This window comes from Frigoribacterium sp. Leaf164 (genome assembly GCF_001423665.1).
Classification (GTDB): Bacteria; Actinomycetota; Actinomycetes; order Actinomycetales; family Microbacteriaceae; genus Frigoribacterium; species Frigoribacterium endophyticum.
Map to the genome: position 1 here is coordinate 801,911 of NZ_LMOX01000001.1, position 190,730 is coordinate 992,640.

Annotated in this window: 173 protein-coding genes, 1 tRNA gene and 1 other RNA gene (1 of these 175 cut by a window edge); 108 read left to right on the forward strand and 67 right to left on the reverse strand. The window is 72.9% G+C overall.

Annotated elements, in window-relative coordinates; all coding sequences use genetic code 11:
- The 14 genes from ASF82_RS03610 to serA all read left to right on the forward strand — a co-directional run.
- Window positions 1–2,864 carry the 3' portion of a Na+/H+ antiporter subunit A gene (locus tag ASF82_RS03610; RefSeq protein ID WP_056055757.1) on the forward strand. It extends 103 nt beyond the left edge of the window, so 2,864 of the gene's 2,967 nt are visible here — the last part of the coding sequence; its start codon lies beyond the left edge, outside the window; it ends in the stop codon at window positions 2,862–2,864.
- Window positions 2,861–3,496: a Na(+)/H(+) antiporter subunit C gene (locus ASF82_RS03615; protein WP_056053479.1), complete on the forward strand. Its 636-nt coding sequence runs from the start codon at window positions 2,861–2,863 to the stop codon at window positions 3,494–3,496. The genes ASF82_RS03610 and ASF82_RS03615 overlap by 4 nt, the downstream gene beginning before the upstream one ends.
- Window positions 3,493–5,091, forward strand: a complete 1,599-nt coding sequence (locus ASF82_RS03620; RefSeq protein ID WP_056053483.1) for a Na+/H+ antiporter subunit D — start codon at window positions 3,493–3,495, stop codon at window positions 5,089–5,091. Before ASF82_RS03615 ends, ASF82_RS03620 begins: the two co-directional genes overlap by 4 nt.
- Window positions 5,088–5,723, forward strand: a complete 636-nt coding sequence (locus ASF82_RS03625) for a Na+/H+ antiporter subunit E (protein WP_056053486.1) — start codon at window positions 5,088–5,090, stop codon at window positions 5,721–5,723. Before ASF82_RS03620 ends, ASF82_RS03625 begins: the two co-directional genes overlap by 4 nt.
- Window positions 5,720–5,983 carry a monovalent cation/H+ antiporter complex subunit F gene (locus tag ASF82_RS03630; protein WP_056053489.1) on the forward strand — a complete coding sequence of 88 codons (264 nt, stop codon included), beginning with the start codon at window positions 5,720–5,722 and terminating at the stop codon, window positions 5,981–5,983. The genes ASF82_RS03625 and ASF82_RS03630 overlap by 4 nt, the downstream gene beginning before the upstream one ends.
- Window positions 5,980–6,531: a monovalent cation/H(+) antiporter subunit G gene (gene mnhG, locus ASF82_RS15125; RefSeq protein ID WP_082514284.1), complete on the forward strand. Its 552-nt coding sequence runs from the start codon at window positions 5,980–5,982 to the stop codon at window positions 6,529–6,531. Before ASF82_RS03630 ends, mnhG begins: the two co-directional genes overlap by 4 nt.
- Window positions 6,532–6,618: 87 nt before the next feature.
- Entirely contained in the window at window positions 6,619–8,331 is a 1,713-nt protein-coding gene (gene ilvD, locus ASF82_RS03640) for a dihydroxy-acid dehydratase (protein ID WP_056053492.1), read from the forward strand.
- 94 nt (window positions 8,332–8,425) lie between these two features.
- Window positions 8,426–10,309: an acetolactate synthase large subunit gene (locus ASF82_RS03645; RefSeq protein WP_082514285.1), complete on the forward strand. Its 1,884-nt coding sequence runs from the start codon at window positions 8,426–8,428 to the stop codon at window positions 10,307–10,309.
- Window positions 10,306–10,812 (forward strand): acetolactate synthase small subunit, encoded by a 507-nt coding sequence (gene ilvN, locus ASF82_RS03650; protein ID WP_056053495.1) that lies wholly within the window; start codon window positions 10,306–10,308, stop codon window positions 10,810–10,812. Before ASF82_RS03645 ends, ilvN begins: the two co-directional genes overlap by 4 nt.
- Before the next feature lie 83 nt (window positions 10,813–10,895).
- The gene (ilvC, locus tag ASF82_RS03655; RefSeq protein ID WP_056053498.1) at window positions 10,896–11,921 is read left to right on the forward strand and encodes a ketol-acid reductoisomerase; all 1,026 of its coding nucleotides are present in this window, start codon (window positions 10,896–10,898) and stop codon (window positions 11,919–11,921) included.
- Window positions 11,922–12,116: 195 nt separating this feature from the next.
- On the forward strand, window positions 12,117–13,250 hold the full coding sequence (locus tag ASF82_RS03660; RefSeq protein WP_056055759.1) for a mannitol-1-phosphate 5-dehydrogenase: 1,134 nt from the start codon (window positions 12,117–12,119) through the stop codon (window positions 13,248–13,250).
- Window positions 13,247–13,759, forward strand: a complete 513-nt coding sequence (locus tag ASF82_RS03665; protein WP_056053501.1) for a hypothetical protein — start codon at window positions 13,247–13,249, stop codon at window positions 13,757–13,759. Before ASF82_RS03660 ends, ASF82_RS03665 begins: the two co-directional genes overlap by 4 nt.
- Window positions 13,756–14,148: a hypothetical protein gene (locus tag ASF82_RS03670; protein ID WP_056053505.1), complete on the forward strand. Its 393-nt coding sequence runs from the start codon at window positions 13,756–13,758 to the stop codon at window positions 14,146–14,148. Before ASF82_RS03665 ends, ASF82_RS03670 begins: the two co-directional genes overlap by 4 nt.
- A gap of 180 nt (window positions 14,149–14,328) precedes the next feature.
- Complete coding sequence (gene serA, locus ASF82_RS03675) at window positions 14,329–15,918, forward strand: phosphoglycerate dehydrogenase (protein ID WP_056053508.1); 1,590 nt, start codon at window positions 14,329–14,331, stop codon at window positions 15,916–15,918.
- A gap of 98 nt (window positions 15,919–16,016) precedes the next feature.
- Here serA and ASF82_RS03680 read toward each other — a convergent pair whose 3' ends face one another.
- On the reverse strand, window positions 16,017–16,652 hold the full coding sequence (locus ASF82_RS03680; protein WP_056053509.1) for an MBL fold metallo-hydrolase: 636 nt from the start codon (window positions 16,650–16,652) through the stop codon (window positions 16,017–16,019).
- Between the two features lie 93 nt (window positions 16,653–16,745).
- On the opposite strand from ASF82_RS03680, the gene ASF82_RS03685 reads away from it, so the two are divergent.
- Window positions 16,746–16,818, forward strand: a tRNA-Glu gene (locus ASF82_RS03685).
- Between the two features lie 180 nt (window positions 16,819–16,998).
- The gene (locus tag ASF82_RS03690) at window positions 16,999–17,538 is read left to right on the forward strand and encodes a hypothetical protein (protein ID WP_056053513.1); all 540 of its coding nucleotides are present in this window, start codon (window positions 16,999–17,001) and stop codon (window positions 17,536–17,538) included.
- 22 nt (window positions 17,539–17,560) lie between these two features.
- Here ASF82_RS03690 and ASF82_RS03695 read toward each other — a convergent pair whose 3' ends face one another.
- The 3 genes from ASF82_RS03695 to ASF82_RS03705 form a co-directional block, all read right to left on the reverse strand.
- The gene (locus ASF82_RS03695) at window positions 17,561–18,247 is read right to left on the reverse strand and encodes an alpha-ketoglutarate-dependent dioxygenase AlkB (protein ID WP_056053516.1); all 687 of its coding nucleotides are present in this window, start codon (window positions 18,245–18,247) and stop codon (window positions 17,561–17,563) included.
- Between the two features lie 62 nt (window positions 18,248–18,309).
- The gene (locus ASF82_RS03700; protein WP_056053520.1) at window positions 18,310–19,920 is read right to left on the reverse strand and encodes a hypothetical protein; all 1,611 of its coding nucleotides are present in this window, start codon (window positions 19,918–19,920) and stop codon (window positions 18,310–18,312) included.
- Window positions 19,917–21,386 (reverse strand): PQQ-binding-like beta-propeller repeat protein, encoded by a 1,470-nt coding sequence (locus ASF82_RS03705; RefSeq protein WP_056053523.1) that lies wholly within the window; start codon window positions 21,384–21,386, stop codon window positions 19,917–19,919. Before ASF82_RS03705 ends, ASF82_RS03700 begins: the two co-directional genes overlap by 4 nt.
- Window positions 21,387–21,598: 212 nt before the next feature.
- On the opposite strand from ASF82_RS03705, the gene leuC reads away from it, so the two are divergent.
- The 6 genes from leuC (at window position 21,599) to ASF82_RS03735 (ending at window position 28,260) form a co-directional block, all read left to right on the forward strand.
- Window positions 21,599–23,092, forward strand: coding sequence for a 3-isopropylmalate dehydratase large subunit (gene leuC, locus ASF82_RS03710; RefSeq protein WP_369814246.1), 1,494 nt, complete (start codon window positions 21,599–21,601; stop codon window positions 23,090–23,092).
- A complete protein-coding gene (gene leuD, locus ASF82_RS03715) occupies window positions 23,092–23,691 on the forward strand; it encodes a 3-isopropylmalate dehydratase small subunit (protein WP_056053525.1) in 600 nt (199 codons plus the stop codon). The genes leuC and leuD overlap by 1 nt, the downstream gene beginning before the upstream one ends.
- Entirely contained in the window at window positions 23,688–25,055 is a 1,368-nt protein-coding gene (murA, locus tag ASF82_RS03720) for a UDP-N-acetylglucosamine 1-carboxyvinyltransferase (RefSeq protein ID WP_056053530.1), read from the forward strand. The genes leuD and murA overlap by 4 nt, the downstream gene beginning before the upstream one ends.
- Window positions 25,056–25,061: 6 nt before the next feature.
- Window positions 25,062–25,880: a 1-acyl-sn-glycerol-3-phosphate acyltransferase gene (locus ASF82_RS03725; protein WP_235491151.1), complete on the forward strand. Its 819-nt coding sequence runs from the start codon at window positions 25,062–25,064 to the stop codon at window positions 25,878–25,880.
- A gap of 100 nt (window positions 25,881–25,980) precedes the next feature.
- Window positions 25,981–26,994: an NAD(P)H-dependent glycerol-3-phosphate dehydrogenase gene (locus ASF82_RS03730; RefSeq protein ID WP_056055762.1), complete on the forward strand. Its 1,014-nt coding sequence runs from the start codon at window positions 25,981–25,983 to the stop codon at window positions 26,992–26,994.
- Between the two features lie 105 nt (window positions 26,995–27,099).
- Entirely contained in the window at window positions 27,100–28,260 is a 1,161-nt protein-coding gene (locus ASF82_RS03735; protein WP_082514287.1) for a D-alanine--D-alanine ligase family protein, read from the forward strand.
- A 34-nt stretch (window positions 28,261–28,294) separates the two neighbouring features.
- On the opposite strand, the gene ASF82_RS03740 is transcribed toward ASF82_RS03735, so the two are convergent.
- Window positions 28,295–28,900: a DUF3515 family protein gene (locus ASF82_RS03740; RefSeq protein ID WP_082514288.1), complete on the reverse strand. Its 606-nt coding sequence runs from the start codon at window positions 28,898–28,900 to the stop codon at window positions 28,295–28,297.
- A gap of 24 nt (window positions 28,901–28,924) precedes the next feature.
- Between ASF82_RS03740 and thiL the strand changes: the two genes are divergently transcribed.
- Entirely contained in the window at window positions 28,925–30,019 is a 1,095-nt protein-coding gene (gene thiL, locus ASF82_RS03745) for a thiamine-phosphate kinase (RefSeq protein WP_082514289.1), read from the forward strand.
- A gap of 47 nt (window positions 30,020–30,066) precedes the next feature.
- On the opposite strand, the gene rsmD is transcribed toward thiL, so the two are convergent.
- A complete protein-coding gene (gene rsmD, locus ASF82_RS03750; protein ID WP_056053533.1) occupies window positions 30,067–30,633 on the reverse strand; it encodes a 16S rRNA (guanine(966)-N(2))-methyltransferase RsmD in 567 nt (188 codons plus the stop codon).
- Window positions 30,634–30,763: 130 nt separating this feature from the next.
- On the opposite strand from rsmD, the gene ASF82_RS03755 reads away from it, so the two are divergent.
- The 11 genes from ASF82_RS03755 (at window position 30,764) to smc (ending at window position 46,497) form a co-directional block, all read left to right on the forward strand.
- A complete protein-coding gene (locus ASF82_RS03755; protein WP_056053536.1) occupies window positions 30,764–32,470 on the forward strand; it encodes an acyl-CoA dehydrogenase family protein in 1,707 nt (568 codons plus the stop codon).
- A gap of 60 nt (window positions 32,471–32,530) precedes the next feature.
- Window positions 32,531–34,756, forward strand: coding sequence for an ATP-dependent DNA helicase RecG (locus tag ASF82_RS03760; protein ID WP_056053539.1), 2,226 nt, complete (start codon window positions 32,531–32,533; stop codon window positions 34,754–34,756).
- A gap of 111 nt (window positions 34,757–34,867) precedes the next feature.
- Complete coding sequence (coaD, locus tag ASF82_RS03765; RefSeq protein WP_056053542.1) at window positions 34,868–35,350, forward strand: pantetheine-phosphate adenylyltransferase; 483 nt, start codon at window positions 34,868–34,870, stop codon at window positions 35,348–35,350.
- 93 nt (window positions 35,351–35,443) lie between these two features.
- Window positions 35,444–36,475: a MoxR family ATPase gene (locus tag ASF82_RS03770; RefSeq protein ID WP_056053545.1), complete on the forward strand. Its 1,032-nt coding sequence runs from the start codon at window positions 35,444–35,446 to the stop codon at window positions 36,473–36,475.
- Between the two features lie 17 nt (window positions 36,476–36,492).
- A complete protein-coding gene (locus ASF82_RS03775; protein WP_056053548.1) occupies window positions 36,493–37,776 on the forward strand; it encodes a DUF58 domain-containing protein in 1,284 nt (427 codons plus the stop codon).
- Between the two features lie 52 nt (window positions 37,777–37,828).
- On the forward strand, window positions 37,829–40,039 hold the full coding sequence (locus ASF82_RS03780; RefSeq protein WP_056053552.1) for a DUF3488 and transglutaminase-like domain-containing protein: 2,211 nt from the start codon (window positions 37,829–37,831) through the stop codon (window positions 40,037–40,039).
- An 11-nt stretch (window positions 40,040–40,050) separates the two neighbouring features.
- Window positions 40,051–40,638 (forward strand): DUF177 domain-containing protein, encoded by a 588-nt coding sequence (locus ASF82_RS03785; RefSeq protein WP_307803297.1) that lies wholly within the window; start codon window positions 40,051–40,053, stop codon window positions 40,636–40,638.
- Between the two features lie 82 nt (window positions 40,639–40,720).
- Window positions 40,721–40,924 (forward strand): 50S ribosomal protein L32, encoded by a 204-nt coding sequence (gene rpmF, locus ASF82_RS03790; RefSeq protein WP_043593937.1) that lies wholly within the window; start codon window positions 40,721–40,723, stop codon window positions 40,922–40,924.
- A gap of 64 nt (window positions 40,925–40,988) precedes the next feature.
- Entirely contained in the window at window positions 40,989–41,687 is a 699-nt protein-coding gene (gene rnc, locus ASF82_RS03795; protein ID WP_056053555.1) for a ribonuclease III, read from the forward strand.
- Window positions 41,688–41,690: 3 nt separating this feature from the next.
- Window positions 41,691–42,677 carry a bifunctional DNA-formamidopyrimidine glycosylase/DNA-(apurinic or apyrimidinic site) lyase gene (gene mutM / locus ASF82_RS03800; RefSeq protein ID WP_056053558.1) on the forward strand — a complete coding sequence of 329 codons (987 nt, stop codon included), beginning with the start codon at window positions 41,691–41,693 and terminating at the stop codon, window positions 42,675–42,677.
- A 118-nt stretch (window positions 42,678–42,795) separates the two neighbouring features.
- Window positions 42,796–46,497: a chromosome segregation protein SMC gene (smc, locus tag ASF82_RS03805; protein WP_056053561.1), complete on the forward strand. Its 3,702-nt coding sequence runs from the start codon at window positions 42,796–42,798 to the stop codon at window positions 46,495–46,497.
- A gap of 111 nt (window positions 46,498–46,608) precedes the next feature.
- On the opposite strand, the gene ASF82_RS03810 is transcribed toward smc, so the two are convergent.
- Both ASF82_RS03810 and ASF82_RS03815 read right to left on the reverse strand, forming a co-directional pair.
- On the reverse strand, window positions 46,609–47,190 hold the full coding sequence (locus ASF82_RS03810; protein WP_056053564.1) for a histidine phosphatase family protein: 582 nt from the start codon (window positions 47,188–47,190) through the stop codon (window positions 46,609–46,611).
- A gap of 72 nt (window positions 47,191–47,262) precedes the next feature.
- Window positions 47,263–48,273 (reverse strand): TerC family protein, encoded by a 1,011-nt coding sequence (locus tag ASF82_RS03815; protein ID WP_056053566.1) that lies wholly within the window; start codon window positions 48,271–48,273, stop codon window positions 47,263–47,265.
- A 192-nt stretch (window positions 48,274–48,465) separates the two neighbouring features.
- Here ASF82_RS03815 and ftsY point away from each other — a divergent pair, with 192 nt between their 5' ends.
- Complete coding sequence (ftsY, locus tag ASF82_RS03820; RefSeq protein ID WP_056053569.1) at window positions 48,466–49,335, forward strand: signal recognition particle-docking protein FtsY; 870 nt, start codon at window positions 48,466–48,468, stop codon at window positions 49,333–49,335.
- An 88-nt stretch (window positions 49,336–49,423) separates the two neighbouring features.
- On the forward strand, window positions 49,424–50,992 hold the full coding sequence (gene ffh, locus ASF82_RS03825; protein ID WP_056053572.1) for a signal recognition particle protein: 1,569 nt from the start codon (window positions 49,424–49,426) through the stop codon (window positions 50,990–50,992).
- Between the two features lie 75 nt (window positions 50,993–51,067).
- Here the strand turns inward: ffh and ASF82_RS03830 are convergent, their stop codons facing one another.
- Window positions 51,068–54,001 (reverse strand): binary toxin-like calcium binding domain-containing protein, encoded by a 2,934-nt coding sequence (locus ASF82_RS03830; protein WP_082514290.1) that lies wholly within the window; start codon window positions 53,999–54,001, stop codon window positions 51,068–51,070.
- A gap of 102 nt (window positions 54,002–54,103) precedes the next feature.
- Window positions 54,104–55,246, reverse strand: a complete 1,143-nt coding sequence (locus ASF82_RS03835) for a glutamate--cysteine ligase (protein ID WP_056053578.1) — start codon at window positions 55,244–55,246, stop codon at window positions 54,104–54,106.
- Between the two features lie 276 nt (window positions 55,247–55,522).
- On the opposite strand from ASF82_RS03835, the gene rpsP reads away from it, so the two are divergent.
- The 4 genes from rpsP to trmD are packed head-to-tail and all read left to right on the forward strand — an operon-like array spanning window position 55,523 to window position 57,540.
- Window positions 55,523–55,939 carry a 30S ribosomal protein S16 gene (rpsP, locus tag ASF82_RS03840; RefSeq protein WP_056053584.1) on the forward strand — a complete coding sequence of 139 codons (417 nt, stop codon included), beginning with the start codon at window positions 55,523–55,525 and terminating at the stop codon, window positions 55,937–55,939.
- Window positions 55,940–55,942: 3 nt separating this feature from the next.
- Window positions 55,943–56,179, forward strand: a complete 237-nt coding sequence (locus ASF82_RS03845) for an RNA-binding protein (RefSeq protein ID WP_056053586.1) — start codon at window positions 55,943–55,945, stop codon at window positions 56,177–56,179.
- A gap of 3 nt (window positions 56,180–56,182) precedes the next feature.
- The gene (gene rimM / locus ASF82_RS03850; RefSeq protein ID WP_082514291.1) at window positions 56,183–56,842 is read left to right on the forward strand and encodes a ribosome maturation factor RimM; all 660 of its coding nucleotides are present in this window, start codon (window positions 56,183–56,185) and stop codon (window positions 56,840–56,842) included.
- Window positions 56,843–56,844: 2 nt separating this feature from the next.
- Window positions 56,845–57,540 (forward strand): tRNA (guanosine(37)-N1)-methyltransferase TrmD, encoded by a 696-nt coding sequence (gene trmD, locus ASF82_RS03855; protein WP_056053588.1) that lies wholly within the window; start codon window positions 56,845–56,847, stop codon window positions 57,538–57,540.
- Window positions 57,541–57,550: 10 nt separating this feature from the next.
- Here trmD and map read toward each other — a convergent pair whose 3' ends face one another.
- Complete coding sequence (map, locus tag ASF82_RS03860; RefSeq protein WP_056053590.1) at window positions 57,551–58,321, reverse strand: type I methionyl aminopeptidase; 771 nt, start codon at window positions 58,319–58,321, stop codon at window positions 57,551–57,553.
- Window positions 58,322–58,359: 38 nt separating this feature from the next.
- Between map and ASF82_RS03865 the strand changes: the two genes are divergently transcribed.
- From ASF82_RS03865 to ASF82_RS03905, 9 genes are all read left to right on the forward strand, one after another.
- Window positions 58,360–58,929: a hypothetical protein gene (locus ASF82_RS03865; RefSeq protein ID WP_056053593.1), complete on the forward strand. Its 570-nt coding sequence runs from the start codon at window positions 58,360–58,362 to the stop codon at window positions 58,927–58,929.
- A 169-nt stretch (window positions 58,930–59,098) separates the two neighbouring features.
- Window positions 59,099–59,446, forward strand: coding sequence for a 50S ribosomal protein L19 (rplS, locus tag ASF82_RS03870; protein ID WP_056053596.1), 348 nt, complete (start codon window positions 59,099–59,101; stop codon window positions 59,444–59,446).
- Between the two features lie 65 nt (window positions 59,447–59,511).
- On the forward strand, window positions 59,512–60,270 hold the full coding sequence (gene lepB / locus ASF82_RS03875) for a signal peptidase I (protein WP_056053598.1): 759 nt from the start codon (window positions 59,512–59,514) through the stop codon (window positions 60,268–60,270).
- The gene (locus ASF82_RS03880; RefSeq protein ID WP_056053600.1) at window positions 60,270–60,905 is read left to right on the forward strand and encodes a ribonuclease HII; all 636 of its coding nucleotides are present in this window, start codon (window positions 60,270–60,272) and stop codon (window positions 60,903–60,905) included. The genes lepB and ASF82_RS03880 overlap by 1 nt, the downstream gene beginning before the upstream one ends.
- A gap of 121 nt (window positions 60,906–61,026) precedes the next feature.
- Window positions 61,027–61,350: a DUF2469 domain-containing protein gene (locus ASF82_RS03885; protein WP_056053603.1), complete on the forward strand. Its 324-nt coding sequence runs from the start codon at window positions 61,027–61,029 to the stop codon at window positions 61,348–61,350.
- A gap of 104 nt (window positions 61,351–61,454) precedes the next feature.
- Window positions 61,455–61,817, forward strand: coding sequence for a YraN family protein (locus ASF82_RS03890; RefSeq protein WP_056053606.1), 363 nt, complete (start codon window positions 61,455–61,457; stop codon window positions 61,815–61,817).
- On the forward strand, window positions 61,814–63,343 hold the full coding sequence (locus ASF82_RS03895; RefSeq protein ID WP_056053608.1) for a YifB family Mg chelatase-like AAA ATPase: 1,530 nt from the start codon (window positions 61,814–61,816) through the stop codon (window positions 63,341–63,343). Before ASF82_RS03890 ends, ASF82_RS03895 begins: the two co-directional genes overlap by 4 nt.
- Window positions 63,340–64,623 (forward strand): DNA-processing protein DprA, encoded by a 1,284-nt coding sequence (gene dprA / locus ASF82_RS03900; protein WP_235491152.1) that lies wholly within the window; start codon window positions 63,340–63,342, stop codon window positions 64,621–64,623. The genes ASF82_RS03895 and dprA overlap by 4 nt, the downstream gene beginning before the upstream one ends.
- Window positions 64,624–64,679: 56 nt before the next feature.
- Window positions 64,680–65,654: a tyrosine recombinase XerC gene (locus tag ASF82_RS03905; protein ID WP_369814247.1), complete on the forward strand. Its 975-nt coding sequence runs from the start codon at window positions 64,680–64,682 to the stop codon at window positions 65,652–65,654.
- A 14-nt stretch (window positions 65,655–65,668) separates the two neighbouring features.
- Here ASF82_RS03905 and ASF82_RS15740 read toward each other — a convergent pair whose 3' ends face one another.
- Complete coding sequence (locus ASF82_RS15740; RefSeq protein WP_162240253.1) at window positions 65,669–66,076, reverse strand: M23 family metallopeptidase; 408 nt, start codon at window positions 66,074–66,076, stop codon at window positions 65,669–65,671.
- A 322-nt stretch (window positions 66,077–66,398) separates the two neighbouring features.
- Here ASF82_RS15740 and ASF82_RS03915 point away from each other — a divergent pair, with 322 nt between their 5' ends.
- From ASF82_RS03915 to ASF82_RS03960, 10 genes are all read left to right on the forward strand, one after another.
- Entirely contained in the window at window positions 66,399–67,865 is a 1,467-nt protein-coding gene (locus tag ASF82_RS03915; RefSeq protein ID WP_056053617.1) for a sugar porter family MFS transporter, read from the forward strand.
- Window positions 67,866–68,276: 411 nt separating this feature from the next.
- Window positions 68,277–69,212 carry a 30S ribosomal protein S2 gene (gene rpsB / locus ASF82_RS03920; RefSeq protein WP_056053623.1) on the forward strand — a complete coding sequence of 312 codons (936 nt, stop codon included), beginning with the start codon at window positions 68,277–68,279 and terminating at the stop codon, window positions 69,210–69,212.
- Between the two features lie 38 nt (window positions 69,213–69,250).
- Entirely contained in the window at window positions 69,251–70,078 is an 828-nt protein-coding gene (gene tsf / locus ASF82_RS03925; RefSeq protein ID WP_056053626.1) for a translation elongation factor Ts, read from the forward strand.
- A 155-nt stretch (window positions 70,079–70,233) separates the two neighbouring features.
- Complete coding sequence (pyrH, locus tag ASF82_RS03930; RefSeq protein WP_056053628.1) at window positions 70,234–70,953, forward strand: UMP kinase; 720 nt, start codon at window positions 70,234–70,236, stop codon at window positions 70,951–70,953.
- 72 nt (window positions 70,954–71,025) lie between these two features.
- A complete protein-coding gene (gene frr, locus ASF82_RS03935) occupies window positions 71,026–71,544 on the forward strand; it encodes a ribosome recycling factor (protein WP_056055773.1) in 519 nt (172 codons plus the stop codon).
- Window positions 71,545–72,543 carry a phosphatidate cytidylyltransferase gene (locus tag ASF82_RS03940; protein ID WP_082514294.1) on the forward strand — a complete coding sequence of 333 codons (999 nt, stop codon included), beginning with the start codon at window positions 71,545–71,547 and terminating at the stop codon, window positions 72,541–72,543.
- A 57-nt stretch (window positions 72,544–72,600) separates the two neighbouring features.
- Window positions 72,601–73,158 (forward strand): DivIVA domain-containing protein, encoded by a 558-nt coding sequence (locus ASF82_RS03945; protein ID WP_056055776.1) that lies wholly within the window; start codon window positions 72,601–72,603, stop codon window positions 73,156–73,158.
- A 288-nt stretch (window positions 73,159–73,446) separates the two neighbouring features.
- Window positions 73,447–74,115, forward strand: a complete 669-nt coding sequence (locus ASF82_RS16010) for a lytic transglycosylase domain-containing protein (RefSeq protein ID WP_235491153.1) — start codon at window positions 73,447–73,449, stop codon at window positions 74,113–74,115.
- Between the two features lie 114 nt (window positions 74,116–74,229).
- Window positions 74,230–74,535: a hypothetical protein gene (locus ASF82_RS03955; protein ID WP_056053630.1), complete on the forward strand. Its 306-nt coding sequence runs from the start codon at window positions 74,230–74,232 to the stop codon at window positions 74,533–74,535.
- Window positions 74,532–75,272, forward strand: a complete 741-nt coding sequence (locus tag ASF82_RS03960; protein ID WP_235491154.1) for an alpha/beta hydrolase — start codon at window positions 74,532–74,534, stop codon at window positions 75,270–75,272. The genes ASF82_RS03955 and ASF82_RS03960 overlap by 4 nt, the downstream gene beginning before the upstream one ends.
- An 18-nt stretch (window positions 75,273–75,290) precedes the next feature.
- On the opposite strand, the gene ASF82_RS03965 is transcribed toward ASF82_RS03960, so the two are convergent.
- Window positions 75,291–76,349: an AI-2E family transporter gene (locus tag ASF82_RS03965; protein WP_056055779.1), complete on the reverse strand. Its 1,059-nt coding sequence runs from the start codon at window positions 76,347–76,349 to the stop codon at window positions 75,291–75,293.
- A gap of 54 nt (window positions 76,350–76,403) precedes the next feature.
- A complete protein-coding gene (locus tag ASF82_RS03970) occupies window positions 76,404–78,302 on the reverse strand; it encodes a hypothetical protein (RefSeq protein ID WP_056053635.1) in 1,899 nt (632 codons plus the stop codon).
- Window positions 78,303–78,603: 301 nt separating this feature from the next.
- On the opposite strand from ASF82_RS03970, the gene ASF82_RS03975 reads away from it, so the two are divergent.
- Both ASF82_RS03975 and ASF82_RS03980 read left to right on the forward strand, forming a co-directional pair.
- Window positions 78,604–80,391, forward strand: a complete 1,788-nt coding sequence (locus tag ASF82_RS03975) for a hypothetical protein (RefSeq protein WP_056053638.1) — start codon at window positions 78,604–78,606, stop codon at window positions 80,389–80,391.
- On the forward strand, window positions 80,388–81,374 hold the full coding sequence (locus tag ASF82_RS03980; RefSeq protein WP_056053641.1) for a tetratricopeptide repeat protein: 987 nt from the start codon (window positions 80,388–80,390) through the stop codon (window positions 81,372–81,374). Before ASF82_RS03975 ends, ASF82_RS03980 begins: the two co-directional genes overlap by 4 nt.
- Window positions 81,375–81,452: 78 nt before the next feature.
- Here the strand turns inward: ASF82_RS03980 and glgB are convergent, their stop codons facing one another.
- The 5 genes from glgB to glgX form a co-directional block, all read right to left on the reverse strand.
- Window positions 81,453–84,032 carry a 1,4-alpha-glucan branching protein GlgB gene (gene glgB, locus ASF82_RS03985; protein WP_156369906.1) on the reverse strand — a complete coding sequence of 860 codons (2,580 nt, stop codon included), beginning with the start codon at window positions 84,030–84,032 and terminating at the stop codon, window positions 81,453–81,455.
- A gap of 11 nt (window positions 84,033–84,043) precedes the next feature.
- The gene (locus ASF82_RS03990; protein ID WP_082514295.1) at window positions 84,044–86,041 is read right to left on the reverse strand and encodes an alpha-1,4-glucan--maltose-1-phosphate maltosyltransferase; all 1,998 of its coding nucleotides are present in this window, start codon (window positions 86,039–86,041) and stop codon (window positions 84,044–84,046) included.
- Between the two features lie 476 nt (window positions 86,042–86,517).
- The gene (locus tag ASF82_RS03995; RefSeq protein WP_200931962.1) at window positions 86,518–86,841 is read right to left on the reverse strand and encodes a DUF1294 domain-containing protein; all 324 of its coding nucleotides are present in this window, start codon (window positions 86,839–86,841) and stop codon (window positions 86,518–86,520) included.
- Window positions 86,842–86,843: 2 nt separating this feature from the next.
- Window positions 86,844–87,347: a Cys-tRNA(Pro) deacylase gene (gene ybaK, locus ASF82_RS04000; protein WP_056053644.1), complete on the reverse strand. Its 504-nt coding sequence runs from the start codon at window positions 87,345–87,347 to the stop codon at window positions 86,844–86,846.
- The gene (gene glgX, locus ASF82_RS04005; protein WP_056053647.1) at window positions 87,344–89,395 is read right to left on the reverse strand and encodes a glycogen debranching protein GlgX; all 2,052 of its coding nucleotides are present in this window, start codon (window positions 89,393–89,395) and stop codon (window positions 87,344–87,346) included. Before glgX ends, ybaK begins: the two co-directional genes overlap by 4 nt.
- A 146-nt stretch (window positions 89,396–89,541) precedes the next feature.
- Here glgX and ASF82_RS04010 point away from each other — a divergent pair, with 146 nt between their 5' ends.
- From ASF82_RS04010 to ssrA, 8 genes are all read left to right on the forward strand, one after another.
- Window positions 89,542–90,708 carry a cysteine desulfurase family protein gene (locus ASF82_RS04010; RefSeq protein ID WP_056053650.1) on the forward strand — a complete coding sequence of 389 codons (1,167 nt, stop codon included), beginning with the start codon at window positions 89,542–89,544 and terminating at the stop codon, window positions 90,706–90,708.
- 259 nt (window positions 90,709–90,967) lie between these two features.
- Window positions 90,968–91,870, forward strand: coding sequence for a hypothetical protein (locus ASF82_RS04015; RefSeq protein WP_056053651.1), 903 nt, complete (start codon window positions 90,968–90,970; stop codon window positions 91,868–91,870).
- Window positions 91,871–91,959: 89 nt separating this feature from the next.
- The gene (locus ASF82_RS04020; RefSeq protein WP_056053654.1) at window positions 91,960–92,568 is read left to right on the forward strand and encodes a hypothetical protein; all 609 of its coding nucleotides are present in this window, start codon (window positions 91,960–91,962) and stop codon (window positions 92,566–92,568) included.
- Between the two features lie 103 nt (window positions 92,569–92,671).
- Window positions 92,672–93,778, forward strand: a complete 1,107-nt coding sequence (gene prfB / locus ASF82_RS04025; RefSeq protein WP_056053657.1) for a peptide chain release factor 2 — start codon at window positions 92,672–92,674, stop codon at window positions 93,776–93,778.
- Window positions 93,779–93,995: 217 nt separating this feature from the next.
- On the forward strand, window positions 93,996–94,739 hold the full coding sequence (gene ftsE / locus ASF82_RS04030) for a cell division ATP-binding protein FtsE (RefSeq protein ID WP_056055785.1): 744 nt from the start codon (window positions 93,996–93,998) through the stop codon (window positions 94,737–94,739).
- On the forward strand, window positions 94,736–95,650 hold the full coding sequence (gene ftsX / locus ASF82_RS04035; protein WP_056053660.1) for a permease-like cell division protein FtsX: 915 nt from the start codon (window positions 94,736–94,738) through the stop codon (window positions 95,648–95,650). Before ftsE ends, ftsX begins: the two co-directional genes overlap by 4 nt.
- A 125-nt stretch (window positions 95,651–95,775) precedes the next feature.
- Complete coding sequence (smpB, locus tag ASF82_RS04040) at window positions 95,776–96,252, forward strand: SsrA-binding protein SmpB (RefSeq protein WP_056053663.1); 477 nt, start codon at window positions 95,776–95,778, stop codon at window positions 96,250–96,252.
- A gap of 96 nt (window positions 96,253–96,348) precedes the next feature.
- Window positions 96,349–96,726, forward strand: a transfer-messenger RNA (tmRNA) gene (gene ssrA, locus ASF82_RS15135).
- Window positions 96,727–97,082: 356 nt separating this feature from the next.
- On the opposite strand, the gene ASF82_RS04045 is transcribed toward ssrA, so the two are convergent.
- The 3 genes from ASF82_RS04045 to ASF82_RS04055 all read right to left on the reverse strand — a co-directional run bounded on the left by ASF82_RS04045 (window position 97,083) and on the right by ASF82_RS04055 (window position 100,233).
- A complete protein-coding gene (locus ASF82_RS04045; RefSeq protein WP_056053666.1) occupies window positions 97,083–98,603 on the reverse strand; it encodes a hypothetical protein in 1,521 nt (506 codons plus the stop codon).
- Window positions 98,604–98,855: 252 nt separating this feature from the next.
- Complete coding sequence (locus ASF82_RS04050; RefSeq protein ID WP_156369907.1) at window positions 98,856–99,293, reverse strand: hypothetical protein; 438 nt, start codon at window positions 99,291–99,293, stop codon at window positions 98,856–98,858.
- A gap of 187 nt (window positions 99,294–99,480) precedes the next feature.
- A complete protein-coding gene (locus ASF82_RS04055) occupies window positions 99,481–100,233 on the reverse strand; it encodes a CPBP family intramembrane glutamic endopeptidase (RefSeq protein WP_056053673.1) in 753 nt (250 codons plus the stop codon).
- Between the two features lie 81 nt (window positions 100,234–100,314).
- Between ASF82_RS04055 and ASF82_RS04060 the strand changes: the two genes are divergently transcribed.
- The 8 genes from ASF82_RS04060 (at window position 100,315) to ASF82_RS04095 (ending at window position 108,818) form a co-directional block, all read left to right on the forward strand.
- Window positions 100,315–101,307 carry a GDP-mannose 4,6-dehydratase gene (locus tag ASF82_RS04060; protein WP_056053676.1) on the forward strand — a complete coding sequence of 331 codons (993 nt, stop codon included), beginning with the start codon at window positions 100,315–100,317 and terminating at the stop codon, window positions 101,305–101,307.
- 7 nt (window positions 101,308–101,314) lie between these two features.
- On the forward strand, window positions 101,315–102,256 hold the full coding sequence (locus ASF82_RS04065; protein ID WP_056053682.1) for a GDP-mannose 4,6-dehydratase: 942 nt from the start codon (window positions 101,315–101,317) through the stop codon (window positions 102,254–102,256).
- Between the two features lie 134 nt (window positions 102,257–102,390).
- Complete coding sequence (locus ASF82_RS04070) at window positions 102,391–103,842, forward strand: polysaccharide biosynthesis tyrosine autokinase (protein WP_056053685.1); 1,452 nt, start codon at window positions 102,391–102,393, stop codon at window positions 103,840–103,842.
- Window positions 103,839–104,429 (forward strand): hypothetical protein, encoded by a 591-nt coding sequence (locus ASF82_RS04075; RefSeq protein WP_056053687.1) that lies wholly within the window; start codon window positions 103,839–103,841, stop codon window positions 104,427–104,429. Before ASF82_RS04070 ends, ASF82_RS04075 begins: the two co-directional genes overlap by 4 nt.
- Window positions 104,426–105,343, forward strand: a complete 918-nt coding sequence (locus tag ASF82_RS04080) for a hypothetical protein (RefSeq protein ID WP_056053691.1) — start codon at window positions 104,426–104,428, stop codon at window positions 105,341–105,343. The genes ASF82_RS04075 and ASF82_RS04080 overlap by 4 nt, the downstream gene beginning before the upstream one ends.
- 10 nt (window positions 105,344–105,353) lie before the next feature.
- A complete protein-coding gene (locus ASF82_RS04085) occupies window positions 105,354–106,835 on the forward strand; it encodes a sugar transferase (protein WP_082514297.1) in 1,482 nt (493 codons plus the stop codon).
- A complete protein-coding gene (locus tag ASF82_RS16310) occupies window positions 106,835–107,416 on the forward strand; it encodes a DapH/DapD/GlmU-related protein (RefSeq protein WP_056053694.1) in 582 nt (193 codons plus the stop codon). The genes ASF82_RS04085 and ASF82_RS16310 overlap by 1 nt, the downstream gene beginning before the upstream one ends.
- Window positions 107,417–107,495: 79 nt before the next feature.
- Window positions 107,496–108,818: a hypothetical protein gene (locus ASF82_RS04095; RefSeq protein WP_156369908.1), complete on the forward strand. Its 1,323-nt coding sequence runs from the start codon at window positions 107,496–107,498 to the stop codon at window positions 108,816–108,818.
- A gap of 4 nt (window positions 108,819–108,822) precedes the next feature.
- On the opposite strand, the gene ASF82_RS15140 is transcribed toward ASF82_RS04095, so the two are convergent.
- The 7 genes from ASF82_RS15140 to ASF82_RS04120 all read right to left on the reverse strand — a co-directional run bounded on the left by ASF82_RS15140 (window position 108,823) and on the right by ASF82_RS04120 (window position 115,997).
- Window positions 108,823–109,797, reverse strand: a complete 975-nt coding sequence (locus ASF82_RS15140; protein WP_235491155.1) for a lipopolysaccharide biosynthesis protein — start codon at window positions 109,795–109,797, stop codon at window positions 108,823–108,825.
- A gap of 331 nt (window positions 109,798–110,128) precedes the next feature.
- A complete protein-coding gene (locus ASF82_RS16340) occupies window positions 110,129–111,070 on the reverse strand; it encodes a glycosyltransferase family A protein (RefSeq protein WP_082514299.1) in 942 nt (313 codons plus the stop codon).
- A 139-nt stretch (window positions 111,071–111,209) separates the two neighbouring features.
- The gene (locus ASF82_RS15150; protein WP_082514300.1) at window positions 111,210–111,551 is read right to left on the reverse strand and encodes a glycosyltransferase family A protein; all 342 of its coding nucleotides are present in this window, start codon (window positions 111,549–111,551) and stop codon (window positions 111,210–111,212) included.
- On the reverse strand, window positions 111,548–112,627 hold the full coding sequence (locus ASF82_RS04105) for a glycosyltransferase family 4 protein (protein WP_162240254.1): 1,080 nt from the start codon (window positions 112,625–112,627) through the stop codon (window positions 111,548–111,550). Before ASF82_RS04105 ends, ASF82_RS15150 begins: the two co-directional genes overlap by 4 nt.
- A 25-nt stretch (window positions 112,628–112,652) precedes the next feature.
- Complete coding sequence (locus tag ASF82_RS04110) at window positions 112,653–113,732, reverse strand: glycosyltransferase family 4 protein (protein ID WP_056053708.1); 1,080 nt, start codon at window positions 113,730–113,732, stop codon at window positions 112,653–112,655.
- A complete protein-coding gene (locus ASF82_RS04115) occupies window positions 113,729–114,829 on the reverse strand; it encodes a glycosyltransferase family 4 protein (protein ID WP_200931963.1) in 1,101 nt (366 codons plus the stop codon). The genes ASF82_RS04110 and ASF82_RS04115 overlap by 4 nt, the downstream gene beginning before the upstream one ends.
- 73 nt (window positions 114,830–114,902) lie before the next feature.
- Window positions 114,903–115,997, reverse strand: a complete 1,095-nt coding sequence (locus ASF82_RS04120; RefSeq protein WP_056053710.1) for a glycosyltransferase — start codon at window positions 115,995–115,997, stop codon at window positions 114,903–114,905.
- Window positions 115,998–116,193: 196 nt separating this feature from the next.
- Between ASF82_RS04120 and ASF82_RS04125 the strand changes: the two genes are divergently transcribed.
- The 3 genes from ASF82_RS04125 to ASF82_RS15155 all read left to right on the forward strand — a co-directional run bounded on the left by ASF82_RS04125 (window position 116,194) and on the right by ASF82_RS15155 (window position 119,736).
- Window positions 116,194–117,939 carry a DUF4012 domain-containing protein gene (locus ASF82_RS04125; protein ID WP_056053713.1) on the forward strand — a complete coding sequence of 582 codons (1,746 nt, stop codon included), beginning with the start codon at window positions 116,194–116,196 and terminating at the stop codon, window positions 117,937–117,939.
- Between the two features lie 58 nt (window positions 117,940–117,997).
- Window positions 117,998–118,531, forward strand: coding sequence for a hypothetical protein (locus ASF82_RS04130; RefSeq protein ID WP_056053715.1), 534 nt, complete (start codon window positions 117,998–118,000; stop codon window positions 118,529–118,531).
- Between the two features lie 122 nt (window positions 118,532–118,653).
- Window positions 118,654–119,736, forward strand: coding sequence for a glycosyltransferase family 4 protein (locus tag ASF82_RS15155; protein ID WP_082514304.1), 1,083 nt, complete (start codon window positions 118,654–118,656; stop codon window positions 119,734–119,736).
- A 260-nt stretch (window positions 119,737–119,996) separates the two neighbouring features.
- On the opposite strand, the gene ASF82_RS04135 is transcribed toward ASF82_RS15155, so the two are convergent.
- Entirely contained in the window at window positions 119,997–121,106 is a 1,110-nt protein-coding gene (locus ASF82_RS04135) for a glycosyltransferase family 4 protein (protein ID WP_056053718.1), read from the reverse strand.
- Between the two features lie 716 nt (window positions 121,107–121,822).
- Between ASF82_RS04135 and ASF82_RS04140 the strand changes: the two genes are divergently transcribed.
- Window positions 121,823–123,031, forward strand: coding sequence for an acyltransferase (locus ASF82_RS04140; protein ID WP_082514305.1), 1,209 nt, complete (start codon window positions 121,823–121,825; stop codon window positions 123,029–123,031).
- Here the strand turns inward: ASF82_RS04140 and ASF82_RS04145 are convergent.
- Together ASF82_RS04145 and ASF82_RS04150 are read right to left on the reverse strand one after the other, a co-directional pair.
- The gene (locus ASF82_RS04145) at window positions 123,006–123,896 is read right to left on the reverse strand and encodes a VanZ family protein (protein ID WP_056053722.1); all 891 of its coding nucleotides are present in this window, start codon (window positions 123,894–123,896) and stop codon (window positions 123,006–123,008) included. The two genes, ASF82_RS04140 and ASF82_RS04145, sit on opposite strands and share 26 nt — an antisense overlap.
- A 72-nt stretch (window positions 123,897–123,968) precedes the next feature.
- Window positions 123,969–125,261 (reverse strand): hypothetical protein, encoded by a 1,293-nt coding sequence (locus ASF82_RS04150; RefSeq protein WP_056053725.1) that lies wholly within the window; start codon window positions 125,259–125,261, stop codon window positions 123,969–123,971.
- Window positions 125,262–125,409: 148 nt separating this feature from the next.
- On the opposite strand from ASF82_RS04150, the gene ASF82_RS04155 reads away from it, so the two are divergent.
- Complete coding sequence (locus ASF82_RS04155) at window positions 125,410–126,930, forward strand: MFS transporter (RefSeq protein ID WP_082514306.1); 1,521 nt, start codon at window positions 125,410–125,412, stop codon at window positions 126,928–126,930.
- Between the two features lie 81 nt (window positions 126,931–127,011).
- Here the strand turns inward: ASF82_RS04155 and ASF82_RS15475 are convergent, their stop codons facing one another.
- From ASF82_RS15475 to aroA, 4 genes are all read right to left on the reverse strand, one after another.
- Window positions 127,012–127,164 (reverse strand): hypothetical protein, encoded by a 153-nt coding sequence (locus tag ASF82_RS15475; RefSeq protein WP_156369909.1) that lies wholly within the window; start codon window positions 127,162–127,164, stop codon window positions 127,012–127,014.
- 318 nt (window positions 127,165–127,482) lie between these two features.
- Window positions 127,483–128,307, reverse strand: coding sequence for an inositol monophosphatase family protein (locus ASF82_RS04160; protein ID WP_056055795.1), 825 nt, complete (start codon window positions 128,305–128,307; stop codon window positions 127,483–127,485).
- Window positions 128,308–128,551: 244 nt separating this feature from the next.
- Window positions 128,552–129,679, reverse strand: coding sequence for a ribosome small subunit-dependent GTPase A (gene rsgA / locus ASF82_RS04165; RefSeq protein ID WP_056053728.1), 1,128 nt, complete (start codon window positions 129,677–129,679; stop codon window positions 128,552–128,554).
- A gap of 7 nt (window positions 129,680–129,686) precedes the next feature.
- The gene (gene aroA / locus ASF82_RS04170; RefSeq protein WP_056053732.1) at window positions 129,687–131,102 is read right to left on the reverse strand and encodes a 3-phosphoshikimate 1-carboxyvinyltransferase; all 1,416 of its coding nucleotides are present in this window, start codon (window positions 131,100–131,102) and stop codon (window positions 129,687–129,689) included.
- A 108-nt stretch (window positions 131,103–131,210) separates the two neighbouring features.
- On the opposite strand from aroA, the gene ASF82_RS04175 reads away from it, so the two are divergent.
- The 3 genes from ASF82_RS04175 to ASF82_RS04185 all read left to right on the forward strand — a co-directional run bounded on the left by ASF82_RS04175 (window position 131,211) and on the right by ASF82_RS04185 (window position 132,736).
- Window positions 131,211–131,963: a sigma-70 family RNA polymerase sigma factor gene (locus ASF82_RS04175; protein WP_056053735.1), complete on the forward strand. Its 753-nt coding sequence runs from the start codon at window positions 131,211–131,213 to the stop codon at window positions 131,961–131,963.
- Entirely contained in the window at window positions 131,960–132,202 is a 243-nt protein-coding gene (locus tag ASF82_RS04180) for a zf-HC2 domain-containing protein (RefSeq protein ID WP_056053738.1), read from the forward strand. The genes ASF82_RS04175 and ASF82_RS04180 overlap by 4 nt, the downstream gene beginning before the upstream one ends.
- A 93-nt stretch (window positions 132,203–132,295) precedes the next feature.
- The gene (locus tag ASF82_RS04185) at window positions 132,296–132,736 is read left to right on the forward strand and encodes a GNAT family N-acetyltransferase (protein WP_056053740.1); all 441 of its coding nucleotides are present in this window, start codon (window positions 132,296–132,298) and stop codon (window positions 132,734–132,736) included.
- Between the two features lie 86 nt (window positions 132,737–132,822).
- On the opposite strand, the gene ASF82_RS04190 is transcribed toward ASF82_RS04185, so the two are convergent.
- From ASF82_RS04190 to ASF82_RS04205, 4 genes are all read right to left on the reverse strand, one after another.
- Window positions 132,823–134,211, reverse strand: a complete 1,389-nt coding sequence (locus tag ASF82_RS04190) for a LamG-like jellyroll fold domain-containing protein (protein WP_056053743.1) — start codon at window positions 134,209–134,211, stop codon at window positions 132,823–132,825.
- Window positions 134,212–134,314: 103 nt separating this feature from the next.
- Complete coding sequence (locus ASF82_RS04195) at window positions 134,315–134,893, reverse strand: hypothetical protein (protein ID WP_056053749.1); 579 nt, start codon at window positions 134,891–134,893, stop codon at window positions 134,315–134,317.
- A gap of 97 nt (window positions 134,894–134,990) precedes the next feature.
- Window positions 134,991–136,061, reverse strand: coding sequence for an acyltransferase (locus tag ASF82_RS04200; protein WP_156369910.1), 1,071 nt, complete (start codon window positions 136,059–136,061; stop codon window positions 134,991–134,993).
- Window positions 136,062–136,186: 125 nt separating this feature from the next.
- The gene (locus ASF82_RS04205) at window positions 136,187–140,020 is read right to left on the reverse strand and encodes a multifunctional oxoglutarate decarboxylase/oxoglutarate dehydrogenase thiamine pyrophosphate-binding subunit/dihydrolipoyllysine-residue succinyltransferase subunit (RefSeq protein WP_056053756.1); all 3,834 of its coding nucleotides are present in this window, start codon (window positions 140,018–140,020) and stop codon (window positions 136,187–136,189) included.
- A 174-nt stretch (window positions 140,021–140,194) separates the two neighbouring features.
- Here ASF82_RS04205 and ASF82_RS04210 point away from each other — a divergent pair, with 174 nt between their 5' ends.
- From ASF82_RS04210 to ASF82_RS04220, 3 genes are all read left to right on the forward strand, one after another.
- Window positions 140,195–141,634: a GuaB1 family IMP dehydrogenase-related protein gene (locus ASF82_RS04210; protein WP_056053758.1), complete on the forward strand. Its 1,440-nt coding sequence runs from the start codon at window positions 140,195–140,197 to the stop codon at window positions 141,632–141,634.
- A 139-nt stretch (window positions 141,635–141,773) separates the two neighbouring features.
- Window positions 141,774–143,294, forward strand: a complete 1,521-nt coding sequence (locus tag ASF82_RS04215; protein WP_082514308.1) for a hemolysin family protein — start codon at window positions 141,774–141,776, stop codon at window positions 143,292–143,294.
- Window positions 143,291–144,328 carry a hemolysin family protein gene (locus tag ASF82_RS04220; protein WP_056053761.1) on the forward strand — a complete coding sequence of 346 codons (1,038 nt, stop codon included), beginning with the start codon at window positions 143,291–143,293 and terminating at the stop codon, window positions 144,326–144,328. The genes ASF82_RS04215 and ASF82_RS04220 overlap by 4 nt, the downstream gene beginning before the upstream one ends.
- Before the next feature lie 120 nt (window positions 144,329–144,448).
- Here the strand turns inward: ASF82_RS04220 and ASF82_RS04225 are convergent, their stop codons facing one another.
- Window positions 144,449–145,522, reverse strand: coding sequence for an NADH:flavin oxidoreductase/NADH oxidase (locus ASF82_RS04225; RefSeq protein ID WP_056055797.1), 1,074 nt, complete (start codon window positions 145,520–145,522; stop codon window positions 144,449–144,451).
- A 201-nt stretch (window positions 145,523–145,723) separates the two neighbouring features.
- On the opposite strand from ASF82_RS04225, the gene ASF82_RS04230 reads away from it, so the two are divergent.
- Entirely contained in the window at window positions 145,724–146,566 is an 843-nt protein-coding gene (locus tag ASF82_RS04230; RefSeq protein ID WP_056053765.1) for an ADP/ATP-dependent (S)-NAD(P)H-hydrate dehydratase, read from the forward strand.
- 30 nt (window positions 146,567–146,596) lie between these two features.
- Here the strand turns inward: ASF82_RS04230 and ASF82_RS04235 are convergent, their stop codons facing one another.
- The 4 genes from ASF82_RS04235 to ASF82_RS04250 form a co-directional block, all read right to left on the reverse strand.
- Window positions 146,597–147,289, reverse strand: a complete 693-nt coding sequence (locus ASF82_RS04235; protein ID WP_056053768.1) for a YceI family protein — start codon at window positions 147,287–147,289, stop codon at window positions 146,597–146,599.
- Between the two features lie 86 nt (window positions 147,290–147,375).
- Complete coding sequence (locus ASF82_RS04240; RefSeq protein WP_304437970.1) at window positions 147,376–148,158, reverse strand: amino acid ABC transporter ATP-binding protein; 783 nt, start codon at window positions 148,156–148,158, stop codon at window positions 147,376–147,378.
- Window positions 148,155–149,087 carry an amino acid ABC transporter permease gene (locus tag ASF82_RS04245; protein WP_056053771.1) on the reverse strand — a complete coding sequence of 311 codons (933 nt, stop codon included), beginning with the start codon at window positions 149,085–149,087 and terminating at the stop codon, window positions 148,155–148,157. Before ASF82_RS04245 ends, ASF82_RS04240 begins: the two co-directional genes overlap by 4 nt.
- Window positions 149,051–149,887 carry an ABC transporter substrate-binding protein gene (locus ASF82_RS04250; protein WP_056053774.1) on the reverse strand — a complete coding sequence of 279 codons (837 nt, stop codon included), beginning with the start codon at window positions 149,885–149,887 and terminating at the stop codon, window positions 149,051–149,053. Before ASF82_RS04250 ends, ASF82_RS04245 begins: the two co-directional genes overlap by 37 nt.
- Before the next feature lie 74 nt (window positions 149,888–149,961).
- Between ASF82_RS04250 and ASF82_RS04255 the strand changes: the two genes are divergently transcribed.
- From ASF82_RS04255 to ASF82_RS04270, 4 genes are all read left to right on the forward strand, one after another.
- Window positions 149,962–151,305: a glycosyltransferase 87 family protein gene (locus ASF82_RS04255; RefSeq protein ID WP_082514441.1), complete on the forward strand. Its 1,344-nt coding sequence runs from the start codon at window positions 149,962–149,964 to the stop codon at window positions 151,303–151,305.
- The gene (locus ASF82_RS04260) at window positions 151,302–151,634 is read left to right on the forward strand and encodes a thiamine-binding protein (protein WP_056053778.1); all 333 of its coding nucleotides are present in this window, start codon (window positions 151,302–151,304) and stop codon (window positions 151,632–151,634) included. Before ASF82_RS04255 ends, ASF82_RS04260 begins: the two co-directional genes overlap by 4 nt.
- Before the next feature lie 90 nt (window positions 151,635–151,724).
- Complete coding sequence (locus ASF82_RS04265) at window positions 151,725–151,961, forward strand: hypothetical protein (protein WP_056053782.1); 237 nt, start codon at window positions 151,725–151,727, stop codon at window positions 151,959–151,961.
- A 190-nt stretch (window positions 151,962–152,151) separates the two neighbouring features.
- Window positions 152,152–153,438: an MFS transporter gene (locus ASF82_RS04270; protein WP_056053785.1), complete on the forward strand. Its 1,287-nt coding sequence runs from the start codon at window positions 152,152–152,154 to the stop codon at window positions 153,436–153,438.
- 73 nt (window positions 153,439–153,511) lie between these two features.
- On the opposite strand, the gene ASF82_RS04275 is transcribed toward ASF82_RS04270, so the two are convergent.
- From ASF82_RS04275 to ASF82_RS04295, 5 genes are all read right to left on the reverse strand, one after another.
- Window positions 153,512–154,183, reverse strand: coding sequence for a response regulator transcription factor (locus ASF82_RS04275; RefSeq protein ID WP_056053789.1), 672 nt, complete (start codon window positions 154,181–154,183; stop codon window positions 153,512–153,514).
- A 58-nt stretch (window positions 154,184–154,241) separates the two neighbouring features.
- On the reverse strand, window positions 154,242–155,501 hold the full coding sequence (locus ASF82_RS04280) for a hypothetical protein (RefSeq protein ID WP_056053792.1): 1,260 nt from the start codon (window positions 155,499–155,501) through the stop codon (window positions 154,242–154,244).
- Entirely contained in the window at window positions 155,498–156,661 is a 1,164-nt protein-coding gene (locus tag ASF82_RS04285; RefSeq protein WP_056053795.1) for a sensor histidine kinase, read from the reverse strand. The genes ASF82_RS04280 and ASF82_RS04285 overlap by 4 nt, the downstream gene beginning before the upstream one ends.
- Before the next feature lie 127 nt (window positions 156,662–156,788).
- Window positions 156,789–157,997 carry a homoserine O-acetyltransferase gene (locus ASF82_RS04290; RefSeq protein ID WP_056053798.1) on the reverse strand — a complete coding sequence of 403 codons (1,209 nt, stop codon included), beginning with the start codon at window positions 157,995–157,997 and terminating at the stop codon, window positions 156,789–156,791.
- 140 nt (window positions 157,998–158,137) lie between these two features.
- Window positions 158,138–159,466, reverse strand: coding sequence for a bifunctional o-acetylhomoserine/o-acetylserine sulfhydrylase (locus ASF82_RS04295; RefSeq protein WP_056053802.1), 1,329 nt, complete (start codon window positions 159,464–159,466; stop codon window positions 158,138–158,140).
- Between the two features lie 191 nt (window positions 159,467–159,657).
- Between ASF82_RS04295 and ASF82_RS04300 the strand changes: the two genes are divergently transcribed.
- From ASF82_RS04300 to ASF82_RS04325, 6 genes are all read left to right on the forward strand, one after another.
- A complete protein-coding gene (locus tag ASF82_RS04300; RefSeq protein WP_185232187.1) occupies window positions 159,658–160,434 on the forward strand; it encodes an SDR family oxidoreductase in 777 nt (258 codons plus the stop codon).
- 909 nt (window positions 160,435–161,343) lie between these two features.
- The gene (locus ASF82_RS15480; protein WP_200931964.1) at window positions 161,344–162,198 is read left to right on the forward strand and encodes a glycosyltransferase family 2 protein; all 855 of its coding nucleotides are present in this window, start codon (window positions 161,344–161,346) and stop codon (window positions 162,196–162,198) included.
- A complete protein-coding gene (locus tag ASF82_RS15485) occupies window positions 162,195–163,208 on the forward strand; it encodes a glycosyltransferase family 2 protein (RefSeq protein ID WP_156369911.1) in 1,014 nt (337 codons plus the stop codon). Before ASF82_RS15480 ends, ASF82_RS15485 begins: the two co-directional genes overlap by 4 nt.
- Complete coding sequence (locus ASF82_RS04315; protein ID WP_200931965.1) at window positions 163,205–164,617, forward strand: glycosyltransferase; 1,413 nt, start codon at window positions 163,205–163,207, stop codon at window positions 164,615–164,617. The genes ASF82_RS15485 and ASF82_RS04315 overlap by 4 nt, the downstream gene beginning before the upstream one ends.
- Complete coding sequence (locus ASF82_RS04320; RefSeq protein ID WP_056053810.1) at window positions 164,614–165,921, forward strand: hypothetical protein; 1,308 nt, start codon at window positions 164,614–164,616, stop codon at window positions 165,919–165,921. The genes ASF82_RS04315 and ASF82_RS04320 overlap by 4 nt, the downstream gene beginning before the upstream one ends.
- Before the next feature lie 71 nt (window positions 165,922–165,992).
- The gene (locus ASF82_RS04325) at window positions 165,993–166,916 is read left to right on the forward strand and encodes a PhzF family phenazine biosynthesis protein (protein WP_056053814.1); all 924 of its coding nucleotides are present in this window, start codon (window positions 165,993–165,995) and stop codon (window positions 166,914–166,916) included.
- Here the strand turns inward: ASF82_RS04325 and ASF82_RS04330 are convergent.
- Window positions 166,913–167,560 (reverse strand): hypothetical protein, encoded by a 648-nt coding sequence (locus ASF82_RS04330; RefSeq protein ID WP_056053817.1) that lies wholly within the window; start codon window positions 167,558–167,560, stop codon window positions 166,913–166,915. The two genes, ASF82_RS04325 and ASF82_RS04330, sit on opposite strands and share 4 nt — an antisense overlap.
- Window positions 167,561–167,704: 144 nt before the next feature.
- On the opposite strand from ASF82_RS04330, the gene ASF82_RS04335 reads away from it, so the two are divergent.
- The 5 genes from ASF82_RS04335 (at window position 167,705) to ASF82_RS04355 (ending at window position 171,213) form a co-directional block, all read left to right on the forward strand.
- A complete protein-coding gene (locus ASF82_RS04335) occupies window positions 167,705–168,457 on the forward strand; it encodes a YqjF family protein (RefSeq protein WP_056053819.1) in 753 nt (250 codons plus the stop codon).
- A 69-nt stretch (window positions 168,458–168,526) separates the two neighbouring features.
- The gene (locus ASF82_RS04340) at window positions 168,527–169,135 is read left to right on the forward strand and encodes a phosphoribosyltransferase (protein WP_082514309.1); all 609 of its coding nucleotides are present in this window, start codon (window positions 168,527–168,529) and stop codon (window positions 169,133–169,135) included.
- The gene (locus ASF82_RS04345) at window positions 169,132–169,875 is read left to right on the forward strand and encodes a Type 1 glutamine amidotransferase-like domain-containing protein (protein WP_082514310.1); all 744 of its coding nucleotides are present in this window, start codon (window positions 169,132–169,134) and stop codon (window positions 169,873–169,875) included. Before ASF82_RS04340 ends, ASF82_RS04345 begins: the two co-directional genes overlap by 4 nt.
- A complete protein-coding gene (locus ASF82_RS04350) occupies window positions 169,872–170,570 on the forward strand; it encodes a uracil-DNA glycosylase (RefSeq protein ID WP_056053822.1) in 699 nt (232 codons plus the stop codon). Before ASF82_RS04345 ends, ASF82_RS04350 begins: the two co-directional genes overlap by 4 nt.
- Before the next feature lie 46 nt (window positions 170,571–170,616).
- Window positions 170,617–171,213 (forward strand): GNAT family N-acetyltransferase, encoded by a 597-nt coding sequence (locus tag ASF82_RS04355; RefSeq protein WP_056053824.1) that lies wholly within the window; start codon window positions 170,617–170,619, stop codon window positions 171,211–171,213.
- Window positions 171,214–171,387: 174 nt separating this feature from the next.
- On the opposite strand, the gene ASF82_RS04360 is transcribed toward ASF82_RS04355, so the two are convergent.
- The 4 genes from ASF82_RS04360 to ASF82_RS04375 form a co-directional block, all read right to left on the reverse strand.
- On the reverse strand, window positions 171,388–171,993 hold the full coding sequence (locus ASF82_RS04360; RefSeq protein WP_056053828.1) for a TetR/AcrR family transcriptional regulator: 606 nt from the start codon (window positions 171,991–171,993) through the stop codon (window positions 171,388–171,390).
- A complete protein-coding gene (locus ASF82_RS04365; RefSeq protein ID WP_056053831.1) occupies window positions 171,990–172,328 on the reverse strand; it encodes a multidrug efflux SMR transporter in 339 nt (112 codons plus the stop codon). The genes ASF82_RS04360 and ASF82_RS04365 overlap by 4 nt, the downstream gene beginning before the upstream one ends.
- A gap of 175 nt (window positions 172,329–172,503) precedes the next feature.
- Entirely contained in the window at window positions 172,504–174,348 is a 1,845-nt protein-coding gene (locus tag ASF82_RS15890; protein WP_056053834.1) for a hypothetical protein, read from the reverse strand.
- 154 nt (window positions 174,349–174,502) lie between these two features.
- Window positions 174,503–175,603: a hypothetical protein gene (locus ASF82_RS04375; RefSeq protein WP_056053838.1), complete on the reverse strand. Its 1,101-nt coding sequence runs from the start codon at window positions 175,601–175,603 to the stop codon at window positions 174,503–174,505.
- A gap of 168 nt (window positions 175,604–175,771) precedes the next feature.
- Between ASF82_RS04375 and ASF82_RS04380 the strand changes: the two genes are divergently transcribed.
- Window positions 175,772–177,208, forward strand: a complete 1,437-nt coding sequence (locus tag ASF82_RS04380; RefSeq protein ID WP_056053841.1) for an amidase — start codon at window positions 175,772–175,774, stop codon at window positions 177,206–177,208.
- Between the two features lie 151 nt (window positions 177,209–177,359).
- Here the strand turns inward: ASF82_RS04380 and ASF82_RS04385 are convergent, their stop codons facing one another.
- The 5 genes from ASF82_RS04385 to ASF82_RS04405 form a co-directional block, all read right to left on the reverse strand.
- Window positions 177,360–178,148, reverse strand: coding sequence for an ABC transporter ATP-binding protein (locus tag ASF82_RS04385; RefSeq protein WP_369814261.1), 789 nt, complete (start codon window positions 178,146–178,148; stop codon window positions 177,360–177,362).
- Between the two features lie 89 nt (window positions 178,149–178,237).
- Window positions 178,238–179,017, reverse strand: a complete 780-nt coding sequence (locus tag ASF82_RS04390; RefSeq protein WP_056053844.1) for an ABC transporter ATP-binding protein — start codon at window positions 179,015–179,017, stop codon at window positions 178,238–178,240.
- Window positions 179,014–179,955, reverse strand: coding sequence for an ABC transporter permease (locus tag ASF82_RS04395; RefSeq protein ID WP_082514311.1), 942 nt, complete (start codon window positions 179,953–179,955; stop codon window positions 179,014–179,016). Before ASF82_RS04395 ends, ASF82_RS04390 begins: the two co-directional genes overlap by 4 nt.
- On the reverse strand, window positions 179,952–180,905 hold the full coding sequence (locus ASF82_RS04400) for an ABC transporter permease (protein ID WP_056053847.1): 954 nt from the start codon (window positions 180,903–180,905) through the stop codon (window positions 179,952–179,954). The genes ASF82_RS04395 and ASF82_RS04400 overlap by 4 nt, the downstream gene beginning before the upstream one ends.
- A complete protein-coding gene (locus ASF82_RS04405; protein ID WP_056053856.1) occupies window positions 180,902–182,425 on the reverse strand; it encodes an ABC transporter substrate-binding protein in 1,524 nt (507 codons plus the stop codon). Before ASF82_RS04405 ends, ASF82_RS04400 begins: the two co-directional genes overlap by 4 nt.
- 267 nt (window positions 182,426–182,692) lie before the next feature.
- On the opposite strand from ASF82_RS04405, the gene ASF82_RS04410 reads away from it, so the two are divergent.
- Together ASF82_RS04410 and ASF82_RS04415 are read left to right on the forward strand one after the other, a co-directional pair.
- Window positions 182,693–183,127 (forward strand): siderophore-interacting protein, encoded by a 435-nt coding sequence (locus tag ASF82_RS04410; RefSeq protein ID WP_056053871.1) that lies wholly within the window; start codon window positions 182,693–182,695, stop codon window positions 183,125–183,127.
- A gap of 1 nt (window position 183,128) precedes the next feature.
- Window positions 183,129–184,085: a siderophore-interacting protein gene (locus ASF82_RS04415; RefSeq protein WP_056053873.1), complete on the forward strand. Its 957-nt coding sequence runs from the start codon at window positions 183,129–183,131 to the stop codon at window positions 184,083–184,085.
- A gap of 25 nt (window positions 184,086–184,110) precedes the next feature.
- Here ASF82_RS04415 and ASF82_RS04420 read toward each other — a convergent pair whose 3' ends face one another.
- The 3 genes from ASF82_RS04420 to ASF82_RS04430 are packed head-to-tail and all read right to left on the reverse strand — an operon-like array spanning window position 184,111 to window position 186,682.
- A complete protein-coding gene (locus tag ASF82_RS04420; RefSeq protein ID WP_056053876.1) occupies window positions 184,111–184,932 on the reverse strand; it encodes an SDR family NAD(P)-dependent oxidoreductase in 822 nt (273 codons plus the stop codon).
- Window positions 184,929–185,285, reverse strand: a complete 357-nt coding sequence (locus tag ASF82_RS04425) for a Fe-S oxidoreductase (RefSeq protein ID WP_235491157.1) — start codon at window positions 185,283–185,285, stop codon at window positions 184,929–184,931. The genes ASF82_RS04420 and ASF82_RS04425 overlap by 4 nt, the downstream gene beginning before the upstream one ends.
- Window positions 185,282–186,682, reverse strand: a complete 1,401-nt coding sequence (locus ASF82_RS04430) for an NAD(P)/FAD-dependent oxidoreductase (RefSeq protein WP_056053879.1) — start codon at window positions 186,680–186,682, stop codon at window positions 185,282–185,284. Before ASF82_RS04430 ends, ASF82_RS04425 begins: the two co-directional genes overlap by 4 nt.
- Window positions 186,683–186,852: 170 nt before the next feature.
- Here ASF82_RS04430 and ASF82_RS04435 point away from each other — a divergent pair, with 170 nt between their 5' ends.
- Window positions 186,853–187,023, forward strand: coding sequence for a CsbD family protein (locus ASF82_RS04435; protein WP_056053881.1), 171 nt, complete (start codon window positions 186,853–186,855; stop codon window positions 187,021–187,023).
- A gap of 133 nt (window positions 187,024–187,156) precedes the next feature.
- Here ASF82_RS04435 and ASF82_RS04440 read toward each other — a convergent pair whose 3' ends face one another.
- The 4 genes from ASF82_RS04440 to ASF82_RS04455 are packed head-to-tail and all read right to left on the reverse strand — an operon-like array spanning window position 187,157 to window position 190,647.
- Window positions 187,157–187,954 carry a crotonase/enoyl-CoA hydratase family protein gene (locus ASF82_RS04440; RefSeq protein WP_056053885.1) on the reverse strand — a complete coding sequence of 266 codons (798 nt, stop codon included), beginning with the start codon at window positions 187,952–187,954 and terminating at the stop codon, window positions 187,157–187,159.
- A complete protein-coding gene (locus ASF82_RS04445) occupies window positions 187,951–188,775 on the reverse strand; it encodes an arginase family protein (protein WP_369814248.1) in 825 nt (274 codons plus the stop codon). The genes ASF82_RS04440 and ASF82_RS04445 overlap by 4 nt, the downstream gene beginning before the upstream one ends.
- Window positions 188,776–188,780: 5 nt before the next feature.
- Window positions 188,781–189,914 (reverse strand): hypothetical protein, encoded by a 1,134-nt coding sequence (locus ASF82_RS04450; RefSeq protein WP_056053886.1) that lies wholly within the window; start codon window positions 189,912–189,914, stop codon window positions 188,781–188,783.
- A gap of 10 nt (window positions 189,915–189,924) precedes the next feature.
- Window positions 189,925–190,647, reverse strand: a complete 723-nt coding sequence (locus ASF82_RS04455; protein WP_056053889.1) for a PspA/IM30 family protein — start codon at window positions 190,645–190,647, stop codon at window positions 189,925–189,927.
- Between the last annotated feature and the right edge of the window lie 83 nt (window positions 190,648–190,730).

Here is a 190,730-nt window from a genome sequence, read left to right on the forward strand (position 1 = left end):
CCGTCGCGGTCTACACGGCCACGCAGGGCCCCGCCGTCCTCGCCGGCGACGTCGTCGTCGAGTCGGCGCCGTGGATCCCGCAGCTCGGCATCTCCCTGACCCTCCGGGTCGACGTGCTCGCGTGGGTGCTCGCCCTGGTCGTCACCGGCGTCGGCGCGCTCGTGCTGCTCTACTGCGCGCGCTACTTCAGCCGCGACGACGAGTCGCTGCCGCGCTTCGCCGCCATCCTGGTGGCCTTCGCGGGCGCCATGTACGGCCTCGTGACGAGCGACGACGTCTTCGTGCTCTTCGTCTTCTGGGAAGCCACGAGCGTCTTCTCGTACCTCCTCATCGGGCACTACACGGCCAAGCAGACGAGCCGCGGGGCGGCGCTCCAGGCGCTGATCGTCACGACCGCGGGCGGCCTGGCGATGCTCGTGGGCCTGGTGATCCTGGCCGTGGAGGGCGGCACCTCGTCGCTCGAGGGCCTGGTGGAGTCGCCCCCGACGGGGTCCGCCGTCACCGTCGCGGTCGTGCTCGTGCTCGTCGGGGCGCTGAGCAAGTCCGCCCTCGTGCCGTTCCACTTCTGGCTGCCCGCCGCCATGGCGGCGCCGACCCCCGTCAGCGCCTACCTCCACGCCGCGGCCATGGTCAAGGCGGGCATCTACCTCGTCGCCCGGCTCGCCCCGGGCTACCACGACTCGCCCGGCTGGCAGGAGATCGTCGTCACGGTCGGCGTCGTGACGATGCTCCTCGGCGGCTACCGGGCCCTCCGCCAGCACGACCTCAAGCTCGTCCTGGCCTACGGCACGGTGAGCCAGCTGGGCTTCCTCACGATCGTCGTCGGCTACGGCACGCGCGACGCCGCCCTCGCCGGGCTGGCGCTCCTCGTCGCCCACGCCCTCTTCAAGGCCACCCTCTTCCTCGTCGTCGGCATCGTCGACCACCGGGCGGGCACCCGCGACCTGCGGAAGCTCAGCGGCCTCGGCCGTCAGGCTCCGCTGCTCTTCGTCATCACCGTGCTGGCCCTGGCCTCGATGGCCGGCGTGCCGCCGACGTTCGGCTTCGTCGCGAAGGAGGCCGTGCTGAGCGCGCTCCTCTCGGACGCCGAGCACGGCAGCGCCTGGGGCGTCGTCGCCCTCGTCGGCGTCGTGCTGGGCTCGATCCTCACCACGGCCTACAGCCTGCGATTCCTCTGGGGGGCCTTCGCGCGCAAGGCCGGCGTCGAGCCCGTCGACTTCGTCAAGGAGCACGTCGACTTCCTCGTCTCGCCGGCCGTCCTCGCGCTGCTCGGCCTCGGGCTCGGCGCCGCCGCCGGCGCCCTCGACCCCGTCCTCGCGCTCTACGCCGACACCCTCCCCGCGGTCGAGAGCGACCACGGCCCGTACCACCTCGCCCTCTGGCACGGGCTCGAGCCGGCCCTCGGGCTGACGGCGCTGACCCTCGTCGTCGGCGCGCTCCTGTTCTGGCAGCGGGAGCCGGTCGCCCGCCTGCAGAAGGCGGCCTCGTTCATGCCCCGCGCCTCCGACGGGTACGTCCGCATCATGACGACCATCGACAGCACGGCGTCGCGCACCACGGCGGCGACGCAGCGCGGCTCGCTGCCCTTCTACCTCGCGACGATCCTCGTGGTCTTCGTGGCGTCGTCGATCGTCACCCTCTCGCTGAACAGGAGCTGGCCGGAGGCGGCCGTCCTGTGGGACTACCCGGCCCAGCTGGCCATCGGCGGCCTCATGGTGATCGGCGCGGTCGCCGCCGCCCGCTCGAACAAGCGGTTCCAGGCGGTCGTGCTGGTCGGCGTCACCGGCTACGGCATGGCGGCGCTCTTCGCCCTGCACGGGGCGCCCGACCTCGCTCTCACCCAGGCGCTCATCGAGACCATCACGCTCATCGCGTTCGTCCTCGTCCTCCGCCGCCTGCCCGCGCGCCTCGGCGAGCGGAACGGTCGCACCCACCGAGCCGCCCGGGCGGTCATCGCGATCTCGGTCGGCTGCGTGATGGCCGCCATCGCGGTCGTCGCCCTCGGCGCCCGGTCGATGCCGACGATCAGCGGCGCGTTCCCCGAGCTCGCGGTGACCGGGGGGCACGGCAAGAACGTCGTCAACGTCACCCTCGTCGACATCCGCGGGTGGGACACCATGGGCGAGATCAGCGTGCTCATCGTCGCGGCCACCGGCGTCGCGAGCCTCGTCTTCCTCACCTCGCGCACCGACATGCTGCCCCGGCCCGCCCGTCGCAGCCGCGCCCAGCGCTTCCTCGCCCGGGTCCGGCCCGAGATGGAGGCGGCGCCCGAGCTGCCCGGGGGCGGCCAGCTCTCGGCGACCGCCGCCGACACCAGCGACGTCGAGGGCGACCGCCGGGCCTGGCTGCTGGCGGGGCGCAAGCTCGCGCCGCAGAACCGCTCGATCCTGCTCGAGGTCGTCGTCCGGCTGCTCTTCCACGCCATCGTCGTGGTCTCGATCTACCTCCTCTTCGCCGGGCACAACCTCCCGGGCGGCGGGTTCGCGGGCGGTCTCGTCGCGGGCATGGCCTTCGTCGCGCGGTACCTCGCGGGCGGGCGGTTCGAGCTCGGGGCCGCCGCGCCCCTCGACGCGGGCAAGGTCCTGGGCACCGGGCTCCTGGTCATCGTCGCGACGGCGGTCGTCCCGCTCTTCCTCGGCGTCGACGCCCTGACCTCGACCTGGGTCGAGGGCGAGCTGCCGCTCTTCGGCCACGTCGAGTTCGTCACCTCGACGTTCTTCGACGTCGGCGTCTACCTCGTGGTCGTCGGCCTCGTCCTCGACGTGCTCCGCAGCCTGGGGGCCGAGGTCGACCGTCAAGAAGAAGAAGACGACCGGGGCGACGCCTCGGTCACCGCGACGACGAAGCAGGGGGCGGCATCGTGAGCGTCTCCCTCGTCCTCGTCGTGGTGATGGCCGCGCTGTACGCGTGCGGCATCTACCTCATGCTCGAGCGCAGCATGACCCGGGTCCTCCTCGGCTTCCTGCTCGTCGGCAACGCGACGAACATCCTCATCCTCGTGATGTCCGGCCGGAGCGGCGAGGCGCCGATCGCCGACGGCGAGGTGCCGGAGTCGTCGTTCGCCGACCCGCTGCCGCAGGCCCTGGTGCTCACGGCGATCGTCATCACCTTCGGCGTCTCCGCGTTCCTCCTCGCCCTGATCTACCGCTCCTGGCGCCTGGCCCAGGAGGACGACGTGGCCGACGACCTCGAGGACCTCGAGATCGGCATCCGCGGGGTGCCCGCCGAGGAGGAGGCCGAGCAGTCCGACGCGGACGACGAGGCCGGGGGCGACACGGAGTTCGGCTCGCGGGCGGAGGCGGCCGTCCCCGAGTCGCCGCACGACCCCGACGACGACGACGCGTGGGACCACGCGCCGCGCGAGAACGTGCCCCTGGCCGACCCCGAGCACGCGCCGCACCACGACCCGCTCCACCCCGAGCGCGCCCGCGACGTGGGCCGCTACCGCACCGACGACGACGACCGCCCGACCGGGCCGAAGGGAGGCCGACCGTGAACGTCGACTTCCTCGTGCCGCTCGTGGTGCTCGTCCCGCTGCTCGGCGCGGCCACCGCGCTCATCGCCACCCGGCGCCCCCGCCTCCAGGCGGTCCTGTCGATCGCCGCGCTGGCCGTCGTCGTCGTGATCAGCGTCGTCCTGCTGGTCGTCGTCGACCGCGACGGGGCCATCGCCGTGCAGATCGGCGGGTGGGAGGCGCCCTTCGGCATCCTCCTCGTGGTGGACCGCCTCGCCGCGCTGATGCTCGTCATCTCGTCGATCGTGCTGCTGGCGGTCTTCGTGTACTCGGTCGGGCAGGGCTCGGCGGACGGCGACGGCGACGCCCCGGTGTCGATCTACAACCCGACCTACCTCATCCTCGCCGCCGGCGTGTTCGACGCCTTCGCGGCGGGCGACCTCTTCAACCTCTACGTCGGCTTCGAGATGCTGCTCATCGCCAGCTACGTGCTGATCACGCTCGGCGGCACGGAGCAGCGCATCCGCGCGGGGGTCACCTACATCGTCGTGAGCCTGCTCTCGAGCGTGCTCTTCCTCGCGTCGATCGCCATGATCTACGGCGCGCTCGGCACCGTGAACATCGCCGACATCGCGCAGAAGATGGACCAGATCCCGCCCGACGTGCAGACGATCATCCACGTGATGCTGCTGACGGCCTTCGGCATCAAGGCCGCGATCTTCCCGCTGTCGTTCTGGCTGCCCGACTCGTACCCGACGGCCCCCGCGCCGGTCACGGCGGTCTTCGCGGGCCTCCTGACCAAGGTCGGCGTGTACGCGATCATCCGCACCGAGACCGTCCTGTTCGTCGAGAGCAACGTCAACGTCTACCTGCTGATCATCGCGCTGCTGACGATGGTGGTGGGGATCCTCGGCGCGGTGGCCCAGGCCGACATCAAGCGGTTGCTGTCGTTCACCCTGGTCAGCCACATCGGCTACATGATCTTCGGCATCGCCCTCGGCACCGTCGAGGGGCTCGCGGCCACGATCTACTACGTGGTGCACCACATCACCGTGCAGACGACCCTCTTCCTCGGCGCGGGGCTGATCGAACGACGGGGAGGCACCGCCTCCGTCCTCCGGCTCGGCGGCCTGCTCAAGGCGGCGCCCGTCATCGGCGTCCTCTTCTTCATCCCTGCGCTCAACCTCGGGGGCATCCCGCCCTTCTCCGGGTTCATCGGCAAGGTGGCGCTCTTCGACGCCGGGGCGCGGCTGCACGACCCGCTCGTCTACGTCCTGCTGGGCGCGGGAGCCCTGACGTCGCTGCTCACGCTGTACGCGCTGATGCGTGCCTGGAACCTCGCCTTCTGGCGTCCCGGCGCCGACGTCGAGGACCACGAGTCGCCGCTCACCGAGCGTCTCGAGGAGGCCCCCGGCCGCACCGTCGTGCAGAAGCGCCGTGCGAACCCCCGCACCATGATCGGAGCGACGGCCGGCATGGTGCTCGTCTCGCTCGTGCTCACGGTCGCGGCCGGGCCGCTCTACGGCGTCGCCGAGCGCGCCGCCGGTCGCGTGTACGGCTCGAACGAGTACGTGCAGCTCGTCTTCCCGACCGGTGAGGGCGACACCGCCTCGGACGACCAGGAGGGCACCCCGTGACGCCGCGCCCCTCCGCCCACGAGGTCGGCCGGAGCCTGCTGCGACAGCTGCCGCTGCTGGTCGGGCTCGTCGTCCTCTGGATGTTCCTCTGGAACCAGCTGACCGTGCTCTCCGCGGTCACCGGGGTGCTCGTCGCGCTGCTCGTGACGCGCGTCTTCTTCCTCCCGCCGGTGGAGCTCAGCGGGCGGTTCAACCTCGGCTGGGCCCTGGTCTTCGTGGTCCGCTTCCTGGCCGACCTCGTCGTCGCCTCGGTCGAGGTGGCGTGGAAGGCCGTGCGGCCCCGCGGCGTGACGAGCAACGCGATCGTCGCGGTGCAGCTGCACACGCGCTCCGACTTCGTGATGACCCTGGTGGCCGAGGCCGCCTCGCTGGTGCCCGGGTCGCTCGTCGTGGAGGCCGACCGGGAGCGCTCGATCCTCTACATGCACGCCCTCGCCGTGGAGGACGCCGACGGCGTCGAGCAGGTGCGCGCCTCCGTGCTCGGCTTCGAGAAGAGGATCGCCCGGGCCCTCGGCAGCGCCGACGACCTGCGGCGCATCGCCGAGGGCACGCCGGCGACGGAGGACCCGGCGACCGACCCCACGGGCCACGACCGCCTCGTGAACGAGAAAGACGAGGGAGCCGCCTCGTGACCGCCGTCGAGTGGATCGTCGGGATCCTGTTCGCCTTCGCCGCCCTGGCCTCCGTCTGGCGCATCGTCCGGGGGCCGTCGATCCTCGACCGCATGATCGCGAGCGACATGCTGCTCACGACCCTCATCTGCGTGCTCGCCGCCGACATGGTGTCCGGCCACCACACCCGGACGCTGCCCGTCATCATCGTCCTCGCGCTCACCGCCGTCTTCGGGTCGATCACCGTCGCCCGCTACGTGTCGAGGCAGGATCCGTCATGAGCCAGACCGCCTACGACGTCGCCAGCTCCGTCCTCCTCCTCGCCGGGGCCCTGCTCTCCGCCGCGGCGGGAGTCGGCCTGCTCCGCTTCCCGGACGCGCTCTCGCGCATGCACGCCGCCACGAAGCCCCAGATCTTCGGGCTCATCCTCATGCTCGCCGCGATCGCGCTCGACCAGCACACCCTGGCGACCGTCGCCTCCCTGCTCGTCGTCCTCGTCTTCCAGATGCTCACGGCGCCGATCTCCGCGCACATGATCGGCCGGGCCGGGTACCGCAACGGCGACCTGCGTCGCGACCTGCTGGTCGTCGACGAGCTCGACGACGCCGTCGCGAGGGCGGGGGAGGAGCTGGTCGGCGACGGGGAGTCCCTCGCCGACGTCGACACCTCGACCTTGCCGGTCGGGTCGGCCGACGTGCTCGCCGTCGAGATCGAGCGGCTCGACGGGCTCGACGACTCGGAGGGCGACGACGAGGAGCACGACGACCCCGCGCGGGAGCGCGAGCACCAGGAGCGTCGGCACCACGACGCCGATCCCGGCCTGGACTGAGCCGGCGCGCCTCCGCCCTGCCGGGCCGCCGAGGCCTCCGTCCGGGGCGTGGGCGTCGCTGACGGCGGCGGGCCCTAAACTCGACCCATGCCAGTGAAGGACACCCAGCCCGAGGTCGACATCAAGCCGCGCAGCCGCGTCGTCACCGACGGCGTCGAAGCCACCACCTCCCGGGGCATGCTGCGTGCCGTGGGCATGGGCGACGGCGACTGGGAGAAGCCCCAGATCGGCATCGCCAGCAGCTGGAACGAGATCACCCCCTGCAACCTCTCGCTCGACCGCCTCGCGCAGGGCGCCAAGGAGGGCGTGCACGCCGGCGGCGGGTACCCGCTCCAGTTCGGCACCGTCTCCGTCTCCGACGGGATCTCGATGGGCCACGAGGGCATGCACTTCTCGCTCGTGTCGCGCGAGGTCATCGCCGACAGTGTCGAGGTCGTCATGAACGCCGAGCGCCTCGACGGCTCGGTGCTGCTGGCCGGCTGCGACAAGTCGCTGCCCGGCATGCTGATGGCCGCGGCCCGCCTCGACCTCGCGAGCGTCTTCCTCTACGCGGGCAGCGTCGCCCCCGGGTGGGTCAAGCTCAGCGACGGCACCGAGAAGAACGTCACGATCATCGACTCGTTCGAGGCGGTCGGCGCTCACAAGGCCGGCAACCTCAGCGACGCCGACCTCAAGGCCATCGAGTGCGCGATCGTCCCGGGCGAGGGCGCCTGCGGCGGCATGTACACGGCCAACACCATGGCGAGCGTCGCCGAGGCGCTCGGCATGAGCCTGCCCGGCTCGGCCTCGCCGCCCTCGGCCGACCGTCGCCGCGACTACTTCGCCCACCGCTCGGGCGAGGCCGTCGTGAACATGCTGCGGCTCGGCATCACCACGCGCGACATCCTCACCAAGGAGGCGTTCGAGAACGCCATCGCCGTCGCCATGGCCTTCGGCGGTTCGACGAACGTCGTGCTGCACCTGCTGGCCATCGCCTACGAGGCCGAGGTCGACCTCACCATCGACGACTTCAACCGCATCGGCGACACCGTGCCCCACATCGGCGACCTCAAGCCGTTCGGCAAGTACGTCATGAACGACGTCGACCGCATGGGCGGCGTGCCCGTCGTCATGAAGGCGCTCCTCGACGCCGGCCTGCTGCACGGCGACTGCCTCACCGTGACCGGCAAGACCGTCGCCGAGAACCTCGCCGACATCCAGCCCGCCCCCCTCGACGGCGAGGTGCTCCGCACCCTCGACGACCCCATCCACGCGACGGGCGGCCTCACCGTGCTCAGCGGCACGATGGCGCCCGAGGGCGCGGTCGTGAAGACGGCCGGCTTCGACGCCTCGCTCTTCGAGGGGCCGGCGAAGGTCTTCGAGCGCGAGCGCGGCGCCATGGACGCCCTCACCGAGGGCCGCATCGTCGCGGGCGACGTCGTCGTCATCCGCTACGAGGGCCCGAAGGGCGGCCCCGGCATGCGCGAGATGCTCGCCATCACGGCGGCCATCAAGGGCGCAGGGCTCGGAAAAGATGTACTACTCTTGACGGACGGACGATTCTCAGGCGGCACAACCGGCCTGTGCATCGGCCACATGGCTCCCGAAGCGGTCGACGCAGGTCCGATCGCCTTCGTGCGCGATGGTGATCTGATTCGGGTCGACATCGCCGCTCGGTCCATCGACCTACTCGTCGATCCCGCCGAGCTCGAGTCCCGCCGCGACGGCTGGGCTCCTCTTCCCCCGCGCTACACCCGCGGTGTCCTCGCCAAGTACGCGCGCCAGGTCCGCTCCGCCGCGGAGGGCGCCGTCACCTACTAGACGATCGTCCCCGCCGCCTCCACCAGGCCCGCGCGATCGTCGTCGGCTGACCTCCGTCACACCGTCCACCACCACGAAGAGGGAACCGCCTCCGATGCCCCACGACACGACCCCGCTGCCCGGTGCCGCCGCGCGCCCGGCGGCCCGCCCCGGCTCCGACGCCCCGGCGCCTCCCGAGGTCCTCACCGGCTCCGGCGCGATCCTCCGGTCGCTCGAGCACCTCGGGGTGACCGACGTCTTCGGCCTGCCGGGCGGCGCCATCATCCCGTTCTACGACGAGCTGATGGCCTCGACGGCGATCCGCCACATCCTGGTCCGCCACGAGCAGGGCGCCGGCCACGCGGCCGAGGGCTACGCCGCGGCCTCCGGGCGCGTCGGCGTCGCCATCGCGACCTCCGGCCCCGGCGCGACGAACCTCGTCACCGCCATCGCCGACGCCTACATGGACAGCATGCCGCTGCTCGCGATCACCGGCCAGGTCTTCTCGACGCTGATGGGCACCGACGCCTTCCAGGAGGCCGACATCGTGGGCATCACGATGCCGATCACCAAGCACTCGTTCCTCGTGACGAAGCCGGAGGACATCCCGGCGACCCTCGCCGCGGCCTACCAGATCGCCAGCACCGGCCGCCCCGGCCCCGTGCTCGTCGACATCACGAAGGACGCGCAGCAGAACAGCGCGCCGTTCGTGTGGCCGCCGGTCGTCGACCTGCCCGGCTACCGCCCCGTGACCAAGGCCCACGGCAAGCAGATCACCGCGGCCGCCCAGATGATCGCCGAGGCGAAGCAGCCGGTCTTCTACGTCGGCGGCGGGGTCATCCGCGCCGGCGCCTCGGCCGAGCTCAAGACCCTGGTCGAGCTCACCGGCGCCCCCGTCGTCACCACCCTGATGGCCCGCGGTGCCTTCCCCGACACCCACGCGCAGCACCTCGGCATGCCGGGCATGCACGGCACCGTGCCGGCCGTGCTCGGCCTGCAGGAGAGCGACCTGATCATCGCCCTCGGCGCCCGGTTCGACGACCGCGTCACCGGCAAGGCCGACCTCTTCGCGCCCGGCGCGAAGGTCGTCCACGTCGACATCGACCCGGCCGAGATCTCGAAGATCCGCATCGCCGACGTGCCGATCGTCGGCGACGCGAAGGTCGTCATCCCCGACCTCGCCAGTGCCTTCGCCGAGGTGACCGGCGGGCGGAAGCCCGACATCGCCGCCTGGTGGGAGCGCCTCGACGGGCTCCGCGAGCAGTTCCCCCTCGGCTACACCGAGCCCGACGACGGGCTGCTGTCGCCGCAGGCGATCATCCAGCGCATCGGCCAGCTCTCCGGCCCCGAGGCGATCTACGCCTCCGGCGTCGGCCAGCACCAGATGTGGGCCGCCCAGTTCATCCAGTACGAGCGCCCGCACGCGTGGCTGAACTCGGGAGGCGCGGGCACGATGGGCTACTCCGTCCCGGCCGCCATGGGCGCCAAGGTCGCCCAGCCCGACCGCGTGGTCTGGGCCATCGACGGCGACGGCTGCTTCCAGATGACCAACCAGGAGCTCGCGACCTGCGTCATCAACGACATCCCGATCAAGGTCGCGATCATCAACAACTCGTCGCTCGGCATGGTGCGCCAGTGGCAGACCCTGTTCTACGAGGGCCGTCACTCGTTCACCGACCTGAACACGGGCCACGAGACCCGCATGGTGCCCGACTTCGTGAAGCTCGCCGACGCCTACGGCGCCCTCGGCATCCGCGTCCGGACGGAGGACGAGATCGACGCCGCCATCCAGCTGGCGCTGGAGACGAACGACCGCCCGGTCGTCATCGACTTCGTCGTCAGCCGCGACGCGATGGTCTGGCCGATGGTGCCCCAGGGCGTCTCGAACTCCGAGATCCAGCACGCCCGTGCCCTCGCCCCGGAGTGGGACGACGAGGCGCCGGGCAGCAGCGCGTCCGACACCACCCGCGACGGCGACATGACCGGAGAGCACGCATGAGCCACGTCCTGAGCCTCCTCGTCGAGGACAAGCCCGGCCTGCTGACCCGCGTCGCCGGCCTCTTCGCCCGCCGCGGCTTCAACATCGAGAGCCTCGCCGTCGGCAAGAGCGAGCTCGAGGGCTTCAGCCGCATCACGGTCGTCGTCGACGTGGAGGAGCTGCCGCTCGAGCAGGTCACGAAGCAGCTCAACAAGCTGGTCAACGTCATCAAGATCGTCGAGCTCGACTACTCGCAGTCGGTGCAGCGCGAGCACATGCTGATCAAGGTCCGGGTCGACAACACGACCCGCTCGCAGGTGCTCGAGGCCGTGACGCTGTTCCGGGCCGCGGTCGTCGACGTCTCGACCGATGCCCTCGTGATCGAGGTGACCGGCGACACCGGCAAGACCACCGCCCTCCTGCGCGTCCTCGAGCCCTACGGCATCAAGGAGATCTCGCAGTCGGGCCTCCTGGCCATCGGCCGCGGCGCCAAGTCGATCACCGACCGCGTCTTCAAGAACTAGGCGGCCCCGGGCTCCCGGCCCGCGCCTCCTGCCGCACGACCCACCGACACGACATCCGTCGACAACCGAGGAGAAGCACCACTGTGACTGAGATCGTCTACGACAACGACGCCGACCTGTCCCTCATCCAGGGCAAGAAGGTCGCCGTCATCGGCTACGGCTCGCAGGGCCACGCCCACGCGCTGAACCTCCGCGACTCCGGCGTCGAGGTCGTCATCGGCCTCAAGGAGGGCTCGAAGAGCCGCGCCAAGGCCGAGGAGGCCGGCTTCACGGTGCACACCCCCGCGGAGGCCTCGGCCTGGGGCGACGTCATCGTCGTCCTCGCCCCCGACCAGGTCCAGCGCCACGTCTACGCCGACGACATCGCCCCGAACCTCGCCGAGGGCAAGGCGCTCGTCTTCGGCCACGGCTTCAACATCCGCTTCGGCTACATCGAGGCGCCCGAGGGCGTCGACGTCGTCCTGGTCGCCCCCAAGGGCCCGGGCCACACCGTCCGCCGCGAGTTCGAGGCCGGCCGCGGCGTGCCCGTGATCGTGGCCGTCGAGAAGGACGCCTCCGGCTCCGCCTGGGACCTCGCTTGGTCGTACTCCAAGGGCATCGGCGGCCTCCGTGCCGGCGGCATCAAGACGACCTTCACCGAAGAGACCGAGACCGACCTCTTCGGCGAGCAGGCCGTGCTCTGCGGCGGCACCTCGCAGCTGATCCAGTACGGCTTCGAGACGCTGACCGAGGCCGGCTACCAGCCGCAGATCGCCTACTTCGAGGTGCTGCACGAGCTCAAGCTGATCGTCGACCTGATCTGGGAGGGCGGCCTGGCCAAGCAGCGCTGGAGCGTCTCCGACACGGCCGAGTACGGCGACTACGTCTCCGGCCCCCGCGTCATCGACCCCTCCGTGAAGGAGAACATGAAGGCCGTCCTGGCCGACATCCAGTCGGGCGCCTTCGCGAAGCGCTTCATCGACGACCAGGACGCGGGCGCCCCCGAGTTCAAGGAGCTCCGCGCCAAGGGCGAGGCGCACCCCATCGAGGCCACCGGCCAGGAGCTGCGCGCCCTGTTCGCCTGGAAGCAGACGGACTCCGACTACGTCGACGGCAGCGCTGCGCGCTGACGTCGACGTAGTCGACGCACGCTGGCGACATCGGTCGGCTCCGCCGACGGGCGACGGCAGCGCTGCGCGCTGACGTCGACGTAGTCGACGCACGCTGATCCGCGTCCGCTCCGACGACGCCCCCCTCCGACCGGAGGGGGGCGTCGTCGTTGTCGGGGCGACCAGGCGGCCCGTGGCATGATCTAGGGCATGGCGATGAGCAAGAAGGCAGTGCACTTCGGTGCGGGCAACATCGGTCGTGGCTTCGTGGCGCAGTTCCTGCACGCGAGCGGCTACGAGGTCGTGTTCGCCGACGTCAACGACGAGCTGATCGGGCTGCTGCAGTCCCAGTCGTCGTACGAGGTGCACGAGGTCGGTGAGGACAGCCGCACGACCGTCGTCGACGGCTACCGCGCCGTCAACAGCCGCAGCGACGAGGAGGCCCTGGTCGCCGAGATCGCGACCGCCGACGTCGTCACCACCGCGGTCGGCGCCCGGATCCTGCCCTTCGTCGCGCCGGTCATCGCCCGCGGGCTGGCCCAGCGCGACGCGGCGCTGCCGCCGCTCACGGTCATCGCGTGCGAGAACGCCATCAACGCCACCGACTCCCTCGCCGAGGCCGTCCGTCAGGCCGACCCGGCCGACAACGCGGTCTTCGCGAACTGCGCGATCGACCGCATCGTGCCCGAGCAGCCCGCGGGGTCGCTCGACGTCACCATCGAGTCCTTCTCCGAGTGGGTCGTCGAGAGCGGCCCGTTCGGCGAGCACCGCCCCGAGATCCAGGGCGTCACGTGGGTGCCCGACCTCGAGCCCTTCATCGAGCGCAAGCTCTTCACCGTCAACACGGCCCACGCCGCCGCGGCCTACCACGGCTTCGCTCGGGGCCTGGGCAGCATCCGGGAGTCGCTCGCCGACGAGGCCGTCCACGCCGAGGTGCGCGCCGCCCTCGCCGAGACCAAGGCCCTGCTCGTCGCGAAGCACGAGCTCGACGCCGACGAGCAGCAGAGCTACATCGAGAAGAACCTCGTGCGCATCTCGAACCCGCACCTCCCCGACACCACCGAGCGAGTGGGCCGCAACCCGCTCCGCAAGCTGAGCCGCCACGAGCGCTTCGTCGGCCCCGCCGCGCAGCTCGCCGAGCGGGGTCTGCCGAGCGACGCGCTCGTCCGGGCCGTCCGCGCCGCCCTCGACTTCGACGTCGCCGACGACGCGGAGAGCGTCGAGCTCCAGGCACTGCTGCGCTCCGGCCTGCCCGCCGACGAGCTCACCGTGACCCTCACCGGCGTCGAGGCGGGGCACCCGCTCTCCGCCGCCCTGGTGGAGGCGGTCTCCTCCAAGCTCCCGGCATGACCGACCCCCGGCCCTCCGGGTCGGCCGGCCGCCACGACGACCCCGACGCGACCGCGTCCGACCAGACCGACCTCGACCTCGACCTCGATCCCGACGCCGACGACGCCGACGACGCGCTCTCCTGGGGCGACGAGTCGGACGCCAGCCACGTCGAGGGTCCCGCGGCCGTGACGCGTGACGACGAGATCGACCCCGACGCTCCCCAGGTCATGAGCAGCGCCTCCCTCGTGGGGCACGGCGTGCTCGGCGGCGTCGCCCTGCTCTCGAGCGTCGGCTGGATCGTCTCGCGCGACCAGTTCCTGATCGCGTTCGGCGGCGGCCTCGTCGAGCACGTGCAGACGACTCTGTGGCTGACCGGCGTCTTCCTCGCCCTCGTCGCCCCTCTGCTCTGGTTCGTCGCGACCATCCTGCTGGTGCCGGCGCAGCACTCCGGCCGCCGCCTGCTCGTGATGGCCGTCGGGGCCGTGCTCCTGGCCCCCTGGCCCCTCGTGATCGGGGGCGGGGCGTGACCGCCGCGCCCGGCGGGGCGACCGCCTCCGCCACGCCGCGCCGCGCCCGCCGGGGCCCCCGCGTCGGGTTCGTCCTGATCGCCGTCCTCGCCGGCCTGCTGGCCGCCTACGACCTCTCCGAGGCGGTGACCAACCTCGTGCTCGTGCCGCAGGACGTCCGCTACCAGAACAACGCCTTCTTCGACGAGGTCGGCGTGGGCTCGCTCGCCGCGTCGCCGCCGTGGGCCGCGCTCTGGGCCAACGTGCTGCTGCCCCCGGTCGCGTACGTCGTCGCCCTCCTCGTCGCGCGCCGGCGGACGCTCGGCCGGGCGGCCCTCGTCTTCGCCACCGGCCTCGCCGCGGTCGCGGCGGCGTCGCTGAGCCTCACGGCGTACGTGCTCAGCATCTGACCGGACACGTCGCCGCCGACGACGGCCGCGGACGGCGGCGGGGGAGTCGCGGTGCAGGCCCCCCGGACCACCGGCGTCATCTGCGCCTGGGCCCTCCGACGAGTCGCTAGAGTGACCAGCAGCCGCGCCCACGGCGCGTCGCGGCGTTCCTCTGCACCCTCTCGTTAGGACCCTGTCTCCGTGGCCAAGCCCGTCGTTCTGATCGCTGAAGAGCTCTCACCAGCCACCGTCGAGGCCCTCGGCCCCGACTTCGACGTGAGGAGCGTGGACGGCACCGACCGGCCCGCGCTGCTCGCCGCCCTCGCGGAGGCCAACGCGATCCTGGTCCGCTCCGCGACGCAGGTCGACGCCGAGGCCATCGCCGCCGCGCCGCACCTGCAGGTCGTGGCCCGCGCGGGCGTCGGCCTCGACAACGTCGACATCAAGGCCGCCACGACGGCGGGCGTCATGGTCGTCAACGCGCCGACGTCGAACATCATCTCGGCCGCCGAGCTCACCGTCGGCCACATCCTCAGCCTCGCGCGCCACATCCCCGCCGCGCACGCCGCGCTGGCCCAGGGGCAGTGGAAGCGCTCGAAGTACACCGGCGTCGAGCTGTTCGAGAAGACCGTCGGCATCGTCGGCCTCGGGCGCATCGGCGCCCTGATCACCGCGCGCCTCCAGGCGTTCGGCGTGAACGTGGTCGCCTACGACCCCTACGTCACGCCGGCCCGCGCGCAGCAGCTCGGTGTCACCCTGCTCTCGCTCGACGAGCTGCTGGCCACCGCCGACTTCGTCACGATCCACATGCCGAAGACGCCCGAGACGACGGGCATGATCGGCCTCGAGCAGATGAAGGCCATGAAGCCGACGGCGTTCGTCGTCAACGTGGCCCGCGGCGGCCTCATCGACGAGGCCGACCTCTACACGGCCCTGACCACGGGCGAGATCGCCGGTGCCGGCCTCGACGTCTTCACCTCGGAGCCCCCCGTCGACCAGGCGCTGCTCGGCCTCGAGAACGTCGTCGTCACCCCGCACCTCGGCGCGTCGACCGACGAGGCGCAGGAGAAGGCGGGCGTGTCGGTCGCGAAGTCCGTCCGCCTCGCGCTCGGCGGCGAGCTCGTGCCCGACGCGGTCAACGTCGCCGGCGGCGTCATCGACCCGTACGTGCGCCCGGGCATCCCGCTGCTCGAGAAGATCGGCCAGGTGTTCGCCGGGCTCGCCGACTCGCCCCTCACGAGCATCGACGTCGAGGTGCGCGGCGACCTCGTCGAGCACGACGTCAGCGTGCTCAAGCTCGCGGCCCTCAAGGGCGTCTTCACGAACATCGTCAGCGAGTCGGTCAGCTACGTGAACGCGCCGCTGCTCGCCGAGCAACGCGGCATCACCGTGCGGCTGCTCACCGACCCGACGAGCGAGGAGTACCGCAACGTCCTGACCATCCGCGGCTCGCTCAGCGACGGCGGCCAGATCAGCGTGTCGGGCACCCTCACCGGCACCAAGCAGGTCGAGAAGATCGTCGAGATCAACGGCTACGACGTCGAGGTGCCGATCGCGGCGCACCACCTCGTCATGGTCTACGGCGACCGCCCCGGCATCGTCGCCGTCTACGGCAAGGAGTTCGGCGACGCCGGCATCAACATCGCGGGCATGCAGATCGCCCGTCGCAGCGCGGGCGGGCAGGCCCTCAGCGTCCTCACCATCGACAGCCCCGCTCCCGACGAGCTGCTCGAGACGGTGCGCGTCGCCATCGACGCGCAGCTGCTGCGCGAGATCGACGTGACGCTCTAGCTCCGCCAGAGCGTTCCCCTTTACGGCGCCCCGTCTCCCGGTCGGGAGGCGGGGCGCCGTCACGCGGTGCGAGGGCCGGGAGCCGGGGGAGTCGCGGGTCAGACCTCGAGGGACTCGTGCGCCGCCAGGACGACCGCCGTGCCCCCGAGGGCCTCGACGCTCGCCCGCAGCCGGTCGGCGTGCATGCCGAAGCCCGCCGCCGACAGTGTCTGCTCGTGGACGGGGAAGAGCCGGGTCGGCGCCACGGCCGTCACGTAGTCCATCGCCTCGCCGATCTTGAGCCAGGGCGCACCGACCGGTGCCGCCAGGGTCTCGACCGGCACCGGCGGGACGGTGAACGCGTCGCCCGGGTAGAAGAGGCGGCCGTTGACGAGCACCCCCACGTTGTCGATGACGGGGATCGACTCGTGGATGACGGCGTGGCGCGAGCCGTGGAAGGCGAGGGTGAAGGGCCCCGCCTCGACGGTGTCGCCGTCGGCCACGACGTGGACCTCGAACCCCTCGGCGGCCTCCGCGAGCCCGGCCGGGCCGTAGATCGTCGCCCCGGGGTTCGTGGCGAGCAGGTGGCCGAGCTGGTCGGGGGTCCAGTGGTCGAGGTGCTCGTGGGTGACGACCACGGCGACGACGTCGTGCAGGTCGACCTGCGGCGTGGTGAAGGAGCCGGGGTCGACGACGAGCTTCCGCCCGTCCTCCTCGACGACGAAGGCGGCGTGCTCGAGCTTGGTCAGGCGCATGCGGCCGACTGTACGCCCGCTCCGCGACACGCGGGGCGGGCTCGATTTGTACTCGTTCGTGAGGCTGTGGCATACTCGACGAGTTGCAAAAACGGCCCCATCGTATAGTGGCCTAGTACGTCGCCCTCTCACGGCGGTAACACGGGTTCGAATCCCGTTGGGGTCACCGATCTGTTCGGTCACCACCACCGTTCAGCAACCACGAGATCCCGCCCGGCACACGCCGGGCGGGATTCGTCGTTCCGGGGCGTCTCGACCTCCCGGTGCCCGCGCTCCGTCGTCACGTCTCGGTCACGACCCGGCCGCCGCCCTCGACGACGGGCCCGCCGTGCCCGATGCTCGAGCCATGCCCAGCGACCGGACGACGCGCGCGGGCCTGCTCGTCGGGCTCGCCTGCCTCGGCGTGGTCGCCGCCGGCGCGGTGCTGCTCGCCCTGAGGTCGATCGGAGGGCCCGTCGTGGCCTGCCCGGCCGTCGCCTGGGGCACGACCGTGGTCGTGGAGGTCACGGGCGCGGTCGAGCGCGTGGCGGTCGTCGAGCTGGTGCCCGTCGGCGCCGCCGCGTCGTCGCCCCTGCCGTGGCAGGGCCAGGTCGACGACCGGTCGACCGCCGACGGCCCCGACATCGGGCCGTGGCTCTGGCCCGGCCCCGCCGAGCGGGCCCCCGACGGCACCTGGGTCATCTCGTCGTGGGGCGGGTCGTCGTCGCCCGACGGCTCCTTCCCCGACGAGGTCGACGTGCGGGCGTGGTCCGACGGCGGCGACGTCGGCCCGATCCTCGCCGCCTCGCGCACCGCGGGGCTCCGCTTCGAGCGCGTCGGCGGCGACGCCGTCTGCGGCGGCCCGGGGGAGGCGCGGGTCGCCCTCGAGGTGCCCCCGGCCGCCTAGCGCCGGGCCGGGGTGCTCGTCGTCACGCCCTCGGGGCCGCGGCAGCGTGCGCGGCGCGCCCCGCGACTCCCTCGTCCCACCGGGGGCGGAACTGCACCGAGATGCGCGGCCCGACCGCCTTCTTCGTCTTCGCGATCGCGTGCTCGTGGGTGCGCTGGCAGCTCCCGCCCATGACGAGCAGGTCGCCGTGGCCGAGCGGGAACCTGTCGACCCGCCCCGTGCGTCGCGAGCGCACCGCGAGGGTGCGGGGAGCGCCGAGGGACAGGATGCCGACCATCGTGTCGCGGCCGAGGCCGGAGCCGACCCGGTCGCCGTGCCAGGCGATGCTGTCGTCGCCGGTGCGGTAGAAGCACAGCCCGGCACGGCGGAAGAGCTGCTCGTCGGGCGCGCCCCGCCGGGCGTAGTGGTCGTTGAGGTCGTCCCGGGCCGCGGCGAGGACGGGGTCGGGCAGGGCGTCGCCGACGCCGTACGACGAGACGAGGCGCGGCACCTCGACGACGCGGTCGTACATGGTGCGGCGGTCCGCCTGCCAGGGCACGTCGGTGACGAGCCGCTCGAAGAGGGCGTCGGAGGCGGTCGCCCAGCCGGGCACCAGGTCGAGCCAGGCACCGTCGCCGAGCTCGAGCCGCCGCACGCGGCCGGCGAGCGGGAGCAGCTCGGGGCCGTCGTCGAGGGAGTCGAGCAGCGAGGCGGTGAAGGGGATGACCATGGCGTCACCCTACGCTCCGTTCGAACACGTGTTCTAGTCCGGGCCCGCCCCGGGCGCGTCGCTCACCCGCCGGCGACGACCCGCGCCTCCGGGGCGGCGAGCTCGCCCGCGCGGCCCTCGACGTCGACGTCGACCGGGTGCCCGGCCCAGATCGAGACCTGCAGCTGGCCGGTGTGGGTCCACAGCCGCTCGCCGCTCGCGAGGTCGTAGGCGACCACCGTCGAGCGCCCGCCCGAGCTGCCGTAGGCGAGGGCGTAGCCCACGGTCCGGCCGACGGCGGCGAGGACGGCGCCGGTGGGCAGGTCGAAGCGGGTCAGGGTGCGCCCGGTCGCGCCGTCCAGCGCCTGCACCTCGAGCGGCCGGTCGCCCGGCGCCGACGAGCTCGCGTAGACCCGGTCGTCGGTCTGCCCGACCACCCCGGCCGCGCCGGTGGCGCCGAGCCCCTCGCGGCTCCAGGTGGCCCGGCCGGTCGTCCACGAGAGGCAGGTGAGCCGGTCACGGTCGACGTCGCTGACCAGCAGGCACGACCGGCCCTCGTCGAGCGTGCCGCGGACGTCCGTGGGGGAGCGCCACCGCACCTCGCCGTCCGCTCCCCGGGCGGTCACGCCGCCGCCGGCGCCGGTCGGCCCGATCAGCAGCCCGTCGTGGACGAGGTGCCCCGAGAGCTCGTCGAGGCGCGTGCCCCAGGGGCGGGCGACGCCCGTCGTCGGGTCGACCTGCAGGGTGCCCTCGGGGGTGGCGACGACCAGCCGGTCGTCGAGGGCCAGCACGGTGCCGCTCGTCGTGCCCCGCCCCGCCCAGGTCACCCGGCCCAGGTCGCGCACGTCGCGCAGCTCGTAGCTGTAGCGCGCCCCGGCCGCCGGCTGGCGTCCCGTCACGACGACCGTGCCCGCGGCCTGGAACCTGTCGGTCTCGGTCGTCGCCCGCGGCTCCGACGCCCCGACCGTCGAGCCGTCGGCGAGCGCCAGGGTGAGCAGCACCGCGCGCTCGCCCGCGACGACGCGGACGACGACGAGCCCCGTGTCGCCGGCGAGCGAGGCCGCGACGACGTCGACCGGCCCCTCGAGGCCGAGCCGGGCGGCGTCGTCGGCGACGTCGTGCACCCAGCTGAACGCGCCGCGCTCGGTGTCGAGCAGCGCGAGCCGGGAGCCCACGCCGGTCGTCTCGCTGCCGCAGCCCGCGTCGTTCGCGAAGCCGTACGTCCAGCCCGGCCCCGCGCTGACGAGCACGCGGCCGGTGTCGACCGTCGCGGTCGGGAAGCGCAGGCACGCGGGCCGGAACCCGGGCGCGAGGGTCTCCGCGAGCGCGACCGACCACCCGGTGGTCGGCTCCTGCCGCAGGTCGACCGTCTCGACGCCGCGCCAGGGCGGCTCGGCGCCGTACTCCGGCTGGCCCGGGGCGAGGAGGGCCGCGGGCAGGGCGGCGGCCAGGAGCAGCGCGGCGTAGCCGAGGGCGAGGCGGCGACCGCGGGAGGCGCGGTGCCACCACGCGGGGCGTCGCGGCCCCGGGGCGGCCGGGCCTCGTCCGGGCCGTCCTGCTCCGTCGCCGGCACCGGCCCCGTCGTCGTCCCGGCCGGGGGCTTCGCTCGTGCTTCCGCGGCGGGCGGGCTCCCACACGGCGACGTCCGGGGTCGGCCGCGCCGGGGCCCAGCCGGGCCGCCCCTCGGGGCTCACGCCGCGCCTCCGGCCAGCCCGGCCACCACGCTCGTGCGGTCGACGAGGCGCGTGGCCACGCCGCGGCCGTCGATCGAGACCAGGCCGCCGCCCCAGAACGACACCCGGTCGTCGGAGCGCAGCGACCAGAGCCGGGCGCCCGTCGCGGCGTCGTAGGCGCTGAGGCCCCGGCCCGCGGTGGGGGAGCCGTCGGTGCGCACGTAGACGACGGTGCGGGAGGCCGCGGCGACCTCGTCGAGGACGCCGAGCGGCGCCCGCCACCGGACGCGGCCGTCGGCGGCGGCGAGGGCGGTGAGGCGGGCGCCGTCGTCGGACTGGACGACGGCGTAGAGGTCGCCGCCCACCTGGCCCGAGGCGGCGGCGGCCGAGAACGCGGCGCCGAGCTCGGTCGTCCACCGGTCTTGCCCGCTGCGGGGGTCGAGGCAGGTGGCCGTGGTGCCGCCGTCGTCGGTGGTGAGGACGCAGCCGTCGGTGGCCGAGAGGCGCGGCGTCGGGCTCGGCACGGACCAGAGGAGGTCGCCGTCGGCGTCGATCGCCGACACGGCGCGCCTCCCGTCGGCGTCGCGACCGAGCGTCCAGGCCACGTCGTCGCCCCCGTCGGGGGCGGTCGCGACCACGTCGGCGGCGGCGGCCGACGGGCTGGCCTCGCCCGTCCGGCCGTCGACGCGGACGGCGCGGCCGTCGACGACGATGAGGAGCCCGTCCGGGAGCAGCTGGGGCGTCGTGCCGGCGTCGACCCGCCCCTCCCACACGGGGTCGTCGAGGGCGGCCGCGTCCACGAGCGAGTACCGGTCGGGCGAGCCGATCGCTCCGGAGGAGGTGCGCAGCTGCAGCCGCCCGACGGTCGAGACGCTGATCGAGGGCACGTCGCGGCGGCCGCGGGTGGACTCGAGCGCCCGGCCGTCGACGAGGTCGAGGGCGACGAGCACGGTCGACCCGGTGGTCTGGGTCTGCACCAGCACCCGGCCGGCCGCCGGCACGACCTGGCTCGCCGGGATGCTCAAGGGGTCGGTGTCGTCGAGGTCGTCGGCCAGGTCGTGCACCCACCGCACCCGGCCGTCCCGGGAGTCGACGAGGGCCACGCGGCTCGCCCCGTCGTCGAGGGCGGCACGGCGGCAGTCCGGACCGCCGGAGGCCGTGCCCGGGTCGAGGTCGACGGAGGCCCCGACGGCGACGAGCCCGTCCACGGCGGGCGAGGGCCAGAAGTGGAGGCAGCGTCGGGGCACGCCCGGGGCGAGGCGCTCGGCCAGGTCGAGCGACCAGGCCGTGCCGGTCGGGGCGTTCCGGAGGTCGTCCACCGCCGTGCCGCCCCAGGGCGGCCCGTCGGCGTAGCGCGGCGACGCGGCCGTGCCGCCGACGGCGACGACGGCGGTCGCGGCGACCACGGCCAGCGCGGCGACGACGACCCGGCGCAGGGGCGACGGCCGCGGCGTGCGCGCCCGCGTCGTCCCGTCCGCTCCCGCCATGCTGTCGTCGGCCTCCTCGTCGAGGGCCCCGCCGACCGTGCGACGGGTGCCGACATGCTATTCGGAACCCTCGCCGGGGGCGCTCGGGGGCCGCTCGGCGGCGCGGGAATGCGGCGTCGGCCCCGCCGCTTGCACCTCACGTCGTCGGGCAGGCCCTGGCGTAGACTTCGACGATCATTCCGCTGAGAAGAACTCTGGAGAGGGGCGTGCCCGTGGGCAGGACGCTTGCCGAGAAGGTGTGGGACGACCACGTCGTCGTCAAGGGGGAGGACGGCGCGCCCGACCTCCTCTACATCGACCTCCACCTCGTGCACGAGGTGACCAGCCCGCAGGCCTTCGACGGCCTCCGCCAGGCCGGTCGTCCGCTCCGCCGCACCGACCTCACGATCGCGACGGAGGACCACAACACCCCGACGCTCGCCATCGACCGGCCGATCGCCGACCTCACGAGCCGCACCCAGATCGAGACCCTGCGTCGCAACACCGCCGAGTTCGGCGTCCGGCTGCACCCGCTGGGCGACGCCGAGCAGGGCATCGTCCACGTCGTCGGCCCGCAGCTCGGCCTCACCATGCCGGGCATCACGGTGGTCTGCGGCGACTCGCACACCTCGACGCACGGCGCCTTCGGCGCGATGGCGTTCGGCATCGGCACCAGCGAGGTCGAGCACGTCATGGCGACGCAGACCCTGCCGCTCAAGCCCTTCAAGACCATGGCCGTGACCGTCGAGGGCACGCTGCGCCCGGGCGTCACCGCGAAGGACATCATCCTGGCGGTGATCGCCCAGATCGGCACCGGCGGCGGTCAGGGCTACGTGCTCGAGTACCGCGGCAGCGCGATCCGGGCCCTCTCGATGGAGGGGCGGATGACGATCTGCAACATGTCGATCGAGGCGGGCGCCCGCGCCGGCATGGTCGCCCCCGACCAGACGACCTTCGACTACCTCGAGGGCCGCGACCACGCTCCGACCGGCTCCGACTGGGACGACGCGGTCGCCTACTGGACGACGCTGCCGACCGACGACGACGCCGTGTTCGACGCCGAGGTCTTCCTCGACGCCGACACCCTCGAGCCGTTCGTCACCTGGGGCACGAACCCGGGCCAGGGCGTGTCGCTCAGCGACTCCGTGCCCGACCCGACCGCCGTCGCCGACCCGAACGAGCGCGCCGCCGCCGAGCGCGCCCTCGAGTACATGGCCCTCGAGGCCGGCACCCCGATGAAGCAGATCCCGGTCGACGCGGTCTTCATGGGCTCCTGCACGAACAGCCGCATCGAAGACCTCCGGGCCTTCGCCTCCGTCATCGCCGGCCGCACCAAGGCCGAGGGCGTCCGCGTCATGGTCGTCCCCGGCTCCGCGCGGGTCCGGCTCGAGGCCGAGGCCGAGGGCCTCGACAAGGTCTTCACCGACTTCGGCGCCGAGTGGCGCTTCGCGGGCTGCTCGATGTGCCTCGGCATGAACCCCGACCAGCTCGCCCCGGGCGAGCGCTGCGCCTCCACGAGCAACCGCAACTTCGAGGGCCGGCAGGGCAAGGGCGGTCGCACGCACCTCGTCTCCCCGCTCGTCGCGGCGGCGACCGCGGTGCGCGGCACCCTCTCCGCCCCGGGCGACCTCGACGACCTCGCCGGCACCCCCGTGCACGACGCGCTCCTCGCCGAGCGCGCCGGGGCCTCTCCCGCGCTCGCCGAGCTGGCCGGAGGCGCCGCCTGATGCAGAAGTTCACCACCGTCACCGGAGTGGCCGCGCCCCTGAAGCGCAGCAACGTCGACACCGACCAGATCATCCCGGCCGAGTTCCTCAAGCGGGTCACGAAGACCGGCTTCGAGGACGCCTTGTTCTTCTCCGCCCGGCAAGACCCCGACTTCGTCCTGAACCGACCCGAGTACCAGGGCGCCCGCGTCCTCGTGGCGGGGCCCGACTTCGGCACCGGTTCGAGCCGAGAGCACGCCGTCTGGGCGCTCCGCGACTTCGGCTTCGACGTCGTGCTCAGTGCCCGTTTCGGCGACATCTTCCGCGGCAACTCGGGCAAGCAGGGCCTGCTCAGCGCCGTGGTCGACGAGGCCGACGTCGAGCGCGTCTGGGCCGTGCTCGAGGCCACGCCCGGCCTCGAGATGACCGTCGACCTCGAGTCGCAGACCGCCACGGCGGGCGACCTGACCGTGTCGTTCGAGGTCGATGCCTACACTAAGTGGCGCCTGCTCGAGGGTCTCGACGACATCGGGCTGACGCTCCGCGACGAAGCGGCCATCACAGAATTCGAATCCCGACGCGCCGCCTGGCGCCCGAAGACATTGCCGGTGAAGAAGTGAACTCCCTTGTCCAAGACGCAGCAGCAGCAGGAGCCCGAGTGGGTCTGAAGAGCGACGAGATCGTCATCCGCGGCGGCAAGCCGCTGATCGGCCGCATCGAGGTCCGGGGCGCGAAGAACCTGGCCACGAAGGCCATGGTCGCGGCCCTCCTCGGCGACACCCCCAGCATCCTCCGCGACGTCCCCGACATCAGCGACGTCAACGTGGTGCGCGGCCTGCTCTCCGTCCACGGCGTGCGCATCACCGACCCGGCCCGCGGCGAGATGATCCTCGACCCGTCGAACGTCGAGTCGGCGCACTTCGCCGAGATCGACGCGCACGCCGGCTCGAGCCGCATCCCGATCCTCTTCTGCGGCCCGCTGCTCCACCGCCTCGGCGAGGCCTTCATCCCCGACCTCGGCGGCTGCCGCATCGGCGACCGCCCGATCGACTTCCACCTCGACGCGCTCCGCGCCTTCGGCGCCGTGGTCGACAAGTCGTACAACGGCATCCACCTGACGGCCCCCGACGGCCTCAAGGGCGCGAACATCGAGCTGCCCTACCCGAGCGTCGGCGCCACCGAGCAGGTCCTCCTCACGGCCGTCCTCGCCGACGGGGTCACCGAGCTCCGCAACGCGGCGATCGAGCCCGAGATCATGGACCTCATCGCCATCCTCCAGAAGATGGGCGCCGTGGTCTCGGTCGAGCCGAACCGCGTCATCTTCATCGAGGGCGTCAAGAGCCTCCGCGGGTACACGCACCGGGCCATCAACGACCGCAACGAGGCCGCGAGCTGGGCCTCCGCCGCCCTCGCCACGAAGGGCGACATCTTCGTCGAGGGCGCCGACCAGAAAGACCTGATGACGTTCCTCAACGTCTTCCGCAAGGTCGGCGGCGACTTCGACGTCCACGAGGACGGCATCCGCTTCTTCCACCCCGGCGGCGAGCTCAAGCCCGTCGTCGTCGAGACCGACGTGCACCCCGGCTTCATGACCGACTGGCAGCAGCCCCTCATCGTGGCCCTGACCCAGGCGCAGGGCACCTCGATCGTGCACGAGACCGTCTACGAGAACCGCTTCCAGTTCACCGAGGCGCTGAACGACATGGGCGCGCAGATCGTCGTCCACAAGGACGGCCTGCCCGGCCACGACCGCCGGGTCGCGCGCCGAGAGTTCGAGCAGGCCGCCGTCATCACCGGGCCGACGGCGCTGCACGGCGCCGACATCCGCGTGCCCGACCTGCGCGGCGGCTTCAGCCACCTCATCGCGGCGCTGACCGCCGAGGGCGAGTCGAAGATCACCAACGTCGGCATCATCAGCCGCGGCTACGAGCACTTCATCGCGAAGCTGCGCAAGCTGGGCGCCGACTTCGACTTCCAGGGCTAGCCCGGCGTGAGCGACGCCGCCCGCGCGCACGGGGGTCCCGCCGACCCCGACGTGCCCGTCGTCCAGCCTGCCCGCCGCGTCGGCCGCTTCGGCCGGGGCAAGGAGAAGAGCGCGGTCTTCCGTGCCGTCGCCGCCGTCGGGGCGCCGCTCTTCGACCGCCTCGCGGTGATCGAGGTCCGCGGCGCCGAGAAGCTGCCGAACGAGGGCGCCTTCGTGCTCGCACCCAACCACTGCACGAACATCGACCCCGTGGTCGTGGCGCGCCTGATGTGGACCCTGGGCCGCGTGCCGAGGTTCCTCGCCAAGGCGTCGCTCTTCCGGGTGCCGGTCTTCGGGTCGCTGATGCGCGCCATGGGGCACGTCCCCGTCGAGCGCGGCGGACCGACGCACGCGAGCGACCCGCTCGCCGCGGGCCGTGCCCTCGCCACGAGCGGCGGCGGGGTGATCATCTACCCCGAGGGCACGCTGACCCGCGACCCCGACCTCTGGCCGATGAAGGGCAAGAGCGGGGCGGTCCGCCTCGCGATCGAGGCCGGCGTGCCCCTCGTGCCGATGGCCCACTGGGGCAGCCAGCAGGTCATGGGCCGCTACTCCTCGAAGCTCAGCCTCTTCCCGCGGAAGCGCATCCTCGCGGCGATCGGCGACCCTGTCGACCTGTCGCCGTGGCGCGGCCGGCCGCTCGACCAGGCGGCGTACGCCGAGGCGACGGCGCTCGTGATGCGCCGGGTGACCGAGCTGCTGGCCGAGCTGCGCGACGAGTCGCCGCCGGCCGAGCCGTGGGACCCGCACGCGAAGGACCAGAAGGAGACCGGCCGCTTTGAGTAGCAGTGACGACCGCCAGGGCACGAGCGAGGGCGCCAGCCGCGAGGACGCCATCGGCGCCCTCGGCGAGGGCGCGGTCACGACCGAGGCGATCTCCGTCGTGATGCGCAGCGCGATCCCGCGCACGGTCGCCGTGCTGGGCTCCGGCAGCTGGGGCACGACCTTCGCGAAGGTGCTCGCCGAGGGCGGCGCCGACGTGACGCTCTGGGCGCGCCGCCCCGAGCTCGCCCGCGAGATCACCGAGAGCAAGCGCAACAGCGACTACCTGCCGGGCATCAACCTGCCCCGCACCCTCGTCGCCACGACCGACGTCGCCGCGGCCCTGGCCGGGGCCGAGCAGGTCTACCTCTCCGTGCCGAGCCAGACCCTCCGGGAGAACCTCGCCGCCGTGCGCGACCTCGTGCCGCGCGGCGTGCCGGTCATCAGCCTGATGAAGGGCGTCGAGAAGGCGACCGGGCTCCGCATGAGCCAGGTCATCGAGCAAGAGCTCGACATCGACCCCGACCTCATCGCCGTCGCCTCCGGCCCGAACCTGGCCCTCGAGATCGCCAAGCGGCAGCCGACCGCGGCCGTGGTCTCGTCGCGCAGCCTCGAGACCGCCACGGCCGTCGCCGCCACGGCGACGAACCCGTACTTCCGGTCGTTCGTCAACACCGACGTCATCGGCACCGAGTTCGGCGGCGTGCTCAAGAACCTCATCGCGGTGGCCGTCGGCATCGTCGACGGCGTCGGCTACGGCGAGAACACGAAGGCCTCGATCATCACCCGGGGCCTCGCCGAGATGACGGCCTTCGCGGTGTCGTTCGGGGCCAAGGCCGAGACCCTCGCCGGGCTCGCCGGGCTCGGCGACCTCATCGCCACCTGCGAGTCGCCGCTCTCGCGCAACAACACCGCCGGTCGGCTGCTCGGCCAGGGCTACGCCTACGGCGACGTCGTGCGCCAGATGAACCAGACCGCGGAGGGGCTCTCCTCGGTCGCCCCGATCCTCGAGCTGGCGGCGTCGCGCGGCGTCGACATGCCCATCGTGACCCAGGTCGCCGGGGTCCTCGCCGGTACGCTGGACCCGCGGAACATCGCCCCGCACCTCACCGAGACCGACGAGCCGCAGGGCGAGTAGCCGCCGGGGGGCGACCGGCACCACGCCGGGGGCGACGCTCCGTCACGAACGCCACCCGCGCCTCCCACGGTCACCCCGTCGGGCGCGACGACTCAGAGGGGCCCCATGAGCAGCGAGACCGACACCGGCGTGGCCGACGGCCCCTCGACCGAGACCGGCGCCGTGCCGGGCGCCCCGCGGCGTCAGCGCGTCGTCGTGCTGTTCGGCGGCCGCTCCAGCGAGCACTCGATCAGCTGCGCGACCGCCGGCGGCGTGCTCGCGGCGATCGACCGCGACCGGTTCGACGTCGTCCCGGTCGGCATCACCGCCGACGGCGCGTTCACGCTCCAGCCCGACGACGCGGCCCTGTTCGCCCTCGACGCCGAGTCGCTGCCGATCGTGCGCGACAACGGCACGCGCGTCCGCTGGCCGGAGTCGTCGTCGAGCCGTGAGCTCAGCGTCGTCGAGGCCGACGGCAGCGTGCGGCTGCTCGGCGAGGTCGACGTGGTCTTCCCCATCCTGCACGGGCGCTTCGGCGAGGACGGCACGGTGCAGGGCCTGCTCGAGCTCGTCGGCCTGCCCTACGTCGGCGCGGGCCTGCTGGCCTCCGCGGTCGGCATGGACAAGCACTTCACCAAGACCGTCCTGCAGCAGGCCGGCATCGCCGTCGCCCCCTGGCGCACCGTCCGGGCCGGCGAGTGGCAGGCCGACCCCGAGGGCGTCACGACCGCGGTGGCCGAGCTCGGCTACCCGCTCTTCGTCAAGCCCGCGCGCGCCGGGTCGAGCGTGGGCGTCTCGCGCGTCGACGGCCCCGACCAGCTCGCCGCCGCGATGGCCGACGGCCTCGCGGAGGACGTCAAGGTGCTCGTCGAGGCGGGCCTCGTCGGCCGCGAGCTGGAGTGCGCCGTGCTCGGCGGCCGCGCCGGGGCCGCGCCGCGCACCTCGGTCGCCGGCGAGATCGTGCTCGGCTCCGACACGTTCTACGACTTCGAGTCGAAGTACCTCGGCGGAGCGGGCGCCGACCTGGTCTGCCCCGCGCCGCTCGCCGACGACGAGCTGGCCGAGATGCAGCGCCTCGCGGCCCTCGCCTTCGAGTCGATCGACGGCACCGGCCTCGCCCGCGTGGACTTCTTCCTCACCGCGGCGGGCTGGGTGGTCAACGAGATCAACACGATGCCCGGCTTCACGCCGATCTCGATGTTCCCGGCCTGCTGGCTGGCCAGCGGGCTCAGCTACCCCGAGCTGATCACCGAGCTCGTCGAGCTCGGCCTCGAGACCGACCGCTAGGTCGCCGAGGCGCGTGGGCGGCGCTCTCCACCGTCTAGGGCGTGGGGGAGTCGCGGGGCGCGTCGGTGGACGCACCGCCGTCGGTCGGGGCGTCGGTGGCGTCGGCCCCGCCGCTGCCGCCGCTGCCGTCGGCGCCGTCGCCGCCCGGCAGGTCGCCGACGCCCACGCAGGCGCGACCGTCGTTCGGCAGGTAGCCCACCGCGTCGGCCAGGTCGAAGAGCGGGGTGCTGCCCACCTCGTCGGTGACGATGACCTGCACGGCCGGCGTGCGGCCATAGGTCGTGAAGATGTAGGTGTCGGGGTCGTCAGGGTCCTGGTCGCTGAGCCAGTCGACGCCGGCGACCGGGTAGCAGGGCAGGTCGGAGACGGCGGGTGCGGTGACCCCGCAGCGCAGCAGCACGGCCGTGGGGGAGCCCCAGGCGCCGGTCGCCTGCGCGTCGGTCTCGCGCCGCTGGTAGGGCGCGCTGTCGGGGCCGACCTGCTCGGGCAGGTGGACGGTGACCTGGGCGCAGGCCGGGTCGTTCGCGTCGTCGGCGGCCGTCATCGGCACGGCGGCGGTGCAGCCCGCGAGCACGGGGGCGACCACGGCGACGGTGGCGGCGAGGAGGGGCAGGCGCAGGCGCCGGGCGGGGCTGGACATCCCGGCCAGGCTACCGTCGTGCACATGGAACGCACCTCCACGTCCGCCGAGCCCGACCCCGCCGACCGAGCCTCCGCCGACGCCTCCCGGGCCGACGCCTCCTCGGCCGGCCCCTCCTCGCCCGGCCGGGCTCCCACCGACACCGTCGAGGGCGCGGGCGAGCTCGCGACGCTGGCGCGCATCCTGCCCCGCCTGCCCCGCGGGCTCGACACGCAGCTCGGCCCGGGCGACGACGCCGCCGTCGTGGCCGCGCCGGACGGCCGCTTCGTGGTGACGACCGACCTCATGGTGCACGGCCCCGACTTCCGACTCGCGTGGTCGACCCCGCACGACCTCGGCTGGAAGGCCGCCGCCTCGAACCTCGCCGACGTGGCGGCGATGGGCGCGCGGCCCACCGCCCTCGTCGTCGCCCTCGCCGTGCCGCCCGGCACCCTCGTCGCCGACCTCGAGCGGCTGGCCGACGGGCTGCGCGAGGCGTGCGCCGAGATGGCTCCCGGCTGCGGGGTCGTGGGCGGCGACCTCTCGGTGTCGACGACGTTCACGGTCGCCGTCACGGCGTTCGGCGACCTCGGCGGCCGCCCGCCGGTGCGGCGCGACGGAGCCAGGCCGGGCGACGTGGTAGCCGTCTCCGGCGCCCTCGGGCGGGCGGCCCGGGGCCTCGACCTGCTGTTCCGCCTCGGTGTCGACCACGAGGGGGCCCCCGACGCCGACCTCGCGGCGGCGCTCCGCGAGCGCGACCCCGACGTCGGCTGGCAGCTCGCCCCGACGCCGCCGATCGCCGACGGCCGTCTCGCCGCGACCGCGGGGGCGACGGCCATGCTCGACCTCAGCGACGGGCTCGCCCTCGACGCCGCCCGGGTGGCCCGGGCGAGCGGCGTCGTCGTCGACCTCGACCCGGCGCGCCTCGGTGCCGATCCGCGGGTCGCCCTCGGCGGCGGCGAGGACCACTCGCTGTTCGCCACGTTCCCGCCCGGGACCGACCTGCCGGGCGGCTTCCGCCCGGTCGGCGTGGTCCGGGAGGCCGGGGGAGGCGCGCCCCGCGTCACCGTCGGGCGTCGCGACCTCGACGAGGTCGGCGGCTGGGACCCGTACCGTCTCTGGAGCGGGCAGGCGGGCTGAGGCCGGGCCGCGACTCCGCGGCGCCCTGGTGCCCCGGTGCCTGGTGCTCAGTCGCGGACGGCGAACCAGACCGTCGTGTCGCCGTACTTCTTCCGCACGTCGAGGCCGAGCCCCGTCGGCCAGGTCGGCTCCCCGTCGCGCGAGGCGCGCTCGACGACGACGAGGGCCCCGTCGGCGAGCGACGGCAGGAGGGCCTCCAGGTCGCCCGCGAGCTCCGTCGCGGAGACCTCGTAGGGCGGGTCGAAGAAGACGAGGTCGACCGGCGCCGCGCTGCCGACGAGGTAGGCGCGCACGGGCATGGCGACCACGTCGACCCGCGGTGCCCGGCCGCTCGGGGCGCGCCCGACCACGGCGTCGACGTTCTTCCGCAGCACGCGGGCGGCAGCCGGCGCCTTCTCGACGAGAGTGACGGTCGCCGCGCCGCGCGACGCGGCCTCGAGGCCGAGCCCGCCGGTGCCGGCGTAGAGGTCGAGCACGCGCCGCCCCGCGATCTCGTCGCGGGCGTCGAGCGACGAGAACAGCGCCTCGCGCACCCGGTCGCTCGTCGGGCGCGTGCCCGTCTTGGGCACGGCGAGGGTCAGGTTGTCGGCGAAGCCGGAGATGATGCGGGACACACGGCCATCCTGACGCATCGGCCAGGCGGTTCGAGCAAGTCGACAACGCGGCGGCGGCCCGGCCGGTGAGCGGTCGTGGAGGTGGCACAAGGCGTTTGGCGGTCGCGGTCGCCGCGGGCACGATCGGCCCATGACCAGCGTCGACCGCACCGTGAGGCCCTCGTTCACCAAGTCGTTGTTCGCGGGGCGGATCGCCTCCGAGCTCGTGCTGCCCTACCCGCACATGGCGCCGGAGGAGGCGGCCAGGGTCGAGGCCGCGGCGGCGTCGGCCCGCGAGGTGCTCGCCGGCTACGACCCGCTGCGCGCCGAGCGCGAGGGCTGGGTCGGCGACGACACGATCCGCGAGCTGGGCGACCGCCGCCTCACCGGCCTCTTCGTCGCCGAGGAGTACGGCGGCCTCGGCCTCGGCCAGAGCGCGTACTGCCGGGTGATGGAGGAGTTCGGCCGGGTCGACGGCACCCTCGCCACGGTGATGGGGGTGCACCAGTCGATCGGCACCAAGCCGCTGCACCTCTACGGCACCGACGACCAGAAGGCCCGCTGGCTGCCCGACCTCGCGAGCGGCCGCAAGCTCGCGGCCTTCGTGCTGACCGAGCCGAACGTCGGCAGCGACGCCTACGCGCTCGAGACCCGCGCCGAGCGGCAGGCGGACGGCAGCTGGGTGCTGAACGGCGAGAAGCGCTGGATCGGCAACGGCGACAAGGACGTCCTCACCGTCTTCGCCCGCAGCGAGCTCGGCCACGTCGCGCTGGTGGTCGAGAAGGGCGCCGAGGGGCTCAGCACGGGGCCGCGCTTCGAGACGCACGGCCTCAAGGCGAACCACCTGCAGCGCGTGCACTTCACCGACGTCCGGGTGCCGGCGGAGAACCTGCTGGGCGAGCCCGGCGACGGCTTCCGCATCGCCATGAACACCCTCAACAACGGCCGCATGTCGATGGGCACCGCGATCTCCGGCGGCATGAAGCGCTTCCTCCAGCTCTCGGTCGAGCACACGGAGTCGCGGCGCCAGTTCGGCCGCCCCCTGGCCGACTTCGAGATGGTCGGCGACAAGCTCGCCTGGATGACCGAGCAGATCTACGGCGTCGAGTCCATGTCGTACCTCACCACCGGTCTCGTCGACCGGGGCGACACCGACTTCGCGCTGGAGTCGGCGATGACGAAGGTCGTCGCGAGCGACACGGGCTGGTTCGCGCTCAACCGGGCGGTCCAGCTGCACGGCGGCGAGGCGTACATGGAGGGGCACCCGCTGTCGAAGGCGCTCCGCGACTTCCGGATCTTCCCGATCTTCGAGGGGGCGAACGACGTGATGCGCGCGTTCGTCGCCCTCAACGGCCTCAAGGCCCTCAGCGAGGAGCTGCCCGACGTGGCGTCGCTCCGCATCGGCGAGCCCGCCCGGGCGCTCGGCGTGCTCGCGCCCTACGTGGCGGGGCGGGTGCAGCGGCGCATCTCGCCGGAGCGGCCGGTCGGCGTGCACCCGTCGCTCGCCCGCAGCGCGGCGGCCGTGGGCGAGCAGGTCTCGCAGCTGCGCGAGCGGGCCGAGGCGGCCCTCCGCCGGCACGGCCGCCACGTGCAGGAGAAGCAGCTCGTCCAGAAGCGCCTCGCCGACGCCGCCTCCGGCGTCTACGCGCAGATGGCCGTCCTCTCGCGCGCGACCACCAGCCTGCAGGAGGCGCGGGCCGGCTCCGCCGACGAGCGTCACCTGGCCGTCGGGTTCTGCAAGCGGTCGGCGCGCGAGGTCGCCCGGCAGCTGCGGGCCCTCGAGGTCAACGACGACCGGCACGTGACGGCGCTCGCGGAGTCGACCCGCGCCTCCGGCGGGTACGCGGTCGCGCTCTGACGCCGTCACGCTCCGACTCGTCGCTCCGACGCTGTCGGGGGCGGGCGCTAGCGTGGTGGGGTGCCCGACTCCCCGCTCGACGCGTCGCCCCTCGACGCCTCGCTCGCCGGTGCCCTCGGCGGTCGGACGGCGCAGGCGATGCAGAAGGCCTTCGGCCTCCGCACGGTCGGCGACCTGCTCTCGCACTACCCGCGGCGCTACGCCCGGCGCGGCGAGCTGACCGCGCTCGACCAGCTGCCGCTCGGCGAGTCGGTGACGATCGTCGCTCAGGTGCTCGACGTCCGGGAGCGCACGATGCGGGCGCGGCGCGGCTCGATCCTCGAGGTGCGCATCGGTGACGGCCAGGGCATCCTGACCCTCACGTTCTTCAACCAGGCGTGGCGCGCGAAAGACCTCGTGCCCGGGGCCCGGGGCATCTTCGCGGGCAAGGTCGGCGACTACCGGGGCCTCCGCCAGCTGGCGCACCCCGACTACGAGCTCTTCGACGCGTCGCACGAGGCCGTGGCGGGCGTCGGCGACGCCGAGGCGCAGGCCTGGGCGAAGCAGCCGATCCCCCTCTACCCGGCCAGCGCCTCCGTCGCCTCCTGGCAGGTGCAGCGCTCGGTCGAGCTGGTGCTCGACACGCTCCCGCCGATCGACGACCCGGTGCCGGCCGCGGTGCGGGCCGAGCTCGAGCTCGTGTCGCTGCGCGACGCGTACGAGCTCGTCCACCGGCCTGAGAAGGACCGAGACCATCTGCGTGGCCGCGACGCGCTGCGCTTCCAGGAGGCCTTCGTGCTCCAGGCCGCCCTGCTGCAGCAGCGTGCCCTGCTGCGCACCGCCCCCGCGACGCCGCGCGTGGCCGGGCCGGACGGCCTGCTCGCGCGCTTCGACGCCGCGCTGCCCTTCGAGCGCACGGCCGACCAGGTGCTCGTCGGCTCCGAGATCAGCCGTGACCTCGAGGGCGACGTGCCGATGAACCGCCTCGTGCAGGGGGAGGTCGGGTCGGGCAAGACCCTCGTGGCGCTCCGCGCGATGATCGCGGTCGCTGAGAGCGGCGGCCAGTCGGCCCTCCTCGCGCCGACCGAGGTGCTCGCCGCCCAGCACCTCCGCTCGGTGGTGCGCTCGCTCGGCCCCGACCTCGCGGCGCGGCTACGGCCCACCCTGCTCACCGGGCAGATGTCGACCGCCGAGAAGAAGCGCGCGCTGCTGTCGATCGTCAGCGGGCAGTCGCACCTCGTCGTCGGCACGCACGCCCTCCTCAGCGAGGCCGTGGGGTTCTACGACCTCGGCCTCGTCGTCGTCGACGAGCAGCACCGCTTCGGCGTCGAGCAGCGCGAGGCCCTGCGGCAGAAGGGCCGCACGCCGCCGCACGTGCTCGTCCTGACGGCCACGCCCATCCCGCGCACGGTGGCGATGACGGTCTTCGGCGACCTCGACGTCTCGACCATCACCGAGCTGCCCGCGGGCCGTCAGCCGATCGAGTCGTTCGTCGTGCCGCTGGCCGACCGGCCCGGCTGGCGCGACCGCGTCTGGCAGCGCTCGGCGGAGGAGGTCGCGAAGGGCCGCCAGGTCTTCGTCGTCTGCCCCGCCATCGACGCGGCCAGCGTCGAGGCCGGCGAGGAGGCGCCGGTCGACGACGCACCGGAGGGCACCTCCGAGGGCGCTCCCGACGGCGACGTGCCCGCCCCCGAGCGTGCGAGCGTCGAGGGCGTGCTCGCCCTCGCCCGGTCGCTGCCCGTGCTCGCGGGCGCCCGCGTCGAGCCCCTCCACGGCCGCATGTCGGCCGACGAGAAGGACGACGTGATGCAGCGCTTCGCCGCCGGCCTGATCGACGTGCTCATCGCGACGACCGTCATCGAGGTCGGCGTCGACGTGCCGAACGCGTCGACGATGGTGGTGCTCGACGCCGACCGCTTCGGGGTGTCGCAGCTGCACCAGCTCCGCGGCCGCGTCGGGCGCGGCGGGCACCCGGGCCTCTGCCTCCTCGTGACGCACGCGGCCCCCGACACGGTCGCCCGCGAGCGCATCGAGGCGGTCGCCGCCACGCTCGACGGGTTCGAGCTCGCCCAGGTCGACCTCGAGCTGCGGCGGGAGGGCGACGTGCTCGGCAGCCTGCAGTCGGGCGGCCGGTCGTCTCTCCGCCTGCTGCGGGTCGCGACCGACGGCGACCTGATCACGACCGCGCGCGAGCACGCCGCGGAGGCGCTCAAGGGCGACGCCGCGCTGTCGGGGCACCCGGCCCTGGCCGCCGCCATCGCCCGCCGCCTCGACGACGCCGACCGCGAGTACCTCGCGAAGAACTGACCGGGCGGCCGTCCCCGTCCGCCGACCGGCCACGTCGGGCCCCGGCCGACGTCGCTCCGAGTTCGCCGGAAGGCCCCCGGGAGCGACATCTGCACGGGCTAGGGTGTGCGGATGAACAGGATCGCCGTCGTCCCGGGGTCGTTCGACCCGGTCACCCTGGGTCACGTCGACGTGATCGCCCGGGCCGCCCACGTCTTCGACGAGGTGCACGTGCTCGTGGTCCACAACCCCGACAAGTCGGCGCTGCTGCCGCTGCCGAAGCGCGTCTCGCTGCTCGAGCGGTCGCTCCGCGAGGCGGGCCTCCCGCCGTCGGTGACCGTGCACAGCTGGAGCGTCGGCCTGCTGGTCGACTACTGCACCGAGGTCGGCGCCTCCGTGCTCGTCAAGGGCATCCGGTCGCAGGTCGACGTGGCCTACGAGACCCCGATGGCGATCATGAACCGCAGCCTCGCCGGCGTCGAGACGGTCTTCATGCTGCCCGACCCCGCCCACGCCCACGTGTCGAGCTCGCTGGTGCGCCAGGTCGCGGCCCTCGGCGGCGACGTCGCCCCGTACGTCCCCGCCAGCGTCGCCGAGTACCTCGCGGCCACCTGACCCACCCGCACGGCAGCGTCGCCGGCCCCCGGCCCGTCCTCCCGTGCGACCCGACCACCCCGCACGCCCGCCCGACGCCCTCCGGGAGAGACCATGAGCACGACCAGCGACACCCGACCGTCCGACCGTGCCCTGCGGGGCGACGGCGACCTCGACGTCATGCCCCTGCCCGAGGTGCAGGCCGCCGCGCGCCGGATCATGGAGGCGGTGGCCACGGTCATCGACGGCAAGGACGGCGCGATCGGCACGGCCCTCACCGTCCTGCTCGCCGAGGGGCACCTCCTCATCGAGGACGTCCCCGGCGTCGGCAAGACCCAGCTCGCCCGCGCGCTCGCCAAGGCCGTCGACGCCCGGGTCACGCGCATCCAGTTCACCCCCGACCTGCTGCCGAGCGACATCACGGGCGTCTCGATCTACGACCGCGACCGCGGGGGCTTCGAGTTCACGCCCGGCCCCGTCTTCGCCAACGTGGTGATCGGCGACGAGATCAACCGCGCCTCCCCGAAGACGCAGTCCGCGCTGCTCGAGAGCCTCGAGGAGCGGCAGGTCACGGTCGACGGGGTCACGCACCCGCTGCCCGACCCCTTCCTCGTCGTCGCGACCCAGAACCCGGTCGAGATGGAGGGCACGTACTCGCTGCCGGAGGCGCAGCGCGACCGGTTCATGGCCCGCATCTCGCTCGGCTACCCCGACACCGAGAGCGAGCTGCGCATGCTGCAGCAGCGCGAGCGCGTCAGCCCGCTCGAGAAGGTGCGGCCCCTCGTGTCGCTCGACGAGCTGCGCCGCATGATCGCGGCGGTGCGGACGGTCTACACGGCCGAGCCGGTCGAGCGGTACGCCGTCGACGTCGTCCAGGCGACGCGTCGCCACCCCGATGTGCGGCTCGGCGCGAGCCCCCGTGCGACGCTCCAGCTCATGCGGGCCGCCAAGTCGTGGGCGGCGCTCAACGGCCGCGGCTTCGTGGTGCCCGACGACGTCGACGCGATGAGCGGGCCCGTGCTCGGCCACCGCATCATCCTCGCCGGGCGCGCCGGGGCCGGCGCGGTGTCGGCGGCGTACGACGTGGTGGCCGACGTCGTCGCCTCGACCGACGTGCCGCTCGGCGACACGGCCGGCCGACGCTGACCGTGGCGCGCGGGGGAGTGCCCACGCCGACGCGGCGCGGCGCGGTCGTGGTGGGCGCGGGGCTGCTGCTCGCCGTCGCGGGCGCGCTCCTCGAGTCGCCGCCCCTCGTCTTCGCCGGCGTGGCGCTCGTGGCCCTCGTGGTCGCCGTCGTCCTGTCCCTGCTCGTCCGCGGGGTCGACGTCGTCGTCGGCCGCCGGTTCACTCCCTCGCGAGGCGTGGCGGGCTGGTCGGCGGTCGAGACCCTGACGGTGACGCCCCGCTCCGGGCGCCCCCAGCAGGCCGCCCTGCGCGACGAGGTGCCGTGGGGCCGCGCCCGCCGCTCGGCGGCCGTGCCCGTCACGCTCGAGCCGGGGCGCACCTCCACCGTGACCTTCCGCCACCCGGAGCTGAGCCGGGGGCGGCACCGCGTCGGCCCGCTCCACGTCGAGCTCGTCGAGTCGTTCGGCGTGGCCCGCCGCCGCGTCGTGGCGCCCGGCACCGCAGAGTTCGTCGTCGTGCCCGAGGCCGTCGACCTCGGCCTCGCGCGCGAGTCGAGGTCGCTGGGCGACGGCGCCCGGCGCCAGCGCGAGCACAGCCTCTCCGGCGGCGAGGACGACCCGATCACCCGCGAGTACCGCCGCGGCGACCCGCTGCGCCGCGTGCACTGGAAGGCCACGGCCCGCCACGGCGACCTCATGGTCCGGCAGGAGGAGCAGCACGGGCTGCCGAGCGCCCGCCTCGTGCTGGCGCTCGGGTCGGCCGGCTGGTCGGACTCCGTCTCCGCGTCGGGCGCCGCGAGCGCCGACGCGACGGGGGCCGACGTCGCCCGCAGCGACGCCTTCGAGTGGGCGCTGTCGGTCGTCGCGACCCTCGGGGTCGAGTGGGGCCACGCGGGCTCCGTCGCCGTGCTCGGCACGCCGGGGGGCAGCCTCGTGGCGCGCCACGACCCCGACGCCACCGGCGCGTGGCTCGACGCCCTGGCCGACCTCCAGCTCGACGACGCCAGCGACTCCCTCGCGCCGCCGCCGGCGGCCCGGGAGCCCGTCACGGCGGTCGTCTCGGGCCTCACCCGCGCCGAGCTCGACCAGCTGGGCCGCTCCCGCGCGGCCGGGTCGACGGCCGTCGCGCTCGTGGTCTCGCCGACGCTCAGCTTCACCGCCGTGGGCGGCGGGGCCGGCTCCTCGTCGACGGAGCCCACCGCCGTCCTGTCGCCCGAGGCCGTCGCTGCGTCGCTCCGCGAGGCGGGCTGGCGCGTCGTGGAGGCCACCCCGACCGAGCGGGTCGGCGACGCCGTGCGTCGAGGCGGGCTGCTCCGTGGCTGAGCCGCGGCGGTCCCGGCGTACCGGGGGCGAGGCCGAGGGCGCTCGCTGGCCCGTGGTCGCCCTCGTCTGGCTCGTGCTCGTCGTCTCGCTCGCCAGCCTCTCGTCGCTCTTCCTCGGTGCCGGCTGGTGGTTCGCGGGGGCGGGCGTCTCCGCCGTCGTGCTCGGCGCCTCCGGCCTCGTCCGCTCGCTCCGCGGCTCGCCGTGGCTGGCCTGGCTCGTCGGGCTGCTGGCCGGCACCGCGACCGCCACGGCGGTCGTCTCGGGCGGCACCGCCGTGCTCGGCGTCGTGCCGACCGCCGCGACCCTGCAGCGGGTGCGCGACCTCAGCGACCAGGCGGCCCTCACGATCTCCGACGGCACCGCCCCGGTGCCGGTCGACGACGGCGTGCTCGCGACCGTCGTGGGCGCGGTGCTCGTCGTCTCGCTCCTCGTCGACCTGCTCGCCTCGGTCGGTCGCCTCCCCGGCGCGACGGGCCTCTTCCCGGCGGTCGTCCTCGCCGTGCCGGCGTTCGTGCCGACGGCCGAGACCCGGTGGCCCTGGGTCGTCGCGGCCGTGCTGCTCTACCTCCTGCTCCTCATGGTCTCGTCGGGGCGCCGGCCGACCCCGGCCGGGGCCGTCGGGGCCGTCGCCGCGGTGGCCGTCGCGGGCCTGGTGACGAGCCTCGTGCCCCTCGGGGGCGTCTCGCCGCTCACCGGCGTCGCGTCCGGCACGGGCCTCGCCACCGGCGTCAACCCGATCATCGACCTCGGCGACGACCTCCGCCGCGGCGCGCCCGTGAGCGTCCTCACCTACCGCTCGTCGGACGAGCAGGGCACGTACCTCAAGCTCGTCGACCTCGTCGACTTCTCGGGTCGCAGCTGGAGCCCCGCCGACGTCGAGCTCGACCCCGACGCCACCGTCGACGTCCTGCCCGAGGCGCCCGGGGTCGACGCCGACACCACCCGGCGGGCGGTCGAGACGCGGGTGACCATCGGCGTGCTCCGCAGCCCGTACCTCCCGGTGCCCGTGCCGCCGACCGAGATCACCGGCATCGACGACGGCTGGTCGGTCGTCGACGAGTCGGGCGTGACGGTGCGGAGCGACGACGAGAGCACGCAGGGGCTCGAGTACACCGTGCGCAGCCGCCCCGTCGACCCCACCGAGGACGAGGTGGTCGCGACCCTCGGCGACGCGCCGGCCGACATGGCCCCCTACCTCGCCGTCGACGGGGTGCCCGCGACCGTCAGCGAGCAGGCGGCCGCGGTGACGGCCGACGCCGCGAACCCCTTCGACGCGGCCGTCGCCCTCCAGGACTGGTTCCGCGACGGCGACTTCACCTACTCGGAGGAGACCCCGGTCGACCAGGGCTACGACGGCAGCGGCCTGGACGCCGTCGAGACGTTCCTGCGCGTGCGGAGCGGCTACTGCGTGCACTTCGCCTCGGCGATGGCCGTGATGGCCCGCACCCTGGGCATCCCGTCCCGCGTGGCGGTCGGCTTCCTGCCGGGGGAGTCCACCGGCTTCGCCGACGACCAGGAGCGCACGGTCAGCAGCGACGACCTGCACACCTGGCCCGAGCTCTACTTCCAGGGCCTCGGCTGGGTGCCGTTCGAGCCGACCGTCGGGCTCGGCCGCCCCCAGTCGTTCCTGCAGGAGACCGGCGTCGAGCCCACCGCGGCGCCCAGCGATCCCGCCGAGGCCTCGCCGACCCCCACGGCGGAGGCGCCCGCGACCACCGGCCCCGACGCGGCCAGCGCCACCCCCAGCGACCCCGCCCGGGCGGCGGGGTCGTCCGGCAACGCCGCGGTGGCCGTCCCGGGCGGCCTGGCCGCGCTCCTCGTGCTCCTCGTGCTGGCGCTCGTCGTCCCCTCCGGCCTGCGGGCCGGCCGTCGACGTCGGCGGTTGGCCGCCGAGCCTCCCGACGCCGCGCTCCGGGCCTGGCAGGAGGTGCTCGACACCGCCGACGACCTGCGCCTCGACGTCCCGCGCTCGGCGACGCCGGGGGCGGCGGCCGCGCTCCTGGCCGCCCACCTGGGCGGCGGGCTCGGCGGGCGGCGCCGGCACGGCTCCGAGGAGTCGCGGGCCGCGCTCGACCGCGTGGTGACCGCCCTGACGACCGAGCGGTTCGCCGGCCGGCCCGCGGAGGCCGACGTGGGCAGGGACGCGCGTCGCGTCGTCGACGCCCTCCGCGCCTCCTCGACGCCCCGACGCCGCGCCGCGGCGCTCCTCGCGCCGCGCTCGCTGTGGGCGAGCACGGGCGCGCGTCGGCCGCGCAGAGCGTAAACTCTCCCCTCGTGCCTCACTTCACCCCCACCCCCTACACGCTGACGGTGTACGACCTGCTGCACCGCGCAGGCGAGATGCGCGAGCACACCGTCGACGTCACGGTGCCCGAGAAGCTCGGCGAGGGCCCGGTCGCGGTCGCGACCGGTGCAGCCCTCGAGCTCGACGTGCGCCTCGAGGGCCTGCACGACGGCATCCTCGCCTCCGGGCACGTCTCCTCGACGGCCACCGGCGAGTGCAGCCGGTGCCTGCGCGCCATCGAGCAGCCCGTCGAAGTCGATTTCGCGGAGCTTTTCGCGTACGCTGTCGACGAAGCTTTCGACTATCAGGTTCAAGACGATCACGTGGATCTTGAACCCGTGGTGAGAGACGCAGTGGTTCTGTCACTGCCCTTCCAGCCGGTGTGTCGGCCGGATTGCCCTGGACTCGACCCGGTGACGGGTGAACGTATCGAGGACATCCCCGACTACACGCCTCATGAGAACGTCGATCCCCGGTGGTCGGCCCTCGCGGGGTTCCAGGCTGAATCGGCACCTGCCGACGGCGAGCCAGCGAGCCCGGGTCACCACGACCGCGGCGAGCAGGGCGAGCAGCACTAGCACCACCGCGTCAGCACCACGCGCGTCACCACCACGACAGACCAGGCACCCGCGAGGGCGCCGCAACAGAGAAGAGAACCTCATGGCCGTTCCCAAGAGGAAGCAGTCCCGCTCCAACACGCACGCCCGCCGCTCGCAGTGGAAGGCCACTCCCGTGCAGCTCGTGAAGACCATCGAGAACGGCAAGGTCACCTACAGCCTCCCGCACCGCGCCAAGGTCGTGGAAGACAGCGCCGGCACCGCCCTGTACATGGAGTACAAGGGCCGCAAGGTCGCCGACGTCTGAGCACGTCGAGCGTGACCACGTCCGTCTTCGAGGTCTCGAAGTGACGTCCACCAGGGATCAGCCCGTGTCGAGCGCCAGCGCCGACCGGGCTGATCTTCTGTCACGCCTGCAGATCGACGTCAGCGACGAGCTGATCGACCTCGCCCTGACGCACCGCTCGTACGCGTACGAGCACGGCGGCATCGGCAACAACGAGCGCCTCGAGTTCCTCGGCGACTCGATCCTCGGCCAGGCCGTGACGGTCATGCTGTTCACCGAGAACCCCGACCTCGACGAGGGGGAGCTCGCCAAGCGGCGCGCGAGCCTCGTCAGCACGGTCGCGCTGGCCGAGGTGGCCCGCAACATCGACCTCGGCCGCCACCTGCGGCTCGGCCGGGGCGAAGAGCTCACCGGCGGCCGCGAGAAGCACTCGATCCTCGCCGACACCGTCGAGGCGATCATCGGGGCGACGTACCTCGACGCCGGCGCCGACGCGGCGACGGAGTTCGTGCTGCGCCTCGTCGCTCCCCTGCTCGTCGACCCCGACCGCTTCGGCGCGGCGATGGACCCGAAGACGAGCCTGCAAGAACTGGCGGCCTCGCTCGGCCTCGGCGCCCCGTCGTACCACCTCACCGACAGCGGGCCCGACCACGACAAGCGGTTCCACGCCATCGTCCGGCTCGGCGCCGACGACGTCGCGACGGGCCACGGCAGCAGCAAGAAGCAGGCCGAGATGGCCGCCGCGCTCGACGCGTGGACCCGGCTCAGCGCCGGGGCTCGCTGACCCGTGCCGGAGCTCCCCGAGGTCGAGGTCGTCCGCGCCGGCCTCGCGCCGGTGGTCGCCGGCGCCGTCGTCACCGACGTCGAGGTGCTCGACGACCGGTCGCTGAAGCGGCACCGCGGCCCCTCCGACGACTTCGTCGACCGCCTCGTGGGCGGCACGTTCGACGCGGCGGTGCGCCGGGGCAAGTTCCTCTGGTTCCCGTTCGAGCCCGCCGCCGTGCACGACCAGCCGCTGGCGCTGGTGGCGCACCTCGGCATGAGCGGCCAGGTGCTGCTGCGCGAGCGCGACGCCGAGCCCGACCGCCTGATGCGGGTGCGGCTCGACGTCGAGAGCCCCGCGCACGGGCCGCTGCGCCTCGCCTTCGTCGACCAGCGCATCTTCGGCTCCATGGCCCTCGACGAGACCGTCCCCACGCTCGACGGGGCGCCCGCGGGCTGGGCCGGTGCCGAGCTGCTCGGCTCCGGGCCGCTGCCGAGCGCGGCGGACGGCCGGCCCGCCGACCCGACCCGCGCCTCCTGGGAGCTCCGCGTTCCGCAGCAGGTCTCGCACATCGCGCGCGACCCGCTCGACCCGGCCTTCGACGAGGGGCGGGTGCTGACGCGGCTGCTCGCCCGGCGCACCGGCGTCAAGCGGGCCCTGCTCGACCAGGGCCTGCTGAGCGGCGTGGGCAACATCTACGCCGACGAGAGCCTCTGGGCGGCGCGCGTGCACCCCGAGCAGCCCACCGAGAGCCTGACCCGGGCCCGTGCCCGGACGCTGCTCGCCGAGGTGCGAACGGTGCTGCTCCGCGCCCTGCGCGAGGGAGGCACGAGCTTCGACGCGCAGTACGTCAACGTCAACGGGCAGTCGGGCTACTTCAGCCACAGCCTGGCGGCCTACGGCCAGCAGGGCAAGCCCTGCCCGCGCTGCGGCACCCCGATCGAGCGTGCGGCGTTCATGAACCGCTCGAGCCACTTCTGCCCCCGGTGCCAGCGGGTGCACGGGGCCTGAGGGGCGGGCCGGTGTCGGTCCCGGCGTCGTCGGTGGCCGCACCTATCCTGGGAGGCACGGGCCCCGGTCGTCGTCGGCCGTCCCGTTCCGTGACGCGCGAGACGAAGGGGGTCCCCGGGTGCACCTGAAGAGCCTCACCCTCAAGGGCTTCAAGTCGTTCGCGTCGCCGACCACCTTCGCCTTCGAGCCCGGCGTCACCTGCGTCGTCGGCCCCAACGGCTCGGGCAAGAGCAACGTCGTCGACGCGCTCGCCTGGGTCATGGGCGAGCAAGGCGCCAAGAACCTCCGCGGCGGAAAGATGGAGGACGTCATCTTCGCCGGCACCTCGACCCGGGGGCCGCTCGGCCGGGCCCAGGTCGTGCTCACCATCGACAACTCCGACGGAGCCCTGCCGATCGACTACGCCGAGGTGACGATCAGCCGCACGCTCTTCCGCTCGGGCGGCAGCGAGTACGCGATCAACGGCGAGGGCTGTCGGCTCCTCGACGTGCAGGAGCTGCTCAGCGACTCCGGGCTCGGGCGCGAGATGCACGTCATCGTCGGCCAGGGCCAGCTCGACGCGGTGCTGCACGCCACCCCGGAGGAGCGCCGGGGCTTCGTCGAGGAGGCCGCGGGCATCTTGAAGCACCGGCGCCGCAAGGAGAAGACCCTCCGCAAGCTCGACGCCATGCAGGCCAACCTAACGAGGCTGAGCGACCTCGCCGGCGAGCTGCGGCGACAGCTCAAGCCCCTGGGCAGGCAGGCCGCGGTCGCGCGGGAGGCCCAGACCATCGCCGCGGTGGTGCGCGACGTCCGAGCCCGGCTCGTCGCCGACGAGGTCGTCGGCCTCCGCGACGTGCTCGCGCGCCAGGGCCGCACCGAGTCCGAGCGGCGCGCCGAGCGGCACGTCCTCCAGGAGCAGCTCGACCAGGCCAAGGCGCGCGAGCACCGGCTCGAGCAGGCGATGATCGGCGACGCCGTCGATCAGGCCCGCCGCGTCGCGTTCGGGCTCGAGTCCGTGCATGAACGCCTGCGCAGCCTCACCAGCCTGGCCCAGCAGCGCCTCCAGCTGCTCGCCCAGCAGAGCGACCAGCCGGCCGTCGAGACGACCGTCAGCGCGGGCATGGTCGCCGACGCGCGCGAGGAGGCCGTCCGGCTGCAGGGCGGCGTCGCCGAGGCGGAGGCGGCCGTCGCCCGCGCGGGCGCCGACGTCGCGGCGGCCCGGTCGCGGCTCGACGCCCTCGACGAGCAGATCGCGGCGCGCAGCGCCGAGGTCGCGCGGCACGACCTCGAGCTCTCGCGGCTCCGGGGCGCGGCCGACGCCGCGCGGTCCGGTCTCGCCGCCGTCCGCGGCGAGCTGCTCCGCCAGGGGGCCGCGCTCGAGGCGGCCGAGCAGCGCCTCGCCGCGGGCCGGGCGGAGCAGGCGGAGCTCGAGCGCTCGGCGTCCGACGCCGACCCCGCTTCCGACCCCGACCCCGTCGCCGCCTCTGTCTCCGTCTCCGTCGCCGCCGCCGAAGGGGGAGGGGGTCCCGCGGCTCCCGGTCCCGTCGACCACGCCGCGGTGCGCGACGAGGCCGAGCGACGCGTCGCCGAGCTCGAGTCCCGCGTCGCCGAGCAGGAGGCGCGGGTCGACGACCTGCGCGACCGACGTCACGCCGCCGAGCGCGAGCGCGACGCCCTCGCCGCCCGCCGGGCCGCGCTGGCCATGGCCCTCGACCAGGGCGACGGCTCGTCGACTCTGGTCGCCGCCGGCCGGCCCGGGGTCCGGGGCCTCGTCGCCGAGCACGTCCAGGTCGACGAAGGGTGGGAGGTCGCGGTCGCCGCGGCCCTCGGCAGCGTCGTGGACGGAGTGCTGGCCGACGACTCCGCCGCGGCCCTGGACGCGGTCGCGCACGCGGCCGACGAGGCCCTCGGCCGCGTCGAGGTCGTCGTCGCCGAGCCCGCCCGCTCGCGCGTCGACCTGGCCGTCGCCCTGCCCGAGGGGGCCGTCGCCGCCGTCTCGGTCGTGACGGGCCCCGAGGGCGTGCTCGGCCTGTTGGCGAGCACCGTGCTCGCCGTCGACCTCGACGCCGCCCGCCGCGCGTGGGCGGCCCTGACGGAGCACCCCCTCCCCGTGACGGTCATCACGCGCTCCGGTGAGGTCCTCACCGACTGGGTCCTCCGCGGCGGGTCGGGCGGCGAGCGTTCGCGCCTCGAGCTCGTCGCCGACCGCGACGAGGCCGCCGAGCGGCTCGTCGGCGTCGGCGCCGCCGTCGACGACCTCGCCCGCGAGCACGACGAGGCCGCCGACCAGCTGGCGGCCGCCCGCACGGCCCTCCGCGAGGCCGCCGCGGCTGTGCGGCAGGCCGCCGCCGCGGCGCGGGCGCAGGAGCAGGCCCTCGCGGCCCAGGAGCAGCGGCTCGACCGCGTGCGCGCCCGGGTCGAGGCGGCCGAGGCCGAGGTGGAGCGCCTCCGCGGCGCGCTCGGCGACGCCGAGTCGTCCGTGCAGCGGGCGGAGGCGCGGGTGACGGAGGCCGTCGCGGCCCACGACGAGCACGCCGCCCGTCCGCGCCCCGTCCTCGACGCGTCGGGGCGGGACGACGTCGTCGCCGAGGTCGAGCGTGCGCGGGGCACCGAGGTCGAGGCCCGCGTCCGCCTGGAGACCGTCCGCGAGCGGGTGCGCACCGAGGTGGCGAGGGCGGAGGGGCTCGAGCGGCGGCGTCGGCAGCAGGCGGCCGCCGCCGAGGAGCAGGCGCGGCGCACGGTGCTCCGGCAGCAGCAGATGGCGACGACCTCGGCGGTGCTCGACGCCCTGCCCCTGGTCGTCGACTCCGTCGCTCGCTCGCTGGGCGAGGCCCGCACCGACCTGGCCGCCCGGGAGGCCGCCCGCGCGGAGCAGAACGAGGAGCTCGTGGCGCTCCGGCGGGACGAGCGGGCCCTGCGGGAGCGACTGAGCTCCGTCACCGAGCACGTGCACGGCCTCGAGATGGAGATCTACGAGAAGAAGCTGCACGTCGGTCAGCTGCTCGAGCGGGCCGCGTCCGAGCTGGGGCTCTCCGAGGAGGTCCTCGTGGCCGAGTACGGGCCCGACGTGCCGGTACCCGACGACGCCGCGCTGGCCACGGCGCGGGTGGCCGACCTCGATCCCGACGCCGACGCCAGCGACGACGCTCCCGACGAGGTCCCGAGCACGCCCTACGACCGTGAGGCACAGACGCGGCGCCTCGCCGCGGCCGAGGCGAAGCTGGCCCGGCTCGGCCGTGTCAACCCGCTCGCCCTGGAGGAGTTCTCCGCCCTCGAGCAGCGGCACGCGTTCCTCGCCGACCAGCTGACCGACCTCACGGCGACCCGACGCGACCTGCTGACGATCATCGACGAGATCGACGCGAAGATGCAGACGGTCTTCGCGAGCGCGTTCGCCGACACGAGCGCGGCGTTCGACCGGGTGTTCCCGGTGCTCTTCCCGGGGGGCAGCGGCTCGCTGACCCTGACCGACCCCGACGACCTCCTCGGCACGGGCATCGAGGTGACCGTGCGCCCCGCCGGCAAGAAGATCGAGCGGCTCTCGTTGCTCAGCGGAGGCGAGCGCTCGCTCGCGGCGGTCGCGCTGCTCATCGCGATCTTCAAGGCCCGGCCGAGCCCGTTCTACATCATGGACGAGGTCGAGGCCGCCCTCGACGACGCGAACCTCGGCCGCCTCCTGACGATCTTCCAGGACCTCCGCGAGTCCAGCCAGCTCATCGTCATCACGCACCAGAAGCGCACGATGGAGATCGCCGACGCCCTCTACGGGGTGTCGATGCGCCAGGACGGTGTGAGCGCCGTCGTCGGCCAGCGGGTCGCAGCCGAGCAGGTCGGCTGACCGACCCCCTCGGGGGCCGGGCCCCCGACGACGAGACGACCCGCGCCTCCCGGGCTCGCGGAGGAGCGGGGGAGGCGCGGGTCGTCTCGAGACGGAGAGCCCGTCGTCCGGTCAGTCGGCGTCGGCCTCGTGCAGCGCCCCGTTGACGGTGAGCACCTTCCACGACTCGCCGTCCCACTCGACGGTGTTGGCGGCGGCGTTCTCGATGTGGGGCGCCTCGCTGCCCATGATCGCCGACAGGGTGAAGCGGATGATCGTGCCGTGGCAGACGACGACGATGCTCGCGTCGGGGCCGTCGAGGGGGAGGCGCGTGTCGCGGATCATCTCGAGGGCACCGAGGCCGCGGGCCGCCACCGACTCACGGGGCTCGATGTCGGGGTACGACTCGTTCGGCTCGTCGGGGATGGGCGAGTCCGGCACCTGGCCCTCCCGCGAGGCGTAGTCGCGCTCGATCAGCTCGTCGTACGCGTCGCCGAGCTCGATCCCGAGCTCGGACGCGATGATCTGCGCCGTCTCGCGGGCCCGACCGAGCGGCGACGACACGATCGCCGACCACGGCTCGCCCGAGAGCAGCCGTGCGGCCTCGCGGGCCTGGCCTCGACCGGTCTCGTTGAGCGGGACGTCGGACGAGCCCTGGAGCTTGTCCTGGCTGTTCCAGTCGGTCTGGCCGTGGCGGATGAGTTCGAGTCGCATGAGCGGGTGTTCCTGTTCGATCGAGGGCCGGTGCGCCGCCGCCCTCGTGGGGCGGCGGCGGAGTGACGGCGATCAGCTGTCGCTGGGCTCCTTCACCGGCACCACGACCTCGCGCTTCCCGTCTCGACGCACCTTGGCGAGACTGAGGACCGTGGCGACGGCGATCGTCGCGAGGATGAAGCTGAGGGAGAACCAGATCGGGATCTCGGGGACCCACTCGACCGGCTGACCGCCGTTGATGAACGGTACCTCGTTCACGTGCAGAGCGTGGAAGAGGAGCTTCACGCCGATGAACGCGAGGATGACCGCGAGGCCCTGGGCCAGGTACACGAGGCGCTCGAGCAGGCCCGAGATCAGGAAGTACAGCTGGCGGAGGCCGAGCAGCGAGAAGGCGTTCGCGGTGAAGACGATGTACGCCTCCTGCGTGAGGCCGAAGATCGCCGGGATCGAGTCGAGCGCGAAGAGCACGTCGGTGAGGCCGATCGCGACCATCACCAGGAAGAGCGGGGTGAAGAGGCGCTTGCCGTCGATCTTGGTGGTGAGGCGGTCCTCGACGTAGTCGGGGGAGGTGGGGATGATGCGGCGCAGGAAGCGGATGAGCTTGCTGTCGGCCTGGTCGCCCTCGTCTTCTCCGCCCTTGACCTGGCTGTAGGCGAGCCAGAAGAGGAGGAGGCCGAACAGGTAGAAGACCCACGAGAAGTTGTCGATGATCGCGACGCCGGCGGCGATGAAGAGGCCGCGCGAGATCAGCGCGATCGCGATGCCGACGAGCAGGACCTTCTGCTGGTAGATCCGCGGGACGGCGAACGCCGTCATGATGATCAGGAAGACGAAGAGGTTGTCGACCGACAGGGCCTTCTCTGTGATGTAGCCCGCGAAGTACTCACCGCCGAACGTCCAGTTCGAGAAGATGCCGACGCCCACGCCGAACAGGATCGCGATGCCGATGTAGACGGCGGACCAGATGGCCGACTCGCGGATGGTGGGCTCGTGCGGCGTGCGCACGTGGCTGTAGAAGTCGAAGACGAGGAGCCCGAGGATTCCGGCGATCGTGATGATCCAGGTGACGAGTGAGACGTCCATGCAGTTCCCTTCAGTACGCATGAATGTGTACTGAAGGTCTCTTCCACTCGATCGTCAGATGATCGAGCCGATGCACCGGGTCGAGACTGGGCTCTTCCGTACTGACGACGCACCGTGAACGGAATACTCCCCTTCAACGTCTCGACACTAGCAGCAGGTCGGTCCGCGGCCGACTGCGAATAGGCTGAGCGCATGGCTTCCCCCTGGTCCCTCTCCGGTGCCCTCCGTGGCATGTTCGCGAAGAAGACGATCGACGAGACCACGTGGGACGACCTGGAGGAGGCGCTGATCGGCGCCGACTTCGGCCCCGACGTCACCGAGCAGGTCATCGACGACCTGCGCGAGAAGGTGCAGCGCTACTCGACGACCGACCCGGCCGACCTCAAGCGCATGCTCCGCGAGACGCTGGAGGAGCGCCTCTCGGCCCTCGACTCCACCCTCAAGCTCAGCGCCCGGCCGGCCGTCGTGCTGATGGTCGGCGTCAACGGCGTCGGCAAGACCACGACGATCGGCAAGTTCGCGAAGTTCCTCCGCAACTACGACCGGTCGGTCGTGGTCGGCGCGGCCGACACGTTCCGCGCCGCCGCCGTCGAGCAGGTCGCCACCTGGGCCGAGCGCGCGGGCGCGCAGATCGTCCGCCCCCAGCAGCCGGGCCAGGATCCAGCCTCGGTCGCGTTCCAGACCGTCGAGTACGCGATGCGCACCGGCGTCGAGATCGTCCTGATCGACACCGCGGGGCGCCTGCAGACGAAGTCGGGCCTGATGGACGAGCTCTCGAAGATCAAGCGGGTCGTCGAGAAGCAGACCGAGATCGCCGAGGTGCTGCTCGTGCTCGACGCGACGACGGGCCAGAACGGCCTCGCCCAGGCGCAGGCCTTCATCGAGCACGCGGGCGTGACCGGCCTGGTGCTGACGAAGCTCGACGGCTCGGCCCGCGGCGGGTTCGTCCTCGCCGTGCAGGAGCAGACCGGCATCCCGATCAAGCTCGTCGGGCAGGGCGAAGGCATCGGCGACCTCACCGGCTTCACGCCGCACGTCTTCGTGCAGAACCTCATCGGCTGACCGGTGCCCGGCCGGGCGGCCCCGGGGGAGGCGCGGGTCGGCCCACGGGGGCGACCCGCGGCCCGTCGTCGGTTAAGATGGCGACACCATGGCCACATTCGGAACCCTCTCTGACCGCCTCGCGGACACGTTCAAGAACCTCCGCAACAAGGGCAAGCTCAGCCCCGCCGACGTCGACGGCACCGTCCGCGAGATCCGTCGTGCTCTGCTCGACGCCGACGTCGCGTTCGACGTCGTCAAGGCGTTCACGAACACGGTGCGCGACCGGGCGCTCGGCGACGAGGTCAGCAAGGCCCTCAACCCGGCCCAGCAGGTCGTCCAGATCGTCAACGAAGAGCTGATCGAGATCCTCGGCGGTCGCCAGCGTCGACTCGAGTTCGCGAAGAACCCGCCGACCGTGATCATGCTCGCCGGCCTCCAGGGCGCCGGCAAGACGACCCTCGCCGGCAAGCTCGCGAAGTGGCTCGCGAAGGACGGCCACACGCCGCTGCTCGTGGCCTGTGACCTCCAGCGCCCCAACGCCGTGCAGCAGCTGCAGGTCGTCGGCGAGCAGGCCGGCGCGGCCGTGTTCGCCCCCGAGCCGGGCAACGGCGTCGGCGACCCCGTCAAGGTCGCCAAGCAGGCCATGAAGTTCGCCCGCGACAAGGTCTACGACACCGTCATCATCGACACCGCCGGCCGCCTCGGCGTCGACGCCGAGATGATGAAGCAGGCCGCGAACATCCGCAAGGCGGTCGACCCCGACGAGGTGCTCTTCGTCATCGACGCGATGATCGGCCAAGACGCGGTGGCCACCGCGAAGGCCTTCCAGGCGGGCGTCGACTTCACCGGCGTCGTCCTGTCGAAGCTCGACGGCGACGCGCGCGGCGGCGCCGCGCTCAGCGTGGCCTCGGTGACGGGTCGCCCCATCATGTTCGCGTCGACGGGCGAGACCCTCGACGCCTTCGAGCCCTTCCACCCCGACCGCATGGCGAGCCGCATCCTCGACCTCGGCGACATCCTCTCGCTCATCGAGCAGGCGCAGGGCGCGTTCGACGAGGCCGAGGCCCGTGCCGTCGCGGAGAAGATCGCGACCGACAACTTCACGCTCGACGACTTCCTCAAGCAGATGCAGCAGCTGCGCAAGATGGGGTCGATCAAGGGCATGCTCGGCATGCTGCCGGGCGCCAAGGGCATGCGCGAGCAGCTCGAGAACTTCGACGAGCGCGAGATCGTCCGCACCGAGGCGATCATCCAGTCGATGACGCCGCAGGAGCGCGCCCTGCCGAAGCTCCTCAACGGGTCGCGCCGACTCCGCATCGCGCGGGGCTCGGGCATGACGGTCACCGACGTGAACCAGCTCGTCCAGCGCTTCGAGCAGGCCTCCAAGATGATGAAGACCGTGGCCAAGGGCGGGGTTCCCCAGGTGCCCGGCATGGGCCCGATCCCCGGGGCCTCCTACGGCGGCAAGCGCCCCGCCGCCAAGAAGAAGGGCTCGAAGGCCGGCAACCCCGCCAAGCGCGCGGCCCAGAACGCGGCCCTCGCCACGGGCACCAAGCCGGGAGGCGCGGCGCCGGCCAGCGGGTCCGGCTTCGGCCTCGGCGGTGCCCCCGCCGGCGATGGCGCCCCGTCGGCGGAGGAGATGGCCTCGCTGCAGAAGTTCCTCGGCCGGGGCTGACCCGGTCGCGCCGTCCGTCTCGGCTGACGCCTCGGGCCCGCGGTCCCGCCGCGGGCCCGCGGCGTCACCGGGCGTTCACCAGGTGCCCGGGTAGTGCAGCTCGAAGCGTGACACCTTGCCCACGAGGCCGTTGCGGTAGCTCTGTTCCTGCACCGTGACGCCGGCGGGGCGCTCCCGGGCGTCCGTCCAGAGCAGGCCGGACGTCGGCACGGTCGTCTCCCAGATGAAGAAGTCGTCGTTGCGAGAACCGTCCGGTGAGTCGAAGACGCTGAGCTCCGTCCCGATCGGCATGTTCGTGAACGACACGTAGTAGGCGTCGTCGTTCTTGCACGAGTGGCTGTTCGACCTGAAGTCGACGGACTCGGCCACCTCTCCCCGGAACCCGGGCGTCTCGAGAGCGCGGAACCGGACGGTGCACATGTGCTTCGAGGCGCCCTCCCGGTAGTGGAAGGCCACCGTCGCGGGCTTCGAGGCGCCGACGTCGACGGTGAGGGACGCGATCGGCTCGAGGCAGTAGTCGCACGCGGCCGTCGAGCCCTGCCGGGGGGAGTACACCGTGACGGTCGAGGTGCCCCGCGCCACGACCGGGAGGTTGACGTGCCCCCGTGCCTTGTACGTCGGGCCCGTGCTCCAGGCACCCAGAGCGGGTCCCGTGACCTCCACGACGGAGGTCGACAGGTCGATCGCACGCCCGGAGCGCCCGACGAGCAGGTCCAGCGCCTGGGCGCCGCCTCGGCTGAGGACGTCGACCTGCGTCGTGAGCGGCGTCGTCGTGTCCGGGATCGCCAGGTCGTCCCCCATCCGGCTCACCCAGCTGATGTCCGCTCGACGGCTCGCGCCGAGGCTGAAGAAGGACAGGTCGTCGATCTCGGCGCGTCCGTGCAGCCTCACCGTCGTCGTGGCTGCCGTGAACTCCACGAACGTCGGCCGGCTCGTCCAGCCAGGGGGAGTCGGGGCTCGGTCCAGGGGCACCTGGTGCGTGGGGTCGTCGAGCCACATGGTCGAGCTCGAGCCCGAGGGCGCGTTCTTCGAGCGGAACGAGACACGGTAGCGGTGGCCCGGGGTGAGGCCCTCCTTCGTCCACGAGATCTCGCCGGCGCCGGCCGGGCGCACCGTCCCCGGCGTCGACGCGTGGCCCGTCCACCCCGAGAAGTCGCCGTCGTCGAAGTCGGAGTGCTGATCCGCCGACTTGATGCCGATCTGCATGCCGCGGCGCAGCTCGACGTCGTAGACCGACCTCCCGTCGCGCTGCTGGTCGCGGACGGCCGCGCCCGTGGCCTCGTCCATGGTGAGGAGGACCGCCCGCTCGTCGAGCAGGAGCGGAGCCCGGTTCGTCGGGGAGGCGAGGTCGGGGCTGCGGTACCAGCGATGCCCGTCGATCCGCTCGACGGCGAAGGCCCGGTCGATGGCCTCCCCGATCGTCAGCCGCGGGGTCGAGTCGTCCGGGTCGCGGAGGTCCGGTGCCACGACGTGGCGCTGGGCCGTGTCGATCCCGGCGTCCAGCACCAGGGTCGCCGTGGACTCGCGGATGCCGGTGAGCACGGGGCCCCACTGGCCGGCCGCCGGATCGAGGCGCCCCGAGACCACGCGGCCGAAGGTGCCGGACGTCTGGGGCGTGTCGAGCGACACCTCGCCGCTCCGACCCAGCTGCTCCAGCTCGTCTGCGGTCGCAGTGAGGTCGACGGTGCCGGCGTCGTTGATGGTCTCGACCGAGAGCGCCGCCGAGCCCCGGGCCGGGTAGCTCTCTCCGGCGCCCAGGGCGTCCGCCCGGAAGTTCGGGCCGGCTCGGAAGCTGGCCATGGTCTGCTGCCCCTCCAGCACCCAGCTGGTCGTCGGGTGCGCATCGAAGACGGGTGCGCTGCCGGCGTTGTGGTAACGGACGTTGCCGTTCAGCGAAGCGGCCTTCGACGCGCTCCGGGTGACGAGCTCCTGCCACGACGTCGAGGTGCCCTCCGTCACGCTGTGTGACCGGGTCCACGAGAAGTTGAACTCCTGTGACACCTTCGTCTCGCCGCTCAGGCCCTCCGGCCCGGCCGAGGCTCCGCTCTCGACGCCGACCTTGCCGCCGAGGGTCCTGCTCCACGAGTTCGTCGTCGAGAGGCTGCGCGTCCGGGTCGTCGACTCGCTGGTCGTGTCGTTCAGGGTCACGACGAGCTTCTCGAGATCGACGCCGACGGCGGGCGCGGCGGCGACGAGCGGGTCGCGGGCCTCGGTGCGGGTGCCGCCCGGCATCATGGCCGACACCTTCTCGAGATCGGTGTAGGGGTCGCGGGCCGAGCGGCAGTGGTTCGGGTCCGAGAGGTACTTCGTGTGGCCGCGAGCGGCGAGGTCGTCCCGCCAGGGGACGAGCGAGGAGTCGACGAGGGCGTAGCCGCCGCGCTCGAGGTCGTCGGGGACGAGGTCGTGGTCACGGTCGCCGGGCAGCGCGGCGCCGCACGCCAGACCGGCACGGGCACCGGGGCTCGAGACGACCGGGGTCGAGAGGTCGGCCTCGGCGACGGGCTGCCACGGCGATCCGGCGTCGCTCGACCAGCCCAGCGTGATCGCGGTCCCCTCGGGAGGAGCCTCGACCGAGAGGCGCACGGTCGTCGGACGGTCCGGGGTCGTCTCGACGGTCACGATCTCGTCGGCGGTCCGGTCGGGGGAGGCGACGTCGGGGCCCACGCCGTCGCGGAGGACCGCGAACGAGCGGGGGCCGGCCAGCTCGGTCGTGACCGCCGCGTCGAGGGTGATCGTCGTGGCACCGGCGGGGACGCGGGCCGGCGACCGCCATGAGACGGAGACCGTCTCGGCGGAGTCGCCGCCCCCGAGCGCCGTGACGAGCGGCGCCGTCCCTGCGAACGGCTCGTCGGCGGGGACGCCGCTGTCACCGGCCGGCGGCGGCGGGCCGTCGAGCGTCGAGGCCGACGCGGCCTGCGGGGGCGGGGTCAGGGCGTCGGCGACGAGCGCGACGCCCAGGACCGCCGCCACGAGCGGTGGGATGGACGTGAGGAATATCGGATGTCTCATCGGTGCATCGAATGGCAGCGGGGCGGGCCGTGCCCGACTGTTACGCCGTGTTACGTCGAGCCTCCTGCCTGTCCGTGCCGTTCTCGTGCCGGCGGCACGGTCTCACAGGTCCGCGGAGAGCCCCTCGTCGAACTCGCGGACCAGCGACGCGACGACCGGACGGAGATCGCCGCCGTGGGCCGCGGCCACGGCCAGTTGGCGCTGGTAGCTGGCGCCCCGGTCGGTGATCGACGCGAGCGAGTGCAGCTCGTCGAGGCAGCCCAGGCGATCGGCGGCGGGCTCGAGGGTCGTCACCAGGTCTCGCAGGTCGTCGGTCACGAGGCGCTCGTCGCCCGCGGCGTTCTGGATGACGATCGCGTCCATGCCGTAGCGGGCCGCGCGCCACTTGTTCTCGCGGACGAACCAGGGCTGCATCGAGGGCAGCGTCTCGCCGCGGTCCAGGCGGTCGGACATGTCGTCCACCAGGCACTGGACGAGGGCGGTCACGGCGGCGACCTCGTCGGTGGTCGCGATGCCGTCGAAGACCCGGCTCTCGAGCGTCCCCCACCTCGGCGAGGGGCGTAGGTCCCAACGCAGTTCGCTGTGGTCGTCGATCACGCCCGTGAGGGTCAGGTCCGCGACCATGGCCTCGTACTCCGACCAGGTCTCGAACTGGGGCGGCAGGCCGGCCGTGGGCAGCTGCTGGAACATCAGGGCGCGGTTCGAGGCGTAGCCCGTCTCCTCGCCCACCCAGAACGGGCTGGAGGCGGTCAGGGCCTGGAAGTGCGGCAGGTAGGTGAGCATGCCGTTCATGATCGGGAGCACCTTGTCGCGCGAGTCGATCCCGACGTGGACGTGGACGCCCCAGATCATCATCTGGCGGCCCCACCAGCGGGTGCGGTCGATCAGCGTGGCGTACCGCTCCTTGTCGGGGGTGACCTCCTGGTCGACGTACCGGCTGTACGGGTGCGTGCCGGCGCAGATGAGGTCGGCGCCGAGCGCGGCCGCCGGGCCACGGACCTGGTCGATGGTGGCCCGGAGGTCGTCGACGGCCCCGGCGACCCGGTGGTGCACCCCGGTGACGACCTCGACGGTGTTGGTCAGGAGCTCGTTCGTCAGACGGTCGCCGTCCTCGTTGAGGTGGGCCAGGTCGGCGAGGATCTGCGGAGCGCGAGGGGCCAGTTCGCCGCTCTCGTGGTCGACGAGGGCCAGCTCCCACTCGACGCCGAGGGTCGACCGCTCTGAGCTGGTGAAGTCGATCTGCATGGGTGCTGCCTCCCGCTCGGCGCGTGCGCGCCGACCCATCCTGACAGCCGGGGGAGTCGCGTGACCGTCCGTGTCGCGGCCCCCGCCCGACGACACGGCGGCGGGTTCGCGAGAGATTGGTGGAACCGGTCGTTCGTCTGCAACAATGGTGGGTCGAGTCTCCGGTCGCCCGACCCTCTAATCAGGTGGCCGCCGAGACCTCATAGAGCTTCCGAGCCGAGTGTGCCCCCACGCTCACGGCTAGCAACTCGCCCACATCACATCAACAGGAGAATTGTGGCTGTCAAGATCCGTCTCAAGCGCATGGGCAAGATCCGTGCACCGTACTACCGCATCGTCGTCGCCGACGCGCGCACCAAGCGCGACGGTCGTGTCATCGAGGAGATCGGCAAGTACCACCCCACCGAGGAGCCCTCGTTCATCGAGGTCGAGTCGGAGCGTGCGCAGTACTGGCTCAGCGTCGGCGCGCAGCCGACCGAGCAGGTCGCCGCGCTGCTGAAGCTCACGGGCGACTGGGGCAAGTTCAAGGGCGACGCCGACGCCGTCAGCACCGTCAAGACCAAGGCCCCCAAGGAGGCCTTCGTCGCCGACGAGAAGAAGAAGCCGGTCCTCGTCCCCAAGTCGGAGAAGCCCGCCAAGGCCGAGCCCGCCGAGGCTCCCGCCGCCGACGACGCCGAGACCACCGAGGCGTAGTCAGTGCTCGCACCTGCACTCGAGCACCTCGTCCGGGGGATCGTCGATCACCCGGACGAGGTGCAGGTCGTGGAGAAGACCTCTCCTCGGGGCGACGTCCTCGAGGTGCACGTCCACGCTGACGACCTGGGCCGCGTCATCGGTCGCGCCGGTCGGACGGCGAAGGCACTCCGCACCCTGGTCACGGCCCTGGCCGACGGCAAGCGCGTGCGGGTCGACGTCGTCGACGGCGACCTCTAGGCCGTGAGCACGAACGACAAGACCCAGCTCCGGGTCGGGCGCCTGACCAAGGCGCACGGCCTGAAGGGCGCGCTCAAGCTCGAGCTCTTCACCGACACTCCCGAGCAGCGCTTCACCCCCGGCTCCTCCTTCACCCTGCAGGTGCCCGAGACCAGTGAGTGGCACGGCCGGAGCATCACGCTCACCGAGCTCCGCTGGTACAACGGCCACCCCGTCGGCTTCTTCGAGGGCGTCGACGACCGTACCGCCGCCGAGTCCCTGGTCAAGGCGATCCTCTGGGTCGACCAAGACCTGGACGAGCTCCCCGACGAGGACGACGCCTGGTACCACCACCAGCTCGTCGGCCTCCGGGTCGAGCGTGACGGCGTCGAGGTCGGGACCGTCTCGCGCGTCGACCACCTCCCCGCCCAGGACTTGCTCGCCGTGGCGACGCCCGCGGGCGAGGTGCTGGTGCCGTTCGTGACGGCGATCGTGCCGAGCGTCGACATCGAGGCGGGCGTCATCACCGTCACCCCGCCGGCGGGTCTCTTCGAGGAGCTCGTCGACGACAGCTCCGACGACGAGTCCGCCGCGTCCGTCGACACCGGCGACGTCGAGGGTGAGAGCCCTGACGACGCCGTGGGCGAGGCCCCCGAGGCCGACCGCGCCGACGACGGCAGCTGACGATGCGCATCGACATCGTGTCGATCTTCCCGGAGTTCTTCGGGGTGCTCGACATCTCCCTGCTCGGCAAGGCCCGTCAGCAGGGCCTGCTCGACGTCGCCGTGCACGACCTGCGCGACTTCACCCACGACCGGCACCGCACCGTCGACGACACCCCGTACGGCGGCGGTGCCGGCATGGTGATGCGGCCCGAGCCCTGGGGCGAGGCCCTCGACCACGTGCTGGGCGACGAGGCGAGCCCCGAGACCACCACGCTGATCGTGCCCTCGCCGGCGGGCACGCCCTTCACGCAGGCCCTCGCCCGCGAGCTGGCCGTCGCCCCGCACCTCGTGTTCGTCTGCGGGCGCTACGAGGGCATCGACCAGCGCGTGGTCGAGCACGCCGCCGAGCGCGTGACCGTCCGCGAGATCAGCCTCGGTGACTACGTGCTCAACGGCGGCGAGGTCGCCGTGACGGCGATGGTCGAGGCGATCGGTCGCCTCGTGCCGGGCGTCGTGGGCAACCCCGAGAGCCTGACGGAGGAGAGCCACGAGGGCGGCCTCCTCGAGTACCCCAGCTACACGAAGCCCGCGAGCTGGCGGGGCCACGACGTGCCCCCGGTGCTCCTCAGCGGCAACCACGGCGCCATCGCGACCTGGCGCCACGAGCAGCAGGTCGCCCGCACCCGGCGCGTCCGCCCCGACCTGCTCGGCGAGTAGCGCGCCCCGCTCAGCCGCGGGCGGTCAGCACGAGCGGGCCCTCGGCCGTCACGGCGACCGTGTGCTCCGCGTGCGCGGCCCGCGAGCCGTCGGCGCTCCGCAGCGTCCAGCCGTCGGCGTCGGTGACGATCTCGTCCGTGCCGAGCATCAGCCACGGCTCGATCGCGATCACGAGGCCCGGCCGGAGGGGCCAGCCCCGCCCGGCGCGGCCGTCGTTCGGCACGTGCGGGTCGCCGTGCATGGTCGTGCCGACGCCGTGGCCGCCGAACTGCAGGTTGACGGAGAACCCGGCACCGCGGGCGACGTCGCCGATCGCGGCCGAGACGTCGCCGAGCTTGCCGCCCGGCTGCGCGGCCGCGATCCCGGCCTCGAGCGCTCGCTCGCAGGTCTCGATGAGGCGGCGGTCGTCCGGGGTCGGCTCGGCGCCGACGACGAACGAGACCGCGGAGTCGGCGACCCAGCCGTCGACGGCGCAGGCGAAGTCGAGGCTGAGCAGGTCGCCCTTCCGCAGGCGGTACCGGTGCGGCAGGCCGTGCAGCGCCGCGTCGTTGACGGAGGTGCAGATCACCTTGCCGAAGGGGCTGGCGCCGAACGACGGGTGGTAGTCGAGGTAGCTGCTCTCGGCGCCGCGCTCGCGGATCATGTCGTGGGCGAGGGCGTCGAGGTCCAGCAGGTCGACGCCGGGCGCCGCGGCCGCACGGGTCGCCTCGAGGACGGAGGCGACGAACGCTCCCGCGGGTCGCATGCGGTCGATCTCGTCGGGGGTGCGCAGCTCGATCATGCAGCCATTCTCCACCGTCGTTCCCTAGCCTCGACCGCATGGTGCTGCGTCGAGTCCTCTACCGCCTCCTCTGGCCCGCCGTCGTGGTGCTGCCCCTGTGGGTCCTGCTCGGCCGTGCGGCCTTCGGGGTGCCCCTCGGGGCGCAGGTGCTCGGCCAGATCGTCCTCGTGCCCCTCCTGTTCGTCGCGCAGGCGGCCGCCGTCGGCGTCGTGGTGGCACGACGGAGCGTGCGCCGGGCGCGCGCGGTCTCGTGGCTCGACGCCGGACTCCTGCTCCTGACCTGGCTGGCCCAGCTGGCCCTCGGCTTCTTCCTCGTCGACTCCGTGGCCGGGTCGCGGCCGGCCTCGGCGTTCACGCAGCTCGCCGGCGACGGCCGGGTCGACCTGTCGACGGCGCTGTTCGCCGTCTCCGCCGTCCTGACGATCCTGGGCGGGCTGGGCCTGGCGGTCGCCGCGGTCCGGCAGTTCGTGCGGGAGGCGCGGGGCCGGGTGGCCGCGTCGCTGGCCGACCTCGACCGCCTCGCGTCCGGCGCCGCGGGGCCGACGCCTCCTCGTGGGGGCCCGGCCTCCGACGACGCCCCGGTGATCACCATCACGCCGCGCTCCTGACGCGGTGGCGGCCCGGAGTCGACCTGTGGCACACTTGACGCTTGTGCCTGCGCACGACTCTGCCACAGGGGAGTCTGCTCTCGTCAGTGCACGACCTCTTTCATCACCTCGGGTGCCCCGCACCCACGAGCAGCAGTCGACCTGTGGCGGTTGCAGAGAGCGAACCACCATGCACATCCTCGACGCCGTCGACGCAGCCACGCTGCGCACCGACATCCCCGACTTCCGCGCCGGCGACACCGTCAAGGTGCACGTGAACATCATCGAAGGCACGCGTTCGCGCGTCCAGGTCTTCCAGGGTGTCGTCATCGGCAAGCAGAACGAGGGCGTCCGCGAGACGTTCACCGTCCGCAAGGTCAGCTTCCAGGTCGGCGTCGAGCGCACGTTCCCCGTGCACTCGCCCGTCATCGACCACATCGAGGTCGTCAGCCGCGGCGCCGTGCGTCGCGCGAAGCTCTACTACCTGCGCGAGCTGCGCGGCAAGAAGGCCAAGATCAAGGAGAAGCGCGACCACTGACCCGGTCCGCACGTCCTTCCCTGAGCTCCCCGCCCTATACGATGGCGGGGAGCTCAGGCGGTTAAATGACAGACGACACATCCTCGCGGCGCCTCCTGCGCCGCCCCGGTCGCGGTGACGACCAGAAGAAGCGCGGCACCCTGACGTTCCTCCGTGACGTCCTGGTCATCTTCCTGGCGGCGCTGCTGATCTCCTTCATGATCAAGACGTTCCTGATCCGCTCGTTCTACATCCCCTCGGGGTCGATGGAGAACACGCTGCAGATCAACGACCGCATCATCGTCAACGAGCTCGTGCCCGACGTGGTCGACGTCAAGCGCGGCGACGTCGTGGTCTTCACCGACCCCGGCGGGTGGCTGGAGGGCACGGCCCCCGTCACCACCGCCTCCGGCAACCCCCTCGGCGACGGCGTCTCGTGGTTCCTCACGCTGGTCGGGCTCGGCACGCAGGACAGCAACGACCACCTCATCAAGCGCGTCATCGGACTGCCCGGCGACACGGTGTCGTGCTGCAACGACTTCGGCCAGATGTCGGTCAACGGCGTCCCGCTCGACGAGCCCTACGTCACCCTGCCCCCGGGCGTCGACCGCGTCTCCGGCGACGACTTCTCGGTCACGGTGCCCGCCGACTCGCTCTGGGTGATGGGCGACAACCGCTACAACTCGAAGGACAGCCGCTACAACGGCGACACCCCCAGCCAGGGCTTCGTGCCGATGAGCGACGTCGTCGGCCGCGCCTTCGTCATCAGCTGGCCCGCCGCCCGCTGGACGTGGCTCGACGACTACCCGGCCGTCTTCCGCGGCACGGAGCGCGAGGGCGAGTGATGGCGGTCGTCGACCCTACGCTCGACCTCGAGCGCGAGCTGCACGCGGCCGGAGCCACCTGGGTGATCGGCTGCGACGAGGTCGGTCGGGGCGCCATCGCCGGGCCCGTCGCCGTCGGCCTCGGCGCGGTGCACCTCGAGTGCGGCGAGATGCCCGTGGGGCTCCGTGACTCGAAGCTGCTGAGCGAGAAGCGCCGCGAGGCCCTGTACCCGACGGCGACGTCGTGGGTCCAGGCGCACGCCGTCGGCCTGGCCGACGCCCGAGAGGTCGACGAGATCGGCATCGTCGCGGCCCTCGGCCTCGCCGGGCGGCGGGCGCTCACGGCGCTGCACGAGGCCGGCGTCGGCATCATGAGCTCGGTCGTCGTGCTCGACGGCAACCACGACTACCTGACGCCGGCGCTCTCCACGCCGCCGCGCATCACCACCCGGGTGAAGGCCGACCGCGACTGCGCCTCCGTCGCCGCGGCCTCGGTGATCGCCAAGGTGCACCGCGACCGGATGATGATCGCCGCCGACGACGAGCACCCCGGCTACGGCTGGGCGGGCAACAAGGGCTACGGGTCGACCGCGCACTACGCGGCGCTGACCGAGCTCGGTCCGTCGCCGCTGCACCGCCTGACCTGGCTGCACTGAGCCGTCGGGTCGCCGTGCCCGCGCGGGGCCGCATCCACGGCGACGGCCCCCTCGGCGCCGCTGCTCGTGCCGTCCAGGGCGTGCGGGAGGCGCGGGCGCGGCCGCGTAGGATGGTCCCTCGATGGACGAGGACGAGTTCGAAGACTACGACCGAGAGGTCGAGCTCGCGTTGTACCGCGAGTACCGCGACGTGGTGTCGCAGTTCCGCTACGTGGTCGAGACGGAGCGGCGCTTCTACCTCGCGAACGAGGTGGAGCTCGTGCGGCGCGACACGGAGCACGACTTCTACTTCGAGCTGACGATGAGCGACGTCTGGGTGTGGGACGTCTACCGCTCCGACCGTTTCGTGAAGTCCGTCCGCGTGCTCACCTTCAAGGACGTCAACGTCGAGGAGCTCACCACCCGCGACCTCGAGCTGCCGAAGGAACTCGCGCTCGACGAGTAGCGCGTCCCTCCCCAGCCCGGGCTGGGTGCTCGTCGTCCCCACGACGTGACCTGCGGCCGTGGGCTGGCCCCGCGCCTCCGCCAGTCTCCTCGCAGGAGGTCGACATGGCGGAGAAGGACGAACTGGGGCGGCGCGGCGAAGACGTGGCCGCCGAGTGGTGCGAGGCACAGGGGCTGCGGGTGGTCGACCGCAACTGGCGGTGCCGTGAGGGCGAGATCGACCTGGTCGCGCTCGACGGCGACGAGGTGGTCGTCGTGGAGGTCAAGACCCGGTCGGGCACGGGCTGGGGCACGGCCCTCGAGGCGGTGACGCCGCAGAAGCTCGCCCGGCTGCGGCGGCTGGCGGGGGCGTGGTGCCAGGAGCACCCGGGGGTGGGCCACGGCGTCCGCATCGACGTCGTCGGCATCACGGTCGAGCGGTGCCGCGGGCACGAGCGCATCGAGCACGTGCGCGGGGCCGGCTCGTGAGCATGGGGCGCACGCGCGCGGTCTCGCTCCTCGGGCTCGACGGTGCCGTCGTCGAGGTCGAGGCCGACCTCGGCCAGGGGCTGCCGGCCTTCATGATCATCGGGCTCCCCGACGCGTCGCTGGGGGAGGCCCGCGACCGCGTGCGGGCGGCGGCCTCGAACGCCGGGTGCCCGCTGCCCTCCCGCAAGCTCACGGTCAACCTGTCGCCGGCCTCGCTGCCGAAGCACGGGTCGTCGTTCGACCTGGCGATCGCGGTGGCGGCCCTCGCGGCGGCCGACCTCGTCGAGGCCGAGTCCGTCGCCCGGGTCGTGCACGTCGGCGAGCTCGGGCTCGACGGCAGGCTGCGGCCCGTCGACGGGGTCCTGCCGGCCGTCGTCGCGGCACGCCGGGCGGGCGCCGAGATCGTCATGGTGCCGGCCGACAACGCCGACGAGGCGTCGCTCGTGCCCGACGTCCGCGTCGTCGCCGTGGTCGGGCTCCGCGACGCGGCGATCTGGCACGGCGCCGACCTCGCTCCCGAGCCGGCCGAGCCGCTCCACCGGTCGACGGTGGCCGCCCCCGCGGGGGCCGTCCCCGAGCTCGCCGACGTCATCGGCAACTCCGACGCCGTGCAGGCTCTCGTCACGGCGGCCGCCGGCGGGCACCACCTGCTGATGGTCGGGCCGCCCGGGGCCGGCAAGAGCATGCTCGCCGCGCGTCTACCCGGCCTGCTGCCCGACCTCGACCTCGAGGCCGCCCTCGAGGTCAGCTCGATCCGGTCGCTCTCGGGGCTGCCGGTCGGCAGCGAGCTCGAGCGACGACCGCCGTTCGAGAGCCCGCACCACACCTGCAGCGCGGCCGCGCTCGTCGGCGGCGGCAGCGGGGTGCTGCGCCCGGGGGCGGCGTCGCGGGCCAGCCGCGGCGTGCTCTTCCTCGACGAGGCGCCCGAGTTCGCGCAGACCGTGCTCGACTGCCTCCGCCAGCCGCTGGAGTCGGGCGAGACCGTGGTGCACCGGTCACGGGCGGTCGCGCGCTTCCCGGCCCGGTTCCAGCTCGTGGCCGCCGCGAACCCCTGCCCGTGCGGCCAGTGGGGCTCGCGGGAGGGGGAGTGCACCTGCTCGCCCCACCAGCGCCGGCGCTACCTCGCGAAGCTCTCCGGCCCGCTGGTCGACCGCATCGACGTGCAGCTGCGCGTGGCACGGATCAGCTCGGCGCAGTTCCGGCTCGCCGAGACCACGGACGTGCTCACCACCGCCCAGGCGAGGGAGGTGGTCGAGGAGGCGCGGGCGAGGGCCCGGCACCGGCTGGCCGGCACGCCGTGGCGCCTGAGCTCGGAGGTGCCGGGCGCCTGGCTCCGGGGCGCCGGCCGCCGGCTGGCCGTCGCCGACTCGGCGCCGATCGACCGGGCGCTCGAGACCGGGGCCCTCACCATGCGGGGCTACGACCGGGTGCTCCGCCTGGCCTGGACCCTCGCCGACCTCGACGGGGTCGGCCGGCCCGGCCGGGGCCAGGTCGCCCGGGCCCTCGGGCTGCGGAGGTCGCTGTGAGGGCGCTGCTCGACGCCACCGGCGACGACCTCGCGCGGCTCGTCCGGCCCGCTCGGGCCTGGGTGCCCGGGGGCGACTCCGACGAGGCGGGCCTCGACGTCTTCGCCCGAGCCGCCTGGTCGGGCATCGCGGAGCCGGGCGACGTCGTCGCGGGCCTCGCCCGCCGGGGCCTGGGGCCGGCGGTCGCCCTCCGGCTCGCCGTCGAGTCCGTCGTGGAGCGGGGCGGCGGCGGGGCCGGGCGCGGTCTCGAGACCGCGCTCCGCGACTCCCCGGCGGGCGACGACCTCGGATGGTTCTCGGTCGACGCGGCCCTGCGACGCTGGGCCCCGCGTCTCCAGCGGTGGCGCGCCGAGGCGTCGCTGCGCGCCGCGGAGGCCCTCGACATCCGCCTGCTCGTGCCGGGCGACCCCGGCTGGCCCGCCGAGCTCGACGAGCTGGGCGACCACGCGCCCGCCGTCCTCTGGCTCCGCGGCGCCGGCGAGCTGCCCGCCCCGGCCGCGTCGGTCGCCGTGGTGGGGGCGCGGGCGGCGACGTCGTACGGCGAGACGGTCGCCGCCGACCTCGGCAGCGGCCTCTCCGACCGGGGGCTGACCGTCGTCTCCGGCGGGGCGTACGGCATCGACGGCTCGGCCCACCGGGCGGCCCTCGCGGCCGAGGCCCCGACGGTGGCGGTGATGGCCGGCGGGGCCGACCGCTTCTACCCCGCCGGGCACGACGAGCTCCTCCGCCGGGTCGTGCGCACGGGGCTCCTCGTCGCGGAGGCGCCGTGCGGCACGACGCCGTCCCGCTGGCGGTTCCTGCAGCGCAACAGGCTCATCGCCTGCCTCACGGCGGCGACCGTGGTCGTCGAGGCCGGCCGCCGCTCGGGCTCGCTGAACACCGCCGGCCACGCGCAGGTGCTCGGGCGCCCGGTCGGCGCCGTGCCCGGCCCCGTCTCGTCGCCGTCGTCGGCGGGCTGCCACGCGTTGATCCGCTCGGGGCTCGCCACCTGCGTCACGGGCGTCGACGACGTCCTCGAGCTCGTGGGCCCGATCGGGCGTGGCGTGTCGACAGGTCACGGCGCAGGAGGCGCGGGTGCGGCCCCGGAGGTCGTCGACCCCCGCGTCGTCCGCGTCCAGGACGCCCTCAGCCCCCGCGTCGAGCGCACGACCGACGAGGTCGCGGCGGCCTCGGGGCTCGGCGCCGACACGGTGCGGGGGCTCCTCGCCGAGATGGAGGTCGACGGCCTGGTCGTCGCCGGGCCCGCGGGGTGGCGGAGGAGGGGCCGCGCGCGTGGGTAGCCTGTCGCCGTGACGACGACGAGACGTGCGGCGGGCCCCGGCGGGGCGGGGCGCCCGTGACGGCCCTGCGCGTCGACGTCGACGCCTTCGTCGAGCACCTGCGGCACGCGCGGGGGCTGAGCGAGAACACCCTCCGTTCGTACCTCTCCGACCTCGCCGACCTGCTCGCGGTCGCCGGGCAGCGGCTGGGCCGGGAGCCGCAGACCGCCGACGTCGACCTCGAGCTCCTCCGCGACTGGCTCTGGCGCGGCACGGAGGCCGGCCTCGCGCGCACCACCCTCGCCCGCCGGTCCGCCAGCGCCCGGGCCCTGACGCGGTGGCTGGAGGAGACCGGGCGCACCGGCGTCGACGTCGGCCTCCGGCTCCGCGCCCCCAAGGCCGAGAGCCACCTGCCCCGCGTGCTGACGACCGCGCAGACCGAGTCCGTGCTGACGTCGCTCGCCGTCCGGGCCGACGCCGACGACGCCGTGGCGGGGCGCGACCTCGCGGTCGTCGAGCTGCTCTACGGCTCGGCGCTGCGCGTCTCCGAGCTCGTCGGGGCCGACCTCGGCGACGTCGACCTGGACCGCCTCACCGTCCGCGTGACCGGCAAGGGCTCGCGTCAGCGGGTCGTCCCCTTCGGAGTCCCCGCCGCGGAGGCCCTGCACCGGTACCTCACGCGGTCCCGGCCCGTCCTCGCGGCCCGCGCCGCCGCCCGCGCCGGAGCCGCTGCCCGAGCCGGAGCCGGCCCAGTCGCCGGCGCCGGGCCCGCGGGCGACGCCTTCTTCCTCGGCGCGACCGGCGGCCGGCTCGGCACCCGCGCGGTGCACCGCCTGGTGTCCGGCCTGCTGGCCGACCTGCCGGGCAGCGGCCCGTCGGGTCCCCACGCCCTCCGGCACACGGCGGCGACCCACCTGCTCGACGGGGGCGCCGACCTCCGTGCCGTGCAGGAGATGCTCGGCCACGCCAGCCTGGGCACCACGCAGATCTACACGCACGTCTCGACCGAGCGACTCCGCGAGAGCTACCGGACGGCCCACCCCCGCGCCTGACCGACCCGGCGGCCTCAGCCCTGCACCTCGTCGTGGCGGGTCGGCAGCAGCACGCTGGCCCGGCCGAGGCCCAGCATCATCAGCGGTGAGACGTACTCGCCGTCGATCCGCGCCCCCAGGTGGACGCACGAGGCGGTGCAGCCGTGGCCGGGCTCGAGCACCCCTACGGCCTGGCCCCGCTGCACGACGTCGCCGGCCCGCAGCTGCGTGCTCACGGGCTCCATGCTGCTCAGGACGCCGCCCGCGTGCCGGAGCGACAGCACGGGGCGGTCGACGACCGTCCCGGCGAAGTGCACCACCCCGTCGTCCGGGGCCGACACCGCGCCTCCCTCGGTCATCGCGAGGTCGACGCCCCGGTGCCCGGGCGACCACCGGTGCTCGGGGGCGACGAACGGACGGAGCACGAGGTGCGGCTCGGGCACGGGCCACGACCACGGGACGGCCGGGCCGGGCCGTGCCTCGGCCGCGACGGGCCGGGCGGGACCGCCGGCGAGGAGGAGGACCGCGAGCAGGAGGGCCGGGAGGGCGGCCCCCCTGGCGGCTCGCGCCGGCTCCCGGCCAGACGACACCTGTCGGACGGACGGGGGGCGAGGGGAGGAGGCACGGGTCTGCATGCACAGATCGTGCACGACGTGCGGGGATTCACAGCGAGGCGTAGGGTCCCTCTGTGCACGAACACCCGGTGCACGACGATGTCGGGGGAGTGTGGTCACGAGCCCGCCCTCCGTGGATTTAAGGAGAACCGTGTCGAACTCGGCGCAATCGTCAGCAACAGAGAAGAAGCTGAACAGGCGGGTGACGGCTCTCGCGATCGCCGCGGCCGTGGGTGGCTTCCTCTTCGGATTCGACTCGTCCGTCATCAACGGCGCGGTCTCCAGCATCACCGACGAGTTCGGCCTGACGGAGTTCGCCTCCGGCTTCGCCGTCGCGTCGGCGCTGATCGGCTGTGCCATCGGCGCGTACGTCGCCGGCCGCCTCGCCGACAAGATGGGCCGCATCAAGGTGATGCTCATCGGCGCCGCGCTCTTCCTGATCAGCTCGCTCGGCGCCGCCTTCGCGTTCGCCGTCTGGGACCTCGTGCTCTGGCGCGTCATCGGCGGCCTCGGCATCGGCATCGCCTCCGTGATCGCCCCGGCCTACATCTCCGAGGTGTCGCCGAAGGCCATCCGCGGTCGTCTCGCCTCGTTCCAGCAGCTCGCCATCACGCTCGGCATCTTCGTCGCCCTGCTCTCCGACCAGCTCTTCGCGGTCACCGCGGGCGGCGCCTCCGAGCCCTCCCTCTTCGGCCTCGCCGCCTGGCGCTGGATGTTCCTCGTCGGCATCGTGCCCTCGGTCGTCTACGGCGTGCTCGCCCTCCGCCTGCCGGAGTCGCCCCGCTACCTGGCCGGTGAGGGCCGCGAGGACGAGGCCAAGACCGTCCTGAAGGGCATCGTCCCCGCGGAGACCGTCGACACGAGCCTCAAGGAGATCACCGACTCGATCAAGACCGAGGCGGAGCTGGAGAAGAAGTCGAGCATCCGCGGCGACCGCTTCGGCCTGCAGCCCATCGTCTGGGTCGGCATCATCCTCGCCGTGCTCCAGCAGTTCGTCGGCATCAACGTGATCTTCTACTACTCGACCACCCTGTGGCAGGCCGTCGGCTTCCAGGAGAGCGACTCCTTCACGATCTCGACGATCACCTCGATCGTCAACGTGGTCGTCACGTTCGTCGCGATCGGCCTCGTCGACAAGGTCGGCCGTCGACCGCTGCTGCTCATCGGCTCCGTGGGCATGTTCCTCAGCCTCGCGGTCACCGCCCTCGCCTTCAGCCAGTCCGTGCCCGGCGACGGCGGCGACCCGCAGCTGCCCGGCGCCTGGGGCCCCGTCGCGCTCGTGGCCGCCAACCTCTTCGTGGTCTCGTTCGGCGCCACCTGGGGCCCGCTCATGTGGGTCCTGCTCGGCGAGATGTTCCCCAACAGCATCCGCGCCACCGCGCTGGGCGTCGGCAGCGCCGCCAACTGGATCGCGAACTTCATCGTCACGGTCTCGTTCCCGTCGCTCGCCGCGGTCAGCCTCACGCTGTCGTACGGCATCTTCGCCGCCTTCGCCCTCATCTCGTTCTTCTTCGTGCTCGCGAAGATCCCCGAGACGAAGGGCCGCAGCCTGGAGGAGATGGGCATCTCGGCCGTCGAGGGCGGCACCGCGAAGGGCGCCTCGGGCGCTCGCCGCTGACCTCGTCACGACCCCCGTCGGGAACGCCCCGTCCGCTCGTCGGACGGGGCGTTCCGTCGTGCGGGGCGGGGGAGGGCCGGCGTCGACCCGGGCCTCCGTCGGGGGCCCGTCGCCGCCCCCTGCCCGTGCTCCGTCGGTGCTACGATGAGCACGCAGTCTGCCTCGCAGACTGACTTCGCGTGCCCGTGCGTCCATGACGCACCGTCCCCGAGCAGCCTCCCTCACGGTCGGCCGCTCACGGACGACACCGGCCTCCACCCCCACTCGGTCCGTCACGCACCACCGGCACGTCAGTGCCGCGGTGCCGACGGCGGGGGCGTGCTCGGGCACCAGGCAGGGGCGACCGACCGGTCGCCCGGACGAACCGACACCGGCACGCCTCCGCGCGTGCCACGAAAGAGGAGAACGACCATGGCCGTCGTCACCATCCGCCAGCTGCTCGACAGCGGCGTCCACTTCGGACACCAGACCCGCCGCTGGAACCCGAAGGTGAAGCGATTCATCCTCGCCGAGCGCTCCGGCATCCACATCATCGACCTCCAGCAGTCGCTCGGCTACATCGACAAGGCGTACGACTTCGTCAAGGAGACGGTCGCCCACGGCGGCACCATCCTCTTCGTCGGCACGAAGAAGCAGGCTCAGGGCTCCATCGCCGAGCAGGCGAACCGCGTCGGCCAGCCCTTCGTGAACCAGCGCTGGCTCGGTGGCCTCCTGACCAACTTCCAGACGGTCTCGAAGCGCCTCGCCCGCATGAAGGAGCTCGAGGACATCGACTTCGACGACACCACGCAGGGCTTCACCAAGAAGGAACTGCTGATCAAGAAGCGCGAGCTCGACAAGCTGCACAAGACGCTCGGCGGGATCCGCAACCTGACGAAGACGCCGTCGGCCCTCTGGGTCGTCGACACCAAGAAGGAGCACCTCGCGATCGACGAGGCCAAGAAGCTGGGCATCCCGGTCATCGGCATCCTCGACACGAACTGCGACCCCGACGAGATCAACTTCCCGATCCCCGGCAACGACGACGCCATCCGCTCCGTCGGCCTGCTGACCCGCATCGTCGCCGACGCCGCCGCCGAGGGCCTGGTGCAGCGTCACCAGAAGCCCGAGGACGCCGACGCTCCCGTCGAGCCCCTCGCCGAGTGGGAGGCCGAGCTGCTCGCGCAGGGCGAGGCCAAGGCCGCCGACGCCGCCGCCGAGGCCCCCGCGGCCGAGTCGCTCCCCGTCGCGGAGAACGACGCCGACGCGCAGGTCGCCGAGAAGCCCCTGGGCGAGCCGGTCGTCGAGCCCGTCGCCGAGGCCACCGAGGCCACGGCTGCCGAGCCGGCCGACGCCGACGCCAAGTAGTCCTCCCCCCTTCCGACTCCACGAAAGGAAGCCAGCCAATGGCCAACTTCACCGCAGCTGACGTCAAGACCCTCCGTGACCGCCTGGGCGCGGGCATGATGGACAGCAAGAACGCCCTCGTCGAGGCGGACGGCGACCTCGAGAAGGCCGTCGAGATCCTCCGCGTCAAGGGGCTCAAGGGCGTCGCCAAGCGCGAGGGTCGCCAGACCACCGCCGGGCTCGTCGCCGCCAAGGCCTCCTCGGGCTACGCCACGATCATCGAGCTCGCCAGCGAGACCGACTTCGTCGCGAAGAACGAGAAGTTCATCGCACTCGCCGACTCCGTGCTCGAGGCCGTCTCGGCCGCCGGCGCGAAGGACGCCGCCGAGGGCAACGCCGCGGCGATCGGCGGCCAGACCGTCGAGGCCTTCGTCAACGACGAGGCCGCGCTGATGGGCGAGAAGGTCGAACTGCGCACCGTCTCGCACATCGAGGGCGACGAGTTCGCGATCTACCTCCACAAGACCTCGAAGGACCTGCCCCCGCAGGTCGGCGTGGTCGTGGGCTACACGGGCCCCGACGCCGAGACGGCCCGCTCGGTCGCCCAGCACATCGCCTTCGCCGCGCCGACGTACCTGTCGCGCGACGAGGTCCCCGCCGACCAGGTCGCCAAGGAGCGCGCCATCGTCGAGGAGACCGCGAAGAACGAGGGCAAGCCCGAGGCCGCCCTGCCGAAGATCATCGAGGGTCGCCTCACCGGCTTCTTCAAGGAGATCGCCCTGCTCGACCAGGCCTACGCGAAGGACAACAAGCTGTCCGTCGCCAAGGTCGTGGAGCAGGCCGGCATCGAGATCAAGGGCTTCGCCCGGGTCAAGGTCGGCGCCTAGCAACACCCTGACGGGGCCTGAGACGAACGCGTCTCAGGCCCCGTCGCCGTGTCCGCGGTCCCTCACGACAGGGAGGCGCGGCCGGCCGCCGCGGTCCGGCACGCCCGCCGTGACTCGCTACCCTGGCTACGGCCACGACACGAGGGAGAACTCGCATGACGACAGGAACAACCAGACGACGCCGCGTCCTCCTCAAGCTCTCGGGCGAGGCGTTCGGCGGGGGCCAGCTCGGCGTGAACCCCGACGTGGTCGGCGGCATCGCGCGCGAGATCGCCGAGGCCGCGGCCGACGTGGAGATCGCCGTCGTGGTCGGCGGCGGCAACTTCTTCCGCGGCGCGGAGCTCAGCCAGCGGGGCATGGACCGCGGCCGTGCCGACTACATGGGCATGCTGGGCACCGTCATGAACGCGCTCGCCCTGCAGGACTTCATCGAGAAGGCCGGAGCCGCCACGCGCGTCCAGTCGGCCATCGCCATGACGCAGGTCGCGGAGCCCTACATCCCGCGCCGTGCGGAGCGGCACCTGGAGAAGGGCCGCGTCGTCATCTTCGGCGCCGGCGCCGGCCTGCCCTACTTCTCCACCGACACCGTGTCGGCCCAGCGTGCCCTCGAGATCGGCGCCGACGAGGTCCTCGTCGCGAAGAACGGCGTCGACGGCGTCTACTCCGCCGACCCGCGCACCGACCCCGACGCCGTGAAGCTCGAGACGCTGACCTACCAGGAGGCCCTCGTCCAGGGCCTCAAGGTGGTCGACTCGACCGCCTTCAGCCTCTGCATGGACAACGGCATGCCGATGCACGTCTTCGGCATGGAGGGCGCCGGCAACATCGCCCGCGCCATCCGGGGCGAGCGCATCGGAACTCTCGTCAGCAACTGACGACTAAGCTCGACGACGAACCAAGGGAGCATTGTGGCGATCACTGACGTACTGACCGAGACGCGCGAGAAGATGGAGCGGGCCCTGGAGTCCGCCAAGACCGACTTCGGTCAGGTCCGCACCGGGCGCATCAACCCGGCGCTCTTCCAGAAGATCCCCGTCGACTACTACGGCACCCCGACGCCGCTGGCCCAGCTGGCCTCGCTGCAGGTGCCCGAGGCGCGCACGATGATCGTGACGCCATACGACAAGTCGGCCCTGAAGGAGATCGAGAAGGCCATCGCGACCTTCCCGAACCTCGGCGCCAGCCCCACCAACGACGGCACCCTCGTCCGCGTCACCATCCCCGAGCTGACGCAGGAGCGCCGCAAGGAGTTCGTGAAGATCGTCCGCGGCAAGGGCGAGGACGCCAAGGTGCAGATCCGCAACATCCGTCGCACCTCGAAGACGGAGCTCGACGCACTGAAGACCGAGGTCGGCGACGACGAGGTCGCACGGGCCGAGAAGGAGCTCGAGTCGGTCACCAAGGGCTACATCGACTCGATCGACGACGCGCTGAAGAAGAAGGAAGCCGAGCTGCTCGAGGTCTAGATGAGCGACGCTCCCGACGGCCCCCGCCCCGACGAGTCGGCGCCGAACCCCAAGACCACCCTCGGCAGCCGTCGCGCCGACTTCGACGCCCGGGCCCAGGCCGCTCGCCACGACCTCGAGAACCAGCTGCGCGCACGACGCGCGCAGCTGGGCGCTCGCAACGAGGTCCTGACGGCGAAGACGGGTCGCAACCTGCCGGCGGCGATCGGGGTCGGGGTCGGTCTCGGCGGGGCCGTCCTGGTCAGTCTCATCTTCCAGCCCGCGTTCTTCATGATCGTGGCGGGAGCGCTCATCGCGTCCCTCTGCTTCGAGCTGACCAGTGCGCTGAGGTTCGCGGGGCGCGACGTCCCGCGGCTGCCGAGCGTCCTGGCGGGCCTCGCCATCGTCCCCGCCGCCTTCTACGGCGGTGCGTCCGGGCAGTGGCTCGCGCTCCTCGCGGGCGTGGCCGTCATCTCGCTGTGGCGGCTCATCGAGCTCGCGCGGCCCTCGCACCGCAAGCCCGCCTCCGTCGTCCTGCGCGACATCGGCGCCGGGGCGTTCGTGCAGATCTACTGCGCCTTCCTCGGCAGCTTCATGGTCCTGCTCGCGGCCCAGCCGAACGGGGCGAACTGGACCCTCTCGGCCCTCATCATCGTCATCGCGGTCGACACGGGCGCCTACGCCACGGGGCTCAACTTCGGCAAGCACCCGATGGCTCCGCGCATCAGCCCGAAGAAGACCTGGGAGGGCTTCGCGGGCTCCGTCGCGGCCAGCCTGATCGCGGCCGTGCTGACCTCGTGGCTCCTGCTCGACATGCCGTGGTACTTCGGCTTCCTGCTCGGCGGCCTCATCATCGCCACCGCCACGATCGGCGACCTCTCCGAGTCGCTCATCAAGCGCGACCTCGGCATCAAGGACATCTCGACCTGGCTGCCGGGCCACGGCGGGTTCCTCGACCGGCTCGACAGCACGCTGCCGTCGGCCGTCGTCGCCTACGCGCTCTACCTCATCTTCGTCTGACGCCGTGCCCTCGCCCGGGCCCGGCCTTCCCGGGCCGAGCGGGGGCGATGCGGCATGATGGGGCGCGTGAGCACAACCTTCCCCCTCGCGCCCAAGGGCCAGCGGGGCTACGACGAGTCCGAGGTCGACGCCTTCCTGGCGGAGGCACGTGCCGCGTACGCTGCGGCGCCGGGGGAGGGCGGCGTCGACTCGGCACGCATCCGGCGCACCGCGTTCGCGATGACCAAGGGCGGCTACTCGACTGCCCACGTCGACGCCGCCCTGGAGCGGCTCGAGGACGCCTTCGCCTCGCGGGAGCGCGAGCGCGCCAGGACGACGCGCGGCGACGACTCGTGGCTCGGCGACGCTCGGTCGACCGCGGAGGAGATCGTGGCGCGCCTCGACCGCCCGCAGGGGCACCGCTTCGACCGGGTCAGCATCTTCACCCCGGGGTACCACCGCGGCGACGTCGACCGGCTCGCGCGCCGACTGCAGGGGTACTTCAGCGACGGGCGGGCGCTGAGCATCGACGACGTGCGCGGTGCGGTGTTCCGGCCCCAGCGGGGCGGCTACCGCGAGGCGCAGGTCGACCTCGTGCTCGACGCGGTCGTCGACGTCATGCTGGCCGTCCGCTGACGCCCTGGCCACCCGTGCCCTGAAGGCCTGAAGGCCAGACGGCCTGACGGCCTGACGGCCCGACCGCCCGACGTCGACGGCGACACGCGCCGGGGGCCCTAGCCGTGCCGTGATCGATCCGTTACCCTGGACGAACTCATGGGCAGGCACTCAGCGACTCCGACCCCCGGCACGACTCCTCGAGATCACCCGGTCGTGGTCTCCCGACCCCGTACGGTGCACCGCAGGCTCCCCGCCTCGGTCGTCCCGGCAGAGATGGCCCGGGCCCAGGCCGGGGCGTCGACGTCCGTGGCCGCGCGACCGGCGCCCCGGCGCCACGTGGTCCTGCCGATGATCGGCTTCTGCGCGACGGCCGCCTTCATCGGTGCGTCGCTCGTCAACCCGCTCGCCGGGGCCGAGGCCGCGACGACGACCCCGGCCGCCGCCGCGGCGTTGACCGCTCCCGGCCAGACCGTCACGGTGGCCAGCGGCGTCGTCACGACCGCCGACCGCGACTCCTACGGGGTCACCGTCCCGCCGCCGCCCCCGCCGCCCGAGCCGGAGCCCGTCGTCGAAGAGACCGCCGATGCGTCGGCCGCGTCGACCGGCACAGGGGCCGCCGCTGCGGCGAAGAAGCCCAGCACCGGCACGGCGCCCGTCGCCGGCACGCCCGACCCGGGCAGTGCGAAGGCCATCGCCGCCGACCTCGTCGCGGCCCGCGGCTGGGGCAGCGACCAGTACGACTGCCTCGTCTCGCTCTGGAACAAGGAGTCCGGCTGGAACGTGTACGCGGCCAACCGCTCCAGCGGTGCCTACGGCATCCCCCAGGCGCTGCCCGGCAGCAAGATGGCCTCCGTCGGCGCCGACTGGCAGACCAACCCCGCCACCCAGATCACCTGGGGCCTGAACTACATCCAGGGGCGCTACAGCAACCCCTGCGGTGCCTGGGGCCACTCGCAGTCGGTCAACTGGTACTGAGCCCCGGCGCGACACCTGCCCGACGCCACGACGGCGCCTCCGCGAGAGCGGGGGCGCCGTCGTCGTCCGGCCCCGACGCGGGCAGGCCGCGGTGCCGCCGGTACGCTGGTCGACATGCCCCGCAGCAACCGACCGCGCCGTCCCCGCGACCGGACCCCGGGCACGGACAGCGACTCCCACGACATCAGCCGCGCCCTCTTCGGCGGGCCCCGGGTCGAGACCCGGCACGGCCGCGACTACACGGTGCAGGCCGTCTCGTCCGCCGCCGCGGTCAAGGAGTACACCTGCCCCGGCTGCTCGCTGACCATCGCCCCCGCCACCCCGCACGTCGTCGCCTGGCGGGCCGACGGCATCTTCGGCGAGGCGAACGACCTCGCCGGCCGCCGTCACTGGCACACGCACTGCTGGAGGATCTCGTGAGCACCCCCGACCCCGCCCCCGTCGAGATCCGCGGGGGCGTCGAGCTGCCCGCGCGCCGCCGCGACGTCGAGCTCACGACCGACGACGGGCTGACCCTCGTCGGCGAGCTGGCTCTGCCGCTCGACCGTGAGCCGGTCGCCACGATCGTCGCCCTGCACCCGCTGCCCACGGCTGGGGGCTTCATGGACTCGCACGTGCTCCGCAAGGCCGCGGGGCGCCTCCCGGCCCTCGCCGACGTGGCCGTGCTCCGCTTCAACTTCCGGGGCGTGTCGTCGCCTCGGGGCCGCTCCGAGGGGGAGTTCGGCGAGGGCGTCGCCGAGGCTGCGGACCTCCGCGCCGCGGTGCGCTTCGTGGCCGAGCAGGGCCTGCCTGCCCCGTGGCTGGTCGGCTGGTCGTTCGGCACCGAGGTGGCGCTCATGCACGGCACCGACGTCGACGTGGCGGGCCTGCTGCTGCTGTCACCGCCCCTCCACCGCGCCACGGACGACCACCTGCGCGCCTGGAACGCGTCGGAGGTGCCGATCGTCGCGGTCGTGCCCGAGCTCGACGACTACCTCCGCCCCGAGGAGGCGCGGAGCCGGTTCGCGGTCGTGCCGCGCCTCGAGGTGGTCGCGGTCGAGGGGGGCAAGCACCTCTGGGTCGGCGAGAAGCAGACCACGCGCGTGCTCACCGAGATCGTCGCGCGCGTCGCCCCCGCGGTCGCCCTGCCGCTGCCGTCGACCTGGCCCGCGAGCTGACCGGGCGCTGCTCGGTGGCTAGAGGGCGTCCTGCCGGGGCACGACGACCTCGCGGATGATCAGCAGGACGGACGCGGCCACCGGGATGGCGATGAGCGCGCCGAGCACTCCGAGCAGCGTGCCGCCGGTGAGGGCCGCGATCACGACGATGACGCCGGGCACGTGCACGGCGCGGCGCATGATGCGCGGGCTCAGCACGTAGGCCTCCACCTGCATGTAGACGATGTACCAGATCGCCGCCGTGATCCAGGTCGAGGGCGACTGGGGGAGCAGGGCGATCTGCGCGAGCACGATGATCGCCGAGCCGCTGATCGTGCCGACCAGCGGGATGATCGAGCCGAGGAAGGCGATGAAGGCGAAGACCGCCGGCTGCTGGGCCCCGATGGCGCTGAGGAAGACGAAGCTCACGATGCCGTTGATGGCGGCGAGCGTGAACTGCCCGATGACGTAGCGCCCCACCGAGGTGCTGATCTGCTCGGCGATGTCGGCGAACTTCGGGCGCTTCGACGCGGGCACCAGCTTGTAGATGCCGCGCTTGAAGGTGTTGATCGACGACGTGAAGTAGAGCGTCAGGATGAGCACCACGACCGTCGCGAACACCCCGTTGCCGATGGCCACGCCGACGGCGAGCACGCCGCCGCCGATGGTCAGGACGTTGTCGGGGTTGGTGAGGAAGTCCACGAGGGCGTCGAGGCCGTCCTGCACGTCGATGACGTTCTGCGGCACGAGCGACTGCAGGTTGTCGACGAACTGCTGGGTCGTGACGCTCTGCAGGTACGTGACGAGGCTCGTGATCAGCGCGGTGGCCTGGCTCACGATGACGGGCACGATCGCGAACACGACGCCGACGAAAGCGCCGAGCACGGCCAGGAAGACGATGACGATCGCCAGCGATCGCGGCACGCGACGGTTCTCGAGCCAGGAGACGATCGGGTCGAGCCCCAGGGCGATGAAGATGGCCGCGCCGACGTAGGTCAGCACCGTCGACAGCTCGCTGACCGCCCCGCCGATCACGAGCGCGACCAGGACGCCCAGACCCGCCAGGAGTCCGAGGCGGAACGGGTTGTGGATCTTCACGGGGGTGCTCCTGTCGACGACGGAGGCACCGCTCACCGCGGTGCCGCCGACTGCCTACTCTGTCGTACCGGAGTCGTCACCGCCCGACGCCGTCCCGGAGAGGGCGCGGCGCAGGCCCTCGAGGTAGCTGGCCACCTCGTCGCGCTCGTCGCGCAGGGCTTCGAGCCGCGACTCCGCGTCGGTGACGAGGCCGCGCGACCGCTCCTCGGCGTCGGCGACGAGCCGCTCGGCGCGGGCCTCGGCCTCGCTCACCGTCTCGTGGGCCGCGGCGTCGGCCTCGGAACGCACGGTGCGCGAGTGCTCCGCGCTCGTGCGCTCGAGCTCGTCGGCCTCGCGGCGCGCCTCGACGGCTCGCTGCCGAGCCTCCTCGAGCTGCGCGCCGGCCTCGTCGAGGTAGCCCTGGGTCTCGGCGACCGCGGCGTGGTGACGCTGCACCAGCTCCCGGTCGGTCTCGTCGCGGCGGGTGCGGAGCTCGACGTCGGCCGCGCTGCGCCGGGCCTCGAGCTCGCGCTCCAGCTCGGCGACGGCGTCGTCGCGCTCGGCCTCGAGCCGGGCGCGCACGGTGCGGGCCTCGTGGGCGAGGCGGACGCGCTGCGACTCCTCGTCGTCGACGAGGCGGGCCTGGCTCTCGGCGACCTCGGCGTCGAGGTCGGCGCGGGCGTTGGCGACCTCGACCTCGACCTGGGCGCGCAGCTCGGCCTCCTCCCGCTCGAGGCGCTCGCGCTGCTGCTCGACGTCGCGGGCCAGGCGGTCGCGCGTCTCGGTGGTGGTCCGCTCGATCTCCTCCCGGGCGGTGGCCGTGGCCAGGTCGACCTCGGCGGTGCGGGCCGCGAGCTCCACGGCGAGGGCCTCGCGCGCCTCCGCGACCTCGCGCTCGAGGCGTGCCCGGTCGGCGGCGACGTCGGCGAGGGCCTGCGCCCTGGCCGTCGCCAGCTCGTGGGCGAGGTCGGCCCGCGCAGCCTCGACCTCGCGCTCCAGCTCCGCGCGGCCGGTCGTCAGCTCGAGCTCGAGCTCGGCGCGGACGCGCGCGGAGTCGGCGGCCAGCGCCGCGCGGGTCTCCGCCACGTCGCGGGCCAGGTCGGCGCGCGTGTTCTCGACGTCGTCGTCGAGCTCGGCACGGGCCGCGTCGATCTCGCGGGCGAGGTCGTCGCGTCGGGTCGTGACCTCGAGCTCGAGGTCGGCACGGGTGGTCTCGTCGAGCCGGGCGAGCTCGGCCCGGACGGCGGCGCCCTCCCGGTCGAGGTCCGCGCGCTGGCGCTCGCTGTCGGCGACGAACTGCTCGCGGGCCTGCGCGGTGGTCCGGGCGAGCTCGGCGGCGCCGTCGCGGGCCGCGGCGACCTCCTGCTCGACGAGGGCGCGGAGCTCGGCGGCCTCGCGCTCTGCGGCGGAGAGCACGGCGGCGGCCTCGTGGCGCGCGGTCGAGACGTTCTCGGCGGCCTCGGTCGCCGCGGCGCCGCGCATGGCCGAGGAGTCGCGCTGGGCCTCCTGCAGGAGGGACCGGGCCTCGCCGCGGGCGCGCGAGACCAGGCGGTCGCCCTCGGCGGTCGACTCGGCGACCTGAGCGGCGGCGCGGCCCCGGGCGTCGTCGAGGAGGGCGGTGCTGCGCTCCCGGGCGTCGTCGAGCACCTGACGCGCCTCGTCGGACGTCGAGCGGCGCAGCTGCTCCGCGTCGATGTCGGCCTGGCCGACGAGGGCCGTGGCCTGCTCCTCGGCGAGGCGGAGCGTGCGCTCGAGCTTGCTGCCGAGGCCCGAGTAGGTGGGCGTGCCCGCCTCCTCCAGCTCGCGCTGCGCCTCGTCGAGCCGCCCCTGCAGCTCCTTGACGCGGCTCGCGGTGTCGGCTCGGTCGGCGTTCGCCTTGATCAGCTCGCGGCGGAGCTCGCCGAGCGCCTTGTCGACGTCGTCCTTGCGGTACCCCCGGAGCTCGGTGCCGAACTCGGCGTCGTCAGCGGCCACTGTGTCTCCTCGCGTCGGTGCCGAGCACGACCCGTCGCGTCTCGGCGGGACGATTTTAGGGCACGACGCCTGCACGGAGCCGCGTCGGCGCGGCGCCCCGGTGGGGGCGGGGGAGTCGCGGCGCGGGCCCCCGGGACGGCTGCCGGGCCCCGGGCGTGCGGCTCACAGGCTGGTCGGATACGCTGAGCCGTCTTAAATTCTGCTGCCGCGCCCGGCCTCCTCGGCCAGGCCCGCACGAGGCCGCGTCGTACTGGCGCGTGCTCGGACCCGACCGGGATGGTGGCACGGAGGGAGAGGTAACGTGCGCTTCATCATCGCAGTCGTGGTCGTCGTGCTCGCGGCGGTCATGGTCGGCCTGGGCTTCGCCCAGAGGACGGTCTTCGCGCCGCCGGAGAGCGTGTCGTCCACGGTCTCGACCGAGTCCTCCGACGCCGTCGTGACGGTGGTGCCCGCCGAGGCGCTGCACGGCCACGACGGTCGCCAGACGATCTCGGTGGCGGGCGGCGGCACGGTCTTCGCCGCCTACGGCCGCACCTCCGACGTGCTCGGCTGGGTCGGCGACACGACCTACAACAGCGTCGCGTGGGACGACGCGACCGGCGAGCTCGAGACCCAGGTCGTGCAGGGGTCGGAGGCCACGGCGCCGGCCCCCGCCGACAGCGACCTCTGGTACGAGCAGTACGAGGGCACCTCGCTCACCTTCTCGCTCGACGCCCCCGACGACATCTCGCTCGTGGTCCTCTCCGACGGCACCGAGCCCGCCCCGTCGCAGCTGCGCGTCACGTGGCCGCTGTCGGCCTCGACGCCGACGGCCGGTCCCCTGATCGTCGGCGGGCTGGTCGTGCTCGTGATCGGCGTTCTCCTCTACGTGTGGGCGATCGCCCACCACCGCCGCACCCGCGGCCCGCGCCGCACGTCGAGCGACGGCAAGCGCCCGAAGCTGCCCCGCCCGCCGCGCCGCTCGGCGATCCGCGCCGGCGCGACGCCCGCGATCGGCGCCTCGAAGCGGGGCGCCCGGCGGCGGCTGGTCGCGGTCGTGCCGGTCGTGCTCGTGTCGTCGCTGGCCCTGGGCGGCTGCACGGCCGACTACTGGCCGAGCGCCGTGGGCGGCGCCGGCGACGGCAGCACTCCGACCCCGACGGCCACGGCGACGCCGGGCGCGGAGGGCGACGACGAGGGCACCGAGCTCCAGCCTCCCGTCGTCACCGAGGCCCAGGCCGAGCGCATCGTCGCTCGCGTGGCCGCGACGGCCTCCGCCGCGGACGCCGCGCTCGACGCGACCGCGGCGGCCGAGCGCTTCGTCGGCCCCGCCCTCGAGCAGCGCGAGGCCAACTACCAGATCCGCGCGAAGGACGCCGCGGCCGCCGGGCCGATCGGCGTCCCCTCGGGCGAGCTGACGCTCACCCTGCCGCAGCAGGCCGACACCTGGCCGCGCACGCTCTTCACCGTCGTGCAGGACGCCGACGCGTCCAAGGCGCCGATCGCCCTCACCCTGGTGCAGGAGACCGCGCGGGACCCGTACAAGGTCGAGTACCTGCAGGCGCTGGAGGCGCAGGCGACGCTCCCGACGGTGGCCCCGGCCTCGCTCGGCGCGGCCCGTCTCGCGCCCGACGTCAAGCTGCTGACGCTGCGGCCCGACCAGCTCGCCGAGGCCTACGGCGACATCCTCCGGAACGGCGACGAGAGCCAGTACGCGCCGCAGTTCCAGGCCGAGGGCGACACGCTCCGCGACAAGATCGGCAAGGCCTACAAGGACGCCAAGCGGGCGAGCCTGCCCACGACGGCGTCGATCGACTACACCTCCACGCCCGACGCCGAGACCCCGGTGGCGTTCGCCTCGAACGACGCCGGCGCGATCGTGTCGGTCGGCCTCGACGAGGTCGAGACCGTCAAGCCGACCGCCGCCGGCGCCGAGGTCAACCCCGCGGGCGTCGTCAAGACGCTCGTCGGCCTCGACAAGTCGACGAAGGGCATCGAGGCAACCTACGGCGTCCAGCTGCTCTTCTCCGTCCCTCCCGTGGGCAGCGACGACAAGATCGTCCTGCTCGGTTTCAGCCAGGCCCTCACGGCCGCGAAGGAGTTGCCATGACCACCCTGCCCCCCGTGCCCTCCGGGCTCCGCGGAGCCGTCGACCTCTCGTCGCTCGTCAATCGGCCGCCGGCTCCGGCGCCCGGGGCGGCCGCCGCCGGGTCGCCCGGCGCCCCGACGCCGCCCGACGGGGGAGCGCCCGCCGCCTCCGTCGCGGTGCCGGCGCTCGTGCTCGACGCGACGGACGAGACGTTCACGCAGTTCCTCGAGCTGAGCAACACCGTGCCGGTGATCGTCGACCTCTGGGCCGAGTGGTGCGGCCCGTGCAAGCAGCTCTCGCCGGTGCTCGACAAGCTCGTCGCCGAGTACGGCGGCCGCTTCGTGCTCGCCAAGGTCGACGTCGACGCGAACCCGCAGCTGACGCAGGCCTTCCAGGCGCAGTCCATCCCGGCCGTCGCGGCCGTGATCGGCGGGCGCCCGGTGCAGCTCTTCGTCGGCGCACTCCCCGAGGCCCAGGTGCGCGACGTGTTCGAGCAGGTGCTCGAGCTCGCCGCGCAGAACGGGGTCACCGGCACCGCGGTCGTCGACGGCGCCCCGGCGGGGGAGGGCGAGACGCCCGAGCCCGAGCCGCTGCCCCCGCACCACCAGGACGCCTACGACGCCATCGACCGCGGCGACTACGAGGCCGCCATCGCGGCGTACACGACGGCCATCGCGCAGGACCCTCGCGACCAGCTGGCCGTCGCGGGGCTCGCCCAGGTCTCGCTGATCTCGCGACTGCAGGGCGCCTCCCTCGCCGACGTCCGCGCCGAGGCCGCGGCGGCCCCGACCGACGTCGACGCGCAGCTGGCGGTGGCCGACCTCGACGTGAGCGGAGGCCACGTCGACGACGCGTTCGATCGGGTGCTGACGGTCTTCCCGTCGCTCGACCAGGAGGGGAAGGACGCGGCCCGCAAGCGCCTCCTCGAGTACTTCGAGATCGTCGGCCTCGACGACCCGCGCGTCGCGGCCGCCCGGCGACGCCTCACGATGCTGCTCTACTGAGCCGCCCCTCCCCGCCCCGCACACGACGGAGCCCCCCTCGACCAGGTCGAGGGGGGCTCCGTCGTGTGCGGCGTGCGCTCAGCGGCGCAGCTTCAGCCAGACCACGCCGAGCGGCGGCAGGACGACGTCCGCCGAGGCCGGGCGGCCCGCCCAGGGGGCGTCCGTCGCTGTGACGGCGCCGAAGTTGCCGACGCCCGAGCCGCCGTAGACCGTCGCGTCGGTGTTGAGGATCTCGTCCCAGGTGCCGGCCTCCGGCAGGCCCAGGCGCATGGTCTGCGGCACGCCCGAGAAGTTCGCGAGCACCGCGACCGACTCGCCCTGCCCCGACTTGCGGAGGAAGGCCACGACGCTCTGCTGCGCCGCGCCGCCGTCGATCCACTCGAAGCCCTCGACGTCGAAGTCGTGGGCCCAGAGGGCGCTCTCGCGGCGGTAGACGGCGTTGAGCTCGCTGACGAGGTCGAACACCTGCTGGTGCTCGGGGCGCTCGAGCACCGACCAGTCGAGGCCGTTCTCCTGGCTCCACTCGGTGGGCTGCCCGTACTCGGAGCCCATGAAGAGCAGTTGCTTGCCGGGGTGGCCCCACATGTAGGCGAGGTAGGCGCGGAGGTTCGCGCGCTTCTGCCACTCGTCGCCGGGCATCTTCTCGAAGAGCGAGCCCTTGCCGTAGACGACCTCGTCGTGCGAGATCGGCAGCATGAAGTTCTCGCTCCACGCGTAGTGGAACGAGAAGGTGATCTCGCCGTGGTGGTACGAGCGGTAGGCCGGGTCCTTCTCGACGTAGTCGAGGGTGTCGTGCATCCAGCCCATGTTCCACTTCAGGCCGAAGCCGAGGCCGCCCTCGCTCGTCGGGCGCGAGACGCCGGGCCAGCTGGTGGACTCCTCCGCGATCATGACGATGCCGGGGTGGCGCTTGTAGGCCGTCGCGTTCGCCTCCTGGAGGAAGGAGATGGCCTCGGTGGCCTCGCGGCCGCCGTGCTCGTTCGGCAGCCACTCGCCGTCGTTGCGGCTGTAGTCGAGGTAGAGCATCGAGGCGACCGCGTCGACGCGGAGGCCGTCGATGTGGAACTCCTCGAGCCAGTAGAGGGCGTTCGCGACGAGGAAGTTGCGCACCTGCGAGTCTCCGAAGTTGAAGACCAGCGTGCCCCAGTCGGGCTGCTCGCCGCGACGCGGGTCGGAGTGCTCGTAGACGCTGCGGCCGTCGAAGTTGCCGAGGGCCCACTCGTCCTTCGGGAAGTGCCCGGGCACCCAGTCCATGATCACGCCGACGCCCGCCTGGTGCAGGCGGTCGATCAGGTAGCGCAGGTCGTCGGGGGAGCCGTAGGTGCTCTGCGGCGCGTAGTAGCCGGTGACCTGGTAGCCCCACGAGCCGCCGAACGGGTGCTGCGCGAGCGGCATGAACTCGACGTGCGTGAAGCCGAGCGCGGTGACGTAGTCGACCAGCGGGTCGGCCAGCTCGCGGTAGCTCAGGCCCGGGCGCCACGAGCCGACGTGCAGCTCGTAGACGCTCATCGGGCCCTGGTGCTGGTCGGTCGCGGCGCGCTGCGTCATCCAGTCGTCGTCCGACCAGGCGTGCGCGGCCTTCGTGATGACGGAGGCGGTGGCCGGCGGCACCTCGGAGCGGCGGGCCATCGGGTCGGCACGGTCCACCCAGGCGCCGTCGGGCGTGAGGATCTCGTACTTGTACGCACCGTCGACGACGCCGGGCACGAAGAGCTCCCAGATGCCGTTGCCGTCGAGCTTGCGCATCGCGTGGCGGGCGGCGTCCCAGCCGTTCAGGTCGCCCTTCACGCGGACGGCGTCGGCGTGGGGCGCCCAGACCGCGAAGGAGGTGCCGCGCACGCCCTCGTGCTCGCGCACGTGGCTGCCCAGCATCTTCCAGAGCTGCTCGTGGCGGCCCTCGCCGAAGAGGTAGAGGTCGAACTCGGTGACCGTGGGGGAGAAGCGGTAGGGGTCGTCGGCGACCCAGGGCGAGCCGCCGTCGTAGGTGGCGGTGACCTCGTAGCCGCCGAGCGGCGCGCGGGCGGCGCCCTGCCAGAGGCCGTGCACGAGGTGCTCGAGGGCGACGACCTCGCCGGAGGCGCCGGTGACGGTGACCGTCTCGGCGAGGGGCCGCACGACGCGGACGACGGTGACCCCGTCGCGCACGTGCTCGCCGAGGATCGCGTGCGGGTGGCCGTGGCGGCCCTCGACGGCGGCGAGGACCTCGTTCTCGTCCAGGACGGGGACGGCGGCGGCCGGGGTCGACTCGTCGACGCGGACGTCGGGCGGGGTCGGGTCCTCGGGGGCGGCGGTGGCGGGCTCGGGCTCGGGCTCGACGATGGGCTCGGGCTCGACGGCGACGGGCTCGGCGGGGTGCTCCGCGACGGGCTCGACGACGGGCTCGGGCTCGACGACGGGGTCGCGCTCCGGCTCCGGCTCGACCGCGGCCGGCTCCGGCGTGGCGACGGGCTCGGCGGGCTGCGCCGCGACGGGCTCGACCGCAGCGGGCTCGGCCGCGACGGGCTCGACCGCGGCGGGCTCGGCCGCCGGGGCCGTCCCCGGCGCGATGATCTCGTCGAACGACGGGCGGGCCGTCTCGGGCTCGGGGGCGGCGGGCTGCGCGGCGGCGCCGCGCCCGGGCTCCTCGGGCTGGGGCTTCGGGTGGCGGAAGATGCTCATCGGGGTGCTCCTCAGGGGGCGCGGTTCAGGTCGACCGACAGCACGTGCACGGGCTCCGTGAAGGCGTCGAGTCGGACGTAGTTGTCGTCGGACCAGGTCCACTGCTGGCCGGTGATCAGGTCGCGCACCGTGTACGTGCCGCCCGGGCGCAGCCCGAACTTCGTCACGTCGAGGTGCACGGTCGTCTCGCGGGCCGAGTGGGGGTCGACGTTGGCGACGACGATGATCGCGTCGGCGCGGCCGCTGCGGGTGTGGGCGCGGCTGAGGTACTTCGAGTACACGAGGATCGCGTCGTCGTCGCTCGAGTGGACGTCGAGGTTGCGGAGCTGACGCAGGGCCGGGTGCGACGACCTGATGCGGTTCAGCTGCGTGAGGTACGGAGCGAGGCTGGCCCCCGCCTCCTCGGCAGCCTGCCAGTCACGCGGCTTGTACTCGTACTTCTCGTTGTCGATGTTCTCCTCGCTGCCCGGGCGGGCGACGTCCTCGAACAGCTCGTAGCCCGAGTAGACGCCCCAGGTCGGCGAGGCCGTCGCGGCGATCGCGGCGCGCACCTTGTAGGCCGCGCGGCCGCCGTACTGGAGGTACGGCGTGAGGATGTCGTGGGTGTTGACGAAGAGGTTCGGGCGCAGCCAGCCGCTCGTCTCCTTCGACAGCTCGGTGAGGTACTCCTCGAGCTCCCACTTCTCGTTGCGCCAGGTGAAGTACGTGTACGACTGGTGGAAGCCGACCTGGGCGAGGGCCTGCATCATGGCGGGCTTGGTGAACGCCTCCGACAGGAAGACGACCTCGGGGTTCGTCTCGCGGATCTCGTGCAGCAGCCACTCCCAGAAGCGCACCGGCTTCGTGTGGGGGTTGTCGACGCGGAAGATCGTGACGCCGAGCTCGATCCACCAGCGCACGATGCGGAGGATCTCGCGGCTGATGCCCTCGTAGTCGTCGTCGAAGTTCAGGGGGTAGATGTCCTGGTACTTCTTCGGCGGGTTCTCGGCGTAGGCGATCGTGCCGTCGGGCAGCTGCGTGAACCACTCCGGGTGCTCGGTGACCCAGGGGTGGTCGGGCGAGCACTGCAGCGCCAGGTCGAGCGCGAGCTCGAGGCCGGTGTTGCGGGCGGTCTCGACGAACCAGCGGAAGTCGGCGACGGTGCCGAGGTCGGGGTGGATCGCGTCGTGCCCGCCGTCGGCCGAGCCGATGGCGTAGGGCGACCCGGGGTCGTTCGGCCCCGCGGTCAGGGTGTTGTTCGGGCCCTTGCGGAAGGTCGTGCCGATGGGGTGCACCGGCGGGATGTAGACGACGTCGAAGCCCATCCGCGAGATCGCGGGGAGGCGGCGGGCGGCGGTGCGGAAGGTGCCGCTCTTCCAGGTGCCGTCGGCCTGCTTCTTCGCGCCCTCGCTGCGGGGGAAGAACTCGTACCAGCTGCCCAGGCCGGCGCGGCTGCGCTCGACGCGGAGGGCCTCGGGCTCGCTGCGGGTGCGCAGGCTGCCGAGCGGGCGGGCCGCGAAGACGGCGGCGAGCCGGGGGTCGGTGGCCACGCGGAGGCGCGCGCCGGGGGTGAGCGACGTGTTGCCGAGCGCCTTGGCCGCGTCGGCCACGAGCGGGGTGTCGGGGTAGTCGCCCGCGGCGGCGGCCAGCAGGCGGCTGCCGAGGGTGAAGGTCACCTCGACGTCCAGCTCGGCCGGCACCTTGATCTCGGCGGTGTGCAGCCAGGTGGCCCAGTCGTCGGTGTAGCCCTCGACCTGCCAGGTCCAGTCGCCCTCGACCTCGAGCTGCACCTCCGTCGTCCAGCGGTCGGTGCCGGGGAGGCCCGCGACCATCGGGTGCCGGGTCTCGACGCCCTCCGGGTCGGTGAGCACGAGGTCGGCGCCGACGACGTCGTGCCCCTCGCGGAAGACGGTCGCGCCGAAGGGCACGACCTCGCCGCTGAAGGCCTTGGTCGGGAAGACCCGGTCGGGGGTGGTCGGGGAGAGCGCCGTGACGGGGATCCGCCCGACTCTGGGTTCGTAAGCAGCCACGGAGGCGACGCTACCCGGTATCGGGGGCAGCCGCTCCGGTGCGTCCCGCCGCGTGCGCGCCGCGGACGACGAGGAGGCGCGGTCGGCGCCCCGGAGCGGGCACGGGCGCCGAGGTGGACGGGTCCGTCCCCCGAACTGGGTCCATGCGCGTGCATCGGAAATGCTTGTCCGCACTTAGGGGGACCAGTAGTGTCGGATCCGTCGAGAAGGCCAGCCCGCCTCGGAGCCTGAACCCTCCTGAGAGCCCGGCGCCCTCGACGCCTCGCACCACGAGGTGAACCGCACACGCGTCGTCCACCCGGCCCCCGGTCAGCCATGCCCGGGGCGGGCGGCGCCGTGCCGACGCGCGACGGAGCGTGCCCGGACCTAGCCCGAGCTGGTCCGGTCCGCACCGTCGACCGCCGGAGGGGAACCCGATCCCTTCCGGCGGGACGCGTGCGGCGGGCGCAGCGTGCTGCTCCCCAGGGTGCGGCGCCTCAGCCGGCCGGCGTCAGCACGAGGGCCACCACGACGCCCACGACGGCCACGTTCAGCACGATGGTGAGCACGAACGAGCGGCGGAACGACGCCTTGCGCGTCTTGTGCCGCAGCGTCCGCTGCGCGACGAGCGCCCCGGGCCAGCCGCCGACGAGGCCGAGGGCCAGCAGCGTCCGCTCCGGCACCCGCCTGGTGCGTCGCCGGGCCGCCCGCTTGTCGAGCGCGTAGACGACGACGGTCACCGCGTTCAGCACGAGCAGCGCCGCCCCGAGGGCGAGCAGCGCGGCGGTGCCGAGCGACGCGTCGGAGAACAGCAGGGCCACGCTCAGTCCCGCGCGACGGGCAGCAGCTGGGCGCCCGTGGCGCGCACGAGGTCGGCGGGGGCGATCTCGATGTCGAACCCGCGCCTCCCCCCGCTGACGAAGACGGTCTCGAAGGAGGCGGCGCTCGCGTCGACGACGGTCGCCAGCGCCGTGCGCTGGCCCACCGGGCTGATGCCGCCCACCACGTAGCCCGTGCGCCGCTCGGCGACGGCGGGGTCGGCGAGCGAGGCCTTCCGGGCGCCGACGGCGGCCGCGAGGGCCTTGAGGTCGAGGCGCCGGGAGACGGGCACGACGGCGACGACGAGGGTGCCCTGCGCGTCGGCGACGAGCGTCTTGAACACGCGCTCCTCCGAGAGGCCGAGCTCGGCGGCGGCCTCCTCGCCGAAGTTCGTCGCCGTGTCGTGGTGCTCGTAGGTGTGCGCCGTGAACGGGACCCCCGCGGCCAGGAGCGCGACGGTGGCGGGCGTGCCCGGCCCGCCCGCGCCTCCCGCGGGCTTCCGGGTCACGCGCTCTCCTCCGCCGTCGCGGGGCGGGCGCGGTAGATGATCACGGTCGGGCCGGAGACGAGCACCTCGTCGCCGGGCGCGACCGGGTGGAGGTCGGCGGAGTCGTCGCTCGTCCAGAGCGGCTCGTAGCCCTCGACGCCCTCGTGCCGGGCGACCGTCACGGCGGTGCTCGTCTCGGCGCCGTGCACGAGCACCAGCACCGCGTTCGGCGCCTCGTGCTCGGGCGTGGAGCGCGCGAAGTACTGCAGCGTGCGGACGTGCGGGTCGTTCCACTCGTCGGGGTGCATCTCGGCGCCCGAGGCCGAGAACCAGTCGATCTCGTTGGCGCTGAGGGTGCAGGCGCCCTCGAGGCCGAAGCGGGTCGGCCGCAGCGCCGGGTTCTCGGCGCGGACGCGGGTCAGGGCCACCACGTCGTCGGTGATGCCCTGCTGCCAGGGCTGCGTCGCCCAGTCGACCCAGGTCAGCTCGCTGTCGGTGCAGTAGCCGTTGTTGTTGCCGCGCTGCGACCGACCGCGCTCGTCGCCGGCGGTGAGCATCGGCACGCCCGACGAGACGAAGAGTGTCGCGAGCAGGTTGCGCATCGAGCGGCGCCTCGCGTCGCTGATCCACGGGTTGTCGCTGTGGCCCTCGACGCCGTGGTTGAACGAGCGGTTGTCGTCGGTGCCGTCGCGGTTCTGCTCGCCGTTGCTGAGGTTGTGCTTGGCGTCGTACGAGACGAGGTCGAGCAGCGTGAAGCCGTCGTGCGCGGTGACGAAGTTGAGACCGGCCAGCGGGCCGCGGTCGTATGCGAAGACGTTGCTCGACCCGCTCAATTTCGAGGCGAAGCTGCCGAGGCCGGTGGGCGGGGTGCCCTGGGCACGGGCGGCGGCGACGTCGGTCAGCCAGAAGTCGCGGGCGCGGTTGCGGAAGCGGTCGTTCCACTCGATCCAGCCCGGGGGGAAGGCGCCCGTCTGCCAGCCGCCGAGGCCGACGTCCCAGGGCTCGGCGACCATCTTGACGCCGGCGAGGGCCGGGTCGGTGACGATCTCGTGCAGCAGGGGGTGCTCGGGGTCGAAGGCGTGGTCGGCGCCGCGCCCGAGGGTGGCGGCGAGGTCGAAGCGGAACCCGTCGATCTGCATCTCGGTGGCCCAGTAGCGCAGGCTGTCCATGACGAGCCGGTGCGCGGCGGGGTGGCTGGTGTCGAGCGAGTTGCCGCAGCCGGTCACGTCGACCGGGCGGCCCTCGGCGTCGTGCCGGTAGTACGCGGAGCCGTCGAGCCCGCGGAGGCTCGTCACCGGCCCGCCCTCCTCGCCCTCCTCGGCCGTGTGGTTGTAGACGACGTCGAGCCAGACCTCGATGCCCGCCTCGTGCAGCAGTCGGACCATGCCCTTGAACTCGCGGACCACGGCGGAGGCGCCCGCCAGCTGGGCGTCGCGGCTCGCGTACGCCGCGTGGGGCGCGAAGAACGAGAGCGTGTTGTAGCCCCAGTAGTTCTCGATGCCCTGCGCGACGAGGCGCTGCTCGTCGACGTGCTGGTGCACGGGCAGCAGCTGCACCGCGGTCACGCCGAGCTGCTTCAGGTGCGCGATGGTCGTGTCGGCCGCGAGGCCGGCGTAGGTGCCGCGCAGCTCGTCGGGCACGAAGGGGGCGAGCCGCGTGAGGCCCCGCACGTGCGCCTCGTAGACGACGACGCGGTCGAGCGGGGTGCGCGGCTTCTCGACGCCGCCCCAGTCGAACGACTCGTCGACGACGGTGGCCCGCCACTCGCCGCGGCCGGTGCGGCCGAGGCCGCGCGCCCACGGGTCGAGCAGGGGGAGCTCGGGGTCGAAGACGGCGCCGCCCCGGGTCTCGCCGACGGCGCGCAGCCAGTAGCGGCGGCCCGGGGTGAGGGCGTGGTCGGTGGCGCTCCAGACGTCGTGCTCGTCGCGGGTCATCGGCACGACGCGGTCGTGGGGCGCGTCGTCGACGACGAGCTCCAGCCGGGTCGCCGCGGCGGACCACACGCGGAGGGTCGGGCCCTCGGGGCCCACGCGCACACCGAGGTCGGAGAGGGGATCGGCGTCAGGCACGGGACTTACAGTAGATCAGCGGCGGAGCGCCCCCCGAGAGGCGGGAGCGCCGATCCGGGCCGCCCGACGGCCCGTCGCCCGACGGGGCGTCGCACCGACGACCGTCGCACCGACGACCGTCGCACCGAGAGCAGGAGGAGCCGGGCATGAGCGTCTACCTCGACCACGCCGCCACCACGCCCCTGCACCCGGCCGCGCTCGCGGCGTACACGGCGGCGCTCGGCACCGTCGGCAACCCGTCGTCCATCCACTCCGCCGGCCAGGGCGCGAAGCGGCTGCTCGAGGAGTCCCGCGAGCGCGTCGCGGCGACCCTGGGCTGCGACCCGATCGAGGTGGTCTTCACCTCCGGGGGCACCGAGTCCGTCAACCTCGGGGTGAAGGGCCTCTGGTGGGCGCGGCAGTCCGACCGGCCGCGCCCGCGACTCCTCGTGCCCGGCGGGGAGCACCACGCCACCGTCGACACCGTCGAGTGGCTCGAGCGCTACGAGGGCGCCGTCGTCACGACGATCCCGCTCGACGAGCTCGGCCGCATGCGCCTCGACGCGCTCGCCGCGGCGCTCGACGAGCACGACGACGTGGCGCTCGTCACGCTGCTCTGGGCCAACAACGAGGTCGGCACTATGCAGCCGGTCGACGAGGTCGTCGCGCTCGCCGCGGCCCACGGGGTGCCCGTGCACTGCGACGCGGTCGCCGCTTACGGCCAGGTGCCGATCGACTTCCGGTCGACGGGGCTCGCCGCCCTGAGCGTCAGCGCCCACAAGATCGGCGGGCCGATCGGCATCGGTGCGCTCGTGCTGGCGCGCTCGGCGACCGTGGTGCCGCTGATCCACGGCGGCGGGCAGCAGCGGCAGGTGCGGTCGGGCACGCAGGACGCCCCGGCCGCCGCCGCGTTCGCCGTCGCGGCTGAGCAGCCGCACCAGCCGTACGAGCCCCTGCGCGACCGGCTCGTCGAGGGCGTGCGGCGCGCCGTGCCGGGCGCGGTGCTGCGGGGCGACCCGGTCGACCGGCTGCCCGGCAACGCGCACTTCACCTTCCCCGGGTGCGAGGGCGACTCGCTGCTCTTCCTGCTGGACGCCGCCGGCGTGGCCGTGTCGACGGGGTCGGCGTGCCAGGCAGGCATCCCCGAGCCGTCGCACGTGCTGCTCTCGATGGGGCTCACGGCCGAGGAGGCGCGGGGCGCGCTCCGCATGACCGTCGGGCACACGAGCACCGACGCCGACGTCGACGCGCTGCTCGCGGCGCTGCCGGAGGCCGTCGCCCGCGCGACCCGCGCCGGCTACGCCGACCGCGCCCCCGCCCTCGGCGCCCGCTAGTGCGACCTCGCGCGTCCAGGTGACTCTTCCCGGGGCCTCGCGGGCGCCGAGGGCCCAGGAAGGGTCATCTCGCTGCGCGGGGTGGATGTGAGTCATCCCCGGGTGACGTTTCTTGGGGGCTCGCGGAGCTCTCGGCCCCAGGACGAGTCACCTCGATGCGCGCGAGCGTCATCCCTCCCCAGGGCCGAGGAGGCGCGGGTCGTCCCGAGAGCGTCGGCTGCGGTCGGTGGGGCGGCCCACGGCCCGGCACGCTCCTGGCATGCGACCGCGCCCCCTGCCCTCCGAGCTGACGTCCCGCCCCTTCTCGGTGGCCGAGGCGCTCGAGGTCGGGCTGCGTTACGACAGGCTCCGCGCGGGCGACCTCCGAGCGCCGCACCGGGGAGCACGGTCGGCCCGGCAGGCGGTCGACCTGCGCGGCCGGTGCGAGGAGTTCGCCCCGCTCCTCCGTCGGCACGAGCACTTCGCCCACGTCACGGCGCTCGGCCTCTGGGGGCTCCCCCTGCCGAGGTGGCTCGAGGAGTCGCGACACCTGCACGTCTCCGACCCTGTCGCGCGGCAGCGGCGACGCCCGGGCGTGGTCGGGCACCGCTACTCGGCAGCGTCGTCGCACAGCCTGGACGGCCTGCCCGTGGCCGAGCCGCTGGAGGCCCTCGTCCAGGCGGCGGCGGACGTGCCCGTCGACACGCTCGTCGCCCTCGGCGACGCGCTGGTGGGCGGGTGGTCGCCGCACCCGCGGGCGCGGCTGCTGCCCGTCGCGGACCTGCAGGAGGCCGCGTCCCGAGCCCACGGCCGGCCCGGCGCGCGGTCGCTCCGGCGCGCGGTCTCGCTCGTCCGGGCGGGAGTCGACTCTCCTCGAGAGACCGCGCTGCGACTCCTCGTGGTCCGGTCCGGGCTGCCCGAGCCGGAGGTCAACGTGCGGCGCTTCGCCGCCGACGGCTCGTACCTCGGCAAGCCGGACCTCAGCTGGGCCTCGCCGCGCGTGGCCCTCGAGTTCCAGGGCGACCACCACCGCGAGGACCGCGACACCTGGCGCTACGACCTCCGCCGCCGTGAGGGCTTCGAGGACGACGGCTGGCGGGTGGTGCTCGTCAGCGACGACGACCTGCACGGGGCGGAGGCCCGGGCGCTCGTCGCCCGCCTCGCTCGCCTGTTGAGGCGGTGACGGCCATCGAGGTGCCGGTTCCTGGGCCCTGCTCCGTGTCGAGGGCCCAGGAAGGGGCACCTCGACGGCTGACGGTCGACACTGGGGGCATGCAGATCTACTCGTCGTCGCCCGTGGTCCGTGCCCGGCAGGTGGCGGGCGACCTCGTCGCCGTGGGGCTCGTCGTCGTCTTCGTCGTGGTGGGCGTCGCCATCGCGCAGTTCATCGCCGGGTTCGCCGACCTCGGCCGACAGCTCGAGGAGGCGGGGGCCGGCTTCCAGGGAGCGATGCAGGACGCCTCGCGCACCCTGGGCGACCTGCCGCTCGTCGGGGGCGCGGCCAGCGCGCCGTTCGACGGGGCGAGCGGGGCGGGCGGCTCCCTCGCCGACGCGGGCCGCCAGCAGCAGGAGGGCGTGGCCCGCGCCTCCCTCGTGGCGGGCCTCGTCGTCGCCGGCGTGCCGAGCGTCGTCGTGCTGTGGGTGTGGCTGCGCGGGCGCGTCGGGTTCGTGCGCCGCGCCTCCTCGACCCGGTCGCTGCTCGCGACGCCCGGTGGTGAGGAGCTGCTCGCGCTGCGCGCCCTCACCGGCCGTGACGCCCGCGCGGCGCTCGCCGTGTCGCCCGACCCGGTCGCCGACTGGCGCGCGGGGGAGCCCGCCGTGGTGCGGGCCCTCGCCGACGTCGCCCTGCGCGAGGCGGGCGTGGCCCGCGCCCGGCGCTGAGTCGTACCCGGCGAGCCCGGCAGACCCAGCGGGCCCGGCAGACCCAGCGGGCCCGGCAGGCCCCGCACGCCCCTCGCACCCCGGGCCGGTAAGCTCGGGCACCATGATCGCACTGGACTTCTCTGAGCAGATTGCCGCCCTCCGGGCCACGTTCGAGGACATCCGTGCGGTGATCGGTCAGGACCGCCTCGTCGCCGAGATCGCGCAGCTCAGCGAGCAGGCCTCCGCCCCCGACCTGTGGGACGACACGGAGAACGCGCAGAAGGTCACCAGCGCCCTCAGCCACCGCCAGTCCGAGCTCGAGAAGCTCGAGACCACCGAGCAGCGGCTCGACGACCTCGAGGTGCTCGTCGAGATGGCCAACGACGGCGACGACCAGGAGAGCGCCGACGAGGCGCAGGTCGAGCTGAAGGCGCTCCAGAAGATGATGGACACCCTCGAGGTGCAGACCCTCCTCGACGGCGAGTACGACCCGCGCCCCGCCGTCATCACGATCCGCGCCGGAGCCGGCGGCGTCGACGCCGCCGACTTCGCCGAGATGCTGCTGCGCATGTACCTCCGCTACGCCGAGAAGCACGGCATGTCGGCCACCGTGATGGACACCAGCTACGCCGAGGAGGCGGGCATCAAGAGCGCCACCTTCGAGATCGACGCGCCCTACGCCTTCGGCACGCTGAGCGTCGAGGCCGGCACGCACCGCCTCGTGCGCATGAGCCCCTTCGGCGCCGCCGGCAAGCGCCAGACGAGCTTCGCCGCCGTCGAGGTGATCCCGCTCATGGAAGAGACCGAGTCGATCGACATCCCCGAGAACGAGATCCGCGTCGACGTGTTCCGCTCGTCGGGCCCCGGCGGCCAGAGCGTCAACACGACCGACTCGGCCGTGCGCCTGACCCACATCCCCACCGGCACGGTCGTCTCGATGCAGAACGAGAAGAGCCAGATCCAGAACCGCGCCGCCGCCATGCGCGTGCTGCAGTCGCGCCTCCTCCTGCTCCAGAAGGAGGCGGAGAACGCGAAGAAGAAGGAGCTCGCCGGCACCATCACGGCCAGCTGGGGCGACCAGATCCGCAGCTACGTCCTCGCGCCGTACCAGATGGTGAAGGACCTGAGGAGCGAGCACGAGGTCAACAACCCGTCGAACGTCTTCGACGGCGACCTCGACGGCTTCATCTCGGCGGGCATCCGCTGGCGCAAGCGCGACGACAGCTGAGCCCGGGCGACCGCTGAGCCGCGACGACAGCTGAGCCCGGGCGACCGCNTGCGACCGCTGAGCCGGGCGGCGACGTCCGCGTCTGCGCGACGGGCGTCGCGCTGCGGGGCCGACCCGCGACTCCTGCCTGTCAGCGGATCCATAGCCGCCGCGGGCGGGGCGGCGCAGCGAGTCGCTGCCTGGATGGGCGCGGCCTCGGCTTAGGGTGATCCCCGTCATGATCCGATTCGATGAAGTCACCAAGGTCTATTCCGGCAACCCCCGGCCTGCGCTGAACTCGGTCACCCTCGAGATCCTCAAGGGCGAGTTCGTCTTCCTCGTCGGGGCGAGCGGCTCCGGCAAGTCCAGCTTCCTGCGCCTCGTGCTGAAGGAGGAGAAGCCGAGCACCGGCCAGATCCACGTCCTCGGCCAGAAGCTCAGCACGCTGTCGAGCCGCAAGGTGCCGTACTTCCGCCGCAACCTCGGCGTCGTCTTCCAGGACTTCCGCCTGCTGCCGCAGAAGAGCGTGTTCGACAACGTCGCGTTCAGCCTGCAGGTGATCGGCAAGAGCAAGGGCTTCATCCAGGAGGCGGTGCCCGACGTGCTCAAGATGGTGGGCCTCGTGGGCAAGCAGCAGCGCCTGCCGCACGAGCTCTCGGGCGGTGAGCAGCAGCGCGTCGCGATCGCGCGCGCCATCGTCAACAAGCCGTCCATCCTGCTGGCCGACGAGCCGACGGGAAACCTCGACCCCTCGACCAGCGCGGGCATCATGACCCTCCTCGAGCGCATCAACGCCGGCGGCACGACCGTGATCATGGCCACGCACGACGCCGGCATCGTCGACCAGATGCAGCGCCGCGTGATCGAGCTGTCGGGCGGCAACATCCTCCGCGACGAGCGCCAGGGCGGCTACCAGACCCAGGCGGTGCCCATCCAGGCGATCGGGGTCGAGGACTTGAGCACGAGGGGAGCGGACGCATGAGGCTCGGACTCGTCCTCAGCGAGGTCGGCAGCGGCCTGCGCCGCAACGCCTCGATGGTCATCTCGGTCGTGCTCGTCACGTTCATCTCGCTGACCTTCGTCGGCACCGCCGCCCTGCTGCAGCTGCAGATCAACCAGATGAAGGGGTACTGGTACGACAAGGCCCAGGTGGCCGTCTACCTCTGCACCGACACCGACACGACCGGCAACTGCACGGGCGCCAAGGCGACGCAGGACCAGATCGACGGCGTCGAGGCGCAGCTCTCGAGCGACGTGCTGGCGCCCTTCGTCGATCGCTCGTACTTCGAGACGCAGCAGGAGGCCTACGACCGCTTCACGACGCAGTTCGCCGACAGCCCGGCGACCGAGTTCGTGCAGCCGTCGTACCTCAACGAGACCTTCTGGGTGAACCTCAAGGACCCGACCCAGTCGGACGTCCTCACCGAGAGCCTCTCGAGCCTCGCCGGCGTGCAGAGCGTCGTCGACCAGCGCGGCTACCTCGACCCGATCTTCTCGGTGCTGAACGCCGCGAGCTACACCGCGATCGGCATCGCGGTGCTGATGCTGATCGCGGCCGTGCTGCTGATCGCCACGACGATCCGCCTCAGCGCGTTCAGCCGACGGCGAGAGCTCGGCATCATGCGGCTGGTGGGGGCCTCGAACCGGTTCATCCAGACGCCGTTCATCCTCGAGGGCGTGATCGCCGCCCTGCTCGGGTCGGTGCTCGCCGGCGGGGCCCTGATCGCGATCGTCAACTTCTTCGTCAAGGGCTACCTCGTCGAGAACTTCGCGTCGACGCCGTTCATCGGCCTGCAGGAGACGGCGATCGTCGTGCCCCTCGTGGTCGTGATCGGCATCCTGCTCGCGGCGCTGTCGGCCAACGTCGCCATCCGTCGGTACCTGAAGGTCTAGGGCGCGAGGGCCTGGGGGAGGCGTGGTGCCGGTCTGACCGGCACCGCGCCTCCCTCAGGTCTGAGCCTGTATGCTGACAGGCTGCCTGCACCAGGCAGCACCACCCATGACGACCAGGAGACAGCGTGGCGAAAGAGCGCGGTGAGAAGGTCGTGGCCACCAACCGCCGGGCGCGCCACGACTACACGATCGACGACACCTACGAGGCCGGCATCGTGCTGAGCGGCACCGAGGTGAAGTCGCTGCGGCAGGGGCGGGCGTCGCTCGTCGACGGCTACGCCTTCGTCGAGGGCGGGGAGGCCTGGCTCGACGCCGTGCACATCCCCGAGTACACCGAGGGCACGTGGAACAACCACGCGCCGCGGCGCAAGCGCAAGCTGCTGCTGCACAAGCAGCAGATCGTCAAGATCGGGCAGAAGACGAAGGAGGGCGGGTTCACCGTCATCCCGCTCAAGATCTACTTCAGCGACGGCCGGGCGAAGGTCGAGATCGCGGTCGCCAAGGGCAAGCGCGAGTACGACAAGCGGCAGACCCTGCGCGAGCGCACGGCGACCCGCGAGGCGGAGTCGGCGATGTCGGCCCGTAAGCACCTCGGCGAGTAGCCGAACGGGCCCCCAGGGCCTACACTGGAAGGCCGCGCGGGAACGCGCGGAACGGTTCTCCCGACAACAGCACAGAGTGTGACAACGGCCCCTCACGGGGATGATCGGTTTCGACATCGCCTGTGTGCGAACGAGAAGCGGGCCGAGGATCCAGGGTTATCTCGTAAACGATCTCTGGAAAACAATAAGTGCCAATAACAAGCGCACTGACTTCGCTCTCGCTGCGTAAGCAGTAGAGCCACATGAAGTCCGTCAGTCTGGTGACCGCCTTCTAACCAGTCCCTGACGTCATCTAGAGGGCTCGCTGCGTGACTACGCCTGGGGGTCACGCGGGACTTGCACTCGGGCTGGGCCCGTCGACCTAGAAGCCAGTAGCAAAGGTCGGGGCCGAGCAGAACGTCTCATCTGGCTACGCCCGTAGAATGCGTGCAATCTCAGCGATGGACGGGGGTTCAATTCCCCCCATCTCCACCACCGGCCGCTGTCACACTCCGTGCTCGTCCCGCCCCGTGCCTCGGCACCGGCGGGCGGGTGGCCCCCGAAGCCCCCTCGACCTCTCCGGTCGAGGGGGCTTCGTCGTGCGGGCAGCTGCGGCCCGTCGGTGCTGGCGCACCACGTCCTCGCCCGCGCACCACGCCGCTGCGTGGTTCCGGTGCGACGACGTGGTTCCGGTGCGAGGACGTGGTGCGTGGTGGAGGCCGCGGGGGCGGGGGAGTCGCGGGCGGGGCTGGGTGCCGACCCGCGCCTCCCCGGGGGCTGGGGCCGCACGCCGAAGCCCCCTCCGCTGCTGGGGCGGAGGGGGCTCGGGTGCTGCGGTGTGGCGGGTGCTGCTAGTCCTGCTGCGCGTCGACCGTGCTCAGCTGAGCACGGCGACGACGGGCCGCGAGGACGAGGCCGGCTCCGGCCAGCGTGAGGGCGGCGCCGAGGCCGATCACGAGGCTGGAGTCGTCAGAACCGGTGAACGCCAGGCTGCCGGCGGCACGCACGGGCGTGGCCGAGGTGCCGGCGGGGGTGATCGGCGTGGCAGCGGCGACGCGGAACTCCACGACGTTGGAGGGCTCGGAGATCAGCGGGAAGCCGTCGGCGTCGAGGGTGGGCTCGCCGTTCGCGTCAGCGAAGAACGAGATGGCGACGACGGAGTACTCGCCCGGCTTGACCATGCGGACGGTCGAGCTCCAGGTGCCGTCGGCGGCCACGACGATGACCGAGTCGGTGATGGCGTCCTCGAGGGGGCCGGACGATGCCGGCGCCTCGTCGGTCGGGTACAGCAGGAAGGCGATGTTGGCGCCGGGGGTGCCGGTGCCGCTGATCGTGACGTCCTGGCCGACGACGACCTGGGCGGGGACGGGCGAGGTGATGACCGGCGCCGCGGGGGCGACGGCGTCGGGGGTCACCGCGGCCGCGGGGAGGTTGAAGCTGCGCGTGACGTCGCCGGAGCCCGAGGCCCCGGTGACCTGGGTCACTCGGACGCTCTGGGCCACCTCGGCGTCGTCGGCGAAGACGACGGTGGTCGACCAGGTGCCGTCGGAGCCGACGACGGTCTGCGCGCCGACGCGCTCACCGGTGATGGGGTCGAGCACGTTGACGGACGAGCTAGCGGTGCCGGTGCCCGAGAAAGTGACGGTGCGCGACGCGACGGTCGAGCCCTCCACCGGGGTGGCGACGACGAGCGTCTGGCCGGTGGGGAGGGCGAAGGTGACGCTGGCGGCACCGGTGCCGGCACCACCGGAGACCTGGTTGATGTTGACGGTCTGCTCACGCGCCTCGGTCTCGGCGTACGTGTAGTCGGCGCTCCAGGCGCCGTTCACCACGACGAGGGCGGTGGGGACGAGACGGGTGCCGTCGGTGCGCAGGACGTTGACGGTCGAGCCGTCGTTGCCGGTGCCCGAGAAGGTGACGGTGCGCGACCCCTGCTGGCCGGCGGTCGGCGAGGTGACCGAGAAGGTCTGGGCCGGTGCGACGGCGGGCAGGTTGAAGGCGCGGGTGATCGGCTGGTCGAAGCCGCTCAGACCGACGAGGCCGTCGACGAAGATGCTCTGCGAGACCGGCACCGTGTCGGCGTAGGTCGGCAGGGTCGCCGTGAAGGCGCCGCTGGTGCGGTCCGTCGTCGTCTGGACGAGACGCGTCGCGCGCGTCGAGTCGCTGAAGATGTTGATGACTGCCCCGGGGACAGCCGAGCCCGTGACGGTGACGGTGCGCGACGTCGTGGTAGCGCCCTCAGCCGGGCTGTCGATGACGAGGTTGCCGGGAGCGGCGGAGGCGGCGGTGGAGGTCAGCAGGACCCCGCCGAGGGCGAGCGTCAACGCTGCCGGGACGGCGAGCGCACGGCGCCAGGAGAACTTGTTCTTCACGTGGTATTGGTGCTTTCTGATCGGTGTTCGAGCTTCATCGCTCGTCGCCCTGGCCCAGCACCGGGAAGACTTGCACAGGGGCAGTCGGTGATCGCCCCCTCTCGGGACGCTATGCGACAGCTGTGCCCCTGCCTAGGAGCTGTGCGCTTCCCGGCCAGGTGATCCTGCGGAGGCGGCGGTCACCCTCCAGGTGGAAGCTCGCCCGGACCGGGTGGTTCGGCCCGTGACCAGGACGAGCTGGCGCAGGCTCCGCTAGCGCGGGGTGCTGGCCGTGGCCGAGGACGACCCCGTGGTCGTGGGGTCTGTCTCGACGGCGGGCAGCGTGATGTCCACGACGTCCGCGTCGAGGAACCCGTCCTCCTTGATCGCGTCGATGTAGAGGCCCTGGCGCTCGGGGGCGTCGTCGGCGTACTCGACGACGGTCGAGAACGTCCCGTCGATCACCTTGGTGCTGCCGAGGAGGATCGCGTTCGAGTGAGCGTCGTAGATGCGGACGATCGCGTCGTCGGTGCCCGTGCCCGACACGACGACCGACCGGGTGGCTGAGTCGGAGCCGTTCGTCGGCGTCGTCACGATCAGGCTCTCTTCGCCGGTGGACGCCGGGAGCAGGGTGAGCAAGGCGCCGCCGGTCGCGAGCGCGGCGACGGCGGTCACGGCGAGGATGGGGCGCCAGGGGAGGGACATCGTCACGGGGTCGGCTCTCTCGGGGATGTCGGGCATCATGCGCCCACTTCGCGCTCAGGGCAAGGGCTGGCGAGACGTTCCGGTACAGCATCTCGATACCCGAGAGTATCGGAAAAGGACGGGTCTGTTCGCTCGCTGTCCTCCAGGCGAACTTGGTCGCACCCCCAGAAGAGGGGGTCAGAGCCCGGTCGGGTCAGACGGGCCAGGTGGCGGCCACGGCCAGGCCGTTGAAGGCCACGTGCGCGATGACCGCCCCGCCGATGCGTCCCGTCCGCGCCGCGAGCGTCCCGACGAGGAGGCCGAAGATCGTGGTGCTGACGAGGGTGACGAGGAGCCCCGCGGGGGAGAAGCTCCCGACGAGAGCGTGCAGGAGCGCGAAGACGAGCGACGTCGTGATGACGGCCATGACCGCGGCCCCCCGGGCGTCGAGTCGTGTCGGCGTCGAGAGCAGCCTCGCCGTCGAGCGCTGCAGCAACCCCCGGAAGAAGACCTCCTCCACGACGGGCGCGAGCAGCACCCGTGCGAGCACGGTCGCGACCAGCACGCCGGCGGCGGGCCCGCCGTCGATGGTCGGGACGGGCTCGAGGCCCGTGCTGCCGACGACGACGAGGTTGACCACGGCGTCGAGCACGCGGGCGATGAGGCCGATGCCGACGCCCCACAGGAGGTCGAGGGGGCGGAGGCGCAGGCCGAGTCGTCGCAGCGCGCCCGCCCGCCCGAGACCGAGGGTCGCGAAGACGACCGCCGCCAGCAGCGGCACCCAGATGACGAGGTACGACACGACGACCGAGACGAGCGGCGGCACCCCGGGGGAGCGCAGGAGCAGGTCACCGACGACGTCCGACGCGATGACGACCGCCGCGAGGGCCAGGGCAGCGTAGAGGACGTCCCACGCGGCGGACCGCTCGCGGACGTGCTCGGCGGGGTCGAGGTCGCGACGTGTCATGAGGTCAAACTACGACGGTCCGCGCGTCCTGGATGTCCGGGACGACCTCGTAGTACCGGTCGGTATGGATAGGTTTAGCCCATGCAGACGCAGAAGCGAGCCCTCATCACGGGTGTCACGGGCCAGGACGGCATGTACCTGAGCCGCCTCCTCATCTCCAAGGGCTACGAGGTCTTCGGCCTCGTCCGGGGGCAGAACAACCCCAAGATCCCCCTCCTCCGCGAGTTCGCCCCTGAGGTCACCGTCCTCACGGGGGACCTCCTCGACCAGTCGAGCCTGCTCCGAGCCCTCAAGTCGTCGGCTCCCGACGAGGTCTACAACCTCGGTGCCATCTCCTTCGTGGCCTACTCGTGGGAGAACGCGCAGCTCACGAGCCAGGTGACGGGCCTGGGCGTGCTCAACATGCTCGAGGCCATCCGGCTCTACGCCGGCGACGACGCCCCGAAGATCCGCTTCTACCAGGCGTCGAGCTCCGAGATGTTCGGTCGCGTCCAGGAGGTCCCGCAGCGCGAGACCACGCTTCTCTGGCCTCGGTCGCCCTACGGCGTCGCGAAGGTCTACGGGCACTACATGACCATCAACTATCGCGAGTCCTACGGCATGCACGCCTCCTCAGGCGTCTTGTTCAACCACGAGTCGCCCCTCCGCGGCCCCGAGTTCGTCACCCGCAAGATCAGCCTCGCGGTCGCCCGCATCGCTCAGGGGAAGCAGGAGTTCCTCGAGCTCGGCAACCTCGACGCGAAGCGTGACTGGGGCTTCGCCGGAGACTACGTCGAGGCGATGTGGCTGATGCTGCAGCAGGACACCGCCGACGACTACGTCATCTCGACGGGCGCCACGCAGTCGGTCCGCGAGTACCTGAACGTGGCCTTCTCCCACGTCGGCATCGACGACTGGTCAGGCCTCGTGCGCCAGAACCCCGACTTCCTCCGTCCCGCCGAGGTCGATCTCCTCATCGGTGACTCGGCGAAGGCGCGCGAGGCACTCGGCTGGTCGCCGAAGGTCGACTTCCCGACGCTGGTCACGATGATGGTCGACGCCGACATGGAGCGCGTCACGAACGGCACCGCGTGAGGTCGTCGTGCGTGCGCTGATCACCGGGGCGGCCGGACAGACCGGGAGCTACCTCGTTGAGGCGCTGAACGGACGAGGGTGGGACTGTCACGCCCTGGTCCGTTCGGCCAGCGACGTCGAACAGGGCCTCGGCGGCAGCATGACGCTGCACGAGGCGGACCTCACGGACTTCCCCGCGGTCGACGCCGTGGTCGCGACCGTTCGCGCCGACGTGGTCGTCAACCTCGCCGCGATCAGCTCGGTCGCCCGGTCGTGGTCTGAACCGGTGGAGACGGCGCTCCTCAACGGTGCTGCCGTCGCGAACCTCCTCGCGGCGGTCGAACGGACATCCGTCGAGACTCCGGCCCACTTCATCCAGGCATCCAGCGCCGAGATCTTCGGTTCGCCGTCGTCGAGCCCCCAGGACGAGGCGACGACCGTGGCTCCCACCAACCCGTACGGCGCAGCCAAGGCGTACGGGCATCTCCTCGTCGGCGCCTACCGGGCCCGGGGCATGTCGGCGTCGAGCCTCGTCCTCTACAACCACGAATCGCCTCGCAGGCCCCATGCCTTCGTCACTCGCAAGATCACGGCGGGCGCGGCGCAGATAGCTCAGGGGAGCTCGGACCACCTGTCGCTGGGCAACCTCGATGCCCGCCGCGACTGGGGCTGGGCTCCCGACTACGCCGAAGCCATCGCCCTGGTGGCCGAGGCGCGCGTGGCTGACGACTTCGTCGTGGCCACGGGCGAGGCGCACTCCGTCCGCGAGTTCGCGCTGGCTGCTCTGCGACACGCTGGTGTGCAGGATCCCGAGGGGCGCCTCCGGGTCGATCCGGCTTTCCTCCGCCCGACGGACGCCGTCGAGCTCGTCGGTGACTCGTCGAAGATCCGGCGTCGCCTGGGTTGGCGGCCCACCGTCACCTTCGACCAGATCGTCGGTTCGATGGTCGACGCGGACCTGCTCCGCTGATCCGCTCTCGCGTCGCCAGGGCATGGCACGAGGACGTCGACGACAGCCTCCCCGAGCGAGGGTGGCTCATGTGGCACGATTGCTCCGATGTGACCGTCTCTGGCGTCACGTCTTGATCAAGGGGAACCAAAGCCGTGGAACTGCGCGACTACATCACCGTCCTACGCAAGGGGTGGGTCTTCATCGTGGCGATGATGCTCGTGGGGGTCGGGCTCGCCTCGGCGTACTCGGTCGTCAAGACGCCCGACTACAGCGCCTCGGCGCAGGTCTTCGTGTCGACCCAGACCAGCGGCAGCGTCTCCGACCTGGCACAGGGCAACACCTTCACACAGCAGCGCGTGAAGACGTACGCCAGCCTCGTCACGACTCCGATCGTGCTGCTGCCCGTGATCTCCAGCCTCGGCCTGAACACCACGGCCGAGCAGCTCGCGCAGTCGATCACCGCCAGTGCGCCCCTCGACACCACGCTGATCCAGGTCGACGTGGTCTCGGAAGACCCGGTGATGGCCGCTGACATCGCGAACGCGACGTCGCAGAGCCTCACCAACGTGGTCGAGCAGATCGAGGCCACGAGCGAGGACGCCGACAGCGAGGCCGGGTCACAGGTCAAGCTGACCCGCGTGCAGGAGGCGCAGGTGCCGAGTGCGCCCACGAGCCCGAACGTGCCCCTCAACCTCGCTCTCGGGCTCCTGCTCGGTCTCGCGGTCGGCGTCGGCGTCGCCGTCCTCCGTCACACGCTCGACAACCGCGTCCGCAACGAGGCGGACGTCGAGAAGATCAGCGACGCGCCCATCGTCGGCGGCATCGCCTTCGACCCCAAGGCCGACGAGCGCCCCCTCATCGTGCAGGCAGACCCGCGCAGCCCGCGCGCCGAGTCGTTCCGCACGCTGCGCACCAACCTGCAGTTCCTCGACCTGGGCACGAAGTCCCGCACGTTCGTCATGACGTCGTCCGTGCAGTCTGAGGGCAAGAGCACGACCGTGGCCAACCTCGCGATCGCGCTCGACAGCGCCGGCGCCCGCGTCATCCTGATCGACGCCGACCTCCGTCGGCCCCGGGTCGGCCAGTACATGGGCCTCGAGGACGCCGCCGGCCTCACCGACCTGCTCATCGGCCGTGCCGACCTCGCCGACGTCGTCCAGCCTTGGGGCCGCGGGCAGCTGCACGTGCTCCCCGCCGGCCAGATCCCGCCGAACCCGAGCGAGCTCCTCGGATCCCGGGCGATGCAGGAGCTCATCGGCCAGCTCGAGCAGCAGTTCGACTACGTCCTCTTCGACGCCCCGCCCCTCCTGCCCGTCACCGACGCGGCGATCCTCTCGAAGAGCGCCAGCGGAGCCATCGTCGTCGTCGCCGCGGGCAAGACCCACAAGGGCCAGCTCAGCGGTGCCGTCGCTGCCCTCGAGAGCGTCGGTGCCCCGATCGCCGGCTTCGTCATGACGATGATGCCCACCAAGGGCCCGGACGCCTACGGCTACGGCCGCTACGGCGGGGCCTACGGCTACGGCATCGAGGACGACAAGGAGACGAAGGCCGCGAAGAAGGAGAGGACGCGCATCGGCGCCGAGGCCCGCAAGGCCGCTCGATGATCGCGGGGCGCCCCTTCAGCATCCTCGTGGTCTGCACGGGCAACATCTGCCGGTCGCCCCTCGCCGAGCAGCTCCTGGCCGCCCGCCTCGCGGATTCGTCGACTCCGTTCGTCGTGATGAGCGCCGGCACGATGGCGCAGGACGGTGCCGCGATGGACGCTACCGCTGCCGACATGTCGCGAGCCTACGGAGGCGCGCCCGAGGCCCACCAGGCCACCTACCTCACCGAGATGCTGGCCGAGAGCGCCGACCTGGTGCTGACGGCCGCGCGCGAGCACCGCGCCGCAGTCGTGCGGCTCTCGCCCCGTGCCTCGCGCCGGTCGTTCACCCTCGAGCAGTTCGCCCGCCTGGCCGAGGCCTCCGACCCGGCAGAGCTCGCCGCGGCTGACAGCCCCGCCGACGTCGTCCGTCTCGTGGCGAGCATGCGCGGCATGGTGCCGCCGCTCGACGACCCCGAGGCAGAGGACATCGTCGACCCGTACCGCCGCGGCCCCGACGTGCACGAGCGGGCGGCGGCAGACGTCGACCGAGCCGTCGATGCCATCGTGGCGGCGCTCCGGGCGCCCGACGGGTCGGCAGCCGCGTGACTCGCTCGGGGGGAGCGACGACGCGCACGTGGTGGTTCGTCGTGCTGGCGGTGCTCGTCGTCGCCGACGTCGCCTTGATCGCGGCAGCCGTCGCGTCGACCCGACCGGGCGAGCAGCGTGAGGCGGGGCCGATCCCGACGTTCTCCTCCGGCCCCACGACGGAGGCGCCGACCCCGACGCCCGAGCCCACGACCGCTCCGTCGTCGACGCAGCCGGCGGGCTTCCTCTCCGCCGTCAGCGCCACCGAGGCATGGCGAGCGAGCGCCGGGTCGTGCACGGACGACCCCGCACTCGTCGAGCGCAGCACCGACGGAGGCGCGACCTGGCAGCCGATGGAGCTCGCCTTCGACCTGCGCACCGTCGTCGCGCTCGAAGCCGGCCCCGAGAAGGTCTCCGTGCTCGGCGGCGTCGGGGACGACTGCGAGCGGCAGTTCTGGTCGAGTTTCACGGCGGGGGAGTTCTGGCAGGAGTACCCCGACCAGGCGTCGACCCTCGCGTTCGCCGACGTCGACTCGTCGACGGTCTCACTCGGAGGAGCTCCGGTGCCGTCGCCGTGCCCGTCTCCCGTCCGCGCCAGCACCGACGGCTCGACGAGCCTGGTGGCTTGCGCGGGCGCGTTCTCGACCAGGACCGGCACCGCTGACTGGGCCGCCGTCGCCGTTCCCGGTCTCCTGGACGTCACCACCGTCGCCGACGAGTACGTGGTCGCTGTCTCCGGCGTCGACAGCTGCGACGGCGTCGCCGTGCAGAGCGTCGCCGTCCCGGTGACGGCGAGGAGCACGCCGACGACCATCGGCTGTGTCGCGGGTGTCGACCCGGGGGCCGGGGTGGTGCTGGCGTCCGTGGACGACGCTGTCTGGCTCTCGACCCCGGCGGTGGCCCGGATCTCGGTCGACGGCGGCGTGACCTGGTGAGGACGGAACGATGAGCGCGACGCCGACGACCCGGGAGATCAGGACGGCCAGCTCGACCATCGGCTGGAACAAGGCGTACTCGCAGCGGCTGCTGCTGACCGACGCCCTGGTCTTGATCTGGGTCGTCTTCGGCGTCCAGATCGCCTGGTTCGGCATCGACACCGCCAACGTCGCCTTCCGGGGGGACCTCCGGAACATCGCCGTCAACTACACGGCGATCTCGCTCGTCGTAATCGTGCTCTGGCTGAGCGTGCTGGGACTCTACGGGTCACGAGCAGACCGCGTCATCGGCACCGGCAGCACGGAGTACAAGCTCGTGTTCGACGTGAGCTTGCGAGTCTTCGGACTACTCGCGATCCTGGCCTTCCTCTTCCACGTCGACCTGGCCCGGGGCTACATCCTCATCGCGTTCCCCGTGGGCGTCCTCGTCCTGGTCTTCTCCCGGTGGCTGTGGCGTCAGTGGCTCGTCCTGCAGCGGGCCCAGGGGCGGTTCTCGGCGCAGGTCATGTTGGTCGGGTCGAGGGAGACCGTCGAGCACTTCGCGCGCCAGTTGATGGCTCAGCCCTCAGCCGGGTACCACGTCGTCGCCGCGTGCGTCCCCGGCACGGCCGGGGGAACCGTCGGTGGAGCACTGGCTGTCCCCGTCGTGGGCACCTTCGACGACCTCGAGGCGGCTCTCGTCACGAGCCGGGCCGACACGGTCGTCATCACGAGTTCCGACCACCTCCCGCCCGAGCGCGTCCGCGAGCTGAGCTGGAGCCTCGAACCGGGCGGGCAGCACCTGGTCGTCGCTCCGAGCCTGACCGACATCGGTGGTCCGCGCATCCACACGCGACCGGTGGCCGGCTTCCCCCTCATCCACGTCGAGACGCCGACCTACGCTGGCCAGAAGCTCTTCTCGAAGCGCATCTTCGACATCGTCGTGAGCGGCCTCCTGCTCATCGTCCTCTCGCCGCTGTTGGCCGTGGTCGCGCTCATCGTCGCGCTGGACAGCAAGGGACCGGTCTTCTTCCTCCAGGAGCGGGTGGGCCTCAACGGCTCGACGTTCCGCATGGTGAAGTTCCGGACCATGGTCGTGGACGCCGAGGCTCAGCTGCAGCGTCTCGCGGGTCGGCAGCGCACGGAGGGGAACTCGGTGCTCTTCAAGATGAAGAACGATCCGCGCGTCACGCGGGCGGGTCGATGGCTCCGTCGGTACAGCATCGACGAGCTGCCGCAGCTGATCAACGTCGTGCACGGCGACATGGCCCTCGTCGGGCCGAGGCCGCCCCTGGCGCGTGAGGTGGCCCACTACGAGACCCATGTCCACCGCAGGTTCCTCGTCAAACCCGGCATCACGGGCCTCTGGCAGACGAGCGGTCGCTCGAACCTCTCGTGGGAGGACAGTGTCCGTCTGGACCTCTACTACGTCGAGAATTGGTCGATGGCCGGTGACCTGGTCATCCTGTGGAGGACTGCCAGGGCCGTCCTCGCGCGTCAAGGAGCATTCTGATGAAGTTCGGCGTCGTCAACGGAGTCGCGGTGGGCGAGCGAGCCCTGAGAGAGGCTCGGATTGCCCGAGCGATCGTCCACCTACGTGCTCACGGGGTCGAGCACGGCGCGAGGCCCGTCATCGAGCACTGGTTGCCCGTCATCAAGAACGAGGGACGCATCCGGATCGGAGACCGGGCGGTCATCCTGGGCGCGGAGTCCCGCGTGCTCCTCGAGACCCGCGAGGGAGCGACACTCCTGGTGGGACATCGCGTGCTCATCAACGCCGGGTCGACGATCACGTGTCACCGGTCTGTCACGATCGGCGACGACGTGAAGATCGCCTCCAATGTCGCGATCCTCGACACCGGCAGTCACGAGATCTCCGCAGGAGCCGGGGTGCCCGTCGCTCCGGTCGTCATCGAGGACGACGTCTGGATCGGGCGGGGCACCGTGGTGCTGCCCGGCGTCACCATCGGACATGGTGCTGTCGTGGGAGCCGGAAGCGTCGTGACGAGGGACGTCCCCTCGTTCACGGTGTCTGCCGGTTCTCCGGCGAGGGTGCTCAGGGCCCTCGAACCGACGGACCGTGCTCGTGCCTGAGGCCTTGCAGCAGCATCCACGGTCCGACGCGGTGGGCATCCGAGGCGGCAGGGGCAGAGCCCGTGTGATCACTGCGGGGATGATCTTCGCGGGCCTCGCGGCTGCGGCCACGGCCGTGCTGGTCGCGGCTTCGCAGGTGCTTCCGGTCCAGATCACCATCGTTCTCTTGGGGGTGATGGCTGCCTTCGTCCTGCACGACCGGAGCCGAGTCCTGCTGTTCGCCGTTCTCATGGTGCCCTCGCTGAGCCTCGTCAGGAGAGTGACCGCGGGGTCCGCGGGCTACACGGATTCAGACCCGCTCATCCTCTTGCCCATCGCTCTCGTCGTGGCGGTCGTCGTCCTCAGCTGGACCAAGCCTCGGACCGACTCGAGTCAGCGTTTCGTCCGTGGCGCGGCTGTTGCCGTCATCGCCGGAACGGCAATCACCCTCGTCCTCCGCGGCTCGTTCGAGGTCAGCTCGCTGTTCTTCGCCGGGCTCATCGTCGTTCCCTTGATGTTGGCCATCAGCCTCAGCACGGGGCGCATGCCGCCCGTATGGGACCTCGTGTCGTCCGCCGTCCCGGCTCTCGCGGTCTTCGCCGGGACCTACGGCATCATCCAGTTCTTCTTCTTGCCCGCTTGGGACAGAGCGTGGATGATCACGAGTCGGCTCACGAGCATCGGTGCTCCGTTGCCGATGCAAGTCCGGGTATTCGGCGCTTCCGAGTCGCCTGGCCCCTACGCCCTGTTCCTCGGCCTCGCGATCACTCTGTGCCTGGCCAAGGCCGTGGTCGAGCCTCGGCTGCTGCGTCGCACCGCCTGGGTGGGCGTCGGTGCGTACATCCTCTTCCCGCTGCTGCTTTCCGGAGTCCGATCGACACTGATCGGCATCGTGGTCAGCGCCGTCCTCTTGACCATCATCCGTGCTCGGGGCCTGACGCGACTGGTGTTCCTCGCGTTCCTGGTCGGGGGCTACGCCTTGCTCCAGGCCGTCGTCGGCCGCTTCGGCGCCGGATCGTCGATCCTGACGTCGGATCGGTACTCCGGGTTCTCGACGCAGGACGACTCCTTCGTCGCGCGGATCGACCTCCTGCGGAGCATCGGGAACCCCTTGAACTACATTGTGGGTGACCCTACTGCGGCGAACGCCGACAACTTGTATGTCAGCGTTCTTATTCGATACGGATTAGTGGCTGCGGTTGCCCTGCTGTCACTTATTACCGCGCTCGTCGTGTCAGCCATTCGTCGGTTGGCTGAAGGTCACGCCGAAGCGGCCGCCTTGAGCATGATATTCATTGCCGTCAACTCGCTCTTTGGTCCTGTATTTGATGCTCTAGTCGGTATATTGCTTGGTATCATCGCAGGAACTATGATGACGGCTTTAAGTGCACGTAAAGACCTCACGCGCCTCGCTGATTCTTGACGGATCAAGATCGATGAGCTCGAGCGCGGCGTAAACCCCGCCAGACGGACAGCCTTGCAATCGCGAAGAGGAGCATGGCTGTAGCCATCGTCAGGGCACTCAGCGAGGATGTGTAGACCAGGATCGCCACTATGACCGCCAGTACAACAATGCCTGCGGCTGACGCCCAGACAAGATTTTGGACTGTTTCGCTGGCTGAATCAGCTAGGACGCGGAGAGACCACTGATCCGCCACGAGTTGCGCCACTACTAGGACGATCACGACCTGTGTGAGCCCGTCGAAAGATGGGCCGAAAATTGCCCGACCGAAAAAATGCACAACGAAGACGATCGCTATGCCCGAGGCGACCGACAACGCGACTCCCAGTAGGGATCGACGGCGCAGATAGCTTTTGTTCTCCTGGCCCTCTAACCGGCTCAGGGCTGAGTATGCAAGAGAATTCAGGGCTTGAGTTAGACCCGCGGATGCACTGGCGCAAGTGACCGCCAGGGAGTAGACACCTAGCACCGAAGTTTGGCTAAGGGCGGACAGTACGACTTGATCCCCGCGCCCTCCTACAGCATCAAGAGCGCTGGTGCTCCAGTACCTGAGGCTAAAGTCCCATGGGACGGCGACTCTGCGGGCCTTTCGTATTGTTCCAAAAGCGAAAAAGCAGCCTGCAGTCACGGCAGCTATTTGACCGAGAAGGGTGATGGTGTAGGCATTACGCAACGTGAGCGTATGGGTGGCGAAAGCGATGATCATCGCGATCGGTGGCAGGACGAGAACCATCGACCGCGTGAAGTTGTAGGACTTGATTTGCCCACGTAAGAGCAGAAGTTCTGTTCCAAACTGGCCGACTCCTGACGCCAGGAGTACGACGGCACTGATCTTGATCCCAATCTCCAGCCTTGGGTCTCCGTTCGACAATGCCGGGGCCAGGACGATAGCTATAAGCGCACTGACGAGCCCCAGGGCGGCCACGACGACGACGCCCACTCCCGAGACATGTTGACGCTTGTGCGCCTGCAGAGACAGGCCCCGTGGTAGCCCGAGGAAGCTGACCCACGAGAGCAGCTGCAGCGTGACAAACGCACCTGCTAAGACTCCGCGGCCATCTGCGCCAAGCGTTCGAGCTACCAAAGGTGCTGAAACTATGCTCAGTGCTGTGCCGCCGTAAGTGACTCCAGCTGTTTGGACGAGCGCCCTAAATTCATGCCCACTGAAGCGGCTCAGCATAGGCTGAGTGAGAGCTGGAGCACGGTGGCGACCCTTCCGGCACCTGAGTAAATTCTGGCGTCGCACCTGAGTCCGACGACGGGTGCCCTTACTACCACGAAGAGGTCCTGGCCCTATAGGCCCGGCTCAGACCCGCCAGCATGCCACTCATCGCACCCCGATGACGAGATGATGCCTCATGGTCCCCCCCGAGCCGCAGTGCTACGTGCGTCGCAAGCCCACAGCAGATGCGGTCCCCGATCAAAACTGATCTTGACACATATGAGATAATCGTCGGTAGGCTGGCGTATCGTCCAATAGCAACCGCCTCGTTGTGTTTCATAATCTCTACGCGCTCTCTGGAGTAGGACGTCCGTTCATCGCCCGGCGCTCGAGGGGCCGGGAAATGGTCGACCTGTACACGTGGGTCGTATAGCCCAACATAACCTTCCGCTAGGATTCCCAAACTCAGGATCAATTCGAAGGCAGTTTGAGCCCCTTCTCCGTTCACGAGGCGGGTGAGGTCGATTCCGCGGGCGGGTTTGACCCTCATGCTCATATTCGCACCCTTTAGATGATGCGCAGGGCGCGCAATGCCTTGGCCGAGGTGATGATTCCCGATTACTTTGCCGCGACGAACGAGTCCGACCTTAAGGTCTGGATCGCCAGCCAACCGGTCGCCGTCGACGTTGTCGCGCCCCGCGAGAAGCCCGAGTTGTGTATTGAGCTCGAATGCGGCACGGATTTTAGTGAGCCAGTCTACGTGAGCCTCTGCGTCGTCGTCGATGAACGCGATCACATCAGAGGAGGCGGCTGCTATACCAACCTGAACCGCATGGGCGACGCCTGGGCTGTGCACAAGGACTACATGTGCCCCAGCGCTTTGCGCAACGTTCTGAGTCGGGACATCGTTCCCTTGCGCAATGACTATGAGCTCCTCCGGACGCTCTTCCATGGCCGAAAGAACCTCGAGGCACCGAGCCAGTCGGTCGGGGCGCCCGGCGCTGGCGATAGCGACGGTCGCCGTGATGGTCGATGGAAGGGTTTCGGTCATTCCCCAAAAGCCTCTCGCAGGTTGATCATGAAGATTTTTAGCGGCGGCCAAATGTGGACGGCGCTAGCTGCTTGTGTTGCGTGCTCGTACAGAAGTTGAGCACAAAGTCTGGCGGTAGAAAGAGTTTGCTTGCCCTCTCTCACGTGTAACTCAATTTCGCAGCTGGGTCGGACTGAGAGCTATTTCGCGAATGTGCGCCGCCGTAGCTGTCGCGCAACCGGGAGAATGAAGAGGGCAGCTGACGCCATCGATCATGATCTGGATTGGCGGTTGCGAGCATGGCCGCGCGGGATCCCCGTTGCCGTCGCGCCGGAAAATGGTAGTCGTCGCGCGAGTGAACGAGCCGACGGCACGACGCTTTGTCCGCGTCGTCCTGCACGAGCACCTCGAAGTCGCTGTGGGTCTGCCGTCGGACGCTCTCGAGCATCTCCGCGAGGCGATCATCTTTGTTCGTGGCGACGATGACAGCGACCTCCATCATGCGCGTTCTCCCTCTGAGACGGGCTCGTCGCCGACGATGGCGGAGTCGAGAAGCTGCGCGCAGCGAGCATCGGTGAAGTCGAGGGCCCGCTGTCTGCCCGCCGCACCGAGAGCCGGGAGTGTCTCGCGGTCGACCACGAGACGTCGGATGGTGGCGGCGAGGGCGGCGGCGTCGCCGGGCTCGTGGAGCAGGCCGCTGACACCGTCCCTGATGATCTCCGCCGGTCCGCCGTCTGCGCTCGCGAGCACCGCGAGGCCGTAGGCGAGCCCTTGGACCACGACCTGCCCGAACGGCTCAGGGCGAGTCGACGCGTGGACGAGCACATCGTGAGATGCGAGGAGCGGTGCCACGTCCTTCTGGTGCGGCACGAACGTCACCGAGAAGCGAGACGAAGCAGCGGTGGCGCGCAGAGCATCACGGTAGGAGGAGGGGCCCATCACGTTGTCTCCGGCGATCGTCAGCTCGACGCGATCAGAGCCGATCTCCGGCCCCAGCAGCTGCAGGGCTTCGAGGATCACATGGATGCCCTTCCACTCGACGAGTCGGCTCAGGCTCAGGAGACGCAGGCGTGGGGACGCGACACGCGCGACCTCGGGAAGGATCTCGCCGATCCCGGACGGTGAGTAGACGGGACGCCGAACGAGGTGCCGGAAGCGACCCGGTACGGTCGCGGCCGTCCATTCGCTGTTCGGGACGATGTCACGGACACCGAGTGAGAGGACCGCACTCGTCAGCAGACGGCGCAGGATCGACAACGAGCCAGGCGAGATGCCGTCATGGAGGATGACGACGTGGTCCTGCCCGCGGGGCCTGACCGCGGTCACGATGACAGCCGCGCGCAGCGTGTTGGACACGACGACACGGTCGCGGTCCTGTCGGAGGAGCCGGTGCAGATGCAGGCCCTGCTCGATGATGTTCAGCCGTCGACCCGGTGAGATCACGTCCGTTCCGGCATCGAAGGGGAGGTCGCCGGCCGTCGGTTCGAGGAAGACGAACCGCCAGTCCAGGCTGGTCTCACGAGCTAGGCGCGGCAGCGCTAGCTCGGCCCCTCCGGGTTTCGAGGTGTGATCGACCACGAGGACCGACCTGGTCGGACGGCGGTCAGGCGCCACGCGAAGCTCCGATGCTCGCGAGACGCCGTGCACGAGGGTAGATCTCGTCGACGAGACGCCCCGGAGCCGCAAGCGTCATCAGACGGTCCACCGCGGTGCGGCGCCCGGCTTCCTCAGAGGCTTCGAGTGACGGCCCGCGGGTCAGCCGCGCGGCGAGTGAGCCCCTCAGGTCGTCGTCCGAGCAGATCTGCAGGATGCCCTGTGGTTCGGTCAGGGTCAGCATGTATTCACTGCCGGGGTTGGAGGAAGCGATGACGGGGGTCCCCACCGACAGCGCTTCGTACGTGGGTATCCCGAAGCCCTCGTAGAGGGAGGGTGCCATGAGCACCCATGAGCGGTTGACGATCTTGAGGACGTCGGCGTCGGATGCGCCAGAGACGTGTTCCGTGCCCACGGGCCAGGAGTGAGCGTCGGACGGGGGACCGACGACCGTGAGAGTGATCTCGCGGCCCGTCGTGACCCTGGCGGCCTCGACGGCATCCGCGACGACAGCACCTCGCTTCCGGCCGGCGTAGGACCCGATGAAGACGACTGACGCCTCATCGGTCTTGGAGACGTCCTCGGGTGCGTGCACGGCCGTGACCGGCGGCATGAAGTCGCCGCACTCGAACTCCTCGACGGAGTCCGGGCCGATGCCGATCTTGACGGCGGCACGGCGTGACGAGAGCCTCTCGGTGACGGCGAGGACGTAGTGGTTGAACTTGCGGAGACCCGTGGACGATCTCGCCTCTGCCAACGACGACCCCAGGAACGTGCGGACCAGGGGCACGCCGCGATGAGAGGACAGGGCCCAGTCGTCCCCGAAGGAGTGGATGACGTCGGGGCGTGTAGCCGCGATCATCCGGCGAAGTCGGAGCGGAGCGCCGTAGAAGCGCCCGAGACGACCTGAGGGGCGCGGGATCGTCAGCAGGGTCGCACCGTCGAGAGGCACGCCCCCCGCGAAGGTCACGATGGTGACATCGACGCCGGGAAGCGCCGTGAGCGCCGAGGCGAGGCGATAAGCGTACCGTCCCACACCGCCGACGTGACCCTCGTGGGGCCACTCGAGGCAGATGAACGTGATCCTCATTCGGACGTCCGATCTCGTGCAACGTTCAGTGAGGCATAGAGAGCGATGTGTCGGTCGGCCACGTGGCTCCAGGAGAAGGTCTCGGCATGGGCTCGACATTCGGCCCCGGAGGGCCGGGACCCACGAAGGGCCGTCGTGAGCCGATCCGCGAGGGCTTCGACCGAGCCGGACGGGACGATCAGCGAGGGATCCAGGTCAACGACGGCGTCGGGAAGACCGCCGCAGTCCGTCACCACCACAGGGCGGCCGACGGCGAGCGACTCCAGTGCGATAAGGCCGAAGCCTTCGAGGGAGAGTGTCGGCACGACCGTGCACGTGGCGGCGGCGTAGGCCTGGCCCAGTGCCTCGTCGTCCAACCTGCCGTGGAAGACGATCGAGTCACCGTGCTGGCCCGACCGAGCGAGTTCGTGGAGTTCCTTCTCGAAGGTGCCCGTTCCCACGATGTGGAGCTCGGCACCGGGCACACGGGCGGCGACGTCGGCCCACGCGCGGATGAGGACGTCGATGCCCATGCGTCGTTCGAGGCGACGGACGCAGAGGACGACCGGCTTCGATCCGGCTGGCTCAGGGCGGAGGGTGAAACGCTCCAGGTCGACCCCCGGCGCGAGGATGCTGATCTTGCCTGCGTCGACGTGGTAGTCGTTCGCGAGCACGTCCCTGAAGGACTGGGAAAGGACGACGTAGTGGTCAGCGCCTCGATAGCGCAAGCGCTCGAAGAGCCGCTTCGCCGCGGCGGAGCCTCGGGACGCGCCGGCGACGAGGCTCTCCGCTGCCCAGGGGCCCTGGAAGTGGACGACTTCGAGAGGGGTGCCCCGGTATGCCCGCTTCGGGGCGCCGTACAGCGCGAAGTGCCGGTCGACCACGTCTGCGTGCGCGTCGCCCAGGATGCGACGAGAGGCGGCGACGCGGGTCCGTGTCCCGCCTCCGACGGGGCCCCACGAATGCGCACCGCTGATAGCCGGTGGGGTCCCGAAAGATGAAGCCTGTACTGAGACGTCGCCTCTCTTCGACAGGGCACCGAACAGATCCGTGAAGTACCGGTTCAGGCCTCCGCTCCTGCTCTCGAACCACTCGGATCCAGACATGTCTACGCGCACGGTGGCGGCTCCTCAGTTCGGGGTCGGGTGGGGTGGTCGAACAAGCGGACGCAGTGCTGCTGCAGACGTGGAGTCACTCGCCGATCCAGCCCGCGATGCGTCGTCGGAACACCGCTTCGTCGAATTGCCAGGCGCGGGCGACCGAGTCCTCGGCTCGCACCGTGCCGACACGGTCCACCGCCTGACGCATGTGACGGGCGTCGAAGACGTCGAGGAGCACACCGGTCTCGCCGTCGACGACCGTCTCGGCAGCTCCGCCGACCGAGCTGGCGATCACCGCCGCCCCTGTGGCCATCGCCTCGACCGGCATGATGCCGAAGTCCTCCACGGCCGGGAACACGTACGCGAGGCACCGACGGTACAGCTCCCGCAGCAGCGCGTGCGAGGGCGACTTGACGATGTGGACGGCGCCCGGCTCCTCGCGCGCGATGAGCTCGAACTGGGAGAGGAGAGGCCCGTCGCCGGCGAGGACCACAGGCACGTCGGCGGCGCGGCCTGTCTCGACGACGAGGTCGAGGCGCTTGTAGGGGATGAAGCGCGACGCGCCCAGCAAGAAGGTCTCGGGCAGGGCGGCGAGGATCTCGTCCTCCCGCTCGGTGAGGTCACCGTCGTCGCCGGCGAAGCGCGCAACCTCGACGGGCGGATAGATGACCTCGCTGTCACGGCGCCAAGAGTCCTTGAGTCGATCCTGCACGAAACGGCTGATCGATGCGATCGACTTGGCTTCCTGCGCGCGGGCCCTGTCGATCCGCTTGAGCGGGGGCACCGCGAGCCTCACGAGGGCGGACTGGCCTCGGCTGTCGAGCTCGGGGTGCCAAATGTAGCGGGCCGACGTGTAGGCGTACACGTATTTGTCGGCGTGGCGACTCGGACCCGAGAACCGCGCGTGATGAGAGAAGAGGTGCGAACTGCAGACGATCCACTCGGAGTCGTCATGACCGAGATGGCGCCAGGTCGTGGGCATGAACGGAAGCGCGGCGCCCTTGTGCCGCCTCAGAGGCGTCCTCGCGAGCCAGGTCTCCGACACGCGATCGCTCTCGAAACGCAGCGGCGCATCATTCCAGAGGGCTCTGATCGAGGCATCTGGGTAAACCCGCGCGAGTTGCTCGACCACCTTCTCTGCCCCGCCGTGGGGCTCGAGCCACTCATGGACGATGACGCCACTCAAGCTGCCCCCAGTTGATCGTGCTTCAGCTAATGGGCAGAAACCTAGCAGCCCGAGAGGTCCCATTCGTCCGTCACAGACCCCCGCGGCCGCCGGTCGCTGTTCCTCCTGAGGGAACGTATGCGTCTGCTTGAATGAGCGCATGTCAGCCAGCCACGCAGGGCGTCCGCGCGATCGCTCGATCCGGCGGAGGCTCCGCGTGGTGCTCCTGGTCGTCGGAGTGGTCGTGGTCCTGACGGTGGCGTGGGTGGGCATCCGGGGCTACCTTGCGTCTCGTCACCTCCAGGCAGCCGTCGGGCTCGCTCAGGACGTGCAGGCCCAGGTCCTGGACAACGACGGAGACGCCGCTCTCGCGACGGCCGCCCAGCTCGGAGACGAGGTCCACGCTGCTCGCGACCTCACGGGCGATCCGGTGTGGCGAGCCGTCGAGGTGCTCCCCGTCGTGGGCGACGACCTGACCGCCGTCCGGCAGGTCTCGGAGGTGCTCTCCTCCGTGGCTGACGACGCGATCACGCCCGTGGCCGGGATCGCCAGCAGCGTCAGCATCGATGCTTTCAAGCCGGTGGACGGGGCCATCGACCTGGCTCCGCTCATCGAAGCGCGACCCGAGGTGACCCGCGCCGACACGACTCTCGAATCACAGCTCCGGATCGCCCAGGGCATCGACACGACCGGCACCGTTGGTCAAGTCCAGGATGCCGTCGCCCAGCTCGTCGATGTCCTGGGTCGGGCCAGCGGCCAAGTCGACGTCGTCGCCCGAGCCGTGAACCTTGCTCCCGAGATGATGGGTGCCGACGGGCCCCGGGAGTACCTCGTCCTGTTCCAGAACAACGCGGAGCTGCGAGCGACGGGGGGCATCCCGGGGGCGGTCGCTCTCCTCCACGTCGAGGGCGGAAAGCTGAGCTTGGTGCAGCAGGCGTCGTCGAGCGACTTCCCCCGGGCCGACTCGCCGGTGCTGCCCTTGCCCGAGGAAACACGCGGCCTGTACGGCAACATCACCGGCCAGTACATCCAGGACGTCAACCTCACTCCCCAGTTTCCCCTCAGCGCACAGCTGGCGAGCGAGATGTGGAGACGCGAGTTCGGCACGACCGTGGACGGGGTGCTGTCGATGGACCCGGTGGCACTCAGTTACCTAATGACCGCGACCGGGCCGATCACGCTCCCGACCGGTGACGTCCTCACCTCGGACAACGTCGTGTCGTTGCTGTTGAGCGAGGCATATGCCCGGTACGACGACCCGGCGCAGCAGGACTTCTTCTTCGCGGGCACCGCGTCGGGTGTCTTCTCAGCGGTGGCGTCGGGTGCCCTCGATCCCCAGGCCTTAGTGACGGCTCTGGCTCGAGCCGGGGACGAGCGCCGCATCTACCTCTGGAGCGCGGACCCCGACGAGCAGGCGCGCATCGCCGAGACGACGCTCGCCGGCGAGCTGCCGACGAGCACCCCGACGCGGCCACGCTTCGGGGTCTACCTCAACGACGGCACCGGCGCGAAGATGGACTACTACCTCGGAGCTGACTTCGGAGTCGGGCAGTCCGTGTGCCGACAGGACGGGCGCTCGACCTACGTCGTCGAGGTCACGCTCCGCAACGATGCGCCTGCTGACGCTGCTACGTCGCTGCCGCCGTACGTCACCGGCGACGGGAACTTCGGCGTTCAGGCTGGTCTGATCAGCACGAACGTCGCCGTCTATGCCCCCAGTGAGGGGGTGTTCATGGAGGCTTCCATCGATGGTCAGCCGGCGGGGGTCCAGACGGCGACAGACTCCGGGCACTCGGTCGTCCAGCTCCAGACCACGCTCTCACCAGGGCAAAGCACGACGATAAAGATGTCGTTCCTGGGTGGCGAGGCGACGAGTGGCGACGCGCAGCTCGAGACGACCCCGATTGTTAACCTTCCAGAAACGAAGCACGTAAGCGTTGCCTGTGAATCTCCGCTAACCTGAGCCTGCGTCTCATTCCGCAGGGGAAGTCACTGGGGCGCCTATCCGCTTAGGGGAACCCATGAAGAAGATCATCGCCGCAGCTCTGCTCGTCGTCGCCGGTGTTTTCGCCGGTCCGGCTGCTGCCCAGGCTTACGTCCCGTCGACCAGCGTCACGGTTCAGGGCAACGTCGCTGCTGGCGGCACCATCAACGTCACCATCGTCAACGGCTCGTTCATCGCCGGCGAGAACGTCAGCTTTGCCGTCACCGGTGAGGGTCGCGTCACGCTGGCCGCCATCGAGACCACGACGCTCGTCAAGACCGCCGACGCCAACGGCGCCGCTCGCGTCGCCGTCACCCTGCCTACCACGGCCCGTGGCTCCTACGCGCTGACCGCGACCGGACTCACCTCGGGCAACGTGGCCACCGCCGCGCTGACCGTCGTCGCCGCTGACGGCACCCCCGCCGCTGGCTCGAACAACGCCGGTGGCCTCGCCTTCACGGGTTCGACCGTCCCGACGCTCGTCATCTGGGCCGCCGCCGGCGCCCTGATGCTCGGTATCGCGCTGATGGTCGTCGTCACGCTGCAGCGCCGCGCGCGCAACAACGCGTAACACGAAGAAGCAATGGTAGAAGGTCCCGAGCTTTTGCTCGGGACCTTCTTGCTTTCCCTGATAGTCGCTCCGTTTGGCACCGCCCGTTTCGTAAGGGGCAACTCACTAGAGGATAAATACTTATGAGTAACTCGACAGTTTTGCTGGGTTCGAATGCGCTTCGTGATGCAAATGCCGGAGTGGCGGGCACGGTCCTCGAGATAGGCGAGTCCTTGGCCGGTCACGGTTGGGAGCCGCGTTACCAGTTTGCAAAACCAGGCGCTGAACCTCGCCGCGAACGCCAGATGGCGTACTTCCGGATGCTCTCAGCGGTAGTCAAACTTAAGCCTGCGGTCGCCATCGTCGGAAGCGCCGACGGAGTTCTCATTCCGCTGATACGACCAGGTCTTCCCCTTGTCGTCCACTCCCATGGTCTTGAACACATGGCTCGGGCAGCGTTTGATTCACAGTCTGTACCCCATACCTTCGGGAGGGGCCACCGATATATTCGCGAGCCAGCAGTTAAGCTCGCCTCCCGGCGTGCGGATGCACTTGTCGTGCAGACAGAGTCTCAGGCCGCCTATGCACTGGAGCACTTCGGTGCCCGTCCCGAGCGTGTGCACGTGATTCCTAACTCAGTTGACACTTCGTTCTTCCTGGTCGAGCCAATCAAAAGTCCCAGGCCAGTTGTCGTCTGGGTGGGTAGTTGGCTCGCAGGTAAGGGCAGTGAGTGGGTGCCTCGCGTGTTCGCAGACCTACGCCTCAGAAGGCCTGACGCGGTCTTGCACCTAGTAGGGACAGGTGCGGGTGAAGCAGCTGTGCGGGCATCGTTCGCCGATGAGGATCAAGAAGGCCTTGTCGTAACGCCCAAAGCTTCGCGGGACGGGGTGCGAAGCGCTCTAGCTGCAGCCAGAGTGGGCCTCTTCACCAGTGCCTTCGAAGGATTCGGTCGCGTTCCCCTGGAAATGGCTGCTGCCGGCCTGCCAGTTGTCTCGACGAAAGCCGGCGTTGCAGGTGAACTCATTCAGAGTGGTGTCAATGGTGAGGTTGTGGATTTCCGAGAGGTGGGGGCAACCGTCAACGCCCTGGAGCGTTATTTGTCCCACGCCGCACTAGCTGCTGAGCATGGGCGCAACGCCCGGTCAGCAGCACGTCGTTTCGAGCAACAGCACATTGGTGCCCAATGGAACGGGCTGCTTCAGGTCCTGGTGCATCGCGCCAAATAGGGCTTGGCCGTCAGGGCGAATCTCAGAGGAAGTGAGAGGGCGACCTGGCCCAAACCCTTGCTCACGCCGTTGTCAAGTGAATCGTCCCCCCTCGATGCTCTAGAGAGACACTCTCCAGGGGCGCCGCGAGGGGAACGAGCTTCGCCCCGCCAATCGTTGCTGACTGAGACTCGAGACGGGTCTTCACGTGCTCAATATCTCGTTGTCAGCCTCTGAGTGAGGTCGTTCTATATCTCCCGCCTAGTTGCCGGGGTGCATATCTAGGCTAGGTCGGGAGAGAGCGGTGAGCAGCATCGATTGCAGGAAACCATGACGCGGGAGAGCTGCTGGTCCAGGAGGCCTACGCAATTGATGTCGGAGAACTTCTCGGCCGCGCGTTCTCCGGCTTCCTCCATGAGCGTTCGCGCGTGCGGTTCAGCGAGTAGCAGCGAGATCGATGCTGCCAGTCCGGCTGCGTCCCCGGGCTCGTGCAGAAGTCCGGTCTCGCCGTCCCGGACCAGGTCGTCGGGCCCACCTCCTCGGCTGGCCAGGACGGAGAGCCCGTGGCTGAGTCCCTGGACGATGACCTGCCCGAATGGTTCGGGACGAGTGGACGCGTGGATCAGGACGTCGTGTCGATCTAGGAGGGGGTCGACGTCGTGTTGGTGTGCCATGAAGACCACCTCGAAGGGAAGCGCCGCGGCAGCTGAGTGGAGGCGCTCGACGTAGCCCTGATCGCCCATGAGTGCGTCGCCTGCGATGGTGAGCTTGATCCTGTTCGACGGCACCTGGGGTGCGAGGAGCGAGAGTGCTTCGAGGACGATATGAATGCCCTTCCATTCGACGACACGACTGAGGCTGAGCAGGCGCAGCGGTGCGTCCTGCACCTCCTCAGAGGGGCGGGTGCGGACGCCGGCCGGTGTTCCCGATGGGGAGAAGATAGGGGCGCTCACCAATCCGCGGAACCGCGCGGGAACGGAGCGGCCCGTCCAACTGCTGTTGGGCAGGATCTTGGTTACGCGCGTGAACACGAAGTGGCTCGCCAACCGCTTCAGGCGTGAGAGGGAATCTGAGGAGACCCCGTCCCGGAGCAGTTGGACGTGGATCTGACCTCGCGGCTTTAGCACCGCGACGAGCACGGCGGCCCTGAGCGTGTTCGACGCGATGAGGTCATGGGGATGCGCTCGAAGGAGTCTTGCAAGGAAGAGCATCTGACCTGGCAGGCCTTGAGGCCTGGCGGGCGCGAGAATCGAAGCGTCCCGGTCGAACGGAAGGGATCCAGTCAGAGGCTCGAGGAACGCGAACTGCCAAGACAGGCGGCTGTGACGGGCAATGCGGGGCAGAGCCAACTCCGCACCGCCGGGCTGGGTCGTGTGATCGACCGAGATCACGCCGACAGGCTCGTACGGCGTTGTAGAGCGTGTGAGTGATGTGACGGTTTTTCTCCATCTCGAGGGGTTTTTGCGAAGCTACATGATGGACACCCGACGAACGCCACGTTGACAGGAAATGGACTGGTGCTCTCTAGATCTACCGGGCGGTTTCGTGGTGAGGCCGGCGGTTCGGGTCCCTGGATCGTGCCGAGGTAAGGCGGCTACGGACGGGCACCGCGCCTCCCGTGGTTGCCGCGCTGAGCACGACGACCGCCACGACGGCGGGTACGGCCGCCATCGAGCGGAGCGCCCCCATGCGACGGAAGCCGGTCGCCCGTGCGGCCAGGGAGAGGAGCGGCGTCAGCACCAGTTAGGGCGCGGCCACCTGCGTGTACCCGTCTGTCGTCGTCGGCAGGCCCGCCTGTCGAGTGTGGACAATCGCCTCGGCCCAGGTGGCCCAGGCACCTCGGCGACGGACGGGAGGAGAGCGACGACCGTTCTGGCGACGTCGAGGACGACGAGTCAGGCCGCGGTTGTCGTCATTCATTGCGTCGTTATCCAGCCAACGCTAGTGATCGCCGACTGGGACCCCAGGGGGCCGGGGGATGACGGACGTGCATCGGGCGGGTGTGCTCCCTGGTGACGGCGACACGTCCCGGTATAGACGCCCTCACTATCACGGCCGAGTATGAGATACTCATGTATTACGTCCTGACTGAGAAGAGGATCGACACATGGCGCCCCTCGCCGCTGCCCCGCCGTCACACCGCACCGCCGGCGCCGCGACCCCTCGCAGACTGTCCTCCCTGGACGGGCTCCGAGGGGTCGCGGCAGTCGTGGTCGTCCTGCACCACGTCCTGCTCGTCGTTCCCGTGCTCGCGTCTGCCGGGGCGCCGGGCCATGACGACGGGCCGTTCCGCTGGCTCGTGAACTCGCCCCTCCACCTGTTCTGGGCCGGAGAAGAGGCGGTCGTCGTCTTCTTCGTGCTCAGCGGCTGCGTCCTCACCCTGGCCGTGCTCCGTGTCTCGTCCACGCCCTGGCGGGCGTACTACCCGAGCCGACTCCTCCGTCTCTACCTGCCGGTGGTCGCCTCGGTGGGGTTCGCGCTCGTGCTCGCCCTGACCGTTCCCCGCAGCGCGCCCGATCAGAGGTCGAGGTGGATGAACATCCACGACGACGAGGTGTCCGTGGTCAGCGTGCTCCGCACGGCCACTCTTCTCGGCAACGCCGACAACCTGAACAGCGTGCTCTGGACGCTGCGGTGGGAGGTGGTCTTCTCGCTCGCCCTGCCCCTCTACGTCTGGATCGCCCGGCGCGTCGTCCGGTCGGGGCTCGTCCTCGCTGCCCTGGCCATCGCCACCTCCGTCGCGGGATCGCTCTCGGCCTCGACCCCGGTCAAGTACCTCCCGATCTTCATGCTCGGCGTCGTCCTCGCCGTCCATCTCCGCGAGGTGCAGTCGGTCTTCGACCGGCTCCGGCGCCGATGGTCCTGGGCGCTTCCCGGGCTGGGGGCTCTCAGCCTGCTGCTCGTGACGATCGGATGGTGGTGGCCGTGGCCGGGCCCGACGGGGAACCTCGTGCTCGCCACCCGCCCTGTGGTACTGGTCGCCTGCACCCTCATCGTCGCGCTGGCGCTGGTCGCCCGGTGGTCCTGGCTGGAGTCGCCCGTCGTGGCGTGGCTCGGCCGCGTCTCCTTCAGCCTCTATCTCGTCCACGAACCCATCGTCGTGTCCGTGGCCTATCTGCTCCCGACGCAGTCGGTCTGGCTCGTCGGGCCCATCGCCGTGCCCCTCGCCGTCGCTGCCGCCGCCGTGTTCTACCGGTTCGTCGAGTCCCCGAGCCACCGGGCTGCCCGAGCCGTCGCCCGATGGTGCCGAGGCTCCGGTGCGCAGACGGTGCGAGCTGTGGAGGGCCCGGTCACGGCCGATCGCGTCGAGCGGTGAGACGCCCGAGCATGACCACCCCGACGAGGGCCCCGAGCAGCGCCCCCGTCGTGTTCGCGAGCAGGTCGTCCAGCGAGGCGAAGCGGTCGGGGAGGAAGAGCAGCTGGCCGAGCTCGACGCTGCCGCTGATCACGAACCCGGCCACGGCGCCCCACCACCAGCGGCGCAGGCCGACGAGCAGCACCACGATCAGCCCGACCGGCACGAAGAAGACGATGTTCGCCGTGAACTCGACGGCGCTGTAGCTCATCCACGCGGGGAAGCCGATGGCGTGCAGCCGGTCGAGCACCCGGATCAGCAGGGGAGTCACCTCGCTGTCGACCGGCCTGGACGTGAAGGCGACGAGCGCCACGAACGCGCCGTAGCCGAGCGCGGACCGGACCGCGAGGCGCCGCGTCGCAGGGCCGGGTGTTCCGGCGGGGTGAGCGCCCAGCAGGGGGCGGAGCGTCGCGCTGACCAGGGCACCGAGCGCGAGCCCGACCGCGACGGCCACCGTCAGGGAGGTGAGGCGGGCGCGGACCGGCACCGCGCCTCCCGCAGTCGCCGCCGTCAACACCACGACCGCCACGACCCCCAGCACAGCGGCGACGCGCAGCAGCGCCCGTCGGCGACGGAAGCCCGTGGCGACGGCGGCCAGGGGGAGGAGCGGTGCGAGCACCAGCGCGATCGCAGCGACCTGCGTGTAGCCGTCCGACATCGTCAGCAGGCCGATCGGCCGCGTCAGGGCGAGCACGTCGGCCCAGGTCGACCGCGCCACCTCGGCGACGGCCGGGAAGAGGGCGACGGACGATCCGACGAGGGCGAGCACGACGAGCCAGGCCGCGAGCAGACGGGCGGCGGTCGTCCGCAGCCGTCGCGTCGTCATCCGCCCCACGGTAGCGGTGTCCGCCTGCGACCGCGCCGGGGGATCCCGCAGGTCAGCTCCGGGCGCCGACGCTCAGTCGTGCGCCTCGACGTACGAGCACGGGAGGGTGATCGTCCACGGCCCTCCGGGCGCGATCGGCGCGACGGCCTCGGCCTGGCCGGTCTCGCACTGCTCGACCACCGCGTCGGCCCCGCCGGTCCACTCGGGGCCCGCCGCGCGGGCACCGTCGACCGACCCCGTCTGAACGACCTGCGCCAGGGTCACGACGGCGAGCAGGAGGCCCAGCACGACCGCGGCGAAGCGCCGTCGCCGACCCAGCGCGACGCCCAGCGCCAAGGGCAGGAGCGCCACGAGGAGCATGCCGGGCACGACGCCGTAGCGGCTGAACGAGAAGGCCTCCCACTCGGCAGGCCCCCACGTCGAGTAGAAGGCCCGGTGGTAGCCGTTGGCGAGGTACGCGCCCGCGTAGGCGCCCACCGAGCCCCCGAGGAGGGTGAGGGCGGCCACCCGCTGGAGGGCCGTGCCCCGGAGGAGCACCCACGCTCCGGCCGCGACGAAGGGCAGCGCGGCGAGGGCGAGCAGCCACAGGCGGCCGTCCGCGATCTCGCCGACGGAGGAGGCGTCGGCCCAGAGGGCACCGGCCGGTACGTTGACGAGGTAGCCCGTGACGAGGTCCGCCAGGCTGCCCGGCGCGCCGGCCATCTCCTCGCGGGGCGACGACACGGCGGCGACGGCCTGGGCGACGAGCCCTGCCAGCAGCGCGACCCTGGCCGGCCAGCGGCGTGCGTCGCGCCACCCCCAGAGCAGCAGCGGGACGAACAGGACGGCCTGGATCTCCGTCGCCCCGACGACGAACAGGCCGAGGGTCGCGAGCACGACGCCGACACGAGTCCGCGGGCGGTGCAGCAGCACCCACGGCGTGACCCAGAGCAGGAACCAGTGCAGGTTCGCGACGTTGCCGAGCACCTCGACCGACACGACCGGCAGCAGCACGGGCGTCAGTGCCAGGGCGCCCCGGGCGCTGGGGCTCGTCATCAGGTCGGCCGTGCATGCCCAGACGACGACGGCCACCACGCCGACCGTCAGGCAGCTCGCGGCCGTCATCGCCAGCGCCCACTGCTCGACGTCGACCGAGGCCGTCACGGCGTCGGCGATGACGCGGGGCAGCAGGTGGAGATAGCCCGCGTAGGGCGTCGCCCAGAGGGAGCCAGCGGAGGCGGCGGCGCTGTCCGCGAGGAAGTCGCGGCCGTCCTCGGCCCAGAGCGTGTCGCGGGCGGCCTCGGGGACTCGCAGCCAGGCCCACAGGACCGTGACGACGAAGAGCACGACGGGGTTCGCCCCGCGCACCGGGGCCCCGGTGAACATCGCGCGGTACGAGCTCTGCCCCCGCGAGGTCGGGGTCGTGGTCGACGTGCTGATGGCGGAGCCGTTCTCTCGAGGCGGTCGGGCGACGACCGAGCTTATCGAGGCGGCGGGGCAGCAGCGACCGACAGGTGTAAGACAGGAGCATCCCATGACGAAGACATCCGACTCCTCCTCTGCCCGCGACTCCGACGGAGCGCCCGCGGCCTCCGACCCCACGGGGCAGATCACCGACCGCCAGAAGTGGCAGGCGTTCGGCGTCTGCGTCGGCGTCGCCGCCCTCACCATCCTCGACCTGTCGAAGGTCAACGTCGGCCTGCCGAGCATCGAGGCCTCGCTCGGCGCCGGGCCGACCGCCCTGCAGCTGATCGTCGCGGGCTACGCCCTGGCCTTCGGCCTCTCGCTCGTGCCCTCCGGCCGCCTCGGCGACCTCAAGTCGCGCCGCCTCCTGTTCGTCATCGGGCTCAGCGCGTTCACGATCGCGAGCGTCCTCTGCGCCCTCGCCCCGAGCATCGAGTTGCTCGTGGTCGCGCGCATCCTCCAGGGGGTCGCGGCCGGCATCCAGATGCCCCAGGTGCTGGGGCTCGTGCAGCAGCTCTTCCAGGGCAAGGAGCGCGGTCGCGCCTTCGGCCTCTTCGGCGCCGTCATCGGCATCTCGACCGCCTTCGGCCCGACCCTCGGCGGTCTGCTCATCGCGATCGGCGGCGACCAGGACGGCTGGCGCCTGCTGTTCTGGATGAACGTGCCCCTCGGCATCGTCGCCATCGTCTTCGCCCTCAAGCTGCTGCCGCGGGCGACGACCGCCCCGAGCGGCCACAACGAGCTCGACCTCGTCGGCATCGTGCTGCTCGGCCTCACCATCCTCACCCTCATGCTGCCGTTCGTGCTGACCACCGGCCAGGGCGACGAGCCCCTCCGCTGGCTCTTCCTGATCGGGTTCGTCGGGTTCGGCGCCGCCTTCGTCGCTTGGGAGCAGCGCTACAAGGCCCGCGGCAAATCACCCGTCGTGCATTTCTCGCTGTTCTCGCTCGCGTCGTACCGCAACGGCACCCTCATCGCCACCGTCTACTTCTGCGCTCTGCCCGCCACGTTCCTGCTCACCACGCTCTACCTGCAGCAGGGCCTCGGCCTCGAGCCCGTCTACGCCGGCATGGTGACGATCCCGTTCGCATTGACCTCGGCGGTCGCGGCCTTCTACGGCGGCCGCATCGTCGACAAGTACGGCCGCAGCCTCGTGGTGCTCGGCCTCGCCCTCGTCGCTGGCGGCTTCGTGCTGCTGCTGCTCGCCGCGGTGCTCACCCCGCAGGAGATCACGCCCTACGCCATGGGCGTCGGCATGCTCGTCGCCGGCGCGGGCGGCGGCTTCGTCATCTCGCCCAACCAGACCCTGACCCTCGCGGAGGTCCCGGTCGAGATGGGCGGCGTCGCCGGCTCCATGGGCCAGGTCGGCCAGCGTGCCGGCACCGCCATCGGCACGGCGGCCGCGGTCTCGACCTTCTACTCGGTCATCGCCGGCGCCGGCTCCGACGCCTCGCTCGACGTCTACCATGCGGCCTACCGCAGCGGCTTCTTCGTCACCATCGCCCTCGTGGCGGTCGCGCTCGTGCTGGCGCTGCTCGACCTGCGGGCCCGCAAGCAGGGGCGCGTGGGGGAGGTGGCCAGCGCCTCCTGAGGTCCGCCCCGCTGGGCGGGGTCGTCGTGCCCGGAGCGGCTCCCCGGCGACCTGCGTCGCGGGGCCCTGCCGGTCGGCGAGTCAGGCGGTCGCGGGCGAGGACGCCAGCGCAGCCACGAGCCACGCCGTGATGTCGACGTCGTGCGTCGTCGGGAGGTCGACGGAGGCCGGGTCGACGGCGCTGACGGTGCTGCTCGAGGGGGAGACGACGGAGGCGGCGGTGACGACGGGCATGAGGGGCTCCTTCACGAGGCGGTGACGTCGCCGCGGGCGGCGCCCCCGGCGTTGACGGAGCCCCCGCGGCCCGCCCTCAGGGCAGGCGAGCCGCGGGGCCCCTGGTGCGCCGGCCCGTCCGTGGACAGGACCCCTCCGGGGTGCGGCGTCGACCTGCGGCCAGTCAAGCGGTCGCCGCGACGCACGGCATCACCCCGGGGGATGGGACTGCCCAGGCGCGAGCTAGTCCGGAGGGATGAGGCCGGTCGCCGGGCGGCGCGCTGCGGCCCGCGCCTCCGGCTGACGACTGCTCGGCTCTGACGGGCTCTTGCGTGCTGCTCAGCCCGCGACGACCCCGAGCACCCCGTCGTGCAGCAGCCCGTTCGTCGCGAGGGCGCTGCCGTGCCACGGGCCCGGCTTGCCGTCGGCGCTCGAGAACCGGCCCCCCGCCTCCTCGACGATCGGGATGACCGCCGCCATGTCGTACGGCTCGAGCCCGAACTCGCCCGCCACGTCGACGCTGCCCTCGGCGACGAGCATGTACGACCAGAACTCGCCGTAGGCCCGCGTGCGCCAGACCCGGCCGGTGAGGTCGAGCAGCTGGTCGAGCCGGCCGGCGTCACGCCAGTACTCGAGGCCGTTGTAGCTCAGCGACGCGTCGGCGAGGTCGCTCACCCCCGACACGCGCAGGGGAGCGGTGCCGTGCTCGGACGAGAACGCCCCGCCGCCCCGCGTCGCCCACCAGCGCCGCCCGAGGATCGGCGCGCTCACGACCCCGAGCACCGGCACCCCGTCGACGACGAGCGAGATCAGCGTGGCCCACACCGGCACCCCGCGCAGGAAGTTCGCCGTGCCGTCGATCGGGTCGACGATCCACTGGCGGTGCGAGGCACCGTCGTCGCCGTACTCCTCGCCGAAGAAGGTGTCGCCGGGGCGCTCGGCCTCGATGCCGGCCCGGATCGCCCGCTCGACGGCCTGGTCGGCATCGGTCACGGGCGTGCGGTCGGGCTTCAGCGACACGTGCAGGTCGGCCGAGCGGTAGCGCTCGGTGCTGATCGCGTCGGCCGCGTCGGCCAGCTGCAGCGCCAGCCGCAGGTCGTCGGCCCACTCGGCCGAGCCTCTCGGATCGGCAGCGGACGAGGAGTCGCGGGTCGGGTCGGTCACCTCGCCAGCGTACCGAGCGCGGCCGGCCGGCACCGCGCCTCCGACTGGCCCGTCCTGCCCGACCCGCACCGCGCCTCCTCAGGCCACCTTCTTGCGGCAAATGCCGACTGAACGAGACCGGTGAGCCGCAGAACAAGTGCTTTTCCGGGTCTCAGATCATTCCCGGTCGGCATTTGCAGCCAGCGGCCCCCGGACGGGCCGGTGCGCACGCCTCCGTGGGCCGCCACCCCGAGACGCGTCGCGGCTACGGCTGCTCGTCGCCGCGGGCGTCGTCGTCGCGCGCGGCCTGGTCGCGGCCGCTGACCCCGCCCTTCGAGGCGAGCAGCGTCTGCAGCGACCGGAGCCGCTCGCGCCCGGTCTCGCCGAGCTCGCCGGCCTCGACGCGGTCGACGATCTCCCAGTCGTGGGCCTCGGCGAGGGGGATCCCGTCGGGCGCGGGCCCGTCGGCGGGCAGCGCGTGCGCCGCGAAGGCCTTCAGCATGTTCTCGGGGTCGACGTGGCCGAGGCCGAACGACCGCACGCCGGGGGTGTCGACGATCCAGCCGCCGCTCGGCACCTTGAACGACACCGTCGACGACGACGTGTGCCGCCCGCGCCCGGTCACGGCGTTCACCACGCCGACCTCGCGCTGCGAGCCGGTCAACGCGTTCACGAGCGTCGACTTGCCGACGCCCGAGTGCCCCACCGTGACCGTCACGTGGCCGTCGAGCAGCTCGCGCAGCTCGTCGAGCACGGGCGACGGCGAGCCGTCGGGCAGCGGGTCGAACGACGTGGAGGTGGTCGTCACGATCCGCAGGTCGAGGCACGCGAAGTGTGCGGCGAACGGCGCCGGGTCGGCGAGGTCGGTCTTCGTGATGCAGAGGATCGGCTCGACGCCCGCGTCGAACGCCGCGACCATGTAGCGGTCGACGAGGCGGGGGCGCGGCTCGGGGTCGGCCGCGGCCACGACGATCAGCATCTGGTCGGCGTTCGCCACGATCACGCGCTCGACGGCGTCGCTGTCGTCGGCGCTGCGCCGCAGCAGCGTCGTGCGCTCCTGCACCTTCACGATGCGGGCCAGCGAGCCCTCGGCACCGCTCGTGTCGCCGACGACGCCGACGCGGTCGCCCGTCACGACGCTCTTCTTGCCCAGCTCGCGGGCCCGGGCGGTCGTGATCTCGCGCTCGTCGGGGGTGCCCGCGTCCATCAGCACGCCGTAGCGGCCACGGTCGACCGTCCAGACGACGCCCTCCTCGGCCTGGTCGTAGGCCGGGCGCTGCTTCGTGCGCGGGCGGTTGGCCTTGGGGTTCGGGCGCACGCGCACCGAGCTCTCGTCGTACTCGCCGTAGGCCTCGTCGTCCGCGTCGCCCCCGACGTCGCTCCACCAGCTCATGCCGGGCCTACAGGAAGCCGAGCAGGTCGATGTCGGCGGGCCGCTCGCTGACGCGGCGACCGAGCAGGTCGCTCCACAGCTCGGTGAACTGCGGCAGCGTCTTCGCCGTCACGCGCACGTCGTCGACCTCGACGCCGTCGACGGCGAGGCCGATGATCGCGGCGGTCGTCGCCATGCGGTGGTCCTCGAACGAGCGCCACTGGCCGGCGTGCAGGGGGGAGGGCTCGAGGTGCAGCCCGTCGTCGAGCTCGGTCACCCGGCCGCCGAGGGCGTTGATCTCGCTCGCGAGGGCCGCGAGGCGGTCGGTCTCGTGGCCGCGGAGGTGGCCGATGCCGGTGATCGTGCTCGGCCCGGAGGCCAGGGCGGCGAGGGCGACCAGCGCGGGCGCGAGCTCGCCGCCGCGCGAGAGGTCGACGTCGACGCCGGGCAGCGAGCCGCCGCCGATCAGGCCGTCGCCGCCGTCGACCGTGAGCACGTCGCCCTCGAGCGTGACCGTCGCGCCCCAGAGGGGCAGCAGCTCGATGAGGTCGGCGCCGACCTGCGTCGTCTCGGCGGGCCAGTGGGCGATCGAGACCGTGCCGCCCGCGACCAGCGCCGCGACCAGGAAGGGCGCCGCGTTCGACAGGTCGGGCTCGATGACGAGGTCGCGGCCCGCGATCGGGCCCGCGGGCACCTCCCAGACGCCAGCCGACGGCGAGGTGACCTCGACGCCGCGCTGCGCGAGCGCGTCGACCGTCATCTCGATGTGGGGCATGCTCGGCAGGCTCTCGCCGGTGTGGGTCAGGGTCAGGCCCCGCGAGAAGCGCGGGGCCGAGAGCAGCAGCCCCGACACGAACTGGCTGGAGGCGGACGCGTCGATCTGCACCGCGCCTCCCTCGACCTCGCCGGTGCCGTAGACGCTGAAGGGCAGCGAGCCGCGGCCGTCGTCCGCCACCTCGACGCCCAGCGCCCGCAGCGACGCGACCGTGGTCGCCATCGGGCGGCGGCGGGCCGACTCGTCGCCGTCGAACGTGACGGGGCCGAGGGCCAGCGCGGCGACCGGGGGCAGGAACCGCATGACGGTGCCGGCCAGGCCGCAGTCGACGGTGACCCCGCCCTGCAGCTCGCCGGGCGTGATCTCGAGGTCGGGGCCGAACGGCTCGCCCGACTCGACCTCGTCGATCGTGGTGCCGAGCGACCGCAGGGCCTGGATCATCAGCGCGGTGTCGCGCGAGTGCAGCGGCGCCCGCAGGCGGGACGGGCCGGAGGCGAGGGCCGACAGCACGAGCTCGCGGTTCGTCAGCGACTTCGACCCGGGCAGCGAGAGGGAGGCGCGGAGCGGCCCGGCCGCCCGCGGCGCGACCCAGCGCCCCGGGTCCGCCTCGGGCACGCGGCCGTCGTCGTAGGGGGAGAACTCGGGCGCGGAATACCTGTACACCTGCATCGGTTCACCAGGGTAATGCAGCGACGACCTGGAGGACGTGTGCCCACAGCACTTGCACCGATGACGCTTCCGGGGCGCATCACCGTGGCCGAACTAGAATCGGCCCTGATGATCACCCCCGAGGGCGACGAGCCCACCCCCGCGACCAGCGCCACCACCGCTGCGGCCGTGCCCGAGCGCGCCGTCGACGCCCCCGCGACCGACCAGGCCGCGGGCGAGGGCGCCGCGGCCGGCCCGGCCGAGGTCGAGGCGACGCCTCCGGGCGAGGCCGAGCTCCGCTCCCTCTTCGAGGAGCAGGCGCTGCCGTTCATGGACCAGCTCTACGCCGCCGCGATGCGGATGACGCGCAACCCGGCCGACGCCTCCGACCTCGTGCAGGAGACCTTCGTCAAGGCGTTCGCCGCCTTCCGGCAGTTCCAGCAGGGCACCAACCTGAAGGCCTGGCTGTACCGCATCCAGACCAACACGTTCATCAACACGTACCGCAAGAAGCAGCGCGACCCCTACCAGGGCACCATCGACGAGCTCGAGGACTGGCAGATGGGCGGCGCCGAGTCGGTGACGCGCACCTCCGGCTCCACGCGCTCGGCCGAGGCCGAGGCGATCGACCACCTCCCCGACAGCGCCGTGAAGGACGCCCTGCAGAAGGTCCCGGAGGACTTCCGGATGGCCGTCTACTTCGCCGACGTCGAGGGCTTCTCCTACCAGGAGATCGCCGACATCATGAAGACCCCCGTGGGCACGGTCATGAGCCGTCTCCACCGCGGTCGCCGCCTCCTCCGAGGCCTCCTCGCCGACTACGCACGCGACCGCGGCATCGCGGTGCCGGTCGGCACGACGACGAAGGGCAGCAAGCGATGACCGACTGCGGGTGCGACAAGACCAAGGCCGAGCTCGAGGAGTACCTCCACGGCGAGCTCTGCCGCGAGGACGCGGCCGACATCCGTGAGCACATCGCGAACTGCGCCGACTGCGCGGGCGAGCGCAAGGTGGGCGAGGTGCTCACCGAGGCCGTGCAGCGCGCGTGCCGCGAGACGGCCCCCGAAGACCTGCGCTCGACGGTGCTCGCGCGGCTGCGGGCCCTCCAGGCCCAGCACTAGCCGACCCCGGGGAGTCGCGGGCCGGCTCCCCGGCACCGCAGCCCCCCGGCGCACCGTCGTCACGCACCGCGGCACTGCGCTAGCGTCGGCGTCATGACCGCCACGGTGGAGGTGCTCGGCACCCCGACGCCCGACGACCTCGACGACCTCGTCTCGCTGATCAGCTCGCTGGGCTACGCCCTCGACGCCGACGTGCTGTCGGCCCGCCTGGCCCGTCTCACGGCGGAGGCCGGCCACGAGACCTGGGTCGTCCGTGACGCGGCCGGGCGCGTCTCGGCGGTGGCCGGCGCGCACGTCACGTGGGCCTACAACGCCGACGCCCCGACCGCCCAGCTGCTGCTGCTCGTGGTCACCGACGCCGCCCGCGGCGACGGCCTCGGGTCGTACCTGCTCGGCCACTTCGAGGGGTGGGCCCGGGGGCACGGCGCCCGCACGCTCGACGCCGTCTCGGCCGCGGCGACGGACTCGGCGCACCGGTTCTACCGCAAGCGCGGGTACCACGAGGCGGGCGTGCGGTACTCGAAGCTCGTCTGAGGGCCCTGTCGCAGGGTCCTGGTCGAGGGGACGTCGCCCCGGCCTCGTGGTCCGGAGACGCCCGTCAGCTCCCGGGCGCCCCGGGCTCAGCGCCCGGCGGCGTGGTGCGCCGCCACCGCGGCCGCGTCGAGCGCGGTGTCGTACACCCGCACTGTGTCGACGTCGCCCCGGAGGGTGTAGTCGGCCGGCTCGCCGGCCCAGGAGGCGAGCGACTCGCGGCCGACCCGCCACGACCCGTCGTAGACCTTGAGGGCGCGGGCGTCCGCTCGGCGGCCCTGCAGCTCGCCGTCGAGCCAGAGCTCCGTGCTGCCGGGCCGGAACGTGCCGACGGCGTGGTGCCACTCGCCGTCGGTCACCACGCTCCGCCCGCCGAGCGCGAAGCGGAAGTCGTTCGACCCCTGCACGCCGAAGTGCAGGGTGCCGTCGGCCCCGACGTAGAGGTGGCGGTCCTTGTAAGGCGACGCGGCGGAGGTGCTCGAGCTGTAGCCGACGATCCTCCCGCCGGCGCTCTCGGTGCGGAACCACGCCTCGACCGAGAACGTCGAGGGCGCGGGGCCGACCACTGTGCTCTGCACGCGGGCGTCCGGGGCGTCGAGGCTCATCGACGGGTCGCCGTCGCAGGGAGCGTCGTTCCGCACGGGGCCGGAGGCCGACCGGGCGAGGTGCCCGTGGCCGCTCTCGTCGCGGACGTCGCCGCCCCGTGGCTCCGAGAAGCCCCAGGCCAGCACCGGGTCGTCGAGCAGCGGGCCGCCGAAGCACGGGAAGGTGTCGGTCGAGGCCGTGGCCGCCGACCCGGTGGTCGCCGAGAAGGCGGCGTCGCTGGTCGCGCCGACGGCGGCGACCGTCGCGACGACCAGTGCGCCCGCGGCGAAGCGCACCGTGCCGGAGGCGCGGGTCGGCTCCCCGACGGAGGGCGCGTCGGTCTCCCACCGCGGAGCGCCGCAACGGCGGCAGGGCAGCCCCTGCCGGACGTCGCGGTCGGCGCGGGCGAGCACCGAGATCACCGACGCCGCCGCGAGGAGCAGCAGGATCGGCGCGACGGCGCCCTGTCGCAGCCACACGCCGGGCAGGCCCACGGCCGGCACGCGCAGCACGCCCGCGCCGTGGACGGCGGCCGGGGAGACCGGGCTGCTGTCGTCGGCGGCGTTGGCGTCGCCCCGGAGGCGCAGCCCCTCGTCGCCGGTGCGGACGAGCCGGTGCAGTCGCAGGCGGTCGGCGTGGTCGGGGTCGTCGACGAGGAGCACCTGGCCCGGCACCGCGTCGGCGCCGTCGATCGGCACGGCCGCGACGACGTCGCCGGTGCGGAGGCGCGGTGCCATCGAGTCGCTCGCGACCGTCGTCACCGCCCACCCGGCGGCGGCCGGGAGCACGCACCAGAGGGCGAGCAGGGCGACCGTCCAGAGCGCGGTGCGCGCCGCCGTGGCGACGGCGACCACGGGCAGGTCGCCCGGGCAGGAGCGGACGGGGTGGGGCACGGGGATCCCTCGGGTGTCGGGCGGGCGCGGGTCGGGAGGACGGCGGTCGGGGGCGACGGGCGCGTGCCGGCGGGGCGCGGGGCCGCCGCCGGCGCGCCGTCGGTCAGTCGTTCTGCGCCTCCCAGACGAACGTCGTCGCCGCCTCCGCCTCCTGCAGGGCGTTCGTCGCGTCGTCGGCGAGGTGGTACGTGACGCGCCAGAGGGAGTCGGTCGTGCCGGCGGGCACGCTCCAGTCGCCCACGCCGTCGGCGAACGAGGTCGAGGTCGCCAGATCGGCGAGGGTGCCGGCGAAGAGGATGTCGCCGCCGGGGACGAACCGCTCGCAGGTCGCCTCGGGGGCCCCCCGCTCGACGACGACGGCGAGGGACGACCCGAGGGCGTCGAGATCGACCGTGTCGCTCGCGTAGAGCCGGACGGTGCTGGCGGCGCTCGTGTCGGCCGTGACCGTGAGGCAGTTCGAGCCGGTGTCGCCCGGCAGCAGGCCGGCGACCTCGAAGAGCGCCTGGCCCTCGTCGTCGTCGCTGATCGCGACCTTGCCGGTGGCCCAGCTGTTGCCGGCGTTCTCGGTGGTGTCGGAGAAGGCGGCGTACGAGCTCGTGCCGACGACGACGCCGCTGATGACGACGGCGAGGGGGAGGGCGGCGAACGCCGCGAGGCGGGTGGAGCGGGCGGAGAGGTGCATGGGAGTCCTTCGTCAGCGGCGGGGGCCGGTCGTGGTGAGGGGATGTCGCATCTGAGATGTTACGTGACATTCCACATCCTGACAACCGCTCAGCGCATCACCGCCCGGGAGCCGTCCGGCGTGGCCACCGGAAGAGCACGTCCGCCCGCGGCCAGCGCGTGACCACGAGGTGGAGGACGGCGCCGATCGAGAGGGCGCCGATCAGGCAGAGGGCGACCTCCACGAGCGGAGGCGCTCCGAGCGCCACGCTGAGGTCGTGCCCCGCCTTGACCCCGATGGTGTGCGGCAGGTACCAGGTGATGCTCCGTCCGCCCACCAGTGCGGGGAAGCGGCCGACCCGTCGACGACCGAGCCAGGTCGCACCCGCGACGAGCGCGACGAACGACCCGGCGACCGGCAGCGCTGCCCACGGCTGGAAGGCGGGGGAGTCGCCCCCCAGCGCGACCGCCACGGCCGCCGTCGCGGCGACCACGACCGCGCTCACCAGCACGGCGCCCCGTGATGCGCAGGCCCGACGGAGGGCCTCGGGTCGACGGCCCGACCAGACGCCCAGGAAGAAGAAGACGGCCATGGCCCAGAACCGACCCGGCAGGTCGCCGGGGAGCTCGGGCACGGTCAGCGACGCGAGCGCCGCGCCCGCGGCCAGGAGACCGGGGTGGAGTCGTCGGGCCAGGAGGGCCACCACCCCGAAGATGAGCAGGTAGGCCAGGAACCAGGTGCCCCACGGCAGGTGCGACGTGGTGTCCGCGACGGCCTCGTCGAGCCGGCCCAGGGCGATGCCCCGGGCGACGTCGACGGCGACGATGACCGCGCCCCACACGACGAGGGGCCACAGGACGCTCCGGGCGCGCGCGAGCAGGAACGACCGGGCCCCACGACCGACGGTCGCGGGCACCAGGGCCCCCGAGAGGAACATCAGGAGCGGCATCCGGAACGGTGCCAGGGCGATCGTCACGTCGCGCAGCCACTCCGGCACGTCGGCCGGGTAGAGGATCGCGTGGTGCAGCGCGACGAGCAGCACGCAGAGGCCCCGGGCGACGTCCACGCCGACCTGCCGGGGCGGCCGGCTGGCTCCGGAGCGTGGCGCCGAGGGTCGGGGAGCGGCAGGAGGTGCGTCGTCGAGCGGGGCGAGGCGGGTGGGGGAGACGGGGTCTCCGGGAGCGGGCATGCGCACCAGGGTCGCCCCGCGCCTCCTCGGCTCCGGGAGCCCGGCACGACGGAGGGCGACATCGGCTCGGCCGACGTCACCCTCCGTCTCGTCCGCCGCGGTCGGCGGGCTTCACCCCGACGGCGCTACAGCGTGAGCGCCGCCGCGATCAGCTCGGCCTGCTGCGCCGCGCTGGCCTTCGTCGAGCCGGCCGCCGGCGACGCCGAGGCGGGGCGCGACGCGACCCGGATCGGGCGGTCGAGGTGCTTCTGCAGCTCGAGCACGACGAACGGCCAGGCGCCCTGGTTCTCGGGCTCCTCCTGGGCCCAGACCAGCTCGGCCTGCGGGTACCGCGACAGCACCTCGCGGATCCGCTCCAGCGGCAGCGGGTAGAGCTGCTCGAGGCGCACGAGGGCGACGTCGTCGCCGACGCCGCGCTTGTCGAGCTCGGCCGTCAGGTCGTAGTGGATCTTGCCCGAGTGCAGCACGATGCGCTTCGTCGCCGACGGGTCGGAGACCCGCGTGCAGTCGAGCACCGGCTCGAAACGGCCCGAGGTGAACGCGTCCACGCCGCTCGTCGCGCCGCGCAGCCGCAGCATCGCCTTCGGGGTGAAGACGACGAGCGGGCGCCGCGGCCGGGCGTAGGCCTGGCGGCGCAGCAGGTGGAAGTAGGAGGCGGGGGTCGAGGGGCGCGCGACGGTCATGTTGTCCTCCGCGCAGAGCTGCAGGAAGCGCTCCATGCGCGCCGACGAGTGGTCGGGGCCCTGGCCCTCGTAGCCGTGCGGCAGCAGCAGCACGACGCTGGAGCGCTGGCCCCACTTCTGCTCGGCGCTCGAGATGAACTCGTCGATGACGGTCTGCGCGCCGTTGCTGAAGTCGCCGAACTGCGCCTCCCACATCACCAGCGCGTCGGCCCGCTCGACCGAGTAGCCGTACTCGAAGGCCATCGCCGCGTACTCGCTGAGCAGCGAGTCGTAGATCCAGAGGTTCGCCTGGTCGTCGGTGATGTTCTGCAGCGGCAGCCACTCCTGGCCGTTCTCGCGGTCGTGCAGCACGGAGTGGCGCTGCACGAAGGTGCCGCGACGGCTGTCCTGGCCGGCGAGCCGGACGGGCGTGCCCTCGGTGAGCACCGAGCCCATCGCGAGCAGCTCGGCGAAGGCCCAGTCGATGCCGCCGGCGCGGCTCATGTCGACGCGCTTGCGCAGCAGCTGCGACAGCTTCGGGTGCACCGAGAAGCCCTCGGGCGGGTTGTCGTGCGCGTCGCCGATCGCGTGGATCAGGTCGAGCGACACCCCGGTCGTCTCGGGCTCGCCGGTGCGGTCGTCGCGCTGCGACACCGGTCGCTCGAGGTCGTCGACGTCGCCCGCGTCGTCGGTGACCACCGGCATCGACCCGGTCTGGGCCGCGTGCGTCTCGGCGAAGGCCCGCTCGAGGCGGTCCTGGAAGTCGCGGTGGGCGCCGTCGTACTCCTCTTGTGTGATGTCGCCGCGGCCGACGAGCGCCTCGGTGTACAGGGTGCGGACGCTGCGCTTGGCCTCGATGAGGTTGTACATCAGCGGCTGCGTCATCGACGGGTCGTCGCCCTCGTTGTGGCCGCGGCGGCGGTAGCAGACCAGGTCGACGACGACGTCGCGCTTGAACTGCTGGCGGTACGAGAACGCGAGCTCGGCGACGCGCGCCACGGCCTCGGGGTCGTCGCCGTTGACGTGGAAGACCGGCGCCTGGATCGTCTTCGCGACGTCGGTCGAGTAGACCGAGGTGCGCGACTCCGACGGCGGGGTGGTGAAGCCGACCTGGTTGTTGATCACGACGTGGATGGTGCCGCCCACGCGGTAGCCGCGCAGCTGCGACATCTGCAGCGTCTCGACGACGACGCCCTGGCCGGCCATGGCCGCGTCGCCGTGCACCAGCACGGGCAGCGTGGCGAAGACGCCCTTCGGGCCCCTGTCCTGCTTCGCGCGGACGATGCCCTCGAGCACGCCGTCGCCGGCCTCGAGGTGCGAGGGGTTCGCCGCGAGGTAGACCGGGATGGTCTCGCCGGTCGCGCTCGTGAACTCGCCCTCGGTGCCGAGGTGGTACTTGACGTCGCCGGAGCCCTGGACCGTCTTCGGGTCCTGCGTGCCCTCGAACTCGCGGAAGATCTGGCCGTACGTCTTGCCGGCGATGTTCGTCAGCACGTTGAGGCGGCCACGGTGGGCCATGCCGATCGCGACCTCCTCCAGGCCCTCCCGGGCGGCCTGCTGGATCACGGTGTCGAGCAGCGCGATCGCCGACTCGCCGCCCTCGAGGCTGAAGCGCTTCTGGCCGACGTACTTCGTCTGCAGGAAGGTCTCGAACGCCTCCGCCTCGTTGAGCTTGGCGAGGATGCGCATCTGCTCGTCGTGCGACGGCTTCACGTAGGGCACCTCGACGTGCTGCTGCACCCAGGCCCGCTGCGCAGGGTCCTGGATGTGCATGTACTCGACGCCGATCGTGCGGCAGTAGGAGTCGCGGAGGATGCCGAGGATGTCGCGCAGCAGGGCGGAGGTGCGGCCCCCGAGGCCCCCCGTGACGAACTCGCGGTCGAGGTCCCAGAAGGTCAGCCCGTGGCTCTCGATGGCGAGGTCGGGGTGGGTGCGCTGGCGGTACTCGAGCGGGTCGATGTCGGCCATCAGGTGGCCGCGCACGCGGTAGCTGTTGATGAGCTCCTGCACGCGCGCCGTCTTGCCCACGCGCTCGGCGAGGTTGACGTTGATGTCGGCGTTCCAGTGGATGGGCTCGTAGGGGATGCGGAGAGCCGCGAAGATCTCCTCGTAGAAGCCGCGCTGCCCGATGAGCAGCTCGTTGACCTTCTTGAGGAACTCGCCGGAGCCCGCGCCCTGGATGACGCGGTGGTCGTACGTGCTCGTCAGCGTCACGGTCTTGCCGATGCCGAGCTCGACGAGGGTCTTCGACGACGTGCCCTGGAACTCGGCCGGGTAGTCGAGAGCGCCGGCACCGATGATCGAGCCGGCCCCCTTCATGAGGCGCGGGACGCTGTGGACGGTGCCGATGCCTCCCGGGTTGGTCAGCGAGATCGTGTTGCCCTGGAAGTCCGCCGCCGTCAGCTTGTTGTCGCGGGCCCGGCGGACGACGTCTTCATAGGCCGACAGGAAGTCGGCGAAGGTCATCTCGTCGGCCTTCTTGATGCCCGGCACGAGGAGGGCACGGGTGCCGTCCGGCTTCGGGATGTCGATCGCGAGGCCGAGGTTGATGTGCGGGGGAGTGACGACCGAGGGCTTGCCGTCGACCTCGTCGTAGAACACGTTCTGGCTCGGGAACTCCTTGAGCGCCTGCACCAGGGCCCAGCCGATGAGGTGCGTGAACGACACCTTGCCGCCGCGGGCGCGCTTGAGGTGGTTGTTGATCACGATGCGGTTGTCGATCATCAGCTTGGCCGCGACGGTGCGGACGCTGGTCGCGGTGGGCACCGTGAGGCTGGCGTCCATGTTGGTCGCGAGCGACTTCGCCATGCCGCGGAGCGGCGTGACCACGGCCTCGGGCTCCGGCGTGGGCTCGGCGGCCGGGCGCTTCGGCTCCGCCGCCTTCGCGGGCGAGTCGGCGGGGATGGGCTTCGCGGAGGGCTCCACCGACGTGGTCTTCGCCGCCTTCTTGCCGGCGGGGGCTGCCGGGGCGGGGGCCGGGGCGGCGGGCTCGTCCTGGCCGGGGGCGCCAGCGACCTCGTCGGGGACCTGGGCCTGGCCGCCCTCGGTCGAGGCGGGCTCCGGCGCGGCGGGCGTGCTGGTCGCCGCGGCGGCGGACTGCGGGGCGGAGGCGGCGTCGTCGGCGCCTCCGGCCGGGGACCCTCCGCCGTCGGCGGGCGTGTACGCCTCGAGGACGGGCCACCACGACTCGTCGACCGCGTTCTTGTCGACCAGCCACTGCTCGTAGAGCTCGTCGACCAACCACTCGTTGGCGCCGAAGGCACCCTCGTCGGTCGTTCCCGTCACGTGGCTCGTCACAGCCGATCGCCCACTCTCCGTTGATTGTTGATCAGTGCGTGGGCAGCGCCGCCCACGGTGCCCCAGCTTAAGCGCATCCGACCGAGCGCGGGCAGGGCGACCCGCAGGAGGCGCCCCACCGGCGGGCCCGGATCCCACGGAGTCAGCGCGGTCGAGGAGAGCTACCGTGGAGCCATGAGGTTCTACGAGACGACGCCGACCCACGACCTGACGTACTCCGACGTGTTCCTCGTGCCCAGCAGGTCGTCGGTCACGAGCCGCCTCGACGTGAGCCTCGCCCCGGGCGACGGCACCGGCGCCACGCTGCCGATCGTCTCGGCGAACATGAACTCGGTCACCGGGCCCCGCCTCGCGGCGACCCTCGCCCGGCGCGGCGGGCTCGGCGTCCTGCCGCAGGACATGCCGCTGCAGCAGCTCGACGCGGCCATCCGGTGGGTGAAGGCCCAGCCGGTCGACTACGACACCCCCTACTCGCTCGACGCGGGCGAGACCGTCGAGACGGCCCTCCGCACCGTCCCGGCCGTCGAGGGCCACGGCATCGTGCTGCACGACGGCACCGGCGCGTACCTCGGCTGCATCGCGGCCTCCCGCCTCGGCACCGCGCCCCGCGACGCCGTGCTCGGCGACCTGCTGCACGGCGCCCTCACCTCCCTCGACGCCGACGACGTCGACGGCCCGCGCGCCGCCTTCGACCGCATGGTCGCGGCCGAGATCGACTTCGCGCCGGTGCTCCGCCACGGCCGTGTCATCGGCACGGTCAGCCGCAAGAGCGCGCTCCGCAGCACGCTGTACCGGCCGGCCCTCGACGCCGGGGGCCGCCTCCGCGTCGCCGCCGCCGTCGGCATCACCGGCGACGTCGCCGAGAAGGCACGGGCGCTCGCCGCGGCCGGCGTCGACGTGCTCGTGATCGACACTGCGCACGGCGACCAGGACGGCATGATCCGGGCCATCAAGGCGGTCGCGGGCCTCGGGCTCGGCCTGCCGATCGCCGCCGGCAACGTCGTCACCGAGGAGGCGGTGCGCCACCTCGTCGCCGCCGGGGCCTCCATCGTGAAGGTCGGCGTCGGCCCGGGCGCGATGTGCACCACCCGCATGATGACCGCGGTCGGCCGCCCCCAGTTCTCGGCCGTGCTCGAGACGGCCGCGGCGGCCCGCGCGCTGGGCGCCCACGTCTGGGCCGACGGCGGGGTGCGGTACCCCCGCGACGTGGCCCTCGCGCTCGCCGCGGGCGCCGCCTCCGTCATGATCGGCTCGTGGTTCGCGGGCACGATCGAGGCCCCCGGCGAGCTGGCGGCCGACGAGGAGGGCCGGCTCTACAAGGAGAGCTGGGGCATGGCCTCGACGAAGGCCGTGCAGGGCCGCTTCGAGCGGCTCGACCCCTACGAGCTCGCCCGCAAGACGCTCTTCGCCGAGGGCATCTCGTCGTCGCGCATCTACCTCGACCCGCTCCGCCCCAGCGTCGAGGACCTGCTCGACATGATCACCTCCGGCGTCCGCAGCTCGTTTACCTACGCCGGCGCGACGACCCTGCCCGAGTTCGCCGAGCGGGCCCTCGTCGGCGTCCAGTCTGCGGCGGGGTACGAGGAGGGCAAGGCGCTGCCGGTCAGCTGGTAGCGGACGCGGCCCGTGTCCGCTCGACAGCTGGGGGCGCGAGCGCCCGCGCGCGGTAGGATCGCACGCCTATGGATGACCCTCCGTCCCAGACGACCGCACCCTCCCACCATCTCCCCGCCGAGCGGGGTGACCGCTCCTCGTGAACGAGTGGATCCTCCTCGGCATCGGCCTGCTGCTCACCGTCGGCACCGGCCTGTTCGTGGCCAGCGAGTTCAGCCTCGTCAACCTCGACCGGTCCGACCTCGAGGCCCGTGAGCAGAAGGGCGAGAAGGGCCTGGGCCCGACCATCGGCGCCCTCCGCATCACCTCGACCCACCTCTCCAGCGCCCAGCTCGGCATCACGCTGACGACGCTGCTGACCGGCTACACGATGGAGCCCGCGATCTCGCGGCTGCTCGAGCCGCCGCTCACCGCGGTGGGCGTGCCCGAGCCGGTCGTCGACGTCGGCGCGCCGATCGTCTCGATCGTCGTCGCGACCCTCCTGTCGATGATCATCGGCGAGCTCGTGCCCAAGAACTTCGCCCTCGCCCTGCCGCTGCGCACGGCGAAGCTGGTCATCCCCTTCCAGGTCGGCTTCACCACGGTGTTCAAGCCCGCGGTGCGGCTGCTCAACGAGACGGCCAACGCCATCCTCCGGTCGATCGGCATCGAGCCGAAGGAGGAGCTCTCGGGCGCCCGCACCGCCGAGGAGCTCTCGTCGCTCGTCCGCCGCTCGGCGTTCGAGGGCAGCCTCGACACCGACACCGCGACCCTGCTGGCGCGCACCCTGGCCTTCAGCGACCACACCGCCTCCGACGTGATGACGCCCCGCCCCCGCCTGTCGACGGTGACGCGGACGGACTCCGCCGAGACGGTGCTCGAGCTCGCGCGCCGCACGGGCCTGTCGCGCTTCCCGGTCACCGACGACGGCATCGACGACGTGGTCGGCCTCGTGCACGTCAAGCAGGCCGTCTCCGTGCCGCGCGAGAAGCGGGCCGACGTGCCCGTGTCGGCGCTGCAGACCGACGCCGTCCGCGTGCCGGAGACGATGACCCTCGACAACCTCCTCGCCGAGGTGCGCGGCCGCGGCTACCAGATGGCCGTCGTCGTCGACGAGTACGGCGGCACCGCCGGGGTCGTCACCCTCGAGGACCTCATCGAGGAGCTCGTCGGCGAGGTCTCCGACGAGCACGACCGCAGCCGCGTCGACGTGGTGCGCTCGCGCAACTGGCTGACCTTCCCGGGCCTGCTCCGCCCCGACGAGCTGCTCGAGCGGGCGTCGGTCAAGGTGCCGGAGGAGGGCCCCTACGAGACCGTCGGCGGCTGGCTGATGAGCGAGCTGGGCCGCCTGCCCGTCGTCGGCGACGTCGTCGAGAGCGACTCGGGCACGTTCCGGGTCGAGCGCCTCGACGGTCGCCGGATCGACCGCATCCGCTTCACCCCCACCCCGGACGACGAGGCGAGCGAGGCCGGTGACGCTGACCGCGCCTCCGGCACCGGGGCCGGCTCGTCGCAGATCGCCGACGCGCGTCAGGGTGCGCACGACGACGCCCGCGGGCCGGGCGGGCCCGCCACCCGCACCGACCGGGCGACCCGGGCCGCCACGGCGGCGGCCGCCGCCCGGGCCGCGGGGCGCGGCGCCGGCACGACCACGACGACGACGAAGGAGGACGCGCGATGAGCGACTGGCTCGGCATCGTCTGGCTCGTGCTGCTGCTGATGGGCAACGCCTTCTTCGTGGCGGCGGAGTTCGCCGTCATCAGCGCCCGTCGCTCCCAGATCGAGCCGAAGGCGGAGGCGGGCAGCCGCGCCGCCAAGACGACGCTCTGGGCGATGGAGCACGCGACGATGATGCTCGCGACGACGCAGCTCGGCATCACGATCTGCTCGCTGCTCATCCTCAACGTGTCGGAGCCCTCGATCCACCACCTGCTCGAGGGCCCGCTCGGCCTCACCGGCCTCAGCGAGGAGCTCGTGAGCGTGGTCGGCTTCGTCATCACGCTGGTGCTCGTGTCGTTCCTGCACGTGGTGCTCGGCGAGATGGTGCCGAAGAACATCTCGTTCTCGCTGCCCGACCGGGCCGCGCTGCTGCTCGCCCCGCCGCTCGTCGCGATCGCCCGCGTCTTCCACGTCGTGGTCGTCGCCCTCAACTGGTCGGCGAACGCCGTGCTGCGGGCCTTCGGGGTGGAGCCGAAGGACGAGGCGGCCAGCGCGTTCACGGTCGACGAGGTCGCGACGATCGTCGCGCAGTCACAGCGCGAGGGCACGCTCACCGACGCGAGCGGCACCGTGCAGGCCGCGTTCGAGTTCACCGAGAAGACCGTCGACGACGTCGCGGTGCGGATGTCGGGCCTCGTCACGCTGCCGGAGGACGCGACGCCGTCCGACGTCGAGCGCGCCGTCGCCCAGAACGGCTTCTCGCGCTACGTGCTCGTCGACGACGGCGGCGACCCGACGGGCTACCTGCACCTCAAGGACGTCATCGACCTCGACGTCGACGAGTTCCACGACCCGGTGCCGCCGAAGCGGATCCGTCAGCTGATCTCGATCTACCGCGGCACCGAGCTGGAGGACGCCCTCGCGACCATGCGCCGCAGCGGCGTGCACGTCGCCCGCTCGTTCGACGAGCACGGGGCGACGCAGGGCGTGCTCTTCCTCGAGGACATCCTCGAGGAGCTCATCGGCGAGGTCCAGGACGCGACCCGGCGCTCGTAGCGGGCGCTCCGGCGGGCGTGCCCGCCGCCTCCCGCACGGCGCACGACGACGGCCGCCCCGATCGCGAGATCGAGGCGGCCGTCGTCGTCCGGTGCCGGAGGCGCGGTGCGGCTGCCGGGGTCAGCTCACCCGGAACGGTGCGCGCTGGTACTGCGCCGGCACGTAGTCGAGCTCGACCCCGAGCTCGGCGGCGGCCCGGAGGGGGAAGTGCGGGTCGCGGAGGAACTCGCGGGCCATCAGCACGACGTCGGCCTGGCCCGAGGAGATGACCTCGTCGGCCTGGCGGGCGGAGACGATGAGGCCCACGGCGCCGGTCTCGACGTCGGCCTGCCGACGGACGTGCTCGGCGAACCGCACCTGGTAGCCGAGGCCCACGGGGATGCTCACGCCGGCGACGAGGCCGCCGGTCGAGATGTCGAAGAAGTCGGCCCCGGCCTCGCGCGACCACGCGGCGACGGTCGCGGTGTCGTCCTCGTCCCAGCCGCCCTCGGCCCAGTCGGTGGCGCTGAAGCGCACGAGCAGCGGGTAGCCGTCGCCGACCTCGGCCCGCACGGCGCGGACCACGTCGAGCAGGAGGCGCGCGCGGTTCTCGAGCGAGCCGCCGAACTCGTCGGTGCGCTGGTTGCTCAGCGGCGAGAGGAACTGGTGCAGCAGGTAGCCGTGCGCCGCGTGCAGCTCGATCAGCTCGAAGCCGGCCTCGACCGAGCGGCGGGCGGCGCTGCGGAACGCCTCGACGAGGCCGACGACCTCGTCGTGCGTCAGCTCGCGCGGCTCGTCGTAGCCCTCGAAGGCGACCGCCGAGGGCGCGACCGTCGGCCAGCCGCCCTCGCTCGCGGGCACGGTGCCCTGCACGTCGCTCCAGGGGCGGAAGGTCGACGCCTTGCGGCCCGCGTGCGCGAGCTGGACGCCGGGCACCGAGCCCTGGCCCCTGACGAACGCCGTCACGGGCTTCCAGGCCTCGACCTGCTCGTCGTTCCAGAGGCCGGTGTCCTGGGGCGAGATGCGGCCCTCGGGCACGACCGCGGTGGCCTCGCTGATGACGGCACCCGCGCCTCCCCGGGCGAGCGCGCCGAGGTGCACGAGGTGCCAGTCGGTGGGCGCGCCGTCCTCACGGTCGACGCTGTACTGGCACATCGGCGCCACCCAGAGCCGGTTGCGGAAGGTCGTGCCGCGCAGGGTGATGGGGTCGAACAGGCCGGGGGCGCCGTCGGCCGGGGCCGTGCGGGGGGAGTCGGTGGTCACGCGGGTGTCGGACGTCACGGGGATGTCATCGCCTTTCAGGTCGGAGGGGGACGACCTCGATCGTCCCGCGCTCGCCAACGCGGCGCGCGCCCGCCGTGTTCCCCGGGCCGCCCGCCCGGGCGTGGCGAGGGAGACCCGGTCTAGCGTCGAGGGGTGACCGACTCCACCGACTCCCAGGACTTCACCGACTGGACCCCCTCCGACGCCGCGGGCGAGATCGCGGTGCCCCGCCCCGACGACGACAAGTACAGCCGCGGCGTGCTCGGCGTCGTGACCGGGTCGTCGTCGTACCCGGGGGCCGCCGTGCTCGGCGTCGAGGCCGCGCTGCACACGGGGGTGGGGATGCTCCGCTACGTCGGGCCCCGCCGCGCCGCCGACTTCGTGCTGCACCGGCGGCCCGAGGCCGTGACGGGCATCGGCCGCGTGCAGGCGTGGCTGCTCGGGTCGGGGGTGGACGGCGACCACCTCGACGACGAGACGGAGGAGGGCTTCCGCACCGCCGCCTCCTCGGGGCTGCCGCTCGTGCTCGACGCGGGCGCGCTGTCGCTGCGGGAGCGGGCCACGGGGCCCGTCGTCCTCACCCCGCACTTCCGCGAGCTGGCGACGGCGTCGGGGCAGGAGGTCGACGAGGTCGCGGCCGACCCCGCCGGCGCCGCCGCGCGCGCGGCGGAGACCTGGGGCTGCACGGTGCTCGTCAAGGGGCACCGCACCTACGTCGCCTCGCCCGGCGGCACGCGCCTGGTCGCCGCCAGTGCTCCGTCGTGGCTCGCGACGGCGGGGGCCGGTGACGCGCTCGGCGGCGTGCTGGGGGCCCTCGTCGCCACCCACGCCGACGAGGTCGCCGACGACGCGGAGGCGCTGGCCCGGCTGGCGGCGACGGCGGCGGTCGTGCACGGCCTCGCGGCGTCGCGGGCGAGCGCGGGCGGGCCGCTCACCGTGCTGGGGCTGGTGCACGCCCTGCCGGCGACCATCGCCGAGCTGGTCGCGGGGCGCTAGCTGGGGGCTGCGGCCCCGTCGGCGGGGGAGCTAGCCGGCGGGGGTCGCCGCGACCAGGAACTCGACCGAGCCGGCGTCCTCCACCTGGACGAAGCCGAAGCTCGGGGCGTCGACGCCGTAGTCGGAGAAGGTCACCGGGATCGACCCGCTCACCTGGACCCCGTCGCCCGAGAGGGCCGCCTGGAGGTCGACGGTGACGCTCTGCGTCACGCCGTGCATGGTGAGGTCGCCGGTGGCCTCGACGCTCGCGACCTCGCCGTCGGCGGGCACAGCGGCGTCGATCGGCTGCGTGAGGGTGAAGGTGGCCGTCGGGTAGGTGCCGGCCTCCATCGCGTCGTCGCGGAAGTACCCGTCGCGGTTCGCGCTGTCGGTGGCGATGCTCGCGACGTCGACCGTGACGGTCGCCGCCGTGATCGTCGTGCCGTCGACCGTCACGGTGCCCGTGACCTCGTCGGTCGAGCCGACCACGGTGACGTCGGTGCCGTTCAGCACCTCGTCGACGCGGTAGCCCGCGCTGCTGCCGTCGCCGATCGACCAGTCGCCGGAGGCCTGGCTCACGTCGACGGTCGTGGCGCCGGGGGTCACGCTGACGGTGGGCGCGGCGTCGGGCTCGCCGACGATGACGTCGCGGTAGAACGCGGGGCCAGCCACGGCCGCGGTGACGCCGAGGCCCACCACGACGACGGCGGTGACGGCGAGGGCGGTCTTCGTGGACTTCTTCATGGTGTCTCCTGGGGTCGGCTCGGCACGGGTCGGCTCACGGGGGCTCCGACGATGATGTCTGGCCGCCCTCGGGGGCACCTGGGAGGTCAGGCCGTGAAGCGGGCGAGGAAGTCGCGGGCGCGCTCGGTGCGCGGCGCCGTGAAGAGCTGGGCAGGCGGCCCCTGCTCGGCGATGCGGCCCGCGTCGAGGAAGACGACGCGGTCGGCGACGTCGCGCGCGAACGCCATCTCGTGCGTCGCCATGAGGATGGTCGTGCCGACCTCCTTGAGCGTGCGGACCAGGTCGAGCACCTCGCCCACCAGCTCGGGGTCGAGGGCGCTCGTGATCTCGTCGAGCAGCAGCACGGCGGGTCTCGGGGCGAGGGCCCGCGCGATCGCGACGCGCTGCTGCTGCCCGCCGGAGAGCCGGTCGGGGTACGAGCGCGCCTTGTCGCCGAGGCCGACGCGCTCGAGCAGCTCGAGGGCACGCTGCTCGGCCTCGCGGCGGGGCTGGCGCAGCACGTGCCGGCTCGCGAGCGAGACGTTCTCGAGCACGGTCATGTGCGGGAAGAGGTTGAAGTGCTGGAAGACGACGCCGATGCGGGCCCGGACGGCGTCGACGCGCACGCGCGGGTCGCTGATGTCGGTGCCGTCGAGGGTGATGCGGCCGTCGTCGATCGTCTCGAGCAGGTTGACCGTCCGCAGCAGCGTCGACTTGCCCGAGCCGCTGGCGCCGATCAGGGCCACGACCTCGTCGCGGGCCACGTCGAGGTCGATGCCGTCGAGCACCGTCGTGTCGCCGAACGCCTTGCGGACCCCCTCGAGGCGCAGGACGGGGGCGGCCCCGGCGGCCGGCACCGCGCCTCCGGCGGGCGTGACGGGGGCGCTCACACGACGCTCCCGGCCTGCTCGCGGCGGCGGAGGCGCGCCGACAGCCAGTCGGTGAGCCAGAGGGTCGGCAGCGCCAGCGCGACGAACAGCAGGCCGGCCAGGACGTAGGGCGTGAAGTTGGCGGCGGTCGCCGTCTCGATCTGCGCGGCGCGGACGGCGTCGACGGCGCCGAGCACGGAGATGAGCCCGACGTCTTTCTGCATCGAGACGAGGTCGTTCATCAGGGCCGGGGTGACCTTGCGGAGCGCCTGGGGGAAGACGACGAGGCGCAGGGTCTTCGCGTGGCTGAGGCCGAGCGACCGGGCGGCGAGCCGCTGCGACGGGTGGACGGCGTCGATGCCGGCCCGCACGACCTCGGAGACGTAGGCCGAGTAGGTGAGGACCAACGCGATGGTGCCCCAGAACTCGGCGGGGAGGCGGGGGATGCCGAGACCGAGGCCGGGCACGCCGAAGCCGACCAGGTAGAGCACGATGATGAGCGGCAGCCCGCGGAACAGGTCGGTGTAGCCGCGCACGAGCGCCCGGACGGGGAAGAAGACCGGGCCGCGCAGGGTGCGGAGGGCCGACAGCACGGTGCTCAGCACCGCGACGCCGAGGGCGGCCACGACGAGCACGCGGACGTTGAGCCAGAGGCCCTCGAGCACCCGGGGCCAGGCGGCGACGAGCGACTCGCCGTCGAAGAAGCTGAAGCGCACGCGCTCCCAGCCGGGCGTGCTCGTCACCGCCCACCAGGCGAGGGCCGCGAAGACCACGGTGCTGATCGCCGCGACCACGACCGAGCGGGTCGACTGCCGGCGGCGGTACGCGCGCCGCCCGAGCTCGAGGTCGCTGACCGGGGCGGGGGCCGGGCCGCCGGCCGCGGGGCCCGTGCCGGCGGCGACCGGTGCCGGCGCTACGAGAGCTCCGGCACGTCGTAGTCGGCGAGCCACTGCTGCTGCAGCTCGTCGAGGGTGCCGTCGGCCCGCAGCGCGTCGACGGCGGCGGTGACGTCGGAGGTCAGGTCGCTGCCGAGCGGCAGGACGATGCCCAGCTCGTCGCTCGCGCCCTCGGCGGCGGGCAGCTGGCCGAGGACGACGCCGCCCTCGACGAAGTACGTGGCGGTGGGCACGTCGAGCACGATGGCGTCGACCTGGCCCGACTCGAGCGCCGCCTTGGCGTCGTCGTTGGAGTTGTAGGCCTGCACGCCGCCGTCGGGGTCGATGGCGGTCTCGGCGGCCGTGAAGCTCGTGGTCGCGCTCTGGGCGCCGATCGCGAGGCCCTTCAGGTCGGCGACGCTCGTCGCGTCGGCCGCGGCCGTGCCGGGCAGCGTGACGACGGCCTGGCGGGTCTCGTAGTAGGGCGACGAGAAGTCGACGGCCTTCTTCCGCTGGTCGGTGATCGAGAACTGCTGCAGGTTCAGGTCGTACGTCTTCGGACCGGGCGCGATGGCCTCGTCGAAGGTGGTGCGCACCCAGACCACGTCGGAGTCGTCGTAGCCGAGCTGCTCGGCGACGGCGTAGGCCACGGCCGACTCGTAGCCCTCGCCCGTCGTCGGGTCGTCGCCCTCGACCCAGGGGCTGTACGCGGGCTCGCCGGTGGCGACCGTGAGCTTGCCCTCGGTCACGAGGCCGACGCCCCCGCCGGAGGCGTCGCCCGACCCGCCGGAGGCGCCCGAGCAGGCGGTGAGGAGGCCGACGGCCACGAGGGCGGTCGCGACGGCGGAGGCTCGACGGAGTCGGGTGAGGCGCATGGGACGAGAGTACCGGCGGCGACCGACGGACGACGCCTCGGAGACGCCCCGTGACGGGCGGCTAGCCTGTGCGCATGACCCGCGCCGCGCCTCCCTCGTCCGGACGCGCCGACACGGGGAGCGTGCCCCTCCCGACCGGGTCGACGGCGTCCGCTGCCCCCGTGGCGTCGGGCCGGGGCGCCGCGGGGGCCGCGCGCCGGGTCGCCGCGTCGCCCGTGCTGCTCGGCGTCGCCGTCGTGCTCGTGCACCTCTGGCTCGGGCACGCGGCGCTGACCGGCCCGAACCAACCGATGGGCGACGTGCTCAGCGTCTACTCGACCTGGATGCAGCGCGGCGTCGGCGCGGGGGACTGGGTCGGCATCGACCGGCCGTGGGTGTACCCGATCCTGGCGGCCGTGCCCATGCTGCTGGCCCGCGTGGGCGGCCCCGAGCACTACGGCACGGCGTGGCTCACGATCGTCCTGCTGCTCGACGCCGCCGCGCTCGCCGTCCTGACCCGCGGCGGCCGCCGCGAGCTCGCCGCCGCGTGGTGGTGGCTGGCGTTCCTCGTCGTGCTGGGGCCCATCGCCGTGGGGCGCATCGACGCCGTCACGGTCGCCCTCGCCCTGGTCGGCCTGCTCCTGCTCACCGCGCGCCCCGCGCTGGCCGCCGCCCTGCTCACCGTCGCCGCCTGGGTCAAGGTCTGGCCGGCGGCCCTCGTCGTCGCCGCGCTGATCGCCGTGCGCCGCCGCCGTGACGTGCTCACCGCGGCGGTGACGACGAGCGCGGTCGTCGTCGCGATCTCGCTCGTGCTCGGCAGCGGCGCGACCGTGCTCGGCTTCGTCGGGCAGCAGGCGGGCAGGGGCCTCCAGGTCGAGTCGCTCACCGCGGTGCCGTGGCTGTGGCGGGCGGCCTCCGGGGCCGCCGACACGACCGTCTACTACGACCGCGACATCCTGACCTTCCAGGTCGCCGGGCCGGGCGTCGCGCTCGCCGCCCAGGCGACGACCGTCGTCATGGCGCTGGTCGTGATCGCCGTGGTGCTGCTGGGGCTGCGGGCCGTGCGCTCCGGGGCGTCGGCCGAGCGCCTCCTCGCGCCCCTCTCGCTCGGGCTGGTCACGGCCCTGATCGTCACCAACAAGGTGGGCTCGCCGCAGTTCGTCTCGTGGCTGGCCGTGCCCGTCGTGGTCGGGCTCGTGCTGCAGCGCCGGGGCGGGCCCTCGTTCGTCGTGCCGGCAGCGCTCAGCCTCGTCGTCGCGGGCCTGACCCAGGTGATCTACCCGTGGTGCTACGACTCACTCCTCGCCGCCGAGCCCTGGATCGTGCTCGTGGCGACCCTGCGCGGGGTCGCCGAGGTGGGGCTGCTCGCGCTCGCCGCGGCCCAGCTGTGGCGACTCGGCAGGACGGCGACGGCAGGGCGGGGCAGGATGGGCGCATGATCGTCGCCTTCTCCGTCTCGCCCAGCGGCGGTGCCCCCGCCGGCCACCTCGACCCGGAGGCGCACGGCGACTCCGTCCACGACGCCGTCGCCGCGGCCGTGGCGGTCGTCCGGGCGTCGGGCCTGCCGAACCGCACCTCCTCGATGTTCACCGAGATCGAGGGCGAGTGGGACGAGGTCATGGCCGTCGTCAAGGACGCCACGGAGGCGGTGGGCCGCTTCGGCACCCGCGTCTCGCTCGTGCTCAAGGCCGACATCCGCCCCGGCCGCACCGGCGAGCTGACCGGCAAGGTCGAGCGCCTCGAGGCCGCCCTCGGCGAGCAGGGCTGAGCCCCGACCCTGGTCGTCCTCGGGGCGCTCCTGGTCGTCCCGGGGCTGCTCGCCTACACGGGCGCCTGGCGCCGCTGGTCGGACTCCACAGTGCTGCACTGGCCGTTCGGCGTCGCGTGGGCCGGCACGGGCGTGGCGATGGTGGGCGCCGGCAGCCTTCTCTGGGCGCGCGCGGAGCCCGTCGCCGACGTCCTCCAGCAGGTGGGCCTGTGCATCTGCGTCGTCGGCATCGTGGCCGCCTTCTGGCTGCCCGCCGTCCTCCTGCCCGCCTGGTACCGCGCGGCGAAGTCCGACACGGGCCCCTGCCGGGGCACCGGCGGCCTCTGATCGGGCCGCCCCGGGGGCTGCGCCCGCGCCTCCCCAGGGCGTACCATCGAGGGTCAGGTCGAATCGATTCGAACCGACACGGTCAGGCCGGAGGCGCGACGTCGCCCCCCGCCGACGCCCCCAGTTCGCTCGACGGAGAGCCCTGGGCCCCCTCAGCCCGACACCTCCGACCCAGCGAAGGCAGCCGCCCGTGACCACCCTCTCCACCCGTCGCAAGACGTTCGCCCTGATCGCCCTCGCGCTCGGCGGCTTCGGGATCGGCTCGACCGAGTTCGTCGCCATGGGCCTGCTGCCGAACATCGCGCAGGACCTCCTGCCCGACCTGTACGCGCAGTCGTCCGACGCGGGCATCGCCCGCGCCGGCTGGCTCGTCAGCGCCTACGCCCTCGGCGTCGTCGTCGGTGCCCCGACCATCGCCGCGATGTCGTCGCACCTGCCCAAGAAGAAGCTGTTGATGGGGCTGCTCGCGCTGTTCGTCGTCGGCACCGTGCTGTCGGCCGTGCTGCCGTCGTTCGGCTGGGTGCTCGCCGCGCGCTTCTTCGCCGGGCTGCCCCACGGCGCCTACTTCGGCATCGCCTCCATCGTGGCCGCCACGATCATGGGGCCGGGCAACCGGGGCAAGGGCGTGGCCCTCGTGCTCAGCGGCCTGACGATCGCCAACGTCGTGGGCGTGCCGACGATCACGGCCCTCGGCCAGGCGCAGGGCTGGCGCACGGCCTACCTCGCCGTCGCCGCGATCTTCGCGCTGACCTTCGTCGCGGTGGCCTTCGCCGTGCCGCGCATGGAGGGCGACTCGTCCGCGTCGATGCGCCGTGAGCTCAGCGCGTTCCGCAAGCCGCAGGTCTGGCTCGTGATGGGCGTGGGCGCGATCGGCTTCGGCGGCTTCTTCGCCGTCTACAGCTACATCGCCAACGCGGTCACCGAGGGGGTCGGGGTCGACGAGGGCGTCGTTCCGTGGGTGCTCGTCGGCGTCGGCGTCGGCATGACGATCGGCAACGTGATCGGCGGCTGGGCCGCCGACAAGAACCTCAAGGCGGCCCTCACCGTCGGCTTCGTGGGCCTCATCGCCGCGCTCGTCGCCTACGCGCTGCTCGTCGACAGCCTCGTCGGCATCTTCGCCACGACCTTCCTGCTCGGCCTGGTCAGCTCGATGATCGGCCCGTCGGTCCAGTCGCGCCTGATGGAGGTCGCCGGCGAGAGCCAGGTGATCGGCGCCGCCCTGAACCACTCGTCGATGAACCTCGGCAACAGCGCCGGGGCCTACCTCGGCGGGGCCGTCATCGCGGCCGGGTTCGGGTTCGCCGCACCGGGCTGGGTGGGAGTCGCGCTGGCCCTGGCCGGGGTCGTCCTGACGGTCGTCAGCTTCCGCCTCCAGAAGACGGGCGACGCTCGCCAGGCGGCGCTCTGCGCCGCCGCCCGCGAGGCGGACCACAAGGAGGACACCGACACGGGCTCCGTGTTCATCGGGCAGCGCTAGCGGCGGGAGCCCTCGCGACGACGAACGGCCCGGCGCCCCTCGAGGGGAGCCGGGCCGTTCGCGGTGCTGAGGGCTAGAAGCTCGTCTGCGCCGGGGTGTCGATGAGGATGCCGTCCTGGAGGGCGCGCTTCCGCAGCGCGACCTTCGTGCCGACGTCGTAGCCCGCGACGCGGTACTTCTCACGGATGCGCTTGAGGTAGCTCTTCGCCGTCTCTTCGCTGATGCCGAGCTGGTACGCGACGGCCTTGACGGGCTCGCCGCCGCCGTAGAGCGCCATGACGCGGCGCTCCTGGGCGCTGAGCTTGGGCACGCCGCCGATCTCGGCCGCGTTGAGGGCGAGGTCGAGCTCGGCCGAGATGTACGACTCGCCCTTCGCCGCGGCGCGGATGGCCTCGACGATCATGTCGGCGTCCTCGCTCTTGACGAGGTAGCCGAGCGCACCGGCCGCGAGGGCCTCGCGCACGACGTTGGGCTCGGAGTACGTGCTCATCAGCACGGTCTTGACGCCCGTGGTCTTGAGCGTGTTGATCTTCAGCGAGATCGGGATGTTGTCCTTCAGGTCGAGGTCGAGGAGCACGACGTCGACGGGGAACTCGGGGTGCGTCAGGAGCTCGGGCCAGGAGGCCACGGCCGCCACCATCGAGATGTCGCTGGCGGCACCTCGGATCCACTCGCTCAGGGCTCCGAGCAGCATCTTGTGGTCGTCGACCAGGGCCAGACGGATGCGGTCGTCGGGGTTCGTCACGGGTGCCTTCTTTCTCAGGACGTGGTGTTCAGACTAGACGGAGGGACGGAACGGGCTGTCACGACTCGGCGGGGTTGTCGACGATGCAGTGCAGCTTGATCATGACGCTCTGCTCGTGGGTCGAGGCGGTGTACTCGCCGACCCGCTCGAGGGCGTTCCAGGTCGCGGGGGTCACGCGGTTGCGCCGGATGCCGGTCGTCGTCAGCACGACGGGCACGTCGACGCTGCGCCCGGCGAGCGACGCGATGGACTTGGTCGACGCCGTGACCGGGCCGAGGGTCAGGGTGATGGTCGTGCCGGGGGTGCGGCTCTTCGAGTCGCCGAGCAGGAGCCAGACGGCCTGGAGGAGGCCGTCGCGCTGCGGGGGAGCGAGGAGGCCCGCGAGCGACGACGGGTCGACGAGCGTGACGGACCGGCCCAGGTACTCGGACTCGGTGACCGCGTGGTGGAGCCAGGTCTCGCGCCGCCCCTCGATGAGGTGCAGGCGGAGCTCGGTCGCGAGCGAGGCGGCCTGCGACGCGACCTTCGGCGCGAGGGGGAGGGGCACGTCGCCGCCGGCGACCCCGTCGAGCAGCTTCTCGGCGGCGAGGTCGAGCCGCGCGAGCTCGTCGCTCGCCAGCATGCCGACGGCGAAGCGGGGCTGCGTGACGTTGCTCTGCACGAGCACGCGGTCGAGCTCGACCTGCACCATCCGCCGGAACCGCTGCACGATCGAGGTCGCCACGGCCGAGGGCAGGACGGCCAGGGCGATCACGGAGAGCTGCTGGGGCACGGTGTCGGACGTCAGCGGCGTGGTCACCAGCACCATGACGACGAAGGCCACGAGCAGCACGCCGCTGGCGACGACGATCTCGCGGGCCGGCCGGAGCGTCACGATCGGCAGCAGCCCGAACCCGACGGCCACGGAGGCGGTGGCGAACGCGCCGACGTCGTGGAGCGGGGCGATGGCGATGAAGTCGAGCGCCACGACGACGACGAGCACGCCGCCGATGACGGCGAAGACGGAGCCCGTCAGGCGCTCGCCCCGGATCGTGACCAGGGCCGCCGTGCCGACGAACGTCGCGATGTAGAGGAGCCACGCCACGAGGGCCGGGGCCACGGAGGGGTAGTCGGCGAGGTGGCTGAGGAAGAAGACCAGGCCGTAGACGGCCTGGAGGCCCGCGATGACCGCGGCGCCGAGGCCGAGGTAGCCGGTGCCGAGCGTGGCCCCGGCCGCGCGCGCCTGACGGAGGGAGCGCGCGCCGGTCGAGCTGATCGGCAGGCCGCGCGCCGCACGACGGCCCCGCACGACGCCGAGGGTGTTCTCGTCGATGCTCATCGCGGTGCCTCCAGGACGACGGTGGTGCCCGAGCCGGGCGAGGAGAAGAGCCGGGCGCTGCCGCCGACCTCGTGCAGGCGGCCGACCACCGACTCCTTGAAGCCGAGCCGCTCCTCCGAGATGCCCTCCAGGTCGAAGCCGACGCCGGCGTCGGTGACCATGGCCCGCACCATGTCGTCGTCGTGGATGATCGTGACGTGCGCCTCGGTGACGCCCGCGTGCCGTCGGACGTTCTCCAGGCACTCGGCGAGGGCGAGCAGGAAGGCGTCGAGCACGTGGGTCGGCAGCAGCACCTGGCCGGTGCCGTGCCAGCTGACCTCGAGGCCCATGCGGCCGAAGCGCTGCTTCACCGACTCGAGGGTCTGGCCGAGGGGCGCCTCCTCGACGGTCTCGAGCGAGTACTCGCCGGAGGCCTGCGGCTGGGGCGTGCCGCCGAGCCGGAGGTGGCGGAGCAGCCGAGCGTCCTCCGCGGCCTGCGCCTGGAGGGCCTGGGCCGTGACCCCGACGCCCGAGTGCGCCAGGAGCGTCAGGGTGGCGAGCACGGTGTCGTGCAGGAGGCGCGCGCCCTGCCGGCGCTGGGCCTCCGTCTCGCTCGCCTGACGCTCCGCCCGGTGGGCGTTGCCGATGCTGTAGATGCGCCGCGCGGCGAGGGGAACGCTGCGCCCGAGCCAGATGCCGGCGACGAAGACCAGCGCCCAGCCGAGCACGACGGCCGCGACGGGGAAGGTGAAGAGCGACCCCGTGGCCAGCGCGACGAGGGTGACGGCGACGACGAACGCGACCGACGCCGTGACGACCCGCAGGCGGCTCGACGACAGGACGATCGTGAACGAGGCGGTCGCGCCCCCCGCGAGCGGCACGACGGCGGTGGCGATGCCGGGGCTCGGCTCACCGGTGGCGGGGAGGAGGGCGACGACGGTCGCCGCGATGCCCGCCGCGAGCCCCACCACGACCCACGCCCGCGCGTGGCCGCCCGAGCGACCGACGATCGCGAGGGCCACGATGAGCACGAGCACGAGGGGCACGACCGCCGCGAGGTGCAGGGGCTCGGCCACCCCGGGGTACGCGAGCGCGAGGAGGCTGACGGCCGCGCAGGCGATGCCGAGGGTGCGCGCCGTGCTGCTCAGCAGCCGGTCGCGCTCCTGGGCGAAGATGTCCATGTTGATCCCGAGTCGGACTGCTGGTGTCGTGGAGGCCTGCCGGGTGACAGCGACCTCACCATGTTTTCACACCCGGACCACCCGTGGGGGTGGTAGCGCGCGCGACGCGCCGAGGGACGAGCCCGATTCAGGTCTCGAGCAGGCGCCGCAGGTGCCCCCCGACCGCCGCGTTCTCGATGAGGAAGCCGTCGTGGCCGAACTCGCTCGAGATCACGGCCGCGTCGCCGCCGTCGAGGCCGTGGGGCAGGAGGCGCGCGATGGTCCGCTGGTCCGCCACCGGGAAGAGGCGGTCGCTGTCGATCCCGAGCACGAGCGCCCGCGCCGAGACCCGGGCCAGGGCCGCCTCGACGCCGCCCCGCCCCCGGCCCACGTCGTGTGAGTTCATCGCGCCCAGCAGCGTCACGTAGCTGCCGGCGTCGAAGCGCCGCGTGAACTTGTTGCCGTGGAAGTCGAGGTAGCTCTCGACCTGGAACCGGCCCGGCCCGCCGAGCGGGCTCACCTCGCTCTGCCAGGCACGGCCGAAGCGGGCGTTGAGCTCGTCGGGCGAACGGTAGTTGAGCAGGGCCATGCGCCGTGCGAGCGCGAGGCCGCGGTACGGGCCCTCGCCGTCGGGGGCGTCGTGGTAGTCGCCGTCGCGCCAGCCCGGGTCCATCTTGACGGCCTCGCCCTGCACCGTGTTGAGAGCGATCTGGTCGGCGCTGGCGAGCGGCGGCGCCGCGAGCACGGCGAGGCGCTCGAGGCGGTCGGGGTGGCCGACGCCCCACTCCAGGGCGTGCATGCCGCCCATCGAGCCGCCGACGACCGCGGCCCACTGCTCGACGCCCAGCGCGTCGGAGAACGCGACCTGCGCCTCCACCTGGTCCCGGATCGTCAGGTGGGGGAACCGCGACCCCCACTCGACGGCGTCGGGCGCGAACGACGACGGGCCCGTGCTGCCCTGGCAGCCGCCGAGCATGTTCGGGGCGACGACGAACCAGCGGTCGGTGTCGATCGCGAGGCCGGGGCCCACGACGCCGTTCCACCACCCGGCCGTCGGGTGGCCGGTCGAGGCCGGCCCGACCACGTGGCTGTCGCCGGTGAGCGCGTGCAGCAGCAGCACGGCGTTGCCGCGGTCGGCGTCGAGCTCGCCCCAGGTCTCGTACGCGATGCGCGTCCGGGCGAGCGAGCCCCCGCTCTCGAGCGGGAGGTCGCCGAGCGTGACGAAGGAGCGGTGCCCGGGGTCGTCGCCGTCACGCCACGCGCCGGTGGCCGGCGGCTTGCCGAGCATCGCCAGGCGGTGACGCTCGGAGACGATGCTCGACGGGACGGTGTCCTCTGATGTGCTCTGCCAGTCCATGTCGTCTCCATCATGGGGGTGGTCGGCGGGCGCCGCCCGTTCGTGACGTCGGGGGCCCGGGAGGGGCTGCGGTGCGGGGACGCGCGGGAGGCGCGGTGCCCTGGCCCGGGCACCGCGCCTCCCTGCGGGGCTCAGCGGGGTCAGGACGACCGCAGGGCCTCCTGCGTCGTCCGCCGCGCGGCCGCGAAGCCGGCCTCGAGGTCGGCCTTGAGGTCGTCGACGGACTCGATGCCGACGGAGAGCCGGACGAGGCCCGGCGTGACGCCGGTGGTCAGCTGCTGCTCGGGGGTCAGCTGCGAGTGCGTCGTCGACGCCGGGTGGATGACGAGGCTCCGCACGTCGCCGATGTTGGCGAGGTGGCTGAACAGCTGCAGAGAGTCGACCAGCGCACGGCCCGCGTCGACCCCGCCCTTGAGCTCGAAGGAGAGGACGGCGCCGACGCCCCGGGGCGCGTACTTGTTCGCCGCCGCGTACCAGGGGCTCGTCGGCAGGCCCGCGTACCAGACGGCCGCGACGTCGTCGCGGGAGTCGAGCCACTCGGCGATCTCCTGGGCGTTCTGCACGTGGCGCTCGATGCGGAGGCTGAGCGTCTCGATGCCCTGGATGAGGGCGAAGGCGCTGTCGGCGGCGTTCGACGACCCGAGGTCGCGGAGCAGCTGCACGCGCGCCTTCACCACGTAGGCCAGCTCGTCGCCCACCGCCTGCGTGTAGACGGCGCCGTGGTACGACGGGTCGGGCTCGGTGAGGCCGGGGAAGCGCTCGGCGTGCTCGCTCCAGCGGAAGGTGCCGCCGTCGACTATGAAGCCGCCGATGACGGTGCCGTGCCCGCCGAGGAACTTCGTGGCCGAGTGCACGACGACGTCGGCGCCGTGCTCGAAGGGGCGGATCAGGTAGGGGGTGGCGATCGTGTTGTCGACGATCAGCGGCACGCCCTCGGCGTGGGCCACCTCGGCGACGAGCTCGATGTCGAGGATGTTGATCTTCGGGTTGCCGATCGTCTCGGCGAAGAAGAGCTTCGTGTTCGGCCGGACGGCCCGGCGCCACTCCTCCGCGTCGTCCTGGTCCTCGACGAAGGTGGTCTCGATGCCGAGCTTCGCGAGCGTGTACTTGAAGAGGTTGTAGGTGCCGCCGTAGATCGACGACGACGACACGATGTGGTCGCCCGCCTGGGCGATGTTGAGCACGGCGAACGTCGACGCCGCCTGGCCCGACGCCACGAGGAGGGCGCCGCTGCCGCCCTCGAGGGTCGCGATGCGCTGCTCCACCACGTCGTGGGTGGGGTTCATGATGCGCGAGTAGATGTTGCCGCTCTCGGCGAGGGCGAAGAGGTCCTGGGCGTGCTGCGAGTCGCGGAAGACGTACGAGGTCGTCTTGTAGATGGGCGTCGCCCGGGCGTTCGTGGTCGGGTCGGGTCGCGCCCCGGCGTGGATCTGCTGGGTCTCGAACTTCCAGTCGCTCTGGTCGGTCACGGTGGTCTCCTGCGTCGGTCGGTGCTGCTCGGGTCGCGGTGGGGCCACGGTACGACACGGGCCGCGCCCGCCGGGACCGCCCGGACACGGGGCGTAACGGGTGCCGGCGCGCGCCCCGACGGGCGGCGGTAGCGTCGGAGGGCGCCGTCCCGCGACCGTGGGCGGCGGGCACGGCAGAGAAGGAGACGCACATGGCGGGACGAGTGGTGGTGACCGGGGCGAGCTCGGGCATCGGGGAGGCCACGGTGCGCCTGCTGCGCGGCCGGGGCTGGGACGTGCTGGCGGTCGCCCGTCGGGAGGACCGCCTCCGCGCGCTCGCCGACGAGACGGGCGCGACCTGGTTCCGCGCCGACGTCACCAGCGACGACGACGTCGCGGCGCTCCGCGCCCACGTCGAGGCGACCGGGCCGCTGCACGCCCTCGTGAACAACGCCGGCGGGGCGTTCGGCCTCGACAGCGTCGAGGCGGGCTCGGTCGACGACTGGCAGCGCATGTTCGACGTCAACGTGCTCGGCACCAAGCGCGTCACGGCGGCGTTGCTGCCCGCGCTGCGCGACGGCGCCGAGGAGGCGGGGGTCGCCGACGTCGTGACCGTCACCTCGATCGCGGGCCACGTCGCGTACGAGGGCGGCGGCGGCTACAACGCGTCGAAGTTCGCCGAGCACGCTCTCGTGGCCGTGCTGCGGCTCGAGCTGGCGGGGGAGCCCATCCGCGTCGTGGAGATCGCGCCGGGCATGGTGCAGACGGAGGAGTTCTCGCTCGTGCGCTTCGGCGGCGACCAGGCGCGGGCCGACGCCGTCTACGCCGACGTGCCGGGGCCGCTCACGGCCGACGACGTCGCCGAGTCGATCGTGCACGCCATGGAGCTGCCGAGCCACGTCAACCTCGACCTCGTCACCGTCAAGCCGGTGGCGCAGGCCGCGCCGCACCGCGTCGCCCGAGGCGCCCTGGCCGTCCGTCGCCCCTGACGGCTCGTCCTCGCCGACCGCCTCGCCGACCGGGAGCGGTCGCTCGGACGGTCGCGCTGACGGCCCCTCGATCGGTCCGCCGGGCGCCCGGGACCCTCGTGCGGGGGGTGAGTCGGGCGAGGAGCGGGTGAGCCGACCCGCCGCCGTCAGTCTCGAGCATCCCCCAGAACGGGGGGCACGGTGGCCCCCGTCCGCGGGACCAGCGGCCCCCTTCGGCGCCGCTGCGACCCCCGTCCGAGGGGCGTCAGGGCCGACCGTGTCCCCCTAGATGCGGACTCACGGGCGTGATGAGATGAGAAGCCCTCGGATCAGAACGGGGGACGGGGGCGACCCTCCGTCAGCGCCGGGCGGGTCGCCAGCGGCGGCAGGCGCCGGCCGGGCAGAGCGAACAGTCCGTCCCGGCGCGGTAGTGCTCGTGGGCCTCCAGGGCGTGCCCGCACACGCAGAGGGCCGCAGGCTCGGGGCGATCAGCGGTCACGGTGGTCTCTCCGGGGGGCTCGGGCGGACGCTCGGGGCGCCCGTCTGGTGTCTCGCGATCCTATTCGTGGACCGCTGAGGAGGCCCCCGGGGCTGCGACGTCGCACCTGGGAGTCGGCTGGTGGGGGGACAGTTCGGGGGACACGCGGTGTCCGCCATCGGGTACCGACCGGTATCGGGGGACGGCCGCCGAGGTGTCGGCCGCGACGCCCCGACGGCGACGGATCACCCCTCGACACGACCGGGTGGGGGTGCTTGCGCGTCGTCGCCAGGCGCGTATGTTGGTGCTCACCCGACAGCGGCGCCGATCGAACCCGAAACTCGATCGGCCCGCCCAGCCCGGCTCGACGGACCCGAAAACCCCGAGTCGCCGGCTCTCCACCGCAGGCCACCCCACCTGCCGGTTCGCTCACCCACGCAAGGACCCCCCTCGTGAACCCGGTCTCACCCCTGCCCTCGATCGCTCAGCCCCGCATCTCCATCGTCGTCCCCGCCCGGAACGAGGCCCGCAACCTCGAGATCGTGCTCCCGATGCTGCCCAGCGTGCACGAGGTGATCCTCGTCGACGGCCACTCGGTCGACGACACCGTCGCGACGGCCGTGCGCGTCATGCCCGACATCAAGGTCGTCCACCAGACCCGCAAGGGCAAGGGCAACGCCCTGGCCTGTGGCTTCGAGGCCGCCACCGGCGACGTCATCGTGATGTTCGACGCCGACGGCTCGGCCGACCCCGCCGAGATCCCCCGCTTCGTCGAGGCGCTCGTCGCCGGCGCCGACGTGGCCAAGGGCAGCCGCTTCGTGCAGGGGGGCGGCAGCGAGGACATCACGCGCTTCCGCGCGCTCGGCAACTGGGGCCTCAACGCCCTCACGAACCTCCTGCTCGGCACCCGCTACACCGACCTCTGCTACGGCTACAACGCGTTCTGGGCCCGCATCGTCCCGAGCCTCGAGCTGCTGCCCAGCGGTCTCGCGCCCCGCGCCGACGGCCAGATGCACAACGGCGACGGCTTCGAGATCGAGACGATCCTCAACTGCCGCACCGCCGCCCTGGGCTACGACATCGTCGAGGTGCCGAGCATCGAGAAGCTCCGCATCCACGGCTCGAGCAACCTCAACGCCGTCACCGACGGGTTCCGCGTGCTCCGGGTCATCCTGGAGGAGCGTCGTCGTCGCCCCTCCGCGTCGGCCCGTCGTGCCTCGATGCGCGCCGCGGCGGCCCCGGCCCCCGAGCTCGTGTCGACGGGCACCGGCTCCGTCCGGACCGGAGCGCGCCGGGACGTCGCGTGACCGGCGCCCCGGTCACCGTCTCCGTCGTCGTCTGCGCCTACACCGAGGAGCGCTGGGACGACCTGCTCGCCAGCGTCGAGTCGGTGCGCCGTCTGCCGGAGACGACGGAGGTCGTCCTGGTGATCGACCACAGCGACGCCCTGCTCGCGCGCAGCCGTGATCGCTGGAGCGACGTCGTCGTCGTGCCGAACCGCTTCCGCCAGGGGCTGTCCGGCGCCCGCAACACGGGCGTCGCCGCGGCCCGCGGCGAGGTCGTCGCCTTCCTCGACGACGACGCCGCGGCCGACCCCCGCTGGCTCGAGCACCTCCTCGCGCCGTTCTCGGAGCCCGACGTCGTCGGCGTCGGCGGCCACGCGACCCCGCGGTGGCCCGACGACGCCCGCGCCTTCTACCCGCCGGAGGCCCTCTGGGTCGTCGGCTGCAGCCACCGCGGCCTGCCGACGACGACCGCCGACGTGCGCAACGTGATCGGCTGCTCCATGGCCTTCCGCCGCGCCTCCGTCGTCGCCGTCGGCGGATTCAACCTCGACACCGGTCGGGTCGGCACCGTGCCCCTCGGCTGCGAGGAGACGGAGCTCTGCATCCGCATCCGGCAGGCCGACCCCTCGGCCCGCATCGTGCTCGAGCCGCGCGCCGACGTCAGCCACCACGTGACGCCGCCGCGCGTGACCTGGGCCTACGCCCGTCGTCGCGGCTGGAGCGAGGGGCTGTCCAAGGCCGCCCTCAGCCGTCAGGTCGGCGCCGGCGACGCCCTCTCGAGCGAGTCCGACTACCTGCGCCGCGTCGTGCCCGCCGCTCTCGTCCGCGAGCTCGGGCGGACGGGTCGAGGAGGCGCGGGCCGCGCGGGCGTGCTGCTCACGGTGGTCGTCGCCACCGTCCTCGGCTACGCCGCCGGCACGCTCCGCCGCGCCCGTCTCGCGCCCCACGACCCCGCGGTCGGCCGCGCGCTCCTCGAGGAGGCGACCGCCGCCTCCCCGGGCGGGCCCGCCGTCGCCGAGGTCGCCTCGTGACCGCCCTCTCGCTCACGCGCCCCATGGCGAGCACCGCGGTGCCGACCTGGTCGGGCGCCCTGTGGGTGGGCGCGGTCGACGTGGCCGACCTCGCGCGGCCCGACGTCGACGACCTGCGGCTCGTCGACGCGGAGGGCCACCCCGCCGCGCGCCTGCTGGTGCGCGACGGGCGCGAGGTGCTCGGCGTCGTCGAGGTGCCGGTCGTCCACGACCACGTCTCGATCGACCTCGTTCGCTCGGAGGCCGCCGACCTCGCGGCGACGCCCCGCCCCGCGGCCCTGCCCGCCGGCGGGCTCCCGACCGTGACGGTGGTCGTCTGCACGCGTGACCGCGCCGAGCAGCTGCGCGGCTGCCTCACGTCGGTGCTCGCCCTCGACCACCCGGCCTTCGACGTCGTCGTGGTCGACAACGCCCCCTCGACCTCCGCGACCCGCGACCTCGTGGCCGACGAGTTCGACGACCCGCGCGTGCGGTACGTGGTCGAGCCGGTGGCCGGCCTCTCCGGCGCCCGCAACGCCGGCCTCCGCGCCGCGACCGGCGAGGTCGTCGCCTTCACCGACGACGACGTCGTGGTCGACGCCGGGTGGCTGCTCGGCCTCTGCGACGGCTTCGCCCGGGCCGACGACGTGGCCTGCGTGACGGGCCTCGTGGCGAGCGGGGAGCTCCGCACCCCCGTGCAGCGCTCCTTCGACGACCGCGTCTCGTGGTCGCGGAACGTCTCGTCGCGCGTCTTCCGCCTCGACGAGCAGCCCGCCGACCTGCCGACCTTCCCCTTCTCGGTCGGTGCGTTCGGCACCGGGGCCGACTTCGCCCTCCGCCGCGACGTCGCGCTCGCGCTCGGCGGCTTCGACACGGCGTTCGGCGTCGGCACCCGCACCGCCGGGGGAGAGGACCTCGACGTCTTCACGCGCGTGCTCTTCGCCGGGCACGCCCTCGCCGTGCAGCCCTCGGCCCTCGTCTGGCACCGGCACCGCGCCGACCTGGCCGCGCTCCGCGTCCAGGCGGCGGGCTACGGCACCGGCCTGGGCGCCTGGCTCGCCGGCGTGGCGCTCGACGGGCGCACGCGGCGTGCCGCGCTCCGCCGCGCGCCGCACGCGGTCGCGGCCCTCCTCGCCAAGGGGAGGGCGGGCACCGCCTCCGCCACGACCTCCCGTGTGAGCACGGCCCCGGCCGACGCCGAGCTGGAGCGTGAGCTCCGTCGCACCGCCCGCGTCGAGCTCGCCGGGGTCGCCCGCGGGCCGCTGCTCTACCTGCGGCAGCGCTGGGACGGCGCGTCGACGATGCGCCCGGTGCGGGCCCCCGTGGCCGCCGCGACGCCGACGCCCGGGGCGGCCGCGACACCGGTCGCGGCCCCGACGCCGGTGCCGACGCACGCGCCGCTGCCGACCGTCGCGGGGGCAGCTTCGTGACCGCCATGACCGTGCCCGCGCTCCGCGCCGCGACCCCCGCCGAGGGCGGTCGCCGCACCCTGCCCATCTCCGCCGTCGACCGCCTCGCCGCGGGCGCGCACGTGCTCGGCGTGATGGGACCGCTCGTGCTGCCCCCGCGGGCGGCCCTCGTCGCCGCCCTGCACCGCGTCGTCTCCCTCGGGCCCGGTGCGCGCCTCGGGCTCGTGGCGGCCGACCGCCGCGACTGGGCCTGGACCCCCGAGACCCAGCGTGAGCTCTGCGAGCGGATGGTGAGCGAGATCCCGCCGCTCGGCGACGACCTCGCGCCCGACGAGGTGCTCGAGCACCTCGTCGGCATGATCGACGACGCCCTGCCTCTGCAGGTGATCGTCTCGGGCGAGCGGCTGCTGATGATCTACGACCACCAGGTCGTCGACGCACGCTTCACCTCGCGGCTGCCCGCCGCCCTCCTCGACCTCGCCGCCGGCGGCGAGATGCCGGCCTGGCTCAGCGCTGAGGGCGTCCGCCACCCGCTGTGGCGCGCCGTCGCCGCCACGTACCTGCGCCACCCGGCCCGGGTGCCGGCGCTGCTGCGCGCCCGGCGCGTGCAGGTGCCCACGGTGCCGACCGGGGTCGTGCAGGAGCGCGAGCAGGTCGCGTGGGCTCCCTCCACCGCCGTGGCCTGGGGTCGGGGCGACCGACGGACCTTCACCGAGCTGCGGCGCTGGCTCCGCGCCCAGCCGCACCCCGTGGCCTTCTCCAGCGCGGTGATCGTCGCGCTGCGGGCCGCGTTCGTCCGCGAGGGCGTGCGGCTGGCGGCCGAGAGCGAGCTCGTCTGGGACGTCCGCCAGTACCTGCCGGCCGGCGTCGACACCACCGGCAACTTCGTGACGGGCGTGCCCGTCACCGGGGTGGACGACCTCCTCGCCGTCGACGAGAGCATCCACGAGACCGTCACGTCGGGCCGGCCCCTCGCGGCCCTCGTCGCCGGTGCCGTCAAGGAGGCCGTCCGCCCGGGCGACCGCAGGGTGCCCGCCACGGCGCCGGCCCACGCGCGCGGCCACCTCGTCGTCAGCAACCTCGGCGTCGCCCGGACGATGCAGGGCCTGCCCTGGGTCCGCGACGGCCGTGCGGCGGAGCTCGGCTACACCGTGCACCCCGTGCCGGCCGAGAACCTCTCCGTGCAGATCGCCGTCATCGACGGCGCCCTCCAGGTGGCGGTCGCCTACAACGACAACGTGTTCGACCGCGGGGTCGTCGACCGGGCCCTGGCGCGGTTCGTCGCCGACCCGCTCTCGCTGATCGACGGCGCGCCGGGCTCCTGACGGGGGCGACCAGGCCGGGGAGGCGCGGGTGGCGCTCGACGCGCACCGCGCCTCCCCGGCACCATGGGCGGGTGACCCCCGCACCGACCTCGACCTCCGACCGCGCCGTCGCCCGCTGGGCCGCCTTCTCCGCCGACCCCGCGGGCGGCAACCCCGCCGGGGTCGTGCTCGACGCGCGCGGCCTCACCGATGCGGAGATGCAGGCGACGGCGCTCGCCGTCGGCGACGCCGAGACGGCGTTCGTCGTCGGGCCCGACCTCGACGGCGACGGGCGTCGCCACCGGGTGCGCTACTTCTCGCCCGTGGCGGAGGTGCCCTTCTGCGGCCACGCGACCGTCGCGACGGCGATCGCGCTCGCCGAGCGCGACGGGCCGGGCCGGGTCGTCGTCGAGACCGCCGTGGGCCCGGTGCCCCTCGAGACGACGGTCGAGCCCGACGGGGGAGCGCGGGCGTCGTTCACCTCGCCCGAGCCGCGCGTCGAGCCGCTGGAGCCGGACGTGCTCGCGCGGCTGCTCGCGGTGCTCGGACTCCGGGCGACGGAGCTCGACGCCTCCCGGCCCGTGCTGGCGGCCTGGGCCGGCAACCTCCACCCCGTGCTGCCCGTCGTCGACCGCGCGGCGTTCGACGGCTTCGTGGTCGACGCGGGTGCGCTCCGGCTGCTGATGGACGAGCAGGGCTGGGCCGGCACGGTCACCGTCGTCCACGAGCTCGGGGTCGACGACGACGGCACCCTCGTGCTGGAGGCCCGCAACCCCTTCCCGGTGGGCACGCTCGTCGAGGACCCGGCCACGGGGTCGGCCGCGGCCGCCCTCGGGGGCTGGCTCCGCGCCTCCGGCAGGGTCGTGCCTCCGGCCAGGGTCCGCGTGCACCAGGGCGCCCACGTGGGGCGGCCCGGGGTGCTCGACGTGCTCGTGCCGGCCACGGGCGGCGTCGTTGTGTCGGGCCGCGGCGTGCGGATCGACGACGGGGCCGCGGGGGCGGGGCCGGCGAGCTAGGCGCCGGTCTCCGTCGGCGCGCCGGTCTCGGTCGCCTGGCCGGTCTCGGTCGGGTCGGCGGGGCCGCCTCCCGCGGGGCCGCCGCGCTCGTCGTGGCGCTCGGCCAGGCCGGCGAGGTCGATGTCGAGCAGGTCGCGGAGCCGCTCGTCCCGGCCCTCGTCGTAGCCCGGGGCCGGCGCGGCCGCCCAGCCGATCCGGTCGACGACGGTGCTGCCGACGTCGTCCCACGCACGGGCCCGCGCGGCGTCCACCACGGCCGCGACGAACGCGTCGTCGCGGCCCGCCCGGCCGAGCTCCTTCACGAGCGCCTTGTGGGTCGCCTCGCGGAGGCGGAGGGCGTCGACGTCGTCGACGCGGTAGTCGAACTGGTGCTGTGACTGGCCGTACGAGCGGTGGGTGCGGCGGCGGACCCGTCGGAGGCGGCGGGCGCCCTCGAGCTGCTCCTCGGTCAGGCGGTCGATCTCGGCGCGGACGAAGCCGGTGGCGACCTCCTCGTCGAAGGGGAGGCGCTCCTGCAGGGCGCGGCGGATGACCTGGTTGGCGGTCGCGACCACGAGCGAGGCGCGGATGATGAGGAAGCCCTCATCGACGGCTCGCTCGAGCGGGCTCGGGTCGGCTCGGCGCGCGCTCGGTCCGGTCGTCACGGGGCGGGCCTCCTCGGGTGGTCGGCGGACGGGCGGTCGGGCGATGGTCCGACCGGCGGTCGGGCGGTGGTCGGCGCCCTCCGCGCTCCCGGTCCGTCGACCCTACCCACGGGGCCGCCCAGGCGTCGTCCGTATCGTGGCGCCATGACCGCTCGCGAGCCCGCCCCCGTCAGCACCGTGGCGCCCGACCTGCTGCGGGCGCCGGTGATCAGCCAGCACTGGGGCGGCCTCGCCTTCGCCCATTGGCGCGTCGAGCCCGAGCGCGTGGCGCCGCTGCTGCCCCCGGGCACCCGCCCCGACGTCCACGACGGCTCGACGTGGGTCGGCCTCATCCCGTTCGAGCTCTCGCGCAGCGCCTTCGGCCCGCTGCCGCCGGTGCCGTGGCTCGGCACCTTCCTCGAGACGAACGTGCGGCTCTACTCGGTCGACGACCTCGGTCGCCGCGGGGTGGTCTTCCGCACCCTCGAGGCCGCGAAGCTGCTGCCCGTCGTCACCGCGAACGCGGCGCTCGGCCTGCCCTACCGCTGGGCCTCGATGAGCCGGCGCCGGGTCGGCGGCACGGTCGAGTACGCCTCCCGCCGCCACGGCCCCGGGCCCCGGCCGTCGACGCGGCTCGCCGTCCGCCCCACCGACGAGGAGGTCGTCGGCGACCCGCTGGCGGAGTTCCTCACCGCGCGCTGGGGCATGCACGTCGCCCGCGGCGGCACGACGAGGTACTGGCCGAACACGCACGGGGCCTGGCCGCTCCGACGGGCCGAGCTGATGGACCTCGCCGACGAGCTCGTCGCCGACTCCGGGCTGCCCGGGGTCACCGACCGCGCGCCCGACTCCCTGCTCTGGTCGGACGGCGTCGACACCGTCTTCGCGCCTCCCGGAGGCCGGTGGGAGGCGCCCTGACCGTGCTCCGACGCCGAGGGTGCCCGACGGGCGTCGCGCGCGGGTGCGCGGCCCACTACGGTTGCTGGCATGGTTTCCTCACCCGACGACCCGACCGACCTCGCCGCACCCCCCGCGGGAGGGGCGCCGGGAGCCGGGGTCGGCGAGGCCGTGCCGGAGGCGCCCGTCGCGTCGTCGACGGAGGCCCCCGGCCGTGAGGTGCTCGGCTGGCTGGAGTTCGGCGACGCCGCCCGCCACCTGGCCCGCGACGTCGTCGCGGCCGACTTCACGCCCGACGTTATCGTCGCGGTCGCGCGCGGCGGCCTCGTGCTGGCCGGATCGATCGCGTACGCCCTCGACACGAAGATGTGCGGGTCGATCAACGTCGAGTTCTACACGGGCGTCGACGCCCGCCTGCCGGAGCCCGTGCTGCTGCCCCCGACCCTCGACGCCCCGTCGCTCGCCGGCAAGCGCGTGCTCGTCGTCGACGACGTCTCCGACTCCGGCCGCACCCTCGCGCTCGTGCGCGACCTGCTCGCCGAGGTCGCCGACGAGGTCCGCACCGTCTGCCTCTACAGCAAGCCGCAGACCATCCTCGAGCCGGACTTCGTCTGGAAGCGCACGGCGCAGTGGATCACCTTCCCGTGGAGCGCCCTGCCCCCGGTCACCCGCGACGCGACGGTGAGCCGCGAGGCATGAGCATCCACCTGGTCGGCGGCGGCTGGTCGCCCGACGCCCCCGACATCTACGAGCCCTTCGTCGCCGAGGCCGCCGTGCGCGGCGCCGCCCTGGGCCGCGCCGTGCCCCGCGTCGCCGTGCTGGTCGTCGTGGCCGACGGATCGCCCGGCGACGAGTTCGTCACCGGCTGGCCGGCCCTCATCGCGCACGGCGGGCGCTGCGAGGCCGTCGTCACGGTCGTCCAGGCCGGCGCGGCCTTCGACACCCGGGTGCTCAGCGACGTCGACGGCCTCGTCGTCGCGGGCGGCCTCACACCGGCCTACCTCGAGTCGGTCACGCCGCTGATCGACCAGGTGCGGCTGCTCGTCGCCGACGGCCTGCCCTACCTCGGCTTCTCGGCCGGCGCGATGATCGCCGCCGACCGGGCCCTGCTCGGCGGCTGGCTGATCGGCGACGTCGCCGTCTGCCCCGAGGACGCCGCGGAGGGCCTCGGCGAGGTGACCCTGGGCGAGGGGCTCGGGCTCGTCGACCTCGCCATCGACGTGCACGCCGCCCAGTGGGGCACCCTCACGCGCCTCGTCGCGGCGACGGAGGCCGGCCTCGTGCGGGGCGGCGTCGCCATCGACGAGCACACGGCCCTCGTGGTCGGCGAGGGCGCGCTCGCCGTGCTCGGCACGGGCAACGTCTGGCGCGTCGAGCCGCAGACCGACGACGACGGCGAGATCGTCGGCGTCTCGGTCGGCACCCTGGGCGTCGAGTGACGGCTCACCCCCTCCGCGACCTCGTGCACCCGAGCTGGGCGGAGGCGCTCGACCCGGTCGCCGACGAGGTCGCCGACATGGGCGAGTACCTCCGTGCCGAGGTGCGGGCCGGGCGCGGCTACCTGCCCGACGGCGCGCTCGTGCTCCGGGCGTTCACCTACCCGCTCGACGAGGTCCGCGTGCTCGTCGTCGGTCAGGACCCGTACCCGACCCCCGGCCACCCGATCGGCCTGTCGTTCGCGGTCGACCCGCACGTGCGGCCCGTGCCCCGCAGCCTCGCCAACATCTACCGCGAGCTGCACGACGACCTCGGGGTGCCCGTGCCCGCGCACGGCGACCTGACCTCCTGGTCGGAGAACGGCGTCATGCTGCTCAACCGGGTGCTGACCGTCCGGCCCGGCGAGGCGGCGTCGCACCGCGGCAAGGGCTGGGAGCCGGTCACGCAGCGCGCCATCGAGGTGCTCGCGGCCCGCGGCGGCCCGCTCGTCGCGATCCTCTGGGGGCGCGACGCGGCCGGACTCGTCCCGATGCTCGGCGAGGTGCCCACGGTGCAGTCGCCGCACCCCAGCCCGCTGTCCGCGTCGCGGGGGTTCTTCGGGTCGAGGCCGTTCAGCCGCACGAACGAGCTGCTCGTGCAGCAGGGCGGGCAGCCGATCGACTGGACCCTGCCCGCGGAGCCGGCCGCCGCCTCCTGACGGCCTGCCCTGTCGGCGGGCGACCGCGACGTGCCAGAGTGGACGGGTGCTCGAAGAGGAATACCAGACCCGGCGGCGGCTGCCGCGTGAGCTGCGGCCCGCCCCGCTGCCCGAGCCGGCGTTCAGCTTCGAGATCCGCCCCGCCGTCGCGGCCGACCTGCCGTACGTGCGCGAGATCTACAACCACTACGTGCAGAACTCGACGGTCACCTTCGACGAAGAGCCGATGACCCTCGCCGACTGGCGTCGCAAGGCGGGGGTGGCCGCGAAGCTCGGCATGCCGTTCCTCGTCGCGGTGAACCCCGCGGGCGAGGCGCTCGGCTACGCGACCGCGATGCCCTGGGGCGGCAAGGCCGCGTACCGGTACACGGTCGAGAGCTCGATCTACCTCCGCGCCGCGTCGACGGGGAAGGGCCTCGGGCGCGCCCTGCTGGAGGCGCTGGTCGAGGCGTGCCGCGAGGCCGGCATCCGCGAGATGGTCGCCGTGATCGCCGACAAGAACGCCGAGGCGTCGATCCGGCTGCACGAGTCGCTCGGCTTCACCGAGGTCGGCCGCATGGGCCGCGTCGGCTTCAAGTTCGGCCGCTGGCTCGGCACCGTGACGATGCAGAAGTCGCTGAAGAAGCGGCGCCGCGGGAAGTAGGGCTGGGGCTGCTCGGCTCGGGGCTTGCTCTTGCTCGTGCTCGTGCTCGTGCTCTCAAATTTGAGAGTGATCGGCGCGGGGCGGCCGCAGACGCGGGGCGTCCTGGTCGCTCGAGGACGGAAGTCTCTCGCATTGCGGAGCGAGACGTGCGGCGGGTGCCGGGCGCCCGGCACCTCAGGCGACGACGCGGCGCAGCAGCTGCTCGGTGGCGGCGGCGTCGCCCGGCTCGCCGCGCCAGAGCATGCGCACGATGAGGCCGTCGACGGCGAGCGAGACGACCGCCAGCCGCTCGGCCGGCACGCCGACCCGTGCCAGCACGTGCTCGAGCGACGAGTACCAGGCCTCGGCGTCGTCGTGCAGGCCCGGGTCGCGCACGGCCTGCAGCAGCATCTCGTACTGGGCGACCGCGGCGGCCCGGTCGACGACGGCGTAGCGCACCAGCGTCTCGGCGAGGTCGCCCAGCGTGGGCTGCTCGAGCTCGTCGAGGGAGCGGGTCCAGGTCGCGGTCGCGTGCCGGAGGGCGCTCCGCAGCATGTCGTCCCGCGACGAGAAGTAGTAGGTCGCGGCGGCGAGCGGGACGCCAGCCGCCGTGGCGACCGCCCGGTGGGTGACGGCGGACGGGCCGCCGGCCTCGAGGACGGTCAGGACCCCGGCGAGCAGGGCGCGCCTCCTCGCCTCGCCCTTCGGCGTCAGGGAGGCGTCTCCGCGAGGGCCGACCCCGGGGGAGTCGCGGGTCGGCTCGTCGGCCGTGCCGCCCCGCTGCTCGCCGGTCCGGGTCACGCGGCGGCCTCGTGCCGGCCGCCGAGCTCCAGCATGGTGACGCCGCCGATCACGAGCACGATGCCGCCGAGCTGCAGGAGCGTCAGCGGCTCGTGGAAGACCAGCCAGCTGATCAGCGCGACGAGCACGACGCCGATGCCGGCCCAGACGGCGTAGGCGATGCCGAGCGGCACGCCCCGTCCGAGCGACTGCGAGAGCATCGCGAAGGCGAAGACGTAGCCCACGACGACGACGGCGTACTGCCACCAGCGCGCGTCGGGCCCGCTGGTGACCTTGAGGAAGCTGGTGGCGACGACCTCGCCGACGATGGCCAGGGAGAGGAAGAGGTAGCCCATGGTGGTGACTCCGAGCCGTGCGACGATCCCGCCGAGCCGTGTGCGTCAGGCGAGGGAGCACGAGTGAGACGAATGTACCAGAAAGAGTCGTCGCTGGCTCGGCTGTCGCCCCACGGGCGCGGCGGAGCACCGCCGCCCCGGAGGGCGACGGTGCTCCGCCGTCGGCGGGTGCCGGTCAGCGACGGGCCTCCCGGCGACGCGCGACGACCAGCAGGGCGAGGCCGGCCAGGAGGGCCAGCAGGGCTCCGGCGAGCGTCGCGGCTCCGTCGACGCCGGTGTAGGCGAGGGCGGACGTCGCGGCGGCGGCCGTGGTGGTGGAGGCGCCGGTCGCGGCGAGGGCCTCACGACCCGTCGCCGAGGTGGTCGCCGCTGCCGTGACACCGGCGGTGGCGGTGGTCACGACGGCCGGGCCGACGGGCTCGTCGGTCGTGGCCGGGGTGGTGGGCAGCACCGGCGTGCCGGGGTCGACCGGGGTGGTCGGGTCCGTCGGCGTGGTGGGGTCGGCGGGCGTGGTGGGGTCGACCGGGGTGGTCGGCGTCACCGGGGTGGTGGGGACGACGGGCGTGCCCCCGTCCGTGTCGCTGTCGCCGATGACGGAGACCGCGGCGCCGCCGACGGTGATCGGCAGGCCGATCACGGGCACGACCTGGGTACCGCCGAGGACGCCGTCGTCACCACTGGTGACCGGGCCGGTGCCGGTGCCCGTGGTGGGCGTGGTGCCCGTGGTGGTGTCGGTGCTGCTGCTGTCGCCGATGACGGAGACCGCGGCGCCGCCGACGGTGATCGGCACGCCGATCACGGGCACGACCTGGGTGCCGCCGAGGACACCGTCGTCACCGCTGGTGGCGGCGCCGGTGGTGGGGGTGGTGCCGGTGCCGAAGGTGGGCGTGGTGCCCGTGGTGGTGTCGGTGCTGTTGCTGTCGCCGATGGCGGAGACCGCGGTGCCGCCGACGGTGACGGGCAGACCCACGACCGGGATCACCTGGGTGCCGCCGAGGACGCCGTCGTCACCGCCGGTCGCGGGGGTGGTGCCCGTGCCGGTGATGGGCGTGGTGCCCGTGGTGGTGCCGGTGCCGGTGCTGCTGCTGTCGCCGATGACGGAGACCGCGGTGCCGCCGACGGTCACCGGCAGTCCGACGACCGGGATCACCTGGGTGCCGCCGAGGACGCTCTCGTCCCCGCTCGTCGTGCTGCCCGAGCCTGCGCCGGCGGTGGGCGCGGTGCCCGTCGCGGGCGTCGTGCCGCTGCCCGTGCCGGCACCGGTGCTCGAGCTGTCGCCCAGCACCGAGACGGCGGTGCCGCCCACGGTCACGGGCACGTCGAGGTCGACCAGCGCCTGGGTGCCGCCGAGGACGCCGTCGTCACCGCTGGTCCCGGGGGCCGGCGACGCCGACCCCGTCGGGCCCGCGGCGGGCGCCGTGGTCGTGCCGCCGGGGCTGCTGCTGTCGCCGAGCACCGAGACGGCGGTGCCGCCCACGGTGACCGGCAGGTCGAGGTCGACGAGCGCCTGGCTGCCGCCGCCGATCGAGTCGTCTCCGCTGGTCGGGGCGGGTGCGGGAGAGGGTGCCGGGGCAGGTGCCGCCGGAACCGTCGGGGCGGCGGGCGGTGCCGCCGCGCTCGTCGCGTCGCCGACCACGCTGACTGCCGTGTCGGTCACGGTGACCGGCACGTCGACCGAGACGATGCCCTGCGTGCCCGACAGCAGCCCGGCGTCGCCGCTGGTCGTCGTGACCGGCGCGGCCGCGGGAGCGGCCGGAGCCGGAGCCGGAGCAGCGGCCGGAGCGGGAGCCGCAGCAGCAGGCGCGGCCGCCGGGGCCGACGACGTCGCGTCGCCGACCACGCTGACGGCGGTGCCGAGGGCCGAGACCGGGGCCTCGACCACCGCGGCGACCTGGGTGCCCGAGAGCAGCCCGTCGTCTCCGCCGGTGAGGGTGTCCGCCTGGGCAGCGGTGGTTCCGAGGGCGCACAGGCCCCCGACGAAGAGCGCTCCGAGGAGCCCTCTCGAGACGTGCTTGTTCATGGTCTTCTCCGTACGAGTGAGGTGTGGGCGCCGCGCGGGGCGGCGAGGGTCGCGTGTGTCGCTCGGCAGGCGGTGCCTGCGGCGGCGGGTCCGCATCCTGCTCAGCAGGAGCGGCCGCGGCGTGGGCGGGAGCCCACGAGCGACGCGACCGACCTCAGTCGGGGGAGCTGTCGGTGTCGTGCACGGGCGACGACGGGAGGTCGTCGTCGCCGTCGGAGGAGCCCGCCGTGATCGTCAGGGCGGGGAGCTGGGAGGCGCGGGTCGCGTCGGCCACGACGGCCCCGCCCGCGGCGCCCGCGCCGGCGCCCTGCGAGCCCTGGCCCGAGCCGGAGGGCAGGGCGGGCTGGCCGTCGTCGGACGGGCCGGGGAGCGGCGCGGGAGCGGGGGCGAGGGGCAGGTCGGAGGCGCGGGTCGGGTCCCCGGCGGAGGTGCGGCCGCCCGCCTGCGCCGCCACGATCGCGGCCCGGAGCGCGGTGCCCGCGTCGACCGCGACGACGTCGGCGGCCTCGGGCGACAGGGACGCCGTCGCGGCCGGGTCGCCCGCGGCGAGGCCGGCGGCCGGGGACACCGTGGCGGAGGAGTCGTTGACGAGCTCGTCGCCGACCCCGGCGGTCGCCGTCGGGCCCGCGTCGACCCCGACGCCCGCGCCCGGCGTGACGGGCAGGGCGGGGACGGTCGGCAGGGCGGGCACGAGCGGCGCGAGCACGTCGGCGGGAGCCGGGGCGGCCGCGGCGTCGGCGACCGTGCCGACGGCGGCGTCGGCGACGGCGGCGACGGGGGCCACGACGGTCGCCACAGGCGCGGGGCCCGTGACGGCCTGCGCGACCGGGACGGCCGCGACGACGCGGTCGACGGTCTGCGCCACGGGGGCGACGACGCTGCTGACGGGGGCGGCGGCCGCGACCTGCTGCACGACCTGGGGCGCCACGGGGGCGACGGCCTGCACGACGCGCTGCACGGGCGGCGCGACCGCGGTGACCTGGGTGGCGACCTGCGTCGCCGACGACACCGCGCCTCCGGCCGTCTGCGCCACCGCCGCGACGGGGGCGTCGAGCGAGCCCGTCACGCCCCCGAGGGCCTGCGTCGTCCCGCCGAGCAGCGAGGGCGACGGCGCGGTCTCGGCGGAGGCCGACCGCGGTGCGAGGGCGAGCGCGAGGACGACGAAGGCCACCGCGAGGAGGCCGGAGAGGACCAGGAGGCGCACGAGCGAGAGCGCGGCGGGTCGCCGCGTCGTCGTCTCGGCCGTCTGATCCACGGCGCACCGCCTTCGGTCGCTTCGTCGAGTCGCCGGCTGGTGAGGGCCGGCCACGGGGTGGTTGATCCCGCGTGCCGACATGTCTACGCCGTCGTCCCCCGCTCGTCAACGAAGGATGCTCAGATGTACCCCGCATTCCCGCCTCGGCATGGTCGTAGGCTCGGGGCGATGTTCGAACTCCACCACCTCAGCGCCCACGAGCAGTGGGACTGGCTGCGCCGCGGCGAGGTCACCCCCCGAGAGCTCGCCGACCACTACCTGGCCAGGATCGAGCGGCTCGACCCGCAGGTGCGCGCCTTCGTCACGGTGACGCCGGACGCCGCCCGGAGCCGCGCCGACGAACTCGCGGCCGCGGGCCGCAGCGCCGCACCGCTCTGGGGCCTGCCGCTCGCCGACAAGGACCTCTACGACCGGGCCGGGGTGCCCACCCGCTCCGGCTCGCGGCTCACGGCGTCGACGCCCGCGGCCCGCGACGGCGAGATCGCCGCCGTGCTGTCGGAGGCCGGGGCCGTCAGCCTCGGCAAGACGAGCACGCCCGAGTACGGCCTCACCGGCTACACCGAGCCGCTCGCGGGCCCGGTCACGCGCAACCCGTGGGGGCTCGGCACCGGCGTGGAGCTCGGGGCGGGCGGGTCGAGCGGCGGCGCCGCGGCCGCGGTCGCCGCCGGGCTCCTGCCGTTCGCGCCCGGCAGCGACGGGGGCGGGTCGATCCGCATCCCCGCCGCGGCGAACGGGCTCGTCGGCCTCAAGCCGTCACGCGGTCGCGTGCCGGCGCAGTCCGGCCTGTCGAGTCTCGGCGGCCTCTCGGTGGGCGGCCCGATCGCCCGCACCGTGGCCGACGCGGCCCTGCTGCTCGACGCGATGGTCTCGCCCGACGGCCGGCCGCCCCGGGTCGACACCGCGCTGCGCGCGCCCGACTCGCCCGACGGGGCCTGGCTGGGGTCGGCGGTGCGCGGCGAGGGCCGCCACCAGCTCGGGGTGCTGACGGCCAGCCCGTGGGACGACGCCTACGACGTCCGGGTCGACCCGCGCCTCCTCGCGGTTCTCAGCGAGACCGTCGACCTCCTGGTCACGATGGGGCACGGGGTCGAGGAGGCCTCGCTGCCGGCGTCGCGGTACCCGCAGCTCTTCCGCACCCTCTGGCAGGCGGGCGCCGCGGGCATCCCGGCCGAGACCGACGACGACTTCGCCCGGCTCGAGCCGATGACGGCCTGGCTCGTGCGGCGCGGCCGCGAGATCGGCGCCCGCGAGCTCGGGGCGACCCTCGCCGGGCTCACCGAGTTCGAGCGCAGCGTGGTGCGGGCGTTCGACCGGTTCGACGCGGTCGTCACCCCCTCGCTCGCCCTGCTGCCGCAGCCGCTCGGCTGGTACGACGCCGCCGACCCCGAGCGCGCGTTCGAGCAGCAGTGCCTCGTCTCGCCCTTCACGTCGTTCGTCAACGTGGCGGGACTGCCCGCGATCACGCTGCCGGTGGGCGAGGTCGACGGCCTGCCGGCGGGCGTGCAGCTGATCGGGCGCCCCGGCCGGGAGGACGTGCTGCTGAGCATCGGCGCACAGCTCGAGCGGCGGCTGCGCTGGCAGCGGAGGCACCCCTCCGTCTGGTGATCGACGCACGAGGTGACCCGAGCTGGGCCCTCGAGCACGTCGAGGGCCCAGGTCGGGTCACCTCGACCGCGCTGTGCCGTGCCCGCCGAGCACGCGCCCGCCGAGCACGCGCCCGCCGAGCACGCGCCCGCCGAGCAAGCCCCGGCGCCGCTCAGTCGATCGTCGGCACCGACGCGATCAGCGACCGGGTGTACTCGTGCTGCGGCCGCCGCAGCACGTCGTCGGTCGCGCCCTGCTCGACGACCCGCCCGTCGCGCAGCACGGCCACCCGGTCGGCGACGTGCTGCACGAGGCCGATGTCGTGCGAGACGAGCAGCAGGCTGAGGCCGAGGTCGGTGCGCAGCTCGCGCAGCAGCTCGATGATCTGCGCGCGGACGGTCACGTCGAGGGCGCTCATCGGCTCGTCGCCGACCAGCAGCCGCGGGCGGTGCACGACGGCCCGCGCGAGCGCGATGCGCTGGCGCTGACCGCCGCTGAACTCGTGCGGCCACCGCTCGGCGTCGGCGGCGTCGAGGCCGACGCGCTCGAGCACCTCGGCCACGAGCGCGCGGTGGTCGCCCGCCACGTGCAGGTGCCGCAGCGGCTCGGCCACCGTGTCTCCGACGCGCATCCGCGGGTCGAGCGAGCTGTACGGGTCCTGCAGCACGACGCCGGTCTGTCGCCGGAACCAGCGCAGCTGCGCCGCGCGGCCGGGCTCGACCGGTCGCCCGTCGAAGGTGACCGCCCCGTCCGTCGGGCGGTCGAGGGCCAGCAGGAGGCGCACGAGCGTCGACTTGCCGGAGCCCGACTCGCCGATCAGGGCCACGCTCTCGCCCGGCCCCACGTCGAGGTCGGCGTCGACGAGCGCGTGCCGTACCGGGCCCGGCTGGAAGGGCGACCGACGCGGCAGCCGGAAGGTGCGCGTGAGGCCCCGGCCGCTGAGCAGGGGCGACGCGGTCAGCCCGGACGCGCCGCGAGCGGCGTCCGTGCTCCCCGCGGCGTCCGCCGTGCTCGCGCTGCTCGCGCTGCCCACCGCGCCCGTCGGCCCCGTCACGACGCCCTCCACGTGGTGGCGCGGGTCGCGGCCACGAGCCCGCGCGTCACGGGGTGCTCGGGGGCGTGCAGGAGGCGCGTGACCGGCCCGCTCTCGACCGCGCGCCCCTGAGACAGGACCACCGCCTCCTCGGCCACCTGCGCCAGCACGGCGAGGTCGTGGGTCACGAAGAGCAGCGACGCCCCCCGCTCGTCGACCAGGCGGCGGAAGAGCCGGAGCACCTCGGCCTGGGTCGTGACGTCGAGCGCGGTCGTCGGCTCGTCGGCGAGCAGCACGGCAGGCCGGGTGATCAGCGCGGTGGCGATGACGACCCGCTGCCGCTGGCCGCCGGAGAGCTGGTGGGGGTACCTGTCGACGATGCGGTCCGGTTCGGGCAGCCCGACCTCGGCGGCCGCCTCGACGGCGCGGCGGCGGGCCTCGCGGCGGGTCACCGTGCCGTGCAGGCGGAGCGGCTCGGCGATCTGCCGCCCCACCGTCATGACGGGGTCGAGGGCCGTGCGCGGGTCCTGGAAGACGGTGCCGACCACGGCGCCGCGCACGCGGGCCAGCTCGCGCTCGGGCAGGCCGAGCAGCTCGCGCCCGTCGAGGCGCACGCTGCCGGCCACGCGCGCGGAGCGGGGCAGCAGGCCCAGCACGGCGAGGGTGGTCAGCGACTTGCCCGACCCCGACTCGCCGATCAGCCCGAGCCGCGCGCCGTCGTCGAGCCGGAGGGAGAGGTCGTCGACGACGGCCCGGTCGCCGATGGTCACGGTCAGGTGGTCGATCTCGAGCGTCACGAGGTCACCTCCGGGGCGGGGGAGCGGGCGGGGTCGGCAGGGTCGGACGGGCGAGGGCGGTCCACGCCGCCTGAGCGGCCCGCACGGCCCGTGCCGGAGGGCCGGTCGCGGAGGCGCGGGTCGGCCGCGTCGCGGACGGCGTCGCCGAGCAGGTTGAGGGCGAGCACGGTGAGCGTGATCGCGAGCCCCGGCCAGACGACCGTCCAGGGGTGCACGCCGAGGAACTTCTGGAGGTCCGCGAGGAGTCGCCCCCACGACGCGGTCTCGGCCGAGGCGCCGTAGCCGAGGAAGGAGAGCCCCGCCTCCGCGAGCACGCTGGTCGCCATGGCGAGCGACAGCTGCACGACGAACACCGGGGCGATGTTCGGCAGCACGTGGCGGCGGAGGACGGCCGCGGTGCCCGCGCCGGAGGCCCGGGCCGCCGTGACGTAGTCCTCGCGGACCACGCGGCGGATCTCCGCGCGCGACACGCGCGCGATCGTGACCCCGTAGCCCACGCCGGTCGCCACGACGACGACCGCGAGCGAGCCGCCGAACGCCGCCGCGAGGGCCATCGCCACGAGGATCGTGGGGAAGGCGACGAGCACGTCGATGAGCACGGCCGTCGCCTCGCGGACGGGCCGGGCGGTGAGCGAGCCGAGCGCCGCCAGGGCCAGGCCGACGAGCACCGCGACCACGCCGGCCGAGACCGCGACGACGACGGTCGTGCCGGTCGCCGCGAGGACGTAGCTCGCGATGTCGCGGCCGACGCCGTCGGTGCCGAAGAGGTGGGCGCCCGACGGGGGCAGCCAGGCGGAGTACGGGTCGGTCGTGAAGGGGTCGAGCGGCGTCCAGACGCGGCTCACCAGCGCGCCGACGAGCAGCAGGGCGAGCCAGCCGGCCGCGGCGGCGCCGGCGGGGCGGCGGAGGAGGGCGCCGAGCGCGCTGCGCCGCCTCACGCCTCCTGCTCCCGGAGGCGCGGGTCGAGCCGGCGGTGCACGACGTCGACGACGAGCCCGACGAGCAGCACGAGGGCCGTCAGGGTCATCAGCTCGCCCTGCACCTTGGTGAGGTCTCGCCGGCCCACGTCGCTCACCAGCATGCGGCCGAGGCCGGGGAGGGAGAAGAGCTGCTCGACGACGACCGCGCCGACGACCAGGCCCGCGACCTGGAGGCCGAGCACGCTGACGACGCTGAGCAGCACGTTCGGCAGTCCGTGGCGGAGCAGGGCCCGCGTGGTGGTCATGCCCTTCGCGGCCGCGGCCCGCACGTAGTCCTCGTCGAGGGCGCCGACGACGGCGGAGCGGGTGAAGCGGAACAGCACGGCGCCCTCGACGAGGCCGATCGTGACGGCCGGCAGCACGAGCGAGCGCAGGGCCCGGCCGGGCTCTTCCCAGCCGTCAACGGGGAACCCCTGGGTCGGCAGCACCCTCAGGGTGACCCCGAAGAGCGCGATGAGCAGCATGCCGGCCCAGACGACCGGCACCGCGGCGAGCAGCTGCGCGACGACGCCGAGCACGGCGCCCGACGGGCGGTGGTGACGGATCGCGGCCACGACCCCGAGGGGCACGCCGACGGCCAGCCCGACGACGAGCGACATCCCCGCGAGGGGCAGCGTCACGCCCAGCTTCTCGGCGACCTCGTCGGCGACCGGGGTGCCCGTCACGAGCGACTCCCCGAGGTCGAGGCGCAGCAGGCCGCCGGCCCAGTCGAGGTACTGGACGACGACGGGCTGGTCGAGGCCGAGGGAGGCGCGGATCGCGGCCACCTGCGCGGGGCTGCCGGTCGTGCCCGCGATCGACTGCGCCACGTCGCCCGGCAGGAGGCGCAGCGTGACGAAGATCAGCACGCTGGCGACGGCGAGGCCCAGCGCGAAGAGCGCGACCCGGCCGAGCAGGAACCTCGTCACTCGGTCGTGGCCAGCTCGGAGAGGTCGAGGCGGGTGCTGGTCGACGTGGTCGGGAAGCCGGTGACGCCGTCGCGGATCGCCGTCAGGGTCGTGGAGGTGTAGAGCCACTCGGCCGGGGCGTCCTCCGACACGATGGCCGCGGCGTCGCTCAGGGCCTGCGCGGCGACGGCCGGGTCGGTGGCGGCCAGCGACTGCTCCCAGAGCGCCTGCACCGGGGCGCTGTCGTAGCCCCAGTAGTAGTCGGGGTCGGCCCAGTTGCCGAAGTCGTGCGTCTCGGCGTGGTCGACCATGCTCAGCTGGAAGTCGCGCGGGCCGCCGTCGGCGGGGGCCGTGTAGACGTCGTCGAGCCACGTCGTGAAGTCGACCTGCTCGACCGTCAGGGTGATGCCGACGGCGGCCAGCTGGGTGGTCAGCACGTCGCCGATCGCGGCCGGGTAGAAGTTCGCGTACTCGAGGGTGAGGTCGAGGCCGTCGGCGTGCCCGGCCTCGGCGAGGAGCGCCTCCGCCGCCTCGGGGTCGTAGGCGTCGACCGACGTCAGGTCGGCGTAGCCCGGGTCGAGCTCGGGGATCGGCCCGCCCTGGTCGACGGCCGAGCCGCCGACCGCGGTGATGATCGCGTCGTTGTCGATCGCCATCCGGATCGCCTTGCGCACCCGCACGTCGGTGAAGGGCTCGACGGCGTTGTTGAAGGCGAGCGTGTACTTGTCGGTCGTCTTCCCCTGCTCGAGGCTGACGCCGTCGACGCCCTCGAGCTGCGACGAGAGGGTGGCGTCGACGGCGGTCTGCACGTCGAGGTCGCCGGAGAGCGTGGCGTTGATCGCGGCCGACGGGTCGGTCACGTAGCGGAACACGACGGCCTCGACGCTCGCCGGGGTGCCCCAGTAGCCGTCGGCGCGCTCGAGGCGGAGGTTGTCGCCCTGCGTCCAGCTGGCGACCGTGTAGGGGCCCGTGCCGTTCGCGGTGGTCGACGGGTCGTTCGTGGCGGCCTGCTCGAGCACGAGGCCCGCGCGGCCGGTCAGGGCGAAGAGCAGCGCCGAGTCGGGGCGCGACAGCGTGAGCACGACGGTGTCGTCGGCGGGGGCCGAGATCGACGAGACGGCGGCCAGGTCGGCGTGCCCGGCGAGCGTCTCGTCGGTGCGCACCTGCTCGAGCGACCAGACCACGTCGGACGCGGTCATGGCCGCGCCGTCGTGGAAGGCCACGCCGTCGTGCAGGGTGAACGTGTACGTGAGGCCGTCGTCGCTGATCGTGTGCTCCGAGGCGAGCACGTCGACGACGTCGTTCTCCTCGGTGCGGCCGACGAGGCCCTGGTAGACGTTGTCGATCAGGACCTGGTCGAGCGCGACGCCGTCGGTGTGGCGGATGTCGAGGTCGCTCGGCTCGAGCACGAGGCCGACCGTCACGGTGGCGTCGGCGTCGGGCGAGCCGGAGCCGTCGGAGCCTCCCGAGGTGCAGCCGGCCACGAGGGCGACGACGAGGGCGGAGGAGGCGGCGGCGGCGAGGAGGCGGCGGGAGCGCATGGGGGAGGAGTGGCCTTTCGGAGCGGTGCGGATCGGCGCGCCGTCGCTCGTCGCGACCTGCGCACCCCGGGTGCAGGACGTCCTCCGTCGCTGCCGGACGATGGATCTCGGCTGGCGCTCCGTCGCTGCTGGACGGGCGCCGCCCCTCTGCCCCCGGGTCGCTGCTGGACCGAGGGCTCCCGCGAATCTACTACACCCCTGGTAACCCGCCGCGGGTGGCCACGGGGAGTGGCGGCTTAGGTGAGCCTCACCTATATTGAGGGGGACATGTTCTTCGACGACCCGAACCCGCCGCTGCCGCACGACGCGATCCGCGTCCTCTTCGCCGGCGACGCCTCCTCGCTCCCCGCCCTCCGCGAGATGCTCGCCAGCCTGCCGATCTGCGCCCGTGGCCAGGTGTTCGTCGAGGTCGGCTCCGCCGCCGAGGTGGAAGAGCTGGCATCGCCCGGCCGCGTCACCGTGACCTGGCTGGCCCGTGACCGCCGCTCCGGCGCCCCCGGCTCGGGTCGCTCCTGCGCCCCCGGCGAGGCGCTCGACCGGGCCGTCCGCGCCTGGCTCGCCGAGATGTACGTCGACGCCGCCGACCTCGCGGCCGGCGAGCACCTCATCTGGATCGGGGGCCCCGCCTCCTTCGCCTACGACCTCCGCCACGACCTGCGTGCCGTGCACGCGGCCGACCACGGCGCCGCCGCGACGCTCTGACGTGAGCCTCGCCGTCACGGCCCCGTCGGCCGCCCCCGTCGCGCGCCCCGCGCACCGTCCCTACCGGGTCCGCGTCGCCGCGGTCACGAGCCTCAGCCCGTCGTTCACGCGCCTCACCTTCACGGCGCCCGACCTGGCCGACTTCGGCACGGACGGCCTCGACCAGCGCATCAAGGTCGTGCTGCCCCTGCCGGGCACCGGCTTCGACGACTTCCCGGTCGACGACTGGTGGGGCGCCTGGCGTGCCCTGCCGGCCCACCGGCAGAACCCGTTCCGCACCTACACGGCCCGGGCCGTCCGCCCCGAGGCCCACGAGGTCGACGTCGACTTCGTCGTGCACGACGACGGCGGCCCGGCGGGCACCTGGCTCAGCACGGTGGCCGTCGGCGACGAGGCGATGCTGGTCGGCCCCGACGCGACGAGCGGCGTGCACGGCAGCGGCGTCGAGTGGTCGCCGGGGGAGGCCCGCACCGTCATGATCGCGGGCGACGAGACCGCGGCCCCCGCCATCTGCTCCATCGTCGAGCAGCTGCCGGCGGACGCCCGCGGCTGCGTCTTCGTCGAGGTGCCGACGGCCGCCGACGCGCTGCCCCTCGTCGCGCCGGCCGGCGTCGACGTGCACTGGCTGCCCCGCGAGGGCCACGCCGGCACGGCCGCCCACCAGGGCCACGGCGGCCGCCTGGTGGAGGCGGTGCGCGGCTGGACGGCCCGGTACGTCACCGCCCGCCGCCACGGGGTCCCCGTCGAGGAGGTCGACATCGAGCACGACGTGCTCTGGGACGTCCCTCAGGGCCACGCCCCGCACGGGGCGTCGCTCGACGGCGACCTCTACGCCTGGCTCGCCGGCGAGGCCGGGGCGATCAAGGCCCTCCGCCGCTTCCTCGTCAGCGAGGTCGGCGTGGACCGCCGCCAGGTCGCGTTCATGGGGTACTGGCGGCTGGGCAAGGCCGAGGGCTAGCAGCCCCCGGCCCCGCCGCGACCGGTCAGACCTCGGAGGGCAGTCCGACGATCGCCGACGTGCGGTCCCACAGGGCCTCGGCCAGCAGGTCGTCCTTCGCCTGGCGCGTGCGCAGGCCGTCGGGCTTGAGCTGGTCGAAGTACGTGCCGCTCGGCACGCCGATCGTGCTCGGCCCGGCGAGCTGGATGAGCGGCAGGGCCCCGGCCTTCGCCGAGATGCCGTAGTTGCCGTTGCTCAGCACGTTGGCCATGCGCCACATCGGCGACGTCTGGCCGAAGCCGGTCTTGACGATCCCCGGGTGGAACGAGAAGGCCTCGAGGCCGGTGCGGCGGGCGAGCTCCCGCACGAAGAGGATGGTCTCGATCTTGCTCGTGCCGTACTGGCGCCAGCCGCCGAGCCAGGCGCGCTTCGTCCAGTTCAGGTCGTCGAGGCGCACGTGGCCGAACATGTTCGCGACGCTGGCGGTCGACACGACCCGGCCGCCGCTCTCCTGCAGCCGCGGCAGCAGGAGGCGCGTCAGCAGGAAGGGAGCGAGGTGGTTCGACTGGAGGATGCGTTCGTGGCCGTCGCTCGTCAGCTCGTGGTCGCTCACCAGGCCGCCCGCGTTGTTCGCGAGGACGTCGATCGTCGGGTAGCGGTCGAGGAGGCGGTCGGCCAGCGAGCGGACGTCGTCCAGCCGGTCGAAGTCCGCCAGGAAGGCCGTGCCGCCGACCTGGTCGGCGACGGCCTGGGTGCGCTCAGCGTTGCGACCGACCACGGCCACGTCGGCCCCTCCGCTCGCCAGGGCGATCGCCGCCTCCTTGCCGATCCCGGAGCTGGCTCCGGTGATGATCACGGTGCGGGTCATCGGTAACCGCCTTCCTCGAGGCCGGCCTCGATCTCGAACCTGTTCGTCAGCGGGTCGCTGCCGGCCAGGGCGTACAGGAACGGCATCAGCATGCCGTACTTCTTCCACTGCGCGACGTGCCGCGCCTCGTGCCGCAGCACGGCGGGCCCGTCGTTGTCGCGGGTCAGGTACACGCGGCCGACGCAGGTGCCGCCGCGCTTGAACGCCCAGCGGGGCAGGCCGCGGCAGACGATGAGGTCGTCCACCACCCGGACCTTGCCGACGCTGAGCGGCACGCCGACGGCGAGGCCGACCACGGTCGCCCAGGCGCAGCCCGCCCGCGAGATCGGCGAGTCGACGAGGGGGTTGATCACGGACGACCGTAGGCGTCGAGCAGGCGCAGCCAGATCTCGCTGACCGTCGGGTACGACGGCACGGCGTGCCAGAGGCGGTCGATCGGCACCTCGCCGACGACGGCGACCGTGGCGGCGTGCAGCAGGTCGCTCACGTCGGGGCCGACGAAGGTCGCCCCGACGATGACCTTCCGGGCCTCGTCGACGACGATGCGGGCCTGGCCCTCGTACGAGTCGGAGTGGATCGCCGAGCCCGCGACGGCGGCGAGGTCGTAGTCGACGACGCGCACGTCGAGGCCGCGCTTCTGCGCCGCGTCGGCGGTGAGGCCGACGCTCGCGACCTCGGGGTCGGTGAACGTGACCTGCGGCACGGCGGCGTCGTCGGCCGTGGCCACGTGCGCGCCCCAGGGCTCGGTCGCCAGCTCGCGGCCGAGGGCGCGGGCGGCGATCACCTCGCCGGCGGCGCGGGCCTGGTACTTGCCCTGGTGGGTGAGCAGCGCCCGGCCGTTGACGTCGCCGACGCCGTAGAGCCAGTCGGTGCCCTTGACGAGCAGGGTGTCGTCGACGTCGAGCCACGTGCCGGCCTCGACCCCGACGGACTCGAGGCCCAGGTCGGAGGTGCGGGGAACGCGCCCGGTCGCGACGAGGATCTCGTCGGCGATGACGACGGTGCCGTCGTCGAGCGTGACCTCGACGGTGTCGTGCTCGGTGCGGCTGACCTGCACGGGCGAGGTGCCCTCGCGCACGTCGACGCCCATCGCCCGGAGGCTCTTCCCGACGAGCTCGCCGGCGAACGGCTCCTGCCCGCCGAGCAGGCCGCTGCGCGCGACGAGGGTGACCGTGGAGCCGAGCTGCTGGTAGGCCGTGGCCATCTCGGCCGCGACGACGCCGCCTCCGACGACGACGAGGCTCTGCGGGACGCTCTTCGCGCTCGTGGCCTCGCGGCTCGTCCAGGGGCGGGCATCGGCCAGCCCCGGCACGTCCGGGAGGAGGGCGGACGAACCGGTGACGGCGGCGACCGCGTGGCGTGCCGTGTACACGGTGTCGCCGACGGTGACCTCCTTGACGCCCGTGATGGTCGCGTGGCCGCGGATCAGGTCGATGCCGGCGCCCTCGACCCACTCGGCCTGGCTCGAGTCGTCCCAGTTCGAGGTGAAGGAGTCGCGGCGGCGCAGCACCGCGGCGACGTCGACCTCTCCCGTGACGGCCTGGGCGGCCCCGTCGACGGCCCGCGCGGCCCGGAGGACGGCGGTGGAGCGCAGCAGCGCCTTCGAGGGCATGCAGGCCCAGTAGGAGCACTCGCCGCCGACCAGCTCCGCCTCGACGAGGGCGACCTTCAAGCCGCTCCGGGTCGCGTAGTCCGCCACGTTCTCGCCGACAGCGCCGGCGCCGATCACGATGAGGTCATAAGTCGTCATGGGGAGAACCTAGTCCCGGGCCCCCGGGTGGTCACCCAGCCGACGCGCGTCGCGGACATGTCCGTTCCGTGAGTGGTTCCTGAGTAGCAGGTGGGAGGGGCGGGTGCAGCCGTGCCGGGACGCGTACCTTCTGACCCATCGCGCAGACAGCGCTCATTGAGGAGGTCACCATGGGACTCGACGACAAGATCAAGAACGCCGCTCAGGACATCGCCGGCAAGGCCAAGGAAGCTCTCGGAGACCACAAGGGCGACAAGAGCCTCAAGGCCGAGGGTCAGAAGGACCAGACCAGCGCCTCCGCCAAGAAGGTCGGCGAGGACGTCAAGGACGTCTTCAAGTAGGCCGATCCGCCTCGTTCTCGGGCCCGCTTCCCCCTCGGGGAGGCGGGCCCTCGACGTTCCCGGGGTCCCGGCCGCGTCGGGGCTGACGCGGCCGTCGGCCGTCGTGCCCACGAGGAGGCTCCCGAGGGGGGAGTCAGCGGCCGGTGAACTCCGCGTCCGTGCGGGCCAGGAACGCCTCGTGACCGATCCGGGCGTCGTCCGTCCGCATCAGGCGTACGAGCTCCGGCTGCAGCTTCGACTCCGCCGCGCGGTCGCCCTCGCGGACGGCGAGCCGGGCGTTCGCGAGCGTCGCCTGCACGGCGAGCGGTGCCTGCGCGGCGATCCGCCGGGCGAGCTCGAGCCCCCGGCCGAGCGCCTCCGCGCGCGGGAGCACCTCCTGCACGAGACCGATGCGGAGCGCCTCGGCGGCGTCGAGGAGGTCGCCGGTGAGCATCCAGCGCATCGCGTCGCCCCAGCCGACGCGGCGGGGCAGCCGGACGGTGGCGCCGCCGAAGGGCAGGATCGCCCGGCTCACCTCGATCTGCCCGAAGCGCGCGTCGTCCGCGGCGACGACGACGTCGCTCGCGAGGGCCAGCTCGACGCCGAGCGTCAGGCAGGTGCCCTGCACGACCGCGACGACCGGCTTCGACAGCTGGCGTCCCTCCACCTGCCAGGGGTGCAGGCCGCCCTCGGGCACGACGTCGAGGCCGTCGGGGCCGACGGCGGGGGCCACGTCGGCGAGGTCGAGCCCCGCCGTGAAGTGGTCGCCGTGGGCGTGCAGCAGTCCGACCCTCAGCTCGGGGTCGCGGTCGAGCAGGCCGTAGGCCAGGCTCAGCTCGCGGAGCAGGCGCAGGTCGGCGGCGTTGCGCTTCTCGGGGCGGTCGAGGCCGATCAGCAGCACGTGGCCGTCGCGGACGACGCTGACCCGCGGCCGCTCGCCCCCGTCGCTCATCGCGACAGCGCTCCCACGACGCGGAGGATGGTGCCCATGTCGTCCGACGCGTGCGTGGCGTCGACGGGCGCGAAGCCGCAGAGGCCCGCGCCGACGAGGGTGAAGCGCTGCTTCAGCGCGGTCAGCGTCTCGATGAGCACGCTCGGCTCGAGGCCGAACGGCTGGGGGTCGAGCAGCCCGGTGAGGGCCGAGGGGTCGAGCACGTCGAGGTCGACGTGGAGGTAGACCTCCGTGGCGCCCGTCTCGGCGACGGCGTCCACGACGTCCTGCGGGGAGAGGTCGAGCGACGACACCGAGCGGATGCGGCGGCTCTCGAGGTGGACGTCCTCGGCGTCGTCGATCGAGCGGACGCCGGCGAGGACGACGCGCCCCGCGTCGACCGCCTCGGGAGCGGGCCCCGAGGAGAAGGTCGGGAGGTCGTCTCCGCCGTCGATCAGCGTGCGGAGCACCATGCCGCTGAACGCCCCGCTCTCGCTGCTGCGCGGGCTGTGCAGGTCGGGGTGGGCGTCGAACCACACGACGGCCGTCTGCGGGGTGACGGCGTGCCGGACGGCCGCCAGTTCGACGCCGCAGTCGCCGCCGACCACCAGGGCGGGGGAGTCGTCGCTCCGCAGCTCGTCGGCGACGGCCTCGGCGGCGGCGAGCACGGACGACAGCCGGTGCACACCCGTGCCCAGTGAGTCGCCGGCGCCCACGGGCACCTCGACGAGGGCGGTGGCGCTCGGGGGGAGGTCGGCCAGCACGGCGTAGGCGCCGTCGGCGAGCCTCATGGCCCGCGACGACGGCGAGCCCTGCCACTGGGGGACCACGACGAACCTCACGGGCGTCAGTCTGTCACAGCGCGCGGCCCGCGCGACCAGGGCGAGCTGAGCCGGCCGACGGCGCGTTCGAGGGGGCCCCGGCCGACGAAGCGCTGCCAGAGCACGGCGTACGTCAGCGTGGCCACGACCGCCACCGCGAGCTGCCAGAGGGGCAGCCCGTACGACCCGCCCTCGGTGCGGTACGCGAAGAAGAGCGGCGCCGTGAGCAGCAGGTGCGCGGAGTAGACCGTGAGCGGCTGGGCCCCCGTGGCCGACAGGGGACGGAGCGCCGTGGCCACGCCACGGCCCCAGGCCCGGTCGGGGCTGGTGAGCAGCAGCAGCAGCCCGACGACCGCGATCGCGACGCCGCCGCTGCCGACGATCTCGGCGGGCATGCCCTCGTGGTCGGCGGGGTCGAACGCCGGCACCGCGGCTGCCCCGGGCAGGTACCGCACGGTGTAGCCGACGAACGCCGCGACCGTGCCGGCCCCGAGCATGACGAGCTGCGTGCCGCGGCTCCGGAGGTCGCTCCGGGCGGCGACGAGGCCGACGAGCAGGAAGGGCAGCCAGACGAGGGCGGGGTAGGCCCCGACGAGCAGGGCGTCGGTGGCCACGCCCGCGGCCCCGGGGAGGCTGGAGTCGCCATAGGCGTCCTGGGGCACGAGCGTCGCTAGGGCGGGCGCGCCGACCGCCACGACGGCGGCGATCACGAGCAGCACCCCGGGCGGGGCGAAGAGCACGACGAGCAGGAGGAGGAACATCACGCCGTAGTAGGGGAGGATCACCAGCACGTAGCCGTTCCAGGCCTGCAGCAGCAGCCCGAGGGCGATGAGGACCCCGGCCCGGATCGCGATCGACCCGACGACGCGGGCCCGTCGGCCCCGGGGCGTGGGCACGGCGCCGCCCGACATCAGCCCGAGCGACACGCCCGCCAGCGTGGCGAAGAGGATGGCCGAGCGACCGTCGAAGAGCCGTTCGTCGAGGTCGACGCGCGGCCACATGTGGGCCGCGAACATGCCGAGCACGGCGAGCCCGCGGGCGACGTCGACGCCGACCACGCGGGAGCGCCCGGCTCCCCGGGCGGCACGGGGCCCCGTGCCGTCCGAGCGGGGCTCGACGACGGGCGGGGCGGGCCAGGGGGAGCCGGGCGCGGTGGTCACTGCGAGGTGCTCACTTGTCGAGGGCGCCGAGCTTCAGGGCGGCGAGGCGCGCCTCCACCTCGGTCTGCTGGTCGAGGTCGTCGAGGCTCTCGAACTGGGCGTCCAGGCTCGAGGCGGCGAGCTCCTGCTGGCCCAGCACCCGCGCCTCCTCGCGACGGATCTTGTCCTCGAAGCGGCTGATCTCGCTGGTGGGGTCGAGCACGTCGATGCTGCCGATCGCGTCGGCGACCTTCGACTGGGCGGCGGCGGTGCGCGAGCGCGCGACGAGCTCGTTGCGCTTCGAGTTCAGCTGCTCGAGCTTCGCCCGCATCGAGGTCAGGCCGGCCTTGAGCTTGTCGACGACCTCGGTCTGCGAGGCGATCGTGGGCTCGGCGTCGCGCGCCTCCTTCTCGGAGGCGATCTGGCGGCCGAGGGCCACCTTGGCCAGGGCGTCGAACTTGTCGGCGTCCGCCGTCGACCCCGAGCTGCGCAGCTGGTCGGCCTTCGTGCTGGCGGCGACGGCCTTGCGCTCCCAGTCGGCGGCCGCGGCGACGTCCTCGGCGTGGTCCTGCTCGAGCAGGCGCAGGTCGCCGATGGTCTGCGCGACGGCGGCCTCGGCCTCGCGGATGCTCTCGGTGAAGTCGCGCACCATCTGGTCGAGCATCTTCTGCGGGTCCTCGGCCTGGTCGAGGAGGGCGTTGATGTTGGCGCGGGTCAGCTGGGCGATGCGCCCGAAGATCGACTGCTTCGTCATGGGGTGGTCCTTCCGGTGGTGGTCGTGGGGGTGGGTGGGTCTGGTGCCGGTCGGGGCCGGGGGGAGTCGCGGGGCGGCGGGGG

Bases quoted from the DNA above. Each gene is read 5' to 3' on its own strand.
- ASF82_RS04280 (WP_056053792.1), bottom strand. From the start codon at position 155,501: ATGAGCATCGACGAGAACACCCTCGGCGTCGTGCGGGGCCGTCGTGCG.
- ASF82_RS04440 (WP_056053885.1), bottom strand. From the start codon at position 187,954: ATGAGCGACGGGGGCGAGCGGCCGCGGGTCAGCGTCGTCCGCGACGGC.
- ASF82_RS04335 (WP_056053819.1), top strand. From the start codon at position 167,705: ATGACCGCTCGCGAGCCCGCCCCCGTCAGCACCGTGGCGCCCGACCTG.
- ASF82_RS03755 (WP_056053536.1), top strand. From the start codon at position 30,764: ATGACCAGCGTCGACCGCACCGTGAGGCCCTCGTTCACCAAGTCGTTG.
- ASF82_RS15150 (WP_082514300.1), bottom strand. From the start codon at position 111,551: ATGATGGAGGTCGCTGTCATCGTCGCCACGAACAAAGATGATCGCCTC.
- ASF82_RS04010 (WP_056053650.1), top strand. From the start codon at position 89,542: ATGAGCGTCTACCTCGACCACGCCGCCACCACGCCCCTGCACCCGGCC.
- aroA (WP_056053732.1), bottom strand. From the start codon at position 131,102: ATGCAGGTGTACAGGTATTCCGCGCCCGAGTTCTCCCCCTACGACGAC.
- ASF82_RS04250 (WP_056053774.1), bottom strand. From the start codon at position 149,887: ATGCGCCTCACCCGACTCCGTCGAGCCTCCGCCGTCGCGACCGCCCTC.
- ASF82_RS04235 (WP_056053768.1), bottom strand. From the start codon at position 147,289: ATGAAGAAGTCCACGAAGACCGCCCTCGCCGTCACCGCCGTCGTCGTG.
- ASF82_RS15475 (WP_156369909.1), bottom strand. From the start codon at position 127,164: ATGCCCGTCGTCACCGCCGCCTCCGTCGTCTCCCCCTCGAGCAGCACC.
- ASF82_RS04175 (WP_056053735.1), top strand. From the start codon at position 131,211: ATGATCACCCCCGAGGGCGACGAGCCCACCCCCGCGACCAGCGCCACC.
- ASF82_RS04290 (WP_056053798.1), bottom strand. From the start codon at position 157,997: ATGGACTGGCAGAGCACATCAGAGGACACCGTCCCGTCGAGCATCGTC.
- ASF82_RS04260 (WP_056053778.1), top strand. From the start codon at position 151,302: ATGATCGTCGCCTTCTCCGTCTCGCCCAGCGGCGGTGCCCCCGCCGGC.
- pyrH (WP_056053628.1), top strand. From the start codon at position 70,234: ATGACGACAGGAACAACCAGACGACGCCGCGTCCTCCTCAAGCTCTCG.
- thiL (WP_082514289.1), top strand. From the start codon at position 28,925: ATGGAACGCACCTCCACGTCCGCCGAGCCCGACCCCGCCGACCGAGCC.
- ASF82_RS04180 (WP_056053738.1), top strand. From the start codon at position 131,960: ATGACCGACTGCGGGTGCGACAAGACCAAGGCCGAGCTCGAGGAGTAC.
- ASF82_RS04210 (WP_056053758.1), top strand. From the start codon at position 140,195: ATGAGGTTCTACGAGACGACGCCGACCCACGACCTGACGTACTCCGAC.
- ASF82_RS04155 (WP_082514306.1), top strand. From the start codon at position 125,410: ATGACGAAGACATCCGACTCCTCCTCTGCCCGCGACTCCGACGGAGCG.
- ASF82_RS04055 (WP_056053673.1), bottom strand. From the start codon at position 100,233: ATGACACGTCGCGACCTCGACCCCGCCGAGCACGTCCGCGAGCGGTCC.
- ASF82_RS03865 (WP_056053593.1), top strand. From the start codon at position 58,360: ATGGTGCTGCGTCGAGTCCTCTACCGCCTCCTCTGGCCCGCCGTCGTG.
- ftsE (WP_056055785.1), top strand. From the start codon at position 93,996: ATGATCCGATTCGATGAAGTCACCAAGGTCTATTCCGGCAACCCCCGG.
- ASF82_RS04405 (WP_056053856.1), bottom strand. From the start codon at position 182,425: ATGCGCTCCCGCCGCCTCCTCGCCGCCGCCGCCTCCTCCGCCCTCGTC.
- rpmF (WP_043593937.1), top strand. From the start codon at position 40,721: ATGGCCGTTCCCAAGAGGAAGCAGTCCCGCTCCAACACGCACGCCCGC.
- ASF82_RS04345 (WP_082514310.1), top strand. From the start codon at position 169,132: ATGAGCATCCACCTGGTCGGCGGCGGCTGGTCGCCCGACGCCCCCGAC.
- ASF82_RS04380 (WP_056053841.1), top strand. From the start codon at position 175,772: ATGTTCGAACTCCACCACCTCAGCGCCCACGAGCAGTGGGACTGGCTG.
- ASF82_RS04455 (WP_056053889.1), bottom strand. From the start codon at position 190,647: ATGACGAAGCAGTCGATCTTCGGGCGCATCGCCCAGCTGACCCGCGCC.
- ASF82_RS03730 (WP_056055762.1), top strand. From the start codon at position 25,981: ATGCGCAGCGCGATCCCGCGCACGGTCGCCGTGCTGGGCTCCGGCAGC.
- ASF82_RS04255 (WP_082514441.1), top strand. From the start codon at position 149,962: ATGACCCGCGCCGCGCCTCCCTCGTCCGGACGCGCCGACACGGGGAGC.
- ASF82_RS03980 (WP_056053641.1), top strand. From the start codon at position 80,388: ATGACCACCCTGCCCCCCGTGCCCTCCGGGCTCCGCGGAGCCGTCGAC.
- rplS (WP_056053596.1), top strand. From the start codon at position 59,099: ATGCACATCCTCGACGCCGTCGACGCAGCCACGCTGCGCACCGACATC.
- ASF82_RS03940 (WP_082514294.1), top strand. From the start codon at position 71,545: ATGAGCGACGCTCCCGACGGCCCCCGCCCCGACGAGTCGGCGCCGAAC.
- ASF82_RS04150 (WP_056053725.1), bottom strand. From the start codon at position 125,261: ATGTTCACCGGGGCCCCGGTGCGCGGGGCGAACCCCGTCGTGCTCTTC.
- ftsX (WP_056053660.1), top strand. From the start codon at position 94,736: ATGAGGCTCGGACTCGTCCTCAGCGAGGTCGGCAGCGGCCTGCGCCGC.
- ASF82_RS04430 (WP_056053879.1), bottom strand. From the start codon at position 186,682: ATGACGACTTATGACCTCATCGTGATCGGCGCCGGCGCTGTCGGCGAG.
- ASF82_RS15155 (WP_082514304.1), top strand. From the start codon at position 118,654: ATGAGTAACTCGACAGTTTTGCTGGGTTCGAATGCGCTTCGTGATGCA.
- ASF82_RS04060 (WP_056053676.1), top strand. From the start codon at position 100,315: ATGCAGACGCAGAAGCGAGCCCTCATCACGGGTGTCACGGGCCAGGAC.
- ASF82_RS04365 (WP_056053831.1), bottom strand. From the start codon at position 172,328: ATGGGCTACCTCTTCCTCTCCCTGGCCATCGTCGGCGAGGTCGTCGCC.
- ASF82_RS03770 (WP_056053545.1), top strand. From the start codon at position 35,444: ATGAGCACGACCAGCGACACCCGACCGTCCGACCGTGCCCTGCGGGGC.
- mnhG (WP_082514284.1), top strand. From the start codon at position 5,980: ATGAGCCAGACCGCCTACGACGTCGCCAGCTCCGTCCTCCTCCTCGCC.
- ASF82_RS03955 (WP_056053630.1), top strand. From the start codon at position 74,230: ATGCCCCGCAGCAACCGACCGCGCCGTCCCCGCGACCGGACCCCGGGC.
- ASF82_RS16310 (WP_056053694.1), top strand. From the start codon at position 106,835: ATGAAGTTCGGCGTCGTCAACGGAGTCGCGGTGGGCGAGCGAGCCCTG.
- ASF82_RS04015 (WP_056053651.1), top strand. From the start codon at position 90,968: ATGCGACCGCGCCCCCTGCCCTCCGAGCTGACGTCCCGCCCCTTCTCG.
- ASF82_RS03695 (WP_056053516.1), bottom strand. From the start codon at position 18,247: ATGGTCATCCCCTTCACCGCCTCGCTGCTCGACTCCCTCGACGACGGC.
- leuD (WP_056053525.1), top strand. From the start codon at position 23,092: ATGCAGAAGTTCACCACCGTCACCGGAGTGGCCGCGCCCCTGAAGCGC.
- ftsY (WP_056053569.1), top strand. From the start codon at position 48,466: ATGGCTTCCCCCTGGTCCCTCTCCGGTGCCCTCCGTGGCATGTTCGCG.
- ffh (WP_056053572.1), top strand. From the start codon at position 49,424: ATGGCCACATTCGGAACCCTCTCTGACCGCCTCGCGGACACGTTCAAG.
- ASF82_RS03680 (WP_056053509.1), bottom strand. From the start codon at position 16,652: ATGCGCCTGACCAAGCTCGAGCACGCCGCCTTCGTCGTCGAGGAGGAC.
- ASF82_RS04075 (WP_056053687.1), top strand. From the start codon at position 103,839: ATGATCGCGGGGCGCCCCTTCAGCATCCTCGTGGTCTGCACGGGCAAC.
- tsf (WP_056053626.1), top strand. From the start codon at position 69,251: ATGGCCAACTTCACCGCAGCTGACGTCAAGACCCTCCGTGACCGCCTG.
- ASF82_RS04185 (WP_056053740.1), top strand. From the start codon at position 132,296: ATGACCGCCACGGTGGAGGTGCTCGGCACCCCGACGCCCGACGACCTC.
- ASF82_RS04130 (WP_056053715.1), top strand. From the start codon at position 117,998: ATGAAGAAGATCATCGCCGCAGCTCTGCTCGTCGTCGCCGGTGTTTTC.
- ASF82_RS03830 (WP_082514290.1), bottom strand. From the start codon at position 54,001: ATGAGACATCCGATATTCCTCACGTCCATCCCACCGCTCGTGGCGGCG.
- ASF82_RS03740 (WP_082514288.1), bottom strand. From the start codon at position 28,900: ATGTCCAGCCCCGCCCGGCGCCTGCGCCTGCCCCTCCTCGCCGCCACC.
- ASF82_RS16340 (WP_082514299.1), bottom strand. From the start codon at position 111,070: ATGACCGAAACCCTTCCATCGACCATCACGGCGACCGTCGCTATCGCC.
- ASF82_RS04435 (WP_056053881.1), top strand. From the start codon at position 186,853: ATGGGACTCGACGACAAGATCAAGAACGCCGCTCAGGACATCGCCGGC.
- glgB (WP_156369906.1), bottom strand. From the start codon at position 84,032: ATGAGCATCTTCCGCCACCCGAAGCCCCAGCCCGAGGAGCCCGGGCGC.
- ASF82_RS03890 (WP_056053606.1), top strand. From the start codon at position 61,455: ATGGCGGAGAAGGACGAACTGGGGCGGCGCGGCGAAGACGTGGCCGCC.
- rpsB (WP_056053623.1), top strand. From the start codon at position 68,277: ATGGCCGTCGTCACCATCCGCCAGCTGCTCGACAGCGGCGTCCACTTC.
- ASF82_RS04140 (WP_082514305.1), top strand. From the start codon at position 121,823: ATGGCGCCCCTCGCCGCTGCCCCGCCGTCACACCGCACCGCCGGCGCC.
- ASF82_RS03690 (WP_056053513.1), top strand. From the start codon at position 16,999: ATGCCCAGCGACCGGACGACGCGCGCGGGCCTGCTCGTCGGGCTCGCC.
- rsgA (WP_056053728.1), bottom strand. From the start codon at position 129,679: ATGAGCTGGTGGAGCGACGTCGGGGGCGACGCGGACGACGAGGCCTAC.
- ASF82_RS04410 (WP_056053871.1), top strand. From the start codon at position 182,693: ATGTTCTTCGACGACCCGAACCCGCCGCTGCCGCACGACGCGATCCGC.
- trmD (WP_056053588.1), top strand. From the start codon at position 56,845: ATGCGCATCGACATCGTGTCGATCTTCCCGGAGTTCTTCGGGGTGCTC.
- ilvN (WP_056053495.1), top strand. From the start codon at position 10,306: ATGAGCCACGTCCTGAGCCTCCTCGTCGAGGACAAGCCCGGCCTGCTG.
- ASF82_RS04110 (WP_056053708.1), bottom strand. From the start codon at position 113,732: ATGAGGATCACGTTCATCTGCCTCGAGTGGCCCCACGAGGGTCACGTC.
- ASF82_RS04420 (WP_056053876.1), bottom strand. From the start codon at position 184,932: ATGACCCGCACCGTGATCATCACCGGAGCCAGCTCCGGGATCGGCAAG.
- ASF82_RS03885 (WP_056053603.1), top strand. From the start codon at position 61,027: ATGGACGAGGACGAGTTCGAAGACTACGACCGAGAGGTCGAGCTCGCG.
- ASF82_RS04085 (WP_082514297.1), top strand. From the start codon at position 105,354: ATGAGCGCGACGCCGACGACCCGGGAGATCAGGACGGCCAGCTCGACC.
- ASF82_RS04095 (WP_156369908.1), top strand. From the start codon at position 107,496: ATGATCTTCGCGGGCCTCGCGGCTGCGGCCACGGCCGTGCTGGTCGCG.
- ASF82_RS04300 (WP_185232187.1), top strand. From the start codon at position 159,658: ATGGCGGGACGAGTGGTGGTGACCGGGGCGAGCTCGGGCATCGGGGAG.
- ASF82_RS03815 (WP_056053566.1), bottom strand. From the start codon at position 48,273: ATGGACGTCTCACTCGTCACCTGGATCATCACGATCGCCGGAATCCTC.
- ASF82_RS04195 (WP_056053749.1), bottom strand. From the start codon at position 134,893: ATGCACCTCTCCGCCCGCTCCACCCGCCTCGCGGCGTTCGCCGCCCTC.
- ASF82_RS03835 (WP_056053578.1), bottom strand. From the start codon at position 55,246: ATGCAGATCGACTTCACCAGCTCAGAGCGGTCGACCCTCGGCGTCGAG.
- ASF82_RS03810 (WP_056053564.1), bottom strand. From the start codon at position 47,190: ATGCGACTCGAACTCATCCGCCACGGCCAGACCGACTGGAACAGCCAG.
- frr (WP_056055773.1), top strand. From the start codon at position 71,026: ATGGAGCGGGCCCTGGAGTCCGCCAAGACCGACTTCGGTCAGGTCCGC.
- ASF82_RS03735 (WP_082514287.1), top strand. From the start codon at position 27,100: ATGAGCAGCGAGACCGACACCGGCGTGGCCGACGGCCCCTCGACCGAG.
- ASF82_RS03945 (WP_056055776.1), top strand. From the start codon at position 72,601: ATGGGGCGCGTGAGCACAACCTTCCCCCTCGCGCCCAAGGGCCAGCGG.
- ASF82_RS15890 (WP_056053834.1), bottom strand. From the start codon at position 174,348: ATGAACAAGCACGTCTCGAGAGGGCTCCTCGGAGCGCTCTTCGTCGGG.
- ASF82_RS04285 (WP_056053795.1), bottom strand. From the start codon at position 156,661: ATGGACATCTTCGCCCAGGAGCGCGACCGGCTGCTGAGCAGCACGGCG.
- ASF82_RS03880 (WP_056053600.1), top strand. From the start codon at position 60,270: ATGGCGGTCGTCGACCCTACGCTCGACCTCGAGCGCGAGCTGCACGCG.
- lepB (WP_056053598.1), top strand. From the start codon at position 59,512: ATGACAGACGACACATCCTCGCGGCGCCTCCTGCGCCGCCCCGGTCGC.
- ASF82_RS04220 (WP_056053761.1), top strand. From the start codon at position 143,291: ATGAGCGACTGGCTCGGCATCGTCTGGCTCGTGCTGCTGCTGATGGGC.
- ASF82_RS03665 (WP_056053501.1), top strand. From the start codon at position 13,247: ATGACCGACCCCCGGCCCTCCGGGTCGGCCGGCCGCCACGACGACCCC.
- ASF82_RS04020 (WP_056053654.1), top strand. From the start codon at position 91,960: ATGCAGATCTACTCGTCGTCGCCCGTGGTCCGTGCCCGGCAGGTGGCG.
- ASF82_RS03660 (WP_056055759.1), top strand. From the start codon at position 12,117: ATGAGCAAGAAGGCAGTGCACTTCGGTGCGGGCAACATCGGTCGTGGC.
- ASF82_RS04200 (WP_156369910.1), bottom strand. From the start codon at position 136,061: ATGCCCGCTCCCGGAGACCCCGTCTCCCCCACCCGCCTCGCCCCGCTC.
- ASF82_RS04340 (WP_082514309.1), top strand. From the start codon at position 168,527: ATGGTTTCCTCACCCGACGACCCGACCGACCTCGCCGCACCCCCCGCG.
- ilvD (WP_056053492.1), top strand. From the start codon at position 6,619: ATGCCAGTGAAGGACACCCAGCCCGAGGTCGACATCAAGCCGCGCAGC.
- prfB (WP_056053657.1), top strand. From the start codon at position 92,672: ATGATCGCACTGGACTTCTCTGAGCAGATTGCCGCCCTCCGGGCCACG.
- ASF82_RS03645 (WP_082514285.1), top strand. From the start codon at position 8,426: ATGCCCCACGACACGACCCCGCTGCCCGGTGCCGCCGCGCGCCCGGCG.
- coaD (WP_056053542.1), top strand. From the start codon at position 34,868: ATGAACAGGATCGCCGTCGTCCCGGGGTCGTTCGACCCGGTCACCCTG.
- ASF82_RS04145 (WP_056053722.1), bottom strand. From the start codon at position 123,896: ATGACGACGCGACGGCTGCGGACGACCGCCGCCCGTCTGCTCGCGGCC.
- ASF82_RS03705 (WP_056053523.1), bottom strand. From the start codon at position 21,386: ATGGCGGGAGCGGACGGGACGACGCGGGCGCGCACGCCGCGGCCGTCG.
- map (WP_056053590.1), bottom strand. From the start codon at position 58,321: ATGATCGAGCTGCGCACCCCCGACGAGATCGACCGCATGCGACCCGCG.